This is a genomic window from Pseudomonas sp. FG1 (assembly GCF_034313875.1).
Classification (GTDB): domain Bacteria; phylum Pseudomonadota; class Gammaproteobacteria; order Pseudomonadales; family Pseudomonadaceae; genus Aquipseudomonas; species Aquipseudomonas veronii.
Map to the genome: position 1 here is coordinate 1,781,651 of NZ_JAVIWP010000001.1, position 228,106 is coordinate 2,009,756.

The following is a 228,106-nucleotide window of genomic DNA, read 5'->3' on the forward strand; positions in this document are numbered from 1 at the left end:
CATGGTGCTCTCGGCCCATCAGCAGGAATTGTTCACGCGTTACTACGGCACCCAGGCGCAGCGCTTTCATTTGCTGCCGCCGGGCATCGCCCGTGACCGGCGCGCGCCGCCGAATGCCGCGCAGATCCGTGCAGAGTTTCGCGATGAGTTCGGCCTGGCCGAGGACGATTTGCTGTTGGTGCAGATCGGTTCCGGCTTCAAGACCAAGGGCGTCGACCGCAGCCTCAAGGCCGTGGCCGCATTGCCGTCGGCGCTGAAGAAACGTACCCGGCTGTTTGTAATCGGCCAGGACGACCCCAAAGTATTCCAATTACAGAGCGCCGCACTGGGCCTGGGCGAGCAAGTGCATTTCTTCAAAGGGCGCAGCGATATTCCGCGCTTTCTGCTGGGGGCCGACCTGTTGATCCACCCGGCCTACAACGAAGCGGCCGGCATGGTGCTGATCGAGGCGGTTGTCGCCGGCCTGCCGGTGCTGGTGAGCAAGGTCTGCGGTTATGCCTTCTACATCGACAAGGCCGGTAATGGCCGGGTGTTGGACGAGCCGTTCGAACAGGCGCAACTCAATCAATACCTGGTCGATATGCTCGACGATCCACAAGCGCGCGCGACCATGAGTCGCAATGGTCTGGCCTTCGCCGAGACGGCCGACCTCTATAGCATGCCGCAGTACGCTGCGGACCTGATCCTGGCGGAGCCGAACCGATGAAGTTGATGCTTGCCGAACCGTTCAAGACCCTTTGGGCCGGACGCGATGCGTTCGCCGAAGTCGAGAAGCTGGACGGCCTGGTGTACCGCGAACTCGATGCCCGCCGTACCTTGCGTACAGAGGTCGAGGGCCGCGGTTATTTCGTGAAGATTCACCGTGGTATCGGCTGGGCCGAAATCCTCAAGAACCTGATCACCGCGAAGTTGCCGGTATTGGGCGCCGGCCAGGAATGGCGGGCGATCCAGCGCTTGCAGCAAGTCGGCGTGCCGACCATGACCGCCGTGGCTTATGGCGAAAAGGGCAGCAACCCGGCCGACCAGCATTCGTTTATCGTCACCGAAGAGCTGGCGCCCACCGTCAGCCTCGAAGACCTGAGCATGGACTGGCTCAAGCAACCGCCATCGCCAGTCATCAAGCATGCGCTGATCGCCGAAGTGGCGCGCATGACCGGCATGATGCACCGCGCCGGGGTCAACCATCGCGACTGCTATATCTGCCATTTCCTGCTGCACACGGACAAGCCGCTGGTGGCCGATGATTTCAAGTTGTCGGTGATCGACCTGCACCGTGCGCAGGTCCGCTCGAAGATCCCGCTGCGCTGGCGCAACAAGGACTTGGCGGCGCTGTATTTTTCGGCGCTGGATATCGGCCTGACCCGGCGCGACAAGCTGCGTTTTCTCAAGGGCTACTTCCAACAACCGTTGCGCCGGATTCTCGCCGAAGAGGCCGCGCTGCTGCAGTGGCTGGAGCACAAGGCGGCCAAGCTCTACGCGCGCAAACAACGTTACGGGGATGCGCTCTGATGGCGGGTTGGAACCTGGAACCCGCATACGCCGGCCTCGCGGATGATTTTGGAAGCCTTGAAGCGGTGTTCGCCCTGCAAGGCGAGCGGCTGACCCGCGACCCGCTGTCGGAAGTGATCCGGGTGGCACGCGGCGGGGTCAATTATTACGTCAAGCGCTACGTCGGTGCCGGCAAGGGCCTGCGCCGCTACCTGGGCAAGCCGCGGGTGAAGTCCGAGTGGCAGAACCTCAAGCGTTTCGCCAAGTGGGGCATTCCCACCGCCGACGTGGTCGCCTGGGGCCTGGAGCGCAATGGCCTGGCCTACGCCCGCGGCGCGCTGATCACCCGTGAGTTGCCCAAGACCGAAGACTTGTCGGTGCTGGCCGAGCGCAACGACGTGCGCCTCAAAGACCCCAAATGGGTCGATGCGGTCAGCCGCCAGCTCGCCGAATACACGCGTACCATGCACGATCATCACTTCACCCATAACGACTTGAAGTGGCGCAACCTGCTGATCGACGACCAGCACACCCTGTACCTGATCGATTGCCCCAACGGCGATTTCTGGCGCGGGTTCTGGCTCAAATACCGCATCACCAAAGACCTGGCCTGCCTGGACAAGGTGGCCAAGTATCACCTGTCGGCCACCCAGCGCCTGCGCTTCTACCTGCAATACCGCCAGCGCGCGCACCTGAGTGCGTCGGACAAACAGCGAATTCGCCATGTGGTGAAGTTTTTCGAGGGACGCGAATGAGTGATTTCCTGGCGGCCGAAGACCGCGCTCTGCTGGAGCGCAACGGTCTGGCCAGTTTCGATGCCCTGTGGGCCAAGCAACTGGACGCGGTGGACGAGCCGAACACCAGCCATGGCGGCTGGAGCAGCGTGTTCCGCCTGGAGCTCGACGGCCACGGTTACTACCTCAAGCGCCAGAGCAACTACCTCACGCGCAGCTTGCACCGACCGTTTGGCGAACCGAGTTTTTCCCGCGAGTTTCGTAACATCAGCCGTTATCGCGCGTTGGGTATCCCGGCCTTGCAGGCGGCGTTCTACGGTGAGCGCAAAGTCGCTGGCGAGCACCGCGCGATGCTGTTGACCCGTGCCCTGGACGGCTGGAATGACCTGGACTCATTGCTCGAACAGTGGCCGCAACTGAGCGACCCCCAGCACCGTGCGATCCTGTTGGCCTGCGGCCAATTGGCGCGCCGTCTGCACGGCGTGGGACAGGTCCACGGGTGTTTTTACCCCAAGCATATTTTCCTGCAGGCCACCGGCGACGGTTATTCCGCGCAGTTGATCGACCTGGAGAAAACCCGCCCGTTGCTGTTTGGCTGGCGTGACCGGGTCAAGGACCTGGAGCCGCTGTTGCGCCGTGCGCCGCAGTGGTCGGATGCGCAAACGCGTCACCTGCTGGCGGCGTATCTGGAACAACCTGAAGACAGCCCGCTGGTCGCCACCTGGCAGCAGCGCCTGACCGCTCGCCGCAGCCACAAGGAGCACCGTTGATGCGTTTATCCGCGCTGAAGCAGGCCGGGCGCAGCCCAAGCCTGCCGCTGACCATCGAACTGGCGGACGCCGCAGGCCCTGGTCAATTGCAATTGCTCAGCCTGTTGCGCGTGTTGCCGGGCCAGCGCTATGTGGGCGCCGGTGTCTGGCGCGGTCGCGCGGTGTTGGCCAAGTTGTTGGTGGGCAGCAAGGCGGCGCGGCATTTTCAGCGTGAGCTCAACGGCGTGCGCCTGCTGGCCGAGCAAGGCCTGACCACGCCGCTGCTGCTGGCCGACGGTTTGCAGGAAGGCGAGGGCGGTTGGCTGCTGTTTGAGTTTATCGATGGCGCCGAAAGCCTGGCCGATGCCTGGCAAGCGGTCGAAGGCCTGCCGCCGTTGGCCGATGAGCAGACCGCTGTGCTCGCCGAAGCGCTGGACGCGATCGCCCGCATGCACGCCAAGGGCCTGTGGCAGGAAGACCTGCACCTGGACAACCTGCTGCGCCAGGGCGGCAAGCTGTACCTGATCGATGGTGCCGGGATCTGCGTGGAACAGGCGGGCCAGCCGCTGTCGCGCAACCGGGTGCTGGAAAACCTCGGGGTGTTTTTCGCCCAGTTGCCGAAAAATCTCGCGCCGTTTACCGAAGAGTTGCTGGTGTATTACCTGCTGAGCAACGGCGAGCATGCGTTACCGCTCGAAGCCCTGGAGAAGCAGGTGCGCAAGGTCAGCGCCTGGCGCCTGAAGGACTTCCTCGACAAGGTCGGCCGCGAATGCACACTGTTCAGCGTGGTGCGCGGCGCGTTTGGCTTGCGGGCGATCCGTCGCGAGGAGGAGCGCGCGATGCTGCCGGTGCTGGAGCAGGCCGATGCCTTGCTCGACCAGGGGCATTTGTACAAGACCGGCGGTGCGGCCAGCGTGGCCAAGGTCGAAGTGGCCGGCCGGCCGCTGGTGATCAAACGCTACAACATCAAGGGCTTCGCCCATTGGCTCAAGCGTTTCTGGCGCCCGAGCCGCGCCTGGCATTCCTGGCGCGAAGGCAATCGCCTGGCGTTCCTCGGCATTGCCACACCCAAGCCGCTGGCCGTGCTGGAAAAGCGCTTTTTCTGGCTGCGCAGCCGCGCTTACCTGGTCACTGAATACCTGCCGGGGCCGGACATCATCGAGCGCTTCGCACCGTATGTGGAGCAGGGCGACGCGCCTGAAAACGAACTGCTGGCGCTGGACCAGCTGTTCGCCGAGCTGATACGCGAGCGCATCAGCCATGGCGATTTCAAGGGCCATAACCTGTTCTGGCACGAAGGCCGCTGGGCCTTGATCGACCTGGATGCGATGCGCCAGCACCGCTCCGACGCCAGCTTCGCCACGGCGTTTGCCAAGGACCGCGCACGCTTCATGCGTAATTGGCCGCAAGGCAGTGCGCTGTATCAGGTCATTGATCAGCGTTTGCCGAAGGAAGTCGGCGGCGCCGGCTGACGGTCGAGCGGGTTTTTCAGGTAGGACGCGGTCAAGTGTGGGGGCAGGCTTGCAGGGGCCTGTCCCCCAGCAGCCAGTTGGCCTGCACGAACTGCTCGAATCTGGCAATTATGTATCATTTTATACAATGCCCGGTTGCGAGGCTGTCTTGATACGGGTTGCGGGCTTTAAGTAAGTTAGAAGTTGAAACGGATTCGGCGGATAGCGCGAAGTGTGCTGGTTTATATCAGACTTGTCCTAGAGCAATTTATTGGGGCAAGGTATTTGTTTGATCGTATTGTAGTTCTTGTTTTAAACGGATACATGTGTGGCGCATGTTGCGGGTTGAGCATTCTTTTATCGTTCTATAAATTTGTTCTACAGCCGATGAGGTTGTTCAATTATTTATAGGAGGTTTTTATGTCGTCTATCAATGCTAACTCAAACGTGGCTGCTGATTATCAGAGGTACGAAAATAATAACTTTAATGAGAAGGGGCAAAACAATCCGCTGGATCAGGCGGCCGGGGAAGATGCTGAGTATTTGGATGCGCAAAATCAGCCGATTGATCATGAGATTCAATCCGACGGTAACGGTGGTTTCTATCAGCCAGGTACGGGCAGGGGGCAGCCGGGTAATGGTGAACCAGGGTTAGGAAGCATCAACGTTGGAGCGGGGCATCAAATTGACTTTGATGGTGCGGAGCCTCCGCGGTCGCTGCACTATTAAGGCGCCCGTGGGCGTGTAAGGTCGAAAAGAATGCTGCTGCATGGGTATGCGCAGCATTCATATCGTCTCGTTGTTATTGCGTTTTTTGGGTAATGGGTTTTATGCCGTTCATCATGTTGATAGTTGCAGGTACGGTTTAAAGGAGAGGGTGGTTTGAATATTAACCAGACGTGTTGATTTTCCCGTCAGCGCTCTTTGCTCCGGTGTGTTCGCGGCGCGAAGCAACTAATCCTGTATTGTCTTATCGGAGCTTTCTCACAGAACGTATCGGTGTGTCGGTGTAGGCTATCTTCGCTGGCGATGTTAGTGTGGTCGACCCTCTATGCTGAACGGTGTCGTTCATGATCCGTATGTACTCTGTGTTGCTTGCTGCTCTCCTGGCAATCTCCGGTTGCGGGACCATCAACACCGTCTTTCGCCCGGACGCTGTCGCCAGCCAGAACCTCAAGGAGTCGCGCAGCTACTGCGAAAATATCCCGCGCATCTACAGTGGGGTGATCTACGGGTTTTGTACGCTCAATGCTGAGCCCGCCCCTGAAAAAAGCCTGAATGACCGAGCCCTGTCGGACCACGAGAACAATGCTTTCCCGATCATCGCCATCGAGTTCATCGGCTCTGGCGTGCTGGACACCCTGGTCCTGCCCTACACGATCTACCGTCAGAACAAGGACGGCAGCATCGAGATCTTCCGCTGAACCTCCTCGACGCTCGCCGCTAACAGCTTCCTCCTGCTTTTGAGCTATAATCCCGCCCTTTAGCTGTTTCTCGCCCAGGCGAGAGGCACACTTTTTTCAGGCGTAACGCGCCTGCATGCAGACTAAAAGAGGCTAGACCCCTGTGGCATTGACGATTCTTGGCCTGTCCGGCGCCCTTAGCCATGATCCTTCCGCAGCCCTGTATATCGACGGCAAGCTGATCGCGGCCGCCGAAGAAGAACGCTTCGTGCGCGACAAGCATGCAAAGCACCGCATGCCCTACGAATCGGCGAAATTCTGCCTGGAACAAGCCGGCATCAAGCCCTCCGACGTTGATGTGGTCGCGATCCCGTTCGCCCCGATCAGCCTGTTCGGCGAAGCGCGCTGGCACTATGCCAAGCGTTACTGGTACGCCCCGGACCGCGCTCTCGATGCGATCCTGATGGGCAACCGGCGCTACAAGCGCTACCGCAACAAGATCGTCTGGTGCCTGGAACAGCTGGGCTTCGATCCGAAGAAGATCAAGATCGAGCCGGTAGAACACCACTTGGCCCACGCCTCCAGTGCCTACCACTGCTCCGGCTTCAAGGAGAAAACCGCGATCCTGGGGATCGACGGCAAGGGTGAGTACGCCACCACGTTCTTCGGCTACGGCGAAAACGGCAAGATCCACAAGATCAAGGAATTCTACGATCCGGACTCCCTCGGCGGCCTGTATGGCGCGGTCACCGAGTTCCTCGGTTTCGAGATGCTCGACGGCGAGTTCAAGGTCATGGGCATGGCGCCTTATGGCGATGCCAGCAAGTACGATTTCTCGCGCCTGGCCTCCTTTGAAAACGGCGAGCTGGTGATCAACACCGACTACGCCAACGTCATCGGCCTGCGTCGTTATAAAGAGAAGGGCAAGGGTTTCTACTTCTCGCCCAAACTGATCGAGTGGCTGGGGCCCAAGCGCGAAGGCGACATCGCCGACGAGCCGTACATCCACTACGCGGCCAGCATGCAGGCGCTGTTCGAGAAGCTGTCCCTGCAGATGATCGACTACTATCTGGGCGACATCCTCAAGGAAACCGGCAAGCTGGCCTTCGCCGGCGGCTGTGCGCTGAACGTCAAGCTGAACCAGAAGATCATTGCCCGTGACGACGTGAAAGAGCTGTTCGTGCAACCGGCGTCCGGCGATGCCGGCACCGCCGTGGGCGCCGCCGCTTACGTGTCCAACGCCCGTGGTGTGCCGGTGGAGAAGATGGAACACGTCTACCTCGGCCCGTCCTACAGCAACGAAGACGTGATCGCCGCTTGCGCCAAGCACCCGAGCAAGCCGGACTGGCGCAAGATCGACAGCATGCCTAAGCGCATTGCCAAGATCATGGTCGACGGCAACCCGGTGGCCTGGTTCCAGGGGCGCATGGAGTTTGGCCCGCGTGCCTTGGGCGGTCGTTCGATCATTGGCTGCCCGAGCGCTACCGGCGTGGCGGACCGCATCAACCATCAGATCAAGTTCCGCGAGCGCTGGAGGCCTTTCTGCCCGTCGATGCTCGACACCGTGGCCCCGCTGATGATCAAGGTCGATCACCCGGCGCCGTTCATGACCTTCACCTTTGAAGTGTCGGAAGAGTGGAAAACCCGCGTGCCGGAAGTGGTCCATGAGGACGGCACGTCCCGCGCCCAGGTGCTCAAGCGCGAATACAACCCGCGCTACTACGACATGATGAAAGAACTCGAAGTGCTGACCGGCAACGGCGTGTCCCTGAACACTTCGCTCAACCGTCGTGGCGAAGCGATGATCTGCTCGCCGACCGATGCGCTGAACATGTTCTTCGGTTCCGACCTGCAGTACCTGATCATGGAAGACATCCTGGTGGTCAAGGACGGCGTGGACCCTTATGACGCTGTGGTTTAAATGCTGAATCGCTTCCAGGGTTGGCGTGAACGCGGCTGGGTACCTGTCGAGGCCGAGGTCTACGCCCAGGCCTGGCAGCGGTTTGGCGGCAGCGTGGCGACGCATCCGCTGATCGTCGAGCGGTTGGCGGACCTGGCGCAGATTCCGGTGCGCTACCTGGGCTGGGAGCAGGATGGCGAGCTCAAGGGCGCGATTGCCACCTGGGGGCGCGACCTGGCCTTGTCCAAGGACGTGCTCAAGCGGCGCGGCAAGAAAGGCGTGTTCGATCTGGGCAATGCCGAAATCATCCTGCCGATCGCCGCCGACGCGCAGTTGCCGGTGCGCCACCGTGGGCGCTACCTGTCGGCGTTGAACGAGGGGCGCGTCAGCACCCTCAAGCCCCAGGCCGAGCAGTTGGCCATGGCGCGCACCCCGGAAGACCTGTCGAAGAAGTTTCGCTACAACCAGCGCCGCGAATTGCGGTTGCTCGAAGAAGCCGGTGGCGTGGTGCGGGCGGTGAGTGAGTTTTCCAGCAGCGAGCTGGCGGCGATCTACTGCGACCTGTTCCAGCGCCGCTGGGGCTTCCCGGCCACCGGCGCCGAGCATCTGGCGCAGGTGCTGGGCTTGCTCAAGGAGTTCCTGGTGGGCTCGGTACTGTTTCTCAACGATGCGCCGATTGCCGTGCAACTGGTGTATCGCGTCGAGGCGCCCGAGTGGGTCAGCATCGAATACGTCAACGGCGGTGTCGACCCCCAGACCCGTGAATTCAGCCCCGGCAGCGTGTTGAGTTTCCTCAATACGCAAAGCGCCTGGGAACAGGCGCGGGCCGTGGATAAACCGCTGCGCTTTTCCTTCGGGCGCGCCGACCGTGAATACAAGGAGCGCTGGTGCAACCCGGTGCCGGTGTTCAGCCTATGAGCCGCAAGCAGCAACTGCTCAAGCGTCATCGGCGCACCAAGCGCATCGCGCTGCTGATTGGCTTGCTGGTGCTGATCGCGGCCGGTGTGCTCGTGGCCTGGTGGCTGCCGTTGATTCTGGCGGTGGTGCTGTGGGCGGCCCATGAAGCCTGGTTTGCCGATCATCTGTTCTATTCGCCCAACGAGGATTATGCCTACGCATTCCCTCACGGCAGTGAAGTGCCAGGCCTGCGCCTGGACGCGGGGCGGCTGTTGCTGGACGCGCCGCTGGCGGCGGACGACACCCTGATCGTCGGCATCGAGCTGCACAGCTCGTGGCTCGGGCGTTTCATCGACCCGGCGGTGGAACTGCTGGGCCTGCAAACGCCGGACCGGCAAGTGTTCGAGCGTGGCGTCGGCGGGCGCCGTTACCTCAACCTGACCGGCGCCGCCGACGCATTGGCCGCCGGCAAACTGCAGGTACGCGGGCGTTTTTGCCGGATCAACGGCCAGCCGACGCTGTGGCGTTTCCGCCAGCCGGATTATCGCCAGCAACGCGTGATGGTGATTGCGCCCCACGCCGACGACGCCGAACTGGCGGCCTTCAGCCTGTACAGCCAGGCGGCCGAAAGTTGGATCGTCACGTTGACCGCCGGTGAAATCGAAGCCGAGCATTATCAACAGATGGGCCTGCCCAAGGCGCAAGCGGCGCAACTCAAAGGGCGCCTGCGGGCCTGGGACAGCATTGCCGTGCCGCGCTGGGCCGGCGTTCCCGAAGCACAGTGCGTGCAATTGGGCTACTTCTGCATGCAGTTGGCGGCCATGCAGGCCGCGCCGGACCAGGCTCAAGCCTCCCGCGAGGCGCAATTGAGCGATACGCGGCTGTTTCGTCAGTTCAATGCCTTTGCGCTGCCCGGTGACGAGGACGGCGCGCCGACCTGGCACAACCTGATCGCCGACCTGCGCGCGCTGCTACTCAAGGCGCGACCGCAGGTGATCGTGCTGCCGACGCCGTTGCTCGACCCGCACGCCGACCATATCTGCGCTCACGCGGCGATACTGGAAGCCCTGGAGGGCCTGGCGTGGCAGCCCGACACATTGCTCGGCTACGCCAATCACTTGCATGATAACGACCGCTGGCCCATGGGCGACTCGGGCGCCGGCGTGGCCCTGCCGCCGCGTTTCGACACCGCGGACGAACTGGTCCCCTGCAGTTTCACGCTCGCCTTGAGCCAGCAGCAGGACAAGGCCATGGCCCTGGGCATGATGCACGACCTGCAACCGCGCGCGCCGTTCAAGCGCCGTGTGCGTCGCTGGTTGCAACAGGTGCTGGCCGGGCGTAGCCCATCGCCATACGGAGAGAACGAATTCTTCCGCAAGGCTGTGCGTCGGCATGAATTGCTGTGGGTCCTGAAACAGGACTGAGACCTTATTTACGGCAGACCGCATCCGTTTGCCGCACCATTTTTTGCCGGGCTGCGCGCCCGCAGCCAGATCGCTGCATGGAGAGTTATGAAGCCTCGTTTCAAGGTTTTGCAGTTACAGCCGGACTACAACGTCAAGACCAATGACTTCGCCGACCTGGGTGAGCAGATCGTCAAATCGTTGCCGGTTGAACGCTTCGAGGTGACATCGGGGTATCTCAGTGGCCGCCCGTTACCGGGCCAGCCGCTGAGCGTGGCCGAGCACTCCCACTATTTCGAACTGCCGGAGAAGTCCCTCAAGGGCATCCGCTTTGGCGCCATGTGGCAGATCTACAAGTATTGCCGCGAGCAGAAGTTCGATGTGGTCATCTGCAACCGCTTCAAGTCGGTGAACATGATGCTGTCCCTCAACCGCTGGTTGAAGATCCCGCTGTGCATCGGCATCTCCCATGGTTTCGGCGAGTACGCCCGTGGCTACCGCCGGCGTCAGACCCAGCGCTGGGTGAGCCCGGCGTGGCGCTTCGTCGGCGTGTCGGAGGCGGTGCAGGAGTACCTGGTGGCGCTCAATTGCGGGTTCACCCGTGAAAACACCACCTATGTCACCAACGCCATCGACATCCCGCAGGCAGAAGCCTTGCAGTTGCCGCGCGATGAAGCGCGCAAGGCCCTGGGCCTGCCGCTGGACGCGCGGATGATCGGCGCCCTGGGCCGCCTGGTGCCGATCAAGGGCCACACGCATCTGCTGCAGGCGTTCGCCACGCTCAAGGACAAATACCCGCAGGCACAGGTGGGGATCATCGGTTCCGGCCGCGCCGAAGCCGACCTGCGTGCCGACATCGAGCGCCTCGGCCTGACCGGTCGCGCGCACCTGTTGGGGTTCCGTGAAGACGGCATGAAGTACGTGCGCGGTTTCGATATCTGGACCATGCCGTCGCTGTTCGAAGGCCTGGGCCTGGCGCTGCTGGAAGGCATGAGCGGGCATTTGCCGGTGATCGCCTCCAACGGCCCGGCGATGCTGCCGCTGGTGCAGGGCGCGGGCGGGCTGTCTCACGATCCGGGCAACGTCGAGCAACTGGCCGCGGCGCTGGATACCTACCTGGCACTGAGCGATGAGCAATTGCGTGCCAAGGGCGAGGAGGTGTTTCGTTACCTGGTAGCCAACCACACCCTGGACGAGTTCAAGCACAAGTACCTGACCCTGATTGAAACCGGTTTGCGTGAAGTAGGTAGAGCATGAATCAGCCACAACCCCTGGTCTCGGTGATCATCGCGTCCTACAACCATGGCCCGTACATCGAGCAGAGCATCCTCAGCGTGCTGGGGCAGACCTACGCGAACATCGAACTGTTGGTGGTCGACGATGGCTCCAAGGACGACAGCGTCGAGCGCATCCGGCGCTTGCAGGCCGAGCACGGCTTTGATTTCCAGGTCCAGCAGAACCAGGGGCTGACCAATACGCTCAACGGCGCGATCGCCCGGGCCAAAGGCACGCTGATCGCGCCGTTCGGTTCCGACGACATCATGTTGCCCGAGCGCATTGCGGCCCAGGTCGCCTACATGGAAGGCAAGCCCAAGGTCGGCATCTGCGCGGGCAACATCGAGTTGATCGATGGCGATGGCCAGCCCTATCCCGACAAGAAGCAGCACCGGGACCTGCCGTTTCGCAGCCTGGACTTCGATGACCTGTTCCTGGACCGCAAGCCGTTCCCGCCAGCACCGACCCTGTTGATCCGCCGCGAAGCGCTGGAGCAGGTGGGGGGCTTCGATCCGCTGATTCCGCTGGAAGACTTGCTGATCGAATTGAAGATCACCCACGCCGGCTACACCATCGACGTGTTGAACATGGTCATGGCGCGCTATCGCCAGCACGCCACCAACACGTACAAGAACCATCGCTACATGATTCAGAACATCCTCAAGACTTATGGATTGTTCAGCGAACACCCGTCGTATGACGCGGTGCGCTACAACTTCCTCAACTCGATGTTCCTCAAGACCGCCGACCGTGACCGGCCGCTGGCGCGGGAGATCCTCAAGCAGATCCCGTTAAAGTTCTGGGGGCGCAAGACCCTGCGCGGGCTGGTGCGGTTGTACCTGGCGCCCCTCAGAAGCTGAGGCGGCGGTGGCAGTGAAAAAGGCGACTATCAGCAGTGATAGTCGCCTTTTTTATCAGGCGGCCGGGCTAGCCAGGCCCTGGACCTGCTCGCGGATTTTTGCCGTGGCTTTTGGGCTGGCGATGCTGGCGTAACCCTTGGCCAGTTGCTCGAAGTGCGCTTCGAACAGCCAGTTGCGGTCCTGCGGGTAACGTTGCATATGGCGCAGGTTGCGTTGGCGCAAGGCATTGCGCAGGGCCGACGGGAAGATGCGCAGGTCGGCGATATCGATCAGCGCGAACTCGCCGTCATCCATCAGCAGCACGTTGCCCAGGTGCAGCGAGCGGAAGTACACACCACGCTCATGCAATTGGGCCATGAATCGACCGAAGCGCTCGATCAGCGATTCGCGCAGGCTGCTGTCCAGGCTTTGCAGGGCCTGGCGCAGGGTCAGGCCGGGCAGTGGCGAGTAGGTGACGGCACTGCTGGCGTCGCGCAGGCTGTACACGCCGAGGATCTGCGGGGTGGGAATGCCCAGGCTGCGCAATTGTTCGGCGTTGCTGGCAAACCGCTCGGAATAAGGGTTGAAGCTGCCCGAGGTGTACCAGCGGCGTGCGCGGAAGACCTTGAGGAAACTGCCGTCTTCCAGGCGCAGGACTTTCGGCCCCAGGCCGTCGGCTTCAATCACATGGGCGTTGTGGCACAGTTGATCGAAGGCCTCGGTCTTGAGGGTTTGCACCGGCATGCGCAGCAGGCTGTGGCGGCGCTGGGCGATGCTCAGGCCGGCGATGATCGCCAAAGGAATCCACAGCAGGAACCAGTGTTCCTTGGGCCGCGACAGGATGCCGCCGCCCTCGGTCAGGCCGGCGCCGATGCCGTAGGCCAGCAGGGAGGAGGCGAGGATGAACAGCGGTTGCGCCCGTTCTTTGAGGCTTTTATACAAGCCCCAGCCGAGCATGAAGGCCCACGGGATAAAGCCGATGATGCCGACGTAATACAGCACGCCCAGGGCAAAACTGTGGGGTTCGCGCAGTTGGAAGCCGTTGGCCTGAGCCAGGGTCAGGTACAGCTCGGAATCGTAGCTGTGGCCTATCCACGGGTGTTCGGCGATAAGCTGCAGCGTCATGCTCCACAGTTCGAAGCGGAATGAACTGCCGCGGTTGGTGATCAGTTCAGGGTAGAACAGCAAGAGCGCCGCGGCGCTCAGGACCAAGCCCGCGATCATCATGGCCGAGCGGCGGTTGCGGCTGACAAAACTCATCCACAGGATGGCCAGGGTCAGGGCCACCAGCGGTGTGCGGGAACCGGTGGCCAGGACCGCGGCGGTCATGATGGCCAGGGCCGGTACGCTGAACCACAGCACCTGAAAGCGCTGGCTGGTCATGCAGACATACAACCAGTAGACGCTGAAAAAACCGAACACGTGGGAGCTGAGCAGCGGGTTGTCGAGGGCGCCGCGGCCGCCGATCATGCGTATTTCAAGGCCCGGCTCAAACCCCTTGGCGAAGGCCACCAAGTTACACAGGGTCGCCACCAGTGCGATCACTGCCGCACTGAAGAACACGGGCTTGAACAGGTCGTTGCGGTAATGCAGCAACAGCCCGCAGCCGGCAAACAACATGAACGTGTGCAGCGGTCGCTTGAACAGGTCGGTGTCGGGATGAAACTCCGGGCTCCAGAACAGGCTGGTCAGGGCCCAGGCGGAGAAGACCAGGAATGCGATGGCCAGCGGCTCACGCAGCAATTCCATGAATTCCCTGGGGCGCAGGCACAACAGCAACAAGGTTGGCGCGCTGAACAGGACGTAGTAGAACCTGTGCAGCACGTTGCGATTGGTGACGAAGAACAGCGAACTCAGCAGAAGCAACAAGCCAATGGGCAAAATCCATAGGACCAGGAAGTCGAAGACGCGATTTGAGCCATAGGTAAGACGCTTGCACTGCATACGGTAAAAAGCCATTTCAGAAATAGAAAGCCGACCATCTTAGAGTAGTGGCTATATAATGTCGCCGGTTGGATTTCGCCGGCCCGCGGGTCATGTGGGGTGCAAGTACAACAGAGAAGCTGTGCTAAAGTCAGCCTCCTTTTTTAAAACGCCGCGTGATATGACCGACTCCAGTCCGAGCGCAAGCCCTTCGAGCTTGAAAATATACTTCCGCCTGCTCAGTTACGTCAGGCCCTATGCGGGTTTGTTCGCGCTGAGTATTGTCGGATTTCTGATTTTCGCGTCGACCCAGCCGATGCTGGGGTACATCCTCAAGTACTTTGTCGATGGCCTTTCGAACCCGCAAGCCGTGTTGTTCCCCAGCGTGCCGTTCCTGCGCGACCTGCAGCTGCTGCAGGCCGTGCCGCTGCTGATCATCCTGATCGCCGCCTGGCAGGGCCTGGGTTCGTTCCTCGGTAACTACCTGCTGGCCAAGGTTTCCCTGGGCCTGGTCCACGACCTGCGGGTGCAGCTGTTCAACAACCTGCTGACACTGCCCAACCGCTACTTCGACAATCACAACTCCGGGCACCTGATTTCCCGCATCACCTTCAACGTGACTATGGTCACGGGGGCGGCGACCGATGCGATCAAGGTGGTGATTCGCGAAGGCATGACCGTGATCTTCCTGTTCGCTTCGCTGCTGTTCATGAACTGGCGCCTGACGCTGGTGATGATCGCCATCCTGCCGTTGATTGCGGTGATGGTCAGCACGGCCAGCAAGAAATTCCGCAAACAGAGCAAGAAGATCCAGGTGGCCATGGGCGACGTGACCCACGTGGCGTCTGAAACCATCCAGGGGTACCGCGTCGTGCGCAGCTTCGGCGGCGAGGTCTACGAGGAAAAACGCTTCCTCAAGGCCAGCCAGAGCAACACCAACAAGCAACTGCGCATGACCCGCACCGGGGCGATCTACACCCCGGCGCTGCAACTGGTGATCTACACCGCCATGGCCGTGCTGATGTTCCTGGTGCTTTACCTGCGCGGCGACGCATCGGCCGGCGACATGGTGGCCTACATCACTTTGGCCGGTCTGCTGCCCAAGCCGATCCGCCAGTTGTCGGAAGTCAGCTCGACCATCCAGAAGGGTGTGGCGGGCGCCGAAAGCATTTTCGAACAGCTGGACGAAGAGGCTGAAGTCGACAACGGCACGATCGAGCGCGACAAGGTCAGCGGCCATCTGGAAGTACGTCACCTCAACTTCACCTATCCCGGCACCGAACGTCCTGTGCTCAAGGACATCAGCTTTACCGCCGAGCCTGGGCAGATGATCGCCCTGGTGGGGCGCTCGGGCAGCGGCAAGTCGACCCTGGCCAGCCTGATCCCGCGTTTCTACCACCATGCAAGCGGTGAAATCCTGCTCGATGGCGTCGAGATCGAAGACTACAAACTGCTCAACCTGCGCAAGCACATCGCCCAGGTGACCCAGCACGTGACCCTGTTCAGCGACACGGTGACCAACAACATCGCCTACGGCGACCTGGCCGGCGCACCACGGGCCGACGTCGAAGCCGCCGCGATGGATGCCAACGCCAAGGACTTCATCGACCAGTTGCCTAAAGGCTTCGACACCCAGGTCGGCGAAAACGGCGTGCTGCTGTCCGGCGGTCAACGCCAGCGCCTGGCAATTGCCCGCGCCCTGCTCAAGAATGCGCCGCTGCTGATTCTCGACGAGGCCACCTCGGCCCTCGACACCGAGTCCGAGCGCCACATTCAGGCGGCGCTGGACAAGGTCATGCAAGGCCGCACGACCCTGGTGATCGCGCACCGCCTGTCCACCATCGAGAAGGCCGACCTGATCCTGGTGATGGACGACGGGCGTATTGTCGAGCGCGGCACCCACGGTCAATTGCTTGCACAGAACGGCTACTACGCCCGCCTGCATGCCATGGGCCTGGATGCCCCGGTGTCGGCGGATATCACCTGATACCCTTGGTGGGGCGGGCAATCCGCCTCACCAACGTTCCTGCAACATCTTCTGTCACACCCCCACAAGCCTTCTGTAACCCTGTGCTAATATCGCGCCCCTGTTCATTTTGTATGTGGGTTGCTCCATGAAGTTGTCCATGCCGCGATTCGATCAAGCCCCTGTCTTGGTGGTCGGCGATGTCATGCTCGACCGTTACTGGCATGGCGGAACCTCACGGATTTCCCCTGAGGCGCCGGTACCGGTAGTCAAGGTCGAGCAAATCGAAGACCGTCCAGGTGGCGCTGCCAACGTTGCCCTCAATATTGCCGCCCTCGGCGCCCCTGCTTCCCTGGTGGGCGTGACCGGCGACGACGAAGCCGCCGACAGCCTGGCCAACAGCCTGCGCGGTGCCGGCGTGCGCGCGCTGTTCCAGCGCATCGCCCATCAGCCGACCATCGTCAAGCTGCGGGTCATGAGCCGTCACCAGCAATTGCTGCGCATCGATTTCGAAGAACCCTTCGCCACCGACGCCCTGGCCCTCAGCGCGCAGGTCGATGAGTTGCTCGAAGGCATCAAGGTGCTGGTGTTGTCCGACTACGGCAAAGGCGCGCTGAAGAACCACCAGATGCTGATCCAGGCCGCCAAGGCCCGCAATATTCCGGTGCTGGCCGATCCCAAGGGCAAGGACTTCTCGATTTATCGCGGCGCCAGCCTGATCACGCCGAACCTCAGCGAGTTCGAAGCCATCGTCGGCGGTTGCGCCGATGAGCACGAATTGGTGAGCAAGGGCGCGACGCTGATGGCCGAACTGGACCTGGGCGCCTTGCTGGTGACCCGTGGCGAGCACGGCATGACCTTGCTGCGCCCGGGCTATGCGGCGATGCACCTGCCGGCGCGTGCGCGTGAAGTGTTCGACGTCACCGGCGCCGGCGACACCGTGATTTCCACCCTGGCCGCCTCCATCGCGGCCGGCGAGGAATTGCCCCACGCCGTGGCCCTGGCCAACCTGGCGGCGGGCATCGTGGTCGGCAAGCTCGGCACCGCCGCGATCAGCGCGCCCGAACTGCGCCGTGCGATCCAGCGTTCCGAAGGCTCCGAGCGTGGGGTGTTGAGTCTCGAGCAATTGCTGCTGGCGATTGACGACGCGCGCGCCCACAACGAAAGCATTGTGTTCACCAATGGCTGTTTCGACATCCTGCATGCCGGTCATGTGACGTACCTGGAACAGGCGCGCGCCCAAGGCGATCGCCTGATCGTCGCGGTCAATGACGATGCGTCGGTCAGCCGCCTGAAAGGTCCGGGCCGGCCGATCAACAGTGTCGACCGACGCATGGCGGTCCTGGCCGGCCTGGGTGCGGTGGACTGGGTGATCAGCTTCCCCGAAGCCACCCCGGAAAACCTGCTGGCCCAGGTCAAGCCCGATGTGCTGGTCAAGGGCGGCGACTATTCCGTCGACCAGGTGGTCGGCGCCGATATCGTCAGCGCCTACGGCGGCAAGGTCAAAGTGCTGGGGTTGGTTGAGAACAGCTCGACGACCGCGATCGTGGAAAAAATCCGCAATCACGAATAAGGCCCGCGGCCGTAGGCGCGGGCCTGCTCGCGCCTACGGTCTGGCCTTCTTTGGCACGATCTTGCGCAACATCTGCCGCGCCTTGCCGGTCAGGCGCTTGAGCTTCGACTCTTTCTCCGGGACGGCCAGGCCTTGCTGCCTGAGCCAATCCTTCCAACGAATCCGCTCGTCGCGCACCACCCAGCCGTCCTGCTGGGCGAAGCTCTCCGCCAGGTACAAACCCCGCGTGCTCGCCGGGTACAGCTGATCTTTCTTGACGGTATACAGTTCGGCGAGCGGCTGCCCGTCCTTCAAGGGCATCAGGTACAGGTCCGGGCGCTGGCGGTCCAGGCGCGCGACCAGTTGATCGCCTTCGAGTCGCTCATCCACATGGAACAGGCTCAAGGATTTGGCTTCCTTGGGCACCTCCAGGCGCAAGTCATAAATCAATTGCAGCGAGGCCGTAGGCAAGTGGACGTAGGCCCGTGGGCGCTCGATCAGTTGCGTGGTCGCGCAGCGCACCGGGCGGGCCGCGCCGGACAAGGGGCTCAAGCGAAACGGCAAGGCTTCGCGGTAGTGCAGCGCGGCAGAGTAGGGCGCCGGCAGCCAGGTGTCGTTGAAGCGCCCGCTGAGCCAGCCTTCGGGCGTCTCCAGCAGGCACTCTTCGGCGATTTCCTGGATGGCGGTGTGCAGCGGCAGGTTCAGCTCATGGGCGGGGACATAGCCGGAAATCAGCTTGAGCACCACGTCGCCACGGTCCTGGCGGCGTTGGCGCACCAGCACCCAGTAATCCTTGTTTTGCCAATGCAGGGTCAAACGCACCGACACGCCGAGGTTGGCCAGCTCGAGGGCGAAACGCTCCGGGTCTGTCACTTCTACCGGCTTGCGCCGTTGCAGGGTCTGGGCAAAGTTGAGCGGCATGCCGACGCTCTGGTAGCTCAGGCCTTCGGGGGTGGCTTCGACATGCAGTGGCAGAGTCTTGAAGTTGCTGGGGTTTTTTCTTATGAGCGTTCGCGACATGTCGGCTCCTTCTTACGTCGGGGCGGCCGCGTCGGCGGCATCAGAGTTGACGAATGACCTGGGCAGCGGTCGCCACGTTGTGAGCCAGGTGCAGCGGATTAATGGTCCCGACAATAGCACTGGCGACACCCGTTTGCGCAAACAACAACATGAAACTGGCACGTATGGGGTCCATTCCCGGTTCCAGGCAGACGTGGCCGCTGGCGAGGGCTTTTTTCACCAGGATGCCTTTGCCATGGGCGGCGGCATAATCAATGACGGCTTTCTCGGCCTGTTCGTTCAGATTGTAGGTGACCATTGCGCAATCGCCCTGTTCCAGAGCCTTCACGCCGCCTTCGACGGTTTTGCCGGAGAAGCCGAAACCGCGGATTTTGCCCTCTCGTTTCAAGTCCGCGAGGGTCTGGTACACCTCGCAGTCGTTGAGAATGTGCAGGTCGTTGCCGTCGGAATGCACCAGCACCAGGTCGATAAAGTCGGTTTCCAGTCGTTTCAGGCTGCGTTCGATCGACATCCGGGTATGGGCCGCGCTGAAATCGTGACGGGACACGCCGTTGTCGAATTCTTCGCCGACCTTGCTGACAATCACCCACTCGTTGCGCTGGCCCCGCAACAGCGGCCCCAGGCGTTCTTCGCTGCGGCCATAGGCCGGCGCGGTATCGATCAGGTTGATGCCCAATTGACGGGCCTGGCGCAGCAGCAGGCGCGCTTCGTCGTCATCGGGAATCTGGAAGCCGCTGGGGTATTTCACCCCTTGGTCGCGACCGAGCTTGACGGTGCCCAGGCCCAGCGGCGACACCAGCAGGCCGGTACTGCCCAGCGGGCGGTGCAGGTCGTGCAGGGTGGGCAGGCTCATGGCAACAATTGCTCCCAGGCCGGTTGGCCGATGGCGGGTTTGGGCAGCTCGGGCAGCGGGGTGGAGGGGCCGGGTTGGATGCCATCGCGTTCGAGGGCGTGGAGCACCCGGTCGGCGAAGTCCGGCGCCAGGGCCAGCTTGGTCGGCCAGCCCACGAGCAGGCGGCCCTGTTCGGCGAGGAAGGCGTTGTCGGGGCGAGTCAGGCCCGATTGCAGCGGCTCGGCACGTTCGACGCGCAGGGTGGCCCATTCGGTGTGGCTCATGTCGATCCACGGCAGCAGAAGCGCCAACTCGTGCTGCGCGGTGGCGATCTGTTCCTGTGGCGTGCGTGCTACGCCGTCGGCCTCGGCGATGTCGCCGCCCATGTACCACACCCAGTTGCCATCGGCGGCCGGGTGCGTGGTCACGGTGAGGCGCGGTTTGGTGCCGCCGCCCAGGCAGTGGGCGTACAGCGGTTTCAGGCCTGGGCCTTTGGCGATGATCATGTGCAGCGCACGCTTTTGCATGGCCGGCTCGCTCAGGCCCAGGGCGGCGAGCAGATCGGCAGTGCCGCCGCCGGCGCTCAAGACGATGCGCTGGGCGCGGATCTCGCGGCCGTCGACTTTCAGACCGACCAGTGCGTCGTTTTCCCGCAGCGGTTCGATGTGTTGTCCGGCGAGCAAACCATCGCCGGCCAACTGCGCCAGGCGTCCGATCAGGCTCGGCACGTCGACCACCAATTCCGACAGGCGATAGACCTTGCCCTTGAAGCGGCGGTCCTGCAAGGCTGGCGGCAGGGCGTCGCCCTTGACCTGATCGACGCGGCCGCGCACGGCCTTGCTGGCGAAGAAGCTGGTGAGGTTGCCGGCGAGCGTGCCGGGGGACCACAGGTAATGGGCTTCGGAGAGCAGGCGCACGCCGGTCAGGTCCAGTTCGCCGTGACCGGCCAGGGCCTCACGCCAGCGCCGCGGCATATCGGCAATCGCTTCGGAGGCGCCGGTGAGCGCACCGTGCAGCGCGTATTTCGCTCCGCCATGAATGATGCCTTGGGACTTCACGCTTTGCCCGCCTCCCAGGGTGGCGTTTTCCACCACCACCGTGGAAAACCCCTGGCGGCGCAGGCGCGCATTCAGCCAGAGGCCGGCAACTCCGGCGCCGACAATCAGAACGTCGGTGGAAATAACGGATGGCATGGGCAACCTCAGTGTTCAAATCAAGGTGCCAAGTATACAGACTCAACGAATGGATCTTTGCGCGGGATCAATATTGACGCGTGAGGTCAGTGCCCCGCCGTTTTCGAGAACAGTTGAATCACCACCACGCCCAACACAATCAAGCCCATCCCCAGCATTGCCGGCAGATCGAGCTTCTGCCCATAGATGAACAGTGCCGCGACGCTGACCATCACGATGCCCATCCCTGCCCACACGGCATACGCCACGCCGACCGGCACTGTACGCACCACCAGGGTCAGCATCCAGAACGCCACGCCGTAGCCGACGATCACCAGCAGCAGTGGGATCGGTGTGCTCCAGCCCTTGATGGCTTTCATGGAAACGGTGGCGATGACTTCCGAGCAGATGGCGATGGCCAGGTAGTAGTAGGCAGGGGTCATGGTGCGGTCCTCGGTGTGTAGCGCGCTGGATAAGGTCGGCATTCTAGAGGCTCGTCAGATGGGGTAAAGTCATTACCTATCCGAATTAAAGATGGGTTGTGCCATGAATGTGCAGTGGAACCTGGAACAGATGCGCCTGTTCGTCAGCGTCGCCGAGCAGCGTTCTTTTTCGGCGGTAGCGCGTCAGCAGCGCAAGGCTCAGTCGGCGGTCAGCAACGGGATTGCCTTGCTGGAAGCGGACCTGGGCGTCAGCCTGTTCGAACGAAGCAGCGGCCGCCAGCCGCGCTTGACCGAAGCCGGCACGGTGCTGCTCGAAGAGGCTCGGGAAGTGTTGCGCCAGTGCGAACGCCTCAATGGCCGCGCACTGTCGTTGGTGCGCGGCGAAGAAGCCTGCCTGCGCCTGGCCCAGGATGAAGCGATGCTGTACCAGCCGGTCCTCGACAGTCTCGACGCCCTGGCCGGCCAGTTTCCCAACCTCGAGGTGCAGCTTTCCAGCGCTGCCCAGGGCGATGTCGCACGCAAACTGGTGGAGCGCAGGGCCGACCTGGGCATGTTGTTCTATCACGATCAAATCCCCGAAGCGCTGGAGCGGCGGGTCGTCGGCAGTGTGGAAATGGTCACGGTGTGCGGGCGCCGCCATCCGCTGGCGGCGCAGCAAACCGTGGACTGCCAGGGGTTGGCGCAGTATCGCCAGTTGCTGATGTCGACCCAGACCAGCGTCTACCCCGGCAGCGAGGCCGCCAGCCCGCAGGTGTGGCGCGCCGACAGCTTCTACGTGCTGGCCGAATGGCTTATCCGTGGCCTGGGTTGGGCCTGGTTGCCCCGGCATGTGGTGCAATACCCCGCGTACCAGAACCAAATGGTCGAACTCGACAGCGAATGGACCCCGCCGGCGCTTGTGGTCGAGCTGGTGTGGCGCCGCGATGAACCCCTGGGCCCTGCCGCGCGCTTTCTCGCCGAACGTTTTGCCGAGTGCTTGCAGGCGATCGCTTGAAAAAGCCGATAAACTCCGCCGCCATGAATAGAACTCTCTACAGCTGTCTGTTTTACCTGGCGCTGCCGTTGGTGGCTTTACGTCTATGGCTGCGTGCGCGCAAGGCGCCGGCCTACGCCAAGCGCGTGGGCGAGCGCTTTTCCTACGGCTTGCCGCGGATGCAACCGGGCGGGATCTGGGTGCATGCGGTGTCGGTGGGCGAAAGCATCGCCGCCGCGCCGATGATCCGTGGCCTGCTGGAGCGTTACCCGCAGTTGCCGATGACGGTCACCTGCATGACACCCACCGGCTCCGAGCGTATCCAGGCATTGTTCGCCGATGAACCGCGCGTCCAGCATTGCTACTTGCCCTATGACTTGCCCTGCGCGGCCAAGCGTTTTCTCGACCGTGTCCAGCCCAAACTGGCCGTGATCATGGAGACCGAACTGTGGCCCAACCACATCCACGCCTGCGCCCAGCGCGGGATTCCGGTGGCGCTGGCCAATGCACGCTTGTCGGCGCGTTCGGCCAAGGGCTACGCACGTTTTGCCAAACTGACGGCGCCGATGCTGGCAGAAATGAGTCTGATCGCCGTGCAGACCGAGACTGAGGCCGAGCGTTTCCGCAGCCTGGGTGCGCGTGCGGACACGGTGCAGGTGACCGGCTCGATCAAGTTCGACCTGACCATCGACCCGCAACTGCTGGCGCGCGCGGCCGCGTTGCGCGAACAGTGGGGCGCCGGCGAGCGTCCGGTGTGGATCGCGGCGAGTACCCACGAGGGCGAAGATGAGGTGGTGCTGGCGGCCCATCGTCAACTGCTCGCCAGCTATCCCAATGCGCTGCTGATTCTGGTGCCGCGCCATCAGGAACGCTTCGGCCCGATGTTTGAGCTGTGCCAGCGACAAGGGTTCGCCACAGTGCGTCGCTCCAGCGGCGAGCCGGTCACCGCGCACACCGCCGTGTTGCTCGGCGACACCATGGGCGAGTTGCTGTTTTTGTATGCCTTGGCCGACAGCGCGTTGGTGGGTGGCAGCCTGGTCGCGACCGGCGGGCACAACCCGCTGGAACCGGCGGCGTTGGGCAAGCCCGTGATCATGGGGCCGCACCGGTTCAACTTCCTCGAAATCAGCGCAATGCTGCGCGACGCCGGGGCGTTGCGTGAGGTGGATGATGCCGAAGGTTTGGCCGAGGCCGTGCGGCAGCTGTTCGAGCTACCGCAGGATGCCCAGCGGATGGCGCAGGCGGGGCTTAAGGTGATGCAGGCCAACCAGGGCGCTTTGAAGCGATTGTTGGATGGCCTTGATCGCCTGATGACTCACTGACGCAATGCCGATCCAAATGTGGGAGGGAGCAAGCCCCTTCCCACATTGGTTCTGTGGTGCGATCAATAACCCGGGCGGGCCTTGAGCTGCTCGGCGGCGGCCTTGGCCAGGTCCGGCGGCAGGAAGTCGCGGTCCGGGTTGTAGTCGGCCTTGAGATAACGCGTCAGGTCTTGCAGGTCCCCAGGGTTCAACGTGCCGGCTGCCTGCTTCAAGCGCAGGTTGTCGAGGATGTAGTCGTAGCGGCTGTTGTTGTAATTGCGCACCGACGCATAGAGCTGGCGCTGGGCGTCAAGCACGTCGACGATATTGCGCGTACCCACCTGATAACCGATTTCCGTGGCTTCCACCGCGCTCTGGTTGGAGATGATCGACTGGCGGCGTGCTTGCACCTGCTCCACGTCGGTGTTGACCGCGCGGTGCAGGTTGCGCGTGTTTTCCACCACCTGGCGGCGCAGGCTTTCGCGTTGCTGCTCGGTCTGGCCCAGGCGCGAGTACGATTCGCGCACTTGCGAGCTGGTCAGGCCACCGCTGTACAGCGGGATATTCAGGCGCAGGCCAATGGTGCGTTGCGAGACATCGCCGCCATAAGGCGTGCCGAAGGCATTCGGGTTACTGAAGCCGAGCGCGTCGTTATCGCCCTTTTCATACTGCGCCACGGCGTCCAGGGTCGGCGCATGCCCGGCCTTGCGCTGCTTGAGGGTTTCCTCGGCGGCGGTGACGGCGTAGTTGCTGGCGAGCAGGTTCAGGTTCTGGCGGCCGGCGGTTTCGACCCAGGCCTTGGCGTCGTTCGGCAGCGGCGGCAGCACCGGCAGTGTATGCACAATGCCCTGGATCGAATTGTATTGACGGTTGGTCAGCGCGATCAGTGCTTCGAAGGCGTCGTCCACCTGGCGTTGCGCGACGATCCGGTTGGCCCGCGCGGTGTCGTAGCTGGCCTGGGATTGCAGCACGTCGGTCTTGTCCGACAGGCCCACGTCGAAGCGCTCGTTGGACTGGTCCAGTTGGCGCTTGAAGGCGTTTTCTTCGGCCTTGGTGGAGGCCAGGTTGTCCTGGGCGCGCAGCACGGCGAAGTAGTTCTCGGCGCTTTGCAGGATCAGGTTCTGTTCGGTGGCTGAAAGTTGCAGCGCAGCCTGTTCGTTGACGGCTTCGGCGGCTTGCAGCTGGAACCAGCGGTCGGCGCGGAACAGCGGCTGGCTCAAGGTCGCACGCCAGGAATGCGCGTCGCGGTTGGCGGTGGCGGCCGGGGTGTCGATCTGGGTGCGCGAATTGTTGATATCGGCACCGGCCGACAGGTTGGGCAGCAAGCCGGCGCGGGCCTGGGGCACCACTTCTTTCTGCGCACCGTACTGGGCGCGGGCGGCGGCCAGGTCGGCGTTGTTGTCCACCGCTTCCTGGTAGACGCTGACCAGGTCGGTTCGGGCGGACAAGGGCGCTTCAGCTGCCCAGACCATTCCGTTGGTCGCACAAGACACGGCGAGAGCCAGTGAGAGTTTGCGCAGCATGAATTGATCCCTAGGTTTAATATTACGATGATAATTTAACGCCCAAGGCTACGGTTGGCCATTCCTGGCGTCAAGCGTCGGGGCAGTCACCGAGTGTAGTGGTGGTTACACGGCGCAACAATCCTGCAATTGCGCCATTCATCACGCTGAATGCTCCGTTATTGGCAATTTGCCCTCACCCTGTCTAGACTGGCCGGGTTCTTGTCGGGGTGCCTTGTTGGAAGGCTGAGATCGGTAAATACCGGATCCCGTTGAACCTGATCAGGTTAACGCCTGCGTAGGGAACAAGATTTCTCGTCACCCGGCGAGTCCTCTTGTGCTTTGTCCGGGATGTTGTTCGACCTTCGAACAACCCTCGAGTACCCAGCACAGCACTGCTTCCAGTGCGTCCATCCGCCACAGGTTCGCTCCGACAAAAATCCACCGCCTGGATAGTTGGAGAGCCCGTGATGAGTACAACACCAAAAAATACCGTGCATTTGAGTGAATCGGCCAAGGTCGACTCCGGCTCCGTGCAACCGTTTACCCGCTCGCAGAAAATCTACGTGCAAGGCACCCGTCCGGACATCCGCGTGCCGATGCGTGAAATCAGCCTCGACGTCACCCCCACCGATTTCGGCGGTGAGATCAACGCCCCCGTGGTGGTCTACGACACCTCCGGCCCCTACACCGACCCCAACGTCATCATCGATGTGCGCAAGGGCCTGGGCGATGTGCGCTCGCCGTGGATCGAGTCGCGTGGCGACACCGAACGCCTGTCGGGCCTGAGCTCGCACTTCGGCCAGCAACGCCTGACCGATGCCGAACTGACTGCGCTGCGCTTCGCCCATGTGAAGAACCCGCGCCGCGCCAAGGCCGGTGCCAACGTCACGCAGATGCACTATGCGCGCAAAGGCATCATCACCGCCGAGATGGAATACGTCGCCATCCGCGAAAACATGAAGCTCGAAGAAGCCCGCGCCAGCGGCCTGCTCGACCAGCAACACGCCGGCTACAGCTTCGGCGCCAGCGTGCCGAAGATCATCACCCCGGAATTCGTGCGCGAAGAAATCGCCCGCGGCCGCGCGATCATCCCGGCCAACATCAACCACACCGAACTGGAACCGATGATCATCGGCCGTAACTTCCTGGTGAAGATCAACGGCAACATCGGCAACAGCGCCCTGGGTTCGTCCATCGAAGAAGAAGTGGCGAAACTGACCTGGGGCATTCGCTGGGGCTCGGACACGGTGATGGACCTGTCCACCGGCAAGCACATCCACGAAACCCGCGAGTGGATCATCCGCAACTCGCCGGTGCCGATCGGTACGGTGCCGATCTACCAGGCCCTGGAAAAAGTCGGCGGCGCCGCTGAAGACCTGACCTGGGAGCTGTTTCGCGACACCCTGATCGAACAGGCCGAGCAGGGCGTCGACTACTTCACCATCCACGCCGGCGTGCTGCTGCGCTACGTGCCGCTGACCGCCAAGCGCGTTACCGGCATCGTCTCCCGCGGCGGCTCGATCATGGCCAAGTGGTGCCTGGCGCACCACAAAGAGAACTTTACCTACACGCATTTCGACGAAATCTGCGAAATCATGAAGGCCTATGACGTCAGCTTCTCCTTAGGCGACGGTCTGCGCCCGGGTTCGATCGCCGACGCCAACGATGCCGCGCAATTCGGCGAGCTGGAAACCCTCGGCGAGCTGACCAAGATCGCCTGGAAGCACGACGTGCAAACCATGATCGAAGGCCCCGGCCACGTGCCGATGCAGCTGATCAAGGAGAACATGGACAAGCAGCTCGAATGCTGCGACGAGGCGCCGTTCTACACCCTCGGCCCGCTGACCACCGACATCGCGCCGGGCTACGACCACATCACCTCCGGCATCGGTGCGGCGATGATCGGTTGGTTCGGTTGCGCCATGCTCTGCTACGTCACACCCAAGGAACACTTGGGTCTGCCGAACAAGGATGACGTGAAGACCGGGATCATCACTTACAAGATCGCCGCCCATGCAGCCGATCTCGCGAAAGGTCATCCGGGCGCGCAGATCCGCGATAACGCACTGAGCAAGGCACGCTTCGAGTTCCGTTGGGAAGACCAGTTCAACCTCGGCCTCGACCCGGACACCGCGCGTTCGTATCACGACGAAACCCTGCCGAAGGACTCGGCCAAGGTCGCGCATTTCTGCTCGATGTGCGGGCCGAAGTTCTGCTCGATGAAAATCACCCAGGAAGTGCGTGAGTACGCGGCCAACCAGCGCATCGATGCGGTGGATGTGGAGGTGGCCAAGGGCTTGGCCGAGCAGGCGGAGCGGTTCAAGCAGGAAGGCAGCCAGCTCTACAAGAAGGTCTGAGCCGAGGTTGTAGGCGCTTTCAAGGGCCTTATCGGGGGCAAGCCCCCTCCCACATTTTGAATTGTGAACACATTCAAGTGTGGGAGGGGGCTTGCCCCCGATAACAATCTTTCAAACAACAAATGCCCCTCAGAGATTCCATCCTTGAGCATTCAATCCAGCACCTATTCCCCCGATATCGCAGTGCCGACCGACAAGCGCGTATTCGGCGCCCGCGACCTCTTCTCCCTGTGGTTCTCCCTCGGCATCGGCCTGATGGTCCTGCAAACCGGCGCGCTGCTCGCGCCCGGCCTGGGCCTGGCCGGTGGGTTGCTGGCGATTTTCCTCGGCACCCTGGTCGGCGTGCTGCTGCTCGCTGCTGTCGGCGTGATCGGCAGCGACACCGGGCTGTCCGCCATGGCCGCGCTCAAGCTCAGCCTCGGTGCCAAAGGCGCGAGCCTGCCGGCATTGTTGAACCTGCTGCAACTGATCGGTTGGGGCGCGTTTGAAATCATCGTCATGCGCGATGCCGCCAGCCTGTTGGGCGCGCGGGCCTTCAGCGACGCCAGCCTGTTGGCCAGCCCGATGCTGTGGACCCTGTTTTTCGGTGGCCTGGCGACCTTGCTGGCGGTCAGCGGCCCGCTGACGTTCGTGCGCCAGATCCTGCGTAAATGGGGCATCTGGCTGCTGCTCGCGGCTTGCCTGTGGCTGACCTGGAACCTGTTCGCCAAAGCCGATCTCGCCACGCTATGGGCCCAGGCCGGTGACGGTTCGATGCCCTTCGCGGCGGGGTTTGATATCGCCATCGCCATGCCGCTGTCGTGGTTGCCGCTGATCGCCGATTATTCGCGCTTCGGCAAACGTGCGAAAAGCGTGTTCGGCGGCACGGCGCTGGGCTTTTTTATCGGTAATTTCTGGTTGATGAGCCTGGGCGTGGCCTACACCCTGGCGTTTGCGCCGAGCGGTGAAGTCAACGCGCTGTTGCTGGCGCTGGCCGGCGCGGGGCTGGGGATTCCGTTGTTGCTGATCCTGTTGGATGAGTCGGAAAATGCCTTTGCCGATATTCATTCGGCGGCCGTCTCCAGCGGGATTCTGTTGCGCCTGAAGGTCGAGCACCTGGCCTTGGCCATCGGTGTGCTCTGCACGTTGATCGCCTGCTTTGCTCCGTTGGCGCAGTACCAGAACTTTCTGCTGTTGATCGGTTCGGTATTCGCGCCGCTGTTTGGCGTGGTGCTGGTCGATCATTTCATCCTGCGCCGCCGCGGCCAGGGCGCGCTCGCCACGCTACGCTGGACGGCGCTGCTGGCCTGGCTGGGCGGCATCGGCACCTACCACTTGCTGGCCAACCTGTATCCGGATATCGGCGCGACCCTGCCGGCACTGGCGCTGGCAGGGCTGTTGCAGTTCATCCTCGGGCGCGCCTTCAGCGGCGCGCGGGCACCAGCTCAGGCTTGATGATGCCTTCCAGGCGCGAGTAAGGAATCTGCAACTCGATGTGGCCCAGGGCATACGGCGCGATCGTGGTGGTGGGGTACTTGAGGGTCACGCTGCCGGAGGTCAGCGCCACGTTCGGGGTTTTCTGGAACGGGTAGCGCTTGACGAACTCCGGCTCCAGGCTCAGGCGGGTGCTGATCAGCCAGCTGTTGTGCGCCACCTGGGCGGCCTTCCAGAATGCTTCTTCCTTGCCGGGCAGCAGCATGTCGCTCAGCGACAGGGCTTTTTGCTGCGGGCGCGAATAGTTGATGAAGGCGCGGCCCGGTTCGCCGTGGGTGGCGCCCTGGTCCAGGTAGCTGGACAGTTCGATGATCACCAAGCCGTCATGCTGTTCGCGTACCTTGGCCTGCAAGTACATGCTGTTGCGTGGCGCGGCGGTGCTCAGGAACTGCTCGCGGTACGTCGCCAGGCTCGACGGCAACGGGTCGCTCGACCGGGTGCGGGTCATTTCCAGCAGGCGTTGTTCGATCAGTGCGTCGAGCTTGGGCTCCTTGGCAAAATGCACGGTGTCGATATTCACCAGCGGGCAATCGGCGTTGGCGCAGTCCGGCTTGCTTTGCTCGCTGGCGTCGCGGGTGGCTTCCAGCGGGGTGCTGTAGTTCGGTTGGAACAGGCTCTGGCAGGCGCCGAGCGTCAAGGCGATACACGCCACGGAGGCGATTTTTAAAAGTGACATGTAGGGTCTTCGTCCGTCGATAAGAGCGAAATTCGTGGAGCTTCGACTACCGGCATGGCAGTCAGTTCGCCACTAAGCTCATTAGAGTGAGTTTGACGCCCGCCGTCTATCCCGGCAACCGTAAAGGGGCTGCGCCAACGGGCAGGAGCGCGTTAGGATGGCGCCAATTGCACGGGCATAACGAGGAAGGATATGACGGACATCGCGAAATCGACGCCGAGCACGATCGAGATTGTTCAGCGCGACAATGCCTATCAGGGTTTCTACAAGCTCGATCGCGTGCAACTGCGCCACGAAAAATTCGACGGCGGCATGAGCCGAGTGATCAACCGCGAGGTCTTCGTGCGGCATGACGCCGTGTGCGTGCTGCCCTACGACCCGCAGCGCGATGAAGTGGTGCTGATCGAGCAGTTTCGCGTCGGCGCCATGGGCCGCGCCGCCAACCCGTGGCTGGTGGAAATGGTCGCCGGCCTGATCGACAAGGACGAACAACCGGAGGAGGTTGCACACCGCGAAGCCGAGGAGGAAGCTGGACTGACATTCTCCGCACTGTGGCCGATCACCCAATATTTCCCTTCGCCCGGCGGCAGTACCGAATTCGTCCACTTGTACCTGGGCCGTTGCGACAGTTCGGGCGCCGGTGGCGTTCATGGACTGGAAGAAGAGGCAGAAGATATCCGCGTCAGCACCTGGGCTTTCGAAGATGCCTTGCAAGCGGTGCGTGATGGTCGGATATCCAATGCGCCCAGCATTATTGCCTTGCAATGGCTAGCGCTCAATCGCGCGGAAGTGAGGGGGTTATGGCAGTAAAGGCACGGGAACGATACCGGGTTGACCTGATCGGGCTGCAAGCCGCCTGCGAGGCCAACTATGCGCGGCTGATGCGCCTGCTGCCGGACATGCGCCACACGCCCGAGGCACGGCGCATCGCCGTGACCCATGGCGACCAGATGCTCGGCGTGCTGACCCTGGAAGTCATCGTCAATTGCCCGTACACCACCACCCTGCGCGTGCGCCAGGAGCACAGCCTGCCATGGCTGCCGGTGCCGCAACTGGAAGTGCAGGTGTACCACGATGCGCGAATGGCCGAAGTCATCAGCGCCGAACATGCGCGACGCTTTCGCAGCATCTATCCTTACCCCAATGTGTTCATGCACCAGCCCGATGAGAAAGCACAGCTCAATGTGTTCCTCGGTGAATGGTTGAGTCACTGCCTGGCCCTGGGCCACGAGTTCGAAGTCGTGCGGTAGATGTGAACTGCATCTGCTTCCCTGGGTTTCCTCTTTGTGTCCTGCCCCAGCATAATCGCGCCATACGTCCATTCCTGTGATTGCCTTGGGAGAGCACCTTGCCCCGCGTACCCACCGTGACCCCCGATGCACCGGCATTGCTGGTGCAACTGTCCGACAGCCATCTGTTTGCCGAGGCCGACGCCACGCTGGTGGGCATGAACACCCGTGAGAGCTTGCAACGGGTGATCGGCCTGGTGCGCGAGCAGCAGCCCCGGATCGACTTGCTGCTGGCCACGGGGGACTTGTCCCAGGACGGTACGCTGGCGTCCTATCAGCACTTCCGGGAGATGACCGCGCCCTTTGGCGTGCCGGCGCGCTGGATTCCCGGCAACCACGATGAGCCGCAGATCATGGCCCACGCCGCCCTGCACAGCGACCTGCTGGAGCCGGTGGTCGACGTCGGCAATTGGCGCATTACCCTGCTCGACTCCGCCGTACCCGGTTCGGTGCCGGGTTATCTGCAGGACAGCCAGCTGCAACTGCTGGCCCAAGCCTTGAGCGAAGCGCCGCACCGCCATCATCTGGTGTGTTTCCACCATCATCCGGTGCCCGTCGGCTGTGCGTGGATGGAACCCATCGGCCTGCGCAACCCCGAGGCACTGTTTGCCGTGCTGGACCGTTTCCCTCAGGTCCGGGCCTTGCTCTGGGGGCATGTACACCAGGAGATCGACCGCGAGCGCAACGGCGTGCGCCTGCTGGCGTCGCCGTCCACCTGCATCCAGTTCACGCCGGGCAGCGAGGACTTCAACGTCAGCACCGAGGCGCCGGGCTATCGCTGGCTGCGTCTGCATGCCGACGGGCGGTTGGAGACCGGGGTGGAGCGGGTCAAAGGCTTTGCCTTTACCGTGGATTACGCCAGCAACGGCTACTGAAGGTGGGAGGGGAAGACAGGGGACTCACCACTCCGATCCCTGTAAACTGCGCCTTTTTTGGCGCAAGCACGGAGAGCCCGGCATGTCCGCTTCGATCCTGTATATCCACGGTTTCAACAGCGCGCCTGCGTCGAACAAGGCCAGCCAGTTGATCCGCGTGATGGACACCCTCGGCTTGGCCGAACAACTGCGCGTGCCGGCCCTGCATCATCACCCTCGCCAGGCGATTCCTCAATTGGAGGCGGCCATCGCAGAACTGGGGCGGCCGCTGCTGGTCGGCAGCTCGCTCGGCGGCTACTATGCAACCTGTCTTGCCGAGCGCCATGGCCTCAAGGCGCTGCTGGTCAACCCGGCGGTCAGCCCCCATCGGATGTTCGACGGTTACCTGGGCACCCAGAAGAATCTCTATACCGATGAAACCTGGGAACTGACCCACGATCACGTCACGGCGCTGGCCGAGCTGGAAGTCCCGGCGCCCCAGGATGCCGCGCGTTATCAGGTGTGGTTGCAGACCGGGGACGAAACCCTGGATTATCGCCTCGCCCAGCAGTATTACCGGGCCTGTGCCTTGCGCATCCAGGCCGGTGGCGACCACGGTTACCAGGGGTTTGCCCGGCAGTTGCCGGCGTTGTTGAGCTTTGCCGGCATTGGCGCGGATCAGTATCAATCCTTCGATTTCTCGGCACTGTAATTGCCTTGGAAACCGCAGGTCACTTTTTAATCGAACGACTCACGACGAGACCCCATGGCCACTCCCAGCGCTAGCTCTTATAACGCCGACGCCATCGAAGTCCTCTCGGGCCTCGACCCGGTGCGCAAACGCCCCGGCATGTACACCGACACCAGTCGGCCGAACCACCTTGCCCAGGAAGTCATCGACAACAGCGTCGACGAAGCCTTGGCCGGGCACGCCAAGTCGGTGCATGTCATTCTCCACGCTGACCACTCCCTGGAAGTGTCCGACGACGGTCGCGGCATGCCGGTGGACATTCACCCGGAAGAGGGGGTGTCGGGCGTCGAGCTGATCCTCACCAAGCTGCACGCCGGCGGCAAGTTCTCCAACAAGAACTACCAGTTCTCCGGCGGCTTGCACGGTGTCGGTATTTCCGTGGTCAACGCCCTGTCGACGTTGGTGCGGGTGCGGGTCAAGCGCGACGGCAACGAATACGAGATGACCTTCGCCGATGGCTACAAAGCCACCGACCTGCAGGTGATCGGCACCGTTGGCAAGCGCAACACCGGCACCAGCGTGTACTTCGCCCCGGACCCGAAATACTTCGATTCGCCGAAATTCTCCGTCAGCCGCCTCAAGCATGTGCTCAAGGCCAAGGCCGTGTTGTGCCCGGGCCTGCTGGTCACCTTTGAAGACAAAGGCAGCGGCGAAAAGGTCGAGTGGCACTACGAAGACGGCCTGCGCTCCTACCTGGAAGACGCCGTCAGCGATTTCGAACGCCTGCCCAACGAGCCGTTCTGCGGCAGCCTGGCCGGGAACAAAGAAGCCGTCGACTGGGCGCTACTGTGGTTGCCTGAAGGCGGCGACAGCGTGCAGGAAAGCTACGTCAACCTGATTCCCACCGCCCAGGGCGGCACCCACGTCAACGGCTTGCGCCAGGGCCTGCTCGACGCCATGCGCGAGTTCTGCGAATACCGCAGCCTGCTGCCGCGCGGCGTGAAGCTGGCGCCGGAAGACGTGTGGGAGCGCATCGCGTTCGTGCTGTCGATGAAAATGCAGGAGCCGCAATTCTCCGGCCAGACCAAAGAGCGTTTGTCGTCCCGCGAGGCGGCGGCGTTTGTCTCCGGTGTGGTCAAGGATGCGTTCAGCCTGTGGCTCAACGAGCACCCTGAGTTGGGCCTGGCCCTGGCGGAACTGGCGATCAACAACGCCGGCCGTCGCCTCAAGGCCAGCAAGAAGGTCGAGCGTAAACGCATCACGGCGGGCCCGGCACTGCCGGGCAAGCTGGCCGATTGCGCCGGGCAGGACCCGATGCGCTCCGAGCTGTTCCTGGTGGAAGGTGACTCCGCCGGCGGTTCCGCCAAGCAAGCGCGGGACAAGGAATTCCAGGCGATCCTGCCGTTGCGCGGCAAGATCCTCAACACCTGGGAAGTCGACGGCAGCGAAGTCCTGGCCAGCCAGGAAGTGCACAACATCGCCGTGGCCATCGGCGTCGACCCCGGCGCGGCGGACATGAGCCAGTTGCGCTACGGCAAGATCTGCATCCTCGCCGACGCCGACTCCGACGGCCTGCACATCGCCACCTTGCTGTGCGCGCTGTTCGTGCAGCACTTCCGCCCGTTGGTGGACGCCGGTCACGTCTACGTCGCGATGCCGCCGCTGTACCGTATCGACCTGGGCAAGGAGATTTTCTACGCCCTCGACGAAGGCGAGCGCGATGGCATCCTCGACCGCCTGATCGCCGAGAAGAAACGCGGCAAGCCGCAGGTCACGCGATTCAAAGGCCTGGGTGAGATGAACCCGCCGCAACTGCGCGAAACCACCATGGACCCGAACACGCGGCGCCTGGTGCAGTTGACCCTGGACGACTTCGCTGCCACTTCGGAAATGATGGACATGCTGCTGGCGAAGAAACGCGCGCCGGATCGCAAGTCCTGGCTGGAGTCCAAGGGCAACCTCGCCGAGGTCCTGGGCTGATGCGTACAGGTTTCGCCCTGGCGATCCTGATGTTGAGCGGGTTGGCGGCCACCCAGGCGGTCGCCGCGCCCGTGGCTGAGCTCAAGCTGGTGTCCGAACACCCGGTGGACGGCATGCGCGGCGGTAACCTGTCGGGCCTGGCTTTGTGTGGCAACGCGTTGTGGACGGTTTCCGACCGCGACGACGACCAGATCTACCGCCTGGATATCAGCGCGCCGACCTGGCAGGCCGAAACGGTGAAGCTCGACGTGCCGCCCGTGCCTGACTCCGGCCTGCCCTGGGGGCTGCGTTCGCGCACCAAGGCGGCGTCGCTGATTCGCGGTGGCGACCTGGATTTTGAAGGCATCAGTTGCGATGCCGCGGGTAACCGCTACGTGGTCAGCGAAGCCCATGCGGCGGTGCTGAAAGTGCCGGCGAGCGGTGCGCCCGAGTGGTTGAAGATCGCCCCCGGCATGGTGCGTGAAGCCCGCGCCAGCGGCATGTTGCTGCATTTCAATGCGTTGTTCGAAGGCCTCGCGGTGAACCCCGAAGGCAATCAGATCTGGCTGGCGGCGGAGCGTGAGCGGCGCGGGCTGATTTCCATCAAGCGCCAGCAAAGCGTGTGGGATTGCGCGGGGGCGTGCGTGCTGTTGAGCGAGGCTGGCCAGGAAGTGCAGCCGGCGCAGTTCCCCAGTGCCAAGGCGGTGTCCAAGGACTTTTCCGACTTGGCGCTGTTCAACGGTAAGTTGTTTACCCTGGAGCGCAATGCGTTCCAGATTTGTCGGCGCGATGCGGTCACGGCCAAGGTCGAGCTGTGCTGGTCGTTCGCCGACGAGACCCTGACGCCCGAACGGCGCTACGCCCAGCCTTATGGCCTGGCCGAAGCCCTGGTGCTGGATGCAGACGGTGCCTGGTTGGGCATCGATAGTAATTTCGGCGCTCGCGCCGATGGCGAAAAACGCCCGGTGGTCTATCGTTTCGCCGCCCCCGCCGGTGGCTGGAGCGCCCAGCCATGAGCCACCCCTGTTTTGAATTGACCCGGCGCCGCGGCATTTCCGCTGCGCCTTACCAAACAATGATGAGGCCCGCATGAGTGACATCCTCGCAGACAGCTTAGACGGCGTAGAACGCCGGTCGCTGGCTGACTTCACCGAAAATGCCTACCTCAACTACTCCATGTACGTGATCATGGACCGTGCCTTGCCGCATATCGGCGACGGCCTGAAGCCCGTACAACGGCGCATCATCTACGCCATGAGTGAGTTGGGCCTGGACGCTGATTCCAAGCACAAGAAGTCGGCGCGTACCGTCGGTGACGTGCTCGGTAAGTTCCACCCCCACGGCGACTCGGCCTGCTATGAAGCCATGGTGCTGATGGCCCAGCCGTTCAGCTACCGCTACACGCTGGTGGATGGCCAGGGGAACTGGGGTGCGCCGGATGATCCCAAGTCTTTCGCGGCCATGCGTTACACCGAGGCGCGCCTGTCGCGTTATTCGGAAGTGCTGCTCAGCGAACTGGGCCAGGGCACCGCGAACTGGGGCCCGAACTTCGACGGCACCCTCGACGAGCCCCTGGTGTTGCCGGCACGTTTGCCGAACATCCTGCTCAATGGCTCCACCGGTATTGCCGTCGGCATGGCCACCGACGTACCGCCGCACAACCTGCGGGAAGTCGCCACGGCCTGCGTGCGCTTGCTCGATGAACCCAAAGCCACGGTCGAGCAGCTCTGCGAGCACATCCAGGGCCCGGATTACCCGACCGAAGCGGAAATCATCACGCCGCGTGCCGACCTGCTGAAAATGTACGAAACCGGCAAGGGCTCGGTGCGTATGCGCGCCGTGTACCACGTCGAAGACGGCGACATCATCGTCACCGCGTTGCCGCATCAAGTGTCCGGCGCCAAGGTGCTGGAACAGATCGCCGCGCTGATGCAGGCCAAACCGTCGAAATTGCCGCAGGTCGCTGACCTGCGCGACGAGTCCGACCACGAAAACCCGTGCCGCATCGTGATTATTCCGACCAACAGCCGGGTCGACCATGAAGTGCTGATGCAGCATCTGTTCGCCAGCACGGACTTGGAGTCCAGCTACCGGGTCAACATCAACATCATCGGCCTGGACGGCAAGCCGCAGCTGAAGAACCTGCGCAATCTGCTGGTGGAGTGGCTGGAGTTCCGCGTCCAGACCGTGCGTCGTCGCCTGCAGTTCCGCCTGGACAAGGTCGAGCGCCGCCTGCACCTGTTGGACGGCTTGCTGATTGCCTACCTCAACCTGGATGAAGTGATCCATATCATCCGTACCGCCGAGCACCCGAAAGCCGAGCTGATCGCGCGTTTCGAGCTGAGCGAGATCCAGGCCGACTACATTCTCGACACCCGCTTGCGTCAGTTGGCGCGATTGGAAGAAATGAAGCTGCGCGACGAACAGGACGCGTTGCTCAAGGAGCAAGCCAAGCTGCAAGCCCTGCTGGGCAGCGAAACCAAGCTCAAGAAGCTGGTGCGCAGCGAGCTGATCAAAGACGCCGAGACCTATGGCGACGACCGCCGTTCACCGATCGTTGAGCGCGCCGAAGCGAAAGCGCTGACAGAAACCGAGCTGCTGCCAAACGAGAAAATTACTGTCGTTCTGTCGGAAAAGGGTTGGGTCCGTTCCGCCAAGGGGCATGATATCGATGCGACCGGCTTGTCGTACAAGGCTGGCGACGGCTTCAAGACCGCCGCCGCCGGGCGGTCCAACCAGTTTGCGGTGTTTATCGACTCCACCGGGCGCAGTTACTCGGTGCCGGCCCACACCTTGCCGTCTGCGCGCGGGCAGGGCGAGCCGTTGACCGGGCGCCTGACGCCGCCACCGGGGGCGAGTTTCGAATGCGTGCTGCTGCCGGACGACGACTCGCTGTATGTGATCGCCTCCGACGCGGGTTACGGCTTTGTGGTCAAGGGTGAAGACCTGCAGGCCAAGAACAAAGCCGGTAAAGCACTGTTGAGCCTGCCGAATAACGCCAAGGTGATCCCGCCGCGGCCGGTGGACGATCGCGAGGGTAATTGGCTGGCGTCGGTGACCACAGAAGGGCGTTTGCTGGTGTTCAAGATCAGCGACTTGCCGCAGTTGGGCAAAGGCAAAGGCAACAAGATCATTGGTATTCCCGGCGAGCGGGTGGCCAGTCGCGAAGAGTACGTGACAGACATCGCAGTGATCCCGGAAGGTTCTACCCTGGTGCTCCAGGCCGGCAAGCGCACGTTGTCGCTGCGCCCTGACGACCTTGAGCATTACAAGGGCGAGCGTGGCCGACGCGGTAATAAACTGCCTCGTGGCTTCCAGCGCGTGGATGCTTTACTGGTGGAAACGCCGGTTTAGCGCGGATTAGAGCTCTTGATCTACGATTTAACGCGTAGATCGACGCTTTCGCGCTGGAGTCATGGCGCATATTCACGGATGATATGGCCTTTCCAGCGCCGGCGTGGCCGAGCGTGTTTAGGTTATTTTTAGTATTACATTGTGGTTTGCCTTGTGGCAGCCGCCTGGATGGGATGATGACTGCTCCACGCCTTCCTTTTATTTTTATGCTCGCTGGCCTTCTGGGGTTGGCGGGTTGCAGCACGCACCAGCCGGTGTCGCTGTACCAGCTGGACAGCGGAAGTCCCGCTCAGCCAGCTCAATCGGCCGGCATGGCCGTCTTGCTGGGCCCGGTCGTCGTCGCTGACTACCTGCAACGCGAAACATTGCTGCAACGTCAGAACGACGGCAGCCTGCAAGGTTCCACCGATGGTCGTTGGGCGGGCAGTTTGTCGTCCGACATCAATCAACTGATGTTGCGCCAGGTGGCGGGTCAGTTGGACAGTCAGCGTGTGGTCCTGGCGCCTGCGCCCGCCGGTTTTTCCCCGGATGTGCAGGTGTTGCTGACCATTACCCGACTCGACTCCGGCACCTCGCAACCGGCGATCCTCGATGCGCAATGGCGCTTGATCGACCGCCGCGGCCAGGTGCGTGATAGCCGCATCGTGCATCTGCAGGAAGAGCATGCCGGCACCACGGCGTCCCAGGTCCAGGCCCAGGGCGTGCTGTTGCAGCATCTGGCGCAGCAGTTGTCGGTGGCCCTCAAGCCATTGGCCAACCAGCCACCAGTCGCCGAGGCGCCGCGCAAGCAAGCGCCGGTACAGGCCAAACCGGCGGCTCCGGGGAAACCGAAAATGCCGATGGCTACGCCGATCCGCACGGATATGGAAGTGTTCAGGTTCTGATCTGAATGGCCCCAACCCAAAAGGCCCGCTTATTCAGCGGGCCTTTTTGTTTGTGCGCGTTTTACTTGAGGCTTGTGGCGTCCAAATGTGGGAGGGGCTTGCCCCCGATAGCGATGTGTCAGTTGCCGCCGTTTTGACTGACACGCCGTCATCGGGGGCAAGCCCCCTCCCACATTGGTTCAATGGTGTCCCTAGGGCTTGACGCGGGACTCGTGCATTCGCGCCAATTGCCGCTCCAGCATCGACGGATACGGCTCCATCAAGCGCTCTACGCAACTGGCGCCCTCGGGGCTGGCAATCGGACGGATGCGCGCGCGTTGGCGGATCAGCGTGTCTTCGCTGATCTTGCGCTCCACCAGCAGCAGGTTGCGGCTGTGTTGGGACAAGGCCAGGGCGTCCTGGGCGATTTCGGTCAGCAGCAGGTCGATCTGGGTCATGCCGAACAGGTCGTCGCCAACGGTCAGGCCCAGTTGCAGTTGCAGCGTGATGCCGCTGTCGGCCACTTCGATCTGCAGCTCATGGCCCAGGGCGCGCAGCAGTTCGCCGCAGCAGATGGCGTTAGTCAGGTAGTCTTCGCCGCTGTCTTCGCTGTGGAACAACATCAATGTGCTGCCATCATTCAGGGTGTGCAGCTCGCTCTGGTAGAGCGAGGCGGCCTGGTCGAGGCAGTCGCGGTAGCGTTCCAGCAATTCCGTCAGGCGGGCGCGGGGCAGGCGGCGCAGTTGGTCCTGGGCACCCAGTTGCACGGCCAGGACCGCACTGTGTTGGGGTTCGGCGTTCTTTGCCGGCACGGGCTTCGGCGCGACAGCCGGGCTGCTGGCCGAGGTGTCGCGCAGGTCGGCGAACGGGTCTTCGTCGTCCAGCTCGTCTTCTTCGGCCTTGATTACATGGCGTGGCGCAGGCTTCAGGCCCGCGACCGGCGCGCTTTCGTCAAAGCCCGGGTCGCGCAGGTTGCGCACTTCAAAGGCAGGTTCGTCGTAATCGCTGTCGTCGAACTCGGGCTCGGGTTCAACCTCGTGTACCACAGGTTCCGGGGCGAAGCTGGCGTGAAGCTGGCGCGCAAGGTCGCCGATCTCGTCCTGACGATCGGTGGCCGGGGTGTGCTCGTCGATATCCCGCAGCCAGATGCGCAGTTGCATCAACGGCGTGGAGATATGCCGCCCCAGGCGCAGGCTCAAGGCCAGGGCCAGCGCCAGCAGGATCGCGCTGAGGATGCCCATGCTTTGCAGGCTGATGGTCATCGGCTGCTGGAATTGCTGCATGTCCAGGCTGATGCGCAATTGGCCGGCTTTCACATCCTGAAACGTGATATTGCTCTGGTACAGGCCTTCGGCCTCACCCAGCAGGCCGTTTTTCGGGCGTTGCCCGGCTTCGGCCATGATCCGGTTGTCCACGCTGTAGATGGCGGCGTGGGCCACCAGCGGGTTCTTGGTCAGGTTGTTGAGCAGCACGTTGAGGCTGAGGATGTCGTTGGACACCAGCAGCTCGGTCGCCGAGGTGGCGGTCTGGGTGGTCAAGCTCTCGCCCAGGGCATCGGCTTGTTCGTGCATGGCCTGTTTGAACTGCAAACCCATCACGCAGGCGTAGATCACCAGGGCCAGGGCGACCAGGATCACGTTATGGCTGGCGATGCGTAATGCGATCGGTACACGGCGGTGGCGCAGTGCCCGGAAGATCAGCAGGAAGAAGTTGTCGGTTTTTACTGGCGTGGGCCGGTTCACTTGAGCTCGGCTCTTTAGTCCGTGAAGTTGACGCGCAGTATAGCGACAGGCCCAAGACCGGCAAAGCGCTGGCTGTGCCCGATGGTCACTGAAAGTGGGTAGAATGCGGTTTTTTCCAGCCTGGGGGTGCGCTTTGCGCGAAATTGTCCTGATTAACATCACGGGGGAAGACCGGCCAGGTCTGACCGCCGCCATTACCGGTGTTCTGGCCCAGGGTGGTGTGAACATTCTCGACATCGGCCAGGCGGTGATCCACGACACCCTGTCCTTCGGGATTCTGGTGGAAATCCCCAGCACCGAGCAGGCGTCGTCTGTCCTCAAGGACATCCTGTTTACCGCGTACAAGCTGGATCAGCAGGTGCGTTTCACCCCGGTGTCCGAAGAGGATTACCGGCATTGGGTGTCCGGCCAGGGCAAAAAACGCCATATCGTGACCTTGCTGACCCGCAAGGTGACGGCCGAGCAGTTGCAGCGCGTCAGCTCGATCACCGCGCAATATGGCTTGAATATCGACCATATCGACCGTCTGTCGGGCCGCATGCCATTGGACACGCCAGATGACCAGGGCAAGGGCTGCATCGAGTTTTCCGTGCGCGGCGAACCGGCCGATCCCCAAGCCTTGCGTGCCGACTTCCTGAGCGTGGCCCAAGAGCTGAATGTCGATATCGCCTTCCAGGAAGATTCGCTGTTCCGCCGCAACCGCCGCCTGGCGGTGTTCGACATGGACTCCACGCTGATCGAAGCCGAAGTCATCGACGAACTGGCCAAGGCTGCCGGTGTGGGTGAGCAAGTCTCCGCGATCACCGAGCGCGCCATGGCCGGCGAGCTGGATTTCCGCGCCAGCTTCAAGGAGCGCCTGGCGTTGCTCAAGGGCCTGGATGTCAGCGTGCTGGATTCGATCGGCGCCTCCCTGCGCCTGACCGAAGGCGCCGAAACCCTGTTCGCCGAACTCAAGCGCCTGGGCTACAAGACTGCGATCCTGTCCGGCGGCTTCAGCTACTTCGCCAAGCAATTGCAGGCCAAGCTGGGCATCGACTATGTGTTCGCCAACGAGCTGGAAGTGGTGGATGGCAAGGTGACCGGCGTGGCCGTGGAGCCGATCGTCGACGCGCAGCGCAAGGCCGACTTGCTGCGGGAATTGGCTCACAAGGAAGGTTTGCGTCTGGAGCAGACCATTGCGGTCGGCGACGGTGCGAACGACTTGCCGATGCTGGCGATTGCCGGGTTGGGCGTGGCGTTCCGCGCCAAGCCGCTGGTCAAGCAATCGGCCAAGCAGGCGATTTCGACCCTTGGGTTGGACGGAGTGCTGTATCTGTTGGGCTTTCGCGACCGCGACGGGCAGCTCTAACTGAAACAATGCGCTTAAAAATGTGGGAGGGGGCTTGCCCCCGATGGCGGTGGCTCAGCTACAAATAAGTGACTGACCCACCGCTATCGGGGGCAAGCCCCTCCCACATTGGATCTTTGCAGGTTTCGGATCAGGCTTTCGGCAATGCGATACCCTGGCCCATCTGCACTGGCGAACCCGCCACCAGTGTTTCTGCCCACTTCACCTGATCCGGCCCGAACAGCACGATCGCGGTCGAACCCAGCTTGAAGCGACCCAGCTCTGCGCCTTTCTCCAGGTGAATCGGCGCACGCGCGGCTTCGTCGTAGCGGAAGGTTTTCAGCTCGCGCTTGGGCGGCGTGACCAGGCCGGCCCACACGGTTTCGATCGACGCCACAATCATCGCGCCCACCAACACCACGGCCATCGGGCCGCGTTCGGTGTCGAACAGGCAGACAACCCGCTCGTTACGCGCAAACAGCTCCGGCACGTTTTCGGCGGTGGTCTGGTTGACCGAGAAAATCCGCCCTGGCACGTAGACCATCTCGCGCAAGGTGCCCGCCAGTGGCATATGCACCCGGTGGTAGTCTTTCGGCGACAGGTAAATGGTGGCGAAATCGCCGCCCATGAACGGCGTAGCCATGGCCGCATCGCCGCCCAGCAATTCCAGCACGCTGAAACTGTGGCCCTTGGCCTGGAACACGCGACCATGCTCGATCGGGCCGAGCTGGCTGACTGCGCCATCGGCCGGGCTCAGCACGGCGCCCGGGGTTTGATCGAGTGGGCGCGCGCCGTCTTTCAGGGCGCGGGTGAAGAACGCGTTGAAGTGTTCGTAGGCGCTCAGGTCTTCAACCAGGGCCTGGGACATGTCCACTTGATAGCGCTTGGCGAACCAGGCGGTGAACGCGTTCTTGAACCAGCGCACGCGGCACTCGGCAATGCAGCCGGCCAGGCGCGACAGCAAGTGGTGCGGCAGCAAGTACTGGCTGAGGATGAACAACTGCTTTTTCATTAACTGTCCTTAAACCTTAAATCTCGACGGGGGTGTCGGGGTGGTTGCCCCATTCGCCCCAGGAACCGGCATAACCTTTGACTCGCGGATAACCGAGCGCCTTGGCCACCAGGTAGGTGAAGCCAGAGCGGTGGTGAGTCTGGCAGTGGGTGATGATTTCTTTGTCGCGGGTCAGCCCGAGGTTTTCGAGGATCTGCGGCATGTCGCGGCGGATGCGCAGGTTGCGCGCCTTGTCCATGCCGGCAGTCCACTCGAAGTTCACGGCGCCGGGGATGTGACCGCCCTTGGCTGCCAGGACCTTTTCGCCGGAATATTCCAGCGGGCCGCGTGCGTCCCAGATGCCCAGGTCGGCGGCGCCGAGACGGCTTTGCAGGTATTCGCGGGTCGCGGTGGGGCCGTCATGCAGGGTGAGGCTGACAGGCCCGCCAGCCGGGGCCGGCACCTCGGTGGACAGCGGGAGCTGGTCTGCCAGCCACGCCAGCAGGCCGCCGTCGAGGTAGTGGTATTTCGTGTGGCCGATCACATCGAGCAGCCAGATGAAACGTCCGGCCCAGCCACCGCCTTCGTCGTCGTAGACCACGTAGGTCGCGTCCGGGGTGTGGCCCAGCTCGCCGAACAGTTTTTCCAGGTCTGCCTTGTTCGGCAGCAGGCCGGGGGCTGGCGGCTGGCCCAGTTGGGTGCGCTTGGGGTCAACGAAATGCGCGCCGGGGATATGCCCTTCGGCGTAGCGGGCGGCGCTGGTGAGGTCCACCAGAATCAGTTGGTCGGCATCAAGGCGGCCAAGCAGGTCGCTGGGTTCGATCACCAGCGGCAAGCCAGAGAAGTCAGGCATGTGAGGTCTCCTGGGCACAAATGTTGGCGATAAAAGAGGGCGATTGTAGCGCAAGCATCAGCCGGTGCGGTTGGTAAAGCTGTGCAGGGCTTTCTCGATGCATTGAGCGGTTTTGCCAAAGGCCTGCACGGTGGTTTCCGAGAACGGCCCGCCGCCCTGGTCGGCGATCATCAGCATGACCACCCGGCCGTTGCAGCTCAGTGAGCGCAACAGCAGGTGTTCACCGTTGAACAGGCGACGCAGGATCGGCGGCAACAGGGCGGCAAATTGCGCGTGGTTGTCGGGCGTGAGGCGCACCTGGGCGGATTTTTCCAGCATGCGTTGCAGCAGCGTGCTGTTGACCACGTCCAGGCTCAAGTTCGCGGCGTCCTTCGGCAGGCCGGCGGCCTGGTGGACGCGCAGGGTGCTCAGGGCGCGATCGGCCATGAACAGCAAGACGCGCTGCATGCCGCTGGCCTCCAGGGCTTCCTTGGCGCAGGTAGTCAGGTGCATGGCGTTGGCGAAGCGGCTTGGCTCCACCAGCAGTTCGGTGCAACGGCTGCGCCAGACGGCCAGGGCCTCGGCGGTCGGCGGCGGTGCGGGCAGCAGGCCGTGATGGATTTTCTGTACATTCCACGGCCAGATCAGCGACAGCGCCGGGTGCCAGAGGTCGGGCATCAGGGTTGCACGAGCGCTGATCACCGCTTGCTGGTGAACCTGTTGCTGCACCTCGCTCAACGGCTGTTGCAGGTACAGCGCGGTGAGGTATTGCCAGCGCTCGGTATGCGGGCAGGTCCAGGATTCCTGGGCCGACATCGCCAGGCCGTTGGCCAGCAACACCGTATTGGCCGGCTGGTTCAGCCAGCGCCGCAAACTGGGCTCGGCATCCAGCAGTTGTTGCTGGCGCAGTGGGTCGTCTTCCCGGGCGATGCGCAATGCCTTGACCAGCAAGCGTTGCTCGGTCAGCAGCAGGTGATAGCCCTGGGATACCCAGATCGGCAGGTGCCAGGTTTCGGTCAGGCCAAGGCACAGGTCGAGCAGGCGCACGCCGAACAATTCCTGTTCGACCTGACGCGCCGATTGGCCTTTGTGGATTACCCGCAGTTCCCATTCGTCCAGGAGCTTGGGGTAGGCCACAGCCATCGGCCACAACGGCGCCAGGAACAGCAGGCTGCCCCAATGAATGTCTTGCCACAACCGCGCCAGGCGGCTGGCGAACAAGCCGCTGGCTTGCTGCGACGCGTGGCGGCTGACCAGCACCAGTTGGCGAAAGGCGACGGGGATTTCATTCATCGGCACCGACGGCAGCCGTTCCAGCAGGTCCTCGGCGCGTTTGAGGCCGAGACGGTTAAGCGCCACCTCAAGGTTTTCTGCCGGTTCCGCCATGCTGCCATGGGTGTGGCTGTTGGCCTCGCGCATTACGCTGAGTACCAGCGACGGGCTGTTCTGCATCAGCTCAGCAATATCTCGCAAAGAACTGCGGCTATCGCGGATGGCTTTGCACACGCGCTCGTGGCTGGCCTGGGGAACGGGCAACCGGACTTCGTCCAGGCACTTGATCCAAGCGGCGAGAGAGATGGGTCTTACAGATGGGGCTGTCTTTTCATTGGCCATGATTGGGGCGCGATCATCACTTACTTCAACACGCCCTGAACGGGCCGAACTGGCTTTTCGCCTTGACGGCCTATAGTCTGGCGCAGTTTTGCCGATAAGTAGAACAAGAGTTTTTCAGTTACCCCAAATATGTCCATGAACCCGACGGCGCAAGTACAAAACCCCTATGGCTAAAATAATCGGCATCATCGTCGTCTTTGCAAGTGTGCTCGGTGGCTATGTCCTGTCTCACGGCAAGATTGCAGCGTTGATCCAGCCCTTCGAAGTGATGATTATTGGCGGCGCGGCATTCGGCGCATTCTTGCAGGCCAACCCCGGCTACATGACCATGCACGTGATCAAGAAGTCGCTGGGCATGTTCAGCTCGCGCTTCTCCCACACCTTCTACATGGAAGTGCTGGGCCTGGTTTATGAGATCCTCAACAAGAGTCGCCGTGAAGGCATGATGGCCATCGAAGCGGACATCGAAGACGCTGCAGCGAGCCCGATTTTCGCCAAGTACCCGGCAGTGCTCAAAGACGAGCGCATGACCGCCTACATCTGCGATTACCTGCGCATCATGTCCTCCGGCAACATGGCTCCCCACGAGCTGGAAGGCCTGTTCGACATGGAACTGTTCAGCCTCAAGGAAGAGCTGGAGCACCCGTCCCACGCCGTCACCGGTATTGCCGACGGCATGCCCGGCTTCGGTATCGTTGCGGCGGTACTCGGTATCGTGGTGACCATGGCCTCCCTCGGCGAGGGCGACCAGGCGGCCATCGGCATGCACGTAGGTGCGGCGCTGGTGGGTACGTTCTTCGGTATTCTCGCGGCCTACGGTTTCTTCGGTCCGCTCGCCACCTCCCTGGCCCACGATGCCAAGGAAGAAGTCAATCTGTATGAAGCGATCAAGGCCAGCCTGGTGGCTTCGGCCTCCGGCATGCCGCCTTCGCTGGCGGTGGAATTCGGTCGCAAGGTGCTGTACCCGAAACATCGCCCGAGCTTTGCCGAGTTGGAACAAGCGGTTCGCGGTCGCTAAGCCATGGAAAACAACCAGCCGATAATCATCAAGCGCGTCAAGCGCTTCGCTGCGGGGCACCATGGTGGCGCCTGGAAAATCGCCTTCGCCGACTTTGCAACGGCGATGATGGCGTTCTTCCTGGTGCTGTGGCTGATGTCCACCGCGACCCCCGAGCAGAAGATCGCCATCGCCGGTTACTTCAAAGACCCGATCGGCTTCTCGGAAAGCGGCACACCCTTCGTGATCGACCTGGGCGGTTCGCCGCAGTTGGCGCCGGAGCGCACCATCAACCCTGAGGTCAAGACCGAGGCGCCGCAGGAAAAAATTCCGATCGAGCGCGACACCGTCGAGAGCCTGGCCGAACAGGTCGAGCAGGAACGCCTCGAATTGTTGCTGAAGGAATTGCAGACCAAGGTCGAAGAAAACCCGCAGTTGCTGAAATTCAAGGATCAGATTTCCTTCGAAATCACGCCAGATGGCTTGCGCATTCAGATCACCGACGCCGCCAACCGGCCGATGTTCGACTCTGGCAGTGCGCGGTTGAAGCCGTACTTTGAAGACATCCTGCTGGCCATGGCCGACACCATCAAGGCGGTGCCGAACAAGATCAGCATCAGCGGTCACACCGATGCCAAGCCGTATTCGGGGCAGGGCGACTTCGGCAACTGGGAGCTTTCGGCCAACCGCGCCAACGCCGCCCGACGTGCGCTGGTGGCCGGCAGCTACCCGGACTCGCAGGTGGCGCGGGTGGTGGGTTTCGCTTCGTCGCAGCTGTTTGATTCGAAGGACCCATTCAACCCGATCAACCGTCGGATCGATATCGTTGTGCTGACCAAAAAGGCCCAGCGCGCGATTGAAGGTGATCAGCCGCCACCGCCACCGCCCCCAGATACGGGCACGCAGGGCGCAGCACCGGCCGACCCGAACGCGATCCCGCCGGGGCAGGAACCGTTGCCGGCGCATGAGTTGCGGCAGAAGCTGAACCTGTTCGAGGGCGGCGGGATGAAAGACCCTACGGTGCCGGGTACGGGATCGTAAGCTGTATACGACAAGGCCGCGATAAACGCGGCCTTGTCGTATGTGCTGTTTAGTAACTGCTCTCGGGCAAACTCGCAATAATCGACCGATAGCTGTTCATCCGTTGCTGCTGCACGCGGCCATCTTCCAACGCCTTGAGCAGGGCACAACCGGGTTCGCGGTCGTGTTTGCAGTCGCGGAAGCGGCAGGTGCCGATCAGGTCGTTGAACTCGATGAAACCGGCTTCCACGTCGCTGCGGCTGACATGGCCGAGGCCGAATTCACGAATGCCCGGGGAGTCGATCAGCTCACCGCCGCCGGGGAAGTGGAACAACCGCGCGGTGGTGGTGGTGTGGGTGCCCTGGCCGGACAGCTCCGACAGCGGGCCGACACGGGTGTCGACTTCCGGCAGCAGGCTGTTGACCAGCGAGGACTTGCCCACGCCAGACTGGCCGACGAACACGCTGATGCGCCCGTCCAACTGGTGTTGCAGTTGTTCCATGCCATTGCCGTGATGAGCCGACACTTCCAGCACCGGGTAACCCAGGGTGCGGTAGACCGCCAGCAACGCGTTGAGCGCCGGGGCGTTCTGTTCGTCGATCAGGTCGAACTTGTTCAGCAACAACAGCGGGCGAATGCCGGCATGCTCGGCGGCGACCAGGTAACGGTCGATCAGGTTGGCATGAGGCTCGGGCAGCGGTGCGAAGACGATGACGATCATGTCGACGTTGGCCGCCACCGGCTTCAACTGGCCGCGACTGTCGGGACGGCGCAGTTCGGTGGTGCGGGGCAGTTGCGCGACGATCACGCCGATGCCTTGGTTGCCGGCACGCCACACCACTCGGTCGCCGGTCACCAGCGCCGGCAGGTTGGCGCGCAGGTGGCAGCGGAAGACCTGGCCGGCGAGTTCGCCTTCGAGCGCCTCAACCTCGACCTGCACACCAAAGTGCGCGATCACCAGGCCCGTTTGTTCGGGGCCCAGGTCGCCGCCCTCGAGCGCTTCCACGGCGGAGGATTCACGTTTGGCGGCGCGTGCGGCGCGTTCGCCCTGAATCTTTTCGATGCGCCAGTTTTGGCGACGGTTGAGCTGGCGTTTGGCCATTGGTGTTCCGTGTCGATAATGCAAAGGTTGGGTGAAACGGTCGCGAGTCTAGCACGGCCCCGCCTGCTAAACTGCGCAGCTACGCCAAGGTGCCAAGAGAATCAAGCCATGCAAAACCCACAGAATCTGATTTGGATCGATCTGGAAATGACCGGTCTGAACCCCGACACCGACGTCATCATCGAGATGGCGACCATTGTCACCGACAGCAACCTCAACACCTTGGCCGAAGGTCCGGTGATCGCCATCCACCACAGCGACGCCGTCCTCGCCACCATGGACGAGTGGAACACCCGCACCCACGGCAACTCCGGCCTGACCCAGCGCGTGCGCGACAGCCGTGTCAGCATGGCCGAAGCCGAAGCCGAAACCATCGCCTTCCTGGAAAAGTGGGTGCCCAAGGGCAAGTCGCCGATCTGCGGTAACAGCATCTGCCAGGACCGCCGCTTTCTTTATAACCACATGAAGGCGCTGGAAAGCTACTTCCACTACCGCAACCTGGATGTGTCCACGCTCAAGGAGCTGGCCGCGCGCTGGGCGCCGGAAGTCAAAGACAGCTTCCATAAAGGCAGCACTCATTTGGCGCTGGATGACATTCGTGAGTCGATCGCCGAGTTGCAGCACTACCGCAAGCACTTCATCAAGGCCTGATGCTTGGGGGCGCCTCGGTCTTTCGCCAAGCGCCCTCTTTTGGTGCCGTCAGCAAATGATTAGACTGCGCGCCTCTTTATAAGGATCGCCATCATGCTGCTGATGCTCTACCTCGTCGCCATCACCGCCGAAGCTATGACTGGCGCTTTGTCTGCCGGTCGGCGCGGCATGGATTGGTTTGGCGTGGTGTTGATCGCCTGCGTGACGGCGTTGGGTGGCGGTTCGGTGCGCGATGTGCTGCTCGGGCATTACCCGCTGACCTGGGTCAAACACCCGGAATACCTGGTGCTGACCTCCGTCGCCGCGCTGGTGACGATCTTTATCGCGCCGCTGATGCGCCGCCTGCGCTCGCTGTTTCTGGCGCTGGATGCCGTGGGGTTGGTCGCCTTTACCCTGATCGGCTGCATGACCGCCCTGGAAATGGGCCACGGTATGTTGGTGGCGTCAGTCAGCGGCGTGATCACCGGGGTGTTCGGCGGGATCCTGCGGGATATTTTCTGCAACGACATCCCGCTGATCTTTCGCCGTGAGCTGTACGCCAGCGTGTCATTCCTCGCCGCTTGGTTCTACTTGCTGTGCCTTTACCTGCAATTGCCGGGCGAGCAGGCGATTATGCTCACCCTGTTCAGCGGCTTTCTCCTGCGCCTGCTGGCGATCCGTTTTCACTGGGAAATGCCCAAGTTCATCTACAACGACGACGTTCATTGACGCTCGGCATGCTGCTTCAGCGCCCATTCCACATGTTCGCGTACCAGCTCCGACGGGTAGTCCCGGCGCGCCTTCAAGGCTTCCAGCACCGGAATACTCGATGGCGCATTGCCCAGGCCCACCGCCAGGTTGCGCAGCCAGCGCTCGTAACCCGCACGGCGTAGGGGCGAGCCTTCGGTGCTGCTGAGGAATTTTTCCTCGTCCCACATGAACAGTTCGGCCAATTGCGCGTTATCCAGGTTGTGTCGTGGCTTGAAATCGCTTTCGGCGGTGGTGCGGGCGAAACGATTCCATGGACAAACGATCTGACAGTCATCGCAACCGAAAACCCGGTTGCCGATCAGCGGGCGCAAGTCTTCGGGGATCGCGCTCTTGAGTTCGATGGTCAGATAGGAAATGCAGCGCCGCGCGTCCAGCACGTAGGGCCCGACGAACGCGTTGGTCGGGCAGATATCCAGACAGGCGGTACAGCGGCCGCAGTGCTCGGTGGCGTGGGGCGGATCGACCGGCAGCGGCAAGTCGACAAACAGCTCGCTGAGGAAGAAGTAGCTGCCGGCCTTGCGATTGAGGACCAGGGTGTTTTTGCCGATCCAGCCCAGCCCGGCTTTCTCGGCGATGGCTTTCTCCAGCACTGGCGCGCTGTCGACAAAGGCGCGAAAGCCGAAGGGGCCGATTTGTGCCTGGATGCGTTCGGCCAGTTGCTGCACGCGCTTGCGGATCAGTTTGTGGTAGTCGCGGCCCAGGGCGTAACGGGAGATGTAGGCTTTTTCCGGTTGGGCCAGCCGTTGCGCCATGTGCGTGTCGCCGGGCAGGTAATCCATGCGCAGCGAGACCACGCGCAAGGTGCCCGGCACCAACTCGTCGGGGTGCGAGCGTTTGCTGCCGTGGGCGCCCATGTATTCCATCTCGCCGTGGTAGCCCGCGTCGAGCCAGCGTTGCAGGTGCTGTTCATGCTCGGCCAGGTCCAGGCCGCTGATGCCGACTTGTTGAAAGCCCAGCTCGCGGCCCCAGTCTTTGATCGATTGGGCTAGCGCGGGCAGATCGGAAGTAATAGCAGGCATGAGACACGGGAAACCACAGGTTAGATGAGTATAATTCTGCCAGACATCGGAGCTTGAAGACGCATGCCGCAGACAAAACACGCAATAACCGACGTTCAGCCCCTGTTGCCCGGCAATTTGCCGCAACTGGCTGCGCGTTCCCCGGACGCCCATAAAGGCCGCTTCGGTCACCTGCTGGTCATCGGCGGCGACCGAGGCTTTGGCGGCGCTGCGTTGCTCAGTGCCGAAAGTGCGCTGCGCAGCGGGGCGGGCATGGTGTCCCTGGCGACTCGCCTTGAACATGTGCCCGCCGCGCTGGCGCGCGTGCCGGAAGTCATGAGCGTCGGCGTGAGTTCGGCCAACCAATTGATGGGTTTGCTCGAAAAGATCTCGGTTATCGTCATTGGCCCGGGCCTGGGCCATGCCGCCTGGGGCAAGAGCCTGCTGTCCGTCGCCGCCAACGCCAAGCAGCCGCAAGTCTGGGACGCCGATGCCTTGAACCAGTTGGCGACCGGCAGCGTCAGTCTTCCCGCCAACTGCGTGATCACCCCGCATCCGGGCGAAGCGGCGCGCTTGATGGGTATTTCGACAGCCGAGGTTCAGGCGGATCGTCTTAAGGTGGCGCGCGCGTTGAGCCAGAAATTCAATGCAGTGGCTATTCTCAAGGGGGCGGGCAGTCTGATCGCCAGCCCGGACGGTCGCGTCGCGCGATGTGACCAAGGCCATCCGGCCATGGCGACCGCGGGGCTCGGCGACGTATTGGCCGGCCTGGTGGGCGCGTTACTGGCACAGGGCATGCCCGCTTATGAAGCCGGCTGCCTGGCCGTGTGGCTGCACGCCACGGCGGGAGCCCGGCAGGGCACCTTTGGCCGCGGCCTGGCGGCCAGTGATCTGATACCTGCCATTCGTCAATTGCTCGAGGAACAGTCGCCGTGCCTGAAGTAAACCTTTTCCTGGCGGATGAAGCGGCAATGGTCGCCTTCGGTCATCGGATTGCCCAGGTGACAGGCGGCGCGGGGCTGATCTTTCTCGAGGGCGACCTGGGGGCGGGCAAGACCACGCTGTCGCGGGGCATCATTCGCGGGTTGGGCCATGCTGGGGCGGTGAAAAGTCCGACCTTTACGCTGGTCGAGCCTTATGAGATCGAGGCGACAAGGGCCTTCCACTTTGATCTCTATCGTCTGGTGGACCCCGAAGAGCTGGAGTACATGGGGATTCGGGATTATTTCGAGGATGACGCGCTGTGCCTGATCGAGTGGCCAGATAAAGGCACAGGCTTTTTGCCAAAGCCGGACCTGACCATTACCATTACGCCGCATGAGCACGGACGTCGGCTGAAGTTGTTGCCCCAGGGTGCGCGCGGTGAGTCGTGGTGCGCTGCTCTGGCATTGGAATTCAAATAATTGGTGGGGTTAGGTATGCGCTTTCGCGCGTTGGTTGCTGTCGTAGGGGTGTTGCTTGCGGCAATGACTGTCAATGCTCTGGCTGCTTCACAGGTGAAGAGTGTTCGCCTGTGGCGAGCGCCGGATAACACGCGACTGGTGTTCGACCTGTCTGGCCCGGTCCAGCACAGCGTCTTTACCCTGACGGCGCCTGATCGCCTGGTGATCGACATCAACGGTGCGACCCTGGCCGCGCCGCTGAAAATCTCCACTGCCAACACGCCGATTACCAGCATGCGTTCGGCCCAGCGCACGCCGAGCGATCTGCGCGTGGTCATCGACCTGAAAAAGGCCGTGACCCCGAAAAGTTTCTCCCTGGCGCCCAACGCCCAATACGGCAACCGCCTGGTGGTCGACCTGTTCGACAACGCCGCCGATGCCGCACCGCCGCCCGCGCCGACGCCGAGCGTGGCGACCGTGCCGGTCAACCCGTCGCAACCGCAGGTCAAGTTGCCACCGCCGCCGCCAGCGCCAGCGGGTAAACGCGACATCATCGTGGTGATCGACGCCGGTCACGGTGGTGAAGACCCGGGCGCTTCCGGCTCGCGTGGCCAGCATGAAAAAGACGTGGTGTTGGCCATCGCCCGTGAATTGCAGCGCCAGGTCAACGGCATGAAAGGTTATCGCGCCGAGCTGACCCGTACCGGCGACTACTTCATCCCGCTGCGCGGTCGCACCGAAATTGCGCGCAAGAAGGGTGCCGACCTGTTCGTCTCGATCCATGCCGACGCCGCGCCGTCGGCTGCCGCCTTCGGCGCCTCGGTGTTTGCCCTGTCGGATCGCGGCGCCACGTCCGAGACGGCCCGCTGGCTGGCTGACAGTGAAAACCGTTCCGACTTGATTGGCGGGGCCGGCAACGTGTCCCTCGACGACAAGGACAAGATGCTCGCCGGTGTACTGCTCGACCTGTCGATGACCGCCTCGCTGACCTCCAGCTTGAACGTCGGGCAGAAAGTCCTGAGCAACATCGGTCGCGTGACATCGCTGCACAAACAGCGCGTGGAGCAGGCCGGGTTCATGGTGTTGAAATCGCCGGACATCCCGTCGATCCTGGTGGAAACCGGGTTCATTTCCAACGCCAACGAAGCCTCGAAACTGGCCAGCGCCAGCCATCAGCAGGCATTGGCACGTTCCATCAGCTCCGGCGTGCGCCAGTTCTTCCAGCAGAACCCGCCACCGGGCTCGTATGTCGCCTGGCTGCGCGACTCCGGGAAAATCGCCCAGGGCCCACGTGACCATCGTGTACAGCCTGGCGATACCCTCGCCATGTTGGCGGTGCGCTTCCAAGTGTCGTCTGCGACGTTGCGCAGCGCCAACCACCTGAAAACCGATGAGCTGAAAGTCGGCCAGGTGTTGACCATCCCCGGCACTGAATTGGCGGCACAGTAATGAGCGAATCGATCCTCAACAGCGGCTCGCGCATCGAACTGCTCAGCCCGCGCCTTGCCAACCAGATTGCGGCGGGCGAGGTGGTCGAGCGGCCGGCGTCGGTGATCAAGGAGTTGCTGGAAAACAGCATCGACTCCGGCGCCAAGCGCATCGATGTCGATGTGGAGCAAGGCGGCGTCAAGCTGCTGCGGGTGCGTGACGACGGCAGCGGCATCTCCTCCGATGACCTGCCGCTGGCCCTGGCGCGGCACGCCACCAGCAAGATTCGCAACCTGGAAGACCTGGAGCGGGTGATGAGCCTGGGCTTTCGCGGTGAGGCCCTGGCCTCGATCAGTTCCGTGGCGCGCCTGACGCTGACCTCCCGCACGCGCAGCGCCGACCAGGCCTGGCAAGTGGAAACCGAAGGCCGCGACATGGCGCCTCGGGTCCAGCCGGCTGCGCATCCGGTGGGCACTTCGGTGGAAGTGCGTGACCTGTTCTTCAACACCCCGGCGCGGCGCAAATTCCTCAAGGCCGAAAAAACCGAATTCGATCACCTGCAGGAAGTCATCAAGCGCCTGGCCCTGGCGCGCTTCGACGTGGCATTCCACCTGCGCCACAACGGCAAGACCATCCTCAGCCTGCACGAAGCCAACGATGACGCCGCGCGCGCTCGGCGGGTGGCGGCGGTGTGCGGCGCGGGGTTCCTGGAGCAGGCGCTGCCGATTGAAATCGAACGTAATGGCCTGCGCCTGTGGGGTTGGGTGGGGTTGCCGACGTTCTCCCGCAGCCAGGCGGACTTGCAGTATTTCTTTGTGAACGGCCGGGCGGTGCGCGACAAGCTGGTGGCCCACGCGGTGCGCCAGGCGTATCGCGACGTGCTGTTCAATGGGCGGCACCCGACGTTTGTGCTGTTTTTCGAGGTCGACCCATCGGTGGTCGACGTCAACGTACACCCGACCAAGCATGAAGTGCGCTTCCGTGACGGGCGCATGGTGCATGACTTCCTCTACGGCACCTTGCACCGCGCGCTGGGCGATGTGCGCCCGGATGACCAGCTGTCCGCGCCGATCGTGACGGCGGTGGTTCGTCCGAGCGGCCCGCAAGCCGGCGAGTTCGGTCCGCAGGGCGAAATGAGCCTGGCGGGCAACCTGCTGCAGTCGCCGCAACCCCAGCCGAGCTACACGGCGCCGGGTTCGGGGTCGGGGGCGGGCTATCAGTATCAATACACCCCGCGTCCGCAATCGGCGGTGCCGGCGGCCGAGGCCCAGGCGGCCTATCGTGAATTCTTTGCGCCGCTGCCGGGCGCCGAGCCGAGCGCGGTCGCGTTGCCCGAAGGTGGCGGGGATATTCCGCCACTGGGCTATGCATTGGCGCAGCTCAAGGGCATCTACATCCTTGCGGAAAACGCCCATGGCCTGGTGCTGGTGGACATGCACGCGGCCCACGAACGGATCATGTACGAGCGCCTGAAAATCGCCATGGCCAGCGAAGGCCTGAGCGGCCAGCCGCTGTTGGTGCCGGAATCCCTGGCGGTCAGCCAGCGCGAAGCCGATTGTGCCGAAGAGCACGCCAGCGTGTTCCAGAAACTCGGTTTTGAACTGCAACGCCTGGGCCCGGAAACGCTGGCGATCCGCCAGATTCCCGCGCTGCTCAAGCAAGCCGAGGCCAACCGGTTGGTGGCCGACGTCTTGGCGGACCTGATGGAGTACGGCACCAGTGATCGTATCCAGGCGCACATCAACGCGCTGCTCGGCACCATGGCCTGCCACGGCGCGATCCGCGCCAATCGCCGCCTGGCCTTGCCGGAAATGAACGGCCTGCTGCGCGACATGGAAAACACCGAGCGCAGCGGACAATGCAACCATGGCCGACCGACCTGGACCCAAATGGGCCTGGACGATCTGGACAAACTGTTCTTGCGCGGCCGCTGATGAGTGCCTTGCCCCCCGCGATCTTCCTGATGGGCCCCACGGCCGCCGGCAAGACCGACCTGGCTATCGAGCTGAGCAAAGTGCTGCCCTGCGAGCTGATCAGCGTCGACTCGGCCCTGGTTTATCGCGGCATGGACATCGGCACGGCCAAGCCTTCGAAGGAGTTGCTGGCGCAATATCCGCACCGCTTGATCGACATCATCGACCCCGCGATGAGCTATTCGGCGGCGGATTTTCGCAGCGATGCCCTGGCGGCCATGGCCGATATCACTGCGCGCGGCAACATCCCGCTGCTGGTGGGCGGCACGATGCTCTACTACAAGGCTTTGCAGGAAGGCCTGGCGGATATGCCGCCGGCCGACGCCCAGGTGCGCGCCGAGCTCGAAGAGGAAGCGGCGCGCCTTGGCTGGCAAGCCTTGCACGAGCAACTGGCGGCGGTCGATCCGGTGTCCGCCGCGCGCATCCACCCCAACGATCCGCAGCGCCTCAGTCGAGCTCTGGAAGTCTGGCGGGTAAGTGGTCAGACCATGACCGAGCATCGGCAGCGACAATCTGCGCAAAGTGCTGACGCAGGCGCATCGGGGCGCTCACAATTGCCCTATACTGTGGCGAATCTGGCGATTGCTCCGGCAAATCGCCAGGTGCTGCATGAACGAATTGCACAAAGATTCACAATTATGTTGGAACAGGGGTTCGTGGAGGAGGTCGTAGCACTGCGTTCAAGAGGTGACCTGCATCCGGGGTTGCCTTCGATACGTGCTGTAGGCTATCGCCAAGTCTGGGATCATCTGGATGGCAAGCTGACGTCAGCCGAAATGCAGGAGCGCGGCATCATTGCCACGCGCCAATTGGCGAAGCGCCAGTTCACCTGGCTGCGCAGCTGGAGCGATTTGCACTGGCTGGACAGCCTGGACAGCGACAATCTGTCACGCGCCTTGAAATACTTGGGAACGGTCTCCATATTGAGCTGAGTCCTTGCAATTGCCGTCTATCCTTGGGGGTGTGACGGCCATAAGCTATTTATTTTCCGATTTTTTATTATTGATCCTTAAAGGAGTGCGGCACATGTCAAAAGGGCATTCGCTACAAGACCCTTACTTGAATACTTTACGTAAAGAGAAAGTGGGGGTTTCCATCTACCTGGTCAACGGTATCAAGCTGCAAGGTACGATCGAATCGTTCGACCAGTTCGTTATCCTGCTGAAAAACACCGTCAGCCAAATGGTTTACAAGCACGCTATCTCGACAGTCGTTCCCGTCCGTCCAATCCGTCTGCCTAGCGCGACTGATGGCGAACAGGGTGACGCTGAGCCAGGTAACGCCTGATAGGAGTCTCCTTTGTTCTTTGAGCGCCACGGTGGTGGTGAGCGAGTGATCCTCGTTCACTTGGATGGACAGGACCCTGAGGCGCGCGAAGATCCGCAGGAGTTTCAGGAGTTGGCTAATTCGGCCGGCGCCGAGACCGTTGCGTTTTTTAACGTGCCGCGTCATCGGCCAACCGCCAAATACCTGATTGGCAGCGGCAAGGTCGAGGAACTGCGCGACCTGGTCCATGCCGAACAGGCCGATCTGGTGATCTTCAATCACATCCTCACGCCCAGTCAGGAGCGTAACCTCGAACGTGTTTTCGAGTGTCGCGTGATCGACCGTACCGGCCTGATTCTCGATATTTTCGCCCAACGCGCGCGTACCCATGAGGGCAAGCTCCAGGTTGAACTGGCCCAGCTTGACCACATGAGCACCCGGCTGGTGCGCGGCTGGACTCACCTTGAGCGTCAGGGTGGCGGTATCGGCATGCGTGGCCCGGGCGAGACCCAGCTGGAAACCGACCGGCGACTGTTGCGGGTTCGCCTGCGTCAGATCAAGGGCCGGCTGGAAAAAGTCCGCAGCCAGCGCGAACAATCGCGACGTGGCCGCAGCCGTGCGGATATCCCGACCGTTTCCCTGGTGGGTTACACCAACGCCGGCAAGTCCACGCTGTTCAACAACTTGACCAAGTCGGACGTGTACGCGGCCGACCAACTGTTCGCGACCCTCGACCCGACCCTGCGTCGCCTGGAACTGGCCGACCTGGGGCCGATCGTGCTGGCCGACACCGTGGGCTTCATTCGGCACTTGCCGCACAAGCTGGTCGAGGCGTTTCGGTCTACGCTCGAAGAGTCGAGCAACTCCGACCTGCTGTTGCACGTGATTGATGCGGCCGAGCCGGATCGCATGTTGCAGATTGAACAGGTGATGGTGGTGCTGGGCGAGATTGGTGCCCAGGACTTGCCCATCCTCGAGGTCTATAACAAACTCGATTTGCTTGAAGGCGTTGAGCCACAAATTCAGCGCGACGAGGACGGCAAGCCCCAGCGGGTCTGGCTGTCGGCGCGTGATGGCCGGGGCCTGGACTTGCTCGAGCAAGCGATTGCCGAGTTGCTCGGCAACGATTTGTTCGTCGGCACCTTGCGCTTGCCTCAGCGTTTTGCTCGACTGCGTGCACAGTTTTTCGAGCTGGGCGCGGTACAGAAAGAAGAACACGATGAAGATGGCGTCAGCTTGCTGGCCGTTCGATTGCCGCGCTCGGAGCTGAATCGGCTGGTCAGTCGCGAAGGCGTTGTACCGACAGAGTTCATCGAGCAACACACTTTGCAATAAAAGCCTGAGAAAGCGGTTGTGCCGCAGTAGCAGGCATTCTGTAGCATTGGTCGGCGCGCCGTGGGTGCGTCTTTGCTTTATCAGATGGAGAGCGCTATGGCTTGGAATGAGCCGGGTGGCAACTCGAATAATCAGGATCCTTGGGGTGGTAAGCGCCGCAATAATGGCGACCGCAAGGGGCCGCCGGATCTCGACGAGGCCTTCCGAAAGCTGCAGGAAAGCCTGAATGGGTTGTTCGGTGGTGGAAAAAAACGCGGTGGTGACGATGGCGGTCGCACAAGCAAGGGCGGCGGCTATGGCCTGCTGGGCCTTGGGCTTGTCGTGCTCGCGGCCGTGTGGCTGTACAGCGCGGTCTACGTGGTGGACGAGCAGGAGCAAGCCGTGGTGCTGCGCTTCGGCAAGTACTACGAGACTGTCGGCCCGGGCCTGAACATCTACTTCCCGCCGATCGACAAGAAGTACATGGAGAACGTCACGCGTGAGCGTGCCTACACCAAGCAGGGCCAGATGCTGACCGAAGACGAGAACATCGTCGAAGTGCCGCTGACCGTGCAGTACAAGATCAGCAACCTGCAGGACTTCGTGCTGAACGTCGATCAACCTGAGATCAGTCTGCAACAGGCGACTGAGAGCGCCCTGCGCCACGTGGTGGGTTCCACCGCGATGGATCAGGTGCTCACCGAGGGTCGTGAATTGATGGCCAGCGAGATCAAGGAGCGCCTGCAACGGTTCCTCGACACCTATCGCACTGGTATCACCGTCACCCAGGTCAACATACAGAGCGCAGCGGCACCGCGTGAAGTGCAGGAAGCCTTCGATGACGTGATCCGCGCCCGTGAAGACGAGCAGCGTTCGCGCAACCAGGCTGAAACCTACGCCAACGGCGTCGTGCCGGAAGCCCGTGGTCAGGCCCAGCGCATCCTTGAAGATGCCAACGGTTACCGCGATGAAGTGGTCTCCCGCGCCAAGGGTGAGGCGGATCGCTTTACCAAGCTGGTCGCCGAGTACCGCAAGGCACCGGAAGTCACGCGTGAGCGTCTGTACCTAGACACCATGCAGGAAGTCTTCAGCAATACCAGCAAGGTTCTCGTGACCGGCGGCAAGGGTGGGCAGAACAACCTGCTGTACCTGCCGTTGGACAAGATGATCGAGGGTGGACGTAGTGGCGCCAGCGCACCGGCCACCGGTTCGAATGCCGCTGCCAACGAAGCGAGCGCCCGGGCGGCCGCTGACTTGCTGCAACAGCAAACACGTACCAGGGAGAGTCGTTGATGAGCAATAAATCGCTGACCGCCCTGATTGTGGGCGTCGTCGTGGTCATCGCTGCCTGGAACTGCTTCTACATCGTCGCTCAGACCGAGCGTGCGGTGCTGCTGCAATTCGGTCGCGTGGTCCAGGCAGACGTCCAGCCGGGCCTGCATGTGAAAGTCCCCTACGTCAACCAGGTGCGCAAGTTCGACGCGCGCCTGATGACCCTGGATGCACCGACACAGCGTTTCCTGACCCTGGAAAAGAAAGCCGTGATGGTTGACGCCTACGCCAAGTGGCGCGTCAAGGATGCCGAGCGCTTCTACACCGCGACCTCCGGCCTCAAGCAGATTGCCGACGAGCGTTTGTCGCGTCGTCTGGAATCGGGCCTGCGTGACCAGTTCGGTAAACGCACCCTGCACGAGGTGGTGTCCGGTGAACGTGATGCGCTGATGGCGGATATCACCCGTTCGCTGAATACGATGGCGGAAAAAGAGCTGGGGATCGAAGTTGTCGATGTCCGGGTCAAGGCCATCGATCTGCCGAAGGAAGTGAACCGCAGCGTGTTCGAGCGCATGAGCACCGAGCGTGAGCGTGAAGCGCGTGAGCACCGCGCCAAAGGTAACGAACTGGCCGAGGGTATCCGTGCGGATGCCGACCGTCAGCGTCGCGTACTGCTGGCCGAGGCCTATCGCGAGTCTGAAGAGGCGCGTGGTGACGGTGATGCGCAAGCCGCGTCGATCTACGCCAAAGCCTACGGCCAGGACCAGGAGTTCTACGCGTTCTACCGTAGCCTGCGTGCCTACCGTGAAAGCTTTGCGAACAAAACCGACGTCATGGTGCTGGACCCGAGCAGCGACTTCTTCCGCTACCTGGAAAAGTCCAAGTAACTCATTGTTCACTCCCGTCGGGCGGCTAAAACGCCTGGCGGGGTGATCCTTTGAGAAAACGGGTGTATGATGCGGCAGCCGGGAAATTCCCGGCTTTTTTGCGTCTGCATGTTTGATTCGGCAGGCGCGACAGATTTTTCGAGGAAAGTGCCCGACGAGGCCGTTTGCAGGCCGTTCGTCACGTCGCTCTTGCGCGTGGTTTATGCCGGGGGCAGGCATTTTCTGCTTCACTCAAGGCTCGGCCGAGGGCTGGCCGCCCGGATCATAGGGGAATGGCGTAATGGCAACGGTAGACCGCTGGCTGCTGCCAGATGGCATCGAAGAAGTACTGCCACCAGAAGCTGCGCGCATTGAAGTGGCGCGTCGCCAGGTGTTGGATCTGTTCCAGAGCTGGGGTTACGAGTTTGTCGTGACCCCGCATATCGAGTACCTGGAATCCCTGCTGACCGGCGCGGGCCAGGACCTCGATCTGCGCACGTTCAAGGTCATTGACCCGCAATCGGGCCGGCAAATGGGGTTCCGTGCCGACATCACGCCGCAAGTGGCGCGCATTGATGCACACACCCTGCGTCGCGAAGGCCCGAGCCGCCTGTGCTATGCCGGCAGCGTGCTGCATGCAAAGCCGCGGGCGTTGTCGTCGTCGCGCAGCCCGATCCAGTTGGGCGCCGAGTTGTATGGCGATGCCAGCCCGAGCAGCGACGTGGAAGTCATCAGCCTGATGCTGGCCATGCTGCAACTGGCTGACGTGCCGGATGTCCACATGGATCTGGGTCACGTCGGTATCTACCGTGGCCTGGCGCGTGCGGCCGGTTTGTCCGGTGAAGTGGAACAACAGCTGTTCGATGCCCTGCAGCGCAAGGCAATCGATGAAGTCGTCGCCTTGACCGAAGGCGTGCCGGCCGAGCTGGCTGACATGCTGCGTGCGCTGGTGAACCTGTGCGGCGGCCGCGAAGTCCTGGACGCTGCCCGTGAGCGCCTGGCCAATGCGCCGGCGCCGGTATTGGCGGCACTGGATGACGTGCTGGCGATTGCCGCGCAGTTGTCGGCGCGGTTCCCGCAACTGCCGCTGTATTTCGACCTGGGTGAGTTGCGCGGTTACCACTACCACACCGGTGTGGTGTTCGCTGTGTTTGTGCCGGGTGTTGGCCAGGCCATCGCCCAAGGCGGTCGTTATGACGATATCGGCGCCGACTTCGGTCGTGCGCGTCCGGCCACCGGCTTTTCCACCGATTTGAAAACCCTGGTGACCCTGGGGCGTGCTGAGGTCGAGCTGCCGTCTGGTGGCATCTGGATGCCCGACAGTACGGACGCAGCACTCTGGCAGCAGGTTTGTCAGTTGCGCGGTGAGGGTCAGCGTGTCGTCCAGGCGTTGCCTGGGCAGCCATTGGCTGCCGCCCGTGAAGCGGACTGCGACCGGCAATTGATTCTGCAGAACGGGCTTTGGCAAGTATCGCCACTGGCTTCTTGAGTTTTCCTGCCGGCCATCGCCGGCACCAAGTTTGCGCGAATGAGGACAAGTGTTATGGGTAAGAATGTCGTAGTCCTGGGCACCCAATGGGGTGATGAGGGCAAAGGCAAGATCGTTGATCTGCTGACCGAACATGCTGCCGCCGTAGTGCGCTACCAAGGTGGCCACAACGCTGGCCACACCCTGGTCATCGATGGCGAAAAAACCGTCTTGCACCTGATCCCGTCGGGCGTCCTGCGCGAAGGCGTGCAGTGCCTGATCGGCAACGGCGTGGTGGTTGCACCCGACGCCCTGATGCGGGAAATCACCAAGCTGGAAGAGAAAGGCGTACCGGTGCGCGAGCGCCTGCGTATCAGTCCGGCCTGCCCGCTGATCCTGTCCTTCCACGTCGCGCTGGACCAGGCCCGTGAAAAGGCCCGTGGCGAGCTGAAGATCGGTACTACCGGTCGCGGTATCGGCCCAGCCTATGAAGACAAGGTTGCGCGTCGTGGCCTGCGTGTTGGCGACCTGCTCAACATGCCGCGCTTTGAAGACAAACTGCGTGAGTTGGTGGATTACCACAACTTCATGCTGGTGGGTTACTACAAAGAGCCAGCCATCGAATTCGACAAGACCCTGGCCGAATGCAAGGAATACGCTGAGCTGCTCAAGCCGCTGATGCTGGACGTGACGGCCGAGCTGCACGACCTGCGTCGCGCTGGCAAAGACATCATGTTCGAGGGCGCCCAAGGTTCGTTGCTGGACATCGACCACGGTACCTACCCCTACGTGACCAGCTCTAACACCACCGCTGGCGGCGTCGCTACCGGTTCGGGTGTTGGCCCGATGTTCCTGGACTACATCCTGGGCATCACCAAGGCTTACACCACGCGGGTCGGTTCGGGTCCATTCCCGACTGAACTGTTCGACGAAGTGGGCGCGCACCTGGCTAAACAAGGTCACGAGTTTGGCGCGACTACTGGCCGTGCTCGTCGTTGTGGCTGGTTCGATGCCGTTATCCTGCGTCGCGCTATCGATGTGAACAGCATCTCGGGTATCTGCCTGACCAAGCTGGACGTACTCGACGGTCTGGAAACCATCAACATCTGTGTCGGTTATAAAGATGCAGAAGGTAAGGTCGTTGCCCCGACTGACGCTGACAGCTACGTAGGTCTGCAGCCGGTGTACGAAGAAGTACCGGGCTGGATCGAATCGACCGTGGGTGCCAAGGCCCTGGAAGAGCTGCCCGCCAACGCTCGTGCTTACATCAAGCGCGTTGAAGAGCTGATCGGCGCACCGATCGACATTATTTCGACGGGCCCGGACCGCAACGAGACCATCGTTCTGCGTCACCCGTTCGCTTAATAAGCTGTTGATGTAAAACGCAAAGGGCTCCTCAGGGAGCCCTTTTTCGTTTAAGTTCGCCAAACGGCACGACCCTTGCTGTATTTCCTTCTTTCGCGGTGCTATCAAATTAATGGCACCCGTGGTGGAGGGATTCCCGATGTCTGCCGTTCTCTCATTGTTACAAAGTCGTCTGTTGCGGCCGGTGTTCGTTACCCTAGGTATCGCTCTTTTGGTGCAAGTGCTGGTGGCGGTCGCTCTTACTCGGAGCACAGTCACGGCGCTGGAAGCTGATTTGGGCAATCGCCTGGGGGTCGACAGTCAGAAACTGTCCGGCGAATTGGCCCAGGCCGGCAAAGAAGTCACATCCAGCCTGGACAGCTTGTCCAGCAGTACCCGTCAGCGTCTGACCGCTGGGCTTTCCGCGCGCCTGCAGGAAGAGCAGAAGCAACTGCGTGCGACCCTGGAAAAAGACTTGCAAGACTCCGCTAACGACATGGCGCAACTGCTGGCCTCCGTGGCGCCTCGCGCCATGTGGGACAACGATGTGCCGACGCTGTCGGAGTTCGCCCGGCGGGCCCAGCGCAATCCCAACGTGTTGTTCGTGGTCTACGACGACGCCGCCGGTGAGCATCTGACCCGCTATCTGAACCGGGAAAACCCGATCAACCAGGCGCTGCTGGAAAAGGGCAAGGGCGACCGCGCCCTGGATAAAGTGCTGGACGCCGCCAAGGCGGACTCTTCCGTGTACTACGTCGAAGCGTCCATCAGCCCCAACGGTGTCGAGATCGGCAAGGTTCGCATGGGGGTCTCGACCGCGTCGGTGGAAGCCAACCTGCAGGCGCTGGATAAGCGCTTTGCGACACTGATCGCCAGCGGCGATCAGTTGGTGGGCGATAGCCTCAAAGGTGCGGCGGCCGATAGCGCGGCCGCCATGGGCGCGAGGTTGCAGTCGGCGCAGGCGACCGCCACCCAGATGACCGCCAACACCACCAATGCCGTGCAGGACGCGGCGGGCACCTTGCGCTGGCGCATCGGTATGGGGCTCGCGGCGGTCGGCTTCGGTGTGCTGCTGTTGATCGCGGTGGTGCTCGGGCGGCGGGTGGTCAATCGCCTGAAACTGTTGATCGCGGCCATGGATGATCTGGCGGCGGGCGAGGGCGACCTGACCAAGCGTGTGCAGATCAACAGCAAAGATGAGATCGGCGACATGGCGTCGGCGGTCAATCGCTTTGTGGATAAGTTGCAGCCCATCGTGCGCGAGGCCGGCGATGTAGCGCAGCGTACCGGTGTGGAAATCGGCGCGATGACCTTGCGCAATGCCGGCGCCGATGCGGCTGCCGGTTTGCAGCGCGACGAAGTGGCCGAGAGCCTGCGCGCGCTGTCGCAGATGGCGGATGAGGCGCAGGCCGAAAGCCATGCGATGCAAGCCGCTCTGCAGCAGGTGGTGGATATTCGCCAGGCCACGGATGAAAACTCACGCACTTCGGCTGAAGTCGGCAGCTTGATCGAAGCGCTGGCGGGCCAGGTGCAGGCCGGTTCCAAGGTCATCGAGCGCCTCGCCGCGCAAAGCGAGCAGATCGAAGTGGTATTGACGGTGATCCATGGCATCGCCGAGCAGACCAACCTGCTGGCGCTCAACGCGGCCATCGAAGCGGCGCGTGCCGGTGAGACCGGGCGTGGCTTTGCGGTGGTGGCGGACGAGGTGCGTGCGCTGGCGAGTAAAACCCAAAGCTCCACCGGCGATATCCAGGCACATATCGTGGCGTTGCAGCAGGGCGCGCGCGAGGCCGTCGAAACCATTGGCAAGGCCGGGCGCCAGGCCAACGAAGGCTTGCTGGTGCTGCGCGACAGTGTGCGCTTGCAGCAGACGGTGCAGGCCTCGGTGGAGCAGGTGCATGCGGCGATTGGCCTGGCCACTCGTGCGGCCGAGCATCAGGCCCAGGGCGCGCATGCGGTGCGTGGGCGGGTCGAGGTGATCCATGCCCAGGCCGAGCGTGCCGCACAGGCTGTGGTGGAAACCACGGCCAGCGGCAAGGTGCTGGATGGCTTGGCGGCGCAGTTGAAGGCGAGCCTGGGGCAGTTCCGGGCTTAGTGTGGTCTGTGCCGTCGCTATCGGGAGCAAGCTCCCTCCCACATTCGACTGCATTCCAAAGCTGGAACCCAGTCAACTGTGGGAGGGGGCTTGCCCCCGATAGCGGTTTCAGCGACTCAGATACATCCGCGTCGTGAGCAAATAAACCGGCAACCCCGACACCAGAATCAACAACGCCGCATACGGCGCCGCCGCCGCGAATTCGATATTCGAGGTATGCGCCCACACCGCCGTCGCCAGGGTATTCAGCCCGGTTGGGCTGAGCAGCAATGTCGCGGTCAATTCCTTCATTGCATCGAGAAACACCAGCGCGAATGCCGCCCCCAAAGCCGGGAAAATAATCGGCAGGGTCACTCGGCAAAAGGCACTGAACGACGACGCACCCAACGTGCGTGCAGCCTCTTCCAACTGCGGTGCCGCCTTGTTCAAGGCTGTCCGGATCGGCGCCTGGGCCAGCGGCAGAAACAGCAGCGCATAGGCAATCAGCAGCAGTGCCGACGTCTGGTACAGCGCCGGCACGTAGTGCAAGGCGAAGTACACCAGCGTCAGCGCAATCACCAGGCCGGGCAGGGCGTGCAGCAAGTACGGCAGGCGCTCGGCCCAGAGCGCCAGCGGGCCTTTGTAGCGCACCACCAGCAACCCCACCGGCACCGCGAGTGCCAGGCACAGTGCCGCGCCGCCCAGCGACAGCGCCAGGGAGGACAGCAGCGCCTCACCAATCTCGGCCACCGGGAACGCGGCCGACGAGCCCACCGCCAGCCAATAGCCGAGCATCCCCAGCGGAATGCCGCTGCCGATGATCGCCAGCGCCAGGCAATACAGCTGCCCCAATGGCGCCCACTTGCCCAGTCGGACCTGTTCCGCATGCCGCGCCGCGCCCTGGCCGATCCGCACATGTCGACCCTTGCCGCGCACGCGCAGTTCCAGCCACAGCAGCGTCAAGCACATTGCCAGCAACACCGCCGACAGCATCGCTGCATTGGCGTTGCTGAATTCCAGTTCGAATTGCTGATAGATCGCCGTAGTAAAGGTCTGCAGGCCGATGATCGACAGCGCGCCGAATTCCACCAGCATATGCAGCGCGATCAACAATGCCCCGGCCAACAGCGACGGCCACAGCAAGGGCAGGGTGATGCGCCGGAACACGCCCCAGCGATTCAGCCCCAGGGTGCGCGCGGACTCTTCGAGGGAGGGGTCGAGATTGCGCAGGGTCGCCGCCACCGGCAGAAACACCAGCGGGTATTTCGACAGGGTCATCACCAGGATCGCCCCGCCGAGCCCTTCGAAGTTAGCGCTCAGCGACACCCAGGTGAAGCCGCTGACAAACGCCGGCACCGCAAACGGCAGGCACAGGATCACGCCCCAGAGACGGCGCCCCGGCAGGTTGCTGCGCTCCAGCAGCCAGGCGAGGGATAGGCCGATCACGCCGCACGCCAGCGTCACCCCGACCATCAGCGCCAGGGTGTTGCGCAGCAGCCCGAACACATACGGGCGCCACAGCAGATGCACGGCCTCCGCCCAGCCGGCTTGCCAGGCCTTGAGCCCAACATACGCCAGCGGCAGCAGGCTCAAGCCCACCAGGAACAGCACAGGCAGCAACAGCCAGATCGACGGGCGCTTGCGTCGCGGGCTGTAGCCCCCGTGCAGGGCGGGAGCGCGGAGCGATGGGTTCATCAGTTCAGGCCAACGTCACGTTCCAGGTCCAGGGCTTCTTGCGCGTTGCCCAGGTCGGCGGGGGTGACTTTCGGTGGCTGCAGCTCGCTGAACGGCTTCAGGCCGCGACTGGACTCCATGCCCTTGCGCAGCGGGTATTCGGCCGAGGTGTTGGTGATCACGCGCTGGCCTTCTTCGCTGACCATGAACGCCAGCAGTTGCTGGGCTTCTTGCGGGTGCTTGCTGGATTTCAGCGCGGCAGCGGAAGACACGGTGATCAGGCCGCCGGCATCGCCGTTGGTGAAGTAGTGCAGTTGCGAGTCCAGGTTGGTTTTTTCCTTCTTCAGGGCAAACCAGTAGTAGTTGTTCACCAGCACGCTGGCGACTTCGCCGTTTTCCACGGCTTTGAGGGCGACCATATTGTTGCTGTACACCTTGCCGAAGGCGCGCAGGCCGGTCAGCCATTCTTCGGCGGCTTCGCGACCGTGCAGCTTGATGATCGCCACGGCTTGTTCCTGGAACGCGCCGCTGGTGGGCACGAAGCCGACCTTGCCTTGCCATTCGGGGCGGGCGAAATCCAGGACCGACGTGGGCAGGTCTTTCTCGGCGATCAGTTTTGGGTTGAAGGCCACGACGCGGGTGCGTGCGGTCACGCCCATCCAGTCGCCCTGGCTGCCGATGTAATCCTTGGGCAATACCTCAAGGGTGCCGGCGTCGATTTTCGCCAGCAGGCCTTGCTCGCCGAGTTTGTTCAACGGCGGCGATTCTTCGGTGTAGATCACATCGGCCGGGGAGCGCGCGCCTTCTTCGACGACCTGGCTGGCCAGCTGGTTGCTGCTGCCTTTGCGCACGTTGACGTGAATGCCGGTCTTGGCTTCGAAGGCTTTGGCGAGTTCATCGCCGACTTCTTTGTGTTGGCCGTTGTACAGGGTCAGGGCAACCTTGTCGGCGCAATAGGCGGTGGGCGAGAGCAGGGTCAGGCCGAGCAGAGTGAAGCTAAGGCCACGCAGAAGGGATGTCTTGAGATGGGTGCCACGGATCATCATCCGGAAGTTTCCTCGCTTGAGTGCAACAAATCGTTGCAAGGATAAACGATAAAGCTTCTCAAGTGCGGATGAAGGAGAAATCCAGGGGGCGGTTTTCACACCCCGGAAACGAAAAAACCCGCTTTCGCGGGTTTGATCTGAATTTGGTGCCCAGGAGAAGACTCGAACTTCCACGACCTTGCGATCACCAGCACCTGAAGCTGGCGTGTCTACCAATTTCACCACCTGGGCATTATCAAGCAACGTTGCCGCTGTTGATGGAGCGAACTATACGGAGCGCTTTTTGATCTGTAAACCCCTGATTCGAAAATATAAATCAGTTTTTCGTTAAGAATCAAAGGACTGTAACGCAAAAACCCGCTTTCGCGGGTTTCTTGATAACTCAAGGCTGACCTCGAGTTTTGAATTGGTGCCCAGAAGAAGACTCGAACTTCCACGACCTTGCGGTCACCAGCACCTGAAGCTGGCGTGTCTACCAATTTCACCATCTGGGCAGTATCTTCAACGTTGCCGTCGTCGATGGCGCGCACTATACGGAGTGGCTTTTGAACTGTAAACCCCTGCCATGAAAAAAGCCTGGAAAATTTCGCCAATGGTCGTACAAGGTGCGTGTTGGCGGTCACAAAGTGCTTTAAAACGCTTGTTGACGCCTGAAATTTCCCGTTTCAATACGCGTATGCCAAACTAACCCGCATATAGACAAGGTGAAAACTCTCTAATGGCCGATTGGCAGTCCCTCGATCCCGAGGCCGCTCGTGAAGCGGAAAAATATGAAAACCCTATTCCTAGCCGCGAACTGATCCTGGCGCATCTCGCCGATCGTGGTTCGCCTGCTAGCCGCGAGCAGTTGGTTGAAGAATTCGGTCTGACCACCGAAGACCAGCTCGAAGCCCTGCGCCGCCGTCTGCGTGCCATGGAGCGCGATGCTCAGTTGATCTACACCCGCCGTGGCACCTATGCGCCCGTGGACAAGCTCGACCTGATCCTGGGTCGCATTGCCGGCCACCGTGACGGCTTCGGCTTCCTGATCCCGGATGACGGCAGCGACGACCTGTTCATGAGCCCGGCGCAAATGCGCCTGGTGTTCGATGGCGACCGTGCGCTGGCGCGCGTGTCGGGCCTGGACCGTCGCGGCCGCCGTGAAGGCGTGATCGTCGAAGTGGTGTCCCGTGCTCATGAGTCCATCGTCGGGCGTTACTTCGAAGAAGGCGGCATCGGCTTCGTCATTCCGGACAACCCGAAGGTCCAGCAGGAAGTGCTGGTGACCCCGGGCCGCAATGGAGCGGCCAAGGTCGGTCAGTTCGTGGAGGTGAAAATCACCCACTGGCCGACCCCGCGCTTCCAGCCTCAGGGCGATATCATCGAAGTGGTCGGCAACTACATGGCGCCGGGCATGGAAATCGACGTCGCGCTGCGCACCTACGATATTCCTCACGTCTGGCCCGAAGCCGTGCTCAAGGAAGCCGCCAAGCTCAAGCCGGAAGTCGAAGAGAAGGACAAAGAAAAGCGCATCGACCTGCGCCATCTGCCGTTCGTCACCATCGACGGCGAAGACGCCCGCGACTTCGACGATGCGGTGTATTGCGAAGCCAAGCCTGGCAAGTTGCGCCTGTTCTCCGGCGGCTGGAAGTTGTACGTGGCGATTGCCGACGTCTCCAGCTACGTGAAGATCGGTTCGGCGCTGGATAACGAAGCCCAGGTGCGCGGCAACTCCGTGTATTTCCCTGAGCGCGTGATCCCGATGCTGCCTGAGCAGTTGTCCAACGGCCTGTGCTCGCTGAACCCGAAAGTCGACCGTTTGGCCATGGTGTGCGAGATGACCCTCTCGAAAACCGGCGAAATGACCGACTACCAGTTCTACGAAGCGGTGATCCACTCTCAGGCGCGCCTGACCTACAACAAGGTCAGCACCATCCTGGAAACGCCGAAGACCAGCGAAGCCAAGGCCCTGCGTGCCGAGTACGCCGGTGTGGTGCCGCATCTCAAGCAGCTGTATGCGCTGTACAAGGTGCTGCTGGGCGCACGTCATGTGCGTGGCGCGATCGATTTTGAAACCCAGGAAACCCGGATCATCTTCGGTTCCGAGCGCAAGATCGCCGAGATCACCCCGACCACCCGCAACGACGCGCACAAGCTGATCGAGGAATGCATGCTGGCGGCCAACGTGGCCACCGCTGAATTCCTGAAGAAGCACGAAATTCCTGCGTTGTACCGGGTACACGACGGCCCGCCGCCGGAGCGTCTGGAAAAACTGCGCGCCTTCCTCGGCGAGCTCGGCCTGTCCCTGCATAAAGGCAAGGACGGCCCGTCGCCGAAGGATTACCAGGCACTGCTGGCCAGCATCAAGGACCGTCCGGATTTCCACCTGATCCAGACCGTGATGCTGCGTTCGCTGAGCCAGGCGGTGTACAGCGCCGACAATCAGGGCCACTTCGGCCTGAATTACGAGGCGTACACCCACTTCACCTCGCCGATCCGTCGTTACCCGGACTTGCTCACGCACCGCGCGATCCGCAGCGTGATCCACTCCAAGCAGGACACCCCGCACGTCAAGCGCGCCGGTGCCATGACCATTCCGAAGGCGCGGATCTATCCTTACGACGAAGCGGCCCTGGAACAGCTCGGCGAGCAGTGCTCCATGAGCGAGCGCCGTGCCGACGAAGCCACCCGCGACGTCGTGAACTGGCTCAAGTGCGAGTTCATGAAGGACCGCGTGGGCGAGTCGTTCCCTGGCGTGATCACGGCCGTGACCGGCTTTGGTCTGTTTGTCGAACTGACCGATATCTACGTCGAGGGCCTGGTGCATGTCACCGCCTTGCCGGGTGACTACTATCACTTCGATCCTGTGCATCACCGCCTGGCGGGCGAGCGTACCGGTCGCAGTTTCCGCCTGGGCGACACGGTCGAAGTGCGCGTCATGCGCGTCGACCTGGACGAACGCAAGATCGACTTCGAGATGGCCGAAAAAACCATCGCCGCGCCGATCGGCCGTAAAAAACGTGGCAGCGAAACCGCCGCGCCGGCCACCCAAGGCAAGGGCGCTCCTGCGAAAGCCGCGGTTGCCGAGCCTGCGCCGGCCAAGGCCGGCCGTCGTCCGGCGGCCAAGGACAAGGTTCCCGAGGCCTACCGCCCAAGCGACGCAGCGGCGAAAAACGCCGAACTGCGCAGAAGCCGTGAGTTGAAGCAGCAGTTGCTCAACGAAGCCAAAAGCGGTGGTAAAGCGGCGTCTGGGGGAAAGCCCCACACGGCGGAAAAGCCGTCGAGCAAGCCCAGTAAACACCGTAAAGGCCCGCCAAAAGCGGGTTCGGCCCCCGCGAAAAGCGGCGGGTCGCGTAAACCTAAGGCCAAGTCATGAGTCTGGAAAAAATCTACGGCGTCCACGCCGTAGAAGCACTGCTGCGTCATCACCCTAAGCGCGTCAAACAGGTTTGGCTGGCGGAAGGTCGCAGCGAGCCGCGCGTGCAGGCGCTGGTCGAGTTGGCCAACGAAAACCGTGTGGCGATCGGCCAGGCCGAGCGTCGCGAAATGGACGTGTGGGTTGAAGGCGTCCACCAGGGCGTCGTCGCGGATGTCAGCCCGAGCCAGGTATGGGGCGAGGCCATGCTCGACGAGTTGCTCGACCGCACCGAAGGCGCACCGCTGTTGCTGGTGCTGGACGGCGTGACCGACCCGCACAACCTCGGCGCCTGCCTGCGTTCTGCGGATGCTGCCGGTGCGCTGGCGGTGATCGTGCCCAAGGACAAGTCGGCCACGTTGACGCCGGTTGTGCGTAAAGTCGCATGCGGCGCGGCGGAAGTGATTCCGTTGGTGGCCGTGACCAACCTCGCGCGCACCCTGGAGAAACTCCAGCAGCGCGGCCTGTGGGTCGTGGGCACGGCGGGGGAGGCCGAGGTCAGCATTTATGACCAGGACCTCACCGGTCCGACCATCCTGATCATGGGCGCCGAAGGCAAGGGCATGCGTCGCCTGACTCGCGAGCATTGCGATTATCTGGTTCATCTGCCGATGGCTGGCAGCGTCAGCAGTCTCAACGTATCGGTCGCTACCGGCGTGTGCCTGTTCGAAGCCCAGCGCCAGCGCGGTGCGAAGGCCAAGACCAAGAAGTAATGTCGGGCCTGGCATAGATGCAAAATGTGGGAGGGGGCTTGCGCCCGATTGCGGTAGATCAGTTACCTATAATGTGACTGTCTCACCGCAATCGGGAGCAAGCCTCCTCCCACTTTTGTTTTGTGGTGCCTGGAAGATTGTTCAAATAATCACCAATCACCTTGCGCCCTTCCTCCCCCTTCTCTACAATTGCGCCCCTTGCCTTCCTGGCAGGCACCGATGTGCCTCCCTGCGGCAAGATCCATAAGTGTCATTCACTCCTTGTCTGACCGTTTTTGAGCGGCAGGCTACAACCCGTAAGGAGCATTCATGCGTCATTACGAAATCATCTTTTTGGTCCACCCGGATCAAAGCGAGCAAGTCGGCGGCATGGTAGAGCGTTACACCAAGCTGATCGAAGAAGACGGCGGCAAAATCCACCGTCTGGAAGATTGGGGCCGTCGTCAACTGGCCTACGCAATCAACAATGTTCACAAGGCTCACTACGTGATGCTGAACGTTGAATGCACTGGCAAGGCCCTGGCCGAGCTGGAAGACAACTTCCGCTACAACGATGCTGTGATCCGTAACCTGGTCATCCGTCGCGAAGAAGCCGTTACCGGCCAATCCGAGATGCTCAAGGCTGAAGAAAACCGCAGTGAGCGCCGTGAGCGTCGCGACCGTCCTGAGCACGAAGGCGCTGAAAGCGCTGATAGTGATGACAGCGACAACAGCGATAACGCTGACGAGTAATCCACGGACCTTTTAAGGAGCCTATCAAATGGCACGTTTCTTCCGTCGTCGTAAATTCTGCCGCTTCACCGCTGAAGACGTGAAAGAGATCGATTACAAAGATCTCAACACTCTGAAAGCCTACGTATCCGAGACCGGCAAAATCGTTCCAAGCCGTATCACCGGTACCAAAGCACGTTATCAGCGTCAGCTGGCCACCGCTATCAAGCGCGCCCGCTTCCTGGCCCTGCTGGCCTACACCGACAGCCACGGCCGCTGAGACCGGGCAGTCGACAAGTAGTAAGGGATTGAATGCATGCGCGCCTTAGCTGAGTTCATCATGCGCGGTCGCGTGCAGGCCACTCTGGTAGTGGCTGGATGTGCAGCATTGCCGTTGTTGTATTGGTTGGGTGCTGCCGCGGGATGCCTTGTGCTTCTGCGGCGCGGTTTGCAGGATGCCGTTGGCGTCCTGGCCCTGGGGTTGCTGGCCGCCTTGATCTGGTGGCTGCAATTGGGCGAACCCAAAGTGCTTATGGTGCTGCTGGGGTCGTCGAGCCTTGCGTTGGTTTTACGCGCAAGTGAGTCCTGGGTCCGCACGCTGCTGGTCAGCGTGGCATTGGGGTTGGTGTTTTCAGTGTTGCTCGGCGCGGCTTTCCACCCGCAAATCGAGGCGCTGGCGCAAGAGATCGTCAAGGTCCTGCCGCTGGCTCTCGGGGAGCTCTACCAGCAATTGTCGGTAGACGAGCGAGCGCGCCTTGCGGCGCTGATAGCACCGGCCCTGATCGGCCTGATGGCGGTGGTGTTGCAGATTGTCAGTGTGCTGAGCCTGATGCTTGGGCGTTACTGGCAGGCGTTGTTGTACAACCCGGGTGGTTTTGGTCGCGAGTTTCGCAGTATCAGAATTCCCGCGGGCCCGGCGATGTTGCTGCTGGCATGCATGGTGGTCGGACCGAACTTCGGTCCAGAGGCGGCCTTGTTATTGCTGTTTTGCAGCGTACCGCTGGTGTTCTCCGGGCTGGCCCTGATTCACGGGCTGGTGGCGCAGAAGCGCCTGGCCAGGTTCTGGCTGGTGGGGTTGTACGTCACGCTGATGCTGTTCATGCAGCTGATCTATCCGTTACTCGTGGTTTTGGCCATTGTCGACGGCCTGATTGATTTTCGCGGTCGTCTGGCGCCGAAAGACGCCGATAACGCGAACGGTGAAGGTTAAAAGTTAGAGGATTTTCACATGCAACTGATCCTTCTGGAAAAAGTCGCCAACCTGGGCAACCTGGGCGACAAAGTGAACGTTAAGGCCGGCTACGGTCGTAACTACCTGCTGCCATACGGCAAAGCTACCGCTGCAACCGCTGCCAACCTGGCTGCGTTTGAAGAGCGTCGTGCTGAGCTGGAAAAAGCAGCAGCAGACAAAAAAGCTTCGGCCGAAACTCGCGCTGCCCAACTGGCTGAGCTGGAAGTGACTATCACTGCCACCGCCGGTGACGAAGGCAAGCTGTTCGGTTCGATCGGCACCCACGACATCGCTGACGCACTGACCGCCTCTGGCGTTGAAGTTGCGAAAAGCGAAGTTCGTCTGCCGAACGGCACCATCCGCAACGTAGGTGAATTCGACGTAGCCGTGCACCTGCACGCTGAAGTTGAAGCCACTGTACGCGTTGTCGTGGTAGCAGCTTAAGTCGCACCTAACTGACTGGCACCTCGCGTGCCAGGCGGTTAACATCGGGCACGATCCTGTTTACAGGTCGTGCCTTTTGTTTTTTACACATCCCCTAATTCCAAGTGGCCATGAACGATATTTCAGCTCCTGAGCAATACGATCTGCAAACCGCTGCCCTGAAGGTGCCGCCGCATTCCATCGAGGCCGAACAGGCCGTGCTCGGTGGTTTGATGCTGGACAACAACGCCTGGGAACGCGTGCTGGATCAAGTCTCGGACGGTGATTTCTATCGTCATGACCACCGCCTGATCTTCCGTGCCATCGCCAAGCTGGCCGACCAGAACTCACCGATCGACGTGGTGACCCTGGCCGAGCAGCTGGACAAGGAAGGCCAGACCTCCCAGGTCGGCGGCCTGGGCTACCTCGGTGAGTTGGCCAAAAACACGCCGTCCGTCGCCAACATCAAGGCATATGCCCAGATCGTTCGCGAGCGCGCCACCTTGCGCCAGTTGATCGGCATCAGCACCGAAATCGCCGACAGCGCCTTCAACCCCGAAGGTCGCAGCGCCGCCGAGATCCTTGACGAGGCCGAGCGCCAGATCTTCCAGATCGCCGAAGCCCGGCCGAAAACCGGCGGCCCGGTCAGCGTCAACGACCTGCTGACCAAGGCCATCGACCGCATCGATACGCTGTTCAACACCGACAATGCCATCACCGGCATCTCCACCGGTTACACCGACCTCGACGAGAAGACCAGCGGCCTGCAGCCGTCCGACCTGATCATCGTCGCCGGCCGTCCATCCATGGGTAAAACCACCTTTGCGATGAACCTGGTGGAAAACGCCGTGTTGCGCAGTGACAAGACCGTGCTGGTGTACTCCCTGGAGATGCCAGGCGAATCGCTGATCATGCGGATGCTCTCGTCCCTGGGCCGTATCGACCAGACCAAAGTGCGTGCCGGTCGCCTGGAAGACGACGATTGGCCGCGCCTGACCTCGGCGGTCAACCTGCTCAACGACCGCAAACTGTTCATCGATGACACCGCGGGCATCAGCCCGTCGGAGATGCGCGCGCGTACCCGCCGCCTGGTGCGTGAACACGGCGATATCGCCCTGATCATGATCGACTACCTGCAACTGATGCAGATCCCGGGTTCCAGCGGCGACAACCGGACCAACGAGATTTCCGAGATCTCCCGGTCCTTGAAAGCCCTGGCCAAGGAATTCAACTGCCCGGTGGTGGCGCTGTCGCAGCTCAACCGTTCCCTGGAACAACGCCCCAACAAGCGCCCGGTGAACTCCGACTTGCGTGAATCCGGAGCGATCGAGCAGGATGCCGACGTGATCATGTTCGTCTACCGTGACGAGGTGTATCACCCGGAGACCGAGCACAAAGGCATTGCCGAAATCATCATCGGCAAGCAGCGGAACGGCCCGATCGGCTTTATCCGCCTGGCGTTCATCGGCAAATACACGCGTTTCGAGAACCTTGCGCCGGGCAGTTACAACTTCGACGACGACGAATAATCCTTCTGTTCAATTCCTACTGTTATCGTCGGAATTGGTCAAAATTTGTGCTATATTCCGCGCCCGCGATTTTTCATCTCAACACCGGTCACCGTCATGCAAACAGCCAAGCCGTTATTTGACTATCCCAAGTACTGGGCCGAATGTTTCGGTCCTGCGCCATTCCTGCCGATGAGCAGGGAGGAGATGGATCAGCTTGGCTGGGATTCCTGCGACATCATCATCGTCACCGGTGATGCCTACGTTGACCATCCGTCGTTCGGCATGGCGATCATCGGCCGGCTGCTGGAGTCCCAGGGCTTCCGCGTCGGGATCATTGCCCAGCCGAACTGGCAGTCCAAAGACGACTTCATGAAGCTCGGCGAGCCGAACCTGTTCTTCGGCGTCGCGGCCGGCAACATGGACTCGATGATCAACCGCTACACCGCCGACAAGAAAATCCGCTCCGACGACGCCTACACCCCTGGCGGCATGGCCGGCAAACGCCCGGACCGCGCGAGCCTGGTGTACAGCCAGCGGTGCAAGGAAGCCTACAAGAGCGTGCCGATCGTGCTCGGTGGCATCGAAGCGTCCCTGCGCCGCATCGCCCACTACGACTACTGGCAGGACCGGGTGCGCAACTCGATCCTGATCGACGCTACCGCCGACATCCTGCTGTACGGCAACGCCGAGCGGGCCATCGTCGAAGTGGCCCAGCGCCTGTCGTGGGGCCACAAGATCGAAGACATCACCGATGTGCGCGGCACCGCGTTCATTCGCCGTGATACGCCCGAAGGCTGGTATGAGGTGGACTCCACCCGTATCGACCGTCCGGGCAAGGTCGACAAGATCATCAACCCATACGTGAATACCCAGGACACCCAGGCCTGCGCCATCGAGCAGGAAAAGGGGCCGGTTGAAGATCCGCAGGAAGCCAAGGTCGTGCAGATCCTGGCCAGCCCGCGCATGACCCGTGAGAAGACCGTGATCCGCCTGCCATCGGTGGAAAAAGTCCGTGGTGACGCGGTGCTTTATGCCCACGCCAACCGCGTGTTGCACCTGGAAACCAACCCAGGCAATGCCCGTGCCCTGGTGCAGAAACACGGCGAAGTGGACGTGTGGTTCAACCCGCCGCCCATTCCGATGACCACCGAAGAAATGGACTACGTGTTTGGCATGCCTTACGCACGTGTCCCGCACCCGGCGTATGGCAAGGAAAAAATCCCGGCCTACGACATGATCCGTTTCTCGGTGAACATCATGCGTGGCTGCTTCGGCGGCTGTACCTTCTGCTCGATCACCGAGCACGAAGGCCGGATCATCCAGAACCGTTCCGAAGAGTCGATCATTCGCGAGATCGAAGAAATCCGCGACAAGGTTCCGGGTTTCACCGGCGTGATTTCCGACCTCGGCGGCCCGACCGCGAACATGTACCGCATCGCCTGCAAGAGCCCGGAAATCGAATCCGCGTGCCGCAAGCCGTCGTGCGTGTTCCCTGGCATCTGCCCGAACCTGAACACCGACCACTCGTCGCTGATCCAGTTGTATCGCAGCGCCCGTGCGTTGCCGGGTGTGAAGAAGATCCTGATCGCCTCCGGCCTGCGCTACGACCTGGCCGTTGAGTCGCCGGAGTATGTGAAGGAACTGGTCACCCACCACGTCGGTGGTTACCTGAAGATCGCCCCGGAACACACCGAGGAAGGTCCGCTCAACCAGATGATGAAACCGGGCATCGGCAGCTATGACAAGTTCAAGCGCATGTTCGAGAAGTACACCAAGGAAGCGGGCAAGGAACAGTACCTGATCCCGTACTTCATCGCCGCCCACCCCGGCACCACCGATGAAGACATGATGAACCTGGCCCTGTGGCTCAAGGGCAACGGTTTCCGCGCCGACCAGGTGCAGGCGTTCTACCCGTCGCCGATGGCCACCGCCACCGCGATGTACCACTCGGGCAAGAACCCGCTGCGTAAGGTCACCTACAAGAGCGACGCGGTGACCATCGTCAAGAGCGAAGAACAGCGCCGTCTGCACAAGGCGTTCCTGCGCTACCACGACCCGAAAGGCTGGCCGATGCTGCGCGAAGCACTGACCCGCATGGGCCGCGCCGACCTGATCGGGCCGGGCAAGGATCAACTGATCCCGTTGCACCAGCCGGCCACCGACAGCTACCAGAGCGCGCGTCGCAAGAACTCGACGCCGGCCGGCAGCCATAAGGTCGCCAAGGAAACCACCACCAGGATCCTCACCCAGCACACCGGCCTGCCGCCCCGTGGCAGCGACGGCAGCAACCCGTGGGACAAGCGCGAGCAAGCCAAGGCCGCGGCCATGGCGCGCAACAAGCAGGCCGCCAAGGAACGCGCGGATGCGGCCAAGGGCAAGGGTGGCAAGCCAGCCCGCAAGCCGGTGGTACCGCGTTGATCGTTGCCTGAATATGCCAAACGCCAGCCTCGTGCTGGCGTTTTGCTTTCTAGCCGGTGGGGAGTCTGTTTGTTAAGGTGGCGGCCATTAAATCGCTATCGGGAGCAAGCCGAATCGTCGCACCGGCCCTCCCACATTTTGAATGTATTCACACTTCAAATGTGGGAGGGGCTTGCCCCCGATGGCGTCAGTCCAGTCCCCAACTTTTCAAGGAAGAACACCCCCATGAGCAACCCCCTGCTCAACATCGGCATGGACTCCAACCGCTCGCAGTTCATGGCGCGCCAGCGCATCGAGAGTGAAGTCGACCTGCCTCGGCTGTTTGCCATCATCGACGCCGACCCCGGCATCGTCGGCGCGGGCGTGGTGTATATCGACGCCGACTTCAACGTCGTGACCCTGCGCGAGTTCAAGCCGATCTGCAGCATTCGACCCAAGCGCATCATTGTGCGCGAGGCGCAGAAATACATCGCCCCGGCGCAGTTCGCCGACCAAGTGCTGAACAACCCGCGCGAGTCGCGACTGGTGAGTGAAGCCTTCAACACCACGTTGTCCTGCGGCGGCGCGGTCATTGGCTGGCTGGTGGTGTTGAGCGGCACCATCGCTATCCCGTTCACCGCTGGGGCCAGCACGGTCGTGACGGCCATCGGCTACACCGCCGCCTCGGCGAGCACCGTGTCGTGCCTGGTCGGTGGGTTCCGCACGCGCAACGAAATCGTCAACCCGTCGATGAATGATTACCTGGATAACGAAGAGTGGTACCAGACGGCGACCAAAGTCCTCGACGGTGCCGCCTTGGTCGGCGTGGGCGCCTCGGCGCTGACGACAGTCAAGCTGGTCAACGTCACTCGTGCGGCCACGGGTAAAAGCCTGCGTCAGGTGCTCAAAGGCCTGAACGGGCAGGAGCGGGAGAAACTCACCAAAGAGCTGCTGAAAGTGGCCGACCCGCAAATGTCGAACAAGATGCGCAAGCTGCTGCAACTGAGCGGCGAGTTGCCCAAACGCTTTACGCCGACCCAGCTCAAGCACGCCACCTATGTCCAATTGGGCGATGCCTTCAGTGCGGGGCTGAGCGTCTGGGGTTTGAAGCGTTCGGATAACTACAAACAGGCCAAGACCTTCGCGATTGGCTTGTACGAAGAGGCCGAGTGATGAGTGGTGTTCCTTCGCTTAAGCCGTTTTTGCTGGAGCATTTTCCCGCATTCATCGGCGTGATTCTCGCTGGTTGCCTCGGCGGTTCGGCGGCGATTTCCCTGGCGGCCAGCACCTATTTTTCCGACGTGCCCATGGCAACCAATGCCACTGTGTCCTGGTTCGTGGTGATAGCCGCCGCACTGTTCGTGGCCAACAGCAACTTCCTGGTGGTGCGCGGCCGAGCCTGGGCCGTGTGGGCGATGGTGGCGTTTTTTACGGTGTGCCTGTTGGTCGTGCTGCCGACACTGCTCTACCGGCCGCACTGGTTTATCTACAGTGAAAGCCTGTTCTGGCCATTGCTGGGGTTGTTGCTGATCAACAGCAAGGGCTATCGGTCGATGGTCAAGAAGTTGGTTGAAGTGCGGCGGTTGCGGGAGGCGGCCAAGGCGGGGCTGTAGCCTCGGCACGTGGTTTCAGATTTTGACGTTCTGGCGAATGTTCCAGCCGTATTTGACGGCGCCGCCGTCCTTGCCGCCGTCGGATTTCTGCGGCTGGTAGCTGACTTCGACCGTGGCGAAGTTCAGGGCTATCACCTCAGTCAGCACATCGCTGCTGGTCACCGCGTCGGTTTGGTAGGACGTGACCATCACTTCCTTCAGCGTGATCACCAGATACTCCACGGCATTGCTGCCACCGGCCTTGCGCACCACCAACCGTGCCTCCGGGTAATGCTTGCCGGTGGAGCAGGCCATCATCAGGTTGGGTGAAGACTTGTCCATGACCTTGGAGACAGACAGGTTTTCAATATTGACCTTGCCGGCACCGCCGCCGCTGCCGGTATGCATCGAACCGGTCTGGGACATGCCCCAGCCCCATCGGCTGATCTCGATTTCGTCGCGATGGGCCTGGTCTTTGGACTCGCCCTTGATGTCCCCCAGCTTCAAAAACATATCAGTTGCCATTGTCACTCCCTGTTTTGGTGTGCGCCGGTAGTGGCGCGGGGCGTACTTTTTCTTATTCGGGATATGGCTTACAAGGGGCGGCATCACGATCAGGAAGTGCCTGTCCGGATAAAGCGAAGCTTCTGACATTTTTCGGGGATAGGCAGTCTTTACCCTCTGCGCTCTTGTGAACCTCAGGAGTAAAGGGATGACTTCCAGCGTATTCAGAGACAGTTTCCTCAGTCCCAATTACATGACGCGGCAGCGGCTGGAAAGCAGTATTGATCTGCGCAAGTTATTTGCGGCGATTGATGCTGATCCGGCCATCGTCGGTGCCGGCGTGGTGTACATCGACGCGCAGCTACGGATGGTTGTACTGCGTGAATTTCAGCCGATTTGCAGTATCGCGCCGAAGAATGTGATTTTGCGCGAGGCGCCCAGCTATGTCGGGCGGGTGGAGTTCGCTCGGCAACTGGCGAATGAGCCGCGAGAGTCGCAGGTGGCGTTTGAGGCGGTGAATACAGCTTTGGCGTGTACTTCTGCGGTAATCAGTTGGATCGTGGTACTGAGTGGATCGGCGCTCAGTCCGTTCAGCTTTGGGGTTACTGGGGTGGTAGCTGCGATAAGCTTTACATCAGCAACAGCCAGTTCAATTCAGTGCTTAGTTGGCGGCCAGAGGGCTCGCAACGAAATTATTGACCCGGCTCTTAACGATGCTCTGGATAGCGAGCCATGGTATCAGGCTGTGACGATTGGTTTGGATGCTGTTTCGCTACTGGGCGCTAGTGTCTCGGCACTGGCAACTATACGACTGGTTAATGCGACAAGAAAATCTACCGGAAAAACTTTGCCGCAGGTGTTGAAAGGACTGAGTCGTCAAGAGCGAGCAAAGTTGACCCAGGAGTTGTTGAGTATTCGGCACCCGGAAATGACCCGGAAAATGATCAGGTTGAAGCAACTCGCTGGAAAAATGCCAAAGCGTTTTACGCCCGCAGAAGTAAAACAGGGCACTGTTTTGCAGATTCAAGACGCTCTAGGTTCTGCCTTAGGGGTTGCTAGCAGTTCGATGTCTGGGAATATTCGCACTGTCGCGGTCGGAATTTATGAGGAGATGACCGAGTGATATTGCTGCTGCCCCTTCGCCCTTTTCTCAAGCGTTATTTACCCGTGTTTCTCGGGGGGATTTTTTCAAGCATTTTTGCTGGATCTTCCGTAGTGGTGGTAGTGCAAAATTACTATCTCAAAGCCATTTCTTTAGCTATTTCGGCACAAGTAGCGTGGTGGGCATGTGTCGTTCTGGCATGCGCCTTGAGTCTTAGCAACATTATGATTGTCCGTGGGCGACGAGACTGGGTGTGGGTCATGGTTGTCTATTTTGGAGCCTGCCTGGTTACCGCTCTTCCGGCCATTCGTTATTCCCCTCATCTGTTCATCTATGCCGAAAGTTTGTTTTGGCCATTGCTTGGTCTGCTGATTCTCAACAGCAAGCGTCATCGTGAGATGCGTGGGAAGCTTGTTGAACTTCGTTTTAGGCGAAAACGGATACGGAAAATTGCTGACAGGCTACAAAAAAGGTGATTTTGCTTTGATTAATTGGGAGCGTTGCCTCATTCCCGACAACTTACTGTTCGGGAACATCCGGATCGTCGCGGTTGGGCTGTATGAGGATATATCAGAGTGAGACTTCTCGGACGGAAACCTCTCATACCGGTGCGCCCTTTTCTTTTGCGCTACTTTCCCGTGTTTATCGGCGTAATTTTAGCGGGCATCTTCGGCAGTTCTTCTGTTGTTGTGCTGGTGGAAAACTATTATTTACCATCGTTATCGAACGCTGCTGCTGAAAGTGCATGCGTGCTCTTGGCCTGGTTTATCACCCACTGCAATTTCATGATCGCCTACGGGCGACCTAAGTGGGTCTGGGGCATGTATGGCTTTTTCATCGCCTGCCTGTTGGTCGCTGTGCCAGGTTTTCATTTTTCACCGAACCCATTCATTTACGCGGAATGCTTCTTTTGGCCGGTACTCGGCCTGCTGCTGCTTCGCAGCAAACGTCACCGGGAACTGCGTGCCAAATGCGTAGAACTTCGCCATATGCGCGGGAAGGTAAGGGTGGCCATTGAAAAGCGGCGCAAACACGAGCGCGCAATAATCAGAATAAAGAAATCGAGGTAATTCCCCACCCCGCCCCCAAAACCGATACCGCCCCACCCACTCCCCGCCACATATATGTGCAGCTCTTGCACCATTGCACCAACGTTGGCGCCGTTTTGGTGCTGTACTGCACCGGGTCTTACGATAAAGCGCAATGACTGCCGCTCTGGCATAAGTCTTGCGCGCGTTGTGTCCATGCCCTGGCTTGCAGGAGGCCGCCGTGTCGATTCATGTCGCGTTGCACCACGTTACGCATTACCGCTACGACCGCGCTGTCGAACTCGGCCCACAGATCGTGCGTTTGCGCCCGGCGGCCCATAGCCGCACGCGGATTTTGTCCTACGCACTGAAAGTGCTGCCCGAGCAGCACTTCATCAATTGGCAGCAGGACCCTCAGGGTAATTACCTGGCGCGCCTGGTGTTCCCGGAAAAGACTGACGAACTGCGTATCGAAGTCGACCTGGTCGCCGAGATGGCGGTGTTCAACCCGTTCGATTTTTTCCTTGAACCCTACGCGGAAAAAATCCCGTTTCGCTACGCCGCCGACGAGCAGCGCGAGCTGGCGCCGTACCTGGAAACCTTGCCGCTGACGCCGAGGTTCGCCGCTTATCTGGCGGGTATCGACCGCACGCCGCTGCCGGCCGTGGATTTCCTGGTAGGTCTCAACCAACGCCTGGCCGCCGATATCGGTTACCTGATCCGCATGGAACCCGGCGTGCAGACCCCGGAGTTCACCCTGGAAAATGCCTCCGGCTCGTGCCGCGATTCGGCTTGGCTGCTGGTGCAATTGCTGCGCAACCTGGGGCTGGCGGCGCGGTTTGTGTCCGGTTATCTGATTCAGCTCACCGCCGACGTCAAAGCCCTCGATGGCCCGTCCGGTACCGAGGTGGACTTCACCGACCTGCACGCCTGGTGCGAAGTGTATTTGCCCGGCGCCGGCTGGATCGGCCTGGATGCCACCTCCGGGTTGTTCGCTGGTGAAGGCCATATTCCGTTGGCCTGTAGTCCCGACCCATCGTCTGCCGCGCCGATCAGTGGCCTGGTGGAGCCGTGCGAGTGCGAATTCACCCACGAGATGTCGGTAGAGCGCATCTGGGAAGCGCCACGGGTAACCAAGCCCTACACCGAAGAACAGTGGTTGGCGATCCAGGCCCTGGGGCGGCAGATCGATGGCGACCTGCTGGCGGACGACGTGCGCCTGACCATGGGCGGCGAACCGACCTTCGTCTCCATCGACGACCCCGACGGCGCCGAGTGGAACACCGCTGCCCTGGGGCCGGACAAGCGTCGCCTGTCCGCCGAACTGTTCCAGCGCATGCGCAAGCACTACGCGCCCAAGGGCCTGGTGCATTTCGGCCAGGGCAAGTGGTACCCCGGCGAGCAACTGCCGCGCTGGTCGCTCAACTGTTACTGGCGCCGCGATGGCGAGCCGATTTGGCACAACAGCGCGCTGATCGCCGATGAGCAACAGGACTACGGCGCCGACGGCGTGCTGGCCGGGCGTTTCCTGGGCAGTGTTGCCGAGCGCCTGAAGCTGCCGGCGCGCTTTGTGTTTCCGGCCTTTGAAGACAACTTCTATTACCTGTGGCGCGAAGGCGCGCTGCCGCAAAACGTCACCGCCCTCGACCCGCGCCTGAGCGATGAGCTGGAGCGCGAGCGTCTGCGCAAAGTGTTCAGCCAGGGCCTGGATAAGGTCATCGGCCAAGTGCTGCCGCTGGCGCGCACCGCTGCCAATGACCGCTGGCAGAGTGGGCGCTGGTACCTGCGCGACAACCACTGCCGACTGGTGCCGGGGGATTCGCCGCTGGGTTATCGCCTGCCGCTGGCCTCGCAGCCCTGGGTGACGGCGGCAGAGTACCCGTTTGTCCACCCGACCGACCCCAACCAGGACTTGCCCGAGCTGCCGAGCACGGCGCAATTGCAACACCATGGCGAAGCGGCGCCGAGCGCCGAGCGCCTGCCGAAGATCGACGAGTCCGCCGACTGGCTGACCCGCACCGCACTGTGCGCCGAAGCGCGCGAAGGCCGCCTGTATCTGTTCATGCCGCCGCTGGAGCGCGTTGAGGACTACCTGGAGCTGGTGGCCGCCATCGAAGCCACCGCCGAAGAACTGCACTGCCCGGTGCTGCTGGAGGGCTACGAGCCGCCGGCGGATTACCGTCTGAGCAACTTCCGGGTCACGCCCGACCCGGGTGTGATCGAGGTCAATGTGCAGCCGTCCGCCACCTGGGACGAGCTGGTAGAACGCACCGAATTTCTCTACGAAGAGGCGCGACAAACCCGCCTGACCACCGAGAAGTTCATGATCGACGGGCGCCACACCGGTACCGGCGGCGGTAACCACTTCGTGCTGGGCGGCGCGACACCCAAGGACTCACCGTTCCTGCGGCGTCCCGATCTGCTGCGCAGTTTGATCAGCTACTGGCACAACCATCCGTCATTGTCCTACCTGTTTTCCGGCTTGTTCATCGGCCCGACGTCCCAGGCGCCCCGGGTCGATGAAGCGCGTAACGATGCGCTGTATGAGCTGGAAATCGCCTTCGCGCAAATGCCCGCGCCAGGCGAAGAGTGCCCGCCGTGGCTGGTCGACCGCCTGCTGCGCAATCTGCTGATCGACGTGACGGGCAACACCCACCGCGCCGAATTCTGTATCGATAAGCTCTACTCGCCCGATGGCGCCACCGGGCGCCTGGGCCTGCTGGAGTTGCGCGCCTTTGAAATGCCGCCCCATGCGCGCATGAGCCTGACCCAGCAACTGCTGCTGCGCGCGCTGGTGGCGCGCTTCTGGCGCGAACCCTATGCGCCCCCGAAACTGGCGCGCTGGGGCACTGAGCTGCATGACCGTTTTCTGTTGCCGCACTTCATCGAGCAGGATTTTGCCGACGTGATCGTCGAACTCAACGCCGCCGGCTACCCGCTGCGCGCCGAATGGTTTGCCGCGCACCTGGAATTCCGCTTTCCCAAAGTCGGCGACTACGCCGTCAGCGGTATCGAACTCGAACTGCGCCAGGCCCTGGAACCCTGGCATGTGCTGGGCGAGGAGGGCGCGGTGGGCGGCACGGTGCGTTATGTGGATTCGTCCCTGGAGCGCCTGCAGGTGAAATTGAGCGGGCTGCCACCGCAACGCTATGTGCTCACCTGCAACGGCATCCCGGTGCCGCTGCAAGCGACCGGGCGCATCGGCGAGTTCGTCGCCGGCGTGCGGTATCGCGCCTGGCAACCGGCCAACTGCCTGCAGCCGACCATCGCGGTCCATGCGCCGTTGGTGTTCGACCTGCTGGACACCTGGATGCAGCGCTCCCTGGGCGGTTGCCAGTATCATGTGGCGCATCCGGGCGGGCGTAACTACGACAGCCTGCCGGTGAATGCCAATGAAGCCGAGAGTCGGCGCATGGCGCGGTTCTTCCGCCTGGGTCATACCCCGGGCAAGCAGCCGGTTCCGACCGTAGTGGTGAACGATGAATTACCGATGACCCTGGATCTGCGACGTTTCCCCAATAAAAATGACTGAATGCAAGCCAAAATGTGGGAGGGAGCTTGCTCCCGATTGCGGTAAATCAGCCGATACATGAGTTGACTGACCCACCGCAATCGGGAGCAAGCCCCCTCCCACAAAGGATTTGCAGTGTTTGTTAGGTTAATCTGAGCCCCCTTGCCCCTGCCGAGCGTTCCATGTCCGACTTGCTCGACCGTTACCCGCTGACCGCGGGCACTTATCACGAACTGCTGGACGACAGTGGCGCGGTGCGTGCCCATTGGCGGCGCCTGCTCGACCATCTGCAACGCAGCACCCCCGCGCAACTGGCCCAGCGCCAGGCGTTGCTGACCCGGCAGATCCAGGAAAACGGCGTGACCTACAACGTCTACGCCGACCCCAAGGGCGCTGATCGCCCGTGGGAACTGGACCTGCTGCCCCATGTGCTGGCGGCCGATGAATGGCAGCACCTGTCGGCCGGCATCGCCCAGCGTGCGCGGCTGCTCAACGCGGTACTGGCGGACCTCTACGGCCCGCAACGCTTGATCAAGGAAGGCCTGCTGCCGGCCGAACTGGTGTTCGGGCATAACAATTTTCTGTGGCCGTGCCAGGGCATCCAGCCGCCCGACGGTACGTTCCTGCACCTGTACGCCGTCGATCTGGCGCGCACCCCGGATGGTCGCTGGTGGGTCACTGCCGACCGCACCCAGGCCCCTTCGGGCGCCGGTTATGCGCTGGAAAACCGCACCATCGTGTCCCGCGCCTTTCCGGATCTGTACCGCGACCTGCAGGTGCAGCACCTCACCGGTTTCTTTCGCACCCTGCAGGAAACCCTGGCGCGCCAGGCGCCCTGCGATAGTCAGCCGCCGTTGATCGTGCTGCTCACCCCTGGGCGTTTCAACGAAAGCTATTTCGAACACCTGTACCTCGCCCGTCAGCTCGGCTACCCGCTGGTGGAAGGCGGCGACCTCACGGTGCGCGACAGCACGGTGTTCCTGAAAACCCTCAGTGGCCTGCGTCGGGTACACGCGATCATGCGCCGCCTCGACGACGACTTCTGCGACCCCCTCGAACTGCGCACCGACTCGGCCCTCGGCGTGCCCGGCCTGCTCGACGCCGCGCGCCAAGGCAACGTGCTGGTGGCCAATGCCCTGGGCAGCGGTGTGCTGGAATCCCCCGGCCTGCTGGGCTTTCTGCCGAAGATCAACGAATTTTTGTTTGGCGAAGAACTGCTCCTGCCGTCCATTGCGACGTGGTGGTGCGGCGAAGCGCCGGTGCTTGCCGAAGCCCTGGAGAAACTGCCCGAGCTGCTGATCAAGCCGGCATTTCCGTCACAGAGCTTCAACCCGGTCTTCGGCCGTGACTTGAACGACGCACAACGCGAGGCCCTGGCCGAGCGCATGCGCGCGCGGCCTTACGCGTATGTCGCCCAGGAGCTGGCGCAGCTGTCCCAGGCGCCGGTGTGGCACACCGTCGAAGACCACCTGCAACACCGCGCCATCGGCATGCGCGTCTACGCCGTGGCCAGCGCCGACGGTTACCGGGTATTGCCCGGCGGCCTGACCCGCGTGGCTGCCGAGGCCGATGCCGAGGTGGTGTCGATGCAACGCGGCGGCGCGAGCAAGGACACCTGGGTGCTCGGCGAACGCGCCGCCGGCGGCGAGCAGTGGCGCGCGCAGCGGCCGATAGGTGCCCATGACCTGGTGCGCCGCGACCCTTATCTGCCGTCGCGGGTGGTGGAAAACCTGTTTTGGTTTGGCCGTTATTGTGAACGCTGCGATAACAGCGCGCGTTGGCTGCGCATCGTGTTGGCGCGCTATGTCGACGGCGACGATCCGCTGGCGTTGCAAGCGGCGGTCGAACTGGGCGAAAACCTGCGCCTGTTGCCGGAGGAGGGCGAGTTGCCCGAACGCCTGCTCGCGGCCTTGCTTGGCGACGACTGGCCGTCGAGCCTGCGCGCCAACCTGCAGCGCTTGCAGTGGGCGGCGTCCCAAGTGCGCGGCAAGTTGTCCCGAGAGAACTGGCAGGCCCTGGTGGAGCTGCAACGCGAAGCCCTGGAGCTGGAAAGCGAAAGCCCCGACTTTGGCGAGTTGCTGGACTTCCTCAACCGCCTGGTGATGTCCCTGGCGGCGCTGTCCGGGTTTGCCCTGGACGACATGACCCGCGACGAAGGCTGGCGCTTTCTGATGATGGGCCGGCGCATCGAGCGCCTGCAGTTTCTCAGCAGCAGCCTCGCGGCGTTCCTGCGCGGCGTGGCGGTGTTCGATCAGGCCGGGCTGGAATGGTTGCTGGAACTGGGCAACAGCAGCATCACCTACCGCTCGCGCTACCTGGCGGTGCCGCAACTGATTCCGGTGCTCGACCTGTTGCTGCTGGATGAGCAGAACCCCCACGCCGTGTTGTTTCAGTTGAAGCTGGTGAGCCGCACCTTGCGTCGTCTCAACGATGATTTCGCGGTGCCCCGGGAAACCGGCCTGGCGCCGTTGGTCGAGCGCCTCGCGCGGTTCGACCTGGGTTGCCTGGAGAACCCGCTGTTTGGCGAGGCCAGCGTGCGTGCCGCGCTGGACGGCCTGGCCGACCTGCTGCAAGCGGTCGCCGATGAGAGTGGGCAAGTGTCGGATCGCCTGGCCTTGCGCCATTTTGCCCATGTGGATGATGTCAGCCAACAAACGGTGTCGGTGTGATGAGTGCGCGCTATCAGATTTTTCACGATACCCATTACCACTACGACAGCCCGGTGTCCCTGGCCCAGCAGTTGGCGCATCTGTGGCCACGGCCATGTGCCTGGCAGCGCTGCACCTCGCAGCAACTGGATATCAGCCCGTTGCCGTCCTCGCGCCGCGATGAGCTGGACGTGTTCGGCAACCCGATCACCCGCCTGGCGTTCGAGCGGCCCCATGATGAATTGTTGGTGAATGCCGCGCTGACCGTGGAAGTGCTGGCGCGGCCGCTGCTGGATTTCCAACAGTCGCCGGCCTGGGACCAGACTCGCGACAGCCTGACCTACAGCAGCCAACCGCTGTCACCGGCGTTGATCGAAGCCTGTCGCTTTCGCTTCGAATCGCCCTACGTGCATCTGAAGAAAACCTTCGTCGAGTTCTCCGAAAGCTGTTTCCCGCCCGGGCGTCCGCTGTTGCTGGGCGCTCAGGCCCTGATGGAAAAAATCTTCGGCGAATTCACCTTCGATGCCGAAGCCACCCAGGTCGCCACGCCGCTGGTGGAGGTGCTGGAGCGCCGTCGCGGCGTGTGCCAGGACTTCGCTCACCTGATGCTCGCCTGCCTGCGCTCACGGGGCCTGGCGGCGCGCTATATCAGCGGCTACCTGCTGACCCAGCCGCCGCCCGGCCAGCCACGGCTGATCGGCGCCGATGCGTCCCATGCGTGGATTTCGGTGTACTGCCCGATGTCGGGCTGGGTGGATTTTGATCCGACCAACAATGTGCAGCCGGCACTGGAACACATCACCCTGGCCTGGGGCCGGGATTTCTCCGATGTTTCGCCGTTGCGTGGGGTGATTCTGGGGGGAGGCAGCCATGACCCGGAAGTGCGGGTGACGGTGATGCCGCTCTTGTAGGAGCGAGCTTGCTCGCGAAAAAACCGAGGGCGCCGCGTTGAACCAGGCACCCCGCGTTATCGTTAACGCACTTCGCAAGCACGCTCGCTCCTACAGTGATGCTTACTCGGCCGGGTCTTTCGGTGTCTCGGTGTCATCGGTTGCCACTTCGCCTTCCGCATCCGGGTTCAGTGCGCCGGTCTCTTCGTCTGCAGCGGCTTTCTTGCGTTGCAGCTTTTCCTCTTTCTTCTGTTCCTTGGCCAAGTCTCTTTGACGTTTGGCGAAGGAGTAATTAGGTTTGGCCATGGGCGATCCTCTAGGGTCGAAGGTGAGGGTGGGCGGCGCGCAGCTGCCTTGGGTCGCTATGGTAGCAGCTTAGCGGCGCGCTTGGCCTTCACTTACCGCAGGCGTATGCGGCCAACAGACCGCTGAACAGATGATTGAGGTGCATGGTCCGGACTCCAGTGGGTGATGGACCGATCATAGGCGGGGCGTGACACTTTGGCTGGTTGATTGTATCGATAAGTCTGATAGCCTAAAGTTGTATACAATTTGTTGATTCAGGTCATAAGACTTTCTGCCTGTCTCGGGCACCCTTGTCGCACTATGCGTTGTTTAAACCCTGCCTTGGAGAATCACATGTTTGCCAAACTCGTTGCTGTTTCCCTGCTGACTCTGGCAAGTGGCCAGTTGCTTGCTGCAGAGTGCAAGGTCACCGTCGACTCTACCGACCAGATGTCCTACAACACCAAGGAAATCGTGATCGACAAGAGCTGCAAGACTTTCACCGTCGAGTTGACTCACTCCGGCAGCTTGCCGAAAAACGTCATGGGCCATAACTGGGTGCTGACCAGCGCAGCCGACATGCAACCGGTCGCGACCGATGGCATGGCTGCCGGCCTCGACAAGAACTACCTGAAAGACGGCGACGAGCGCATCATCGCCCACACCAAAGTCATTGGCGCTGGCGAGAAAGACGCGGTGACCTTTGATGTGTCCAAGCTGAAAGCGGGCACTGACTATGCGTTCTTCTGCTCGTTCCCAGGCCACATCTCGATGATGAAAGGCACTGTGGTCGTCAAGTAAGACCGCATTATCGTTCATCGGGGGCAAGCCCCCTCCCACACTTGGTGGGAGGGGGCTTGCCCCCGATGGCTGCCTGACAATCAATACAAAACTATTGGGTTCACCTCACGGCGCAAACGGCATGACCCGCTTGTGCTCGGTCTTGCGATACGTCTCGCAAATGATCCTGAACGCTTCTTCCCGCACCGGCTCGCCGTGCAGGAACGCATCGATCTCGGCATAGGTCACGCCATGTGACGCCTCGTCCGGCTTGCCCGGCGAGAGGTCTTCCAGGTCGGCGGTCGGGATTTTCTCCACCAGCGACTCCGGCGCACCGAAGTGCCGCGCAATCGATCGCACCTGGTTCTTCACCAGCCCGCTCAACGGTGCCAGATCGCAGGCGCCATCACCGAATTTGGTGAAAAAGCCCATCACCGCTTCCGCCGCATGGTCGGTGCCGATCACCAGGCCGCTGGCCGCGCCGGCGATGGTGTACTGCGCGACCATCCGCATGCGCGCCTTGGTGTTGCCCAGCACGAAATCGCGGGACACCGCGGCCTTGCCTTCAAATGCCGCCACTTCATTGGCCAGGGATTTCACCGCTGGGCCGATGTTCACGGTGTGGCGCTCATCCGGCTCGATAAAGTCCACCGCGGCCTGGGCGTCGATTTCATCGAACTGGGTTTCGTAGGGTAGGCGCACCGCGATAAAACGATAGGCCTCGTCGCCGGTGCTGGAGCGCAGCTCCTGCATGGCGCGTTGGGCGAGCAGGCCTGCGGTCAGGGAGTCGACGCCACCGCTGATGCCCAACACCAATGTCTTGAGCCCTGAATTGCGCAGGCAGTCCTGGATAAAGGTCACGCGCCGGGCGATTTCGGCCTCAAGGGCGGCCTGGTCTTTGAACGGCGCTTGAACCTTGAGCTGCTGCGCAATCTCACGCTGTACGGCTTGCATGATTCACTCCTTGCTGGAAAGGGCAGGTACTTTGAAAACGTGTCGCAAATAGGCGACGAAATTCGGGTCCGTGCAGTGGGTCTTGCCCGCTTCATCGGAGATCTTCGCGACGGGCTGGCCATTGCAGGCCGTCATTTTAAGCACAATGCTCATCGGTTCCACACCTGGAATATCGCAGGTCAGGTTGGTGCCGATGCCAAAGCTCACATTGATCCGACCGCGCAGCGCCCGGAATATCTCCAAGGCCTTGGGCAGCGACAGGCTGTCGGAGAACACCAGGGTCTTGCTCATCGGCTCGATGCCCAGCTTGTGATAGTGGGCGATGGCTTTTTCCGCCCACAGCACCGGGTCACCGGAATCGTGGCGCAGGCCGTCGAACAGCTTGGCGAAGTACAAGTCGAAGTCGCTGAGGAAGGCGTCGGTGGTGATGCAATCGGTCAGGGCGATACCCAGCAGGCCGCGGTATTCGCGGACCCAGCAGTCGAGGGCGGCGATCTGGCTGTCGATCAGACGCGGGCCGAGTTGCTGGTGGGCCATGATCCATTCATGGGCCATGGTGCCCAGCGGTTTCATATCGAACTCGCGAGCCAGGTGGACGTTGCTGGTGCCGACAAACCGGCCGGGGAAGTCGTGCTTGAGCACGCTCACCACTTCTTCCTGCACGCGGTAGGAGAAGCGTCGGCGAGTGCCGAAGTCCGCCACCTGCAGCTCGGCGAGCTCGTCGCTGCTGGCGTTTGCGATCAGCCAGTCGAACTTGCGGTACAACTGCTCGCGGGCCTGTTCGAGGACCACGGTCTGGTAGCGGTAGCGGTTGCGCACTTCGCTGATGATGGCGAGCATCGGCACTTCAAACAGGATCACATGCAGCCATGGCCCGCGCAGGCGGATAAACAGCTCGCCGTTTTCGATGCCGGTGTGGACATAGCGCAGGTTGAAGCGGAACAAGCCGAGAAAGCGCAAAAAATCCGGCTTCATGAAGCTGATGCGCTCCAGGAAACTCAGTTGGTCGGCGCTCAGGCTCAACTCGGCGAGGCGCTCGAACTGGTAACGGATCTCCGCCAGGTATGGGCGCAGGTCTTCACTGTTGCGGCAACGAAACTCCCATTCAACTTCCACATTGGGGTAGTTGTGCAGCACCGCCTGCATCATGGTCAGCTTGTAGAAGTCGGTGTCGAGCAGGTTCTGCACGATGCGATCGGCAAACACACTCTCGCTCATAACGGGAATCTCCAGACAGGACGGCGATGGGCGCCGGCCTTTACGCACAAGAAAGGAAGGGGGCTAGTGGCGCATAGACCTGTGGGGTTTTGCCAGTGATTTTTTCAGTGAGGCCACTGGCCCTATCGGGGGCAAGCCCCCTCCCACACTTGGAATGCATTTCAAATGTGGGAGGGAGCTTGCTCCCGATAGCGGTTGTGCAGACAACACAGGTTCACACTTGCTCCATCATCCACTTCACAAACTCCCGCACCTTGGGCACCTCCGCCGAATGTTCGGGGTACGCCAGGTAATACGCATCCTGGCTCGGCATTGCATGCTGCCAAGGGATCACCAGCTTGCCATCGGCCAGTTCCTCCTCCACCAGGAAGCGCGGTAGCAACGCCACGCCGCAGCCCACCTGCGCCGCCCGAATGCACATATAGAACGTGTCGAAACGCGGCCCGTGATAGCTGTGCTCGGTGTGAAACCCCTGGTCGGCGAACCAGTCATGCCAGCCCTGGGGGCGCGAGGCGTTTTGCAGCAGCACCAGGTTGCTCAGTTGCGTGGGGTCGGTGAAGGGTTGTGCGGGCAGGCTTTCCGGGGCGCACACCGGGATCAGTTCTTCACTGAACAGTTTCAGGCTCTCGGTGCCGGGGCGTGAGCCTTGGCCGAAGTAGAACGCCATGTCGGCCTTGCCTTGCAGCAGCTCGTCCGGTTCCTGTTCGTTGCACAGGTCCAGGTGGATTTGCGGATGACGCAAGCGCCAGCCCTTGAGGCGCGGCACCAGCCAGCGCGCGCCGAAGGTGTAGGGCGTAGACACGCGTAATACTTCGGTCTCGCCACCGTAGGAGCGCAGGTAATGGGTGGACATCTCCACCTGGGTGAGGATTTTGCGCACTTCCACCAAATACAAATCGCCCGCCGGGGTCATCTGCAAGCGTCGGCGTACCCGGCGGAACAGCAGGTGCTGCAGCAGTTCTTCCAGTTGCGCGACCTGTTTGCTCACCGCGCTTTGCGTGAGGTTCAGCTCCTCGGCGGCGCGGGTGAAGCTCAGGTGGCGGGTGGCGGCTTCGAAACACTGCAGGGCAGTGATCGAGGGCAAATGTCTTTTGTTCAGCACGGCATGCCTCTTTTTATGCTTTGCATGAATAAACGGAATGATATCTCGCCTAATCGTCGTTTGTTGGCAAGTCTTGGGCCAGCTACAAATAAGCCCTGGATCGCCGTGCGGGCCGCGGCGCAATTTTTTCTGTATAGATTGAAGGAGTCACCCATGGTTGCCGCATTGCTTGATCGTCTCGGGGTAAACCCGGCGCTGTACCAAGCGGGGAAACAACCCGTGCATTCGCCGATCGATGGCAGCCGTATCGGCAGTGTGAACTGGGAAGGTGCCGCCGAGGTGGAGCAACAGGTCAGTCGCGCCGAGCATGCATTCGAGGCCTGGCGCAAGGTGCCGGCACCGCGTCGCGGCGAGTTGGTGCGCCAGTTCGGCGACGTGTTGCGCGAATACAAGGCCGACCTGGGCGAGCTGGTCTCCTGGGAAGCCGGCAAGATCACTCAGGAAGGCCTGGGTGAAGTGCAGGAAATGATCGACATCTGCGACTTCGCCGTCGGCCTGTCGCGCCAGTTGTATGGCTTGACCATCGCCTCCGAGCGCCCCGGCCACCACATGCGTGAAACCTGGCACCCGCTGGGCGTGGTCGGTGTGATCAGCGCGTTCAACTTCCCGGTGGCCGTGTGGGCGTGGAACACCACCCTGGCCCTGGTGTGCGGCAACGCCGTGATCTGGAAGCCGTCGGAAAAGACCCCGCTCACCGCCCTGGCCTGCCAGGCGCTGTTCGAGCGCGTGCTGAAAAAAATCAACGATGCACCGCAATACCTGAGCCAGGTGATCATCGGTGGCCGCGATGCCGGTGCCGCGTTGGTGGATGACCCGCGTGTCGCACTGATCAGCGCCACCGGCAGTACGCGCATGGGCCGTGAAGTGGCGCCGAAAGTCGCCGCGCGCTTTGCCCGCAGCATCCTCGAGTTGGGCGGCAACAACGCGATGATCCTCGGCCCAAGCGCCGACCTGGACATGGCGGTGCGCGCCATCCTGTTCAGCGCCGTCGGCACCGCCGGGCAGCGTTGCACCACGCTGCGCCGGCTGATCGCCCATGAGTCGGTCAAGGAAGAAATCGTCACGCGCCTCAAGGCCGCCTATTCCAAGGTACGCATCGGCCACCCGCTGGAAGGCAACCTGATCGGCCCGCTGATCGACAAGCACGGCTTCGACGCGATGCAGGATGCGCTGGAGCAGGCCCTGAGCGAAGGCGGCAAGGTGTTCGGCGGCAAGCGCCAACTGGAAGACAAATTCCCGAATGCCTACTACGTGTCGCCGGCGATTGTGGAAATGCCGGAGCAAAGCGACGTGGTCTGCACTGAGACCTTTGCACCGATCCTGTACGTGGTCGGCTACAGCGACTTCGCCGAAGCCCTTCGCCTGAACAACGCCGTGCCGCAAGGCCTGTCGTCATGCATCTTCACCACCGATGTGCGCGAAGCCGAGCAGTTCATGTCGGCGGTGGGCAGCGACTGCGGCATTGCCAACGTCAACATCGGCCCGAGCGGCGCGGAAATCGGCGGCGCGTTTGGCGGTGAGAAAGAGACGGGCGGCGGGCGTGAGTCGGGCTCGGATGCGTGGCGCGGGTACATGCGTCGCCAGACCAATACCGTGAACTACTCGCTGGAACTGCCGCTGGCCCAGGGCATTACCTTCGACTGATTACCTTAAGTCGAAGTGCGGTCAAAATGTGGGAGGGAGTTTGCCCCCGATGGCGGTGTGTCAGTCAACAGATGTCCAACTGATCCACTGCCATCGGGAGCAAGCCCCTCCCACAGTTGAGCTATATGCAGTTCGGAATAGATGTTTGTTAGGTCTCATCGGAGTCTGGCAATGGCACTACGCGAAACATGTTTGTGGGAACAACTTACCCCTGGCCGGCCGGATCGCGCTGCGCTCAAGGGCGAAGTGAAGGTGGATGTGTGCGTGATCGGCGCCGGGATTACCGGTTTGTCGGCGGCCATTCACTTGCTGGAACAAGGCAAGACTGTCGCCGTGCTGGAAGCCCATCGCACCGGCCATGGCGGGTCGGGGCGCAATGTCGGGCTGGTCAACGCCGGCCTGTGGATTCCCCCGGACGAGATCGAAGCCGGTTTCGGCGCGGCGGTGGGCAGCCAGCTCAACCGCATGCTGGGCGCGGCGCCGTCGCTGGTGTTCAGCCTGGTCGACAAATACAACATCGATTGCCAATTGCGCCGCGAGGGCACTTTGCACATGGCGCACAACGCCCGGGGCGAGGCGGATTTGCGCAGTCGTGAAGAACAATGGAAGCGCCGCGGCGCGCCGGTCGAACTGCTCACCGGTTCGGCCTGCGAGCAAGCCACCGGCACTCAAAAGATCTCCGCCGCACTGCTGGATAGGCGTGCCGGCACCTTGAACCCGATGGCCTACACCAGCGGCCTGGCCAATGCGGCCGTGGGGTTGGGCGGGCAGCTTTTCGACCATTCCCCGGTTGCGCGCCTGGAACGCCAAGGTGCGGAGTGGTCGGTGCAGACCGCGAACGGTGCGGTGCAGGCTGCACAAGTGGTGATCGCCTCGAATGCCTACACCGAAGGCGAATGGACCGAACTGCGGCGCAATTTCTTCCCTGGCTATTACTACCAGGTCGCCTCCGCACCGCTGACCGACGACGCGGCCCAGCGAATTCTTCCCGGTGGCCAGGGTTCGTGGGACACGCGCCAGGTGCTCAGCAGCATCCGCCGCGACGCCGATGGCCGCCTGTTGCTCGGCAGCCTGGGCAACGGCAACCAGAAACCGGCGTGGTTTCTCAAGGCGTGGGCCGATCGAGTGCAGCAGCACTACTTCCCGTACCTCAAATCGGTGCAGTGGGAATGCACCTGGACCGGCTGCATCGCGTTCACCCCGGACCACTTGATGCGCTTGTTCGAACCCGCGCCCGGCCTGGTGGCCGTGACCGGCTACAACGGCCGCGGCGTGACCACCGGCAGCGTGGTCGGCAAGGCCTTTGCCGACTACTTGTGTCACCAGAATCCCCAGGCCCTGCCGATTCCGTTTGCGCCGATGCAACCGCTGGCCGGGGTGGGCCTGCGCAGTTGCCTGTATGAAGCCGGATTCTCGCTGTATCACGCCGGCCAATGCTTGCGGATCGTGATCTGATCAGCGAAATAGCCTTCAGAAGCCGGCACGTTCTTCGCCGACGACTAATCTGTATTGGTGCAAGTTGTAGCAATCACGCACTGTAAATGTGCAGTTCCGTTACGTGCATTGTTACAGCTGTAGGAAGTGTCGTTTGGCGGTCTGGTTGCAGGTGCGACCCATGGAGGTTGTACTTTTTTGATCCATGGGTTGCACCTATTGAAGTTAGAGGGTTGCACGTCCCGACGAGCGGAGCCGAAACACCTGCAATAACAATGACACCGTGTCTTTTTGAAGAATAAAAACGTAATGGCACGCGGCTTGCTCTGGGCTTTCAGTGAAAGTTTTAGTTGAAGGTTTGCAGTGAATACTTAGTGCCAATAAACAAAAACCTCGGAGCACCACTCATGTCCCAGACGTTTTACAAGAAAGGTTTTCTGGCCCTCGCCGTTGCAGCGGCGCTGGGTGTTTCTACGTTTGTTCAAGCTGATGTGAAGATTGGCGTAGCGGGGCCGATGACGGGCGCCAACGCCGCTTTCGGTGAGCAGTACATGAAGGGCGCCCAGGCGGCAGCCGATGTCATCAACAAGGCTGGCGGCATCAACGGTGAGCAGATCAAGCTGGTCGCCGGCGACGATGCCTGTGAACCCAAGCAGGCCGTGGCCGTGGCCAACCGCCTGGCCGACCAGGACAAAGTGATCGGCGTGGTCGGGCACTTCTGCTCGTCCAACACCATCCCGGCGTCCGAGGTCTACGACGAAGCCGGCATCATCGCCATCACCCCAGGCTCGACCAACCCGCAGGTCACCGAACGCGGCCTGGGCGCCATGTTCCGTATGTGCGGGCGTGACGACCAGCAAGGCATCGTGGCCGGCGACTACATCGTCGACGTGCTCAAGGGCAAGAAAGTCGCGGTCATCAACGACAAGGACACCTACGGCAAGGGCCTGGCCGACGCCACCGCTGCCCAGTTGACCAAGCGCGGCGTGAAACCGGTGCTGGAAGAAGGCCTGACCCGGGGCGAGAAAGATTTCAGCGCCCTGGTCACCAAAATCCGCTCCCTGGGCGCCGACGTCGTGTACTTCGGCGGCCTGCACCCGGAAGCCGGTCCGCTGGTTCGCCAGATTCGTGAAGCAGGCCTCAAGGACGTGAAATTCATGTCCGACGACGGCATCGTGACCGACGAACTGGTCGCGACCGCTGGCGGTGCGCAGTACGTGGACGGCGTGTACATGACCTTCGGCGCTGACCCGCGCCTGCTGCCGGACAGCAAGGCAGTGGTTGAAGAGTTCCGTAAAAATGGCACCGAGCCAGAAGGCTACACCCTGTATGCCTACGCGTCGGTCCAGGCCCTGGCCGCCGGCTTCAACGGTGCCAAGTCCAACAAGGGTGAAGACGCCGCCAAGTGGCTCAAGGCTCACCCGGTAAAAACCGTGATGGGTGAAAAAGCCTGGGATGCCAAGGGCGACCTGAAAGTCTCCGACTACGTGGTTTACCAGTGGGACAAAGACGGCAAATACCACCAGTTGGAAAAGCAGAAGTAAGGCTGAGTACCACAGACCTAATGTGGGAGGGGGCTTGCCCCCGATGACGGTGTATCAGCCACCCGATGTATAGCTGACCCTCCGCAATCGGGGGCAAGCCCCCTCCCACAGGGGGACTGGGTTGTTATTGAGATCTGTTTTTTCCTCCAGAAGCGCCGCACACCTACCGGTGTGCAGGTGCTCACCGCGTGAGATTGCGTTATGGATGGTATTTTCCTGCAGCAACTGGTCAACGGCCTGACCCTCGGGTCGGTCTATGGCCTGATCGCCATCGGCTACACAATGGTCTATGGCATCATTGGCATGATCAACTTCGCCCATGGCGAGGTTTATATGATTTCCGCTTACCTCGCGGCGATCAGTCTGGCACTGCTGGCTTATTTCGGCATCGAATCCTTCCCGCTGCTCATTCTCGGCACCCTGGTCTTCACCGTGGTCGTTACCGGCGTTTACGGTTGGGTCATCGAACGGGTCGCCTACAAACCGCTGCGCAACTCCACCCGACTGGCACCGCTGATCAGCGCCATTGGTATCTCCCTGATCCTGCAGAACTACGCACAGATCGCCCAGGGCGCCAAGCAACAAGGCATTCCGACCCTGCTGGCCGGCGCCTGGCGCGTCGATATCGGCAGCGGTTTCGTCCAGTTGACGTACACCAAGGTCTTCATCCTGGTCGCTGCCTTCGCCGGCATGGCCTTGCTGACCTACATCATCAAGTACACCAAGCTCGGCCGCATGTGCCGCGCTACCCAGCAAGACCGCAAGATGGCCTCGATCCTCGGCATCAACACCGACCGCGTGATTTCCTACGTGTTTGTCATCGGTGCCGCCATGGCGGCCCTGGCCGGCGTGTTGATCACCCTCAACTACGGCACGTTCGACTTCTACGCCGGCTTCATCATCGGCATCAAGGCCTTCACCGCGGCGGTACTCGGCGGCATCGGTTCCCTGCCTGGGGCGATGCTGGGCGGGATCATCCTCGGTATTTCGGAGTCGCTGTTCTCGGGGTTGATCAACTCTGACTACAAAGACGTGTTCAGTTTCTCCCTGCTGGTGGTGATTCTGATTTTCCGTCCCCAGGGCCTGCTTGGTCGCCCACTCGTGGCTAAGGTATAAACATGTCTGCTGCCAAATCGATTGATATCAAAAAAAGTGTGGTCGATACGATCCTCGCCGGGCTGATTGCGTTGATCGTGTTCGGTCCGATCGTCGGCGTGGTGCTCGACGGCTACAGCTTCAACCTGCAACCTGCGCGCGTGGCGATCCTGGTCGCCATCGTGATGGCCGGCCGCTTTGCCCTCAGCCTGTTCCTGCAAACGCCCAAGGGCGTGAAGATTCTGCAGGGCTTCGAGAACAGCGGTTCGGGCGTCCACGTGCTGGCGCCGGACTACAAGTCGCGGCTGCGCTGGATCATCCCGGCGCTGATCGTGATCGCCATCGTATTCCCGATCTTCGCCAACAAGTACCTACTCACCGTGGTGATCCTCGGGCTGATCTACGTACTGCTCGGCCTGGGCCTGAACATCGTGGTCGGCCTGGCCGGCTTGCTCGACCTGGGTTACGTGGCGTTCTACGCCATCGGTGCCTACGGCCTCGCGCTGGGGTATCAATACCTCGGCCTGGGTTTCTGGACGGTGCTGCCGCTGGCGGCCATCGCGGCGGCGCTGGCGGGGTGCATACTCGGCTTCCCGGTGTTGCGCATGCACGGCGACTACCTGGCGATCGTGACCCTGGGGTTTGGTGAAATCATCCGCCTGGTGCTGAACAACTGGCTGTCGTTCACCGGCGGGCCAAACGGCATGCCGGTGCCTTCGCCGACGTTCCTCGGCCTGGAATTCGGGCGCAAAGCGAAGGACGGCGGGATTCCGTTCCATGAGTTCTTCGGCCTCGATTACAACCCCAACATCAAGTTCATGTTCATCTACATCGTGCTGTTCCTGGTGGTGCTGGCCGTGCTGTACATCAAGCATCGCCTGACCCGCATGCCGGTCGGCCGCGCCTGGGAAGCCTTGCGCGAAGATGAAATCGCCTGCCGCTCCATGGGCCTGAACCACGTGCTGGTCAAGCTCTCGGCGTTCACCATCGGCGCCTCCACGGCCGGTCTGGCCGGGGTGTTCTTCGCCAGTTACCAGGGCTTCGTCAACCCGTCGTCGTTCACCTTCTTCGAGTCGGCGCTGATCCTGGCCATCGTGGTGTTGGGCGGCATGGGCTCGACGGTGGGCGTGGTGATCGCGGCGTTCGTGTTGACCGTCGCGCCGGAACTGCTGCGCAGCTTCTCTGAGTACCGCGTGCTGCTGTTTGGCGTGTTGATGGTGGTGATGATGATCTGGCGGCCACGCGGCCTGATCCGGATCAGCCGTACCGGTGTGACCCCACGTAAAGGAGTGGCGCCATGAGCAAGGAAGTCATCCTGTCCGTGGAACATCTGATGATGCACTTCGGTGGCATCAAGGCCTTGAGCGACGTGAGCCTCAAGGTCGAACGCAACTCGATCTTCGCCCTGATCGGCCCCAACGGCGCCGGCAAGACCACGGTGTTCAACTGCCTCACCGGTTTCTACAAAGCCAGTGGCGGCAAGATCGAACTCAACGTGCGCGGCCAGCAGACCAACGTGATCCAACTGCTCGGCGAGCGCTTCGAGGCCATCGACTTCGTGTCGCCGAAAAGCTTCTTCAGCCGCGTGTACTACAAGATGTTCGGCGGCACCCACCTGGTGAACCGCGCCGGCCTAGCGCGGACCTTCCAGAACATTCGTCTGTTCAAGGAAATGTCGGTGCTGGAAAACCTGCTGGTCGCCCAGCACATGTGGGTCAACCGCAACCTGCTCGCGGGCATCCTCAACACCAAGGGCTACCGCAAGGCTGAAAGCGACGCCCTCGACCACGCCTTCTACTGGCTGGAAGTGGTCGACCTGGTGGACTGCGCCAACCGCCTGGCCGGCGAGCTTTCCTACGGCCAACAGCGCCGCCTGGAAATCGCCCGCGCCATGTGTACCCGGCCGCAGATCATCTGCCTGGACGAACCGGCTGCGGGCCTCAACCCCCAGGAAACCGAAGCCCTCAGCGCGATGATTCGCCTGCTGCGCGACGAACACGACCTCACAGTGGTGCTGATCGAACACGACATGGGCATGGTGATGAGTATTTCCGACCACATCGTGGTGCTCGACCACGGCAACGTGATCGCCGAGGGCGGGCCGGACGCGATCCGCAACGATCCGAAAGTGATCGCGGCCTACCTGGGCGCGGATGAAGAGGAGCTTGTATGAACGGGCCTATCCTCGAAATGAAGGACCTGGACGTGTTCTACGGCCCGATCCAGGCGCTGAAGAAAGTCTCGCTGCACATCAACGAAGGCGAAACGGTCAGCCTGATCGGCTCCAACGGCGCGGGTAAATCCACGCTGCTGATGTCGATCTTCGGCCAGCCACGGGCGGAGTCGGGGCAGATCCTCTACAACGGCGTCGACATCACCCACAAGTCGTCCCACTACATCGCGTCCAACGGCATTGCGCAGTCGCCGGAAGGGCGGCGGGTGTTCCCCGACATGACCGTCGAGGAAAACCTGCTGATGGGCACCATCCCCATCGGCGACAAGTTCGCCCAGGAAGATATGCAGCGCATGTTCGAGCTGTTCCCACGGCTCAAAGAGCGGCGTAACCAACGGGCGATGACCATGTCCGGTGGCGAGCAGCAAATGCTCGCCATCGCCCGCGCACTGATGAGCCGGCCCAAGTTGTTGCTGCTCGACGAACCGAGCCTGGGCCTGGCGCCGATTGTGGTGAAGCAGATCTTTTCCACCCTGCGCGAACTGGCGGCCACCGGGATGACCATCTTCCTGGTGGAGCAGAACGCCAACCATGCGCTGCGTCTGTCAGACCGGGCGTATGTGATGGTCAACGGCGAGATTCGCCTGACAGGCACCGGCAAGGAACTGCTGGTGAACGAGGAAGTGCGCAACGCCTACCTCGGCGGCCACTGACCTAAATCACAACGCAGTCCCCCTGTGAGAGGGGGCTTGCCCCCGATGGCGGTGTATCAGTCAGAACACCTGATACTGACCCACCGCCATCGGGGGCAAGCCCCCTCCCACATTTGTTTTTGTGGTGTTCACAAGTGCGATCCCAAATTGTGGAAAACAAATCCGGCCACCTCCCAAAGCGCGACATATAGCCGCCGCAAATCGCTGTTTTGTCACAGTTTTGACTTGTCCCCATCCGCTGTGGAACCGGCTGTGGGTAACGTGGGAGTAGCTGGCTGAAAGCCTTTGATTACGTGGTCTGCAGCGTGATGGTTGTTTTTTGATCAGTGGCTTTTTGGCGACCTGCCGAGGGGTTTGTCAACCTGTTTAAAGACACAGGTATATGACCGGATTATGTCTGTCCAGCCTGTGGATAAGTCTGTGGTTAAACTCTGGAAAGACGTCCGCAGAGGCCGGAATGACTGGCCTGGAGCCATCGTTCGGTTTTTCCTCTCGTGCATGGGCCTACATACAGCCTCGTCCAGGTCAAGCAAAAAACTTTGTAAAACCGCCTGAAAGCCTTGTACACAGCGGCTCTGGGCTTTTTGCACTTGCCCCCAAAGACTGTGGGCGCAATTGTGGATAACCTGCGCGCATATGGCTGCAGGCCACGGTGTGTAAGGCTTTGCGTGGTTTGGTTGAAAACTGATCAGGCGTGCATGGCGTGATGTGCATAGCGGTTGCCGCGACGACGGCGTAAGGGCATTCTGCTGGCTAATTTTTTCCCGATGTCTGCAAGGAGAACACCATGTCCAACACGCTGTTTATTACTGGCGCAACTTCAGGTTTTGGCGAAGCCTGCGCCCGTCGGTTTGCCGAAGCTGGCTGGAAACTGGTGCTCACCGGTCGTCGTGCCGAGCGTTTGAACGCGCTGGTCGAAGAGCTTTCCAAGCAGACCGAAGTACACGGCCTGGTGGTGGACGTGCGTGACCGCCAAGGCATGGAAGCGGCGATTGCCGGCCTGCCGCCCGCGTTCGCCAAGCTGCGCGGGCTGATCAACAACGCCGGACTGGCCGTGGGCACCGATCCCGCGCCCAAATGCAACCTCGACGACTGGGAAACCATGGTCGACACCAACATCAAGGGCCTGCTGACCACCACCCACCTGCTGTTGCCGCGCCTGATCGCCTATGGCCGCGGTGCCGGGATCATCAACCTGGGCTCCATCGCCGGCAGCTACCCGTACCCGGGCAGCCACGTGTATGGCGGCTCCAAAGCGTTCGTGAAGCAATTCTCGCTGAACCTGCGCTGCGACCTGCAAGGCACCGGCGTGCGTGTGACCAACATCGAGCCAGGGCTGTGTGAAAGCGAGTTCTCCCTGGTGCGCTTCGGCGGCGACCAGGCGCGCTACGACGCCACCTACGCCGGCGCCGAGCCGATCCAGCCGCAGGACATCGCCGACACCATCTTCTGGGTGCTGAACACCCCGGCGCACGTCAACATCAACCGCCTTGAGCTGATGCCGGTGAGCCAGAGCTGGGCCGGGTTTGCGATTGAGCGTGGGGCCAAGTAAGGGGTTAGACCGAGTTGCCTGCATCGGGGGCAAGCCCCTCCCACATTTGAATGGGTTCACACATCAAAATCTGTGAACCCAATTCAGTGTGGGAGGGGGCTTGCCCCCGATGAGTCCCTGAAGGTCAGCCGAGAACCTTGACCAACCCCTGATAACAGGTCGCCAGGTGATACGGCGTGGTCGACGGCATATCCCGTCGGCTCACGCTGCCCTGGGCATCCAGGCATTCATTCCAGCCCTTGGCATGCAGGAAGTGCTGCTGCAACGCGAGCAACTGGCGCTGCAGCACGGCTTCGCTGCCCGGCCGCAAGGTCAGTGCGCGCAGGTATTCCGCCTGGGCCCAGATGCGTTGGGTGCCGTCGCGCACGCTGCCGTCCAGGGCGAGCATGCCGCTGACCGCGCCGGTCCGGTTATCCACACCCGTTTGCTCGGCATAGGCAAAGGCCCGCGTCAGCGAAGCATGCAGCGGCGTGCCGCGCAGCACGTCGGAAGACTCAAGCAAGAAGAACCACTCGAACTGGTGCCCCGGCTCAAACCAGTTATCCACAGCGCCCAGCGGTTTTTCCATCATCACGCCGTGCTGGCGCTCGATAAAACGCTGCTGCATGGCCGTCGCCAAGGCCAGCAATGCGGTTTGCACCGCGGCGTCTTCACGCACCGCCAGGGTGGCGAGGAAGCCTTCCGCCAGGTGCATCAGCGGGTTTTGCAATGGGCCGGACTTGAGGGACGACCAATTACGCTCCAGCACCGCCTCGTACAGGCCATCGCCGCTGGCGAAACGTTGGGCGACCACTTCCAGCGCCGCATTCAACACCGACTCCACCAGCGGTTCGCGCACCTTGGCCCAGTAATGGGCGCAGGCGAAGATGATGAACGCGTGGGTGTAGAGGTCCTTGCGCTTGTCCAGCGGCTGGCCGGCGGGGTCGATGCTGTAGAACCAGCCGCCGTGCTCGGCGTCGTGGAAATGCCGTTGCAGCGAGCGGAACAACACGGCGGCGCGTTCTTCGGCAAAGGCTGCGCCGGGTTCGCCGATCAGGCTGGCGAACAGGTACAACTGCCGGGCACAGGCCATGGCGCGGTAGCGTTGCGGCGGCAACGGCCGGTGGTCGGCGTCCAGCGCCTCGTAGGGCAGCGCCAGCTCGGCGTTCCAGCCCGGGCCCTGCCAGAGCGGCACGATCAGGTCATGGAAGTGCGTGAGCACGGCATTCAAGGAAGGCTGAAGGGCGGAGCTTGGAGCGATGGGCATCGGCTGGCGTCGTCACGGCAGGGGTGTAGGCGCGCATGGTAGCAGGCTTGGGAACGGTGGTGTCTGCGCCACCGCTATCGGGGGCAAGCCCCCTCCCACATTCGACCGAGTTCCAACTTTGGAATGCAAGCGAATGTGGGAGGGGCGGTGCGACGATTCGACTTGCCCCCGATGAGGCGCTTAATCGCGCCGCAAATCAGCCAGCCAGCAACCAAACCCCGGTCGCCGCCGAAGCCGCCCCGGCAACCCGCACCAACGGCGCCGCCGCAGTCGGCAGCCAGCGCACCACGGCATAACCGGCAGCGTGCAATACAGCGGTGGCGCCGACAAATCCGGCGGCATACGCCCAAGGGCTGGACATGTCCGGCAGCTCCAAGCCATGGGCCACGCCGTGGAACAGCGCGAACAAGGCCGTCGCCCCCAGCGCCACGAACAACGGCGGGCGCACCGCCAGCGCCACCGCCAGGCCCAGGGCCAGCACCGACGCGGCAATCCCGCTTTCCAGCGCCGGCAACGCCAGGCCTTCAAAGCCCAACAGGCCGCCGAGCAACAGGGTGGCCACGAAGGTGCAGGGCAGCGCCCAACGCGCCGCGCCTTTTTGCTGGGCGGCCCACAAGCCGACCGCCAGCATGGCCAGCAAATGGTCGAGACCGCCCAATGGATGGCTGATACCCGCCATCAGGCCGTTGTCGCCGTGACCCGGGTGGGCGAAGGCCAAGGCGGGTGCGAGCAGCAGGGCGGCGGCAGCGAAGAGTTTTTTCAGGCGCATGGACAGGTTCCTTATGGGGTGATCAGGCCGCAGTCAGCAGGCCCTGGCGTTCGATGAAGGCGACGATCTCATCCAGGCCGACGCCGGTTTTCTGGTTGCTGAACACAAAGGGTTTACCGTTGCGCATGCGTTGGGTGTCGCTGTTCATCAGTTCCAGCGAGGCGCCGACCAAGGGCGCCAGGTCGATCTTGTTGATCACCAGCAGGTCGGATTTGCAGATGCCGGGGCCGCCCTTGCGCGGCAGTTTATCGCCGGCGGACACATCGATCACATAGATGGTCAGGTCCGACAGCTCCGGGCTGAACGTCGCCGACAGGTTATCGCCGCCCGACTCCACCAGGATCAGGTCCAGGCCGGGAAAGCGCCGGTTGAGTTGGTCCACCGCTTCCAGGTTGATCGAGGCGTCTTCACGGATCGCCGTGTGCGGGCAGCCGCCGGTCTCCACACCGATAATGCGCTCGGGCGCCAGGGCCTGGTTGCGCACCAGGAAGTCGGCATCTTCGCGGGTATAGATGTCGTTGGTGACCACCGCCAGGTTGTAGCGATCGCGCAAGGCCAGGCACAGGGCCAGGGTCAGGGCGGTCTTGCCGGAGCCCACCGGGCCGCCGATGCCGACACGCAGAGGTTGTGTGTTCATGTGCTTCTCCTAGGAACGGAACAGGCGGCTGTACTGGCGCTCGTGGGCCATGCACGCCAGGGACAGGCCGAACGCGGCGCTGCCGAAATGGTTGGGGTCGATGTGGCTGGCGTCCTGCTGGGCGTGTTGCAGCAGGGGCAGCAGTTCACTGGTCAGGCGTTGGGCGGCCTGCTGGCCGAGCGGCAGGGTTTTCATCAGCACGGCCAGCTGGTTTTCCAGCCAGCTCCACAGCCAGGCGGCGAGGGCGTCGTCGGGGCTGATGCCCCAGGCGCGTGCGGCCAGGGCCCAGCCCAGCGCCAGATGCGGCTCGGCGTGTTGTGCGAGAAAATCACGGGCCGCGTCGTCCAGTTCCGGCAGGCCGTTGAGCAGTTGCTGCAGGGAGTACCCCATCTGCCGGCTCTCCTGATACAGCTCGCGGGTCTCGCGACTGGCGCGGTGTTCCTCGCACAGTTGCGCCAGCTGCGACCAATCGCCGGCCACAGCGGCGCGGCAATGCGCGAGCAACAGCGGCGCTTCGAAGCGGGCGAGGTTGAGCAGCAACTGGTCGCTGATCCAGCGGCGGGCGCCGGCCGCGTCTTTGACGCGGCCATTCTCCACGGCCATTTCCAGGCCCTGGGAATAGCTGTAGCCGCCAATCGGCAATTGCGGACTGGCCAGACGCAGCAGCGCCCAGGCTGGGTTCATAAACGCACGCCGAACTGATGCAGCTTCGGCGGGTAGTTGAAATCTTCATCGCCATGGCGTGAATGGTGGTGGCCGCCGCCGTAGGCCCCGTGTTCCGGCTGGAATGGCGCTTCGAGGGTTTCGGTCCGCGCGCCCAGCTGTTCAAGCATGGCCTTGAGCACGTAATCATCCAGCAGGCGCAGCCAGCCGTCGCCTACTTGCAAGGCCACGTGGCGATTGCCCAGGTGATACGCGGCGCGGGTCAGTTCAAATGCATTGCGACAGGTGACGTGCAGCAGTTGTTCAGGGCGCGCGCAGACGCGTACTACACGTCCGTCTTCAGCCTGTAGGAACTCGCCATCGTGCAGCGGCGGCTGGCCACGCTCCAGGAACAGGCCGACGTCTTCGCCGTCGGCACTGAAACAGCGCAGGCGGCTTTTGCTGCGTGCTTCGAAGTTCAGCAGCAACTCGGCGGCCCAGAGGGTTTGCGGGGCGATTCGGCGGTGGATCACCAGCATCAGAAGGCTTCCAGCTATGAGCGATAAGAGAGCTAGAGCAAGGGGCTTGCCAATCCCGCGCAGGAGTAGGAATTCCCTGAAGGCGAGCGCAGCGATGCCACCGAATAGGGCGTCAGTCATCGCATTTATGCTTCAACTTGGTGCGCGTCTGGAGGTGTGGCACTGGATGGGGGCGTTGTGTGTGGATGTGGTGTGCGGTTTTGCATGAAATTTCTCTCATCTAATTCGCACTGGTGTTTTTTCAGATTTCTCCTACGCAGAATCCGGATTCCGCGTTCAAAAAGTTACGCGCTGTTTCTTTAGGATTTGCGCCGTCTTAACACCACGGCGATTCATCAATGTTCAAGTCACTTTTCTTTTTAATCCTTTTCAGTCTTTCCTGTGTCATCTCATCGGCCTCGGCCAACCTGAAACCTCAATCGACATTCGGCTCTTCGCTGCCTGGTGTTCCAACGTCTTCGGTGGCGAATGTGGTCGACCGCGCCCATGCCCTGCTGGGCACCCCGTACAAATGGGGGGGCACCTCGGCCGAGCAAGGGTTTGATTGCAGTAGTTTCCTGGTCTATCTGTTCAAGACCGAAGCCAACATTCACATCCCGCGCACGACGGCGGCGATGCACCGTTCAACGGCTGCGACCGTCAAGCGCAACGAGCTCAAACCGGGGGACGCGGTGTTTTTCAAAGGCAACGGGCGCGGTCAGGTCAGCCATGTGGGGCTGTATATCGGCGAAGGGAAATTCATTCATTCGCCGCGGGCCGGCAAGAATGTGCGGATCGATTCGCTGAGCAACAACTACTGGAACAAGAACTACACCGGCGCCAAGCGTTTCCACACGGCGGGTTGACGGCTTACTCGGTGCTGCCGAGGCCCTGCCAGTGCTTGAGGCCAATGAAGATGAAGCGCAACTGCTGGGTGATTTTCGCCTGGGGCGTGAGGTGGGCGGGCAGCGCGTGGGCGGGCGGGTCGATGATGTCGGGCAGGGTGGCGAACACACTTTTGACGATCAGGTCGGCCATCACGTGCAGGCCGTCGGCGTCCAGGTGCTGGAGCTTGGGCATCAGGGTCAGGTCGGCGGCCAGGTCACTGGTGATGTCTTCGCGCAGGGCGCCGATGGCTTGGCGCACAGCCAGGCAGCCACCGTACTGTTCGCGGGCCAGGAACAGGAATTGCGAGCGATTGGCCGCGACCACATCGAGGAAGATCCGCACGGACGCATCGATAATGCCGCCCATCATGAATTCGTTGTGGCGCACCAGGCGGATCGTGGCACGGAAGGTCTGGCCGACTTCGCTGACCAGCACCAGGCCCAGTTGGTCCATGTCGGCAAAGTGACGATAGAACCCGGTGGGCACGATCCCGGCTGTCCTGGCCACCTCCCGCAGGCTCAGGCTGCCGAACCCGCGGCCACACTCCATCAGATGGCGGGCAGCGTCCATCAGAGCGAGGCGGGTCTGTTGCTTCTGTTCGGCACGGGGCAGCATGGCGGGCGGGCTTTGTCGGCAAGTACAGCGACGCACTCTAGCAAAACCGCTTCATAGACGTCGAACTTGGCAGGGCATTGCGGCGTGGATACGTGACACGTTGTGCAGAAAGTCAAAAGCCCGATCCAGGGATCGGGCTTTTTTCCGGGCCACCACAGGCTTAGCTCTGAGCTTGATGCAGGTCTTGCAGACGGTCGGCACCGCCTTCAGCAACACCTTCTGTATAGGCACGTTTGTTGGCGTGTTCAGCACCACCTTCAACCAGGCCTTTTTCTTCCAGGCGGTTGTGGCCGTTTTCGGTCACGCCTTCGGTGTAAGCGCGTTTGTTGGCTTGTTCCGAACCATTTTCAGCAACGGCGCCTTTGGCGTAGTCACGGTTCTCTTGTTCTTGCGACCCGCTACGGGCGAGGGTTTGGCTGAATTGAACGGCATCGGCTTTGACTTGTGGGATCGCTTGTTCAGCGGCCGGCAGGGCAAAGGCACTGGATGCCAGGACGGACAGCAGCACGGTAGCGAGTACTTGGCGTTTCATGATCGGTTGCTCCTTGGGAGGGCGATTAAGTGGGTACGTGGCTAATGCTACTCTCGATAAGTCGATATAAAAGTTCATAAACCCAATGGTAATAATCAACGGAATTGATTGTTCCCATGGGAGGCTCTAAGTCGAGCCTCTCAAGCCCGCGGTTTTGCACCGTGCTGGGTATTTTCGACACGTGCCGGGGTAACAATGGTGCGCTGGCGTGGGATAAATCTGTCGAGGTGGTCAGAAAAATGGGTTTTTTCCGGCAAAACGTTGATTGGGTTAAACCCCGGGAGGGTTTGCCAGTCCTAGCTGTATAAGCTGTCTCAAGGGCTGTGACTCAGCCAGTCGTATTCAGGAGCTCTGTGCAATGACGCGCACTCGTAAAATCGTCGCTTGGTGCTGCGCCAGCATCGTTCTATCAATCGCCGTGGTGGTGTTGTTTTTGCTGTTCTTCGACTGGAACCGCATCAAACCGCCGCTCAATGCCAAGGTTTCCGAAGAACTGCATCGTCCGTTCGCCATCAATGGCAACCTGGCGGTGGTGTGGCGCCGTGAACTGGACGAGGGCGGCTGGCGCGCCTGGGTGCCCTGGCCCCATGTCATTGCCGAAGACCTGAGCCTGGGCAACCCCGACTGGTCGAAAACCCCGCAGATGGTCACGCTCAAGCGTGTGGAGCTGCGTATCTCGCCATTGGCCTTGCTGGTGCAACGCGTGGTGATCCCGCGTATCGACCTCGTCGAACCGAGCGCCGAGTTGCAGCGCCTGGCCGATGGGCGCGCCAACTGGGTGTTCACATTCGATCCCAAGGACCCTAACGCCGAACCCTCCGCCTGGGTGGTGGACATCGGTGCCATCGGCTTCGACAAGGGCCACGTGACCCTCGACGACCAGACCCTCAAAACCCAACTGGACGTGATCATCGACCCGCTGGGCAAACCCATTCCGTTTAGCGAAATCGTCGGCGATGCGGATGCCAAAAAGCTCTTGGAAAAAGGCGCGGCCCCCCAGGACTATGCGTTCGGCCTCAAGGTCAAAGGTCGCTACCACGGGCAGACACTCGACGGCAGCGGCAAGATCGGCGGCCTGCTCGCCTTGCAGGACGCGGCCAAGCCGTTTCCGCTGCAAGCCCAGGTGAGCGTCGCCGACACCCGCATCGCCGTGGCCGGCACCCTGACCGACCCGCTCAACCTCGGTGCCCTGGACCTGCGCCTGAAACTCGCCGGCGCCAGCCTGGGCAACCTGTACCCGCTGACCGGCGTCACCCTGCCGGACTCGCCGGCCTATTCCACCGATGGGCGCCTGATCGCGCAACTGCATCAAGCCAGCGGCGCGACGTTCCGCTACGACAACTTCAACGGCAAGATCGGCGACAGCGACATCCACGGCAACCTGGCCTACGTCGCCAGCCAGCCGCGGCCCAAACTCAGCGGCACGCTGGTGTCCAACCAACTGCTGATGGCTGACCTTGCGCCCTTGATCGGTGCCGACTCCAACGCCAAGCAAAAAGCCCGTGGCGGGATGAGCAAGCAACCGGCGACCAAAGTGCTGCCGGTGGAAGCGTTCCGCACCGAGCGCTGGCGTGACATGGATGCCGACGTGGAATTCACCGGCAAACGCATCGTCCACAGCACCGACTTGCCCTTCACCGACCTCTATACGCACTTGGTGCTGACGGATGGCGAACTGAGCCTGCAACCCCTGCGGTTCGGCGTGGCCGGCGGCAAGCTCGATGCACAGATCCGCCTGAACGGTCGCATCACGCCGATGGAAGGCCGCGCCAAATTGACCGCGCGCAACTTCAAGCTCAAACAGTTGTTCCCGACCTTCGAGCCGATGAAAACCAGCTTTGGCGAACTCAACGGTGATGCTGATATTGCCGGGCGCGGCAACTCGGTGGCGGCGTTGCTGGGCTCGGCCAACGGTGACCTGAAGATGCTGATCAACGACGGCGCCATCAGCCGGGGCCTGATGGAAATCGTCGGGCTCAACGTAGGCAACTACGTCGTCGGGCGCCTGTTTGGCGACAAGGAAGTGAAGATCAACTGCGCGGCGGCCGACTTCGGCATCAAGACCGGGCTCGCGACCACGCGCTTGTTTGTGTTCGATACCGAGAACGCCATCGTCTATATCGATGGCACGGCGAATATGGCCTCGGAGCAGCTCGACCTGACCATCACCCCGGAATCGAAAGGCTTCCGCCTGTTCTCGCTGCGCTCACCGCTGTATGTGAACGGTCCGTTCATCAAACCGAATGCCGGCGTGAAAGCCATCCCCCTGGCACTGCGTGGCGCCGGCATGGTCGCGCTGGGCGTGATCGCCGGCCCGGCTGCCGGGTTGCTGGCACTGGTCGCGCCGAGCGGCGACGTGCCCAATCAGTGCGCGCCGTTGTTGCAGCAGATGAAGGAAGGCAAGGCGCCGAAGACCGTGAAAGGTTGATTCGGCACAGTCGTAAGAAAGGGCGCCTCTAGAGGGGCGCCTTTTTGATGGCGGAGCTGTAAGTGTGCTCCTGGTCTTGCGTAGTTCATTTCTGAAACAGCAAATCCGCCCCTGATTCCCCTTATACCTCCTGCGGCGCCTTCTTATAGTCGGCGGTCATAGTCACTTGGAGGTGGACGCGATGCAGGGACCCTACGTTTTTATCAATGATCGACCGCAGCTTTATCCACTGCTCAAACTAAGCCTGTCGCTCAGTCCTCATGCGCAAACGAAGTTCGACACCCTTAACCAACATATCCGCAACACCGTGGTATTACCTGGGCAACTGGTAATCATCGGGGACAGCCGAACAGCCTCTTGCACGGCTGAAGAAGCACGGCTGATGCTCTCCGCACGAAACGTGAAACATGACTTGATGGCGCACTCTGCCGCTGATCAGTCTTTGATTAAGAATTACGATCTGTTACAGACCATCATGGCCCATACCTCGATTGGCATCGGGGCTGCCAGCAGTGCCTGGAGTAAGCACCTTGCGGCAATCGAGAAGACCCTCATGGAAATCGACGATTTACATAAGCAGTACCTGAGGAAGGGCACCATGGGGGCAAGGGATGAGTTTCTGGTTAAGCGCAGAGCGCTGTTTGCAAAACTGGAGATTCAACTTTCTAGTATGGCACGTCTTGGCACGGGCTTGAAGAATGAAGGTTCGATCAAAAAAATGTTGGGCATTTCCACTAAAAGCTATTGGCATCACGGGGAAATTCGCAAATATGAAGAGGCCGTCAAGCGTATCGCCAAGGCTTCGCAGATGTTGAAGAAAGGCACTTATATTGGTATCGCGCTGGATGTCGGAGTGACTGCGCTGGAGATAACGGAGGCGTGCTCCATCGGGCGGGAGCGGGAATGTACGCGGGCGAAGTTTGTGGAGGGAGGGAAGCTGGTGTTAGGCGTCGGTGGCGCCGCTTACGGAGGGTACGCAGGCATGGGGTTCGGAGTTGCTGTATGTGCAGCGGTCTTTGCCGTACCTACTGCGGGAGCGAGTGCGCTAGGCTGCGCCATAGTTGGCGGGGCCGTTGGCGGCTTAGCCGTGGGCACTTTAGGTAGCCACACCGGTGAGCAAATAGGCTCCCTCCTTTACAAAGTTTCAGGGAGTGGGCAATGACGCCAGAGTCCATCGGTATAGTGTCTGGTGTGTTGATGCTGCTGAGTTTTCCATTAAATTTTTATGTCATTTATACAAGACTTGAAGAGGCCGAAGATTATCTAAAGTTCAGCACATTCGTAGTAACGTTCAAATATAGGTTTGGCGTCGGTCCGCTGGGTGGGAAGTTGAAACGTCTCTTCGCGATTGCCCTCGTCATCCTTATGCCGAGGATTTTTCAATGGCGATACCTCGTGCTCGTTGAGGATGTGAAACGTATTCCAAGAAGTCTCAAACTATGGATAGTCGTTCCCTACCTGCTCACACTGTCGTCCGTGGCGGGGATGGCCCTGTCATGGTTTCTGACGAACTGACGATCAAAAGGGGAAGCTGGCTAACCCGCTTCCCCTTTTTCGGCGCAGCCATTTACAGACTTTCGAGAATATCCGCCATGTCATCCGCATGCTCTTCTTCCTGAGCCAGGATTTCTTCGAACAGGCGGCGGGTGGTCGGGTCTTTGTCACCGATGTACTGGATGATTCCACGGTAGCTGTCGACCGCAATCCGCTCGGCGACGAGGTCTTCGTAGACCATTTCCTTCAAATTGTTGCCGGCCACATATTGCGCATGGGCGTTCTTCGACAGCAGGTCCGGGTTGAATTCCGGCTCGCCGCCCAACTGCACGATACGTTCGGCGAGTTTGTCGGCGTGTTCGGCTTCCTGGGTCGCATGTTCGAGGAATTCTGCAGCGGCGATCTGCGCCTTCACGCCGCTGGCCATGAAGTAGTGACGCTTGTAGCGCAGCACGCAGACCAGTTCGGTGGCCAGCGAGGCATTGAGCAGGCGAATAATCTCTTCGCGGTCGGCGTTGTAGCCTTCGGTCACGGCGCCGTTTTCGACGTTCTGGCGGGCGCGTTGGCGCAGGGTCGCAACGTCAGTCAGGTTTGCTGCAGTCATCTCAACCTCCTGGGGCTAATCCGGTTTTACGCCACGCTCTGTCGGCGTGATCGCTCCAAGTTGTGAGTCGTGGGCGGGGCAAAAAGTTTTATTGGATTTGCCGGCAGATGTCATCAGCCCGTCGCCGGATTGGGTTAGCCTGCGCTCATCCTTTCTTGATCAAGGACGTTCGCTTCATGTCGCAGTCGTTAGCCACGCGTTACCCCTTGGTGCTGGTGCCGGGCATGCTGGGGTTTGTGCGCTTGGGATTGTTTCCCTACTGGTACGGCATCGTCCCGGCGTTGCGGGCCGGTGGGGCGCAGGTGTTTGCGGTGCAGGTGGCGCCGCTCGATTCCAGCGAGGTGCGTGGCGAGCAGTTGCTCGCGCAGGTCGAGCGGATTCGCCGCGAAACCGGTGCCGACAAGGTCAACCTGATCGGCCACAGCCAGGGTTCGCTCACTGCGCGCTATGCCGCGGCCAAATGTCCGCAGTGGATCGCCTCGGTGACGTCGGTGGCCGGCCCCAATCACGGTTCGGAGCTGGCGGATTATTTCCACACCCATTACCCCCGGGGCAGCGTCAAAGGCCGGATGGTCAGCGCGCTGTTTCATCTGGTCGCCGCCGTCATGAGCCTGCTGGAGACCGGCTACCGAGGCCCGCGCTTCAAGGCCGACCTGCACGCCTCGCACCAGTCGCTGACCAGCGCCGGCGTGGCGGTGTTCAATCGTGAGTATCCCCAGGGATTGCCGCCGACATGGGGTGGGCAGGGCGCCGCAGAGGTCAATGGTGTGCGCTATTACTCGTGGTCCGGCACCTTGCAGCCGGGTAAGACCGATCGCGGGCGCAACCTGCTCGATGGCACGAATCGCAGTTGCCGCTTGTTTGCCCGCAGCTTCGTGCGCGAGAAAGGCCACTGCGATGGCATGGTCGGGCGCTACAGCTCACACCTGGGCACGGTGATCGGCGATGACTACGCCCTCGACCATTTCGATATCGTCAACCAGTCGCTGGGGCTGGTGGGCAAGGGCGCGGAGCCGATCCGCTTGTTCGTCGAACATGCGCAGAGGCTCAAGGCGGCTGGGGTGTAGCGGATGCACCGCGTTATCGTTCATCGCGGGCAAGCCCCTCCCACAGTTGACCGAGGCGCCAGGGCGAACGCGGTCCAATGTGGGAGGGGGCTTGCCCCCGATAGCGATAGCTCAGGCAACGCCCGGTTTACGCCCGACCGGCGTAGTCCAGCGCTCCGACAAAATCACCCCGCCCAACGTCAGCAGCCCGCCCACCAGGTGATACAGCGCCAACGCTTCCTTCAACACCAGCGCCGCGATCAGCGCGGTAATCAGCGGCAGCAGGTTGAAAAACAACGTGGTGCGGCTCGGCCCCAGGGTTTTCACCGAGTGCATCCAGGCCAATGGTGCGAGCATCGAGGCCAACAGGCAGGCGTACAGCACCAACGGAATATTCGCCCAGCCCAACCCGGCTTTTGCCGAGTACAGAAACAGCGGAAACAGCACCACCACGGCCACCAGCACCTGCAGATACAGCAACACCGACGGCGGCAGGCGCAGCTGCCATTTTTTCAGCAAGGTGCTGTAGACCGCGTAAGCCAGGGTGGCGACCAGCATCATCGCGTCGCCCAGGTTGACCCCGTGTTGCAGCAGCGTGCCCAGGCTGCCGGACGACACCACCACCGCCACGCCAGCGAACGACAGCACCGCGCCGCTCAGCGCGCCGAAGGTCAGGCGTTGGCCGAGGCTGATGATCGCCGCCGTCAACGCCATCAATGGCATCAGCGACAGGATGATGCCCATGTTGGTGGCGCTGGTCAGCGACGCGGCGTAATAGGCCAGGCTTTGATACACCGCCATGCCCAGCACGCCGAGGATAAAAATCTTGCCCAGGTTAGGGCGGATGATCGACCACTGGGCAATCACCGGCTTGAGCATGAACGGGGTAAACAGCAGCGCCGCGAGCAACCAGCGGTAGAAGCCGATTTCAGCGGGGAAGATCGAACCCACGGCCAGTTTGTTGACCACGGTGTTGCCGGCCCAGATGAAAATGGCCAGCAGGGGATATGCGTATTGCATTGAAAACAACCCACGGTGTTGGTGAGACGGGAGTATGGCGCAGTACCGCCGGGCGAACATCCGTAGTCGGTGAAGATGTTACAAGGTTTGGCTACACTCCTCGGTAGGCCGCGCCCTCCGGCGCGGTAACAGGGAGAAAACTCCATGAAGATGCTGCGAATTCCGTTGTTGATGATGGGCCTGCTGCTGTGTTCCCAAGGCTTTGCCGCTACCGCCCAGCAAAATAAAATGACCACCTGCAATGCCGAGGCCACCACCAAGACGCTCAAAGGCGACGAGCGCAAAGCGTTCATGAAAACCTGCCTGTCGGCGCCCGCCGCCAATGATGCGAAGACGCTGACCCCGCAGCAGCAGAAGATGAAAGATTGCAATGCCTCGGCGAAAACCAAGGCGCTGACCGGCGATGCGCGCAAGACGTTCATGAGCACCTGTCTCAAAGGCTGATCGCGCGTTCGCGCTCGCTGAAGATCAAATGTGGGCGGCTGGCTGGGCCCCCCGGTCCACCTGAAGGGCCAGCCCGCTCCCACGCTTGATCGCATTGACTACCGATCCACTCGCTTGATTCCCCCAAGGCTGGCAGACTGCCCATCCTTTAACGCCGTTCGTTTTGAGGCTGTATGCCAACGTTTTCTCAGCGTCACGTGTTATTGCTGGCCAGTTACATCATCATTTTCGGCGGGTTACTGCTGGTTCTGCCGTTGAAGTTGCTGCCCAGCCTGCTGGCCGGGCTGTTGGTATTTGAACTGGTCAACATGCTTACCCCTCAACTGCAACGGCTGATCGAAGGTCGGCGTGCGCGCTGGCTGGCCGTGGCCTTGCTCGGCACCCTGATCGTCAGCGTATTGACCCTGATCTTTGCCGGCGCCATCAGCTTCCTGCTCCACGAAGCGGAAAACCCCGGGGCCTCCCTCGACAAATTCATGGGCGTGGTCGACCGCGCGCGCGGCCAGCTGCCGCCGTTCCTCGACGCTTACCTGCCCGCCAGCGCCGCTGAATTCCGGGTGGCCATCGGCGACTGGACCAGCAAACACCTCAGCGATCTGCAATTGGTGGGCAAAGATGCCGCCCACATGTTCGTCACCCTGCTGATCGGCATGGTGCTCGGCGCGATCATGGCGCTGCAGCGCATCCCCGACCTGACCAAGCGCAAACCCCTGGCTGCCGTGCTGTTCGATCGTCTGCACCTGTTGGTCCAGGCGTTTCGCAACATCGTCTTCGCACAAATCAAGATCGCCGCCCTCAACACCGTGTTTACCGCCGTGTTCCTCGCCGTGGTGCTGCCGCTGTGCGGGATTCACCTGCCGCTGACCAAGACCCTGATCGTGCTGACCTTCCTGCTCGGCCTGCTGCCGGTGATCGGCAACCTGATGTCCAACACCCTGATCACCATCGTCGCGCTGTCGCTGTCGATCTGGGTCGCGGTGGCGGCGCTGGGGTATTTGATCGTGATCCACAAGGTCGAGTACTTCCTCAACGCGCGCATCGTCGGCGGGCAGATCAGTGCCAAATCGTGGGAATTGTTGTTGGCGATGCTGGTATTCGAAGCCGCGTTCGGCCTGCCGGGCGTGGTGGCGGGGCCGATTTACTATGCGTACCTGAAGAGTGAGCTGAAGCTCGGCGGGATGGTCTGAGGAGGGAGCACACTGCTCTGCTGTAGGAGCGAGCTTGCTCGCGAAAAACCCAAGAGCACCGCGCGCCGTCAGACAGCCCGCGTTATCGTTGGCGTCCTTCGCGAGCGAGCTCGCTCCTACAGGGGGGCGGTGCGACGGTATCAGCTGCCGTAACGCTTGCTGGCCTCGATCGCCAACCCGCTGCCGATACTGCCGAAGATATTCCCTTCCACATGCCGCGCATTCGGCAGCATCGCCGAGATGCTGTGGCGCAGCGCCGGAATGCCGCTGGAACCGCCGGTAAAGAACACCGTGTCCACCTGCGCCACATCCACCGACGCGTCGCTGAGCAATTGGGTGACGCTGTTGCGCACGCGCTCCAGCAGCCCGTCGATGGCCGATTCGAACAACGTGCGGCTCAGGTCTACGCTCAAGCCCGGCTCAACCCGGTCGAGCAGTACATGGCGGCTGTCTTCGTGGGTCAGCTGGATCTTGGTTTCTTCGACTTCCATCGCCAACCAGTGCCCGGCCCGCTGTTCGATCAGCTTGAACAGGCGGTCGATGCCGCCGGTGTCTTCGATGTCATAGCGCATGCTGCCCAGGGCCAACTGGGATTTTTGCGAGTACACCGAGTTGATGGTGTGCCAGGTGGCCAGGTTCATGTGATGGCTGGTGGGCATGTACGCGCCGCTTTTCATGCGGCTGCCGTAGCCGAACAGCGGCATCATGCCGGCCAGCGAGAGTTGTTTGTCGAAGTCGGTACCGCCGATGTGTACGCCGCCGGTGGCGAGGATGTCGTCGTGGCGGTTGTCGTTGTGGCGACGGTCCGGCGACAGGCGCACCAGCGAGAAGTCCGAGGTACCGCCGCCGATGTCGACAATCAGCACCAGCTCTTCTTTTTCGATGGTGGACTCGTAGTCGAAGGCCGCGGCGATCGGTTCGTACTGGAACGAGATGTCCTTGAAGCCGATCTTGCGCGCCACGTCGACCAAGGTGTTCTCGGCTTCCTGGTCGGCCATCGGGTCGTCATCGACGAAAAACACCGGGCGGCCCAGTACCACTTCTTCGAACTCGCGACCGGCGGTGGTTTCGGCGCGGCTCTTGAGTTGGCCGATAAACAGCGCGAGCAAGTCGGTGAACGGCATCGCGGTGCCCAGCACGCTGGTGTCGTGCTTGATCAGCTTGGAACCCAGCAGGCTCTTGAGCGAGCGCATCAGCCGGCCTTCGTAGTTCTCCAGGTATTCGTGCAGCGCCAGGCGACCGTAGACCGGGCGGCGCTCCTCGAAGTTGAAGAACACCACCGACGGCAAGGTGATTTTGTCGTCCTCCAGCGCGATAAGCGTTTCCATGCCGGGGCGAATCCAGCCGACGGTGGAGTTGGACGTGCCGAAGTCGATGCCGCAGGCACGGGCTGGGGATGGGTTTTTCATGTCTATCGGGTTCCGGTTGAAAAACGGCCGCGCAGTGTATGCCACCCGCGTGCAGATGCGTAGGCCGACGATCTGTTAAATAGCCGGCGGCGCGCCTTGAAAGAGCGGGGTTTGCCCCCAACTTGTCCAGCATACGGTCGGCGGCTGCAAGGTTATTCGTGCGGTGCCGATAAACTACTTAGACGCATCCATCGGCTTGGGATTGAGTTCAGTCAATCCAAACGCTGCAAACCGGCGCATGCTGTGCCCTTGGCTGTGCGATATCGATGACGGAGGGTGACCCCCCAGATGGACTTTAAAGACTATTACAAGATCCTTGGCGTGGAGCCGACAGCGGACGACAAGGCAATCAAGGCCGCCTATCGCAAGCTGGCGCGCAAATATCACCCGGACGTGAGCAAGGAAAAAGACGCCGAAGCCAAGTTCAAGGACGCGTCCGAAGCCTATGAAGCGCTGAAAAGTGCCGACAAGCGTGCCGAGTACGACGAGCTGCGCAAATACGGCCAGCACGGCCAGCCGTTCCAGGGCCCACCGGGCTGGCAGAGCCGTGGCGGCTATGGCGGCGGCCAGGACACGGGCGACTTCTCGGACTTCTTCAGTTCGATCTTCGGCGGGCGCGGCGATGCGTTCGGTGGCGGTCAGCGCCGCAGTACCGGACGCAAGGGCCAGGACGTGGAGATGCAACTGTCGGTGTTTCTTGAGGAGACGCTGTCGACCGAGTCCAAGCAGATCAGCTTCCAGGTGCCGCAATACGACGCCTCGGGCCGGCATGTCAGCAACACCACCAAGAGCCTGAACGTGAAGATCCCTGCCGGGGTGACCGACGGCGAGCGCATCCGCCTCAAGGGCCAGGGCGCGCCGGGCGTTGGCGGCGGGGCCAATGGTGATCTGTACCTGATCGTCAAGTTTGCGCCGCACCCCAAGTTCGAGGTCGAAGGCGAAAACCTGGTGATCACCGTACCGGTGGCACCGTGGGAGCTGGCGTTGGGCACCGAAGTCGCGGTGCCGACCCTGACCGGCAAGATCAACCTCAAGGTCCCGGCCGGCAGCCAGAACGGCCAGCGCATGCGCGCCAAGGGCCATGGCCTGCTGAACAAGAGTGGCCAGCGCGGTTACCTGTTCATCCAGCTCAAAGTGGTGATGCCCAAAGAAGCCACCGCGGAGGTGCTCGGGTTGTGGAAGGCGCTGGCCGACAGCGCCGCCTTCGATCCGCGCAAAGGCTGGAACGCCTGACCCACCCGGGCGACTGTCTTGCAGAGTTCGGCCCAGGCCCGTGGGGGCCATGAATAAGCTGCTCATTTTCACAATGAGGCGCTATTCATGGCCCACGCTCAAGCCCCGCTCCCTCCGGGCGATGGGGCGCCGCGCCAGCGTGGCGTAGGGCGCGTCAGAACAGAAAGTAGCGCTGCGCCATCGGCAGCACATCCGCCGGCTCACACCACAGCAACACGCCGTCGGCCTTGACCTGATAGGTCTGCGGGTCCACCTCGATGTGCGGCAGGTAGTCGTTGTGGATCAGGTCGGTTTTCTGCACGTCGCGGCAGCCTTTGACCACCGCAATCTGCTTCTTCAGGCCCAAGGCTTGCGGCAAGCCGGCGTCCGCGGCGGCCTGGCTGATAAAGGTCAGGCTGGTGGCGTGCAGGGCGCTGCCGAAGCTGGCGAACATCGGCCGGTAGTGGACCGGCTGCGGCGTGGGAATCGAGGCGTTGGCATCGCCCATCAGGCTTGAGGCAATCGCGCCGCCCTTGAGGATCAGCGTCGGCTTGATGCCGAAGAACGCCGGCCGCCACAGCACCAGATCAGCCCATTTGCCGACTTCGATGGAGCCGACGATATGGCTGATGCCGTGGGTGATCGCCGGGTTGATGGTGTACTTGGCGATGTAGCGCTTGGCCCGGAAGTTGTCGTTGCCGGGGCCGTCGCCGGGCAGGGCGCCGCGTTGTTTTTTCATCTTGTCGGCGGTTTGCCAGGTGCGCGTGATCACTTCGCCGACGCGGCCCATGGCCTGGCTGTCGGAGCTGATCATCGAGAACGCGCCGAGGTCGTGCAGGATGTCTTCGGCGGCGATGGTCTCGCGGCGGATGCGGCTTTCGGCGAAGGCCACGTCTTCGGCGATGCTCGGGTCGAGGTGATGGCAGACCATCAACATGTCCAGGTGCTCGTCGATGGTGTTGCGCGTGAACGGCCGGGTCGGGTTGGTCGAGCTGGGCAGCACGTTGGGGAAGCCGCAGGCCTTGATGATGTCCGGTGCGTGGCCGCCGCCAGCGCCTTCGGTGTGGTAGGTGTGGATGGTGCGGCCCTTGAGCGCGGCCAGCGTTGTTTCGACGAAGCCGGACTCGTTGAGGGTGTCGCTGTGAATCGCCACCTGCACATCGTACTGGTCGGCGACGCTCAGGCAGTTGTCGATGCTCGCGGGCGTGGTGCCCCAGTCTTCATGCAGCTTCAAACCGATGGCGCCGGCCTTGACCTGTTCGATCAACGGCTCCGGCAGGCTGGCGTTGCCCTTGCCGGTGAAACCGATGTTCATCGGGAACGAGTCGCTGGCCTGCAGCATGCGCGCCAGGTGCCACGGGCCGGAGGTGCAGGTGGTCGCGTTGGTGCCGGTGGCCGGGCCGGTGCCGCCGCCGATCAGGGTGGTGACGCCGCTGGTCAGCGCTTCTTCGATCTGCTGCGGGCAGATGAAATGCACGTGGCTGTCGATGCCGCCGGCGGTGAGGATCATGCCTTCACCGGCGATCACTTCGGTGCTGGCGCCGATGGCCATGGTCACGCCGGGCTGGATATCCGGGTTGCCGGCCTTGCCGATGGCGTGGATGCGACCGTTCTTGAGGCCGACGTCGGCCTTGACGATGCCCCAGTGGTCGATGATCAGCGCGTTGGTGATCAACGTGTCGACCACTTCATGGGCGAGCAATTGGCTCTGGCCCTGGCCATCGCGGATGACCTTGCCGCCGCCGAATTTGACCTCTTCGCCATAGACGGTGAAGTCCTGCTCCACTTCGACGAACAACTCGGTGTCGGCCAGGCGGACCTTGTCGCCGACGGTGGGGCCGTACATGTCGGCGTAGGCTTGGCGGCTGATTTTCATGTGTGGTTGCCCTGAAAAATTTATGTTGAATGTGAGTCAGCTATCGGGGGCAAGCCCCCTCCCACATGGGAATGCGTTCCAACTGTGGGAGGGGGCTTGCCCCCGATGAGGCCCTAAAGGTCGCCCATAATCCGCCCGGCAAACCCAAACACCCGCCGCCCACCGCCGAAGTCGACCAACTCGACCTCGCGACTCTGCCCCGGCTCAAACCGCACCGCGGTGCCCGCCGGGATATTCAGGCGCATGCCGCGGCTCAATGCACGGTCGAAGGTCAGCGCGTCATTGGTCTCGAAAAAGTGATAGTGCGAGCCCACCTGGATCGGCCGGTCGCCGCTGTTGGCCACGCTCAGGCTGACGGTACGGCGGCCGACGTTGAGTTCGATGTCGCCAGGCTGGATCTGAAATTCACCAGGAATCATGCAGGTTGCCCCAGGGTCTTGTAGTAGATGGCGGTCGGGCTGTAGCGCCCGTCCGGGCTTTGGCAGTAATCGGGCAGTTCACCGACCTTGGTGTAGCGCAGCGCCTGGTAGAAGGCTTCGGCCTCGGAGCCGGCTTCGGTGTCCAGGTACAGCAGGCCGCGCTTGTGTTGGCGCGCGGCGAGTTCCAGGGCGTGCATCAACTGGTGGCCCAGGCCGTGGCGGCGGGCGCTGCTGTGGACCAGTAGTTTTTGCACTTCGGCGCGGTTCAGACCGTTGGCTTTCTGGCACAGCGCCAGTTGCACGCTGGCGATCACCCGCTCGTCGCGCACCACCACCCACAGCAACAGGCTGGCGTCTTCGATGCTCGCTTGCACACCGTGCAAATACGCGCGCGCCTGGGCCTCATCGAAGTCGGCCATGAAGCCGATCGACGCGCCGTGCCTGACCGCGTCCAGCAACAGCTCGATCAAGCCCTGGCGATAGTGGGCAAAACTTTCAGCATTGACTCGACGCAGTTGCGCGGCGTTCATCGATCTCACTCCTGGGGCGGTTCGGCGCCCGGATTCAAGGTCAGTTGCATAAAGGTCAGGTCGAGCCAGCGGCCGAATTTGATGCCCACTTGCGGCATCTGCCCGGTGGTGCTGAAACCCAGGCGTTCGTGCAGGCGGAGCGAGGCCTGGTTGCCGCTTTCAATGGCGGCGACCATCACATGTTTGCCGCCGGTGCGCGCGCGTTCGATCAGGGCTTGCATCAGGCGCGGGCCGAGGCCTTTGCCGCGCTGGTCGTTGCGCACGTAGACCGAGTGCTCGACGCTGTAGCGATAGCCTTCGAAGGGGCGCCAGTCGCCGAACGAGGCGTAGCCCGTCACTTCGTCGTTGTCGACGGCGACCAGAATCGGGTAGCGCTGCGCCTGGCGCGCAGTGAACCAGGCCTGGCGGTTCGCCAGGTCCACCAGTTGCTCGTTCCAGATCGCCGTGGTGTTCAGCACCGCATCGTTGTAGATGTCGCGGATCGCTGGCAGGTCTTGCTCGGTTGCATCACGAATCATGGCTGGGCCTCACGCGATGGGTTGGTGGACGGTCACCAGTTTGGTGCCATCGGGGAAGGTGGCTTCCACCTGGATATCCGGGATCATCTCCGGGATGCCTTCCATCACCTGCTCGCGGCTGAGCAGGGTGGTGCCAAAGTGCATCAGGTCGGCCACGGTACGGCCGTCGCGGGCGCCTTCCATCAGCGCGGCGGAGATGTACGCGATGGTTTCCGGGTAGTTGAGCTTCACACCGCGCGCCAGGCGCCGTTCGGCGACGAGGCCGGCGGTGAAGATCAGCAGTTTGTCTTTTTCCCGTGGGGTCAGGTCCATGGTTCAAGGTCCTTCATAAAATGCATTCTTAAATACAATGGAGATCAAGTGTGGGAGGGGCTTGCCCCCGATAGCAGAGTGTCAGGCAATGCATCTGTAACTGACCCACCGCCATCGGGGGCAAGCCCCCTCCCACATGTTGATCTTCATGTGCTCCAGATTCGCGGTGCCACGGCCTCTCGGCCCAGCACCGCTGGGCGCAACAGCCGCCATAAATCAATCAACCAACCCCGCGCCAGCAGCGCCTCGTTGGCCAGGCAGCGGGCGACCAGCAAGCCGGGCAGTTGGGTCAGGTCGCCGCGCACCGCGTGGGGCAGCGAGCGGCAGTGTTCGAGTAATTCAGGCTCGATATCACCGGTCAGCAACAGGGTGGCGAATACCGGTTGTTCGTCCAGGCCGATCGGTGAGTCGAGCAAGCCATCGTCGCCCACAATGCGCTGGCGTTCGTGCCAGAGCAACTGGCCGTCGCGGCGGATATCCAGGTGCGATTGAAAGTGCCCGAGGTCGAAGCGCTCGCCGCTGGCCGGGCGGCCGAGGGCGACCACGTCCCAGTACAACAGCCGCGCATCGCCGTGCAGCGCGATGCGTGTGCTGAGTTCGGCCTGGGCGGCGCTGAACACGATGGTTTCCTGAGGCAGCCATTCCAGGGTGGCGCCGGCCTCGACGCTCAGCTCCAGTTGCTGAAACGCCGGGCCGCTGGCGCGGTACCACTTGGCCGCGCCAGGGCTGGTCAATTGCGCCCAGGCGCCCGCGGCGACGTGGGCGCGGATGTCCAGGCGGTCGCCGCCGGCAATGCCACCGGGCGGATGCACGATGATGTGCTGGCACACCTCGGGGCCTTCGGCGTACAGGTGTTTCTGCACGCGCAGCGGGCCGAGGTGGCGGCGCATCACCGGGCGCGTGGTGGCGCCGAAACGCGCGTAGCCGAGCTCCAGCTCGGCGTGCCAGCTGGGGGTGAACAGGGCAGTGGAAACGGGCAGGTTCATGGCGTGTGCTTATCGTTAGGACGCTACAGATTAGATGGTTACGAGACCGCGCACACCGTCGCGTTCCATATTTTCGCCACGGCCTTGCTGGACGATTTCCCCGCGTGACATCACCAGGTATTGGTCGGCCAGTTCGGCGGCAAAGTCGTAGAACTGCTCCACCAACAGGATCGCCATGTCGCCACGGGCCGCGAGCTTCTTGATCACCGCCGCGATCTCCTTGATCACCGACGGCTGGATGCCTTCGGTCGGCTCATCGAGAATCAACAGGCGCGGCCGGCTGGCCAGGGCGCGGCCGATCGCCAGTTGTTGTTGCTGGCCGCCGGACAAATCGCCCCCGCGGCGGTGCTTCATTTGCAGCAGCACCGGGAACAGTTCGTAGATAAACCCCGGCACTTCCCTGGCCTCGGCACCGGGAAAGCGCGACAGGCCCATCAGCAGGTTTTCTTCCACGGTCAGCCGCCCGAAAATCTCGCGGCCCTGGGGCACGTAGGCGATCCCGGCGTGAACGCGCTGGTGTGGCTTGAAACCGGTGATGGCCTTGCCTTCCCAGTTCACCGCGCCCTCTTTGGCGGGCAGCAGGCCCATCAGGCACTTGAGCAAGGTGGTCTTGCCCACGCCGTTACGGCCGAGCAGGCAGGTGACTTCGCCGACCTGCACCTCGAATGAAAGCCCGCGCAGGATGTGGCTACCGCCATAGTATTGGTGCAACTTGTCGACTTGCAGCATTCTCAAAACCTCCTCAATTCCCTGTAGGAGCGAGCTTGCTCGCGAAAAACCTGAGGGCGCCGCGTGCATTCAGGCTGCCCGCGTTATCGTTAACGATTTTCGCGAGCAAGCTCGCTCCTACAAAAAAGCGAACTCAGCGCCCGAGGTATACCTCGATCACGCGCTCGTTTTCCTGCACCTGTTCCAGCGACCCTTCAGCCAGCACGCTGCCCTGGTGCAACACGGTCACATGGTCGGCAATCGAACCGACAAACCCCATGTCGTGCTCCACCACCATCAGCGAGTGCTTGCCCGCCAGGCGCTTGAACAGTTCGGCGGTGAATTCGGTTTCGGCGTCGGTCATGCCCGCCACCGGTTCGTCGAGCAGCAACAGTTGCGGGTCTTGCATCAGCAGCATGCCGATTTCCAGGAACTGTTTCTGGCCGTGGGACAGCAGGCCGGCCGGGCGATGCACCGAGGCGGTGAGTCGGATGGTGTCGAGCACTTCATCGATGCGGTCCTTCTGTTCCCCGCTCAGGCGTGCGCGCAGGCTGGCCCACACCGACTTGTCGGTCTTCTGCGCCAGCTCCAGGTTTTCGAACACGCTCAAGGCTTCGAACACCGTGGGTTTCTGGAACTTGCGGCCGATGCCGGCCTGGGCGATCTGCACTTCGCTCATCGCGGTCAGGTCGAGGGTTTCGCCAAACCAGGCGTTGCCGTGGCTGGGCCGGGTCTTGCCGGTGATCACGTCCATCAGCGTGGTTTTGCCGGCGCCGTTGGGGCCGATGATGCAGCGCAGTTCGCCGACGCCGATGTAGAGGTTCAAGGCGTTGAGTGCCTTGAAACCGTCGAAGCTGACGCTGATGTCTTCCAGGGTCAGGATCGTGCCGTGGCGCGTATCGAGGCCCGTGCCGGCGGCCTGGCCGATGCCGATCGCATCGCGGCCGTTGCCGGCGTCGAGAATAGGTTCGAGCATAAATTCCGCCGTCGCAGTCACTCTCATTGTTCACCCCGTTTCTTCAACAGGCCGATCACACCCTTGGGCAAATACAGGGTGACGATGATGAACAACGCCCCCAGGAAGAACAGCCAGTACTCCGGGAACGCCACGGTGAACCAGCTCTTCATGCCGTTGACCACCCCGGCGCCGAGCAGCGGCCCGATCAAGGTGCCGCGCCCACCCAGGGCCACCCACACGGCGGCTTCGATGGAATTGGTCGGTGACATTTCGCTGGGGTTGATGATGCCCACCTGCGGCACGTACAACGCCCCCGCCAGGCCGCACAGCACCGCGCTCAACACCCACACGAACAGCTTGAAACCACGCGGGTCGTAGCCGCAGAACATCAGGCGGTTCTCGGCATCGCGCAAGGCGGTCAACACCCGGCCGAACTTGCTGCGGGCCAGGCGCCAGCCGATGTACAGGCTGCTCACCAGCAACAGCACGGTGGCGGCAAACAACACCGCGCGCGTGCCCGGTTCGGTGATGCCGAAGCCGAGGATGCTGCGGAAGTTGGTGAAGCCGTTATTGCCGCCGAAGCCGGTCTCGTTGCGAAAGAACAACAGCATCCCGGCGAAGGTCAGCGCCTGGGTCATGATCGAGAAATACACGCCCTTGATCCGCGAGCGGAAGGCGAAGAAGCCGAACACCAGCGCCAGCAACCCCGGCGCCAGCACCACCAGGCACAGCGCCCAGAGGAAGTGCTCGGTGCCGACCCAGTACCAGGGCAATTCGGTCCACGACAAAAAGGTCATGAACGCCGGCAACTCGTCGCCGGAGGCCTGGCGCATCAGGTACATGCCCATGGCATAACCGCCGAGGGCGAAGAACAGGCCGTGGCCGAGGGACAGCATCCCGGCGTAACCCCACACCAGGTCGAGCGCGAGGGCGACGATGGCGTAGCAGAGGATCTTGCCCACCAGCGTCAGGGTGTAGGCCGAGACATGCAGCGCGTTGTCCGCTGGCAGCAGCGACAGCAACGGCAGCGCCAGCAGCACGCCGAGGATCAGCGCGCCGACGGCAATCGTCAGCTTGGGGCCGGCCTTTTGCGTGGCCGTGAGCATCAATGGCTGGTTCATCAGTCGATCACCCGTCCTTTCAGTGCGAAGAGGCCTTGCGGGCGTTTCTGGATAAACAGAATGATCAGCGCAAGGATCAGGATCTTGCCGAGCACGGCGCCGATCTGTGGTTCGAGGATCTTGTTGGCGATCCCCAGGCCGAACGCGGCCATCACGCTACCGGCCAATTGGCCGACACCGCCGAGCACCACGACCAGGAAGGAATCGATGATGTAGCTCTGGCCCAGGTCCGGGCCGACGTTGCCGATCTGGCTCAGCGCCACACCGCCCAGCCCGGCGATGCCGGAGCCCAGGCCAAAGGCGAGCATGTCCACGCGCCCGGTGGGCACGCCGCAGCAGGCGGCCATGTTGCGGTTCTGGGTGACGGCGCGCACGTTGAGGCCCAGGCGCGTCTTGTTGAGCAGCAGCCACGTCAGCACCACCACGCACAGGGCGAAGGCGATGATCACGATGCGGTTGTACGGCAACACCAGGTTGGGCAGCACTTGAATGCCGCCGGACAGCCAGGCGGGGTTGGCCACTTCGACGTTCTGCGCGCCGAACACCAGGCGCACCAGTTGGATCAGCATCAGGCTGATGCCCCAGGTGGCGAGCAGGGTTTCCAGGGGGCGGCCGTACAGGTGACGAATCACCGTGCGCTCCAGGGCCATGCCGATGGCGGCGGTGACGAAAAACGCCACCGGCAGTGCGATCAGCGGGTAGAACTCGATGGCGTGCGGCACGTAGCGCTGCATCAGCAACTGCACCACATAGGTGGAATAAGCGCCGAGCATCAGCATCTCGCCGTGGGCCATGTTGATCACGCCCAGCAGGCCGAACGTGATCGCCAGGCCCAGGGCCGCGAGCAGCAGGATCGAGCCCAGGGACATGCCGCTGAAGGCCTGGCCGAGCAGTTCGCCCAGCATCAGTTTGCGCTTGACCTGGGCCAGGCTGGTCTCGGCGGCGGTATGCACGGCGGCGTCGGTTTCCACGCCGGGGGCGAGCAGGGTTTCCAGGCGTGTGCGCGCCAGCGGGTCGCCGGTGCTGCCGAGCAGACGCACGGCGGCCAAACGCACCAGCGGGTCGCTGTCCACCAGTTGCAGGTTGGCCAGGGCCAGGCTGAGGGCGCTGTGTACCTCCTCGACGGTTTCGGCGGCGACACGCTGGTCGAGGAACTTGAGCTGCGCCGGTTGTGCGGTTTTTTGCAGGGTCTGCGCGGCGGCCAGGCGTACCTTGGGGTCGGCGGCGAGCAGTTGCAGGCTGGCCTGTACGTTGTCGATCAGACCGCGCAGGCGGTTGTTCAGGCGCACGGTCTTGGTTTCACCGTTGACCGTCAGTTGGCCTTGTTGCAGCGCGTCCACCAGCTCGATGCGCGCCGGGTCGGGCTGGGCGGCCCAGTCCTGCAGCAGTTTGGCTTGTTGCGTCGGGTTGGCGGCGAGGAAGTCTTCGGCGTCGCCGGCGTGTGCGGCAACAGGCAGCAACAGTAGGGCCGTGAGGATCAAGCGGTAGACGGCAGTGGGCATAACAAAATGTCCTGATCGTGCGCGCATCGGCTTTATGTGGGAGGGAGCTTGCTCCCGATAGCGGTGGGTCAGGCAATGCATGTGCTGACTGATCCACCGCTATCGGGGCAAGCCCCCTCCCACAGGGGGCCGTGGCGGGGCTTAGTTACTTTTCACGGCGTAATCAGGTTTTTTGTCATTGCCAGGAATGTACGGGCTCCATGGCTGGGCGCGGATCGGTTCCTGGGTCTGCCAGACCACCGAGAACTGCCCGTCGGCCTGGATCTCACCGATCATCACCGGCTTGTGCAGGTGGTGGTTGGTCTTGTCCATGGTCAGGGTGAAGCCCGACGGCGCGGCGAAGGTCTGGCCGGCGAGGGCTTCACGCACTTTGTCGACGTCGGTGGACTTGGCCTTCTCCGCCGCCTGCGCCCACATATGAATGCCCACGTAGGTGGCTTCCATCGGGTCGTTGGTCACGGCTTTGTCCGCGCCCGGCAGGTTGTGTTTCTTGGCGTAGGCTTTCCAGTCGGCGACGAATTTGGTGTTCACCGGGTTCTCTACCGACTGGAAGTAGTTCCAGGCGGCGAGGTTGCCCACCAGCGGCTTGGTGTCGATGCCGCGCAGTTCTTCTTCGCCCACCGAGAACGCCACCACCGGCACGTCGGTGGCTTTGAGGCCCTGGTTGGCCAGCTCTTTATAGAACGGCACGTTGGAGTCGCCGTTCACGGTGGAGATCACCGCGGTCTTGCCGCCCGCCGAGAATTTCTTGATGTTGGCGACGATGGTCTGGTAATCGGCGTGGCCAAACGGGGTGTAGACCTCTTCGATGTCTTTATCCGCGACGCCTTTGGAATGCAGGAACGCGCGCAGGATCTTGTTGGTGGTGCGCGGGTACACGTAGTCGGTGCCCAGCAGGAAGAAGCGCTTGGCGCTGCCGCCTTCTTCGCTCATCAGGTATTCCACCGCCGGGATCGCCTGCTGGTTCGGCGCTGCACCGGTATAGAACACGTTCGGCGACATCTCTTCGCCTTCGTATTGCACCGGGTAGAACAGCAGGCCGTTGAGTTCTTCGAACACCGGCAATACCGATTTGCGCGACACCGAGGTCCAGCAGCCGAATACCACGGCGACCTTGTCCTGGGTCAGCAACTGCCGGCTCTTTTCCGCGAACAGCGGCCAGTTCGACGCCGGGTCTACCACCACCGGTTCCAGCATCTTGCCGTTCACACCGCCCTTGGCGTTGATCTCGTCGATGGTCATCAACGCCATGTCTTTGAGCGAGGTTTCGGAGATGGCCATGGTGCCGGACAACGAATGCAGGATGCCGACCTTGATGGTCTCGGCGGCCTGCACAGTCCAGGTCATGCCCATGGCGACAATCGATGCCGATAGGGTGAAAGCCTTGAGCAAACTACGACGCTTCATGGTGCGATCTCCGGGGATTTGATTTTTTTAGTGGCAGAGTTGGAAGCTGAAGAGTGCATAGCAAGGCCTGTGCCTAAGGCCCGAAACCTCCACTTAAATCGTCACGCAGGGTGTCGCGGGCAAGCCCGGTGCACCGCTTTGGCTCGCGGTCGCAGGGTCGTGCAGGCGGGAGCCCCGAAAGAGGGCATGAATATGCGGTGCCACGCTGCTGTCCGGGTCTTCCGGGATTCGCGCTTTGCATTCAATACACGGGAGAGCCGCCACATCGATACGCGCTTTGACAAGCTCGCGAAATGCGATGCAGTAATGGCCTCACTGGCGTGTGCGATTGGGTGTTTGTGACAGTACTTTTCGTACAGGGCCTAAATAAGTCATACCTATCTACCGTCTCTGAACGAGCGGTGTACTCCATCTTTGAAGGGGTGCGTCACGGCGATTATTTGCCAGGACGCACGCTTTCTTCGATGAGGTGAAACATGAATGACTTTACGGAACTGCCGCAACAAACCCCTGGACATATACCGGTCCTTCCGGCGCTCAGCCCGTTGTTTATGTCGGCCGACGATGCCGCCCGTTGGGCTTATGAGCGGATCGACTACTCGGTGGCCGACAAGGAATACGGGGGTGCCATTCTTAAACAAGGCAACCGCTACTTCGCCACGACGCCAATTGCTGACCAGCAGTTGACCTTCGATCATCGGATCTTGCTGGCCACGGATGCCGACGACAACTTCATCGCGCCCAACGGCTACAGTTGCGAGGCGCTTTACCATTCTCACCCGCCGAACCTGGAGCAGGTGAAAGCGAGAAACCCCGGGATTAGCGATGATCATGCTTCGATGATGATCAGTTTTTTTTCGCCTGCGGACCTGAGTTTTATCATTGAGCATCGCAGCTCGGTCCGCGCTCATTATTTGTGCGGCCCCGAGGGCTCGCTGCTTAAGTACACAACCTCGGGTTCGGCGGCGGAGGTCCTGCTGAGAAAGCGCCTTCTCGGCGAGGAGCCGTTCCCGGCTTCTGCGGATCGGGAGTCATTGATCTGGATGACCGCCGATGCCGGCGACCTGCGGGTAGTGGTGCCCAACCGCCAATGGGGAGGCGTGCGTGGGCAGATGAAGCGGGGTTGGAGAGTCAATGCCGCCGTGACGCAAGTGACCCAGGAGCAGCCATTTTTCACCCAGGTATTCGCACAGCCTGAATTGGCCGTGATGGCGGCCCTAGCCCTGTCGGCGTCGGCGGCTGGCGAGTATGCCTTCGGCTTTGTACTGAAACACACCCAAAGCGAAAGTTACATCGCGACCTACCCCGAGCTCGCGCCCAGGGCATTGTTCTCGGCCATCGGGCTCTTCCCCGAGCAAGCCTCCGGCAAACTGAAGCTGCCCTCCAACTTTCGGCTCGAAGCCCTCTACTACCGCTCTAAAGCCGCGCCAACGGACATCCCCGAAAACGAGTCCTGGTTGTATGCCACATTCCCGACCCCTGCGGAGCTGGTGGCGGCCATCGTGCAGTCAGAAGCGACCCGGGACATACAGAACAAAAGCCGAGGTTTGCGCCTTTACATCGAAACCTCGGATGACGCACTGCTTGAACTCAAGGTGCCAGCGCCCAGTGATGCCGGTGCGCTGGTCAACACCGGCGACGATGGCGTGCTCGGTGACAATGGCGCCCAGACCGCGCTGAAGGCCGGCAGCCTCAGCCCGCGTGACTATGTGCGCCGGGTGATTGCCGCGACGTCGGTGTCAGTGGTCCAGGCCGGCTTGCTCTGGCGTGTCGTCGGCCCGCTGGACAACCGTTCGGCGGTGTTGAACGGTTTCTATCCGGCGGTATTGAGCCCGCCCTTTATTTCTGCCCACGACGCAGCGGTGTATGCCCACGAGCAGATCGGCCCAAGGCGCGAGCGAACCTACGGCGGCTATGTACTCAAGGACAAAGAAGGCCGCTTCTTTATCACCCAGCCCCTGGCCAGCGACGCCAACCCGTTTGCCCTCAGGCTGTTTTTTCCGACGGAGCTACCCGGCCCGTTGATCCCACCCGAGGCTTACGCGATTCACGGCCGCTACGGCTCCCACCCGGCGCTGTCGATGGTCGACCCCGACTGGGTCAAGCAGCGCAACTGGACGCGCGAAGACGCCCTCATCAACCTGCAGATTTTTGGCACCGCCCAAATCTACGATGTGATCCAGTCGGGGCGCCCGGCGTACATGTCGGCCGCCGAGGACTGCCTGCTGGCGTACACCCCGAGCGGCTCCACGCATGAGGCATTGGTGTCTGCCGGCGCTGCGCCGCAACCGGCCGGCAGCGTGCTGCAAAAACGTTTGGACAGCGGTCTGTTCAAACCCGCGCTGTGGGTCACCCGGTTGGCTGAGGCGGGTGACTTGCGGGTGATCCAAGGCAATGTGTTATGGGGCCCGCGTTCGCCGATCTATAAAGACTGGACGCCCTCTTTCGAGTACGCGCCCAGAACCGGCGCTCCCGACTATGTGACCTATGGCGCGTTGTTCGGCACGGCAGACGAAGCCGCCCGCGATCTGCATGCGCGGGTCCATGGGCGCAACCTGCCGGAGCAGGCGTACTTTGCGTTTATCCTCAAGCACCGGGACAAGGCGTTGTACCTGGCCACCGAGGTGGTGGGCGTCAATGAACGGGTCAAGCTGTTCAATCTCAACAGCGTGTTTGCGCCGACAGAAGACAATGACTATCGGTTTCCCGCTGGGTTTTCGCTCTGCGGGCTGTTTCGTTCGCAGCAATGGCAACCGACCGGGCTGTCGCCATCCAGTGCCTGGCTGACCCGCTATTTTGTGATGCCGATGGTGTTGTACGAGGCGCTGTACGAGAGCCAGCGCAGAGGGGTGAAGTACAACGGCGGTAGAAACCTGCTGGTGTACTTTTCAACGCAGGAGGGAGCCCTGTTGAGATTCGTCGCGCTGCCATTTCGCGTGGGCGGCGGCGGGCCGGTGGAAAGTGCCTTTGAACAGGCCTCCAGCGCATTGGCCTCCGGTGAAAAGACGACGCAGACCTTTGTCAGGGAGTGGGCCAACAGCGGCGAGCTCTACGTGGTGCGTACCAGCCAATGCTGGGACCAGCAAGGGCGGGTGTCGCGCACCTGGACGGGTTACGAACACCTGACCCGCCGTCGCGTGGGGCCCGCGTTTGCCAACCCGGACGATGCGGCACGGTATGCCGCGGGCATTGTCGGTGAGGGCCGGCGCCGCACCTATGGCGGCGTCCTGCTCAGGCTGCCCGATGGTGTGTTCGTCGCGACTGATCCGCTGGTGGTGCCGCCTCAGGGCTTTGCGCTGAACTGGATTTATCCCGACCCGGCGATCGCGCAAGGGCTGTACCCGCCGGGAAGTATCATCGTCGCGCGTTACCGCTCGGTGCTCAAGCAAGAGGCACAGATACTGTTTTCGGCCACGCAAAAGGCAGTCTATCAGAGCATGTTGCCCACGAGCGTGCTGTCGAACCTGCTGTACCGTGAAGTCCACATCAAGCGCGAATACGTGTTTGGCCCCGAGGGGGGCATCCTGCGTTATCAACTGACGGGGTCGGCGGAGGAGGAGGCGCTCAAGCTGATGTTGGCGCCGTTGAACCTGGTCAGGGGGGATGTGGCCGACAATGAAGTCGAACGGCAACTGCGCAGCGGAACGCTGCTCCCGGTCGACTTCGTCACGCAGGTGGCGAAGGCCGGCGATCTGCGGGTGGTCAACGGCAACCGCCTGTGGGGCCACCCGCGACGGTTGAGCGGGCCGTTCGTGCCGGACTTGGCCGAGGTCGCGGCGCTGGCGATCAAGCAGGTGTTTGCCGATGCGCCGTGCGGTCCGCTCTTTACCCAGGCTTACGACGCCGTGCGTCATGTGCAGCGAGTGTCGTCGCCGCAGGCACAGGTGCAGTTCGGTTATGTACTCAAGGATGCGCGGAAAAACCTGTACATGACGACCTTGCCGTTGGTGCGCGCCGATTACACGCGTTTCGAACAGGTCTTCGTCGATGGCCTGTTGCCCCAGGGGTATACGCTGGATGGCTTGTATCTGTGCGCCTCCACCGTGGCGATTGCGCCGACGAGCGATGACATGGCGCTGAGTTTCTTCTCGCCCCAGGTACTGGCCGGCGCGGTCAATTTTCTCAGCAACCTGGCCGGCAACGGTGCGCTGCCGCTCTACCTGCTGTGCGCCGACGGCGCGCTGCTGAGGTATTCCTTGCGAAGGCACGAGGGGCAAGCGCTGAGCAGCGAGGCCCGAACGCTCGGACCGCAGTTGCTCGAAGGCGCCTCCAGCGTCGCCGACTACGTGCGCGGGCTCGCGACCAAGGGCGACTTGTATGTGCGTGTCAGGAGCACGGTGTGGGGCAAGGAACAAAGCGTCACCGCGCAGTGGCAACCCAAGGCCGCGCCCTGGCCCGCCCAGGACAACCCACACTTCCTGTCCTTTTGCGGGCCGCTGTTCGGTCATGCCGACGACGCCGCGCGCTGGGCCGAAAAACAACTGGGCGGCTTCAAGGGCCGCGAATACCTCGGCGCCGTGCTGGCGCCGCCAAAGGCGCGGGGGCTCGTGGCGCTTGAGCCGGTGGAGGATCACCGTGCGTGGTTGGTGGACACGATTTCACAGCTGTTCTGGTTCGGTCATCTCGGCTTTGATATCACCCCCGATCATCCGCTGTTCTTCTACACCATCAAAGCGCTCCAGGCGTTTTACAAAGTCATCCCTTTGGGCCTGAATCTATCGGCGCTGGATCAGCGGTTGGTGGACAATTTTGCCGACAAAAATGATCTGCGCCTGTACCTGGACATCATCCGCAGTAACCGTCCGGTCGCCGAGAGTGTCTACCTGGCGTGTCGCGGCGGTGCGCTCCTGAAGTATGTGCCGGGTTTCACGGCGGACGAGACGCGACTGCTGAGTGTCGACTCGTCGCCTTCGCCCAGCGTGCTGGTCAGCGGCTTGCGCGCGGCCGGCACGTTGAGTGTGTTGGAAACCGATACCTTCTGGACGCGACTGGGGGCGCTGGGGGCGGAATGGCAGGTCAAGGACGTACTCGCCGAGCCGGACCCGCAGGCCGTGCTGTACGGCCGGGACAAAGACGAACTCTGACAACGGCGCGGCGCTGACCAAGCCGGCCGCCGTGGATCGCCCGGTCCCCGGCGGCACTTGACCGGCACCCGGGCGTCAAACCCGCGAAGGCTGCGCAAACAGCCGCGACAGCAGCAGGCGATCGAGCGCCCACACGACGATCAACGACGCGCCCACCAACGGGAAGGCGATCGCCAGCCCGAGCATGATCACCATCGCGGTTTTCCACTTCGGCAGGTCATGACGCAACGGCGGCACTCCGAGGCCGCCCACCGGCCGCCGTTTCCACCAGATCACCACGCCGCTGACGGCACTGAGCAGGATCATCAGGCAGATCAGCAGCACGATCAGTTGATTCACCCAGCCGAACATCTTGCCCTCGTGCAACATCACGCCGGTCTCGGTCGCCCGCGCCACGCCGTTGTAGTGTTCCCAGCGCACATCGGCGAGGACCTTGCCGGTGTACTGGTCCACATGCAGGGTGGCGTCATTGCGCGGGTCGTTGGCGAACACCGAGACAGTGAATACGCCCTCGGCGGTGGTGGGCGGGGTGATGCTGTAGCCGGGCTCGACCTTGCGCGAGGTGGCCAGGTCGACCACCTGTTGCAGGCTGATGGTGGGCGCGGCGGCGGCGGCATGCATCGCGCCGTGGTTCATGTGTTCGGCATGGTCGCCGGACACCGGCATCGGTGTGTTTTCCATGGCCCAGGGCACGGTCTGTTGCGTCGCGGTGTTGAGCACGCGCGCCTGTTGATCGGAGGTCGGCACGTTGTTCCACATCGCCGCCGGGAAGCGGTTCCACAGGTCGGCGTATTGCTTGCCCCAGAAGCCGGTCCAGGCCATGCCGCTGAGCAGCATCACCAGCAACAACGCCGCGCCCCAGAAACCGGTGACGACATGCAAGTCGCGCCAGAACACACGGCCACGGGTGTTGAAGCGCGGCCACAGCACCCCGGACGATGACTTGCCGCGTGGCCACCACAAGTACATGCCTGAGATCACCAGCATCACGCCCCAACCGGCAGCGAGCTCGACCAGGCGGTCACCCACGGTGCCGATCATCAACTCGCCGTGCAGGGCGCGGGCGATGGCTTGCAGGTTGTTTTTCGCGTCCTGCGTGCCGAGCACGGTGCCGCGATACGGGTCGACGAACACCGTCATTTCGCGGCCGCCGTCGTGCATGACGAACTGTGCGCTGCTGGTGGCGTCGGCCGGTGGCAAGTATTTGCTGAGCCGGCCCTGGGGGTAGGCGGCCTTGGCGCGTTGCAGTTGCTCGTCGGCGCTCAGCGCGCGTTCGGCGGCGGGGACGGTGAGCAGGTGGCCGTACATCAGCGGGTCGAGCTGGGGCTTGAACAGGTAGATGATGCCGGTCAGGGCCAGCAGCACCATGAAGGGCGCGACAAACAGCCCGGCGTAGAAGTGCCAACGCCAGGCCAGGTTGTAGAAGGAGATTTTTTGTGTGCTCATCAGGGGGGCTCCGCAAGGTTTTGTTTTTTGGGGGCAGTTACACCGCCATCGGGGGCAAGCCCCCTCCCACAGTTGGCATGCATTTCAAGTGTGGGAGGGGGGGGCCGATGTTTTAGAAGCTCATGTCGACCTTGGTCCAGAGCGTGCGCCCCGGCTCCTTGATGGCCTGCGGATCGTTGGCCGGGTAGCCGAACCCGGCGTTGCCGGCCAGGTTCAAGTGCTCGGCGTAGGCTTTGCCGAACAGGTTGTCGACGCCGGTGCTGACCTTGAAGTTTTTATTGATGCGGTACGCCGCGTTCAGCGAGAACACGCCAAAGCCGCCGCTCTTGTCGTAGTCCTTGCCGACCACGTTGCCTTTGTTCTGGTCGATGCGGTTTTGCGCGGCGACCACTCGCCACAGGGCGCCGGCGCTCCAGTCGTCCTCGCTGTAGGTCAGGCCCAGGCGCGCATCCAGCGGCGGCATTTGCGGCAGGGGCTTGCCGTCGCTGCTGTTCTTGCCCCAGGCGTAGGCGAGGGTGGCGTCGGCCTTCCAGTTTTGGGTCAGCTTGTACGCCGCGCCCAGTTCGCCGCCCATGATCCGTGCGTCGACGTTGCGCGCCTGGGACGTGGTGCCCATCATTCCGGTCCGGTAGTCGAACAGGATGAAGTCGCGCACCTGCCCGACGTATCCCGAGGCCCAGGCTTCGAGGTCAGCAGTCTTGTATTGCGCGCCGAAGTCGAGCTGGGTGGTTTTTTCCGGTTTCACGCCATCGAACGCGTTGACCGAACCGGCCGCGCCGGTGTTGGGGGAAAACAGTTCCCAGTAGTCCGGGAAGCGTTCGGCGTGGCCCAGCCCGGCGTAGAGCGTGGTCGGGGTGTCTGCCAGGTCGTGCTCGTAACGCATGAAGCCCGAGGGCAGGGTGTCGGCGCGGGTGTCGTCGGCGGTCGGGTTGGCGCGTGCCGACATGCCTGAGCCGATGGTCTGGCGGAAGTCTCGGGCCGAGGCGCGGTCCAGGCGCGCGCCGGTGATCAGGCGGTCGCGGTCGGCGGCGTACCAGGTCAGTTCGCCGAATACGCCGTAGTTATGGAAGTTGGCGTCCTTGTTGCGCGGCAAATCCTTGTAGGTGTCGACGCCCATGCTGCTGCGCTGGCGGTGTTCGTTGGTCTGCGCATCCAGACCGCCGATCAGTTGCAGGTCGGCCCAGCGCCAGGTCGCCTTGATCCGCGCGCCGAGGGTGCGGCGGTCGACGTTGGAGGCCATGGGGCCTGCCATCATCCCGGTGCCCGACGGGACGCGCAGGCTGTAGTTGTCCATGACGTGGTCGGCGTAGTTGTAGTAGACCTGGGCCTCGACCTTGTCCAGCACCTCGCCGATATTGGATTTTTCGAAGCGCAGCCCGAGGCTTTCGCGCAGGAACTGCGAGCCGTCCATGCCGCGCCCGGCGTAGCGCGCCTCGCCATCGCCGCGGCCGGCGGTGAGTTCGAGCAGGGTGTCGGCGTCGGGGGTGAAACCGACCGCGACGTCACCGTTCCACTTGTCGTAGCGCGAGGCGACGGTGTCGTTGTTGCCGTCCTTGTAGTCGTCGGCGTGTGCCTGGTTGCCGATCACCCGCACGTAACCCAGGGGCCCGCCGGCAGCGGCGTCGATGACTTTGTCGAAGCGCCCGTTGGAGCCGGCCAGCACGCTGGCGTTGAGCCGCGTGCCCAGTTCGCCGAAATGCTCGGGCTCGCGCTCGAACAGGATGGTGCCGGCCGACGCGCCCGGGCCCCAGAGCACGGTTTGCGGGCCTTTGATCACGGTGAGTGTGTCGTAGGTTTCCGGGGAAATGTACGAGGTGGGCGCGTCCATCCGGCCCGGGCAGGCGCCGAGCATCATGCTGCCGTTGGTGAGGATGTTCAGGCGCGAGCCGAACATGCCGCGCAGCACCGGGTCGCCGTTGGTGCCGCCGTTGCGCACCAGGGCGAAGCCGGGGATGGTCTTGAGATAGTCGCCGCCGTCGCTGGCGGGCACCGGCTGGCGCGGGTCTTTCGGGTTGGTGACCACGGTCAGCGGCGAGCTGGGGGCGATCGCGGTGATCACGGTGGGGCTCAGTTCGTGTTCGGCGTGCTCATCGGTATCGGCATGGGCCTGTGGCATCAAGAGCGCGCCGCACAGAACGGCGAACACGGGAGTGCTTCCCAAACGGGTGTCAGCAGAAAACCTGGACATGAAAAATTCCATCTATCAATCGTAAACAACACGGCCAGCAGCCTGTGGCTGTCTGTCTAACGTCGGCCGGGGTGAAGTAACGGTGTCAAGTGCTTACGCGGCGATGGGTGGGGCACGGCTGCGCGCGCCGGGGAAAATGCTCTGCCGGGCATGGCCCAGGCGCGGTGAGGGGATGAGGGCGTTGGCCGGCGATGGGGCGCCGAGGGTGAGGTAGGACACGCTGCCGGGCAGTGCCGGGCAACTGAAGAGCAGGCTGCAATAGCCGCACTTTTCCCAGAGGACGTGGTGTTCGTCGGGGGCTTGTTTTTGAGGCGGACGGTGTTGCGGTTCGCCGTGGCACTCGGGCATGTCCATGGACATGCTCATGGACATACCGGCGTGCTGATTCATCGGCATCGCTTGGGAAATCAGCGGACCGATAAAGATCATCAGCATGGCGAACAGGCTGATCCAACTGCCGCGCTTAAGGCTCACGGGCCTGCGGCGCGGCGCGGACAACCTGGCGCGAGGGGCGCCCATCAAGTGTTGGCCTACTCGCCGTGTTTATGCTCGTGGGGCGCCATCGGCGGGACTTTCTGCACGGACACTTGCACCTCGACGTCCCCGGCTTTTTCGAAGGTCAGGGTCAGTGGGAAGTGCTTGCCGTCGGCCAGTACGCTGCGGTCTTTGAGGCCCAGCAACATCACATGATAGGCCATGGGCGCGAAGGTCAAGTCACCCTTGGCCGGCACGGCAACGCTGGGCACTTGTTGCATCTTCATCAATGCGCCTTGCATCACATGCTCATGCAGTTCGGCCTTGTCCGCCACTGGCGTCTTGGCGCTGAGCAGGCGGTCCGGGGTTTCGCCGGTATTGTGAACCACAAAGTAGGCCGCGACGGTCGGCGCGTTGGGGGGCAATTCCTGGGACCAGGGATCGCTGACCAGCAGGTCGCCGGCCTTGAAGTCGTCGGCATTGGCAGCACTGAACACCGGCAGCAGCAATGCGGCCAGAAGCAGGGAAGATTTGAGCATGGCAGTTCTCCAGAACGGTTCTAAACGCAGTTCACTTGCGAAGACCATCAGACCGTTGGAGAGGCGCGCGGGTTAAGGCTCGGCCATTGCTGGCGCGGCGTCGGGGACTGCAATGACGGTGGCGGCAGGCTCTGCGCCGCCTCGAACCGCGTGACATACAACTGCGGCACATGCCCCGGCAACGCCACCAACGGCGCCGAGCCCGAGCAACACCAGCAATGCTGCATGGCGGAATGATCGTCCTGCGCCGGTGCCGGAATGTCCAACTTGCCCAGGGCAACGGTTTTCAGGCTGGCGCCATTGGACGAACAGAAACTGCCCCACAACAGTTGCTGCGCGGGGTCCTTGGACTGCTGCATCGCCCCGGCCAGCGGCATGGCAAAGGCGTTGAACAGCACTGCAAAGCAGGCGATCCAGACGATTGCAAAGCGTTGACGGGCCATGGCGGACAATCCGTAGGGTTAAACGATCAGGCGGGTATTTAGCCTGATCGGGGGGGATAAGTAAAAAGTGGCGGTGTGGTTTGGTGTCGCAGTGTGTCAGAGCGCGGTGGCGTGAAGTTTGAGCCCCAGTGCTCTCATGACCTTCATGATAGTCGCGAACTCGGGATTGCCAGTGCTGGAGAGGGCTTTGTACAAACTTTCTCGCCCCAGGCCGGCGTCGCGAGCGACTTGGGTCATGCCTTGGGCGCGAGCGATATCGTTCAGCGCTGTGCGAATCAACAGACCGTCGCCAGCATCTTCTTCAAAGCAAGCATCCAGATAGGCGGCCATCTCAAAAGGAGTCTTGAGATATTTTGCGGCATCGAAACGGGTAAAGGATTCGCTCATAAGTCACTCCTTGCGGCCAAGATTTTTTGCCATGTGTATTGCACGCTGGATGTCTCGGCTTTGTGTTGATTTGTCGCCGCCCATCAGCAGCAGATAAACCACCTTGTCTCGGCGAGTGAAGTTAACCCGATACCCAGGGCCTTGGTGGATTCGCATTTCGCAAACGCCCTCTCCTACAGCCTCACAGTCGCCGAAGTTTCCTGCTTGCGCCATGCGCAGCCTTGTCACAATGCGTACTTTTGCGAGCGGATCGCGCATTGCTTCGAGCCATTTGACAAACTCAATGGATTCTTCGAACTCAATCATCGCAAATCGTATTCCTTGGGATACAGGATGGCAAGTTGCGACGCGCTGCAACTGCAGTGCATCCCCATCGCGGAAGCGGGTGCAAAACCGCGAGAGGGGAGGTTAGGGCGGGAGCTTTTGGCTGAACTAGCCGGCTGGTTCGGAGTTGGTCGTAAGGTGAATCGTCTTTCTGCTGGGTAAACCAAACAGTGGGTGTTTTGGCTAGGTCTTCGTACAAACAGAAACGTGCGACACCTTGTTTGAGGTTGCTGGTCGCAAACGTGATCTCTAGTCTGCGGACATCGCTGCAAATTCAGCGATCATGCGACTGCTACGCCGTCGAACGGGAGCAAGTTCCCACATTGGCGAGGTGTCGTTTAGCGAGACGATATTGCCTGTAGCACCGCAGCCACGGCTGTAAATTCTCGATCCGCCGCAGCCAACACCGGCCGCCTCAACACCAACACCGGCACCCCTCGCTCGCGCGCCACTTCCAGCTTCGGTTCGGTGGCGGTGCTGCCACTGTTCTTGCTGATCAGCACATCGATCTTTTGTCGTTCGAACAACGCGCGCTCGTTTTCGATCAGAAACGGCCCACGCGCGCCGATGACTTCGCAGCGTTCATTGCCCGGATACACCTCCAACGCGCGCAGTGTCCAGAATTGCTCCTGCGGGATCTCATCAAGATGCTGCAACGGCTCGCGGCCCAAGGTGAACAGCGGGCGCTTGAAGGGTTTCAGGGCCTCGATCAGCTCGGCCCAGTCAGCGACTTCGCGCCAGTCATCCCCCGCTTGCGGTCGCCACGCCGGGCGGCGCAGGGCCCAACATGGCACACCGCACAACCGTGCTGCCTGGGCGGCGTTGTGGCTGATCTGTGCCGCATACGGGTGGGTGGCGTCGAGGATCAGGCCGATGTGTTCGTCGCGCACGAACTGCGCCAACCCTTCAACCCCGCCGTAGCCACCGACACGCACCTGGCAGGTGAGGTCGGTCGGCACGCGGCCCACACCGGCCAGACTGTAGATATGTTCGGGGCCCAGGGTGCGGGCGATGGCGAGGGCTTCGGTGACGCCGCCCAGTAGCAGGATCGGTTTCATAGGGGCTTGATCAGGTCCAGCAGGGTGATCGGCAGCGCCTGGCGCCAGGTGTCGAATTCACCGAGCGGCTGGGCCTGGGCCACGTGGAGGCGGGTCAGTTCGCCGCCGTGTTGGGCGCGCCAGGCCATCAGGGTCATTTCGCTTTGCAGGGTCACGGCGTTGGCGACCAGGCGGCCACCGGGGCGCAGGTGCTGCCAGCAGGTCTCGAGCACGCCGTCGCGGGTGACGCCGCCGCCGATGAAGATCGCGTCGGGCGTTTCCAGGCCGCCGAGGGCCGCAGGCGCGGTGCCGCGCACCAGTTGCAGGCCGGGCACGCCGAGGGCGTCGCGGTTATGTTCGATCAGGCCTTGGCGGCCGGCATCGGCTTCAATCGCCAAGGCGCGGCAGCTCGGGTGGGCGCGCATCCACTCGATGCCGATGGAGCCGCTGCCCGCGCCCACGTCCCAGAGCAATTCGCCGGGCAGTGGCGCCAGGCGGGCCAGGGTCATGGCGCGCACGTCGCGTTTGGTCAGTTGGCCGTCGTGTTTGAACGCCACATCCGGCAGGCCGGCGAGGCGCGACAGGCGCGGGGCGTCGGCGTCGGCCAGGCAGTCGATGGCGACCAGGTTCAGATCGGCGACCGCGGCGTGCGGCCAAGCGTGGGCCACGCCATCGACACGCCGCTCAGCCGCGCCGCCCAGGTGTTCAAAGACGCTGAGGCGGCTCGGCCCAAAGCCGGATTCAGCCAACAGCGCGGCAATCGCGGCAGGGCTCTGCCCGTCATTGCTCAACACCAGCAAGCGCACGCCGCTGGCCAGATGTGCATTCAACGCCGCCAAGGGGCGGGCCACCACCGATAACGTCATCACGTCCTGCAACGCCCAGCCCAGACGCGCCGCCGCCAGCGACACAGAGGAGGGCGCCGGCAAAATCAGCATCTCTTCAGCCGGCACCTGCCGCGCCAGGCTGGCGCCGACGCCGTAGAACATCGGGTCGCCGCTGGCCAGCACGCACACCGGTTCACCGCGTCGCGCCAATAGCGGCGCCAGGGAAAACGGGCTCGGCCACAACTGGCGTTCGCCGCGCACGCACACTGGCAACAGGTCCAATTGGCGCTGGCCACCGATGATCCGCGCGGCACGCAACACGGCGTGCCGGGCGTTTCTGCCGAGCCCTTTGAAGCCGTCTTCACCGATGCCTATTACCGTCAGCCAGGGCGACATATGAATTCCTTGAACGACATCCGACGGGCAGGCTTTTCATGCCGTCGGACAAAGCAGGCATAATACCGCGCCTTGACCCGCGAACCGGTAGCCCCGTGAACCCAATCCCTGCTCTGAACACCTTGCGCCCCTCGGCTTGCCCGGGGTTGCTGCGTATCGTCCAGGCGTTGGACGGCGGCATTTGCCGGATCAAACTGGCCGGCGGCGCGATCAGCGCCGCACAAGCCCATGCCGTGGCGGACGCGGCCCAGGCCTATGCGGGCGGGGTGATCGAGGCGACCAACCGCGCCAACCTGCAGATCCGCGGGATCGGTGCCGAGCAGCAGGCCTTGATCGCGATGCTCCTTGCCGCAGGCCTCGGCCCCAGCACCGCCGCCGGTGACGACGTGCGCAACCTGATGCTCAGCCCCAGCGCCGGTATCGACCCGCAGATGCTGTTCGATACGCGCCCGCTGGCCGACCAGATCCTCGCCACCCTGCAAAACCACACGCGCTTCCACGAGCTGTCGGCCAAGTTCGCGGTGCAACTGGATGGCGGTGAAACCCTGGCGATGCTCGAACATCACCATGACCTGTGGCTGTCGGCCTTTGAGCAGGGCGGCGAAACACTGCTCGCGTTCGGCCTGGCCGGCTGCCCGGGGTTGGATGCGCCGTTGGCGGCCGTGCGCTTGGAGCAGGGGCATGCCTTGGTGGTGGCGGTGTTGGAACGGTTTCTGGACCTGGCCACGCCGGCGCAAACACGCATGCGTCATCTGCCTGTGGATAACTTCCTGGTCGGGCTGGACCTGCCGTTATTGCCGGTCGATGGCTTCAAGCGCCCGGCCAGCGGGGCGTGGCTGCACCTGGGAAGTTATCCACAGCGTCAGCACGGTCGGGTCTACGTGACCGCCGTGACGCCGCTGGGTCGACTCGACGCCTCCATGCTCAAGGGCGCAGCGCAACTCGCCGATGAGTATGGCGACGGCACGCTGCGCTTTACCCCCTGGCAAGGCCTGCTGCTGCCCAACGCCAAATGCCAGGATGCCGCCGCGATCACCGCGCGCCTGGAACAACTGGGTTTCCTCTGCTCGGCCGACCAGCCGCTGGCGCAGCTGATCGCCTGCACCGGCTCCAGCGGCTGCGGCAAAGGCCTGGCCGATACCAAGGCCGACGCGATGCAACTGGCCGCGCTGCGCCCCGGCCACGCGGTACATCTGTCTGGCTGCGCGCGTTCCTGCGCCGCCGCGCACATCGCGCCGGTGACCTTGCTGGCGGTCAGCCCCGGCCATTACGACGTCTATTTTCGCGAAGCAGCCCAGCCCGGTTTCGGCCGGCTGCACGCGCGCACTCTTTCTATTGAAGCGGCGGGCGCCCTGCTGCGCGCTCACCCACGGAGCAACACCGATGATTGATTACATCCGCGACGGTCAGGAGATCTATCGCAACTCCTTTGCCATTATTCGCGCGGAAGCCAGGTTGGAGCGCATCCCGGCCGACCTGGAAAAACTCGCGGTGCGCGTGATTCATGCCTGCGGCATGGTCGAGGCGATCGACGGCCTGCAGTTCTCCGCAGGCGCAGGCAGGGCCGGGCGCGAGGCGCTGGCCGCCGGTGCGCCGATTCTGTGCGATGCGCGGATGGTGTCCGAAGGCGTGACCCGTGCGCGGCTGCCGGCCAACAACGAAGTGATCTGTACCCTGCGCGACGAACGCGTGCCGGCGTTGGCGCAGAAGCTGGGCAACACCCGCTCCGCCGCCGCCCTGGAACTGTGGCGCCCGCACCTGGCCGGCAGTGTGGTGGTGATCGGCAATGCGCCGACCGCCTTGTTCTACCTGCTGGAAATGCTCGACGCCGGCGCGCCGAAACCGGCGTTGATCCTTGGCTTCCCGGTGGGCTTCGTCGGCGCCGCCGAATCCAAGGCGATGCTGGCCGCCGACAGCCGTGGCGTGCCGTTCGTGATCATGCAGGGCCGCCTGGGCGGCAGCGCGATGGCGGCCGCGGCGGTCAATGCCCTGGCCACGGAGGTCGAATAATGCCGGCACGCGGACGTTTGATTGGCCTGGGCGTCGGCCCCGGCGACCCGGAACTGATCACCCTCAAGGCCCTGCGCCTGCTGCGCGAATCGCCTGTGGTGGCGTACTTCGTGGCCAAGGGCAAAAAGGGCAACGCCTTCGGCATCATCGAAGACCACCTGGTGGCGCAGCAAACCCTGATGCCGCTGGTGTACCCGGTGACCACCGAAGCGTTGCCGGCGCCGCTGTCCTATGAACAGGTGATCAGCGATTTCTACGACAGCGCCAGCCAGGACGTCGCCGCGCACCTGGACGCCGGCCGCGATGTGGCGGTGATCTGTGAAGGCGACCCGTTCTTCTACGGCTCCTACATGTACCTGCATGACCGTCTGGCCGAGCGCTACGAAGCGCAGGTCATTCCCGGCGTGTGTTCGATGCTCGGTGGCGCCTCGGTGCTCGGCGCGCCGCTGGTGTATCGCAACCAGAGCCTGTCGGTGCTGTCGGGGGTGCTGCCCCATGAAGACCTCAAGCGTCGCCTGGCGGATGCCGACGCGGCGGTGATCATGAAGCTGGGGCGCAACTTCCCCAAGGTGCGCCAGGTGCTCGAAGAACTCGGCCTGGCCGAGCGTGCGCTGTATGTGGAGCGCGCGACCATGGCCAACCAGAAAATCGTCCCGCTGGATCAAGTCGAGCCGATGTCCTCGCCGTATTTCTCGCTGATCATCGTGCCCGGTGAACGGTGGCAAGGTTGATGCGCCCGGCGATTGTCATCCTCGGGCAGGGCAGCCTGGCCACGGCGCGCAGGATTGCGCAGGTGTATCCGGGCGCGGTGATCCACGGCCTGCAGGGCCGGGTCGACGGCGCGGACCAGAGCTACCGCGAATTCGGCGCGACCCTGCGCCAGCTCTATCAGCAAGGCACGCCGCTGATCGCGCTGTGCGCCGCCGGTATCGTGATCCGCACCCTGGCGCCGCTGCTGCTGGAAAAAGGCGAAGAGCCCGCCGTACTGGCCGTGGCCGAAGACGGCAGTGCGGTGGTGCCGTTGCTCGGTGGCCTGGGCGGGGTGAATGACATGGCCCGGGAGATTGCCGCGGCGTTGGGCGTGGCCGCCGCGATCACCACCAGTGGCGAGCTGCGTTTCGGCACGTGCCTGCTCAACCCGCCGGCCGGTTATCAACTGGCGGACCTGGAGCTGGGCAAGCGCTTCGTCAGCGACCTGCTTGCCGGCGAAAGCGTGCGTATCGAAGGCGCGGCGCCGTGGCTTGACCAGGCCAACCTGGCGCAGGACCGACAGGCGCGCCTGGCGATCCACGTAGGCAGCGCCGAGCGCGTACCGGCGGCCAACGAGTTGCTGATTTATCCACAGAGCGTGTGCGTCACCTGCAAGCCCGGCGCGCAATTGGCGCAGCGTGTGCGTGGCGCGTTGCATGCCTCGGGGATTGCCCTGCAGTCACTGGCCTGCCTGTTGGCCAGCGATACCCAGATGGCCGAACCGTCGTTGCACGAAGCGGCGTTGGAATTAGGCGTGCCGCTGCGTTTCGCCGAGGTGGAGCAAGCGGCGGACATCGTTGTTTCGGTCGCCGAGCAGCCCTTGGACGTGTCCCAGGTCGGTCGCCCGCGTGGCCGTCTTGCGGTGATCGGCCTTGGCCCTGGCGCCGCCGACCTGATGGTGCCGGCGGTGAAGGCCGAACTGGCGCGCTGTACCGATGTGCTGGGGTACGAAACCTACGTCCGCATGGCCGGGCCGTTCCGCGACGATCAGGTGCAGCACTGCACCGACAACCGTGAAGAAATGCAGCGCGCCCGCCACGCTTTCGCGCTGGCCGCTCAAGGCCGGTCGGTGGTGGTGGTGTCGTCCGGTGACCCTGGTGTGTTCGCCATGGCGGCGGCGGTGATCGAGGCGCTGCACGAGTCCGACGACCCGGCCTGGCACCAGGTCGAGCTGGAAATCCTGCCGGGCGTTTCCGCGTCCCTGGCCACCGCCGCCCAGGCCGGCGCGCCGTTGGGGCACGACTTCTGCGTGATGTCGCTGTCGGACAACCTCAAGCCCTGGTCGATCATCGAGCAGCGCCTGGACCTCGCGTCCCAGGCCGACCTGGCCCTGGCGTTCTACAACCCGATCTCGCGTGCGCGGCCGTGGCAACTGGGGCGTGCCCTGGAGATTGTCGCGCAACACCGCAACGCCGCAACGCCGGTGGTGCTGGGCCGCGATATCGGGCGGCCGGGCCAGACCCTGCGCGTGACCACGCTGGGGCAACTGACCCCGGAACAGGTGGACATGCGGACCATGGTGCTGATCGGCTCGTCCACCACCTGCGCGTTCCCGCGCGCCGGCGGCGGTGAGTGGGTGTACACGCCGCGCTGGTATGGCGAAAAACCGGCCTCCTGAAAACCGCCGCGCGAGCGCCGGAAAGCTCCGAATGACGCTGGGTGAACACCTGCCGTGATTCGGGGCTTTTTCTTTTTTTATCGATGAAATCCGGAACTGCCCGCGGGGCGCCCAACGAATGCTGGGCTGCGCTGTGCGAGCGCTGCCGGCAAGGGATGTTTGTCGTGTGGAAAGCCCGTCGGCGCCTGGACTAGTGTGGACACACGCCCCATGTGGGGTGCTTGTGGAGAACTGAAAATGGAGCGACATCACAGAAGGATCAACAGTACCAAGCGGCGCAAATTGATTGCCGCCTATAAGCTGCCCGGCGCGCCGGGGACGCACGCGGCTTTACCGCTGGATACCGAGGACGGCTGCAACGCAGCGGTGGTCAACAATGGCGTGATCTCGTTCGCCGACGGCCTGAGCGGCCTGAACCGCGAATACATCCGCAAAAGCTATCTGTTGGCCAGCAGCTACGTCAGCGATGTCTTGAAGATCAGTCGCGGCACGGAGGGCTGGTACGACGAATTTATCAAGGTGATGATCAGCCTGGGCTGGCTGCCGGTGCGCAGCCGGTTCGAGCGGGTCTCAAGCGCCGGCAAGGGGCTGACGGTGCAACTGGCGGCGCTGAATATCATCGCCACCCTGCTGGCCTCGACCTCACTGGCCGGGCCTCTGCTGACGGCGCTGCCGAAACTGGCCGCCGATGCGCTGGAAACATTGAAACAGATGCCGGCGTCATTCGAGCTGTTCAAGCGCAATAGCAGCGTGCATCAGGGCGGCGATTTTGGCTTGGCGTCCTGCGCCGAAACCGACGGCGAAGTCATGATGGTGCTGGTGACCTACAGCTCCCATGGCGTCAGCAAGCACGTGGGGCTGCCTTTTCTTGAGTGGGACAGTTCCTCGTTCGAGGCCTTCAGCGGGCAAACCTGCCTGGTGCTGAATACCTCGGTGGTCAACGAAAAAACCATCCAGTTGATGCGTGAGAGTGCGGGCGACAAGGTGCAACTGGCGATCGCCAAATACCGGATCTAAGGCACCAGGTAGCCGCGCACCCCGGTAAAGATGATTTGTGCGGCCAAGGCGCACACGAACAAGCCCATCAAGCGACTGACAATCTGCAAGCCCTGGTCACCGAGAATCCGTTCGATACGGTTGGACAAATACAGCACCACGCCCACCGTGAAGCTGGCCAGGGCGATGCTGAGGATGGCAGCGATTTTGTCGTCCCAATGGGGCTGGCTGACACCCATCACCAGCAGCGCCCCGATGGTGCCGGGGCCGACGGTGAGCGGAATGGTCAGCGGCACGATGGTCACGTCCTGCTGCACGTTATCGGTCTGCACCGCCGACTTGCCCTGCGCCATGCCCAGGGCCGAGATGAACAGCACACTGCCGGCGCCGATGCGGAAAGCGTCCACGGTGATGCCGAACACGCTGAAAATCACCCGGCCGAACAGGTAGAGCAAGACGCTCGACACCAGCGTCGCCAACGCCACTTTCCAGGCCAGGCGTCGCCGTTCCTTGCTCGAATAGCCGCGGGTCAGGCTGATAAAACAGGACAACACGAAGAACGGGCTGTAGAGCACCAGCATCTTCAGGTAAACGCTGAATAACACGTGGAGCATGGGGGTGGCTCGCGACAGAAGAAGATTGGCGGAGTCTATCAGGCGACAGAGATCAAATGTGGGAGGGAGCTTGCTCCCGATGGCGGTGTGACAGTCAGCTTATTTGTAACTGTTCCAGCGCTATTGGGAGCGAGCTTGCCATCGTCGGCTTTCAGTCGATGCATCGGTGACTGGTCCACCGCCATCGGGGGCAAGCCCCCTCCCACATAGGATCTGTGGTGTTCATCCATTGTGTGGCAGACGCAGGCTCAGTGTGGGAGGGGGCTTGCCCCCGATAGCGGTGTGACAGTCAGCTTATTTGTAACTGCTCCAGCGCTATCGGGAGCAAGCTTGCCATCGCCGGCTTTCAGTCGATGCATCGGTGACTGGTCCGCCGCTATCGGGGCAAGCCCCCTCCCACATAGGATCTGTGGTGTTCATCCATTGTGTGGCAGACGTAGGCTCAGTATGGGAGGGGGCTTGCCCCGATGGCGGTGTGACAGTCAGCTTATTTGTAACTGTTCCAGCGCTATCGGGAGCGAGCTTGCCATCGCTGTCTTTCAGTCGATGCATAGGTGACCGGTCCGCCGCCATCGGGGGCAAGCCCCCTCCCACATAGGATCTGTGGTGTTCATCCATTGTGTGGCAGACGCAGGCTCAGTGTGGGAGGGGGCTTGCCCCCGATGGCGGTGTGATAGTCAGCTTATTTGTAACTGTTCCAGCGCTATCGGGAGCAAGCTTGCCATCGCCGGCTTTCAGTCGATGCATAGGTGACTGGTCCACCGCCATCGGGGGCAAGCCCCCTCCCACATAGGATCTGTGGTGTTCATCCATTGTGTGGCAGACGCAGGCTCAGTGTGGGAGGGAGCTTGCTCCCGATAGCGGTGTGACAGTCAGCTTATTTGTAACTGTTCCAGCGCTATCGGGAGCAAGCTTGCCATCGCTGTCTTTCAGTCGATGCATAGGTGACTGGTCCACCGCCATCGGGGGCAAGCCCCCTCCCACATAGGATCTGTGGTGTTTATCCATTGTGGGGCAGACGCAGGCTCAGTGTGGGAGGGGGCTTGCCCCGATGGCGGTGTGGCCGTCAGCTTATTTGTAACTGTTCCAGCGCTATCGGGAGCGAGCTTGCCATCGCTGTCTTTCAGTCGATGCATAGGTGACCGGTCCGCCGCCATCGGGGGCAAGCCCCCTCCCACATAGGATCTGTGGTGTTCATCCATTGTGTGGCAGACGCAGGCTCAGTGTGGGAGGGAGCTTGCTCCCGATAGCGGTGTGACAGTCAGCTTATTTGTAACTGCTCCAGCGCTATCGGGAGCAAGCTTGCCATCGCCGGCTTTCAGTCGATGCATCGGTGACTGGTCCGCCGCTATCGGGGCAAGCCCCCTCCCACATAGGATCTGTGGTGTTCATCCATTGTGTGGCAGACGTAGGCTCAGTATGGGAGGGGGCTTGCCCCGATGGCGGTGTGACAGTCAGCTTATTTGTAACTGTTCCAGCGCTATCGGGAGCGAGCTTGCCATCGCTGTCTTTCAGTCGATGCATAGGTGACCGGTCCGCCGCCATCGGGGGCAAGCCCCCTCCCACATAGGATCTGTGGTGTTCATCCATTGTGTGGCAGACGCAGGCTCAGTGTGGGAGGGAGCTTGCTCCCGATAGCGGTGTGACAGTCAGCTTATTTGTAACTGCTCCAGCGCTATCGGGAGCAAGCTTGCCATCGCCGGCTTTCAGTCGATGCATCGGTGACTGGTCCGCCGCTATCGGGGCAAGCCCCCTCCCACATAGGATCTGTGGTGTTCATCCATTGTGTGGCAGACGTAGGCTCAGTATGGGAGGGGGCTTGCCCCGATGGCGGTGTGACAGTCAGCTTATTTGTAACTGTTCCAGCGCTATCGGGAGCGAGCTTGCCATCGCTGTCTTTCAGTCGATGCATAGGTGACTGGTCCGCCGCCATCGGGGGCAAGCCCCCTCCCACATAGGATCTGTGGTGTTCATCCATTGTGTGGCAGACGTAGGCTCAGTGTGGGAGGGGGCTTGCCCCCGATGGCGGTGTGACCGTCAGCTTATTTGTAACTGTTCCAGCGCTATCGGGAGCGAGCTTGCCATCGCTGTCTTTCAGTCGATGCATAGGTGACTGGTCCGCCGCCATCGGGGGCAAGCCCCCTCTCACATAGGATCTGTGGTGTTCATCCATTGTGTGGCAGACGCAGGCTCAGTGTGGGAGGGGGCTTGCCCCCGATGGCGGTGTGACAGTCAGCTTATTTGTAACTGTTCCTGCGCTATCGGGAGCAAGCTTGTCATCGTCGGCTTTCAGTCGATGCATCGGTGACTGGTCCACCGCCATCGGGGGCAAGCCCCCTCCCACATTCGATCGCATTTGACGTTAAGAGGGTGCATGCTCCGGCCGTGGCTGACGCTGCGCCACCCAGTACTCCACCAGCTCGCGCAATTGTGACAATTCCACCGGCTTGGCCATGTGCCCGTCCATCCCGGCCTGGCGTGCGCGCTCTTTATGTTCCGAGAGGATGTGTGCGGTGAGCGCCACCACCGGCGTGCGAATGCGCTGGTGGCTGACTTCCCAGGCCCGCAACTGTTGGGTCGCGGAGAAGCCATCGAGGATCGGCATTTCACAGTCCATCAACACCAGATCATAGCGCTGGGCCTTCATCGCCTGCAGGGCTTCTTCGCCGTTGCTCGCGGTGTCCGGGTTGAGGTTGAGCTTGCCGAGCATGCCGCGGATGACTTTGGTGGAGATGCTGTTGTCTTCGGCCACCAGGATGCGGAAGTCGCTGGGCACGATGATGGCCGCGGGCGCGTTGAGGGGCGCGCGTGGCTGCCCGCCGCCTTTGCTGCGCTGGGTCAGTTCGTCGGCCAGGGTGGTCTTGAGGGTGTAGCCGGCCACCGGCTTGGCGAGGATGCGCTTGATCCCGCAATTGCGCGCGATGATCTTGCTCGGCGCGTTACTGATGCCGGTGAGCATGATCAGCAGGATGTCGTGGTTGAGGCTCGGGTCTTCCTTGATCTTGGCCGCCAGTTGCATGCCGGTCATGCCGGGCATGTTCTGGTCCAGCAGCACCACGTCGAAGTAATCACGCAGGTGCGCCTTGGTGCGCAACAACGCCAGGGCTTCCTTGCCCGACGGCACGGCGCTGACATTCAGGCCCCAGGCGGTGCATTGCTGCACCAGCACTTTGCGGCAGGTGTCGTTGTCGTCCACCACCAGTACCCGCGCACCCTTGAGCGGGCCGTCGAGGTCGGAGGTCGGGTGTTCCAGGCGTTCAGGGTCCAGCGGCAGGGTCAGCCACAGGGTGCTGCCTTGTTGTGCGCCGCTCTTGACGCCGAATTCGCCGTTCATCAACAGGATCAACTGGCGCGCGATGACCAGGCCCAGGTGGCCGCTCAAGCGGGTGGCCGAGAGGAAGTTCTTGCTGTGCAGTTCGCTGTGCAGCAACGCATCGCGTTCGGCGGCTTCCATTGGCAGGCCGCTGTCCTGCACGGCAATGCGCAGGCGCGGCTTGGGGCTGCGCTCGTCGAGGGCGACGACGATCAACACTTCGCCTTCATCGGTTTTCTGCAGGGCGTTTTCCAGCAGGCTCAACATCGCCTGGCGCAGGCGCGTCGGGTCGCCGCTGATCACCCGCGGCACCTGGGGCTGGATAAAGCTGATCAGCTCGACGTTCTGCTGCTCGGCCTTGGCGCGGAAGATGCTCAGGCAGTCGTCGATCAGCGCATTGAGGTCGAACTGCACGTCGTCCAATTCGATCTGCCCGGATTCCAGCTTGGAGATATCGAGGATTTCGTTGATCAGTGTGAGCAGTTCGTTACCGGCGCTGTGGATCGTCTGCACATAGTCGCGCTGTTTGACCGACAGCGGCGTGCCCAGCAGCAGCTCGGTCATGCCCAGCACGCCGTTCATGGGGGTACGGATTTCGTGGCTGATCTTCGCCAGGAACTCGGCCTTGGCGGCGATTTCGGCGTTGCTGGCCGCCAGCTCGCGGCTGAGGCTGAAGCGTGCTTCGACGATGGCGCGCTGGCGTTCGCCGAGGGCCAGGCTCATCAGCAGGCCACTGAGGCAGATAAAGCTGAGCAGGGTAATGATCAAGCCTTGCGGCGCCAGCAACGTGAGGCCAAGCAAGGCAGGCAGGATGATCAGTGTGCCGATGTTGAACACCACCATCCCCGCCACGAACAACCGCGCCGGCCGGTAGCCTTTTTGCCAGTGATAGGCCGAGACAAACAACATGCTCAGGCCGGCCAGGGCCACCAGGGCGTAAGTGATGATGTTCAGCGGCAACGTGTTGACGAACAACAGCAGCAGGCCGCACAGCACGATCAACAGAATGTCGGCCATCAACAGTTTGTTCAGCGGGTGCGGGCCCAGCGGCATGAAGAAGCGATAGGCAAACATCAGCCCGCACGGTGCGGTCAGCAGCAGGGCGAGGTAGGCGCCCGGCGTCTGGATCGCGTGCCAGTTCTGCAGCCATGGCCCCAGCAGGTTGAGCAGCAACGCCAGGCTGAGCAGTAGCAGCACTTCGCAGGCCGCCAGCCACAGGCTGCTGCGTGAGCGGTGGTAGGCGAAGCGGGAGAGGTTGTGCAGGATCAGCATCAGCAGGCAGCCGAACAGCAGGCCGTAGATCAGCGTCTGGCTTTGGTCGGCGGCGGCGAGTACGGCCGGCTCCAGGGTGATATAGGGGCGCAGTTCGTGTTCCGAGACCAGGCGCAGGTACACCTCAAGGGGCTTCGGGCTCTGGGGCATCGGCAGCATGAAGTCGCTGCTGGGCAGCGGGCGCTCGGCCTGGGGCTGGCGCGTGCCGGTGGTTTGCTGTTCCACCAGGGTGTCGCCATCCAGCACATACAGACTCAGGAGGGAAACGTCCGGGGCAAACACCCGCAGCACTTGCTCGTGCTGGCCGGGTTGCAGCTTGAAGCGTACCCACAACGCACCGTCCGGCTCGGCGGCAGTGATCCGGTCCAGTTCGATGGGGCTGAATTGATTGGTGTAGCGGGGCGAACGGATATCGCTCAGTTGCAGGTCGGCCTGTTCATCAAGCAATACTGCCCAGCCACTGCCTTGCGCAGCGGCCTGGGCCGGGAGCAAACAGAGCAGTGTCAGCAGACTGACAGTGAAACCTATGGCGATCCTGAGCCAGCGCACGGCGAAATCCCTTCGTAGGTTGAAGCACGGGTTAACTATGCGCGGGGTCATACGAGTACGGCAAGGGCCAGAGGCCCTTACCTAACCGAACGGATAGCGACTTAATGAGTCTCGCCACGTTCACGGGCAATCGCGCGATAGCCGATATCTTTGCGGTAGAAGCAGCCGTTCCAGCTGATTTTTGCCGCCAGTTTGTAAGCCTGTTGCTGTGCAGCGTCGACACTGGCGCCCATCGCGGTGGCACATAGCACACGGCCACCTGCGGTCACCACCTTGCCGTCCTGCAGCGCAGTGCCCGCATGGAACACTTTGCCTTCCAGCGTCGCCGCCGCGTCCAGGCCTTCAATCACATCGCCCTTGGCGTAGTCGGCCGGGTAACCGCCGGCTGCCAGCACAATGCCGACGCTCGGGCGTGGGTCCCACTGGGCTTCAACCTTGTCCAGGGCCTGGGCCAGCGCGGCTTCCACCAGCAGCACCAGGCTCGATTGCAGGCGCAGCATCACCGGTTGGGTTTCCGGGTCGCCGAAGCGGCAGTTGAACTCGATGACCTTCGGGTTACCGGCCTTGTCGATCATCAGACCGGCGTAGAGGAAACCGGTGTAGACGTTGCCTTCATCGGCCATGCCGCGCACGGTCGGCCAGATCACCAGGTCCATCACACGCTGATGCACTTCGCTGGTTACGACCGGGGCCGGGGAGTAAGCCCCCATGCCGCCGGTGTTCGGGCCGCTGTCGCCGTCGCCGACGCGCTTGTGGTCCTGGCTGGTGGCCATCGGCAGGACGTTCTTGCCGTCGACCATCGCGATGAAGCTGGCTTCTTCGCCGTCGAGGAATTCTTCGATGACCACGCGCGAACCGGCTTCACCGAAGGCGTTGCCGGCGAGCATGTCGCGCACGGCGTCTTCGGCTTCCTGCAGGGTCATGGCGACGATCACGCCTTTGCCCGCGGCCAGGCCGTCGGCCTTGATCACGATTGGCGCGCCTTTCTCACGCAGGTAAGCCAGGGCTGGCTCGATCTCGGTGAAGTTCTGGTAGTCGGCGGTCGGGATCTTGTGGCGCGCCAGGAAATCCTTGGTGAATGCCTTGGAACCTTCCAGTTGGGCCGCGCCGGCGGTCGGGCCGAAGCAGTCCAGGCCGCGGCTGCGGAACAGGTCGACGACACCGGCAACCAGCGGCACTTCCGGACCGACGATGGTCAGGGAAACGTTTTTCTCGGCGAAATCCGCCAGTTGTTCCAGGGCCAGCACGTCGATGGCGACGTTTTCGCACTTGGCTTCAATGGCGGTGCCGGCGTTGCCGGGAGCTACGAATACTTTCTGGACGCGTGGGTCCTGGGCAACTTTCCAGGCCAGGGCGTGTTCACGGCCACCGCTGCCAATAATCAAAACATTCATTTCAAAAACCTCTGAGAAACGCTGTGCTTCCCTGTAGGAGCGAGCTTGCTCGCGAAGGTCGTCAACGATAACGAGGGAAACCTGACACCTCGTGGCGTTTTTGAGTTTTTCGCGAGCAAGCTCGCTCCTACAGTCGGGAAGCGGTGCTGTTTAGTGACGGAAGTGGCGCATGCCGGTGAAGACCATGGCGATGCCGGCTTCGTCAGCCGCAGCAATCACTTCGGCATCACGCATCGAGCCGCCAGGCTGGATCACTGCGGTGACGCCGGCCTTGGCCGCGTTGTCCAGGCCGTCGCGGAACGGGAAGAACGCGTCGGACGCCATCACCGAGCCCGCTACCTGCAAACCGGCGTGTTCAGCCTTGATCGCGGCGATGCGCGCCGAGTTCACACGGCTCATCTGGCCGGCGCCGACACCGATGGTCTGGCGGTTCTTGGCGTAGACGATGGCGTTGGACTTGACGTACTTGGCCACTTTCCAGGCGAAGATCAGGTCGTTGATTTCCTGCTCGGTCGGTGCGCGCTTGGTCACCACTTTCAGGTCGGCGCTGCTGATCATGCCGATGTCGCGGCTTTGCACCAGCAGGCCGCCGTTGACGCGCTTGTAGTCCCAGGCAGGGGCACGTTCGGCCGACCATTCGCCGCAGGCCAGCAGGCGCACGTTGGCTTTGGCGGCCACGATGGCGCGGGCTTCCTCGCTGACGGACGGGGCGATGATCACTTCGACGAACTGACGCTCGACGATGGCCTTGGCGGTCGCGGCGTCGAGTTCGCGGTTGAAAGCGATGATGCCGCCGAAGGCCGATTCGGTGTCGGTGGCGTAGGCCAGTTCGTAAGCCTGGCGGATGCCGCCTTCAGCGTCCGGGCTCACGGCCACGCCGCACGGGTTGGCGTGCTTGACGATCACGCAGGCCGGCTTGACGAAGCTCTTCACGCATTCCAGCGCGGCGTCGGTGTCGGCCACGTTGTTGTAGGACAGTTCTTTGCCTTGCAGCTGGGTCGCGGTGGCGATGCCCACTTCGGCCGGCTTGGCTTCCACGTAGAACGCCGCGCTCTGGTGCGGGTTCTCGCCGTAGCGCATTTCCTGGGCCTTGATGAACTGGCTGTTGAAGGTCCGCGGGAACTGGCTGCGACCTTCTGTGCTGAGGGTCTCGGCGGCCTGGTTCACGGTGCCCATGTAGTTGGCGATCATGCCGTCGTAGGCGGCGGTGTGTTCGAACGCCTTGAGCATCAGGTCGAAACGCTGGGCGTAGGTCAGGCCACCGGCTTTGAGGTTTTCAAGCACCTGGGCGTAGTCGCTGGCGTTGACCACAATGGCCACGTCTTTGTGGTTCTTGGCGGCCGAGCGAACCATGGTCGGGCCGCCGATATCGATGTTTTCGATGGCGGTCGGCAGGTCGCAGCCCGGCTTGTTGATGGTGGCTTCGAACGGGTAGAGGTTGACCGCCACCAGATCGATCGGCTTGATGCCGTGCTCGTTCATGATGGCGTCGTCGATACCGCGACGGCCGAGGATGCCGCCGTGGATTTTCGGGTGCAGGGTCTTGACCCGACCGTCCATCATCTCTGCGAAACCGGTGTAGTCCGCGACTTCTACTGCGGCCACGCCGTTGTCTCGCAGCAGTTTGAAGGTCCCGCCCGTGGAGAGGATTTCCACGCCCAGGGCTTCCAGCCCCCGGGCAAATTCGAGAACCCCGGTCTTGTCGGAGACACTGATCAAGGCGCGGCGGATCGGCAGGCGGGTAGTCTGGTCGGTCATTTCAATTTCCATCAAAAGCAAAGGAGTCAGCAAAAAAGGCGACCGGTTTTACGCGGGCGCCTTTCTGGTCGGATTGAATGCTTACAGCAAATCGTATTGTTTGAGCTTTTTGCGCAAGGTGCCACGGTTGAGGCCCAGCAGCTCACTGGCTTTGGTCTGGTTGCCCTTGACGTAGTTCATCACGCTTTCGAGCAAGGGCGCCTCGACTTCGGAGAGCACGAGGTTGTACACGTCCGTGACGGAAGCGCCCTCAAGGTGGGCGAAATAATTGTGCAGCGCCTTCTCGACACTCCCGCGAAGGGTCTGGCCTTCTTCGCTCGGCGTGTTGAGGTGCTGTTTCAAATTGACGTTGTCGCTCACGGGTGTTGTTCCACTCACTAAAGTCTCGGTCATCATCGTCATGCGGCCACCCCCTCTCCGTCCCCTGTCACCAGGCTCTTGTCACGTTCGCTGAAGAACTCACGAACGTTGGCGCACTGTGCTTCCGTATCATCCAAACGATTGAAGTGGGCGCGAAACTCCCTGGCGCCCGGCAGGGTTGCGAGATACCAGCCGACATGCTTGCGAGCAATGCGTACTCCCATCACGTCTCCGTAGAAGGCGTGCAGGGCGGCCAGATGCTCTAGCAGAATACGTTCCACCTCGATCAACCCCGGTGCCGGCAACAGCTCGCCGGTACGCAGAAAGTGTTCGACTTCACGAAAAATCCATGGCCGCCCCTGGGCGGCCCGGCCAATCAACAAGCCATCGGCACCGGTCGCATGCAGCACGCGCCGGGCTTTCTCGGCTGAGTCGATATCGCCATTGGCAAATACCGGCATCGACACGGCCTGCTTGATCGCGGCAATGGTGTCGTACTCGGCTTCGCCGGTGTAAAGATCGGCGCGGGTGCGGCCATGCACCGCCAGCGCTGAAATACCCGCCTGTTCGGCGATCTTCGCCACCGTCAGGCCATTCTTGTTGTCCCGGTCCCAGCCGGTACGAATCTTCAGGGTGACCGGTACATCCACTGCGGCGACAACGGCCTGCAGGATCTCGGCGACCAACTGCTCATCCTTCAACAGCGCGGAACCGGCGGCCTTGTTGCAGACCTTCTTGGCCGGACAGCCCATGTTGATGTCAATGATCTGCGCGCCCAGCTCCACGTTGGCCCGGGCCGCTTCCGCCAGCATCTGTGCGTCGCCACCGGCGATCTGTACCGAGCGGGGCTCGGGATCACCTTCGTGGATCATGCGCAGCCGCGATTTGCGGGTGTTCCACAAGCTCATGTCGCTGGTGACCATTTCCGAGACTACTAGACCCGCGCCCAAACGCTTGCACAGCTGACGAAAGGGCTGGTCGGTGACTCCCGCCATTGGCGCGAGAATCAAACCATTGTGCAATGTGTATGGGCCGATGCGTACCGCCGACATAGGACTTCCCTGTTGTGGGGCCGGATCATTAGAGTTCGAAAAAGGGTTGGCATGATACCCGCTCTCGATGACTGGATAAAGGCTGAATTGGATAAAATCTGAACAGTTATTTCTTTATCGCCACCGGTTTGGTTGCCGGCGGTCCAGTCAATAATCCGTCGTCAAACCTCGATGACCGCGCCGATTCACTCGGGCGAATGAAAGCTCAGGCTGTAATTCACCGCTTTGTTGCCGGGGTCGAGGATGTCCAGGGAGATATGGATCGGCGTCTGCGACGGCATTTCACTGACCCCGGCCAGCTCACCGCTCAGGTATTCGGCGGGCTTGAAGCGCCGGCTGGCGATCAGGTTGCCGTTCAGGTCGGCAAAGCGCAGTTCCAGCAACGGGAACGGCTGGGAGAACGTCGCGCGGTTATAGATGATTGCATCCACCACCAGCGCGCCGGCGAATTCAGGATGGCTGCGCACCACCAGGTTGCTGCTCTTGATGTGCGCGATATCGACCCGTGATGGCACCGTGCAGCCCAATGTCGGGCACAGTTGCTGGAACCACGGGCGATAGGCGTCCTGGCGCGCCAGGTCGTCGAACTGGTAGGCAATGTACTGGCCGGCGAGGCCGGCGGCGGCGATCAGCACCAGCAACAGCCAGAGCAGGCGACGGCCCCAGCTCGACGGGCGTTTGCCGGCGTACAAGTGCAGCGGGTCATCTTCGAGGTCCTGCAGCAGCTCGTCGTGGGCGCTGGCGGCGCTGCGCGAGCGCTTGCGGCCTTGGGGGCGCTCGTCGGGTTCCGGCGCGTCCACGTCGTCGCTGACCGCGCTCACGGGCGGGTCGAGTTCGTCGTCTTCATCGGCAGGCGTGGAGCGCAGCGGCGGTTCATCGTCGATGTCGTCGGTGGCGAGGGACATCGACGGTTCGGTGCGCTGTTTAGTCGCAGGGGCATTTGCCGGTTCAGGTTCGTCTTCGGGCGCTTTGCCGCGTTCTTCAGGCGGTTCGCTGAAGAGGCTGGCGGCCCATTTTTCTTCCTCGGCCTTGATCGTGTCGCGGCTGGCGCTGAGGGCATCTTCCTTTTTGCGTCGGTCGGCGCTGCCTTGCCGGCGTTCCGCGCCCAGCGGCTGGGTGTGTTGAATCTCGCGGCGTTCCAGCTTGGCCAGTTCTTTGTCCAGGTCCAGGTTGTCCAGGTCCAGCTCTTGCGCGGTCCACTGTTTCTGGCTGATTGCCCGCGGCGCCTCGGCGGCGTGCTCCGCTGCGGCCGGATGTTCAGGCTTCGGCGCTTGCGCGTGGGCGCGCTGCTCCAGCAACTGGCGCGCGGCGTTGAACACTTGCAGGCACGAGCCGCAGCGCACCACGCCGCGCGCCACGTTCAACTGAGCGTGGCTGACGCGAAAGCGCGTTTGGCAATGGGGACACTGGGTGACGAAACTGTCGGTCATGCGGCCATCCGATTCAGGCAAGCGCTCATTCTAGCGCCGACGCCCGCTGATGCGTACCCAGCCATCACGATTGGCGATCGGGTCGAGCTCGAAATCCTGGGCGTAGGCTGCAGCCACGTCTTCACCCTGTTCGGCGAGGATGCCCGACAGTGCCAGGCGGCCACCCGGCTTGATCAGGCTCGACAGCTGCGGCGCCAGGGCCACCAGCGGGCCGGCGAGGATATTGGCGACCAGCACATCAGCCTGCACCTGGGGCAATTGCTCCGGCAGGTACAGTGGGAATTTGCCTTCAGCAATGTGGTTGCGCCCGGCGTTATCGCGGGAGGCTTCCAGGGCCTGTACGTCGATATCGGTGCCGACGGCTTCCTTGGCGCCCAACAACAGGGCGGCAATCGCCAGAATCCCCGAGCCGCAGCCGAAGTCCAGCACATGGCAATCGTTCAGGTCCTGGCCGTCCAGCCATTCCAGGCACAGCGCGGTGGTCGGGTGCGTGCCGGTGCCGAACGCCAGGCCCGGGTCCAGCAGCAGGTTCACCGCGTCCGGCTCGGGGGCGGCGTGCCAGCTCGGCACGATCCACAGGCGCTGGCCGAAACGCATCGGCTGGAAGTTGTCCATCCAGCTGCGTTCCCAGTCCTGGTCTTCGATGATTTCGCTGTGGTGCTCGGGCAGCGGGCCGCCGGTGAGCAGTTCCATATGGGCCAGGACGCTGGCGGCATCGGTGCCGTCTTCGAACAGGGCCAGCAAGTGGGTGTGGGACCACAGCGGGGTGGTGTTGAGTTCCGGCTCGAAGATCGGCTGGTCTTCGGCGTCCATGAAGGTCACCGAGACGGCGCCCACTTCAAGGAAGGCGTCTTCGTAGGTTTCGGCTTGTTCTGGGCTGATGGCGAGACGGACTTGCAGCCAAGGCATGGCGGGCACCTTTGAAAAAATGAGTGTGCAGCGGGGAGGGGCTGCGAAAGCGCGCAAGTTTACGCGAGCGTGGAGAAGAAGACGACTGTACTGACAGTACGCCGACCAAATGTGGGAGGGGGCTTGCCCCCGATAGCGGTGGGTCAGTCACCTAATCTATGACTGAGCTGCCGCCATCGGGGGCAAGCCCCTCCCACATTTGGACTGTGTACATCTTCAAAATGGAGGGGCCACAAACAACAAAGCCGCCCGAAGGCGGCTTTGTTGGGTGGAGCACTTACTGGTTGGCCAGCTTGTGTTCCAGGTAGTGAATGTTCACACCACCTTCGCAGAAGCCTTCATCGCGGACCAGATCCCGATGCAGCGGGATGTTGGTCTTGATGCCGTCGACCACGATTTCGTCCAGGGCGTTACGCATACGGGCCATGGCCTCGTCGCGGGTGGCGCCCCAGGTGATCAGCTTGCCGATCAACGAGTCGTAGTTGGACGGAACCTTGTAGCCGCTGTACAGGTGCGAATCGACGCGAACGCCGTTGCCGCCCGGTGCATGGAAATGCTTGACCAGGCCTGGACTCGGGATAAAGGTTTTCGGGTCTTCGGCGTTGATCCGGCACTCCAGGGAGTGGCCGTGGATCTTCACGTCGTCCTGGGTGAAGGACAGCTCGTTACCGGCGGCGATGCTCAGCATCTCCTTGACGATATCGATACCGGTGACCATCTCCGAAACCGGGTGTTCTACCTGCACGCGAGTGTTCATCTCGATGAAGTAGAAACGGCCGTTCTCGTAGAGGAACTCGAAAGTGCCGGCGCCACGGTAGTTGATGTCGATGCACGCCTTGACGCAGCGCGCCAGGACTTCCGCACGGGCTTTCTCGTCGAGGCCCGGTGCCGGTGCTTCTTCCAATACCTTCTGGTGACGACGTTGCAGCGAGCAATCGCGGTCGCCCAGGTGGATGGCGTGGCCCTGGCCGTCGGACAGCACCTGCACTTCCACGTGACGTGGGTTGGTCAGGTACTTCTCCAGGTAGACCATCGGGTTGCCGAACCAGGCAGCCGCTTCGGAGCGCGTCTGCTTGGCCGCTTCGATCAGGTCTTCTTCCTTGTGTACCACGCGCATGCCGCGACCACCGCCGCCGCCTGCGGCCTTGATGATCACCGGGTAACCGACTTCGCGACCGATGCGCAGCGCAGTGGTCTCGTCCTCGGGCAGCGGGCCGTCGGAGCCTGGAACGGTCGGCACGCCGGCCGCGATCATGGCGTCCTTGGCCGAAACCTTGTCACCCATCAGGCGAATGGTCTCTGCTTTCGGGCCGATGAAGGCAAACCCGGATTTTTCCACCTGTTCGGCGAAATCGGCGTTTTCCGCGAGGAAGCCGTAGCCCGGGTGGATGCCATCAGCGCCGGTCACTTCCGCAGCGGCGATGATGTTCGAGACTTTCAGGTACGAGTTCGCAGCCAGTGGCGGGCCGATGCAGATGCTTTCGTCCGCCAGTTTCACGTGCATCAGTTCGGTATCGGCCGTCGAGTAAACAGCGACGGTCTTGATGCCCTCTTCCTTACAGGCGCGCAGGATACGCAGCGCGATCTCGCCGCGGTTGGCGATCAGGACTTTTTGCAGTTTCTTCGCAGGTTTCAACATCGAAGGCGCTCCGCGGTTCAAACGATGGTGAACAGCGGCTGGTCGTACTCAACCGGCTGACCGTTTTCTACCAGAATGGATTCGATGACACCGGCTTTTTCGGCCGTGATGTGGTTCATCATTTTCATCGCTTCCACGATGCAGATGGTGTCGCCTTCTTTCACGGTTTTGCCGACTTCAACGAAGGCTGGCGAACCCGGTGCCGGGGTGCGGTAGAACGTACCGACCATTGGCGACTTGGCCACGAAGCCGTTCAGCTTGGGTGCAGCAGGCTCGGCGGCGGCGACAGGCGCAGCGGCGACCGGAGCGGCAGCGGCAGGTGCCGGTGCTTGCATCTGCGGCGCGTAGAATTGCTGGGCCGGGGTCTTGCTGTGGCGGCTGATGCGTACAGACTCTTCGCCTTCCTTGATTTCCAGCTCGTCGATGCCGGATTCTTCCAGCAGTTCGATCAGTTTCTTAACTTTACGGATATCCATGAATCGTCAACTCCCAAGGGTCGGTCAGGGGCGCTTGGCCGGTTGTTCAAGTTGTTCCAGGGCGGCCTCCAGGGCCAGTCGATAACCGCTGGCGCCAAGGCCGCAGATCACACCTACCGCTACGTCGGAGAAGTAGGAGTGATGGCGGAAAGGTTCGCGTTTGTACACGTTCGACAAATGCACTTCGATGAATGGGATGCTCACCGCCAGCAGCGCGTCACGTAATGCAACACTTGTGTGCGTAAAAGCGGCGGGATTGATCAGAATAAAGTCCACGCCTTCGCCGCGCGCGGCATGGATGCGATCAATCAATTCGTACTCGGCATTGCTTTGCAGGTACAGCAAATGGTGGCCGGCTTCACGGGCCCGTCGCTCCAGATCGAGGTTGATCTGTTCCAGGGTCACTGCCCCGTAGACGCCCGGTTCGCGGGTGCCGAGCAGGTTCAGGTTGGGTCCGTGAAGAACCAGTAAGGTCGCCATCGGCTGTTCCTTGTTATTGATGTGGGTACGGCAGAACCCGGCGACTATGCCGCAAAGCGTTTATGACTGTCCAGTTCTATGCAGTAGGCAGCACGATTAGCGAGGATTGCGCGAAATTTGTGACTGCGGCCCAAGATCCGGTCATTGGTAATACCGTCTTGAAACCTGTGGCGATCAAATGTGGGAGGGGGCTTGCCCCCGATAGCGGTGGATCAGTTACAGATATTGAGACTGGCACACCGCTATCGGGGGCAAGCCCCCTCCCACATTGGTTCTTCGCATGGCGTTAGATCGGGTCAGACGCGGAAGGCTTGGACGGCGGTATTGAGTTGGCCGCCCAGCACCAACAGGTGTTCACCCTGGCTGCGGCCCTGGCCGATGCGCAGTAGGTTGTCCTCACCCAACTGATGAATCCGTTCGCTGTTATCGCGAATCTCACTCACCGCACCGCTCTGCTGCGCGGTCACATCGGCGATACGCACGGAGGTGTCGGAAATGGTCTGGATCGCCCCGACGATTTCATCCAGCGCGCCGTCGGCCGCTTGTGCTTGCTGGGCGGTGGCTTCGGCGTGTTCGACCTGCGCGCGCATGCCTTCCACCGACTGGCGGGCGGCGGTTTGCAGGCCGGCGATGAGGCCCTGGATTTCGGCGGTGGCGCCAGCGGTGCGCTGGGCCAGGGAGCGCACTTCGTCGGCGACCACGGCAAAGCCCCGCCCGGCGTCTCCGGCGCGGGCGGCTTCAATGGCGGCATTGAGCGCCAGCAGGTTGGTCTGGTCGGCGATCGAGCGAATCACCGTCAACACGCCGCCAATGGTCGCGGACTCTTCGGCGAGTTTCTCGATCATCTGCGCGTTTTGCTGCACTTCGCCCACCAGCGCATGCAGCCCGGTCAGGCTCAGGCCGATCACCCGCTGGCCGTGCTTCACCGCCTGGCCCGCGCTGCGGCTGGCGCCGGCGGCCTGGCTGGCGTCCCCGGCGACTTGTTGAATGGTCGCTTCCAATTCGCCCAACGAATCGCGGATCTGCGCGGTGTCCCCGGCCTGCCGTTCGGCGCCATCATGCAGGCCGCTGCTCAGCTCGGCCAGGGCGCGGCTGCTGCCGGCGACTTCCTCGGCATTGCCGCGAATGGTGCCCACCAGGTCCACCAGGTAGGCGCGCAAGCGGTTGAGGGAGGCTTCGATGTCGCGCAGTTCGCGGTTGGTCTTGCCCAAGGCAATCGGTTGGCTGAAGTCGCCTTCGCCCCAGGTCGACAGGGCCGGTGCCAGGTTGGTCAACACCCGTGCCAGGCGCCGTTGCAGAGTATCGATCAGCAGGGCGATCAGCAGGATCAGACCGATCATCACCCCTTGCATCAGGCGCACTTCGCCCTGGATCACGGCGTGCTGCGCACGCACGACCGGCTCCAGGCCGGCGATGGCCTGTTGCACGGCGGCGATTTTCAGTTGGGTGCCGGCGGCGAGGTCGGCGCGCCGCTGGATCTGCTCGCGGGTACGCTTGAGTTCGGCCGGGTAGCGGGTCAGCAGGCTGTTGAGTTCGCGCTTGAGGTCGACGCCGGTGTCTTGTGTTTCGGTTTTTTCGCTGTTTTCCAGGCCCATCAGCGCCGAAAAGTCATCGGTGTTCGAACCGGCGTTGGCCTTGACCCCAAGTAAGGGCAGTTGCTCCAGCAGGTCGGCCTGGCCGCGGATATTGCTGACTTCGCGCTCCACATCATCCGCCAGTTCGGCGCGCCCGCTGCTCACCAGCTTGTCGCGGGCCAGGGACAGCTTGCCCAGGTGTTGGGACGCCGCCAGCAGCGGCGGCAGGTAGCGCGCCGCGGCGGGCGAATCGACGCCGATGGCGTACTGGCTCAGTTGCTCGAGGTTCGCGCCCAATTCGCGCTCGGCCTGCAACAGCAGCGCTTGCGGGTCGCCGGCCAGTTTGCCGGCGGCGAGCAGGTCGGTTTTGCTGAAGGTATCCAACTCCTTCAGGCTGGGGCGCAGGCTTTGTGCGAGGTCGACAGGCAATTCATCCAGGTGTTGCAGTAGGCTTTCCAGGCTCTGGCTGGCGCTGCTCAAGCGCAGGGCGTCGCCGCTGGCCAGGTAGTCGTCGATATTGCGTGCGGCCTGGTTCTGGAAGGTCTGTGACAACCCCAGGTAGCGTTCCATCAGCAAATAAGGCCGTTCCAGCGCGCGTTGCGACCACCAGAGCGTCGCCCCGAGTGCCAGGCACACGGCCACCAGAAGGAGGGTATTGAGATTGGTCAGCAGCTTCAGGCGCATGCGTGGTTTCAACCGACAGCAAAAGTTAAGTGCCTGAAGTTATTGCGTTTCTATTACAAAGTTATGACGGAATCGCTGGATTCTGGTGAAAAGATGGCACTTTGACTTGATGTGTGCGCGGCTTGAACCCGATTGCGTCCGGCATCCTTGGCGCGGTACAGCGCCTCGTCGGCTTGGGCGGCCATCATCAGGCTGTCGGAATCGTCGCACAACTCCACCAGCCCGGCGCTGAAAGTACACCACAAGTCATGCGGCTGTGCCGGGTAGTGAATTTCGGCAAAGCGCCCACGGATTTCATCCAGCACCTTGCAGGCCGATTCCAGGTCGGTATCGGGCATCACAATCGCAAACTCTTCACCGCCGTAGCGGCCGATGTAGTCGGTCTTGCGCAAGCGCTGTTTGAGGAACAGCGCCAGGCTCTTGATCACGCGGTCGCCCATGGGGTGGCCGTGGCTGTCGTTGACGCGCTTGAAGTGGTCGATGTCGAGCATGGCAAAGCTCAACGGCTTATTCTCGCGACGAGCGCGGAAGGTGCAGTCTTCGAGCAATTGCAGGATATGGGTGTGGTTGTACAGGCCGGTCAGGCTGTCGCGCACCATCCGCGCCTTGAGGTTGCGCGCACGGGCCGCGCGGTTGCGCACGGTGGTGATCAGGTGGCGCGGCTTGATCGGCTTGGTGAGGAAGTCGTCGCCGCCTTCGCTCATGGCGTCCAGCTGTTTATCCAGGTCGTCTTCGGCCGACAGGTAGATGATCGGCACGCTGACGTACCGGTCGTTATGACGGATCACCTTGGCCAGTTCGGTGCCGGTGCAGGCGGGCATGTACATGTCGAGGATGATCAGGTCGGGCTGGAAATCCGCCAGCTCGGCCATGGCCTGGATCGGCTCGATCAGCGTGCGGGTGATGATACCGGCGCTGTTGAGCAGGCGCTCGGTGTGCAGCGCCTGGGCCCGTGAGTCGTCGATGATCAGCACTTTATAGGGGTCGTATTGGGCGACGCAGGTCAGCACTTCGATCTTTTCCAGCAGGCTCGAGGCTTCCAGCGTGCCGGTCAGGAACTCCTCGCCGCCGGCGCGCACGGCGGCGAGGCGGGTCGGGGTGTCGGTTTCATGCAGGCTGAAAAACAGCAACGGCAGCTTTTGCTCCAGGCCTTGCTGGGCCTCGGCGGCCAGCTGGAGGCCGAGGCCCGGGCCGCAGAAATCCACGTCCATCACAATCGCCGACGGCAGGCGCTCGGCCATCGCCACGCGATACGCCGCCACGTCGTCCAGTGACTGGGCGCTCAGGCCAAAGAATTCCAGCTGCTTGGCCAGACGCTCGGCGCGATCGTGATCGGCCAGCATCACGTAGATCGGCTTGCGCATCGGCGGCAGGAAGGTTTGCTCAAGCTGATCGCCCTGGCGCAGGCCGGTGCGGGACAGGCGTTGCATCAAACGGTTGATTTCGGTGATCAGTTGACTGCTCAGGCGGCCGCGATTGGCGTCCACCGCTTTGAGCGACTCACCGATGTGCTGCGCCAGTTGGCCGTGTTCGGGCTGTTCGAAGCGTTCGGCGAAGCGCAGCAGGCGCAGGTTGGCTTCGCTGAGTTCGGAGAAGTCGGCGTCGGACCATTCGCTGCGTTGCAGGCGCTGCCAGATCTCAAGAATTTGACGTGCCTGATGAATTACCCGCTGGGCAAAGTGCTGCTTGAGACGCTCACGGCTGGGGTCTTCTGGCTCGGTCATATCCTGACTACTAGTGAAGGTGCGTGCTGAGGTCGACTGGTGGCTCTATGCTAGCACCTCTTTTCGGTTACATGAGTGTCATACGTCAATTAACTGCGAGTCCCTGGCATTCATTTAGTGACTAATTGGTCGTGCAGCGGAAAAAGCGCGCATCCTTTATAGTCGAATGCCCCCTGGGCGTCCGTTGGATCATAGTTGTAGGGCGAAAAGCCCGCATTGACGGGCACGATGGGGTAGGGTTGCTGTCGGAGTGTTTGAACGCACGCCGTCGATTGAAGTGCATGAACTCAAGTGATTGAAAGGATATCGCCATGCTGGACTGGAAAAACCGTGCAGGCAGTGCCAAAGGCCCCGCCCCTGAACCCAAGTCGGCCAACCGCAGCTATTTGCGTAGCGTGCTGATGAGCCGAGCGGTGCTTAGCGTACTCGGCTTGTATCTGTTGGTCACCGGTGCTTTGGGTTGGTACTGGAGCGAAGAGCCGGCGCTGTTCCCGGTCCAGCAGAACGCCCAGCTTGCCGCTGAAAAGGAAGGCAAGCAGATGGTGTTGGGTTACACCACCGTGGAAACCCTCAAGACCGTGGCCGGCACCTTGCTCAACAAGCCCGGTGGCTATATTTCCAACGACCGTTTCCCGCCGGGCCTGTGGATGGACAACATGCCGAGCTGGGAATACGGCGTACTGGTGCAGGTGCGTGACTTGACCCGCGCCTTGCGTAAGGATTTCGCCCGTTCCCAGTCGCAGTCGGCGGAAGACGCCGACCTGGCGAAGGCCGAGCCGCGTTTCAACTTCGACAACAAGAGCTGGGTGCTGCCTTCCAGCGAGTCGGAGTACCAGGAAGGCATCAACTCCCTGAATCGCTATGAAGTGCGCCTGTCCGACCCGAACCAGCGCGGCGCCTTGTTCTATGCGCGCGCCGACAACCTCAACAACTGGCTGGGCGATGTCGCCACACGCCTGGGTTCGTTGTCGCAACGTCTGTCGGCCAGTGTCGGCCGGGTCAAGCTGAACACCTCACTGAAAACCGAAGCGCTGGCGCCGGGTGAAGTGCCGCAGCTCGATGAAGAAGTGGTGGAAACCCCATGGCTGCAGATCGACAACGTGTTCTACGAAGCCCGCGGCCAGGCCTGGGCCTTGTCCCACCTATTGCGCGCCATCGAAGTCGACTTTGCCGACGTGCTGGCCAAGAAGAATGCGACGGTCAGCGTGCGCCAGATCATTCGTGAACTGGAGGCTTCGCAAGAGCCGGTCTGGAGCCCGATGATCCTCAACGGCAGCGGCTTTGGCATATTGGCCAACCACTCGCTGGTGATGGCCAACTACATTTCCCGGGCCAACGCGGCGGTGATCGACTTGCGTCAGTTGCTTAACCAAGGGTGATGATGGACGTGACTCAAAAGGAGGCCGCGCACCGCGCAGCCTCCGATGCGGAACTGATCTGCTGGGTCGACGAGCACGACAACCCGCTCGGCGCCCTGGTGCGATCCGACCTGCGCCAGCGCGGCCTGATCGGCCGTTGCACCTTTATCTTCCTGTTCAACTCGGCAGGTGAACTGTGCGTACACCGACGCACCCTGAGCAAAGCCCTGTACCCCGGTTTCTGGGACACGGCGGCAGGCGGGATGGTGGCGGACGGCGAGAGTTATGCCGAGTCGGCCGCCCGCGAGCTTGAAGAAGAGCTCGGCGTGGGCGGGGTGGAGTTGGTCGAGCATGACCATTTCTACTTCGAGGACGGTGACAGCCGACTTTGGTGCAGATCCTACTCCGCCGTGTGGGACGGTGCGCTGTGCCTGCAGCCTGAAGAAGTCATGGAAGCGCGCTTTTTACCCCTTGAAGTTGTCCTGCAGGAAGCGCAACAAAAGCCCTACTGCCCGGACGCGCAAGAGGGCTTGCGGCGCTATCTGGCCTCACGTCGCTAAAGTTGTATAAATTGGCGCGATTTGGCCCTTAGCAAGTGAGCTTTTTGTGGTTACACTGCGCGACTTTTCACCCGAACCACCCTTGTTCCACCCCCTGATTCCTGTAGGAGCGAGCTCGCTCGCGAAAACCTCAAGCGCGCCGCGGGCATCCTGAATGCCCGCGTCATCGTTGGCGATCTTCGCGAGCGAGCTCGCTCCTACAGGAATCGGGGGCAATGACTTGGGGGGTTCGGTAGCGCTGCCCCTGCCTGAGTGGGGCTTCGCGGTCGGCAACCGCCTGAGCGTTTGCCGATCAGTCTTTGTCCTCACAAGAGGATTGCCGGTGGCCAAAAAAGCCGCATCCTTCGCCGCCCTCGGTGGCCTGGTATTTTCCACCGACGCAGGTCGACACTGCCCGGACTGTCGTCAGCCCGTGGACGCCTGTACCTGCAAACAAACCCTGATCCCCGAAGGCGACGGCATTGCCCGCGTGCGACGCGAGAGCAAAGGCCGTGGCGGCAAGACGGTGACTACCATCACCGGCGTGCCGCTGGCCGAAGACGCGCTGAAGGAACTCGCCACCACGCTGAAAAAGCGCTGTGGCACCGGTGGCGCGTTGAAAGACGGGGTCATCGAGATCCAGGGCGATCACGTCGAGTTGCTGTTGGCCGAGCTGATCAAGCTCGGGTACAAGGCCAAGAAGTCCGGCGGCTGAAAGCCTCTTCCCAACCAGTGTCTAAACTCTGTCCTGCGAGTGGGGTCTGACCTTACTCACAGGCAAATCGTCATTTTCATTCTTTAGACTGCGCCAGCCTCCAACGAGGGGCGGCGCCTTCGACTTCATTTATAGGGGACTTCAATGTCCGTACGACGCACACGCAAAGACGATGGCAGCCAATGGACAGTTGCGGACAGCCGCAGTGTTTACGGGATTCGTCATTGGGGGGCCGGGTATTTCGCGATCAATGATGCCGGTCGCGTTGAAGTTCGTCCGAACGGCCCGAAAAGCACGCCTGTCGACCTGTACGAGCAAGTCGACGAGTTGCGCAAAAGCGGCTTGTCCTTGCCGCTGCTGGTGCGTTTCCCCGACATCCTGCAAGACCGCGTGCGCCAGTTGACCGGTGCGTTCGATTCGAACATCGAGCGTCTGGAATACCAGAGCAAATACACCGCGCTGTACCCGATCAAGGTGAACCAGCAGGAGGCGGTGATCGAAAACATCATCGCCACCCAGGACGTGTCCATTGGCCTGGAAGCCGGCTCCAAGCCGGAACTGCTGGCCGTGCTGGCCCTGGCGCCGAAAGGCGGGACCATCGTCTGCAACGGTTACAAGGACCGCGAATTCATCCGCCTGGCGCTGATGGGCCAGAAGCTGGGTCACAACGTGTTCATCGTGATCGAGAAAGAGTCCGAAGTTGAGCTGGTGATCGAAGAAGCCGCCAACCTCAAGGTCAAGCCACAGGTCGGCCTGCGCGTGCGCCTGTCGTCCCTGGCGTCGAGCAAGTGGGCTGACACTGGCGGTGAGAAATCCAAGTTCGGGTTGTCGGCGGCGCAACTGCTGTCGGTGGTCGAGCGCTTCCGCGCCGCCAGCCTGGACCAGGGCATCCGCCTGTTGCACTTCCACATGGGCTCGCAGATCGCCAACCTGGCCGACTACCAGCACGGGTTCAAGGAAGCCATTCGTTACTACGGCGAACTGCGCAACCTCGGCCTGCCGGTGGACCACATCGACGTCGGCGGCGGCCTGGGCGTGGACTACGACGGTACTCACTCGCGCAACGCCAGCTCGATCAACTACGACATGGACGACTACGCCGGTGTCGTCGTGGGCATGCTCAAGGAGTTCTGCGACGCGCAGAGCCTGCCGCACCCGAACATCTTCTCCGAGAGCGGCCGTTCCCTGACCGCCCACCACGCCATGCTGGTGGTGCAAGTCACCGACGTCGAGAAGCACAACGACGAAATGCCGCAGATCGAGAACAAGGACAGCCTGCCGGAAACCGTGCAATGTCTGGTGGACCTGCTCGGCCCGACTGACATCGAGATGGTCACCGAAACCTACTGGCGCGCCACTCACTACATGAGCGACGTGGCCACCCAGTACGCCGACGGCAAACTGACCCTGGCGGAAAAAGCCCTGGCCGAACAGTGCTACTTCGCCGTATGCCGCCGCCTGCATAACTCGCTGAAAGCACGTCAGCGCTCGCACCGCCAGGTGCTCGACGAACTCAACGACAAGCTGGCGGATAAATACATCTGCAACTTCTCGGTGTTCCAGAGCCTGCCGGACACCTGGGCCATCGGCCAGGTATTGCCGATCCTGCCGCTGCACCGCCTCGACGAAGAGCCGATGCGCCGCGCGGTATTGCAGGACTTGACCTGCGACTCCGACGGCAAGATCAAGCAATACGTCGACGAGCAGAGCATCGAGACCAGCCTGCCGGTACACGCGCTGAAAGAGGGCGAAGACTACCTGCTGGGTATCTTCCTGGTCGGCGCCTACCAGGAAATCCTCGGTGACATGCACAACCTGTTCGGTGACACCGACTCGGTGAACATCTATCAGCGTGAAGACGGTTCGGTGTACAGCGCCGGGATCGAGACCCACGACACCATCGAAGACATGCTGCGTTATGTGCACTTGTCGCCGGAGGAGTTGATGACCCATTACCGTGACAAGTGCGCCAGCGCGAAGATCAGTGCCAGCGAGCGCACGCAGTTTCTGGATGCGTTGCGCTTGGGCCTGACGCGTTCGTCCTACCTGTCCTCCTAAGCACCCATCCTTGTAGGAGCGAGCTTGCTCGCGAAGATCGTCAACGATGACATGGGCTGTCTGGATGACCGCGTTGTCTGAACGTTTTTCGCGAGCAAGCTCGCTCCTACAGTGACGGTGACAGTGACAGTGAGGGGTGCTTATCCCAGCCACTGATTCTGTCGGTTCAAACGCCAGGCAATCGTCCAAAGCGTAAGACTGCGCAGGGCCATGAACAGCAGGAAGCTGATCCACAGGCCGTGGTTGCCGTAGCCCTGCAACAGCCAGGCGAATGGCAGCAGGATCAGCACCGTCAGCAGCATGCCGTTACGCATCTCCCGCGCGCGCGTGGCGCCGATGAACAGCCCGTCCAGCAGATAACTCCACACCGCAATCAACGGCAGCACCGCCAGGTATGGCAGGTAGATGTCGGCGGTTTCGCGCACGCTGGGAATGTCGGTCTGCATGGCGATGAACAGGTGGCCGGCGAAGGTGAAGAGCAGGGCGAAACCGACGCTGGCGATCAGCGACCAACCGCAGGCGACCACTAATGAGCGGCGCAACGCCTGACGGTCGTGCGCGCCAATGGCATGGCCGCACAGGGCTTCGACCGCATGGGCCAGGCCGTCCAGGGCGTGGGCGGTCAGCAGCAGGCCGTTGAGCAACAGCGCGTTGGCGGCCACGGTGGCGTCGCCCAGGCGTGCGCCTTGCACCGTGATCATGAAAAACACCGACTGCAATGCCAGGCTGCGGATAAAGATGTCGCGGTTCACCGCCAGCAGCGGGCGCCAGCTGTGCCAGCGTTGCAAGGCGGCCCAGGCGATATGCCCGGGGTAGGCACGCAGGGCTTTTTGCGTGAGGGCCAGGCCGAGCAGGGCGCCGGTCCATTCGGCGATCACCGAGGCGCGTGCGGAGCCGACGACGCCCCAGTCCAGTCCGAGGACGAACCACAGGTTGAGGGCGATGTTGACCAGGTTGGTGGTCAGCAGGATCGCCAGCGGCGCGCGGGCGTTTTGCGTGCCGAGGAACCAGCCGACCAAGGCATAGCTGGCAAGAGCGGCGGGCAGGCCGAACAGGCGGGTGTGGAAGAACTCGCGGGTCAGTTGATTGAGTTCGGCGGAGGGCTGCATCCATTCCAGGGCCAGGTGGCTCAGCGGGATGCCCACTGTACCGAGTAACATCGCCAGGCCCAGCGCCAGCAACAGACCTTGCAGCAGGATTTGCCGCAGCGCCGCGCCATCGTTGCGCCCGGCGGCCTGGGCGGCGAACCCGGTGGAGCCCATGCGCAGAAAACCCATGGCCCAGGCCAGGAAGGTATACAGGCTGGCCCCGACCGCCACGGCGCCCAGTTGGTGGGCGTGGGGCAGGTGGCCGATGACCATGCTGTCGACCAGGGCAACCAGCGGTACCGAGATGTTCGACAGGATCATTGGCGCGGCCAGGGCCCAGACGCGGCGGTGGGTGGGGCGGTGGCGCCAGTCGGTCAGTAAGGTAGGCATGCAAGCTCCTTGGGGGAGGCGCATTGTAACTGTCCCTTAGCACGTCGCAGAACCAATGTGGAATGGGGGGTTAAATGTGGGAGGTGGGCAAATGTGAGGAGGGCCAAATATGAGGAGGGCCAAATGTGGGAGGGGGCTTGCCCCCGATTGCAGTGGATCAGCTACAAATAAGCTGACTGACTCACCGCCATCGGGGGCAAGCCCCCTCCCACATTTGGCCTCATTCCACATTTAGCTCTCATTCCACATTTGGTCTCATTCCACATTTTGATCTTCTGTGATTTTGATCTTTTGTGTTTGTGGGATTTGGCTTGGATCGCGTGACGCGAAGAACCAAACTGCCCTCCGTCGGTCAATGTGACCAGCGCCACATCGGCTTGGCCGGCGCTGATATATAGTTCATCCCTCGGTTCCCTCTGACGACGAGTGCCCCATGCTTAACAAAGGACTGTTCCTGGCTTGTGCGCTGGCCCTGCTTAGCGCCTGCGATTCTTCCGATAAACCGACTGCGCCGAGCGCGCCGGCAGCTGCGAGCAGTGTGGCGCCGAAGCCGGCCAAGGCGGCGGTGGATGTGGCGGCGCTGAAGCAGCGCTATGCCGGGCGTGAGCTGAGTGTGGTGGACGTGTCTGAGGTGCAGTTGGACGGCGCCAGCACCCTGTCGGTGAGTTTTTCCGTGCCGTTGGACCCGGAGCAGAAATTCGCCGACAAGCTGCATCTGGTGGACAGCAAGTCGGGCAAGGTCGACGGCGCCTGGGAGCTGTCGGATAACCTGATGGAGTTGCGCCTGCGCCACCTGGAGCCGCAGCGCAAGTTGGTGCTGACGGTCGACCCCGGCGTGCGCGCGGTGAACAACAACCTGTTGCCCGCCGAGTACGTCGCCCGCCTGGAAACCCGTGACCTGCAAGCCACCGTCGGCTTCGCCAGCCGTGGCACGCTGTTGCCCACGCGGCTGGCCGAGGGGTTGCCGGTGATTGCGCTGAATGTCGACAAGATCGACGTCGAATTCTTCCGGATCAAGCCCGAATCCCTGCCATCGTTCCTCGCCCAGTGGGGGCGCAACACCAGCCTGCAAAGCTATGAGTCCCGCGAGCTGCTGCCGCTGGCCGATCTGGTCTACGGCGGCCGCTTCGACCTGAACCCGGCGCGCAATACCCGCGAAACCCTGTTGCTGCCGATCGCCGGCCTCAAGCAATTGCAGCAGCCGGGCGTATACCTGGCGGTGATGCGGGCGTCGGGCACCTACAACTATTCGCAACCGGCCACGCTGTTCACCTTGAGTGATATCGGCCTGTCGGTTCACCGCTACGCCAATCGCCTGGATGTGTTTACCCAGGCGCTGGACGGTGGCAAGGCGCTGGATGGCGTCGACCTCGAAGTGCTCGATGCCGAGGGCCGGGTGGTGGGGCAGGGCAAGACCGAGCAGGGCGGTCACGCCGAATTGCCGTTGCCGAAAAAGGCCCAGGTGCTGTTGGCCAAGCAGGGCGAACAAACCAGCCTGTTGCGCCTGGACAGCGCCGCGCTCGATCTGGCGGAGTTCGATATCGGCGGCCAACCGTCGCACCCGCTGCAGTTCTTTGTGTTCGGCCCACGCGATCTGTATCGCCCTGGCGAAACCGTGCTGCTTAACGCCTTGCTGCGCGACAAGGACGGCAACGCGGTCAAGCCGCAGCCAGTGAGCGTCGAAGTGCGCCGCCCGGATGAGCAGGTCAGCCGCAAATTCGTCTGGGACGCCGACGCCTCCGGCCTCTATCAATATCAACTGCAATTGGCCGGCGAAGCGCCGACCGGGCGTTGGCAGCTGGTGTTCGACCTGGGCGACGGCAAGCCGCAGTTGTACGAGTTCCTCGTCGAAGACTTCCTGCCCGAGCGCCTGGCGCTCGAACTCAAGGGCAGCGACACGGCATTGAGCCCGGCGGATAACCCGGTCATTCAGGTCAACGGCCGTTACCTCTACGGCGCGCCGGCGTCGGGCAACCGGGTCAGCGGGCAGGTGTATGTGCGTCCGCTGCGCGAGGCGGTGAAATCGCTGCCGGGTTACCAGTTCGGCTCCGTCACCGAAGAAGAGCTGAGCCAGGATTTCGAACTGGATGAAAGCGTGCTCGACGCCAAGGGCCAGGAAGCCCTGACCCTGGAAAGCAAATGGGCCGACGCCAAGTCGCCGCTGCAACTGATCGTGCAAGCCAGTCTGCATGAATCGGGCGGGCGGCCGATCACCCGGCGCCTGGTGCAGCCGATCTGGCCGGCCGAGCAGTTGCCGGGCCTGCGCGGGCTGTTTGACGGCAAGGAAACCAACGGCGACGGCCCGGCGGAATTCGAAGTGCTGCTGGCCAACCAGGACGGGCAGAAACTCGCCGCGAAAAACCTCAAGGTCCGCCTGGTGCGCGAGCGCCGTGACTACTACTGGAATTACTCGGACAGCGACGGCTGGAGCTACCACTACAACGAGAAATTCCTCAACCTCGACGAACAGAGCCTGGACATCAAGGCGGGCGACACCGCCAAGGTCAGCTTCCAGGTGGAGTGGGGCCCGTACCGCGTCGAGGTCGAAGACCCGCAGACCGGGCTGGTCAGCAGCCTGCGCTTCTGGGCCGGCTACCAGGCCCAGGACAACACCGAAGGCGGCGCCGTGCGCCCCGATCAGGTCAAGCTGGCGCTGGACAAACCCGCCTATGGCGATGGCGATACGGCCAATGTCACGGTGACGCCGCCGGCGGCCGGTAAAGGCTATCTGCTGGTCGAGTCCGCCGAGGGGCCGCTGTGGTGGCAGGCGATCGACGTGCCGGCCGAGGGCAAAAGCTTCGCCGTGAAACTCGACCCGAAATGGGCGCGCCATGACCTCTACGTCAGCGCCCTGGTGATCCGCCCCGGCGAGCGCAAAGCCAACATCACCCCCAAACGGGCGGTGGGCCTGCTGCACCTGCCGCTGGATCGCACCCAGCGCAAACTGGGGCTGACCCTCACCGCGCCGGAAAAAATGCGCCCCAAACAAGCGCTGACGGTGAAAGTTACCGCGAAAAATGCCGACGGTAGCGTGCCCAAACAGGTGCATGTGCTGGTGGCGGCAGTCGACGTAGGCATCCTCAATATCACCGAATACCCGACGCCCGATCCGTACTCCAGCCTGTTCGGCCGCAAGTCGTATGGCGTGGACCAGTTCGACATCTATGGCCAACTGATCGAAGCCGGCCAGGGCCGCCTGGCGAGCCTGGCCTTCGGCGGTGACGCCGCATTGGCCAAGGGCGGCAAACGCCCGGACACCAGCGTGACCATCGTCGCCCTGCAAAGCGCACCGGTGACGTTGAACGCGCAGGGCGAGGGTGAAGTCAGCGTCAATATCCCCGACTTCAACGGCGAATTGCGCCTGATGGCCCAGGCCTGGAGCGATGACCGCTACGGCATGGCTGAAGCCAAAACCGTGATCGCCGCACCGCTGATTGCCGAACTGTCGGCGCCGCGCTTCCTCGCGGGCGGCGACCAGACCAGCTTGGCGCTGGACCTGTCCAACCTGTCGGGCAAGGCGCAAAAGCTCGACGTGCAACTGAGCGCCGAAGGGCAACTGGAACTGGTCGACAGCGCCGCGCAATCGCTTGAACTGAAACAGGGCCAGCGCACCACGCTGCGCATCCCGGTGAAAGCCTGGGGCGGCCTGGGGCAGGGCAAGCTCAAAGTCACGGTGAATGGCCTGGACCTGCCCGGTGAAAACCTGCCGCCGTTCAGCCGCGAATGGACCTTGGGCGTGCGCCCGGCCTATCCGGCCTTGCTCAAGCACTATCGTGCGGTGCTCAAGGAGCAGCCGTGGAGCCTGCCGGCGGGGGCGCTCGATCAATTCGACAGCGCGGGGCGCGAGGCGTTGTTGAGCCTGTCGAGCCGGCCGCCGTTGAACCTCGGCGCGCAAATCAGTGCGCTCAAGGCGTACCCCTACGGTTGCCTGGAGCAGACCGCCAGCGGCCTCTACCCGTCGCTGTATGCCGACGATGCCTTGCTCAAGCGCCTGGGCATCAAGGGCGAGCCGGACGCCGAGCGCAAACGCAAGATCGAGCTGGGCATCGAACGCCTGCTGGGCATGCAGCGCTACAACGGCAGCTTTGGCTTGTGGGGCGCCGATGGCGAAGAGGAATACTGGCTGACCGCCTATGTCACCGACTTCCTGCTGCGCGCCCGCGACCAGGGCTTCGCCGTGCCGCCGCAAGCCTTGAAGAAAGCCAGTGAGCGTCTGCTGCGGTATGTGCAGGAGCGCAACCTGATCGAAGTTGATTACAGCGACAACGCCGAGCACACCCGCTTCGCTGTGCAGGCCTACGCCGGCCTGGTACTGGCGCGCAGTCAGCAGGCGCCTTTGGGCGCGTTGCGCAGTCTGTTCGAGCGGCGCAGCGATGCGCGCTCCGGGTTGCCGCTGGTGCAACTGGCCATCGCCTTGCAGAAGATGGGCGACCAGCCGCGTGCCGATCAAGCCTTGCTCGCAGGGCTGGCGGCGCAGCGCAATGCCAAGGAATGGCTGGCCGACTACGGCAGCCCGCTGCGCGACCAGGCGATGATCCTGGCGTTGCTCGAAGAAAACGACCTGGCCAAGGGCAAGCGTGAAGAGCGCTTGTTCACCTTGTCGGATCAGTTGGCGGCCAGCCCGTACCTGTCGACCCAGGAACGCAACTCACTGTTCCTGGCCGGGCGCCTCGGGTTCGCCGAGCCCGAGTCGAATTGGCAGGTGTCGCTCACCGGCAGCGGCGGCGTGCGCGAATTGAATAATCAACAGTCGACACTGGCGTTGACGGGCGCGCTGCTGTCCAGCGACTTGAGCCTGCGCAATCAGGGCGAGACGCCGGTGTACCAGCAGTTGACGATCTCGGGTTATCCACAAGTGCCACCGGCCGCCGGCGGCGACAACCTGAGCATCCGCCGCGAATACCTGGGCATGAACGGCCAGCCGCTGAACCTGCGTAGCCTCAACAGCGGCGACCTGGTGCTGGTGCATCTGGCGGTCAGCGCCAAGCAGCGTGTACCGGATGCCCTGGTGGTGGACCTGCTGCCGGCAGGCCTGGAGCTGGAAAACCAGAACCTCGCGCAAAGCGCCGCAAGCCTGGAAAACGCCAGCAGCCAGGTGAAGGAATGGCGCGAGTCGATGCAGAACGCCTCGCTCAAGCATCAGGAGTTTCGTGATGACCGCTACGTGGCGGCGATGAACCTGGATGGCTATGGCACCACGCACCTGTTGTATCTGGCGCGGGCGGTGACGCCGGGGACGTATCGGGTGCCGCCGCCGCAGGTGGAGTCGATGTATCGGCCGAACTGGCAGGCGGTGGGTGAGACACCGGTGGATCTGGTGATCAAGGGGCGTTGAAAGCTCGATGTGGAATGGGGACTAAATGTGCAGTGGAGACTAAATCTGGGAATGGGGCTAAATGTGGAATGAGGGCTAAATGTGGGAGGGGGCTTGCCCCCGATGGCGGTGGGTCAGTTACCTGATGCATTGACTGAAATACAGCTATCGGGGGCAAGCCCCCTCCTACAGGGATTGGTGGGGTTTTTTTGGGGTTAGTGGACTACCCAGCTGAGTAGCCACAGGCCGAGCATCAGCCAGATGATGCCCATGATGATCGATGCGCGCATGAAGGCGCGTACCGCCGAGTACAGCAGCATCAGGCCGAGGATCAGGGTAATGATGCTGATGATGGAAGTGTCCATGCCCAAGGTGCGCGACAGGCCATCGATAAAGTTGCCACCGGCGTGGGTCAAGGCACCGAAGATGCCGCTGAGGCCGTCGACGATAAAACGGATGACGGAACCGAGCGCCTGGCCCAACCATTCGAAGAAGCTTTCTACCTGCATGTGTGTGTCCTGATGAGAAGGTGGGCGTGTCTGTGCCTTTGGTTGTTATTGCGACAGGCTAGTTCCCTACAAGCATAGAGGTTTGCCCGTTTGAGTTTGCGTTTAGTTGCTCGCTGGACCCTCGCGAGCCTGCTCCTGATGATTGCCCTGCTGTGGTTGGCCGACCGCATCTGGCCCCTGCCGCTGCCCAGGGACGACCTGGCGCGGGTGGTGCTGGCCGAGGATGGCACGCCGTTGTGGCGGTTTGCCGATGCCAATGGCGTGTGGCGTTACCCGGTGCAAACCGCTGAGGTGTCGCCGTATTACCTCGATGCGTTGCTCACCTACGAGGACCGTTGGTTCTACCAGCACCCCGGCGTAAACCCGTTCGCGCTGGCGCGGGCGACGTGGCAGAACCTGACCGGTGCGCGGGTGGTGTCGGGCGGTAGCACCTTGTCGATGCAGGTCGCCCGTTTGCTCGATCCCCACTCGCGCACGTTCCACGGCAAGCTGCGCCAGCTGTGGCGCACCGCGCAGTTGGAATGGCACTTGTCCAAGGCCGAGATTCTCAACCTGTACCTGAACCGCGCGCCGTTTGGCGGCACCTTGCAAGGCGTGGCGGCGGCCAGTTGGGCGTATCTGGGCAAGTCGCCGGCGCAACTGACCCACGCCGAAGCCGCCTTGCTCGCGGTGTTGCCCCAGGCGCCGAGCCGCCTGCGCCCCGACCGCCACCCCCAGCGCGCCCAGGAAGCGCGGGACAAGGTGCTGCGCCGCCTCGGCGAGTTCCAGGTATGGCCGTCATCGGCAGTGGCCGAAGCGCTGGAAGAACCGTTGCTGCTCGCGCCGCGCCTGGAGCCCAGCCTGGCGCCCTTGCTCGCCCGTCGCCTGAACCGCCCCGACAGCCCGCCGCTGATCCGCACCACCCTGGATGCCACCCTGCAACGCCGTCTCGAAGACCTGCTGCTGGGCTGGCGCGCGCGTTTGCCGGAATACACCTCGGCGGCGATCCTGGTGGTGGAGGAAGACAGCATGGCCGTGCGCGCCTACCTCGGCTCGGTGGACATCAATGATGCCAAGCGCTTCGGCCATGTGGACATGATCAGCGCCCTGCGTTCGCCGGGCTCGACCCTCAAGCCCTTCCTGTATGGCATGGCCCTGGACGACGGGCTGATTCACTCCGAATCGCTGTTGCAGGATGTGCCCAGGCGCTATGGCGATTACCGGCCGGGCAACTTCTCCATGGGCTTTACCGGCGCGGTGCCGGCGAGCACGGCGTTGTCCAGTTCGCTCAACCTGCCGGCGGTGCAGTTGCTGGAAGCCTACGGGCCGAAGCGCTTCGCCGCGCAGATGCGTATCGGCGGGGTGCCGCTGGCGCTGCCGGCGTTGGCCGAGCCGAACCTGGCGCTGATCCTGGGCGGCGCGGGCAGTCGCCTGGAAGATCTGGTGAGCGGCTACAGCGCTTTCGCTCGCGACGGCAGGAGCGCCACGATTCGATTACAGCCGGACGATACGCTTAAAGAACGGCCTTTACTGTCGCCAGGGTCCGCCTGGATTGTGCGGCGTATCCTCAGCGGCCAGGCGCGGCCCGACCGCGACCCGCGTGCCGAACTGGTGCAGCGCCCGGTGCTGGCCTGGAAAACCGGCACCAGCTACGGGTTCCGCGATGCCTGGGCGATCGGCGTGGGGCCGCGCTATTTGATCGGCGTGTGGATCGGCCGCCCCGACGGCACGCCAGTGCCGGGGCAGTTCGGCTTGGCCTCGGCCGCGCCCTTGATGTTGCAGGTACACGATGTGTTGACCAACCGCGACAGCCAACGCGGCATCAGCGCGCCGGTCAAACCGGTGCCGGCGAACGTCGGCGTGGCGGCGATCTGCTGGCCGCTGGGCCAGCCCATGAGCCGCAGCGATCCGAATTGCCGGCGCCAGCGTTTCGCCTGGACGCTGGACAACACCACACCGCCGACCTTGCTGGCACTGGATCAACCGCTGGGTGTGGGCTTGATGGAAAGCGTCTGGGTCAACCCCAAGGGTTTGAGGGTGGACGCCCATTGCCCGGGCGCGCAGTTGAAGAACATTGCCCTGTGGCCCGCGCCGTTGGAACCCTGGCTACCGCGGGCCGAACGCCGCGACGCACGCTTGCCGGCCGCGGACCCCGATTGCCCACCGCCGGCCCTGGCGGCGTCCTCGCCGTTGTCGATCGTCGGCGTGCGCGAAGGCGATCAGCTGCGCCTGCCCGCTGCCAGCCAACAGGCGCTGCGCCTGAAGATTTCGGCGCTGGGCGGCAGCGGCCGGCGCTGGTGGTTCCTCAACGGTGCGCCGTTGGGCGACAGCGCCAACCAGGACAGCATCAACGCCAGTTTCGAGCAATTGGGCCGCTACCAGCTCAGCGTTCTCGACGAGGCCGGCCAAACCGCCCGAATCGAATTCAGCGTCGTCGACTAGACCCCATCACCGCCAAACCAGCCCCCACATTCCGATGTGTGAATCCATTCAAATGTGGGAGCAGGCTTGCCTGCGATAGCGCCCTAAAGTCCATCCCCCCGGATTCACTTGCCTTCATCCCTGATCCCCCCGAAGCTATACCCCTTCAGGAGCCCCTCATGAACCTCGAACACCTCACCGAACGCCTGCATCGCATCCGCGATACCAACGACTGGAAACAATTCCACAGCCCGAAAAACCTGGCCATGGCCGCCAGCGTGGAAATGGCCGAGTTGGTGGAAATCTTCCAATGGCTCACCGAAGACCAGTCGCGCCAGTTACCCGCCGACACACTCGCCCATGCCGGCCAGGAAGTCGGCGATATCGTGCTGTACCTGCTGTTGCTGTGCAGCGAGTTGGGCCTGGACATGAACGAGGTGGTGCGCGCCAAGCTGGCCGACAGCGAACGGCGGTTTATCCATGAGTGATCGTCACTTCGACCAACTGGCCACGCGTTTTGCCGAGAAGATCTACGGCGGCGCCAAGGGCGCGATTCGCCTGGCGGTGTTGCAGGCCGACCTCACCGAAGCCCTGCCGCAACGGCCGTTGCGTGTGCTGGATATCGGCGCGGGCCTGGGGCACATGTCGCTGTGGCTGGCCGAGCGCGGGCATCAGGTGACCCTGGCCGAACCCGCCGAGCCGATGCTGAGCGGTGCGCGCCAACGCTTCGCCGAGGCCGGGCAGAGCGCGACCTTCATCCATGCGCCCTGGCAAGACCTGCTCGGCCAACTCACCGAGCCCTACGATGTGGTGCTGTGCCACGCGGTCCTCGAATGGCTGGCCGAACCCCACGCGATCCTGCCCGTGCTGCACCAGTTGACGGTGCCCGGCGGCTGGCTGTCCCTGGCGTTCTACAATCGCGATGCGCTGATTTACCGCAACCTGCTCAAAGGCCACTTCCGCAAAATGCGCAAGAACGACATGGCCGGCGAAAAACAGAGCCTGACCCCGCAGCAGCCGCTCGACCCGCGAGAGCTGGCGGCGCAACTCGAGGGGCTTTGGCAGGTCGAAAGCCAGAGCGGCGTGCGGGTGTTCCACGATTATATGCCGGTGGAATTCCAGGCCCGCGTGGCGTTGCAGGATGTGCTGGAGATGGAGCTCGCCCATCGTCGTCACCCAAGCTTTGCCGGACTTGGGCGTTATTTGCACTGGATCTGCCGTCCGGTTTAAGCGGCCCAGTCAGTGGAGGTCGAAATGCGTCGTTTCGGGTTAATCCTGTTGTCCCTTGGGCTGGGCGCCTGCTCCAGCCCCAATCCCTACGTGGCCACCTCGGCGCCGATGCCGCCGGCTCCGGCCCAGGCGGCCAGGACCTTTGATGCCAGCGCCTACCCCGCGCCTGTGCGTGACTACGGCGCCTACCGCATTTGGGCCTGGCGCAACGGCCAGTTGCCAGCGGGCACGGCTTGGGCGGACTCGGCGCAGATTGCCGAAGCGGTCAGCGGCGCCCTCGACCAGCGAGGCTTGCGCCCCCTGCACGACAACCGCGCGCCCGACCTGCTGGTGAGCGCCGACGTGCATCTGGAGAAGCGCCTCAAGCAGGTCCAGGATGACTACGGCTATGGGTACGGTGGCTACAATCGTTATGGCAATGGCTACGGCATGTACAACGCGGCGCCGATCGTGCGTACCTATGAAGTTCAGGTCGTGGTGGTGCGGGTCAATCTGTTCGATGCACGCAGCGGTCAGCCGGTGTGGAGCGCCAGCGCCGAAACCGGCAGTCAGGGCAGCCTCAGTGAGCGAGCCGATGCGTTGCGCAAGGCTGTGCAAAAGGCAATGACGGCGTATCCTCCCAGTTAACAGCTATTCTCATTTAATGCCCGGGTCGCTCGTTGGAGAACCACCATGTTTGGACGTATCGCAACGCTCGCTTTGGCCGTGCTGCTGGGCGGTTGCCAGACCAGCCAGGTCAACCACGATTTTGATGCCAGCCGGGACTTCGGCGCCTACCGCAGCTGGGCCTGGAAAGACCCGGCGCTGCAATACCGTCCCGATGATCCGCGGATCAAGAGCGACCTCACCGAACAACGTATCCGCCAGGCTGTCGGCGAACAACTCGACCAACGCGGCCTGCGCCCTGCGGCGGCGGGCACCCGGGCGGACCTGAATGCGCAGGCCTACCTGATCGTCGAAGACCGCCAGCAACAAGTCAGCACCAACTACGGCGGCGCCTGGGGCGGGCCGTGGAATGGCTACTGGGGCGCGCCGATGTACAACGAAACGCGCAACATCACTTACAAGGTGGCGACCATCCAGATCGACCTGCTCGACGGCAAGGACGGCAAACTCGTCTGGCGCGGCAGCGACGAGCAGATCATGGCCAGTTCGCCCGAGCCGCAGGATCGCAGCAACGCCATCCGCAAGACGGTCGCGCGAATCCTTTCCAGCTACCCGCCGCGCTGACACGCTGTTGCCCCGAGAGAGATGAGCGGCCGGTTTCAGCCAATCGGCCGCCACCGGCCGACCATGTGCTCAATCTCCCCCGAGCCTTTTAACCACAACTGGCCACTGGGACCGGCGACGCTGGCGTGCAGGGTGACCTCGCTGGGCAGACGCACCGGTTTCTTGAATTCGACTTCTATTTCGATATTCGCCGCGGGCAGGTGCTCGCCGAGGGCTGCGAGGGTGCGCGCCTTGTTCCACAGGCCGTGGGCGATGGCTTGGGGGAAACCGAATAGTCTGGCGGTCAGGGCGCTCAAGTGGATCGGGTTGTAGTCGCCGGACACCCGGGCGTAACGACGGCCGATATCGGCCGGGGCTTTCCAGCGGGTCAGTTCGCTGACCTGGGTGGGCGTGGGCAAGGCGTCGTCCGCCGCTGCACCGTCGAGCTTCACGCCACGGCAGAGCATGCGGCTCTGCGCTTCCCACAGCAGGCCGAGGGCATCTTCGGCGGTGGTCACCAGCTCAAACGTCGCGCCCTTGGCGTGGGGTTTGAGATGGTGTGCGTGGACGGCGATGGTCAGCTCACTCACCGCCCCCAAGGGCCGATACACACGGATGCGATTGCGCAGGTGGACCAGCCCCAACAACGGGAACGGAAACGATGGCGCCGTCAGCAGTTTTAACTGCAGGCCGAACGCCAGCACCTGCGGATACGTCGCCGGCAGCATCGGGCTGTCGGCAAAGCCACACACCTGCCGATACGCCGCCACCTGCTCGGGGTTGACGCTCACGCGGCAGCGAAACCCCTGCTCGGGCAAGTGGCTGCCGGTGATCCTGCGCTTGAGCGCCGCGCGCCAGTACAACGGCATAAGCTGCGGCGGGTGGTCCAGGGTGGTCCAGTCCATGCTTACGCTCCCAGTACACTTTGCCCACACACCCGCAGTGCCTGGCCGCTGACCGCGCCGGAACCCGGCTGACCGAGCCAGGCGACCGCTTCGGCGACGTCCTGCGGCAAGCCGCCCTGGCCCAGGGAACTCATGCGGCGCCCGGCCTCACGCAGGGCGAAGGGGATATGCGCGGTCATCTGGGTTTCGATAAAACCGGGAGCCACGGCGTTGATGCTGATCCCCCGCGCTTTCAACAGCGGCGCCCAGGCCTGGGCCAAGCCGATCAGCCCGGCCTTGCTCGCGGCATAGTTGGTTTGCCCGCGGTTGCCGGCAATCCCGCTGATGGAGGCCAGCAGCACCACGCGTGCGTTGTCGTGCAGGGTGCCGCTGTCGAGCAGGGCCTTGGTCAGCACTTGCGGCGCATTGAGGTTGACCGCCAGCACGGCGTCCCAGTATTCCGGGGTCATGTTGGCGAGGGTTTTGTCGCGGGTGATGCCGGCGTTATGGACGAGGATGTCGAGGCCGTCCGGCAGTTGTTCGATCAACTGGCGGGCGGCGTCTTCGGCACAGATGTCCAGCACGATGCTGCGCCCTCCCAGGCGCGCCGCCAGGGCTTCGAGGTCAGCCTTGGCCTGGGGCACGTCCAGCAGAATTACCTCGGCGCCGTCGCGGGCGAGGGTTTCGGCGATGGCGGCGCCAATGCCGCGCGCCGCGCCGGTGACCAGCGCCTTACGCGCGGCAAGCGGGCGGGTCCAGTCTTCGACGGGGGTGGCGCAGGCTTCCAGGCGAATCACCTGGCCCGAGATGTAGGCACTTTTGGGCGACAGGAAAAACCGCAACGCCCCTTCCAGCTGGTCCTCGGCACCTTGGCCGACCGACAGCAATTGCAATACGCCGCCGTTGCGCAGTTCTTTGGCCAGGGAGCGGCTGAACCCTTCGAGGGCGCGCTGGGCGCTGGCGGCGAACGGGTCGCTGAGACTTTCCGGCGCGCGGCCGAGGATCACCAGGTGCGCGCTGTGATCGAGGTTTTTCAGCAGGGGCTGAAAGAACTCGCGCAATTGCTTGAGCTGGTCGGTGTGCTGCAAGTCGCTGGCGTCGAACACCAGCGCCTTGAGCTTGGGGCCATGCCCGGGAATCCAGGCCGGTGCTTCCAGCGGCCCGGCGCCGTAGCTATAAATGGCCTCGGTGAGTTTGTGCGCAAACGCCAGCACCTTGGCCGCCAGCGCCCCGCCGCCGAGCAGCAGCGCGCCGTCGACCGGGCGCAGACGCCCGGCTTGCCAGCGCTCCAGGCGTACCGGTGACGGCAGGCCAATGGCGGCGACCAGGCGATGGCCGAGGCTTGAGTTGGCGAAGTCGATATAACGGTCAGACATGGAACGCTCTCCAAAGGCTGGGGTTCAAAGGGTTGACCACCTCGCGGCGGCAGTCGTTCGATTGAGCCTAGGCTAGTCTGAAGGACTTACCCCACAACCGACAGGGAGCTTTCCATGACTCAATTGCGCCGTGTAGCGATCATTGGCGGTAATCGCATTCCTTTCGCCCGCTCCAATGGCCCGTATGCCACGGCGAGCAACCAGGCGATGCTGACGGCGACCCTCGAAGGCCTGATCGAGCGCTACAACCTGCACGGCCTGCGCCTGGGCGAGGTGGTCGCCGGCGCGGTGCTCAAGCACTCGCGCGACTTCAACCTGACCCGCGAATGCGTGCTGGGTTCGCGCCTGTCGCCGCAAACCCCGGCCTATGACATTCAGCAGGCCTGCGGCACCGGGCTGGAGGCGGCGTTGCTGGTGGCCAACAAGATTGCCCTGGGCCAGATCGAATGCGGGATTGCCGGTGGGGTGGACACCACGTCCGACGCACCGATCGGGGTGAACGAAGGGCTGCGCAAGATTCTGCTGCAGGCCAACCGCAGCCAATCCTTGGCGGACAAACTAAAACTTTTGTTACAACTCCGTCCCCATCACCTCAAACCTGAGCTGCCGCGCAATGGCGAACCCCGCACCGGTTTATCCATGGGCCAGCACTGTGAGCTGATGGCGCAGACCTGGCAGATTCCGCGCGCCGAGCAAGACCAGCTCGCCCTGGAGAGCCACCAGAAAATGGCCGCGGCCTACGCCGAAGGCTGGCACAACGATTTGCTCACCCCGTTTCTGGGCCTGACCCGCGACCACAACCTGCGCCCCGACCTGACCCTGGAAAAACTCGCCGGCCTCAAGCCCGCCTTCGAGCGCAGCGCCAAAGGCACGCTCACCGCCGGCAACTCCACGCCGCTGACGGACGGCGCCTCCCTGGTGTTGCTCGGCAGCGAAGCCTGGGCCAGGGAGCGCGGCTTGCCGATCCTGGCTTACCTGCGCGATGGCGAAGCGGCGGCGGTGGATTTCGTCAACGGCGCCGAAGGCCTGTTGATGGCGCCGGTGTACGCCGTGCCGCGTTTGCTGGCGAGGAATGGCCTGACACTGCAGGACTTCGATTACTACGAGATCCACGAAGCATTCGCTGCCCAAGTGTTGTGTACGCTCAAGGCCTGGGAAGATGCGGACTACTGCAAGACGCACCTGGGGCTGGACGCGCCGCTGGGTTCGATCGACCGCAGCCGCCTCAACGTCAAGGGCAGTTCCCTGGCCGCCGGCCATCCGTTTGCTGCGACGGGCGGGCGTATCGTCGCCAACCTGGCCAAGCTGTTGGACGTCGCGGGCAAGGGGCGCGGGCTGATTTCAATCTGTGCCGCCGGAGGGCAGGGCGTGACAGCGATCATTGAACGCTGAATTGCGTGGAAAACTGGCATATTGGATGCATTCTTCGGTGGTCAAAGCTCGGTAGCCCCTCCCCGAGGCGAGCCGATTGCCGTATAACGAGTGCCATACGCGTGTTTGGTAATAAAGGACCCACAATAAAAGCTGATGAAGACTCCTAAACGCATTGAACCCCTGATCGAAGACGGTCTGGTCGACGAAGTGCTGCGCCCACTCATGAGTGGTAAAGAAGCAGCTGTTTATGTGGTGCGCTGCGGCAACGAATTGCGTTGCGCCAAGGTTTACAAGGAGGCGAACAAACGAAGTTTTCGTCAAGCGTCCGAATACCAGGAAGGCCGAAAGGTCCGTAACAGCCGGCAGGCCCGGGCCATGGCCAAGGGCTCCAAATTCGGTAAGAAAGAAACCGAAGATGCCTGGCAGAACGCCGAAGTCGCGGCGTTGTTCCGCCTGGCCGGCGCGGGCGTTCGCGTGCCCAAGCCGTATGACTTCCTTGAAGGCGTGCTGTTGATGGAGCTGGTGGCCGACGAGTACGGCGATGCGGCGCCGCGCCTGAACGACGTGGTGCTGGAGCCGGACCAGGCGCGCGAGTACCACGCGTTCCTGATCTCCCAGATCGTGCTGATGTTGTGTACCGGCCTGGTGCATGGTGACCTGTCCGAGTTCAACGTACTGCTCACGCCGACCGGCCCGGTGATCATCGACCTGCCCCAGGCGGTGGATGCGGCGGGCAACAACCACGCGTTCAACATGCTGGAGCGGGATGTGGGCAACATGGCTTCCTACTTCGGGCGCTTTGCCCCGGAGCTGAAGAAGACCAAGTACGCCAAGGAAATGTGGGCGCTGTACGAAGCCGGCACCTTGCACCCGGCCAGCATCTTGACCGGCGAGTTCGACGAACCGGAAGAACTGGCCGATGTGGGCGGCGTGATCCGCGAAATCGAAGCGGCGCGATTGGACGAAGAGCGGCGCCAGGCGGCTCGCGCGGCGGATGATGCGCCACCGAGCAAAACGCCTGACGAACCACCGCCACCGCCTTGGATGCAGTGACCCCCAAGCTGTTGTCGATATAAACAGTGTGGAAGTGATCTTCAAACAATTGGAGATCTAAAAAGTGTAGAAGTGATCTTCAGGTAATTGGAGATCTAAAAAGTGTGGAAGTGATCTTCAGGTAATTGGAGATCTAAATGTGGGAGGGGCTTGCCCCCGATAGCGCCATGTCAGTCGATACTTATATTGACTGATCCACCGCTATCGGGGTGTACAGCCCCCTCCCACATTGGTTTTGTGTACACCCCTTACCCCTTCAGGCGCAGCAACCACCCGACGCCAATTCCTTGAGAATCGGACAGTCCGGCCGATGATCGCCGTGGCAGTGTTCCACCAGGTCCTGCAACGTATCGCGCAACTGCCCCAGCTCCAGAATCTTTTGGTTCAGCTCCTCGATATGCTGGCGCGCCAGGGCCTTCACATCGGCGCTGGCCCGTTGCCGGTCCTGCCACAACGTCAGCAGCTTGCCGACTTCTTCCAATGAAAACCCCAGGTCCCGCGAGCGCTTGATGAACGCCAGGGTGTGCAAATCGTCGGCACCGTACACGCGATAGCCGCTCTCGGTGCGATGGGCGGCTTTGAGCAGGCCGATGGATTCGTAGTAGCGAATCATCTTGGCGCTCAAACCGCTTGAACGCGCCGCCTGGCCGATGTTCATGCTCATGGATGTGGGTCCTCCAGATTCTTGGGTTTCCAGGTTTTCAACAACAGCGCATTGCTCACCACGCTGACGCTGGACAAGGCCATCGCCGCGCCGGCCAACACCGGGTTGAGCAGGCCGAATGCCGCCAGGGGAATACCGATCAAGTTATACACAAAGGCCCAGAACAGGTTCTGGCGGATCTTTGCGTAGGTCTTGCGGCTGATCTCCAGCGCGGCCGGCACCAGGCGTGGATCGCCGCGCATCAGGGTGATGCCGGCAGCGTGCATGGCCACGTCGGTGCCGCCGCCCATGGCGATGCCGATGTCGGCGGCGGCCAGGGCCGGGGCGTCGTTGATGCCGTCGCCGACCATCGCCACCACGCCGGTTTTTTTCAGTTCGGCGACGGTGGCGGCTTTGTCGGCCGGGAGCACTTCGGCGTGGACATCGTCGATGCCCAGCGCCTGGGCGACTACCCGCGCACTGCCGCGATTATCGCCGGTGAGCAAATGGCTGCTGATGTGCCGCGCCTTGAGTTGGGCCACGGCTTCCAGCGCGCCGGGCTTGAGAGTGTCGCCGAAAGCGAACAGCCCGAGTACCCGCGGTTGCGCGCCTTTCTCGATCAGCCAGGACAAGGTGCGGCCTTCGGCTTCCCAGGCCTTGGCCGAAGCGTTCAGTGCGCCCGCGTCCAGCCCGTTGTCTTCCAGCAGACGGCGGTTGCCCAGGGCCAGCGGCCGACCGTCGAGGGTGCCGGCAATGCCGCGCCCGGTCAGGGACTGGCTGGCGCTCACATCGGCCACGTTCAGCCCCTGTTCGCGGCAGGCATCCAGCACCGCCTTGGCCAGCGGGTGTTCGCTGCCGCGTTGCAAGGCGCCGGCCTGTTGCAGCAGCAGCGGTTCGTTGCCGTCGACTGCCGCCAAGTGAGCGATCTTCGGCGTGCCGGAAGTGAGCGTGCCGGTTTTGTCGAATACCACCGCGCTGACGGCGTGGGCGCGCTCCAGCGCTTCGGCATCCTTGATCAGGATACCGTGACGCGCCGCTACGCCAGTGCCGGCCATGATCGCGGTCGGTGTGGCCAGGCCCAGGGCGCACGGGCAGGCGATCACCAGCACGGCGACCGCATTGATGATCGCAGTCTCCAGCGAAGCGCCGTACAGCCACCAGCCGAGCAGCGTGAGCAACGCCAGCACCAGCACCGTCGGCACGAACACCTGGCTGACTTTATCCACCAGTTTCTGGATCGGTGCCTTGGCCGCCTGGGCGTCTTCCACCAGGCGGATGATGCGCGCCAGCACGCTTTCCGCGCCGAGGGCCACGGTGCGGACCAGCAAGCGCCCTTCGCCGTTGATCGCGCCACCGGTGACCTTGTCACCCGGTTGTTTCGGCACTGGCAGGCTTTCGCCGCTGATCAGCGCTTCGTCGGCATGGCTTTGGCCGTCCACCACTTCCCCGTCCACCGGGAAGCGCTCGCCGGGTTTGACCAGCACGTGGTCGCCGAGCTTGAGCGCGTTGATCGCGACGTCTTCTTCGCGGCCGTCAACCACCCGAATCGCGCGCTCCGGGCGCAAGGCTTCCAGGGCCCGGATGGCGCTGGCGGTCTGGCGTTTGGCGCGGCTTTCCAGGTATTTGCCGAGCAGCACCAGGGCGATCACCACCGCCGAGGCTTCGAAATACAGGTGCGGCATGCTGCCGACGGGCGCGGTGAGCCATTCGTACAGGCTCAGACCGTAACCGGCGCTGGTGCCGATCGCGACCAGTAAGTCCATATTGCCAGCACCGGCGCGCACGGCTTTCCACGCGGCGATGTAAAAGCGCGCGCCGAAGATGAACTGCACCGGCGTGGCCAGGGCGAACTGGACCCAGGCCGGCAGCATCCAGTGCAGGCCGAAGGGCTGTGCCAGCATCGGCAGCACCAGCGGCAACGCGAGCACAATCGCCAGCAGCAGCGCCCAACGCTCGTGGTGCAGGCGCTGGGCTTGATCGGCATCGGTCTTGGTTTCGCTTTGGGGCAGCGACGCGCTGTAGCCGGCCTTGTCGACGGCGGCGATCAGCACGGCGGGGTCCATCTGGCCGAGCACCTCGATATGGGCGCGCTCGTTGGCCAGGTTCACGCTGACACGTTGCACCCCCGGCACCTTGCCCAGCGCGCGCTCGACACGCCCGGCGCAGCTGGCGCAGGTCATGCCGCCGATGGGCAGGTCAAACGTGGTGGTTCCATTCATGGGGCAGTCCTCCTGAAGAAGTTGCCCCTAGGATCAACCTTTACCTGTGGGGAAGGTCAAGCGTCTTTAGTATCCCAATGTCGCAGGTTTGAGGTACATGCCTTCCGGGCCTTGGGCGATGCGTAATTTGCGCACGTCACCGACCTTCAGCGTGATGTTCTGCGCGGCTGGCGCCAGCAGGCCCGGTAGGCAACCCGGCGCTTGGCCCGGCAGCAGCTTCAGGCGCAGCGACACATTGCCGGCCGGCAGGTTGAACGCGGTGGACTGTTCCTGGAACAGGCGCCCGGCCAACTGGTCCTGGATGTACAGGCCGATCTCGCAGTTGGTCGGTACTTCCAGGCGTTCGCGGGAAATGATCAGCACCGCATAGTCTTCGGCGGCGCTGGCCATGGGCGCAGCGGCAGACAAACTCATCAGGCCGACAAGGCCAAAAAACGACCAGCGCATGGCGAATGCTCCGTGGTTCACATCAAAGATGGGTGAAGCTTGGCCGACTGCGTCACTGAATACCAGCCCGGCGGCTATTTTTGCCGCTTGACCTTGCCATCGTGGCAAGGTCGATACTGCGTCCACCCTCATTAAAGGAGTCATGTCATGCAAGTATTCAACGTTGAAGGAATGACCTGCGGCCATTGCGTCCGGGCAGTGACCCAGGCGGTGCAGAATCAGGACCCGGCAGCCGAAGTGAAAGTCGACCTGGCGGCCAAGCAAGTCAGCGTGCAAAGCCAGTTGAGCCGCGACGTGATCGCCGGCTTGATCCGTGAAGAAGGCTACAGCGTCGCCTGATTTAATAGTTAGCGAGCTATCGTAATGTTCAACGCACCCAAGCGCGGCTAGACTGTCGGGCTGCCGACATACTTGGGTGCCTGATGAACCTGCGCATACTCCTGATTTTGGGCGCCTTGAGCGCCTTCGCGCCGCTGGCGATCGACTTTTACCTGCCGGGTTTCCCGGCGATGGCGACGGCGTTCGCCACCGATGAAAAACATATCCAGCTGACCTTGGCGGTGTATTTCGGCGGCCTGGCCATCGGCCAATTGATCTACGGCCCGCTGGCGGACCGCTTTGGTCGTCGTGTGCCGCTGCTCAGCGGGGTCACGTTGTTTACGCTGGCCTCCTTCGCCTGCGCCTATGCGCCGTCTTTGGAATGGCTGATCGGCGCACGTTTCGTGCAGGCCCTCGGCGGTTGCGCGGGCATGGTGATTTCCCGCGCGGTGGTCAGCGACAAGTGTGATGTAGTGACCTCGGCCAAGGTGTATTCGCAACTGATGCTGGTGACCGGCCTGGCGCCGATCCTTGCGCCATTGGCGGGCGGGCTGATGGTCGGGGTGTGGGGCTGGCAGTCGATCTTCCTGGCCCTGACGGTGTTCAGCGTGATGGCCGCGATCGCAGTGGCGGTCGGTTTGCCGGAAACCTTTCCGGCCCATCAGCCTCGGCAACCGTTGTCCGGGTCGCTGCGCCGCTATATCGACCTGTTGTCGGACCGGGTCTACCTCGGTTACGCCCTGACCGGGGGCATTTCGATTGCCGGGATGTTTGCCTACATCGCCGGTTCACCCTTCGTCTTTATCAAGCTCTATGGTGTGCCCGCCGAGCATTTCGGCTGGGTATTCGGCTCCAACGCCGCCGGCTTTATCCTGATGGCCCAAGTCAATGCGCGCTTGCTCGCCAAGCGCGGGCCGGCGTTCTTGCTGTCGCGCACGGTGTGGCTCTACATGCTGGCGGCGTTGGCGCTGCTCGGCGTCGCGGCCTTGCGCACCGATGCGTTGTGGCCGTTGCTGCTGCCGCTGTTTATCTGCATCGCCAGCCTGGGCTGCATTTTGCCCAACACCTCGGCCTGCGCCATGAGCGGGCAGGGCGCGCGAGCCGGTAGCGCCTCGGCAATGCTCGGTTGCATTCAGTTCGGCGTGGCGGCGGGGGCGGCTTCGTTGGTGGGCGTGTTGCACGACGGCACGGCGATGCCGATGGCGATGGTCATCAGCTTGTGCGGGGTCTTGGCGGTGACGATTGCACTGTCGACCCAGCGCCTGCAACGGGCACGTGCCCTACAGGCGCAGGTCTGAAAGACGTCAGCCAGCGGCGGCGGAGCGTTGCTGGTCGAGTGGGAAACGGTGGGGCGCCTGGATGCGCGCTTGCAGGGTCTCGGCGAAGGCGCGGGCTTCGGCCTCACTGCGGAAGGTGATGGCTTCGCCGTCTAGACGGACCTGCCATTTATTGCCCGGGGATTTTGCTAACGCTTTTATCAGGATCTTCATTGCTGACTTCCTCACGTAAAAGAATCGTGGCAAAGGCCGCCAATATAAACCCGAATACGTTCACAATGATGACAAAGGTCAATTCCCTGACTAGTGGCGTCGTCCATCACTTACACGAATGACGGACGACACTGACAGACCTCTTTCAGAACCCTTCCAGCACGATCTTACCCTTGGCCTTGCCGCTCTCGAGCAGCGCGTGGGCGCGGCGTAGGTTCTCGGCGTTGATCACGCCGAAGTGCTCGCCCACGGTAGTTTTCAGGGTGCCGGCATCGATCAGCTCGGCGACGCGATTGAGCAGGTTGTGTTGCTCGATCATGTCCGGCGTCTCGAACATCGAGCGGGTGTACATGAATTCCCAATGCAGCGACAGGCTCTTGCGCTTGAGTTTGCTCACGTCCAGGGCCTTCGGATCGTCGATCAGCGCCAGCTTGCCTTGGGGCTGCAGGGCTTCGACCAGTTGATCCAAATGGTGGTCGGTCTGGGTCAGGCTGGCGACGTGGGTCACCTGCGCCACACCGGCGTGTTTCAGGGCTTCGCTCAGCGGCTGGCTATGGTCGATCACCAGGTCGGCGCCAAGGGCCTTGGCCCAGGCCTGGGTTTCCGGGCGCGACGCGGTGCCGATGACCTTCAGTGCGGTGAGCTGGCTGGCCAATTGGGTCAGGATCGACCCCACGCCGCCGGCAGCGCCGACGATCAGCAGGCTCTGGCCTTCGTCCTTTTTACCCTCGCGCACTTGCAGGCGTTCGAACAACAGTTCCCAGGCGGTGATGGCGGTCAGCGGCAAGGCGGCCGCGTCGGCAAAACCCAGGCTCTTGGGCATATGGCCGACGATGCGCTCGTCTACGGTGTGCAGTTCGCTGTTGCCGCCCGGGCGTACCAGGGAGCCGGCGTAGAACACGTTGTCACCGGCCTTGAACAGCGTCACTTCACTGCCGACGGCCTTGACCACACCGGCCACGTCCCAGCCGAGCACCTTGGCGGCGCCGTTTTCCGGGGCGACGTTCTGGCGGACCTTGGTGTCCACCGGGTTGACCGAGATGGCTTTGACTTCCACCAGCAGGTCGCGGGGGCCGGCGACCGGTTCCGGCAGCTCGATGTCTTGCAGGGATTTCGGATCGTTGATCGGCAGTGAGGCGTAGTAGGCAATGGCTTTCATGGGGGCTCCAGAAGTAGGGAGTTGACTGTAGGAGCGAGCTTGCTCGCGAAAAACTCACAGGGGCCGCGCTGAATCAAAAGCGCGGCGTCATCGTTTACGATTTTCGCGAGCAAGCTCGCTCCTACAAAAAAACGCGGTGATCAGGCAAGAAATTTCAGGCGCTTGAGTTCGAAGTGCGCGAGTACGTCAGCGGCCTTGGCACGGAAGCTCTGGATGTGTGCGCTCTGGTCGTGGTCGGCCAGGGCCGCGTCGTCGCGCCAGCGTTCGAGCATGTAGAACGTCTCGGGATGTTGCAGGTCCTGGTGCAGGTCGTACTGTTCGCAACCGGCTTCCTGGCGGGTCGGTTCCAGCAGGCCGCGCAGCAGCGACTCGAGGGTGTGTTGTTGGCCAGGTTTGGCGATCAGCGTGGCGATGACGTTAAAGGCAGCGGACATATTCGACTCCTGACACGGGCTGTATGGGATGGGCAGATGATTGGCTATTTCCGATGCAGATAAAAGCGGCTAAAACAGCAGTCTGTTTCAACAATATTTTGATAATGGGTGGGATTGGATGCTGCGCTTTGATGATTTGCAGTTGTTCGTGCGCGCAGCGGACCTGGGCAGTCTGTCGGCCGCGGCGCGGGTCATGGACCTGTCGCCGGCGGTGGCCAGCGCGGCGTTGAAGCGTATCGAACAGCAACTGGGCACGCGCTTGCTGGCGCGCTCCACTCGCAGCCTGCGCCTCACCGCTGAAGGGGACGGCTTTCTCGGATATGCGCGTGCCGCACTGAGCTCGCTGGACGAAGGGCGGCGGTTATTGGCCAGTGGCCAGGACCATGTCAGCGGTGTGCTGCAACTGTCGGCACCCTCGGATTTTGGTCGCAACCAGCTGTTGCCCTGGCTCGACGAGTTCCAGCGTGACTATCCGCAACTGACGGTGCGCCTGTTGCTGGGCGACCGCATTGCCGACCTGTTCCGCCAGCCGGTGGATATCGCCCTGCGCTATGGCGAACCGGAGGATTCCAGCCTGGTCGCGCTGCCCGTCGCGCCGGATAACGTGCGCGTGCTGTGCGCGGCGCCCAGTTATCTCGAGCGCCACGGCGAACCGCGGCATCTGGAGCAACTGGCCCAGCACAATTGCCTGCTGTATATGCTCGGCACTCGCGTGCATGACCACTGGACGTTTCATGACGGCAAACGCGAAGTCAGCCTGACTGTCGGCGGCGACCGCTTCAGTGACGATGCTGACGTGGTACGGCGATGGGCTGTCGCCGGGGTGGGCATCGCCTACAAGTCCTGGTTGGATGTGAGCAGCGACGTCCGCGCCGGACGCTTGCGCGTGATTCTGCCTGAGCTGCGCGGCGAGCGGACGCCGCTCAACCTGTTATGCGCGCATCGCGCGCAGTTGAGTAAGCCCATCAACCTGCTGCGGGAAATGCTCGTGTCCCGTTGTGCGACATTGACCGCGCAGTGGTCGGAACAATTCACCAGTGCGTAATAGCCTCCACTAAAGCCGGAAATTTCACTCAGATCCTGTCCCTATCCGCGCTGTCAGACGCCGGGGAACTGGCTGCTTGCGCACCTATACTTTGGCGCCAACCACAGCAGAGAAATGATTTAACAAGGAGTGAACACATGGAACAGGCACCTTGCATCAGTCAGATTGCCAGCTTGCTCGCCGAGCCAAAACGCACCGCCATGCTCTGGGCCTTGATGGACGGCTCGGCCAAGTCTTCCCAGGAACTGGCGACGCTCACGGGGTTGTCGCCGGCCTCGGCGAATGCCCATCTGGCGCGGCTTACCGGCGGCGGTTTGCTGCGTGTCGAAGCGCGTCGCGGCAAGCGGTTGTTTCGTGTGGCGGCGGCGGATGTCAGCACCGCCATCGATGCCTTGGCCAGCACCACCATGGCCAGTGCGGCGCGCAGCTCACCGCAGGCTTCACCGCTGACCCTGGCGGCGCCGGCCCCGCTGCGCCATGCGCGGTTATGCCATGGGCACCTCGGCGGCGAACTGGCGGCGCAACTGTATCAGCGGATGATCGCGGCCGGCTGGATCGAGCGCCACGAGCTCCGCACCCAAGTCACGGTCAAAGGCGCGCAGCACCTGGCCGGCCTGGGCATTTTCACCCAGGCGCTGGCCTTGCCGCTGGTGTGCGACTGTTTCGATTGGAGCCAGCAGCAACCGCACCTGGGCGGCGCGCTGGGAGCCGGGCTATTGCAACTGTTTTTGCAGTCGAACTGGATCCGTGCGGTCAACGAGTCCCGCGCCTTGCTCGTCAGCGACACCGGGTTGGCGGAAATCACCCGGTTGGCCGTGCCCGACGCGCTCTGACCCGGATGACGTCGTTCAGAGTTGCGATCAGGTCGCACCCAGCAATAACCCGGAAAAACCATGGCCCACACTCCCAGAGGGGATTATTCACACAGGGGATGGGGCATGGGTACGCACGGCTATAGCGCGGCAGAACGGCTGGAACGGTTGCCCATCAGCGGTTACCACCGAGTCATTTTTATCATCATCGCCCTGGCGTTTTTCTTCGACTCCATGGATCTGGCGATGATGACTTTCCTGCTCGGCTCGATCAAAGCCGAGTTCGGCCTGAGCACGGCCCAGGCTGGCTTGCTGGCCAGTTCGAGTTTTTTCGGCATGGTGGTGGGCGCGTCGTTGTCCGGGATGCTCGCCGATCGCTTCGGGCGCAAGCCGGTGTTCCAGTGGAGCATCGTGTTGTGGGGGATCGCCAGCTACTTATGTTCCACGGCGCAGACGGTGGAGACGCTGACGCTGTTTCGCATCCTGCTCGGCATTGGCATGGGCATGGAGTTTCCGATCGCGCAGTCGATGCTCTCGGAGCTGATTCCGGCCAAGGGGCGCGGGCGCTATATCGCGTTGATGGATGGCTTCTGGCCGTTGGGTTTTGTGGCAGCGGGGGTGCTGTCGTACTTTTTGCTGCCGCTGATCGGCTGGCGCGACATCTTCCTGGTGCTGGCGGTGCCGGCGGTGTTTGTGCTGGCGATCCGGTTTTTTATCCCGGAGTCGCCGCGCTGGCTGGAGCAGGCCGGGCGGCATGCGGCGGCGGATAAGGTGTTGCTGGGGATCGAGGCGAAAGTGCGCGACTCCCTGGGCCGCGCCGAGTTGCCGCAGCCGATTCGCCTGCCGCGGGTGGAGAGTGTGCCGGGCAACTTCTTCTCGGCGTTCCAGCAATTATGGTCGGCGCAGTATCGCCAGCGCACGATGATGATCTGGAGTGTGTGGTTCTTCGCCTTGCTCGGCTTTTATGGGCTCACCTCCTGGTTGAGTGCCTTGCTGCAGCAGTCGGGGTTTGCGGTGACCCAGTCGGTGTATTACACGGTGATCATTTCCCTGGGCGGGATTCCCGGGTTCCTGATGGCGGCCTGGCTGGTAGAGCGTTGGGGGCGCAAGCCGGTGTGCGTGGTGACCTTGCTCGGCGGCGGGGTGATGGCGTTTCTGTATGGGCAAAGCGCGGTGTTTGGCGGCAATATCGGCCTGCTGATCGCCTCGGGGTTGTTGATGCAGTTCTTTCTGTTTGGCATGTGGGCGGTGCTGTACACCTACACGCCGGAGTTGTACCCCACCTCGGCGCGGGCGACGGGGGCCGGGTTCGCTTCGGCGATCGGGCGGGTCGGGTCGTTGCTCGGGCCGTTGGTGACCGGGCTGGTGTTCCCGATTACCGGGCAGGGCGGGGTGTTTGCCCTGGGCGCATTGTGCTTTGCGGTGGCGGCGCTGGTGGTGTGGGTGTTTGGGATGGAGACGAAGGGCAAGACCCTGGAAGAGTTGAGCGAGATCTAACCGGCAATCCACAACGAATGTGGGAGCGCGCTGGCTCCCACATTGTCAGTCGCGTTTTACGCCGTCAGGGCTTCACCAGCCGCGCATCCAGGCTGTTTTGCGCCAGGCGTTTGGCCTGGTCCTGGGTCATGCCCAGGGCGGTGTACAGCGCATGGAAGTTCTCGGTGACGTAACCGCCGAAGTACGCCGGGTCGTCCGAGTTCACCGTCACCTTCACCCCACGCTCGAGCATGTCGAGGATGTTGTGCTGGGCCATGTCGTCGAACACGCGCAGCTTGGTGTTGGACAGCGGGCACACGGTCAGCGGGATCTGTTCGTCGATGATCCGTTGCATCAGGCGCTCGTCTTCGATGGCGCGCACGCCATGGTCGATACGCTGGACTTTCAGCAGGTCGAGGGCTTCCCAGATGTACTCGGGCGGGCCTTCTTCGCCGGCGTGGGCCACGGTGAAGAAGCCTTCGTTGCGGGCACGGTCGAACACACGCTGGAACTTGCTCGGCGGGTGGCCCATTTCCGAACTGTCCAGGCCCACGGCCACGAACGCATCGCGAAACGGCAGCGCCTGGTCGAGGGTTTTCTCGGCTTCGGCTTCGCTCAAGTGGCGCAGGAAGCTGAGGATCAGGCCGCTGGTGATGCCCAGTTGCTGCTCGCCATCTTTGAGCGCGGCGGCGATGCCGTTGAGCACCACTTCGAACGGCACGCCACGGTCGGTGTGGGTTTGCGGGTCGAAGAAGGGTTCGGTGTGGATCACGTTCTGCGCTTTGCAGCGCAGCAGGTAGGCCCAGGTCAGGTCGTAGAAATCCTGGGAGGTGCGCAATACATCGGCGCCCTGGTAATACAGGTCGAGAAACTCTTGCAGGTTGTTGAAGGCGTAGGCCTTGCGCAGGGTGTCGACGTCGTTCCATGGCAGCGCAATCTTGTTGCGCTCGGCCAGGGCGAACAGCAGCTCAGGCTCCAGCGAGCCTTCCAGGTGCAGGTGCAGTTCAGCCTTGGGCAGGGCGTTGAGCCAATCGTACATGTCTAAAATCTCATCGGGTGCAATGGCGGCATTCTACAGGCCATGACTGAAATAATCGGCAAAACCTGACCAAGAGGAGAGTATTGGATCTATTCGCGCAGGGGCGCTGCGAACTAAGATGTAACGAAACGTTAGCGATGTACTGCAGTCTGTACCCCGTCAATGACTGATTTGCCGCACAAAAGGCCCGCAATGCTCACCTCTCTCAAGCAAGAAAAATTCATGCTGCTGGCGCTGATCGCCGCCGTCGCCGCGTACCCGCTGGAGCACTGGATGCTCCATAACGGGCAAATGGTCGCGCTGCTGGCCGGCCTGGCGCTGATCGGCTTTATCGTGGTGGCGTCGATGCGCGTCGCTCACCATGCCGAGCAGTTGGCGGAAAAGGTCGGCGACCCCTACGGCACCATGATCCTGACCCTGGCCGCCGTGCTGGTGGAAGTGGTGATCCTGGCGATCATGATGAGCAACGAACCGTCGCCGACCCTGGTGCGCGACACCATCTACTCGGCGGTGATGCTCGATATCAACGGCATCCTCGGCCTGGCCGCGCTGATGGGGGGCATCAAGCACGGCGAACAGTCCTACAATGACGATTCGGCGCGCACCTACAGCGTGATGATCCTCACCGCCATGGGCGTGTCGATGGTGGTGCCGGAATTCATCCCCGAAGCGGACTGGAAAATTTACTCGGCCTTCACCATCGGCGCGATGGTGGTGCTCTACACCCTGTTCCTGCGCATGCAGGTGGGCCCGCACAGTTATTTCTTCAGCTACAGCTACCCGGAAAAACGCCGCAAGACGTTGCCGGAAGAACAGGCGCCGCCGGTGAACCTGGCATATGCCATCGGTACGCTGGTGTTCGGGGTGGTTGTGATTGGCGCGCTGGCCGAGGTGATGTCCAAGACCCTCGACCTGGGCCTGGAAGGCACGGGCGCTCCGCCGGTGATGACGGCGATTGTGGTCGCGGCCATCTCGGCGGCACCGGAGATTCTGACCGCCTTGCGCGCCGCCCTGGCCAACCGCATGCAGTCGGTGGTGAACATTGCACTGGGCGCATCGTTGTCGACGGTGATCCTGACGGTGCCGGTGATGGAAGCGATGGCGCTCTACTCCGGCCAGCCGTTCCAGATGGCGATGACGCCGGTGCAAAGCGTGATGGTGTTGATCACGCTGATCGTCAGTGCGATCAACCTCAACGATGGCGAAACCAACGCCATCGAAGGGATGACCCACTTTGTGTTGTTTGCGACCTTTATCATGTTGTCGCTGTTAGGGGTGTAGGCGTGAGCTTGCTCGCGAACAATCTGAGAGCGCCGTGTGAATCAGAACACCTGCATTAGCGTTGACGTTTTTCGCGAGCGAGCTCGCTCCTACAAAGGGTTGATCAGGTTACGGGCGGCCTGGCTGTGATCGGCAATCAAGCCTTTGAGGTCGAGGCCCTCGACCTGGCCGTCGATCACCCGCCATTGCCCGCCGATCATCACCCGGTCGGCCCGGTCGGCGCCGCACAACAGCAACGCCGAAATCGGATCGTGACTGCCGGAGAAGCGCAGTTCGTCGAGCTTGAACAGCGCCAGATCGGCCTGCTTTCCTACGGCTAACTCACCGATATCCGAACGACCGAGCAACTGCGCCGAGCCTTTGGTCGCCCAGCCCAGCACGCCTTGCGGGGTGATTTTTTCCGCGCCATAACGCAGGCGCTGGATGTACAGCGCCTGACGGGCTTCGAGGATCATGTTCGACGCATCGTTGGAAGCCGAACCGTCCACGCCCAGGCCGATCGGGGCACCGGCGGCGAGCAGGTCCAGGGTCGGGCAGATGCCGGAGGCCAGGCGCATGTTCGAGCTTGGGCAATGGCAGATCCCGGTGCCGGCGGCGCCCAGGCGGGCGATTTCATCCGGGTTGAAGTGAATGCCGTGGGCCAGCCAGGTGCGCGGGCCGAGCCAGCCGACGCTGTCGAGGTAGTCCACGGTGCGCAGGCCGAAGCGTTGCAGGCAGAAATCTTCCTCGTCGAGGGTTTCCGCCAGGTGCGTGTGCAGGCGCACGTCGAGGCTCGCGGCCAGTTCGGCGCTGGCTTGCATGATTTGCGGGGTGACGGAAAACGGCGAGCAGGGCGCCAGGGCGATCTGGATCTGCGCGCCGTCGCCGCGTTCGTGGTACTGGCGGATCAGGCGCTGGCTATCGTCCAGAATCACCGCGCCCTGTTGCACGGTTTGCTGCGGCGGCAAGCCACCGTCGGCTTCGCCCAGGCTCATGGAGCCGCGAGTGAGCATGGCGCGCATGCCCAGTTCGCGCACCACGTCGACTTGCACGTCGATGGCATGTTCCAGGCCGTCCGGGAACAGGTAGTGGTGGTCTGCCGCCGTGGTGCAGCCTGAGAGCAGCAATTCCGCCAGCGCGACTTTACTGGCCAGGGCGAGTTTTTCCGGGGTCAGCCGCGCCCACACCGGGTACAGGGTCTTCAGCCACGGGAACAACGGCTGATTGACCACCGGCGCCCAGGCGCGAGTCAGGGTCTGGTAGAAGTGATGATGGGTATTGATCAGCCCCGGCAGCACCACATGTTCGCGGGCGTCGAACACCTGCGTACAGGGCTGTGCAGGCGCTTGCCCGATGCCCAGCAGTTCGCTGATCACACCGTCTTGCAGCACCAGGCCGCCACGGGCATCGAGGCCATTGGCAGTGAAAATCGCGAGGGGGTTTTTTAACCAGATACGGGTCGCAGGCATGGGCCGGCTCCTCTGAATGATGGGTTCAGGTTTGCCAGCTCAGTGTTGCCCTGTCTGCTGATCCAGGGTCGCCGGTGAAGGCGAGGTGGCTAGATTACGTGTAGTTCTAGATCGGGTCTACCGGTATGAACGCGCTGCTCTCGAGAAGCGTGTTCCCACCTTTGATGGCGGCTTACCAGGGAATGGTATGGCCCCGGTAGTCCACGAAGTGGTGGCCGCCTTTGCCGGTGTAGGCATTCACCTGATCGAGCAGGCCGCGCACGCTGGTCTCGACGTCGATGTGTGCGTTTTCGCCGCCCATGTCGGTCTTCACCCAACCCGGATGCAGGGAAAGCACGGTCATTTTTTGCTCGCCGAGTTGGGTGATGAAGCTGTTGGTCATCGAGTTTAGGGCGGCCTTGCTTGCCTTGTAGAGCGCCAGCTCGGAACCGTCGGGGATGGTCACGCTGCCCAGGACTGAACTCATGAACGCCAGCACGCCGGAATCTTTGCGGATCTGCCCGACAAAGCGCTGGGCCAGGTTGATCGGCGCCACGGCGTTGGTGAAGAACAACTGGCCGACTTCCGCCAGGGTGGCGTGGCCAGGTTCCTGGTTCGCCGGGCCCTTGACGCCGGCGTTGACGAACAGCAGGTCGAATGTGCGTTCCTTGAGGCGCTGGCTCAGGGCGATCACGGCTTGCTGATCGTCCATGTCGAGTTTCTCGATCTGTACCGGGCCAACGGCTTTCAGGGCGTCGGCCTTGTTCGGGTCACGCACGGTGGCGGTCACGTCCCAGCCATCCTTGAGCAATTGCTTGACCAGGCCAAGGCCCAGCCCGCGTGAGGCGCCGATGATCAGTGCGGTTTTTGGCGTAGACATGAAGAGCTTCCTTTGACGTCGCGGTTCAGGGCGTTCAGCGAACAACATTAGCAGTTTCAACGTTGCAGCAGGATACGCCCCCGGCTCAGGTCGGCAAGCTGGTTTTGCAGGGTGTCGATGTGTGCTTCGCCCAGGGCCAGTTGCAGCTCCACGCCGTTGGCGGTGAAGTGTTCCTCCAGCACCAGCCCGCCGAGTTCGGCGACCCGCAACTTGACCAGGTTCAGTTCGGAAAACCCGCAGTCGCAGCTCAACGGCACGCGGCTGATCAGCTCGATGCGCTCGGCGGTTTGCAGGCATTTGTTCGCGCCGCCGCCATACGCCCGCGCCAGCCCGCCGGTGCCGAGTTGGATGCCGCCGTACCAGCGAATCACCAGCACCACCACCTGATCGAAGCCCTGGGCCTCGATGGCGGCGAGGATCGGTCGCCCGGCGGTGCCGCCAGGTTCTCCGTCGTCGTTGCTGCGGTACTGGTCGGCGAGTTTCCAGGCCCAGCAATTGTGCGTGGCGTTCAGGTCGCTGTGCTGCTCGATGAACGCCTGGGCTTCTTGCGCGCTGGTGATCGGTGCGGCCAGGGTGATGAAGCGGCTTTTGCGAATTTCTTCGCGGAATTCGCAAAGGCCGGTGAGGGTGAAAGGCATAGGCGGTGTCGTCTAGAGGGCGGGCTTGATGCCACAGCCTTTGAGAATGATGTGGATCAGGTTGGTGCCGGCGTCTTCCATATCTTGTTTGGTCAACTTGGTGCGCCCGGTGACGCGGCAGATCTGGCTGGCGAAGTCGGCATAGTGCTGGGTGCTGCCCCACAGCAGGAAGATCAGGTGGACGGGGTCGATGGGGTCCATCTTGCCGGCATCAATCCAGGCCTGGAACACGGCCGCCCGGCCGCTGAACCAGGCGCGGTAGTCCTGGCCGAAGTATTCGGTAAGGCATTCGCCGCCGCTGATGATCTCCATGGCGAAGATCCGCGAGGCCTGGGGCTGTCGTCGGGAAAACTCCATCTTGGTGCGGATGTAGCGGGTGAGGGCCACGGCCGGGTCGTCCTCGGCGGTCAGCGCGTTGAAGGTGCTGTCCCACAGTTCGAGGATATTGCTGAGTACTGCGACGTACAGGCCCATCTTGTTGGTGAAGTAGTAGTGCAAGTTGGCCTTCGGCAACCCGGCGCTGGCAGCGATGGTGTTCATGCTGGTGCCCTTGTAGCCGTGACGCGCGAACTCGTCTTCGGCCGCTTGAAGAATCGCTTGCTCGTTCTTTTGCCGAATGCGGCTGGCGGGCTTCCCGGCGTGGGTGCTGTGGGCAGGAACTTCGAGGCTCATGGAGGTTTCCGTGCTGATCGATAGAGACGATGTATGCACAGATAACCCACCCTCAAGCCTCAGACAAGTCCTGATGCAATAAAACCCTCAAAGCGGTTCCAGCGTATCGCCATGTGGCGCGTTGTTTGCTGCGGGGCTCGCTTTGGCTTCCGGCAGTAACAGGCACAATGCGATGGCGGTCAGCCCGCCGCTGGTGATGGCCGAGTCGAACAGGTTTTGCACCAGCGTCGGCATCAAGTGCAGCAGGTTCGGTTGGGCGGCAATGCCCAGGCCGACGCCGAACGAGGTGGCGATGATCAGCATGCTGCGTCGGTCCAGCGGCGCCTGGGCGAGAATACGCACGCCGGCCGCCGCCACGCTGCCGAACATCACCAGGGTCGCGCCGCCCAATACCGGTTTGGGGATTTGCTGCAGCACCGCGCCGATCGATGGAAACAAGCCGAGGCAAAACAGCACCACGCCGATGTACAGGCCGACATAGCGGCTGGCCACACCGGTGAGTTGGATCACGCCATTGTTCTGGGCGAACGTGGTGTTGGGGAACGCGCTGAAGGTGGCGGCGATCATGCAGCTCACCCCGTCGCCGAGTACGCCGCCCTTGAGCCGGTTTATATAAGACGGGCCGCTGATGGGCTGGCGGGCGATCATGCAGTTGGCGGTGAGGTCACCCACGGTTTCGATGCTGCTGATCAGATAAATCAGCGCGATGGGTAGGAAGGCGCTCCAGTCGAAGTTGAAACCATAACGAAACGGCATCGGCAGGCTGATCAACGGCAGGTCGGGCAGGGCCTGGGGCACCAGTTTGCCGCTGAACCAGGCCGCGAGGCTGCCGAGGGCCAGGCCGATGATGATCGCCGAGAGGCGTACCCAGGGTGTGTTCGAGCGGTTGAGCAGGATGATCGTCAACACCACGAACAGGCCCAGTGCCAGGTTGATGGGCGCGCCGAAATCGGCGGCATTGAACCCGCCGCCGAGGTCGGTGATACCCACTTTGATCAGGCTGATGCCGATCAGGGTAATCACGATCCCGGTGACCAGCGGCGTGATCACCCGGCGCAGTTGCCCGATAAAACGGCTCAGCACGATTTGTACGGCGGCGCCGAAAAAGCACACGCCGAAGATCATCGCCAGGATGTCTTCCGGGCTGCCGCCGCGTTGCTTGACCAGGAAGCCCGCCGACAGCACGGCGCCGAGAAACGCAAAGCTGGTGCCCTGCAGGCAGATCATGCCGGCGCCGATGCCAAACGGCCTACGCGCCTGGATGAAAGTGCCGACACCGGACACCATCAGCGCCATGCTGATCAGGTACGGCAGGTGAGCCGCCAGGCCCAGGGTCGAGCCGATGATCAGCGGCGGCGTGATGATGCCGACGAAGGCGGCCAATACATGTTGCAGGGCGGCCAGTAGGGCGGGCAGGGGTTTTGGGCGGTCGTTGAGGCCGTAGATCAGGTCGCTGGGGCTGGACGTTTCTGGTGGCATGGCGGGCAAACTCGAGTCGGACGGTTCTAGGTCCTTGTGCTCTTGCAAAAAGCTGTCCACTTGCTCAGCTTTTTGTGCGAGGCCCGAATTAGCGGGTTGCCGCCAGGCTGTCGAGGAAACTTTCCAGCACCAAATGAGGGCGCCGCCCCTTGCGCGTGACCGATGCCAGGCTTAAATCGTAAAAACGTGTAGCCGGTTTCAGCGCGCGTAGTCGGCCTTGTTGTACCCACAGGCTGGCGTAGTGATCGGGCAGGTAGCCGATGTAGCGGCCGGTGAGGATCAGGAACGCCATGCCTTCGCGGTCCGAAGCGCTGGCGGTGCAGTTGAGGGCCTGGTAGTGGGCCTGGATCTCGGCGGGCAGGCGGAAGGTGGGGGCGATCGCATCCTGGTCGTCGATGCGTCCATCCTCCAACTGCTTGTCGTCGGCATAGAACAGCGGGTGGCCGACGGCGCAGTAGAGCAGCGAGCGTTCGCTGTACAGCGCCTGGTATTCCAGGCCGGACAGCGCGCTGGCCTGGGGCACCACGCCGACATGCAGGCGGCCGTCGAGCACGCCTTGTTCCACTTCATTGGGGGCAATCATGCGGATCTGGATCTGCACGTCCGGGCCGCGTTCCTTCAATTGCGCCAGGGCATGGGTGATACGCATGTGGGGCAGGGTGACGAGGTTGTCGGTGAGGCCGATGATCAGTTCGCCGCGCAAATGCTGGTGCAGGCCGTTGACCTCGGTGCGAAAGCTTTCCAGGGCGCTCAAGAGTTGCAGTGCCGACTGATAGACCTCGCGGCCTTCCTCGGTCAGCGAGAATCCGGCACGCCCGCGCTGGCACAGGCGCAATCCCAGGCGTTGCTCCAGATCGCTCATTTGCTGGCTGATGGCCGAGCGGCCGATGCCGAGCACGGTCTCCGCCGCCGAGAAGCCGCCACACTCCACCACACTGCGAAAGATGCGCAACAGGCGAATATCGAAGTCGCTGACTTGGGCCAGGGGGTCGGGTCGACGGATGCTCATAGTTTAGTCAGGGCCTGACTGAAGGTTAGAAGAGTTGGATTTCACAGACTTTATCCCCGTGGCAATTTAGCTGCAAGAACGCTTTTCAATCCCGGCGCTGCTTTTTGCCTTGCGAGGTTTTGCTGATGAACATGTCCGAAAACGCCCCTTCGTCCCTGGCCAGCCAACTGAAGTTGGACGCTCACTGGATGCCTTACACCGCCAACCGTAACTTCCAGCGTGACCCGCGCCTGATCGTGGCCGCCGAAGGCAGCTGGTTGACCGATGACAAGGGCCGCAAGGTCTACGATTCGTTGTCGGGGCTGTGGACCTGCGGCGCCGGGCACACCCGCAAGGAAATCCAGGAAGCGGTCGCCAAGCAACTGGGCACGCTGGACTACTCGCCGGGCTTCCAATACGGTCATCCGCTGTCGTTTCAACTGGCGGAAAAAATCACCGACCTGACCCCGGGCAACCTCAACCATGTGTTCTTCACCGACTCCGGTTCCGAGTGCGCCGATACGGCGGTGAAGATGGTGCGTGCGTACTGGCGCCTAAAAGGCCAGTCTACCAAGACCAAGATGATCGGCCGCGCCCGTGGTTATCACGGGGTGAACATCGCTGGCACCAGCCTGGGTGGCGTCAACGGCAACCGTAAGATGTTTGGTCAGGCGATGATGGATGTTGACCATCTGCCTCACACCTTGCTGGCGAGCAATGCATTCTCGCGCGGCATGCCGGAGCAGGGCGGTATTGCCCTGGCCGATGAACTGCTCAAGTTGATCGAGTTGCACGACGCATCGAACATTGCCGCGGTATTTGTCGAGCCGATGGCCGGCTCCGCTGGCGTGCTGGTGCCGCCACAGGGTTACCTCAAGCGTCTGCGTGAAATCTGCGACCAGCACAACATCCTGTTGGTGTTCGACGAAGTGATCACCGGTTTCGGCCGTACCGGCTCGATGTTCGGTGCCGACAGCTTCGGCGTGACTCCGGACCTGATGTGCATCGCCAAGCAAGTCACCAACGGCGCGATCCCGATGGGCGCGGTGATTGCCAGCAGCGAGATCTATCAGACCTTCATGAACCAGGCGACGCCGGAATACGCGGTGGAATTCCCCCACGGCTACACCTACTCGGCACACCCGGTGGCCTGCGCGGCTGGCCTGGCGGCATTGGACCTGCTGCAGAAGGAAAACCTGGTGCAGAGCGTCGCCGAAGTCGCTCCGCACTTTGAGAATGCGCTGCATGGTTTGAAGGGCAGCAAGAACGTGATCGACATCCGCAACTACGGCCTGGCCGGTGCGATCCAGATTGCCCCGCGTGACGGCGATGCCATCGTGCGTCCGTTCGAGGCTGGCATGGCCTTGTGGAAAGCCGGTTTCTACGTGCGTTTTGGCGGCGACACCCTGCAGTTCGGGCCAACCTTCAACAGCAAGCCGCAGGACCTGGATCGCCTGTTCGATGCCGTCGGCGAAGTGCTGAACAAGATCGACTGATTTCTCCTTCTATATAGAACAACTTTTCAGGAGCCCTGCATGAGCCTTATCCAGCATTTGATCGACGGCCAATTGGTCAGCGAATCCGGTCGCACCGCCGATGTGTACAACCCGTCCACCGGCCAGGTGATTCACCAGGTGCCGCTGGCCAGTCGCGAAACCATCCAGCGCGCGATCGACTCGGCCAAGGCCGCATTCCCGGCCTGGCGTAATACGCCGGCGGCCAGGCGTGCCCAGGTGATGTACCGTTTCAAGCAGTTGCTGGAGCAGAACGAAGCGCGCATCTCGCAGTTGATCAGCGAGGAGCACGGCAAGACCCTGGAAGACGCGGCGGGGGAATTGAAGCGTGGCATCGAGAACGTGGAGTACGCGTGCTCGGCGCCGGAAATTCTCAAGGGCGAGTACAGCCGCAATGTGGGGCCGAACATCGATGCCTGGTCGGATTTCCAGCCGTTGGGCGTAGTGGCCGGGATTACCCCGTTCAACTTCCCGGCGATGGTGCCGTTGTGGATGTACCCGCTGGCGATCGTCTGCGGCAACTGCTTTATCCTCAAACCGTCGGAGCGTGATCCGAGTTCGACGCTGCTGATCGCGCAATTGCTGCAGGAGGCCGGCCTGCCTAAGGGCGTGCTGAGCGTGGTGCATGGCGACAAAGGCGCGGTGGATGCGCTGATCGAAGCGCCGGAGGTCAAGGCCTTGAGCTTTGTGGGCTCGACGCCGATTGCCGAGTACATCTACGCCGAAGCGACCAAGCGCGGCAAACGCGTGCAAGCGCTGGGCGGCGCGAAGAACCATGCGGTGCTGATGCCGGATGCCGATCTGGATAATGCGGTCAGTGCCTTGATGGGCGCGGCCTATGGTTCCTGCGGTGAGCGTTGCATGGCGATCTCGGTGGCGGTGTGTGTGGGTGACCAGGTGGCGGATGCATTGATCGCCAAGTTGGTGCCGCAGGTCAAGGCGCTGAAGATTGGCGCGGGCACCTCGTGCGGCCTGGATATGGGGCCGCTGGTCACCGGCCAGGCGCGGGATAAGGTCAGCGGCTATATAGAAGACGGTGTGGCCGCGGGCGCTGAGCTGGTGGTCGATGGTCGTGGCTTGAGCGTTGCCGGGCATGAGCAGGGGTTCTTCCTCGGCGGCAGTTTGTTTGACCGCGTGACGCCGCAGATGCGTATCTATAAAGAAGAGATCTTCGGGCCGGTGTTGTGCGTGGTGCGGGTCAATAGCCTGGAAGCGGCGATGCAACTGATCAACGATCACGAGTATGGCAACGGCACGTGCATCTTCACCCGTGACGGTGAAGCGGCGCGTCTGTTCTGTGACGAGATTGAAGTGGGCATGGTCGGCGTGAACGTTCCACTGCCGGTGCCGGTGGCCTACCACAGCTTTGGCGGCTGGAAGCGCTCGCTGTTTGGCGACTTGCATGCTTACGGGCCGGATGGGGTGCGTTTCTATACCCGGCGCAAGGCTATTACCCAGCGCTGGCCGCAACGGGCCAGTCATGAAGCGTCACAGTTTGCCTTCCCTAGCTTGTAAGACGCGTTGAAAGCCGGCCCCTTGGGGCCGGCTTTCGCGTTTTTGCGGCCTTTTTGACCGATATGACAGAATTGTGAAGAAAGGTGTTGACGGCAAATCCTGGACGTCTATAATTCGCCCCACTTCCGGCGCAGTCGAAACGGAAAACTCCTTGGTAAACAAAGAGTTACGCAAGATTCGACAGCGACCTGCTTCAGTTCATCGAAGCCTGGAAGGAGTTGGTAGAGCGGTGTTGTTTGGCTCTATTGACGTTTCGATCTTCTCGGTCGAAAGCGGAGAAAAAGAGGTGTTGACAGCAGCGTGTAACGCTGTAGAATTCGCCTCCCGCTAACGAGAGATCGGAAGCGCAAGTGGTTGAAGTTACAAAGGAAACTTTGAAAACTTCTGAAAATAATCACTTGACAGCAAATGAGGCTGCTGTAGAATGCGCGCCTCGGTTGAGACGAAAGATCTTAACCAACCGCTCTTTAACAACTGAATCAAGCAATTCGTGTGGGTGCTTGTGGAGTCAGACTGATAGTCAACAAGATTATCAGCATCACAAGTTACTCCGCGAGAAATCAAAGATGTAACCAACGATTGCTGAGCCAAGTTTAGGGTTTCTTAAAAACCCAAAGATGTTTGAACTGAAGAGTTTGATCATGGCTCAGATTGAACGCTGGCGGCAGGCCTAACACATGCAAGTCGAGCGGTAGAGAGAAGCTTGCTTCTCTTGAGAGCGGCGGACGGGTGAGTAATGCCTAGGAATCTGCCTGGTAGTGGGGGATAACGTTCGGAAACGGACGCTAATACCGCATACGTCCTACGGGAGAAAGCAGGGGACCTTCGGGCCTTGCGCTATCAGATGAGCCTAGGTCGGATTAGCTAGTTGGTGAGGTAATGGCTCACCAAGGCGACGATCCGTAACTGGTCTGAGAGGATGATCAGTCACACTGGAACTGAGACACGGTCCAGACTCCTACGGGAGGCAGCAGTGGGGAATATTGGACAATGGGCGAAAGCCTGATCCAGCCATGCCGCGTGTGTGAAGAAGGTCTTCGGATTGTAAAGCACTTTAAGTTGGGAGGAAGGGCAGTTACCTAATACGTGATTGTTTTGACGTTACCGACAGAATAAGCACCGGCTAACTCTGTGCCAGCAGCCGCGGTAATACAGAGGGTGCAAGCGTTAATCGGAATTACTGGGCGTAAAGCGCGCGTAGGTGGTTAGTTAAGTTGGATGTGAAATCCCCGGGCTCAACCTGGGAACTGCATTCAAAACTGACTGACTAGAGTATGGTAGAGGGTGGTGGAATTTCCTGTGTAGCGGTGAAATGCGTAGATATAGGAAGGAACACCAGTGGCGAAGGCGACCACCTGGACTGATACTGACACTGAGGTGCGAAAGCGTGGGGAGCAAACAGGATTAGATACCCTGGTAGTCCACGCCGTAAACGATGTCAACTAGCCGTTGGGAGCCTTGAGCTCTTAGTGGCGCAGCTAACGCATTAAGTTGACCGCCTGGGGAGTACGGCCGCAAGGTTAAAACTCAAATGAATTGACGGGGGCCCGCACAAGCGGTGGAGCATGTGGTTTAATTCGAAGCAACGCGAAGAACCTTACCAGGCCTTGACATCCAATGAACTTTCTAGAGATAGATTGGTGCCTTCGGGAACATTGAGACAGGTGCTGCATGGCTGTCGTCAGCTCGTGTCGTGAGATGTTGGGTTAAGTCCCGTAACGAGCGCAACCCTTGTCCTTAGTTACCAGCACGTAATGGTGGGCACTCTAAGGAGACTGCCGGTGACAAACCGGAGGAAGGTGGGGATGACGTCAAGTCATCATGGCCCTTACGGCCTGGGCTACACACGTGCTACAATGGTCGGTACAGAGGGTTGCCAAGCCGCGAGGTGGAGCTAATCCCAGAAAACCGATCGTAGTCCGGATCGCAGTCTGCAACTCGACTGCGTGAAGTCGGAATCGCTAGTAATCGCGAATCAGAATGTCGCGGTGAATACGTTCCCGGGCCTTGTACACACCGCCCGTCACACCATGGGAGTGGGTTGCACCAGAAGTAGCTAGTCTAACCTTCGGGGGGACGGTTACCACGGTGTGATTCATGACTGGGGTGAAGTCGTAACAAGGTAGCCGTAGGGGAACCTGCGGCTGGATCACCTCCTTAATCGACGACATCAGCTGCTCCATAAGTTCCCACACGAATTGCTTGATTCATTGAAGAAGACGATAAAGAAGCAGCCCGAAATTGGGTCTGTAGCTCAGTTGGTTAGAGCGCACCCCTGATAAGGGTGAGGTCGGCAGTTCGAATCTGCCCAGACCCACCAATTTTGTGTGGGAACCTGTAGAAATACGGGGCCATAGCTCAGCTGGGAGAGCGCCTGCCTTGCACGCAGGAGGTCAACGGTTCGATCCCGTTTGGCTCCACCACTACTGCTTCTGGAAGTTGAAAGCTTAGAAATGAGCATTCCATCGTGATGATGGTGAATGTTGATTTCTAGTCTTTGATTAGATCGTTCTTTAAAAATTTGGGTATGTGATAGAAAGATAGACTGAACGTTACTTTCACTGGTAACGGATCAGGCTAAGGTAAAATTTGTGAGTTCTCTTAATTGAGAAATTCGAATTTTCGGCGAATGTCGTCTTCACAGTATAACCAGATTGCTTGGGGTTATATGGTCAAGTGAAGAAGCGCATACGGTGGATGCCTTGGCAGTCAGAGGCGATGAAAGACGTGGTAGCCTGCGAAAAGCTTCGGGGAGTCGGCAAACAGACTTTGATCCGGAGATGTCTGAATGGGGGAACCCAGCCATCATAAGATGGTTACCTTACACTGAATACATAGGTGTAAGGGGCGAACCAGGGGAACTGAAACATCTAAGTACCCTGAGGAAAAGAAATCAACCGAGATTCCCTTAGTAGTGGCGAGCGAACGGGGACTAGCCCTTAAGTGGCTTTGAGATTAGCGGAACGCTCTGGAAAGTGCGGCCATAGTGGGTGATAGCCCTGTACGCGAAAATCTCTTAGTCATGAAATCGAGTAGGACGGAGCACGAGAAACTTTGTCTGAATATGGGGGGACCATCCTCCAAGGCTAAATACTACTGACTGACCGATAGTGAACTAGTACCGTGAGGGAAAGGCGAAAAGAACCCCGGAGAGGGGAGTGAAATAGATCCTGAAACCGTATGCGTACAAGCAGTGGGAGCCTACTTTGTTAGGTGACTGCGTACCTTTTGTATAATGGGTCAGCGACTTATTTTCAGTGGCGAGCTTAACCGAATAGGGGAGGCGTAGCGAAAGCGAGTCTTAATAGGGCGTCTAGTCGCTGGGAATAGACCCGAAACCGGGCGATCTATCCATGGGCAGGTTGAAGGTTGGGTAACACTAACTGGAGGACCGAACCGACTACCGTTGAAAAGTTAGCGGATGACCTGTGGATCGGAGTGAAAGGCTAATCAAGCTCGGAGATAGCTGGTTCTCCTCGAAAGCTATTTAGGTAGCGCCTCATGTATCACTGTAGGGGGTAGAGCACTGTTTCGGCTAGGGGGTCATCCCGACTTACCAAACCGATGCAAACTCCGAATACCTACAAGTGCCGAGCATGGGAGACACACGGCGGGTGCTAACGTCCGTCGTGAAAAGGGAAACAACCCAGACCGTCAGCTAAGGTCCCAAAGTTATGGTTAAGTGGGAAACGATGTGGGAAGGCTTAGACAGCTAGGAGGTTGGCTTAGAAGCAGCCACCCTTTAAAGAAAGCGTAATAGCTCACTAGTCGAGTCGGCCTGCGCGGAAGATGTAACGGGGCTCAAACCATACACCGAAGCTACGGGTATCACGTAAGTGATGCGGTAGAGGAGCGTTCTGTAAGCCTGTGAAGGTGAGTTGAGAAGCTTGCTGGAGGTATCAGAAGTGCGAATGCTGACATGAGTAACGATAATGGGTGTGAAAAACACCCACGCCGAAAGACCAAGGTTTCCTGCGCAACGTTAATCGACGCAGGGTTAGTCGGTCCCTAAGGCGAGGCTGAAAAGCGTAGTCGATGGAAAACAGGTTAATATTCCTGTACTTCTGGTTATTGCGATGGAGGGACGGAGAAGGCTAGGCCAGCTTGGCGTTGGTTGTCCAAGTTTAAGGTGGTAGGCTGGAATCTTAGGTAAATCCGGGATTCTAAGGCCGAGAGCTGATGACGAGTTATCTTTTAGATGACGAAGTGGTTGATGCCATGCTTCCAAGAAAAGCTTCTAAGCTTCAGGTAACCAGGAACCGTACCCCAAACCGACACAGGTGGTTGGGTAGAGAATACCAAGGCGCTTGAGAGAACTCGGGTGAAGGAACTAGGCAAAATGGCACCGTAACTTCGGGAGAAGGTGCGCCGGTGAGGGTGAAGGACTTGCTCCGTAAGCTCATGCCGGTCGAAGATACCAGGCCGCTGCGACTGTTTATTAAAAACACAGCACTCTGCAAACACGAAAGTGGACGTATAGGGTGTGACGCCTGCCCGGTGCCGGAAGGTTAATTGATGGGGTTAGCTAACGCGAAGCTCTTGATCGAAGCCCCGGTAAACGGCGGCCGTAACTATAACGGTCCTAAGGTAGCGAAATTCCTTGTCGGGTAAGTTCCGACCTGCACGAATGGCGTAACGATGGCGGCGCTGTCTCCACCCGAGACTCAGTGAAATTGAAATCGCTGTGAAGATGCAGTGTATCCGCGGCTAGACGGAAAGACCCCGTGAACCTTTACTATAGCTTTGCACTGGACTTTGAATTTGCTTGTGTAGGATAGGTGGGAGGCTTTGAAGCGTGGACGCCAGTTCGCGTGGAGCCAACCTTGAAATACCACCCTGGCAACTTTGAGGTTCTAACTCAGGTCCGTTATCCGGATCGAGGACAGTGTATGGTGGGTAGTTTGACTGGGGCGGTCTCCTCCTAAAGAGTAACGGAGGAGTACGAAGGTGCGCTCAGACCGGTCGGAAATCGGTCGTAGAGTATAAAGGCAAAAGCGCGCTTGACTGCGAGACAGACACGTCGAGCAGGTACGAAAGTAGGTCTTAGTGATCCGGTGGTTCTGTATGGAAGGGCCATCGCTCAACGGATAAAAGGTACTCCGGGGATAACAGGCTGATACCGCCCAAGAGTTCATATCGACGGCGGTGTTTGGCACCTCGATGTCGGCTCATCACATCCTGGGGCTGAAGCCGGTCCCAAGGGTATGGCTGTTCGCCATTTAAAGTGGTACGCGAGCTGGGTTTAGAACGTCGTGAGACAGTTCGGTCCCTATCTGCCGTGGACGTTTGAGATTTGAGAGGGGCTGCTCCTAGTACGAGAGGACCGGAGTGGACGAACCTCTGGTGTTCCGGTTGTCACGCCAGTGGCATTGCCGGGTAGCTATGTTCGGAATAGATAACCGCTGAAAGCATCTAAGCGGGAAACTAGCCTCAAGATGAGATCTCACTGGGACCTTGAGTCCCCTGAAGGGCCGTCGAAGACTACGACGTTGATAGGTTGGGTGTGTAAGCGCTGTGAGGCGTTGAGCTAACCAATACTAATTGCCCGTGAGGCTTGACCATATAACACCCAAGCAATTTGCGAACTCGAAAGAGACCAGATTGCGGTGTGTGAAGACGAAACGAACCGAAAGTTCGACGCTTACAAAACACCGAAAACTATCACATACCCAATTTGCTGAAGCGAGGCCAGCTGGCCACGACTCAGTACCCGAATTTCTTGACGACCATAGAGCATTGGAACCACCTGATCCCATCCCGAACTCAGCAGTGAAACGATGCATCGCCGATGGTAGTGTGGGGTTTCCCCATGTGAGAGTAGGTCATCGTCAAGATTAAATTCCAGAACCCCTGTTTGCTTATGCAGACAGGGGTTTTGTTTTGGGCGGTCGGAAAGGGTCAAGTGGCTCGCCCCCCTCGGTACTCGATAAAATTGCGCAGTTATTTCTGAACCAGACCACTAGAATAGGTACCTAACCTTTTTTTAGCGTCCGAGCCCTATCTATGCCCGATCCGGTTGATGCCCCCAAGGTGTCGGATTTACCCCTGGACGACCTGGTGGCATGTCATGAGTGCGATTTATTGATGCGCAAACCTGTGCTCGCCCTCGGCGAAAAAGCCCAGTGCCCGCGCTGCGGTTACGAGCTGTACGCGCATCGCCACAACGTCGTCGAACGAAGCCTCGCCTTAGTCTTGGCAGCGCTATTGCTGTATATCCCCGCGAACTTTTTGCCCATCATGCAGCTCAATCTACTCGGGCAGTCCTCGGAGGACACCGTGTGGACCGGCGTCGTCGGCCTGTTCGACACCGGCATGCGTGGCGTCGCCGCCGTCGTGTTCCTGTGCAGCATGGGTATTCCCCTGCTCAAGTTGCTCTGCCAATTGGCGGTGTTGCTCAGCATCCGCTGGAACATCGGTCGCAGTTACGGGCTGCTGCTCTACCGCATTTACCATCACCTAAGAGATTGGGGGATGTTGGAGGTGTACCTGATGGGCGTCCTGGTGGCGATCGTAAAGCTCGCCGACATGGCCTCCATCACGATTGGCCTGGGTCTGGTCTGCTTCGTCAGCCTATTAATGGTTCAGGTTCTGCTTGAGGTGGTGATGTCGCCCCACCAGATCTGGCAAGCACTGTCAGGAGAGGATGATCATGCGGGCGATTGATGCAGGCATTCTGATTTGTACCGAATGCCACGAATTGAACAAGCAAGAACCGGACACCGACGAGCAAACCTGCACCCGTTGCGGTGCGCTGGTCCATGCCCGTCGCCCCAACAGCCTGACGCGCACCTGGGCCTTGCTGATCACCGCTGCGATTCTCTATATCCCGGCCAACCTGTTACCGATTATGACCATCAATTCCCTCGGCCAGGGCGATCCCAGTACCATCATGTCCGGCGTGATCCAACTGGTGCAGCACGGCATGTTCCCCATCGCCGCCGTGGTGTTCATCGCCAGCATCCTGGTGCCGACGTTCAAGCTTGTAGGTATTGGTCTGCTACTGTTCTCGGTGCAGCGTCACCAACCGCTGTCCGCGCAACAACGGATTATCATGTACCGCTTTATCGAATTCATTGGACGCTGGTCCATGCTGGATATCTTCGTGATCGCCATCCTGGTGGCGGTTGTAAACTTTGGACGGCTTGCCAGTGTCGAGGCCAACCTCGGCGCGGCGGCGTTCGCCAGTGTGGTGATCCTGACGATGCTTGCCGCAGTAACTTTTGATCCCCGACTGATTTGGGATAACACGGAGTCGGACGACGACCATGAGTGATTTGCCTAAAGCTAAAACCCGCCCGGCCTCCAACTGGTCGGCTATTTGGGTACTGCCCCTGATCGCTCTGATCATCGGCGGTTGGTTGGGCTGGCGTGCCTATTCTCAGCAAGGCATCGAGATCCAGGTACGCTTCGAAAGCGGCGAAGGCATCCAGGTCAACAAGACCGAAGTCGTCTACAAAGGCATGCCCGTGGGCAAGGTCAAGACCCTGGCCCTGGACGACGAAGGCAACAATCGCGGGGTGATTGCCACCATCGAGATGAACAAGGACGTCGAGCAATACCTCAAGACCAACACGCGCTTCTGGCTGGTCAAACCCAGCGTCAGCCTCGCCGGCATCACCGGCCTGGAGACCCTCGTGTCGGGGAATTACATCGCCGCCAGCCCCGGCGACGGTGAGCCCACGCGCAAATTCAAGGCGCTGTCCGAAGAACCGCCCTTGTCCGACGCCAAGCCAGGCCTGCACCTGACCATCAAGGCCGACCGCCTTGGCTCGCTCAACCGCGGCAGCCCGGTGTTCTACAAGCAGATCCAGGTCGGCCAGGTCAAAAGCTACCTGTTGTCCGAGGACCAGAGCACCGTCGAGATCAAGGTCTACATCGAACCGACCTACGCCAGCCTGGTGCGCAAACACACGCGTTTCTGGAACGCCAGCGGCATCAGCATCGACGCCAACCTCTCCGGCGTGAAGGTGCGCAGCGAATCGCTCTCCAGCATCGTCGCCGGCGGTATCGCCTTCGCCACCCCGGAGAATCGCAAGGACAGCCCGCCGACCGACCCGAGCCTGCCCTTTCGCCTGTATGAAGACTTCGACGCCGCCGCCGCCGGCATCAAGGTCAAGGTCAAACTCACCGACTTCGAAGGCCTGCAGGCCGGGCGCACCCCAGTGATGTACAAAGGCATCCAGGTCGGCAGCCTGAAAACCCTGAAGATCGACCCGGACCTGTCCAGCGCCAACGCCGAACTGACCCTCGACCCATTGGCCGAAGACTACCTGGTACAGGACACCCAGTTCTGGGTGGTCAAGCCGTCGATTTCCCTGGCCGGTATCACTGGGCTCGAGGCGTTGGTCAAAGGTAACTACATCGCGATTCGTCCCGGTGACAAAGGCACGCCACCTCAACGGGAATACGTGGCTCGGGCCAAGGCGCCGCCCTTGGACCTGCGTTCCCCTGGCCTGCACATGGTGCTGTTCACCGACAGCCTCGGCTCACTGGATGTCGGCAGCCCGATCCTCTACAAGCAGGTCAAGGTCGGCTCGGTGCAGAGCTACCAGTTCTCGCGCAAAAACAAGCAACTGGTGATCGGTGTCCATATCGAGAAGGAGTACGCCAACCTGGTCAATGGTTCGACGCGTTTCTGGAACGCCAGCGGCGTGACACTGACCGGCGGCCTCACCGGCGGTATCCAGGTGAAAAGCGAATCCCTGGCCAGCCTGATGTCCGGCGGTATCGCCTTTGAAACGCCGGAACCGAACGTGCCGCTGAAAAAACGTATCCCACGTTTCCGCCTGTTCGCCGATCGTGAAACGGCCAATCAGAGTGGCACCCTGGTGACTATCAAAGTCGACCGCGCCGACGGCCTGCGCCCCGGCACCCCGGTGCGTTTCAAAGGCCTGGACGTCGGTAAGATCGAGAGCGTCGACCTCAGCGCCGATCTGCAATCGGTGCTGCTCGGTGCGCGCATCACCCAGGTCGTGGATCGCATCGCACGCGTCGGCAGCCAGTTCTGGGTGGTCAAGCCGGAACTGGGCCTGATGAAAACCTCGAACCTGGAAACCCTGGTCACCGGCCAATACATCGAAGTGCTGCCCGCGCTGAAAAACGCCGGGCCGCAGAAGAGCTTCGTCGCGTTGGACCAGCCGCCCGAAGCCGTCCACCAGGAGGCTGGCCTGAGCCTGGTACTGAGTGCCGCACGCCGTGGTTCGCTCAAAGAAGGCGTGCCCGTCACTTACCGCGAAGTCACCGTGGGCAAAGTCACCGGCTACGAATTGGGCCAGACCGCCGACCGCGTGCTGATCCACATCCTGATCGAGCCCAAGTACGCGGCGTTGGTGCGCAGCGGCAGCCGCTTCTGGAACAGCAGCGGCTTCGGTCTCGACTTCGGCCTGTTCAAAGGTGCGACGGTACGCACCGAATCCCTGGAAACCCTGGTTGCCGGCGGCATCGCCTTCGCCACGCCCGATGGCGAACGCATGGGCAGCGCCGCGCGGCCGCAGCAAACCTTCCCGCTGTTCGACAAGTTTGAGGATGAGTGGCTGACCTGGGCGCCTAAGATTCCGCTGGGCAAGTAGGCCGAGGCGCGGCTATCGCGGGCAAGCCCCCTCCCACAAGTGACCGCGTTTATCCTGTAGGAATGCGCTCACCTGTGGGAGGGGGCTTGCCCGCGATGAGGCCCTCAAAAACACCACCAAACCCCAGCCCACAAAAAAGGCCGCGATCCATAAGATCGCGGCCTTTTGGCATTTCACCGCCGAACGTCAGACCTCATCCAACTCCGGCTCATCCGCCTGCACCGTCACCGTTGCCTTCACCGCATCATGGCGCCGGATGTACTTCCAGTCCGCCTCATCGATGTAGATCCCGTTCGGCCCGCTGCCGCCTTCCAGGTCGATCGCCACCTGGGCCGACACCTGCGGCTTCACGCTCGCCAGGATCGGCACGAAGCCCAGTTGCAGGCTGGTTTCCAACAGCGCCGCCTGGTTCTTCTCATCGATGTCGGCCGCTTCGTCGAGGTAGTACGGTAAGCGCACGCGCCCGGCCTGGTCGCGGTCCATCAAGTGCAGCAACAAATACATGTTGGTCAGCGCCTTGATGGTCATGGTGGTGCCGTTGGACGCCGCGCCATCGATGTCGGTGTGAATCACCGGCTGGCCATGCACCTTGGTGATCTCGAACGCCAGTTCGAACAAGTCCTTGAGGCCCAACTGGTTGTGGTTGGCCGCCACCAGGCGCGCCAGGTATTCCTTGGCCTCTTCGTTCTTGTTGTCCTGCTCGGCGCTCTGGCTCAAGTCGAACACCGACAGGGTTTCGCCTTCTTCGTACTGACCGGCGCTGTGGATGATCTGGTCGATATGCTTGAGCGCTTCCTTGTTCGGTGCCAGCACGATGCGGAAACTCTGCAGGTTCGACACCTGGCGCTTGTTGATCTCGCGGTTGAACAAGGCCAGTTGGTGTTCCAGGCTGTCGTAGTCGCTGCGGATATTGCGCAAGGTCCGTGCGATATCGGTGACCGCCGCGCGCCGTGCCTTGCCCAGGGTCAGGGCTTCGTCGGTACGGTGAGCATAGGCGTTGATCAGCAGTTGCAGGCGCCGCTCCACGTCATCCTCGCTGTCGAACTTGGCCACGCCCTTGAGGCGAACCTGGGCGTACAGCGCTTCGATCTGGCCATCAGCGCGCAGCAAGCCTTGCCAGCTGTCCTGATAGTCATTGAGCAGCGGCAGCAGGTTGTCCATGGAGTCGTCGACCGGGTCCATGAACGGCGTGCCGAACGGCAAGTCCGCCGGCAGCAACTGGCGACGGCGCAAAGCGTCATCCAGGGTGCGTTGCTTGGCTTCCATATCGCCGATCTGGCGACCGACCAGTTGCAGCTTGGCCGACAGTTGCTGGACACGTTCGGTGAACGCGTCGCTGGAGCGCTTCAATTCATCCTGGGCGGCTTCCATCTGCGCCAGCTGTTCCAGCTTCTCGCCTTCTTCGGCGCTCAAGGTCTGCGCACGGCGGAAATCTTCCAGGGCCTTTTGCGCGTCCAGCACTTGCTGGTACAGCGCTTCGGTCTGGGTTTTGCTCGCGGCGCGGTCAGAGGCCACCGCCTGCTGCGTCTTGAGCTGCTTGAGTTCTTTTTCCAGGCGCTCTTTCTGGTCGCGCAACGCCGCGCGATCCGCCAGGGCCTGCAAGGCGGGCGGTTCGATGTGGGAGATGTCGATCGACAGCCCCGGCACTTCAAAGCGCTCGCCCTTGAAACCATCGAGGATCAGTTCCAGGGATTTGACCCACTGGCCGTCCTCATCCAGCGTGATGCCATGTTCACCCAGCGGCAGGCTGAACAGCGAACTGTTGAACAGACGCATCAGACGCTCGACATCTTGCTGTGAGAATTCTTCGCGCAGCTTGGCGTAGCTGTTGTTGTCTGCGTGATCGAGCTGTTGCTTGACCGACTTCAGGCGTTTTTCCAGCTCGCGCAGGCGCTCGTCCAAGTCCTCGGCGCTGAACTGACGTGACTGCGCCAGGGCGCCGGCGAGTTCATCGTGGGCATCCTTGGCTGCCAGCAGTTGCTGTTCCAGCACCCTGACATCATCGACCAGCGCAAAGCGATGCTTGAGCACCGACAGCTCGCCCAGCCAACGCTGGATACCGCTGATTTCGCGCTCCAGGCGCATCAGCTCCTGGGTACCGCCACGTTGGTCGTGCTGCAGCGCGTCCTGCTCGTTGCGGTAGTGCTCGGCCTGGATGGTCAGCTCTTCCTTGCGCGCACTGGCGTAGTCCGACCAGGTGCCCAGCAGCGAGTCCAACAGCGGCGACAGGCGATGCAATTTGCCGCGCAGGATGTCGCGTTGTTTCACGCCATTGGCCAGGGCCTCGACCAGCGGGCCGGCGGCGACCAGGGAGTTGTAGTCCTGCTCCATGCGTCGCACGTCGCGGAAGGCTTCTTCACACGCGGCGATGTAATCGACACTGCCGGAGCGCAGGCTGTGCTCGAACGCATCGAGGAACAATTGCTTGAGCTTGGCTGCGGTGATTTCGCGCATGTGCAGCAGGTTGATAAACAGCGCGCGGAAGGTCTTCAGGCTCTGTTCGCTGGTGGAACGCAGCGGGATCAGCGTCAGGTCCAGCGGGATCGACGTGTGGCCGCCGACCAGCAAACGACGTAGTTCATCGGGCTTGAGTTCGTAGGCTTTCAGGCCCTCGCGCTCCAGGTTGGTGAACAGCTCTTTCTGGCGCAGGCAGGTGTCGTTTTTCTGGTAGTGGGCCAGGTCGAGCTTGCCGGCGTAGGCAAAGAACTGGTGACCGAAACCACCGCCCGGGCCGCGCCCGACCACGCCGATCACATGCGGGCCGTGGGGCAGGGAGACTTCCACGAGGATGTAGCTGGTGTCGGTGGCGAAGTAGAAGCGCCGCGATTGTTCCAGGGTGTACTTGCCGAAACTCATGTCCGACATGCGCGCCAGGATCGGGAACTGCAAGGCGTTGATCGATGCGGATTTACCCAGGTTATTCGCGCCGTACACCGACAGCGGCTCTTCGAGCGGGAACAAACCGAGGCTGTAGCCGGCGGTATTCAATAGGGCGAAGCGGCGGATGCCGTAGCGTTCCTTGCTCATGCGTCGGTCTCCTGTTCTTCGGCAATGGCGCGGGCCAGGGCGTCTTCTTCGCTTTCGTCGGCAAAGTCGCTCAAGTCCAGCGGGTCATCGGTCTTCAGCAGTTTTTCATCGCTGTCTTCGTCGATGAGCACCGGTGTCGGCAATGGCAGCACGCTGTGGATGCTGGCCGCGAGGTCGCGGTCCTGTTGCACCGACAGGCACACATCGAGGAAGCGGTGCATCGGCGGCAGGAAGCGATAGATGCCGTTTTCTTCGCTGGCAAAACCCAGTTGGGTCATGCGGCGCATGATTTTCTCTTCGAGCTCTTCCTGGGTTTGCACTTCGGCCTGGATAAACAGGTCGCGGTATTTTTCCAGCAGCGACGGCAGTTCATCGCGGCCGAGGCTGCCGCCGTCGAGCACGGCAATCGGGTCGCGGCCCTGGTCGGCGAGGTGCTCGACGATGATAAAGGTGAACAGCGCCAGGCGCTGCGCGGTCTTGTTCACCTGCGCGCTGGCGATGGCCGAATCCGGCACGAAGTAATAGAAACCACGGGTATCGCACACCAGTTCAAAGCCCAGGGCCTTGAACAGCGTGCGGTACTGGTCCTGGAAATTCGACAGTTGCGCGTACAGCTCCGGGTCGCGGCGGCTGACGTGGTAACCCTTGAACAGCTCGCGAAAGATCGGCGCCAGCTGGGACAGTTCGGATAGATCAAGATGCATAAGGGGTGCTCGCAGAATTCTCGGCGGCGTCGGGCGTGGCCGGGAGCAGGGCGAATGAGCGCAGGCTGACCTGATGCTCGTGTGTGTGGTAATCGCGGCGTTCCAGGCGCTCGCGCTTGAAGCGTTTTTCGCGGGACAGGCGCGAGAACCAGTAGAGCAATTCGTCGGTGGCGCCGTCCGGCTCCTGTTCCAGCAGCCAGGTCATCAGGTCCGGCATCGGCAGTGCGTCTTCGCAGCGTTCGAGCATTTCCTTGACCGTGCGCGGTGCGCGCTGGGCTTCGCCTTTATGAGACTTGTGCGCCTTGGGGAAGCGCGCCGGTTTCGGCTCGAAGTTCGCCAGGGCGTACACGTAGGCCTCGACCTGACTCGCACTGCCGAGGAAGGTGCTTTGCGGCCGGGTGAACATCGGCATCGCGGCCTGCGGCACCGCGTCCAGGCCTTTACGGCGAATGGCCGACAGCGCCAGCGCGGCGCCACGGGTCACGGCGTTGTGCCGACGCGCTTCTTCACGCAGCGGCAGCAGCAGCTCGCGGGCGTGACGCAGGGTCAACTGGGCGCTGGTCTGCATTTCGAGGATGCGCGCGTGGGTGCGCAACAGCATGTCGTCGTCGACCAGATGGCCGAGGCGCTGCTGCTCGGTGAGCAGGCGCAGCAGCACGTTTTCGACCTTGCGCACGCCTTGTTCGAAGGCGCCGTCGGCGTTCACCAGTTGGATCATCGGTTCGACGTATTCGTCCCAGGTCGCCAGCACTTCGGCGTAGCGCTGACGCAACGGGATCTGCCGGTCGCTGGTCTTGGCGCGGTCGGCCACGGCGGCGAGGGCTTGTTCGTCGTTGGCGAGTTTTTTCAGCACGTCGCGCACGCGCATGTCGAGCAGGCGCAGTTGCCGGGCCAGGTCGTGGCCGTCACGGATGTCGAAGGCGTCCTGGATATACCCGGCCAGGCGCTCGAGGTGGCGCAGGTAGGCTTCGATTTCCAGGCACAGGCCAAGCCGGTGCTCCTTGCGAAGATAGGCGAGGAAGTCGTGGATCTGCGCATTGAGCTCGAAACGGTTCGGGCTCTTGGCGACAGGCACCAGGATATCCAGGCGAATCCACACGTCCAGCAGGCTGGTGATGTCCTGGGGCGTGCTGTCCAGTTGTTGGGCGGCCAGTTGTGCGCGCAGCTCGCCGAGGCTCAGGGTGCCTTGGTCGAAGTGTTCGCACAGTGGCTCAAGTAAGGCCCAGTGTTCGGCGAGGGCGCGCAGGACGCGCTTGGGTTCGATCATGGGAATGGCCGGCTGGTTGGCGATTAAAAGTCGCGATTGTACTGCATCAGGCGCGGGATTTATCCACAGCCGGTCAGTGCGCAGTGGGCGATTGTTACCGAACAGCGGTAGAATCCCCGCTCTTTACTTATCCACAAGTGGCCGAGCTGTGCTTATCGAGTCCCGACGTCGCGCTTACTTGACTGCCATGCAGGTGGTCAACTGGCTGCCCCGCACCGAACTGCCGTTTGCCGCCCCGTCGCGGCCCGAGCTGCTGCAGGCGCTCGAGCCCGATGACGGATTGGAAATATCGGGCGAGGAGGCGGCTGCGCCCGTGGCGGTGGTCAAGCCTGAGCCGCCGACGCGGCCGGTGGTCGAACGCGCCAAGGTCGAGGTGCCACGCCCGTCGCCGATGGCCAAGCCGGCGGCGGCTGAAGAGGCGGCCCCGGTGGTCAAGGCGCCTGTTGTCCCACCGCCGCGGTTTGCCCTGCAATTGCTGCGGGCCGGGCGTTGCCTGTTGCTGGTCGAGCTGCCTACCGGCGAGCGCTTCCAGACCCGCGACCCGGCCTACATGCTGCTCAAGGACATGCTGCGCGCCGCCGGCCTGCCCGACAGCCCGCAAATCGTCGGCGACCCGGTGCGCTGGCCGTTGCTGGTGCGCGGCACCATGGACCAGGGCCCGGACGCCGCGCGGGATTTTGTGCAAGGTTTTGTGTCGGCACGCCTGGAAGACGAACCCTGCGTGTGCCTGTGGCTGATCGGCCTGCCCGCCGTGCGGTTTGCAGGCGAAGCCGATGCCGAAGTTTGGTACCGCGAACTGCAGGTCGAAGGCCTGGGCTCGGTATGGGCCCTGCCGGGCCTGGAATTATTAATGGAAGAGCCACAGCGTAAGGCTGATGTCTGGCAAGCCATGCGCCGGCTGATGGCGCGCTGGAAAACAATCGATGAGTGAGGCTTTATCCTTCCGCCCGATGACCGAGGCCGACCTCGACGCCGTGCTGAAAATCGAATACGCGGCGTACAGCCACCCCTGGACCCGCGGGATCTTTCTCGACGGGCTGGGCAAGTACCAGATCTGGCTGATGTTCGAAGGTGAGCAGCAAGTGGGCCACGGGGTGGTGCAGATCATCCTCGATGAAGCGCATTTGCTGAACATCACCGTCAAACCGGAAAACCAGGGCCGCGGTCTCGGCCTGGCGCTGCTCGAGCACCTGATGTCCCGCGCCTATGCCGCCAGCGCACGGGAATGTTTCCTCGAAGTGCGTGACAGCAACGCCGGCGCGTTCCGGCTGTATGAACGCTATGGCTTCAATGAAATCGGCCGTCGGCGCGATTACTACCCAGCCGTTGGCGGTCGCGAAGATGCGGTCGTGATGGCCTGCACCCTCGTCGACTGAACACGCAACCCATGTGGGAGGGGGCTTGCCCCCGATGGCAGTGTGTCAGTCAACACATGTATTGTTGACAGTGTGCTATCGGGGGCAAGCCCCTCCCACATTTGGATCTACGGTGTGTCAGCGGTTGCCGTTGACAGGCTCGCGCTCGGCCAATTCGGCCTCATCCAACCCGTTGCCGCCGCCGATGTCATCTTCATTCACGATGCTCAGGTCCCAATCGGCCTGTTCGCCTTCGCCTTCTTCCTGTGCATCCCGTGCGCCGTCCTCGCGGATCAGGTTCTCCGGGCTCATCTCGTCATCGGTCGTCTCGGCCTCGCCCACCCGTTCGTCGCGCATCCGGCGTTTGCGCTCGACAAGCGGCAGTTCATCGCCGATTCCCGCCTTCGGCTCTTGATCGTCAAAGTCCAGCTCGCGCACCGAGCCCATGCGATCCTCATTGTCATCAATCGGTTCCGGCTGTGTAGCGCCGTATGGACGTCGTGATTCAGTCATGGCCAATCCTCATACTGTGGGGCTTATAGTGTGTGGACAGGCCTGGCGCACCAAGATTCAAGTCATCGCCTGCCGTCTATCTTTATTCCGGGCGTGACCCGGACGGGCGGTCGTCTGTCAAAGCTGCGCATCATTCCTGAGGCTTTCCCTGATGAACGAACTACAAGAGCTGCTTGATAACAACGAACGCTGGGCGGATGCGATCAAACAGGAAGATCCCGAATTCTTCGCCAAACTGGCCCGCCAGCAAGCACCGGAATACCTGTGGATCGGCTGTTCCGACGCCCGCGTACCGGCCAAC

At 62.1% G+C, this 228,106-nt stretch carries 192 protein-coding genes, 4 tRNA genes, 3 rRNA genes, 2 pseudogenes and 1 riboswitch (2 of these 202 cut by a window edge); of the genes and pseudogenes, 114 read left to right on the top strand and 87 right to left on the bottom strand.

What is annotated here, in order from left to right:
• The 12 genes from RGV59_RS08190 to RGV59_RS08245 form a co-directional block, all read left to right on the top strand.
• Positions 1-706: the 3' portion of a glycosyltransferase family 4 protein gene (locus RGV59_RS08190; RefSeq protein ID WP_102617191.1), read on the top strand. Its footprint begins 419 nt before the window's first position; the window shows 706 of its 1,125 coding nt (coding positions 420-1,125); the start codon falls outside the window, past its left edge; its stop codon occupies positions 704-706.
• The gene (gene rfaP / locus RGV59_RS08195) at positions 703-1,509 is read left to right on the top strand and encodes a lipopolysaccharide core heptose(I) kinase RfaP (protein ID WP_046490762.1); all 807 of its coding nucleotides are present in this window, start codon (positions 703-705) and stop codon (positions 1,507-1,509) included. The genes RGV59_RS08190 and rfaP overlap by 4 nt, the downstream gene beginning before the upstream one ends.
• Positions 1,509-2,243 carry a lipopolysaccharide kinase InaA family protein gene (locus RGV59_RS08200; RefSeq protein ID WP_017849802.1) on the top strand — a complete coding sequence of 245 codons (735 nt, stop codon included), beginning with the start codon at positions 1,509-1,511 and terminating at the stop codon, positions 2,241-2,243. The genes rfaP and RGV59_RS08200 overlap by 1 nt, the downstream gene beginning before the upstream one ends.
• Positions 2,240-2,992 carry a lipopolysaccharide kinase InaA family protein gene (locus RGV59_RS08205; RefSeq protein WP_126585364.1) on the top strand — a complete coding sequence of 251 codons (753 nt, stop codon included), beginning with the start codon at positions 2,240-2,242 and terminating at the stop codon, positions 2,990-2,992. Before RGV59_RS08200 ends, RGV59_RS08205 begins: the two co-directional genes overlap by 4 nt.
• Entirely contained in the window at positions 2,992-4,443 is a 1,452-nt protein-coding gene (locus tag RGV59_RS08210; RefSeq protein ID WP_126585365.1) for a lipopolysaccharide kinase InaA family protein, read from the top strand. The genes RGV59_RS08205 and RGV59_RS08210 overlap by 1 nt, the downstream gene beginning before the upstream one ends.
• A 399-nt stretch (positions 4,444-4,842) precedes the next feature.
• On the top strand, positions 4,843-5,151 hold the full coding sequence (locus RGV59_RS08215; RefSeq protein WP_017849799.1) for a hypothetical protein: 309 nt from the start codon (positions 4,843-4,845) through the stop codon (positions 5,149-5,151).
• Between the two features lie 341 nt (positions 5,152-5,492).
• Positions 5,493-5,846 carry a YceK/YidQ family lipoprotein gene (locus tag RGV59_RS08220; RefSeq protein WP_017849798.1) on the top strand — a complete coding sequence of 118 codons (354 nt, stop codon included), beginning with the start codon at positions 5,493-5,495 and terminating at the stop codon, positions 5,844-5,846.
• Positions 5,847-5,988: 142 nt separating this feature from the next.
• Positions 5,989-7,746, top strand: coding sequence for a carbamoyltransferase (locus RGV59_RS08225; protein ID WP_017849797.1), 1,758 nt, complete (start codon positions 5,989-5,991; stop codon positions 7,744-7,746).
• Complete coding sequence (locus RGV59_RS08230) at positions 7,747-8,643, top strand: antimicrobial resistance protein Mig-14 (RefSeq protein WP_046490751.1); 897 nt, start codon at positions 7,747-7,749, stop codon at positions 8,641-8,643.
• Positions 8,640-10,046 carry a PIG-L deacetylase family protein gene (locus RGV59_RS08235; protein ID WP_126585366.1) on the top strand — a complete coding sequence of 469 codons (1,407 nt, stop codon included), beginning with the start codon at positions 8,640-8,642 and terminating at the stop codon, positions 10,044-10,046. The genes RGV59_RS08230 and RGV59_RS08235 overlap by 4 nt, the downstream gene beginning before the upstream one ends.
• A gap of 87 nt (positions 10,047-10,133) precedes the next feature.
• Positions 10,134-11,282, top strand: coding sequence for a glycosyltransferase family 4 protein (locus RGV59_RS08240; protein WP_017849794.1), 1,149 nt, complete (start codon positions 10,134-10,136; stop codon positions 11,280-11,282).
• Complete coding sequence (locus RGV59_RS08245; RefSeq protein ID WP_017849793.1) at positions 11,279-12,160, top strand: glycosyltransferase; 882 nt, start codon at positions 11,279-11,281, stop codon at positions 12,158-12,160. The genes RGV59_RS08240 and RGV59_RS08245 overlap by 4 nt, the downstream gene beginning before the upstream one ends.
• Before the next feature lie 54 nt (positions 12,161-12,214).
• Here RGV59_RS08245 and RGV59_RS08250 read toward each other — a convergent pair whose 3' ends face one another.
• Entirely contained in the window at positions 12,215-14,083 is a 1,869-nt protein-coding gene (locus tag RGV59_RS08250; protein ID WP_322246927.1) for an O-antigen ligase family protein, read from the bottom strand.
• A 160-nt stretch (positions 14,084-14,243) separates the two neighbouring features.
• Here RGV59_RS08250 and msbA point away from each other — a divergent pair, with 160 nt between their 5' ends.
• Positions 14,244-16,049, top strand: a complete 1,806-nt coding sequence (gene msbA / locus RGV59_RS08255; protein ID WP_026140387.1) for a lipid A export permease/ATP-binding protein MsbA — start codon at positions 14,244-14,246, stop codon at positions 16,047-16,049.
• A gap of 127 nt (positions 16,050-16,176) precedes the next feature.
• Positions 16,177-17,601, top strand: a complete 1,425-nt coding sequence (gene hldE / locus RGV59_RS08260; protein WP_026140386.1) for a bifunctional D-glycero-beta-D-manno-heptose-7-phosphate kinase/D-glycero-beta-D-manno-heptose 1-phosphate adenylyltransferase HldE — start codon at positions 16,177-16,179, stop codon at positions 17,599-17,601.
• 33 nt (positions 17,602-17,634) lie between these two features.
• Here the strand turns inward: hldE and RGV59_RS08265 are convergent, their stop codons facing one another.
• The 4 genes from RGV59_RS08265 to RGV59_RS08280 form a co-directional block, all read right to left on the bottom strand.
• Positions 17,635-18,600 (bottom strand): hypothetical protein, encoded by a 966-nt coding sequence (locus RGV59_RS08265; protein WP_017849789.1) that lies wholly within the window; start codon positions 18,598-18,600, stop codon positions 17,635-17,637.
• 40 nt (positions 18,601-18,640) lie between these two features.
• Positions 18,641-19,453, bottom strand: coding sequence for an aldo/keto reductase (locus RGV59_RS08270; protein WP_017849788.1), 813 nt, complete (start codon positions 19,451-19,453; stop codon positions 18,641-18,643).
• Positions 19,450-20,625 (bottom strand): NAD(P)/FAD-dependent oxidoreductase, encoded by a 1,176-nt coding sequence (locus tag RGV59_RS08275; RefSeq protein WP_017849787.1) that lies wholly within the window; start codon positions 20,623-20,625, stop codon positions 19,450-19,452. Before RGV59_RS08275 ends, RGV59_RS08270 begins: the two co-directional genes overlap by 4 nt.
• Before the next feature lie 86 nt (positions 20,626-20,711).
• Positions 20,712-21,047 (bottom strand): DMT family transporter, encoded by a 336-nt coding sequence (locus RGV59_RS08280; RefSeq protein WP_026140385.1) that lies wholly within the window; start codon positions 21,045-21,047, stop codon positions 20,712-20,714.
• Between the two features lie 103 nt (positions 21,048-21,150).
• Between RGV59_RS08280 and RGV59_RS08285 the strand changes: the two genes are divergently transcribed.
• Together RGV59_RS08285 and waaA are read left to right on the top strand one after the other, a co-directional pair.
• Positions 21,151-22,041, top strand: a complete 891-nt coding sequence (locus RGV59_RS08285; RefSeq protein ID WP_126585368.1) for a LysR family transcriptional regulator — start codon at positions 21,151-21,153, stop codon at positions 22,039-22,041.
• Positions 22,042-22,064: 23 nt separating this feature from the next.
• Entirely contained in the window at positions 22,065-23,342 is a 1,278-nt protein-coding gene (gene waaA, locus RGV59_RS08290; RefSeq protein WP_126585369.1) for a lipid IV(A) 3-deoxy-D-manno-octulosonic acid transferase, read from the top strand.
• Between the two features lie 62 nt (positions 23,343-23,404).
• Here the strand turns inward: waaA and RGV59_RS08295 are convergent, their stop codons facing one another.
• Positions 23,405-24,844 carry a TolC family outer membrane protein gene (locus RGV59_RS08295; RefSeq protein WP_017849783.1) on the bottom strand — a complete coding sequence of 480 codons (1,440 nt, stop codon included), beginning with the start codon at positions 24,842-24,844 and terminating at the stop codon, positions 23,405-23,407.
• A 195-nt stretch (positions 24,845-25,039) separates the two neighbouring features.
• A riboswitch (TPP riboswitch) is annotated at positions 25,040-25,145 on the top strand.
• A 148-nt stretch (positions 25,146-25,293) separates the two neighbouring features.
• On the opposite strand from RGV59_RS08295, the gene thiC reads away from it, so the two are divergent.
• Both thiC and cytX read left to right on the top strand, forming a co-directional pair.
• Positions 25,294-27,183, top strand: coding sequence for a phosphomethylpyrimidine synthase ThiC (gene thiC, locus RGV59_RS08300; RefSeq protein ID WP_017849782.1), 1,890 nt, complete (start codon positions 25,294-25,296; stop codon positions 27,181-27,183).
• Positions 27,184-27,327: 144 nt separating this feature from the next.
• On the top strand, positions 27,328-28,617 hold the full coding sequence (gene cytX, locus RGV59_RS08305; RefSeq protein WP_126585370.1) for a putative hydroxymethylpyrimidine transporter CytX: 1,290 nt from the start codon (positions 27,328-27,330) through the stop codon (positions 28,615-28,617).
• On the opposite strand, the gene RGV59_RS08310 is transcribed toward cytX, so the two are convergent.
• Positions 28,586-29,332: an RsiV family protein gene (locus RGV59_RS08310; protein ID WP_017849780.1), complete on the bottom strand. Its 747-nt coding sequence runs from the start codon at positions 29,330-29,332 to the stop codon at positions 28,586-28,588. The genes cytX and RGV59_RS08310 overlap by 32 nt on opposite strands.
• A gap of 192 nt (positions 29,333-29,524) precedes the next feature.
• Between RGV59_RS08310 and RGV59_RS08315 the strand changes: the two genes are divergently transcribed.
• The 8 genes from RGV59_RS08315 to RGV59_RS08350 all read left to right on the top strand — a co-directional run bounded on the left by RGV59_RS08315 (position 29,525) and on the right by RGV59_RS08350 (position 38,363).
• Positions 29,525-30,142 carry an NUDIX domain-containing protein gene (locus RGV59_RS08315; protein ID WP_017849779.1) on the top strand — a complete coding sequence of 206 codons (618 nt, stop codon included), beginning with the start codon at positions 29,525-29,527 and terminating at the stop codon, positions 30,140-30,142.
• Positions 30,133-30,582, top strand: coding sequence for a DUF1249 domain-containing protein (locus RGV59_RS08320; RefSeq protein WP_003209507.1), 450 nt, complete (start codon positions 30,133-30,135; stop codon positions 30,580-30,582). Before RGV59_RS08315 ends, RGV59_RS08320 begins: the two co-directional genes overlap by 10 nt.
• 98 nt (positions 30,583-30,680) lie before the next feature.
• Positions 30,681-31,496, top strand: a complete 816-nt coding sequence (gene cpdA, locus RGV59_RS08325; protein ID WP_102617182.1) for a 3',5'-cyclic-AMP phosphodiesterase — start codon at positions 30,681-30,683, stop codon at positions 31,494-31,496.
• Between the two features lie 82 nt (positions 31,497-31,578).
• Entirely contained in the window at positions 31,579-32,187 is a 609-nt protein-coding gene (locus tag RGV59_RS08330) for a YqiA/YcfP family alpha/beta fold hydrolase (protein WP_046490732.1), read from the top strand.
• A gap of 54 nt (positions 32,188-32,241) precedes the next feature.
• Positions 32,242-34,146, top strand: a complete 1,905-nt coding sequence (parE, locus tag RGV59_RS08335; protein WP_046384916.1) for a DNA topoisomerase IV subunit B — start codon at positions 32,242-32,244, stop codon at positions 34,144-34,146.
• On the top strand, positions 34,146-35,141 hold the full coding sequence (locus RGV59_RS08340; RefSeq protein ID WP_126585371.1) for an esterase-like activity of phytase family protein: 996 nt from the start codon (positions 34,146-34,148) through the stop codon (positions 35,139-35,141). The genes parE and RGV59_RS08340 overlap by 1 nt, the downstream gene beginning before the upstream one ends.
• A 73-nt stretch (positions 35,142-35,214) precedes the next feature.
• A complete protein-coding gene (gene parC / locus RGV59_RS08345) occupies positions 35,215-37,479 on the top strand; it encodes a DNA topoisomerase IV subunit A (RefSeq protein WP_126585372.1) in 2,265 nt (754 codons plus the stop codon).
• A 173-nt stretch (positions 37,480-37,652) separates the two neighbouring features.
• On the top strand, positions 37,653-38,363 hold the full coding sequence (locus tag RGV59_RS08350) for a PqiC family protein (protein WP_026140384.1): 711 nt from the start codon (positions 37,653-37,655) through the stop codon (positions 38,361-38,363).
• A gap of 191 nt (positions 38,364-38,554) precedes the next feature.
• Here the strand turns inward: RGV59_RS08350 and RGV59_RS08355 are convergent, their stop codons facing one another.
• The gene (locus RGV59_RS08355; RefSeq protein ID WP_017849772.1) at positions 38,555-40,084 is read right to left on the bottom strand and encodes an AhpA/YtjB family protein; all 1,530 of its coding nucleotides are present in this window, start codon (positions 40,082-40,084) and stop codon (positions 38,555-38,557) included.
• 133 nt (positions 40,085-40,217) lie between these two features.
• Between RGV59_RS08355 and serB the strand changes: the two genes are divergently transcribed.
• A complete protein-coding gene (gene serB, locus RGV59_RS08360) occupies positions 40,218-41,432 on the top strand; it encodes a phosphoserine phosphatase SerB (protein WP_017849771.1) in 1,215 nt (404 codons plus the stop codon).
• Positions 41,433-41,562: 130 nt separating this feature from the next.
• Here serB and asd read toward each other — a convergent pair whose 3' ends face one another.
• Genes asd through RGV59_RS08375 form a run of 3 tightly spaced genes read right to left on the bottom strand, consistent with a single transcriptional unit; the run spans position 41,563 to position 44,848 of the window.
• Positions 41,563-42,423, bottom strand: a complete 861-nt coding sequence (gene asd, locus RGV59_RS08365; RefSeq protein ID WP_126585373.1) for an archaetidylserine decarboxylase — start codon at positions 42,421-42,423, stop codon at positions 41,563-41,565.
• 16 nt (positions 42,424-42,439) lie between these two features.
• Complete coding sequence (rhdA, locus tag RGV59_RS08370) at positions 42,440-43,255, bottom strand: thiosulfate sulfurtransferase (RefSeq protein ID WP_046490724.1); 816 nt, start codon at positions 43,253-43,255, stop codon at positions 42,440-42,442.
• A gap of 57 nt (positions 43,256-43,312) precedes the next feature.
• Complete coding sequence (locus RGV59_RS08375) at positions 43,313-44,848, bottom strand: HDOD domain-containing protein (protein ID WP_026140383.1); 1,536 nt, start codon at positions 44,846-44,848, stop codon at positions 43,313-43,315.
• Between the two features lie 166 nt (positions 44,849-45,014).
• On the opposite strand from RGV59_RS08375, the gene motA reads away from it, so the two are divergent.
• Together motA and motB are read left to right on the top strand one after the other, a co-directional pair.
• The gene (gene motA / locus RGV59_RS08380; protein WP_017849767.1) at positions 45,015-45,866 is read left to right on the top strand and encodes a flagellar motor stator protein MotA; all 852 of its coding nucleotides are present in this window, start codon (positions 45,015-45,017) and stop codon (positions 45,864-45,866) included.
• Between the two features lie 3 nt (positions 45,867-45,869).
• Positions 45,870-46,886: a flagellar motor protein MotB gene (gene motB, locus RGV59_RS08385; protein WP_046490721.1), complete on the top strand. Its 1,017-nt coding sequence runs from the start codon at positions 45,870-45,872 to the stop codon at positions 46,884-46,886.
• A gap of 49 nt (positions 46,887-46,935) precedes the next feature.
• On the opposite strand, the gene rsgA is transcribed toward motB, so the two are convergent.
• A complete protein-coding gene (gene rsgA / locus RGV59_RS08390; RefSeq protein ID WP_017849765.1) occupies positions 46,936-47,967 on the bottom strand; it encodes a small ribosomal subunit biogenesis GTPase RsgA in 1,032 nt (343 codons plus the stop codon).
• 108 nt (positions 47,968-48,075) lie between these two features.
• Here rsgA and orn point away from each other — a divergent pair, with 108 nt between their 5' ends.
• Positions 48,076-48,618 carry an oligoribonuclease gene (orn, locus tag RGV59_RS08395; RefSeq protein WP_017849764.1) on the top strand — a complete coding sequence of 181 codons (543 nt, stop codon included), beginning with the start codon at positions 48,076-48,078 and terminating at the stop codon, positions 48,616-48,618.
• Between the two features lie 90 nt (positions 48,619-48,708).
• Complete coding sequence (locus RGV59_RS08400) at positions 48,709-49,326, top strand: trimeric intracellular cation channel family protein (protein ID WP_169850564.1); 618 nt, start codon at positions 48,709-48,711, stop codon at positions 49,324-49,326.
• Here RGV59_RS08400 and queG read toward each other — a convergent pair.
• Positions 49,320-50,387 (bottom strand): tRNA epoxyqueuosine(34) reductase QueG, encoded by a 1,068-nt coding sequence (queG, locus tag RGV59_RS08405; RefSeq protein ID WP_046490718.1) that lies wholly within the window; start codon positions 50,385-50,387, stop codon positions 49,320-49,322. The genes RGV59_RS08400 and queG overlap by 7 nt on opposite strands.
• A gap of 63 nt (positions 50,388-50,450) precedes the next feature.
• Between queG and RGV59_RS08410 the strand changes: the two genes are divergently transcribed.
• From RGV59_RS08410 to RGV59_RS08465, 12 genes are all read left to right on the top strand, one after another.
• Positions 50,451-51,311 carry an NAD(P)H-hydrate dehydratase gene (locus tag RGV59_RS08410; protein ID WP_017849761.1) on the top strand — a complete coding sequence of 287 codons (861 nt, stop codon included), beginning with the start codon at positions 50,451-50,453 and terminating at the stop codon, positions 51,309-51,311.
• Positions 51,299-51,769 carry a tRNA (adenosine(37)-N6)-threonylcarbamoyltransferase complex ATPase subunit type 1 TsaE gene (gene tsaE / locus RGV59_RS08415; protein ID WP_126585374.1) on the top strand — a complete coding sequence of 157 codons (471 nt, stop codon included), beginning with the start codon at positions 51,299-51,301 and terminating at the stop codon, positions 51,767-51,769. Before RGV59_RS08410 ends, tsaE begins: the two co-directional genes overlap by 13 nt.
• A 15-nt stretch (positions 51,770-51,784) precedes the next feature.
• Positions 51,785-53,197, top strand: a complete 1,413-nt coding sequence (locus RGV59_RS08420; protein WP_126585375.1) for an N-acetylmuramoyl-L-alanine amidase — start codon at positions 51,785-51,787, stop codon at positions 53,195-53,197.
• Positions 53,197-55,110, top strand: a complete 1,914-nt coding sequence (gene mutL, locus RGV59_RS08425) for a DNA mismatch repair endonuclease MutL (RefSeq protein WP_126585376.1) — start codon at positions 53,197-53,199, stop codon at positions 55,108-55,110. Before RGV59_RS08420 ends, mutL begins: the two co-directional genes overlap by 1 nt.
• Entirely contained in the window at positions 55,110-56,081 is a 972-nt protein-coding gene (miaA, locus tag RGV59_RS08430) for a tRNA (adenosine(37)-N6)-dimethylallyltransferase MiaA (protein ID WP_017849757.1), read from the top strand. Before mutL ends, miaA begins: the two co-directional genes overlap by 1 nt.
• A 94-nt stretch (positions 56,082-56,175) precedes the next feature.
• Positions 56,176-56,436 carry an RNA chaperone Hfq gene (gene hfq, locus RGV59_RS08435; RefSeq protein WP_017849756.1) on the top strand — a complete coding sequence of 87 codons (261 nt, stop codon included), beginning with the start codon at positions 56,176-56,178 and terminating at the stop codon, positions 56,434-56,436.
• 12 nt (positions 56,437-56,448) lie between these two features.
• The gene (gene hflX / locus RGV59_RS08440; protein WP_046384903.1) at positions 56,449-57,750 is read left to right on the top strand and encodes a ribosome rescue GTPase HflX; all 1,302 of its coding nucleotides are present in this window, start codon (positions 56,449-56,451) and stop codon (positions 57,748-57,750) included.
• A gap of 96 nt (positions 57,751-57,846) precedes the next feature.
• A complete protein-coding gene (hflK, locus tag RGV59_RS08445) occupies positions 57,847-59,022 on the top strand; it encodes an FtsH protease activity modulator HflK (RefSeq protein WP_017849754.1) in 1,176 nt (391 codons plus the stop codon).
• Positions 59,022-59,888, top strand: a complete 867-nt coding sequence (gene hflC, locus RGV59_RS08450; RefSeq protein ID WP_017849753.1) for a protease modulator HflC — start codon at positions 59,022-59,024, stop codon at positions 59,886-59,888. The genes hflK and hflC overlap by 1 nt, the downstream gene beginning before the upstream one ends.
• 280 nt (positions 59,889-60,168) lie before the next feature.
• Positions 60,169-61,356, top strand: coding sequence for an ATP phosphoribosyltransferase regulatory subunit (locus tag RGV59_RS08455; RefSeq protein ID WP_017849752.1), 1,188 nt, complete (start codon positions 60,169-60,171; stop codon positions 61,354-61,356).
• A 54-nt stretch (positions 61,357-61,410) separates the two neighbouring features.
• Positions 61,411-62,700: an adenylosuccinate synthase gene (locus RGV59_RS08460; RefSeq protein ID WP_102617174.1), complete on the top strand. Its 1,290-nt coding sequence runs from the start codon at positions 61,411-61,413 to the stop codon at positions 62,698-62,700.
• A gap of 139 nt (positions 62,701-62,839) precedes the next feature.
• Entirely contained in the window at positions 62,840-64,774 is a 1,935-nt protein-coding gene (locus RGV59_RS08465; protein ID WP_026140382.1) for a methyl-accepting chemotaxis protein, read from the top strand.
• Between the two features lie 108 nt (positions 64,775-64,882).
• On the opposite strand, the gene RGV59_RS08470 is transcribed toward RGV59_RS08465, so the two are convergent.
• From RGV59_RS08470 to RGV59_RS08485, 4 genes are all read right to left on the bottom strand, one after another.
• Complete coding sequence (locus RGV59_RS08470; protein WP_102617173.1) at positions 64,883-66,448, bottom strand: ABC transporter permease; 1,566 nt, start codon at positions 66,446-66,448, stop codon at positions 64,883-64,885.
• Complete coding sequence (locus RGV59_RS08475; RefSeq protein ID WP_126585377.1) at positions 66,448-67,473, bottom strand: extracellular solute-binding protein; 1,026 nt, start codon at positions 67,471-67,473, stop codon at positions 66,448-66,450. The genes RGV59_RS08470 and RGV59_RS08475 overlap by 1 nt, the downstream gene beginning before the upstream one ends.
• Before the next feature lie 144 nt (positions 67,474-67,617).
• Positions 67,618-67,704 (bottom strand) — tRNA-Leu (locus RGV59_RS08480).
• A gap of 176 nt (positions 67,705-67,880) precedes the next feature.
• A tRNA-Leu gene (locus RGV59_RS08485) sits at positions 67,881-67,967 on the bottom strand.
• Positions 67,968-68,191: 224 nt separating this feature from the next.
• Here RGV59_RS08485 and rnr point away from each other — a divergent pair.
• The 10 genes from rnr (at position 68,192) to RGV59_RS08535 (ending at position 79,466) form a co-directional block, all read left to right on the top strand.
• A complete protein-coding gene (rnr, locus tag RGV59_RS08490; protein ID WP_126585378.1) occupies positions 68,192-70,828 on the top strand; it encodes a ribonuclease R in 2,637 nt (878 codons plus the stop codon).
• Positions 70,825-71,580: a 23S rRNA (guanosine(2251)-2'-O)-methyltransferase RlmB gene (rlmB, locus tag RGV59_RS08495; protein WP_046384896.1), complete on the top strand. Its 756-nt coding sequence runs from the start codon at positions 70,825-70,827 to the stop codon at positions 71,578-71,580. Before rnr ends, rlmB begins: the two co-directional genes overlap by 4 nt.
• A 309-nt stretch (positions 71,581-71,889) precedes the next feature.
• Positions 71,890-72,312: a 30S ribosomal protein S6 gene (gene rpsF, locus RGV59_RS08500; protein WP_003217491.1), complete on the top strand. Its 423-nt coding sequence runs from the start codon at positions 71,890-71,892 to the stop codon at positions 72,310-72,312.
• A 28-nt stretch (positions 72,313-72,340) separates the two neighbouring features.
• Positions 72,341-72,571: a 30S ribosomal protein S18 gene (gene rpsR / locus RGV59_RS08505; RefSeq protein WP_002551829.1), complete on the top strand. Its 231-nt coding sequence runs from the start codon at positions 72,341-72,343 to the stop codon at positions 72,569-72,571.
• 36 nt (positions 72,572-72,607) lie between these two features.
• The gene (locus RGV59_RS08510; RefSeq protein ID WP_057003678.1) at positions 72,608-73,501 is read left to right on the top strand and encodes a hypothetical protein; all 894 of its coding nucleotides are present in this window, start codon (positions 72,608-72,610) and stop codon (positions 73,499-73,501) included.
• A gap of 18 nt (positions 73,502-73,519) precedes the next feature.
• A complete protein-coding gene (gene rplI, locus RGV59_RS08515) occupies positions 73,520-73,966 on the top strand; it encodes a 50S ribosomal protein L9 (RefSeq protein ID WP_010563337.1) in 447 nt (148 codons plus the stop codon).
• A gap of 110 nt (positions 73,967-74,076) precedes the next feature.
• Entirely contained in the window at positions 74,077-75,474 is a 1,398-nt protein-coding gene (dnaB, locus tag RGV59_RS08520; protein WP_017849744.1) for a replicative DNA helicase, read from the top strand.
• Between the two features lie 96 nt (positions 75,475-75,570).
• The gene (locus RGV59_RS08525; RefSeq protein WP_126585379.1) at positions 75,571-77,874 is read left to right on the top strand and encodes a YgiQ family radical SAM protein; all 2,304 of its coding nucleotides are present in this window, start codon (positions 75,571-75,573) and stop codon (positions 77,872-77,874) included.
• Between the two features lie 225 nt (positions 77,875-78,099).
• Positions 78,100-79,026, top strand: coding sequence for a hypothetical protein (locus RGV59_RS08530; protein ID WP_046384895.1), 927 nt, complete (start codon positions 78,100-78,102; stop codon positions 79,024-79,026).
• Positions 79,026-79,466 carry a hypothetical protein gene (locus RGV59_RS08535; protein WP_126585380.1) on the top strand — a complete coding sequence of 147 codons (441 nt, stop codon included), beginning with the start codon at positions 79,026-79,028 and terminating at the stop codon, positions 79,464-79,466. The genes RGV59_RS08530 and RGV59_RS08535 overlap by 1 nt, the downstream gene beginning before the upstream one ends.
• A gap of 15 nt (positions 79,467-79,481) precedes the next feature.
• On the opposite strand, the gene RGV59_RS08540 is transcribed toward RGV59_RS08535, so the two are convergent.
• Complete coding sequence (locus RGV59_RS08540) at positions 79,482-79,970, bottom strand: Hcp family type VI secretion system effector (protein WP_046384893.1); 489 nt, start codon at positions 79,968-79,970, stop codon at positions 79,482-79,484.
• A 187-nt stretch (positions 79,971-80,157) separates the two neighbouring features.
• Here RGV59_RS08540 and RGV59_RS08545 point away from each other — a divergent pair, with 187 nt between their 5' ends.
• The 6 genes from RGV59_RS08545 (at position 80,158) to RGV59_RS08570 (ending at position 89,149) form a co-directional block, all read left to right on the top strand.
• The gene (locus RGV59_RS08545) at positions 80,158-81,072 is read left to right on the top strand and encodes an NAD synthetase (RefSeq protein ID WP_126585381.1); all 915 of its coding nucleotides are present in this window, start codon (positions 80,158-80,160) and stop codon (positions 81,070-81,072) included.
• Entirely contained in the window at positions 81,069-81,527 is a 459-nt protein-coding gene (locus RGV59_RS08550) for a hypothetical protein (RefSeq protein WP_081610224.1), read from the top strand. Before RGV59_RS08545 ends, RGV59_RS08550 begins: the two co-directional genes overlap by 4 nt.
• 99 nt (positions 81,528-81,626) lie before the next feature.
• Positions 81,627-82,121 carry a hypothetical protein gene (locus RGV59_RS08555; RefSeq protein WP_046490665.1) on the top strand — a complete coding sequence of 165 codons (495 nt, stop codon included), beginning with the start codon at positions 81,627-81,629 and terminating at the stop codon, positions 82,119-82,121.
• A 199-nt stretch (positions 82,122-82,320) separates the two neighbouring features.
• A complete protein-coding gene (locus tag RGV59_RS08560) occupies positions 82,321-85,611 on the top strand; it encodes a DUF2126 domain-containing protein (protein WP_126585382.1) in 3,291 nt (1,096 codons plus the stop codon).
• 161 nt (positions 85,612-85,772) lie between these two features.
• Positions 85,773-88,259: a circularly permuted type 2 ATP-grasp protein gene (locus tag RGV59_RS08565; RefSeq protein ID WP_126585383.1), complete on the top strand. Its 2,487-nt coding sequence runs from the start codon at positions 85,773-85,775 to the stop codon at positions 88,257-88,259.
• Entirely contained in the window at positions 88,259-89,149 is an 891-nt protein-coding gene (locus tag RGV59_RS08570) for a transglutaminase family protein (RefSeq protein ID WP_126585384.1), read from the top strand. Before RGV59_RS08565 ends, RGV59_RS08570 begins: the two co-directional genes overlap by 1 nt.
• Before the next feature lie 102 nt (positions 89,150-89,251).
• On the opposite strand, the gene RGV59_RS08575 is transcribed toward RGV59_RS08570, so the two are convergent.
• A complete protein-coding gene (locus tag RGV59_RS08575; RefSeq protein ID WP_017849733.1) occupies positions 89,252-89,434 on the bottom strand; it encodes a hypothetical protein in 183 nt (60 codons plus the stop codon).
• A gap of 333 nt (positions 89,435-89,767) precedes the next feature.
• On the opposite strand from RGV59_RS08575, the gene azu reads away from it, so the two are divergent.
• Positions 89,768-90,214: an azurin gene (gene azu / locus RGV59_RS08580; RefSeq protein WP_046384887.1), complete on the top strand. Its 447-nt coding sequence runs from the start codon at positions 89,768-89,770 to the stop codon at positions 90,212-90,214.
• Positions 90,215-90,319: 105 nt separating this feature from the next.
• Here the strand turns inward: azu and nadE are convergent, their stop codons facing one another.
• The 3 genes from nadE to RGV59_RS08595 form a co-directional block, all read right to left on the bottom strand.
• On the bottom strand, positions 90,320-91,147 hold the full coding sequence (gene nadE / locus RGV59_RS08585; protein ID WP_017849731.1) for an ammonia-dependent NAD(+) synthetase: 828 nt from the start codon (positions 91,145-91,147) through the stop codon (positions 90,320-90,322).
• A 3-nt stretch (positions 91,148-91,150) separates the two neighbouring features.
• Positions 91,151-92,365 (bottom strand): nicotinate phosphoribosyltransferase, encoded by a 1,215-nt coding sequence (gene pncB, locus RGV59_RS08590; protein WP_017849730.1) that lies wholly within the window; start codon positions 92,363-92,365, stop codon positions 91,151-91,153.
• A gap of 214 nt (positions 92,366-92,579) precedes the next feature.
• Positions 92,580-93,467 (bottom strand): LysR family transcriptional regulator, encoded by an 888-nt coding sequence (locus RGV59_RS08595; protein WP_017849729.1) that lies wholly within the window; start codon positions 93,465-93,467, stop codon positions 92,580-92,582.
• 153 nt (positions 93,468-93,620) lie between these two features.
• Between RGV59_RS08595 and RGV59_RS08600 the strand changes: the two genes are divergently transcribed.
• The 8 genes from RGV59_RS08600 (at position 93,621) to RGV59_RS08635 (ending at position 103,622) form a co-directional block, all read left to right on the top strand.
• Positions 93,621-95,111 (top strand): aldehyde dehydrogenase family protein, encoded by a 1,491-nt coding sequence (locus RGV59_RS08600; RefSeq protein ID WP_126585385.1) that lies wholly within the window; start codon positions 93,621-93,623, stop codon positions 95,109-95,111.
• A 171-nt stretch (positions 95,112-95,282) separates the two neighbouring features.
• On the top strand, positions 95,283-96,566 hold the full coding sequence (locus RGV59_RS08605; RefSeq protein ID WP_126585386.1) for an NAD(P)/FAD-dependent oxidoreductase: 1,284 nt from the start codon (positions 95,283-95,285) through the stop codon (positions 96,564-96,566).
• 386 nt (positions 96,567-96,952) lie between these two features.
• Positions 96,953-98,089 (top strand): branched-chain amino acid ABC transporter substrate-binding protein, encoded by a 1,137-nt coding sequence (locus RGV59_RS08610; protein ID WP_046490657.1) that lies wholly within the window; start codon positions 96,953-96,955, stop codon positions 98,087-98,089.
• 201 nt (positions 98,090-98,290) lie between these two features.
• Positions 98,291-99,205: an ABC transporter permease subunit gene (locus RGV59_RS08615; RefSeq protein ID WP_012721939.1), complete on the top strand. Its 915-nt coding sequence runs from the start codon at positions 98,291-98,293 to the stop codon at positions 99,203-99,205.
• Between the two features lie 2 nt (positions 99,206-99,207).
• The gene (gene livM, locus RGV59_RS08620; RefSeq protein WP_046490653.1) at positions 99,208-100,485 is read left to right on the top strand and encodes a high-affinity branched-chain amino acid ABC transporter permease LivM; all 1,278 of its coding nucleotides are present in this window, start codon (positions 99,208-99,210) and stop codon (positions 100,483-100,485) included.
• Entirely contained in the window at positions 100,482-101,357 is an 876-nt protein-coding gene (locus RGV59_RS08625; RefSeq protein WP_017849724.1) for an ABC transporter ATP-binding protein, read from the top strand. The genes livM and RGV59_RS08625 overlap by 4 nt, the downstream gene beginning before the upstream one ends.
• Positions 101,354-102,070, top strand: coding sequence for an ABC transporter ATP-binding protein (locus tag RGV59_RS08630; RefSeq protein WP_017849723.1), 717 nt, complete (start codon positions 101,354-101,356; stop codon positions 102,068-102,070). The genes RGV59_RS08625 and RGV59_RS08630 overlap by 4 nt, the downstream gene beginning before the upstream one ends.
• A gap of 787 nt (positions 102,071-102,857) precedes the next feature.
• On the top strand, positions 102,858-103,622 hold the full coding sequence (locus tag RGV59_RS08635; RefSeq protein WP_017849722.1) for an SDR family oxidoreductase: 765 nt from the start codon (positions 102,858-102,860) through the stop codon (positions 103,620-103,622).
• Positions 103,623-103,746: 124 nt separating this feature from the next.
• Here the strand turns inward: RGV59_RS08635 and RGV59_RS08640 are convergent, their stop codons facing one another.
• The 5 genes from RGV59_RS08640 to ureE form a co-directional block, all read right to left on the bottom strand.
• A complete protein-coding gene (locus RGV59_RS08640; RefSeq protein WP_026140378.1) occupies positions 103,747-104,868 on the bottom strand; it encodes an AGE family epimerase/isomerase in 1,122 nt (373 codons plus the stop codon).
• 196 nt (positions 104,869-105,064) lie between these two features.
• On the bottom strand, positions 105,065-105,637 hold the full coding sequence (locus RGV59_RS08645) for a HupE/UreJ family protein (protein ID WP_046490644.1): 573 nt from the start codon (positions 105,635-105,637) through the stop codon (positions 105,065-105,067).
• A 22-nt stretch (positions 105,638-105,659) separates the two neighbouring features.
• On the bottom strand, positions 105,660-106,274 hold the full coding sequence (ureG, locus tag RGV59_RS08650) for an urease accessory protein UreG (RefSeq protein ID WP_017849719.1): 615 nt from the start codon (positions 106,272-106,274) through the stop codon (positions 105,660-105,662).
• A 9-nt stretch (positions 106,275-106,283) separates the two neighbouring features.
• Positions 106,284-106,958 carry an urease accessory protein UreF gene (locus tag RGV59_RS08655; RefSeq protein WP_108526118.1) on the bottom strand — a complete coding sequence of 225 codons (675 nt, stop codon included), beginning with the start codon at positions 106,956-106,958 and terminating at the stop codon, positions 106,284-106,286.
• The gene (ureE, locus tag RGV59_RS08660; RefSeq protein ID WP_046490639.1) at positions 106,955-107,455 is read right to left on the bottom strand and encodes an urease accessory protein UreE; all 501 of its coding nucleotides are present in this window, start codon (positions 107,453-107,455) and stop codon (positions 106,955-106,957) included. The genes RGV59_RS08655 and ureE overlap by 4 nt, the downstream gene beginning before the upstream one ends.
• A 338-nt stretch (positions 107,456-107,793) precedes the next feature.
• Here ureE and RGV59_RS08665 point away from each other — a divergent pair, with 338 nt between their 5' ends.
• The gene (locus RGV59_RS08665; RefSeq protein WP_026140377.1) at positions 107,794-108,300 is read left to right on the top strand and encodes a C40 family peptidase; all 507 of its coding nucleotides are present in this window, start codon (positions 107,794-107,796) and stop codon (positions 108,298-108,300) included.
• Positions 108,301-108,304: 4 nt separating this feature from the next.
• On the opposite strand, the gene RGV59_RS08670 is transcribed toward RGV59_RS08665, so the two are convergent.
• A complete protein-coding gene (locus RGV59_RS08670) occupies positions 108,305-108,937 on the bottom strand; it encodes a TetR family transcriptional regulator (RefSeq protein WP_017849715.1) in 633 nt (210 codons plus the stop codon).
• A gap of 160 nt (positions 108,938-109,097) precedes the next feature.
• Positions 109,098-109,469: a hypothetical protein gene (locus tag RGV59_RS08675; protein ID WP_017849714.1), complete on the bottom strand. Its 372-nt coding sequence runs from the start codon at positions 109,467-109,469 to the stop codon at positions 109,098-109,100.
• 358 nt (positions 109,470-109,827) lie between these two features.
• Between RGV59_RS08675 and RGV59_RS08680 the strand changes: the two genes are divergently transcribed.
• The 3 genes from RGV59_RS08680 (at position 109,828) to RGV59_RS08690 (ending at position 113,412) form a co-directional block, all read left to right on the top strand.
• Complete coding sequence (locus tag RGV59_RS08680; RefSeq protein ID WP_126585387.1) at positions 109,828-111,897, top strand: AsmA family protein; 2,070 nt, start codon at positions 109,828-109,830, stop codon at positions 111,895-111,897.
• A gap of 181 nt (positions 111,898-112,078) precedes the next feature.
• A complete protein-coding gene (locus RGV59_RS08685) occupies positions 112,079-113,059 on the top strand; it encodes a hypothetical protein (RefSeq protein WP_126585388.1) in 981 nt (326 codons plus the stop codon).
• On the top strand, positions 113,056-113,412 hold the full coding sequence (locus RGV59_RS08690; RefSeq protein ID WP_102618689.1) for a hypothetical protein: 357 nt from the start codon (positions 113,056-113,058) through the stop codon (positions 113,410-113,412). The genes RGV59_RS08685 and RGV59_RS08690 overlap by 4 nt, the downstream gene beginning before the upstream one ends.
• A 52-nt stretch (positions 113,413-113,464) precedes the next feature.
• Here RGV59_RS08690 and RGV59_RS08695 read toward each other — a convergent pair whose 3' ends face one another.
• The gene (locus RGV59_RS08695) at positions 113,465-113,995 is read right to left on the bottom strand and encodes a ferritin-like domain-containing protein (RefSeq protein WP_057006070.1); all 531 of its coding nucleotides are present in this window, start codon (positions 113,993-113,995) and stop codon (positions 113,465-113,467) included.
• Positions 113,996-114,171: 176 nt separating this feature from the next.
• Between RGV59_RS08695 and RGV59_RS08700 the strand changes: the two genes are divergently transcribed.
• Entirely contained in the window at positions 114,172-115,062 is an 891-nt protein-coding gene (locus tag RGV59_RS08700) for an esterase/lipase family protein (protein ID WP_017849709.1), read from the top strand.
• 111 nt (positions 115,063-115,173) lie between these two features.
• Here RGV59_RS08700 and RGV59_RS08705 read toward each other — a convergent pair whose 3' ends face one another.
• Positions 115,174-116,061, bottom strand: coding sequence for a DMT family transporter (locus RGV59_RS08705; protein ID WP_017849708.1), 888 nt, complete (start codon positions 116,059-116,061; stop codon positions 115,174-115,176).
• Between the two features lie 144 nt (positions 116,062-116,205).
• On the opposite strand from RGV59_RS08705, the gene RGV59_RS08710 reads away from it, so the two are divergent.
• Both RGV59_RS08710 and RGV59_RS08715 read left to right on the top strand, forming a co-directional pair.
• A complete protein-coding gene (locus RGV59_RS08710) occupies positions 116,206-116,505 on the top strand; it encodes a PsiF family protein (RefSeq protein ID WP_017849707.1) in 300 nt (99 codons plus the stop codon).
• Between the two features lie 173 nt (positions 116,506-116,678).
• The gene (locus RGV59_RS08715) at positions 116,679-117,692 is read left to right on the top strand and encodes an AI-2E family transporter (protein WP_017849706.1); all 1,014 of its coding nucleotides are present in this window, start codon (positions 116,679-116,681) and stop codon (positions 117,690-117,692) included.
• Positions 117,693-117,832: 140 nt separating this feature from the next.
• On the opposite strand, the gene RGV59_RS08725 is transcribed toward RGV59_RS08715, so the two are convergent.
• On the bottom strand, positions 117,833-119,101 hold the full coding sequence (locus tag RGV59_RS08725) for an Hsp70 family protein (protein WP_102618692.1): 1,269 nt from the start codon (positions 119,099-119,101) through the stop codon (positions 117,833-117,835).
• Between the two features lie 288 nt (positions 119,102-119,389).
• Here RGV59_RS08725 and RGV59_RS08730 point away from each other — a divergent pair, with 288 nt between their 5' ends.
• Positions 119,390-120,334, top strand: coding sequence for a DnaJ C-terminal domain-containing protein (locus tag RGV59_RS08730; RefSeq protein ID WP_102618693.1), 945 nt, complete (start codon positions 119,390-119,392; stop codon positions 120,332-120,334).
• A 154-nt stretch (positions 120,335-120,488) separates the two neighbouring features.
• Here the strand turns inward: RGV59_RS08730 and ureC are convergent, their stop codons facing one another.
• The 12 genes and pseudogenes from ureC to urtA all read right to left on the bottom strand — a co-directional run bounded on the left by ureC (position 120,489) and on the right by urtA (position 130,650).
• Positions 120,489-122,189: an urease subunit alpha gene (gene ureC / locus RGV59_RS08735; RefSeq protein ID WP_079442737.1), complete on the bottom strand. Its 1,701-nt coding sequence runs from the start codon at positions 122,187-122,189 to the stop codon at positions 120,489-120,491.
• 113 nt (positions 122,190-122,302) lie between these two features.
• The gene (locus RGV59_RS08740) at positions 122,303-122,608 is read right to left on the bottom strand and encodes an urease subunit beta (RefSeq protein WP_017849702.1); all 306 of its coding nucleotides are present in this window, start codon (positions 122,606-122,608) and stop codon (positions 122,303-122,305) included.
• Positions 122,605-123,138 carry a GNAT family N-acetyltransferase gene (locus RGV59_RS08745; RefSeq protein WP_017849701.1) on the bottom strand — a complete coding sequence of 178 codons (534 nt, stop codon included), beginning with the start codon at positions 123,136-123,138 and terminating at the stop codon, positions 122,605-122,607. Before RGV59_RS08745 ends, RGV59_RS08740 begins: the two co-directional genes overlap by 4 nt.
• A 5-nt stretch (positions 123,139-123,143) precedes the next feature.
• Positions 123,144-123,656, bottom strand: coding sequence for a GNAT family N-acetyltransferase (locus RGV59_RS08750; protein WP_079442738.1), 513 nt, complete (start codon positions 123,654-123,656; stop codon positions 123,144-123,146).
• A 9-nt stretch (positions 123,657-123,665) separates the two neighbouring features.
• A complete protein-coding gene (locus RGV59_RS08755; RefSeq protein WP_010213535.1) occupies positions 123,666-123,968 on the bottom strand; it encodes an urease subunit gamma in 303 nt (100 codons plus the stop codon).
• 146 nt (positions 123,969-124,114) lie between these two features.
• Positions 124,115-124,954 (bottom strand): urease accessory protein UreD, encoded by an 840-nt coding sequence (locus tag RGV59_RS08760; RefSeq protein WP_126585389.1) that lies wholly within the window; start codon positions 124,952-124,954, stop codon positions 124,115-124,117.
• 30 nt (positions 124,955-124,984) lie between these two features.
• Positions 124,985-125,683, bottom strand: coding sequence for an urea ABC transporter ATP-binding subunit UrtE (gene urtE, locus RGV59_RS08765; protein WP_017849698.1), 699 nt, complete (start codon positions 125,681-125,683; stop codon positions 124,985-124,987).
• A 22-nt stretch (positions 125,684-125,705) separates the two neighbouring features.
• Positions 125,706-125,792 (bottom strand): annotated as a pseudogene (locus tag RGV59_RS08770) (outer membrane lipoprotein carrier protein LolA); the annotation flags it as partial.
• Between the two features lie 24 nt (positions 125,793-125,816).
• A complete protein-coding gene (gene urtD / locus RGV59_RS08775) occupies positions 125,817-126,665 on the bottom strand; it encodes an urea ABC transporter ATP-binding protein UrtD (RefSeq protein ID WP_126585390.1) in 849 nt (282 codons plus the stop codon).
• Complete coding sequence (urtC, locus tag RGV59_RS08780; protein ID WP_017849696.1) at positions 126,662-127,741, bottom strand: urea ABC transporter permease subunit UrtC; 1,080 nt, start codon at positions 127,739-127,741, stop codon at positions 126,662-126,664. The genes urtD and urtC overlap by 4 nt, the downstream gene beginning before the upstream one ends.
• The gene (gene urtB / locus RGV59_RS08785; RefSeq protein WP_126585391.1) at positions 127,741-129,243 is read right to left on the bottom strand and encodes an urea ABC transporter permease subunit UrtB; all 1,503 of its coding nucleotides are present in this window, start codon (positions 129,241-129,243) and stop codon (positions 127,741-127,743) included. The genes urtC and urtB overlap by 1 nt, the downstream gene beginning before the upstream one ends.
• A gap of 141 nt (positions 129,244-129,384) precedes the next feature.
• The gene (gene urtA / locus RGV59_RS08790) at positions 129,385-130,650 is read right to left on the bottom strand and encodes an urea ABC transporter substrate-binding protein (RefSeq protein WP_104904031.1); all 1,266 of its coding nucleotides are present in this window, start codon (positions 130,648-130,650) and stop codon (positions 129,385-129,387) included.
• A 476-nt stretch (positions 130,651-131,126) separates the two neighbouring features.
• On the opposite strand from urtA, the gene RGV59_RS08795 reads away from it, so the two are divergent.
• Positions 131,127-135,734, top strand: a complete 4,608-nt coding sequence (locus RGV59_RS08795) for a DUF4329 domain-containing protein (RefSeq protein WP_126585392.1) — start codon at positions 131,127-131,129, stop codon at positions 135,732-135,734.
• Between the two features lie 75 nt (positions 135,735-135,809).
• Here the strand turns inward: RGV59_RS08795 and RGV59_RS08800 are convergent, their stop codons facing one another.
• From RGV59_RS08800 to cbiE, 9 genes are all read right to left on the bottom strand, one after another.
• Positions 135,810-137,180 (bottom strand): PepSY-associated TM helix domain-containing protein, encoded by a 1,371-nt coding sequence (locus RGV59_RS08800; RefSeq protein WP_126585393.1) that lies wholly within the window; start codon positions 137,178-137,180, stop codon positions 135,810-135,812.
• 112 nt (positions 137,181-137,292) lie between these two features.
• Positions 137,293-139,368: a TonB-dependent copper receptor gene (locus RGV59_RS08805; RefSeq protein ID WP_026140374.1), complete on the bottom strand. Its 2,076-nt coding sequence runs from the start codon at positions 139,366-139,368 to the stop codon at positions 137,293-137,295.
• Between the two features lie 93 nt (positions 139,369-139,461).
• Complete coding sequence (locus RGV59_RS08810; RefSeq protein ID WP_108526128.1) at positions 139,462-139,887, bottom strand: DUF2946 domain-containing protein; 426 nt, start codon at positions 139,885-139,887, stop codon at positions 139,462-139,464.
• Positions 139,888-139,898: 11 nt separating this feature from the next.
• Positions 139,899-140,381, bottom strand: a complete 483-nt coding sequence (locus RGV59_RS08815) for a copper chaperone PCu(A)C (RefSeq protein ID WP_046384861.1) — start codon at positions 140,379-140,381, stop codon at positions 139,899-139,901.
• A 47-nt stretch (positions 140,382-140,428) separates the two neighbouring features.
• Positions 140,429-140,824, bottom strand: coding sequence for a DUF2946 domain-containing protein (locus RGV59_RS08820; RefSeq protein ID WP_046485671.1), 396 nt, complete (start codon positions 140,822-140,824; stop codon positions 140,429-140,431).
• A gap of 96 nt (positions 140,825-140,920) precedes the next feature.
• Positions 140,921-141,211, bottom strand: coding sequence for an addiction module antidote protein (locus tag RGV59_RS08825; RefSeq protein ID WP_017849687.1), 291 nt, complete (start codon positions 141,209-141,211; stop codon positions 140,921-140,923).
• Between the two features lie 3 nt (positions 141,212-141,214).
• Positions 141,215-141,517 carry a type II toxin-antitoxin system RelE/ParE family toxin gene (locus RGV59_RS08830; RefSeq protein WP_126585394.1) on the bottom strand — a complete coding sequence of 101 codons (303 nt, stop codon included), beginning with the start codon at positions 141,515-141,517 and terminating at the stop codon, positions 141,215-141,217.
• A gap of 356 nt (positions 141,518-141,873) precedes the next feature.
• Complete coding sequence (locus tag RGV59_RS08835; protein WP_126585395.1) at positions 141,874-142,593, bottom strand: cobalt-precorrin-6A reductase; 720 nt, start codon at positions 142,591-142,593, stop codon at positions 141,874-141,876.
• Complete coding sequence (gene cbiE / locus RGV59_RS08840) at positions 142,590-143,795, bottom strand: precorrin-6y C5,15-methyltransferase (decarboxylating) subunit CbiE (RefSeq protein WP_126585396.1); 1,206 nt, start codon at positions 143,793-143,795, stop codon at positions 142,590-142,592. Before cbiE ends, RGV59_RS08835 begins: the two co-directional genes overlap by 4 nt.
• A 38-nt stretch (positions 143,796-143,833) precedes the next feature.
• On the opposite strand from cbiE, the gene cobG reads away from it, so the two are divergent.
• The 5 genes from cobG (at position 143,834) to RGV59_RS08865 (ending at position 149,190) form a co-directional block, all read left to right on the top strand.
• Positions 143,834-145,186, top strand: coding sequence for a precorrin-3B synthase (gene cobG, locus RGV59_RS08845; RefSeq protein ID WP_032805131.1), 1,353 nt, complete (start codon positions 143,834-143,836; stop codon positions 145,184-145,186).
• Positions 145,179-145,805: a precorrin-8X methylmutase gene (locus tag RGV59_RS08850; RefSeq protein WP_017849678.1), complete on the top strand. Its 627-nt coding sequence runs from the start codon at positions 145,179-145,181 to the stop codon at positions 145,803-145,805. Before cobG ends, RGV59_RS08850 begins: the two co-directional genes overlap by 8 nt.
• Positions 145,805-146,536, top strand: coding sequence for a precorrin-2 C(20)-methyltransferase (locus RGV59_RS08855; protein ID WP_017849677.1), 732 nt, complete (start codon positions 145,805-145,807; stop codon positions 146,534-146,536). Before RGV59_RS08850 ends, RGV59_RS08855 begins: the two co-directional genes overlap by 1 nt.
• Positions 146,536-148,173 (top strand): precorrin-3B C(17)-methyltransferase, encoded by a 1,638-nt coding sequence (gene cobJ / locus RGV59_RS08860; RefSeq protein WP_102618967.1) that lies wholly within the window; start codon positions 146,536-146,538, stop codon positions 148,171-148,173. Before RGV59_RS08855 ends, cobJ begins: the two co-directional genes overlap by 1 nt.
• Positions 148,174-148,410: 237 nt before the next feature.
• Positions 148,411-149,190 carry a hypothetical protein gene (locus RGV59_RS08865; protein ID WP_046384853.1) on the top strand — a complete coding sequence of 260 codons (780 nt, stop codon included), beginning with the start codon at positions 148,411-148,413 and terminating at the stop codon, positions 149,188-149,190.
• Here the strand turns inward: RGV59_RS08865 and RGV59_RS08870 are convergent.
• The 3 genes from RGV59_RS08870 to purD form a co-directional block, all read right to left on the bottom strand.
• Complete coding sequence (locus tag RGV59_RS08870) at positions 149,187-149,783, bottom strand: MarC family protein (protein WP_017849674.1); 597 nt, start codon at positions 149,781-149,783, stop codon at positions 149,187-149,189. The two genes, RGV59_RS08865 and RGV59_RS08870, sit on opposite strands and share 4 nt — an antisense overlap.
• Positions 149,784-152,145: 2,362 nt before the next feature.
• On the bottom strand, positions 152,146-154,917 hold the full coding sequence (locus RGV59_RS08875; protein ID WP_126587074.1) for a hybrid sensor histidine kinase/response regulator: 2,772 nt from the start codon (positions 154,915-154,917) through the stop codon (positions 152,146-152,148).
• Positions 154,918-155,018: 101 nt separating this feature from the next.
• Positions 155,019-156,311, bottom strand: coding sequence for a phosphoribosylamine--glycine ligase (purD, locus tag RGV59_RS08880; RefSeq protein ID WP_322246928.1), 1,293 nt, complete (start codon positions 156,309-156,311; stop codon positions 155,019-155,021).
• 21 nt (positions 156,312-156,332) lie between these two features.
• Between purD and RGV59_RS08885 the strand changes: the two are divergent.
• A pseudogene (locus tag RGV59_RS08885) lies at positions 156,333-156,446 on the top strand (outer membrane lipoprotein carrier protein LolA); the annotation flags it as partial.
• Positions 156,447-156,461: 15 nt separating this feature from the next.
• Here RGV59_RS08885 and purH read toward each other — a convergent pair.
• From purH to RGV59_RS08935, 10 genes are all read right to left on the bottom strand, one after another.
• Positions 156,462-158,069: a bifunctional phosphoribosylaminoimidazolecarboxamide formyltransferase/IMP cyclohydrolase gene (gene purH / locus RGV59_RS08890; RefSeq protein ID WP_046384852.1), complete on the bottom strand. Its 1,608-nt coding sequence runs from the start codon at positions 158,067-158,069 to the stop codon at positions 156,462-156,464.
• An 81-nt stretch (positions 158,070-158,150) separates the two neighbouring features.
• Complete coding sequence (gene fis, locus RGV59_RS08895; RefSeq protein WP_002555375.1) at positions 158,151-158,471, bottom strand: DNA-binding transcriptional regulator Fis; 321 nt, start codon at positions 158,469-158,471, stop codon at positions 158,151-158,153.
• On the bottom strand, positions 158,468-159,481 hold the full coding sequence (dusB, locus tag RGV59_RS08900) for a tRNA dihydrouridine synthase DusB (protein WP_017849670.1): 1,014 nt from the start codon (positions 159,479-159,481) through the stop codon (positions 158,468-158,470). The genes fis and dusB overlap by 4 nt, the downstream gene beginning before the upstream one ends.
• Positions 159,482-159,666: 185 nt before the next feature.
• On the bottom strand, positions 159,667-160,911 hold the full coding sequence (locus tag RGV59_RS08905; RefSeq protein WP_126587072.1) for a DUF3426 domain-containing protein: 1,245 nt from the start codon (positions 160,909-160,911) through the stop codon (positions 159,667-159,669).
• Positions 160,912-160,941: 30 nt separating this feature from the next.
• A complete protein-coding gene (gene prmA, locus RGV59_RS08910) occupies positions 160,942-161,820 on the bottom strand; it encodes a 50S ribosomal protein L11 methyltransferase (protein ID WP_126587070.1) in 879 nt (292 codons plus the stop codon).
• Between the two features lie 277 nt (positions 161,821-162,097).
• Positions 162,098-163,459 (bottom strand): acetyl-CoA carboxylase biotin carboxylase subunit, encoded by a 1,362-nt coding sequence (accC, locus tag RGV59_RS08915; RefSeq protein ID WP_017849667.1) that lies wholly within the window; start codon positions 163,457-163,459, stop codon positions 162,098-162,100.
• Between the two features lie 17 nt (positions 163,460-163,476).
• Positions 163,477-163,935 carry an acetyl-CoA carboxylase biotin carboxyl carrier protein gene (accB, locus tag RGV59_RS08920; protein ID WP_017849666.1) on the bottom strand — a complete coding sequence of 153 codons (459 nt, stop codon included), beginning with the start codon at positions 163,933-163,935 and terminating at the stop codon, positions 163,477-163,479.
• A 24-nt stretch (positions 163,936-163,959) separates the two neighbouring features.
• Complete coding sequence (gene aroQ / locus RGV59_RS08925) at positions 163,960-164,415, bottom strand: type II 3-dehydroquinate dehydratase (protein ID WP_017849665.1); 456 nt, start codon at positions 164,413-164,415, stop codon at positions 163,960-163,962.
• Between the two features lie 296 nt (positions 164,416-164,711).
• Positions 164,712-166,673, bottom strand: a complete 1,962-nt coding sequence (locus RGV59_RS08930) for a methyl-accepting chemotaxis protein (RefSeq protein ID WP_126587068.1) — start codon at positions 166,671-166,673, stop codon at positions 164,712-164,714.
• A gap of 53 nt (positions 166,674-166,726) precedes the next feature.
• Entirely contained in the window at positions 166,727-168,397 is a 1,671-nt protein-coding gene (locus RGV59_RS08935) for a response regulator (RefSeq protein WP_017849663.1), read from the bottom strand.
• Positions 168,398-168,798: 401 nt separating this feature from the next.
• On the opposite strand from RGV59_RS08935, the gene RGV59_RS08940 reads away from it, so the two are divergent.
• From RGV59_RS08940 to speA, 4 genes are all read left to right on the top strand, one after another.
• Positions 168,799-169,776: a DUF2333 family protein gene (locus tag RGV59_RS08940; protein WP_370737517.1), complete on the top strand. Its 978-nt coding sequence runs from the start codon at positions 168,799-168,801 to the stop codon at positions 169,774-169,776.
• A 2-nt stretch (positions 169,777-169,778) separates the two neighbouring features.
• A complete protein-coding gene (locus RGV59_RS08945) occupies positions 169,779-170,315 on the top strand; it encodes an NUDIX hydrolase (RefSeq protein ID WP_104904023.1) in 537 nt (178 codons plus the stop codon).
• A gap of 322 nt (positions 170,316-170,637) precedes the next feature.
• The gene (locus RGV59_RS08950) at positions 170,638-171,009 is read left to right on the top strand and encodes a translation initiation factor Sui1 (protein WP_017849660.1); all 372 of its coding nucleotides are present in this window, start codon (positions 170,638-170,640) and stop codon (positions 171,007-171,009) included.
• Between the two features lie 144 nt (positions 171,010-171,153).
• Positions 171,154-173,067 (top strand): arginine decarboxylase, encoded by a 1,914-nt coding sequence (gene speA, locus RGV59_RS08955; RefSeq protein ID WP_126587066.1) that lies wholly within the window; start codon positions 171,154-171,156, stop codon positions 173,065-173,067.
• Positions 173,068-173,207: 140 nt separating this feature from the next.
• Here the strand turns inward: speA and RGV59_RS08960 are convergent, their stop codons facing one another.
• Positions 173,208-174,545 carry an MATE family efflux transporter gene (locus RGV59_RS08960; RefSeq protein ID WP_102618830.1) on the bottom strand — a complete coding sequence of 446 codons (1,338 nt, stop codon included), beginning with the start codon at positions 174,543-174,545 and terminating at the stop codon, positions 173,208-173,210.
• 433 nt (positions 174,546-174,978) lie between these two features.
• On the opposite strand from RGV59_RS08960, the gene RGV59_RS08965 reads away from it, so the two are divergent.
• Complete coding sequence (locus tag RGV59_RS08965) at positions 174,979-179,880, top strand: alpha-2-macroglobulin family protein (protein WP_017849657.1); 4,902 nt, start codon at positions 174,979-174,981, stop codon at positions 179,878-179,880.
• A gap of 194 nt (positions 179,881-180,074) precedes the next feature.
• On the opposite strand, the gene RGV59_RS08970 is transcribed toward RGV59_RS08965, so the two are convergent.
• Complete coding sequence (locus RGV59_RS08970; RefSeq protein WP_017849656.1) at positions 180,075-180,368, bottom strand: hypothetical protein; 294 nt, start codon at positions 180,366-180,368, stop codon at positions 180,075-180,077.
• A gap of 90 nt (positions 180,369-180,458) precedes the next feature.
• Between RGV59_RS08970 and pbpC the strand changes: the two genes are divergently transcribed.
• The 5 genes from pbpC (at position 180,459) to RGV59_RS08995 (ending at position 185,228) form a co-directional block, all read left to right on the top strand.
• A complete protein-coding gene (pbpC, locus tag RGV59_RS08975) occupies positions 180,459-182,789 on the top strand; it encodes a peptidoglycan glycosyltransferase PbpC (protein WP_017849655.1) in 2,331 nt (776 codons plus the stop codon).
• 158 nt (positions 182,790-182,947) lie between these two features.
• Positions 182,948-183,256 carry a MazG-like family protein gene (locus RGV59_RS08980; protein ID WP_017849654.1) on the top strand — a complete coding sequence of 103 codons (309 nt, stop codon included), beginning with the start codon at positions 182,948-182,950 and terminating at the stop codon, positions 183,254-183,256.
• A complete protein-coding gene (locus RGV59_RS08985; protein ID WP_017849653.1) occupies positions 183,249-183,998 on the top strand; it encodes a methyltransferase in 750 nt (249 codons plus the stop codon). Before RGV59_RS08980 ends, RGV59_RS08985 begins: the two co-directional genes overlap by 8 nt.
• 24 nt (positions 183,999-184,022) lie before the next feature.
• Positions 184,023-184,625: a DUF4136 domain-containing protein gene (locus tag RGV59_RS08990; protein ID WP_017849652.1), complete on the top strand. Its 603-nt coding sequence runs from the start codon at positions 184,023-184,025 to the stop codon at positions 184,623-184,625.
• Positions 184,626-184,670: 45 nt separating this feature from the next.
• Complete coding sequence (locus RGV59_RS08995; RefSeq protein ID WP_102618940.1) at positions 184,671-185,228, top strand: DUF4136 domain-containing protein; 558 nt, start codon at positions 184,671-184,673, stop codon at positions 185,226-185,228.
• A gap of 35 nt (positions 185,229-185,263) precedes the next feature.
• Here RGV59_RS08995 and RGV59_RS09000 read toward each other — a convergent pair whose 3' ends face one another.
• Both RGV59_RS09000 and RGV59_RS09005 read right to left on the bottom strand, forming a co-directional pair.
• A complete protein-coding gene (locus tag RGV59_RS09000) occupies positions 185,264-186,112 on the bottom strand; it encodes a MaoC family dehydratase (protein WP_102618939.1) in 849 nt (282 codons plus the stop codon).
• Positions 186,113-186,114: 2 nt separating this feature from the next.
• The gene (locus tag RGV59_RS09005) at positions 186,115-187,467 is read right to left on the bottom strand and encodes a 3-oxoacyl-ACP reductase (RefSeq protein WP_017849649.1); all 1,353 of its coding nucleotides are present in this window, start codon (positions 187,465-187,467) and stop codon (positions 186,115-186,117) included.
• Positions 187,468-187,581: 114 nt separating this feature from the next.
• On the opposite strand from RGV59_RS09005, the gene RGV59_RS09010 reads away from it, so the two are divergent.
• Both RGV59_RS09010 and RGV59_RS09015 read left to right on the top strand, forming a co-directional pair.
• Positions 187,582-188,859: an acetyl-CoA C-acetyltransferase gene (locus RGV59_RS09010; protein ID WP_017849648.1), complete on the top strand. Its 1,278-nt coding sequence runs from the start codon at positions 187,582-187,584 to the stop codon at positions 188,857-188,859.
• 135 nt (positions 188,860-188,994) lie between these two features.
• Positions 188,995-189,894: a PA4780 family RIO1-like protein kinase gene (locus RGV59_RS09015; protein ID WP_017849647.1), complete on the top strand. Its 900-nt coding sequence runs from the start codon at positions 188,995-188,997 to the stop codon at positions 189,892-189,894.
• 256 nt (positions 189,895-190,150) lie between these two features.
• Here the strand turns inward: RGV59_RS09015 and cueR are convergent, their stop codons facing one another.
• From cueR to RGV59_RS09030, 3 genes are all read right to left on the bottom strand, one after another.
• On the bottom strand, positions 190,151-190,552 hold the full coding sequence (gene cueR / locus RGV59_RS09020; protein WP_026140370.1) for a Cu(I)-responsive transcriptional regulator: 402 nt from the start codon (positions 190,550-190,552) through the stop codon (positions 190,151-190,153).
• 2 nt (positions 190,553-190,554) lie between these two features.
• Complete coding sequence (locus RGV59_RS09025) at positions 190,555-192,756, bottom strand: heavy metal translocating P-type ATPase (RefSeq protein ID WP_126587064.1); 2,202 nt, start codon at positions 192,754-192,756, stop codon at positions 190,555-190,557.
• Positions 192,757-192,822: 66 nt separating this feature from the next.
• Positions 192,823-193,203 (bottom strand): hypothetical protein, encoded by a 381-nt coding sequence (locus tag RGV59_RS09030; protein ID WP_017849644.1) that lies wholly within the window; start codon positions 193,201-193,203, stop codon positions 192,823-192,825.
• A 147-nt stretch (positions 193,204-193,350) separates the two neighbouring features.
• Between RGV59_RS09030 and RGV59_RS09035 the strand changes: the two genes are divergently transcribed.
• The gene (locus RGV59_RS09035) at positions 193,351-193,542 is read left to right on the top strand and encodes a heavy-metal-associated domain-containing protein (protein ID WP_017849643.1); all 192 of its coding nucleotides are present in this window, start codon (positions 193,351-193,353) and stop codon (positions 193,540-193,542) included.
• An 83-nt stretch (positions 193,543-193,625) separates the two neighbouring features.
• Positions 193,626-194,819 (top strand): multidrug effflux MFS transporter, encoded by a 1,194-nt coding sequence (locus tag RGV59_RS09040; protein ID WP_017849642.1) that lies wholly within the window; start codon positions 193,626-193,628, stop codon positions 194,817-194,819.
• A 6-nt stretch (positions 194,820-194,825) separates the two neighbouring features.
• On the opposite strand, the gene RGV59_RS09045 is transcribed toward RGV59_RS09040, so the two are convergent.
• The 3 genes from RGV59_RS09045 to RGV59_RS09055 form a co-directional block, all read right to left on the bottom strand.
• Entirely contained in the window at positions 194,826-195,011 is a 186-nt protein-coding gene (locus RGV59_RS09045; RefSeq protein WP_017849641.1) for a hypothetical protein, read from the bottom strand.
• A gap of 145 nt (positions 195,012-195,156) precedes the next feature.
• The gene (locus RGV59_RS09050) at positions 195,157-196,170 is read right to left on the bottom strand and encodes a zinc-binding alcohol dehydrogenase family protein (RefSeq protein ID WP_046485741.1); all 1,014 of its coding nucleotides are present in this window, start codon (positions 196,168-196,170) and stop codon (positions 195,157-195,159) included.
• A 140-nt stretch (positions 196,171-196,310) separates the two neighbouring features.
• Positions 196,311-196,604 carry a putative quinol monooxygenase gene (locus RGV59_RS09055; RefSeq protein ID WP_017849638.1) on the bottom strand — a complete coding sequence of 98 codons (294 nt, stop codon included), beginning with the start codon at positions 196,602-196,604 and terminating at the stop codon, positions 196,311-196,313.
• A gap of 118 nt (positions 196,605-196,722) precedes the next feature.
• Between RGV59_RS09055 and RGV59_RS09060 the strand changes: the two genes are divergently transcribed.
• From RGV59_RS09060 to RGV59_RS09070, 3 genes are all read left to right on the top strand, one after another.
• A complete protein-coding gene (locus RGV59_RS09060; RefSeq protein ID WP_017849637.1) occupies positions 196,723-197,649 on the top strand; it encodes a LysR family transcriptional regulator in 927 nt (308 codons plus the stop codon).
• Positions 197,650-197,786: 137 nt separating this feature from the next.
• Complete coding sequence (locus RGV59_RS09065; protein WP_017849636.1) at positions 197,787-198,482, top strand: ArsR/SmtB family transcription factor; 696 nt, start codon at positions 197,787-197,789, stop codon at positions 198,480-198,482.
• A 105-nt stretch (positions 198,483-198,587) separates the two neighbouring features.
• On the top strand, positions 198,588-199,958 hold the full coding sequence (locus tag RGV59_RS09070; RefSeq protein ID WP_102651116.1) for an MFS transporter: 1,371 nt from the start codon (positions 198,588-198,590) through the stop codon (positions 199,956-199,958).
• Between the two features lie 64 nt (positions 199,959-200,022).
• Here RGV59_RS09070 and RGV59_RS09075 read toward each other — a convergent pair whose 3' ends face one another.
• Entirely contained in the window at positions 200,023-200,976 is a 954-nt protein-coding gene (locus RGV59_RS09075) for an adenosine deaminase (RefSeq protein WP_017849634.1), read from the bottom strand.
• Positions 200,977-201,168: 192 nt separating this feature from the next.
• On the opposite strand from RGV59_RS09075, the gene RGV59_RS09080 reads away from it, so the two are divergent.
• The gene (locus tag RGV59_RS09080; protein ID WP_017849633.1) at positions 201,169-202,257 is read left to right on the top strand and encodes a calcium:proton antiporter; all 1,089 of its coding nucleotides are present in this window, start codon (positions 201,169-201,171) and stop codon (positions 202,255-202,257) included.
• Between the two features lie 89 nt (positions 202,258-202,346).
• Here the strand turns inward: RGV59_RS09080 and RGV59_RS09085 are convergent, their stop codons facing one another.
• The 6 genes from RGV59_RS09085 to RGV59_RS09110 form a co-directional block, all read right to left on the bottom strand.
• A complete protein-coding gene (locus RGV59_RS09085) occupies positions 202,347-203,705 on the bottom strand; it encodes an 8-oxoguanine deaminase (protein ID WP_017849632.1) in 1,359 nt (452 codons plus the stop codon).
• A 172-nt stretch (positions 203,706-203,877) separates the two neighbouring features.
• Positions 203,878-204,564, bottom strand: a complete 687-nt coding sequence (locus RGV59_RS09090; protein WP_017849631.1) for an SDR family oxidoreductase — start codon at positions 204,562-204,564, stop codon at positions 203,878-203,880.
• A 56-nt stretch (positions 204,565-204,620) separates the two neighbouring features.
• Positions 204,621-205,202 (bottom strand): IMPACT family protein, encoded by a 582-nt coding sequence (locus tag RGV59_RS09095; protein WP_017849630.1) that lies wholly within the window; start codon positions 205,200-205,202, stop codon positions 204,621-204,623.
• 12 nt (positions 205,203-205,214) lie between these two features.
• Complete coding sequence (locus tag RGV59_RS09100; RefSeq protein WP_017849629.1) at positions 205,215-205,874, bottom strand: TetR/AcrR family transcriptional regulator; 660 nt, start codon at positions 205,872-205,874, stop codon at positions 205,215-205,217.
• An 87-nt stretch (positions 205,875-205,961) separates the two neighbouring features.
• Entirely contained in the window at positions 205,962-207,353 is a 1,392-nt protein-coding gene (locus RGV59_RS09105; RefSeq protein WP_102618841.1) for a uracil-xanthine permease family protein, read from the bottom strand.
• Positions 207,354-207,441: 88 nt separating this feature from the next.
• Positions 207,442-208,362 (bottom strand): LysR family transcriptional regulator, encoded by a 921-nt coding sequence (locus RGV59_RS09110; RefSeq protein WP_017849627.1) that lies wholly within the window; start codon positions 208,360-208,362, stop codon positions 207,442-207,444.
• A gap of 125 nt (positions 208,363-208,487) precedes the next feature.
• On the opposite strand from RGV59_RS09110, the gene RGV59_RS09115 reads away from it, so the two are divergent.
• The 10 genes from RGV59_RS09115 to RGV59_RS09160 all read left to right on the top strand — a co-directional run bounded on the left by RGV59_RS09115 (position 208,488) and on the right by RGV59_RS09160 (position 220,939).
• Positions 208,488-209,837 (top strand): aspartate aminotransferase family protein, encoded by a 1,350-nt coding sequence (locus RGV59_RS09115; RefSeq protein WP_017849626.1) that lies wholly within the window; start codon positions 208,488-208,490, stop codon positions 209,835-209,837.
• A 39-nt stretch (positions 209,838-209,876) separates the two neighbouring features.
• The gene (locus RGV59_RS09120) at positions 209,877-211,370 is read left to right on the top strand and encodes a CoA-acylating methylmalonate-semialdehyde dehydrogenase (protein WP_017849625.1); all 1,494 of its coding nucleotides are present in this window, start codon (positions 209,877-209,879) and stop codon (positions 211,368-211,370) included.
• 623 nt (positions 211,371-211,993) lie between these two features.
• A 16S ribosomal RNA gene (locus tag RGV59_RS09125) occupies positions 211,994-213,530 on the top strand.
• 83 nt (positions 213,531-213,613) lie between these two features.
• A tRNA-Ile gene (locus tag RGV59_RS09130) sits at positions 213,614-213,690 on the top strand.
• Positions 213,691-213,717: 27 nt separating this feature from the next.
• Positions 213,718-213,793, top strand: a tRNA-Ala gene (locus tag RGV59_RS09135).
• Between the two features lie 247 nt (positions 213,794-214,040).
• A 23S ribosomal RNA gene (locus tag RGV59_RS09140) occupies positions 214,041-216,932 on the top strand.
• Positions 216,933-217,088: 156 nt separating this feature from the next.
• A 5S ribosomal RNA gene (rrf, locus tag RGV59_RS09145) occupies positions 217,089-217,204 on the top strand.
• Together the 16S, 23S and 5S rRNA genes with 2 tRNA genes alongside form the textbook arrangement of a ribosomal RNA operon.
• A 169-nt stretch (positions 217,205-217,373) precedes the next feature.
• Positions 217,374-218,033: a paraquat-inducible protein A gene (locus tag RGV59_RS09150; RefSeq protein ID WP_017844516.1), complete on the top strand. Its 660-nt coding sequence runs from the start codon at positions 217,374-217,376 to the stop codon at positions 218,031-218,033.
• Positions 218,020-218,643, top strand: a complete 624-nt coding sequence (locus tag RGV59_RS09155; protein WP_017844515.1) for a paraquat-inducible protein A — start codon at positions 218,020-218,022, stop codon at positions 218,641-218,643. Before RGV59_RS09150 ends, RGV59_RS09155 begins: the two co-directional genes overlap by 14 nt.
• Positions 218,636-220,939, top strand: a complete 2,304-nt coding sequence (locus RGV59_RS09160; protein WP_046487496.1) for a PqiB family protein — start codon at positions 218,636-218,638, stop codon at positions 220,937-220,939. Before RGV59_RS09155 ends, RGV59_RS09160 begins: the two co-directional genes overlap by 8 nt.
• Before the next feature lie 186 nt (positions 220,940-221,125).
• Here the strand turns inward: RGV59_RS09160 and mksF are convergent, their stop codons facing one another.
• The 3 genes from mksF to mksB are packed head-to-tail and all read right to left on the bottom strand — an operon-like array spanning position 221,126 to position 225,937.
• Positions 221,126-223,966 carry an Mks condensin complex protein MksF gene (gene mksF / locus RGV59_RS09165; RefSeq protein WP_017844513.1) on the bottom strand — a complete coding sequence of 947 codons (2,841 nt, stop codon included), beginning with the start codon at positions 223,964-223,966 and terminating at the stop codon, positions 221,126-221,128.
• A complete protein-coding gene (mksE, locus tag RGV59_RS09170) occupies positions 223,963-224,670 on the bottom strand; it encodes an Mks condensin complex protein MksE (protein ID WP_046384827.1) in 708 nt (235 codons plus the stop codon). The genes mksF and mksE overlap by 4 nt, the downstream gene beginning before the upstream one ends.
• Positions 224,660-225,937, bottom strand: a complete 1,278-nt coding sequence (mksB, locus tag RGV59_RS09175) for an Mks condensin complex protein MksB (RefSeq protein WP_017844511.1) — start codon at positions 225,935-225,937, stop codon at positions 224,660-224,662. Before mksB ends, mksE begins: the two co-directional genes overlap by 11 nt.
• A gap of 187 nt (positions 225,938-226,124) precedes the next feature.
• On the opposite strand from mksB, the gene RGV59_RS09180 reads away from it, so the two are divergent.
• Together RGV59_RS09180 and rimI are read left to right on the top strand one after the other, a co-directional pair.
• Complete coding sequence (locus RGV59_RS09180) at positions 226,125-226,868, top strand: energy transducer TonB (RefSeq protein WP_126587100.1); 744 nt, start codon at positions 226,125-226,127, stop codon at positions 226,866-226,868.
• Complete coding sequence (rimI, locus tag RGV59_RS09185; RefSeq protein ID WP_046384825.1) at positions 226,861-227,313, top strand: ribosomal protein S18-alanine N-acetyltransferase; 453 nt, start codon at positions 226,861-226,863, stop codon at positions 227,311-227,313. Before RGV59_RS09180 ends, rimI begins: the two co-directional genes overlap by 8 nt.
• A 117-nt stretch (positions 227,314-227,430) precedes the next feature.
• On the opposite strand, the gene RGV59_RS09190 is transcribed toward rimI, so the two are convergent.
• Complete coding sequence (locus RGV59_RS09190; RefSeq protein ID WP_126587076.1) at positions 227,431-227,805, bottom strand: serine kinase/phosphatase; 375 nt, start codon at positions 227,803-227,805, stop codon at positions 227,431-227,433.
• A gap of 151 nt (positions 227,806-227,956) precedes the next feature.
• Here RGV59_RS09190 and can point away from each other — a divergent pair, with 151 nt between their 5' ends.
• Positions 227,957-228,106, top strand: partial view of a carbonate dehydratase gene (gene can / locus RGV59_RS09195; protein WP_017844507.1) — the 5' portion only. Its footprint extends 495 nt past the window's final position; 150 of the gene's 645 nt are visible here — the first part of the coding sequence; the start codon lies at positions 227,957-227,959; the stop codon falls past the right edge of the window.

What these genes read in the sequence shown, in the direction of transcription:
- RGV59_RS08315 (WP_017849779.1), top strand. Translation starts at nt 29,525, where the DNA reads ATGACGGACATCGCGAAATCGACGCCGAGCACGATCGAGATTGTTCAG.
- RGV59_RS08800 (WP_126585393.1), bottom strand. Translation starts at nt 137,180, where the DNA reads ATGAGCACACAAAAAATCTCCTTCTACAACCTGGCCTGGCGTTGGCAC.
- rimI (WP_046384825.1), top strand. Translation starts at nt 226,861, where the DNA reads ATGAGTGAGGCTTTATCCTTCCGCCCGATGACCGAGGCCGACCTCGAC.
- RGV59_RS08265 (WP_017849789.1), bottom strand. Translation starts at nt 18,600, where the DNA reads ATGTCGCGAACGCTCATAAGAAAAAACCCCAGCAACTTCAAGACTCTG.
- RGV59_RS08905 (WP_126587072.1), bottom strand. Translation starts at nt 160,911, where the DNA reads ATGACCGACAGTTTCGTCACCCAGTGTCCCCATTGCCAAACGCGCTTT.
- RGV59_RS09115 (WP_017849626.1), top strand. Translation starts at nt 208,488, where the DNA reads ATGAACATGTCCGAAAACGCCCCTTCGTCCCTGGCCAGCCAACTGAAG.
- RGV59_RS08535 (WP_126585380.1), top strand. Translation starts at nt 79,026, where the DNA reads ATGAGTGGTGTTCCTTCGCTTAAGCCGTTTTTGCTGGAGCATTTTCCC.
- RGV59_RS09085 (WP_017849632.1), bottom strand. Translation starts at nt 203,705, where the DNA reads ATGCCTGCGACCCGTATCTGGTTAAAAAACCCCCTCGCGATTTTCACT.
- RGV59_RS09040 (WP_017849642.1), top strand. Translation starts at nt 193,626, where the DNA reads ATGAACCTGCGCATACTCCTGATTTTGGGCGCCTTGAGCGCCTTCGCG.
- RGV59_RS08270 (WP_017849788.1), bottom strand. Translation starts at nt 19,453, where the DNA reads ATGAGCCTGCCCACCCTGCACGACCTGCACCGCCCGCTGGGCAGTACC.
- RGV59_RS09155 (WP_017844515.1), top strand. Translation starts at nt 218,020, where the DNA reads ATGCGGGCGATTGATGCAGGCATTCTGATTTGTACCGAATGCCACGAA.
- RGV59_RS08640 (WP_026140378.1), bottom strand. Translation starts at nt 104,868, where the DNA reads ATGCCCATCGCTCCAAGCTCCGCCCTTCAGCCTTCCTTGAATGCCGTG.
- RGV59_RS08690 (WP_102618689.1), top strand. Translation starts at nt 113,056, where the DNA reads ATGACGCCAGAGTCCATCGGTATAGTGTCTGGTGTGTTGATGCTGCTG.
- ureE (WP_046490639.1), bottom strand. Translation starts at nt 107,455, where the DNA reads ATGCTGGTGATCCACCGCCGAATCGCCCCGCAAACCCTCTGGGCCGCC.
- RGV59_RS08760 (WP_126585389.1), bottom strand. Translation starts at nt 124,954, where the DNA reads ATGAACCTGCCCGTTTCCACTGCCCTGTTCACCCCCAGCTGGCACGCC.
- azu (WP_046384887.1), top strand. Translation starts at nt 89,768, where the DNA reads ATGTTTGCCAAACTCGTTGCTGTTTCCCTGCTGACTCTGGCAAGTGGC.
- RGV59_RS09050 (WP_046485741.1), bottom strand. Translation starts at nt 196,170, where the DNA reads ATGAAAGCCATTGCCTACTACGCCTCACTGCCGATCAACGATCCGAAA.
- RGV59_RS08200 (WP_017849802.1), top strand. Translation starts at nt 1,509, where the DNA reads ATGGCGGGTTGGAACCTGGAACCCGCATACGCCGGCCTCGCGGATGAT.
- hfq (WP_017849756.1), top strand. Translation starts at nt 56,176, where the DNA reads ATGTCAAAAGGGCATTCGCTACAAGACCCTTACTTGAATACTTTACGT.
- RGV59_RS08570 (WP_126585384.1), top strand. Translation starts at nt 88,259, where the DNA reads ATGAGTGCGCGCTATCAGATTTTTCACGATACCCATTACCACTACGAC.
- RGV59_RS09160 (WP_046487496.1), top strand. Translation starts at nt 218,636, where the DNA reads ATGAGTGATTTGCCTAAAGCTAAAACCCGCCCGGCCTCCAACTGGTCG.
- RGV59_RS08575 (WP_017849733.1), bottom strand. Translation starts at nt 89,434, where the DNA reads ATGGCCAAACCTAATTACTCCTTCGCCAAACGTCAAAGAGACTTGGCC.
- RGV59_RS08740 (WP_017849702.1), bottom strand. Translation starts at nt 122,608, where the DNA reads ATGATTCCTGGTGAATTTCAGATCCAGCCTGGCGACATCGAACTCAAC.
- RGV59_RS09070 (WP_102651116.1), top strand. Translation starts at nt 198,588, where the DNA reads ATGGGTACGCACGGCTATAGCGCGGCAGAACGGCTGGAACGGTTGCCC.
- RGV59_RS08645 (WP_046490644.1), bottom strand. Translation starts at nt 105,637, where the DNA reads ATGCGCCTGAAAAAACTCTTCGCTGCCGCCGCCCTGCTGCTCGCACCC.
- parC (WP_126585372.1), top strand. Translation starts at nt 35,215, where the DNA reads ATGAGTGACATCCTCGCAGACAGCTTAGACGGCGTAGAACGCCGGTCG.
- RGV59_RS08605 (WP_126585386.1), top strand. Translation starts at nt 95,283, where the DNA reads ATGGCACTACGCGAAACATGTTTGTGGGAACAACTTACCCCTGGCCGG.
- RGV59_RS09060 (WP_017849637.1), top strand. Translation starts at nt 196,723, where the DNA reads ATGCTGCGCTTTGATGATTTGCAGTTGTTCGTGCGCGCAGCGGACCTG.
- thiC (WP_017849782.1), top strand. Translation starts at nt 25,294, where the DNA reads ATGAGTACAACACCAAAAAATACCGTGCATTTGAGTGAATCGGCCAAG.
- RGV59_RS08610 (WP_046490657.1), top strand. Translation starts at nt 96,953, where the DNA reads ATGTCCCAGACGTTTTACAAGAAAGGTTTTCTGGCCCTCGCCGTTGCA.
- cobG (WP_032805131.1), top strand. Translation starts at nt 143,834, where the DNA reads ATGCCGTCGGACAAAGCAGGCATAATACCGCGCCTTGACCCGCGAACC.
- ureC (WP_079442737.1), bottom strand. Translation starts at nt 122,189, where the DNA reads ATGAAAATCAGCCGCCAAGCCTACGCCGACATGTACGGCCCCACCGTC.
- RGV59_RS08630 (WP_017849723.1), top strand. Translation starts at nt 101,354, where the DNA reads ATGAACGGGCCTATCCTCGAAATGAAGGACCTGGACGTGTTCTACGGC.
- RGV59_RS08745 (WP_017849701.1), bottom strand. Translation starts at nt 123,138, where the DNA reads ATGAACGCCGCGCAACTGCGTCGAGTCAATGCTGAAAGTTTTGCCCAC.
- hldE (WP_026140386.1), top strand. Translation starts at nt 16,177, where the DNA reads ATGAAGTTGTCCATGCCGCGATTCGATCAAGCCCCTGTCTTGGTGGTC.
- RGV59_RS08275 (WP_017849787.1), bottom strand. Translation starts at nt 20,625, where the DNA reads ATGCCATCCGTTATTTCCACCGACGTTCTGATTGTCGGCGCCGGAGTT.
- nadE (WP_017849731.1), bottom strand. Translation starts at nt 91,147, where the DNA reads ATGCAAGCCGTACAGCGTGAGATTGCGCAGCAGCTCAAGGTTCAAGCG.
- RGV59_RS08715 (WP_017849706.1), top strand. Translation starts at nt 116,679, where the DNA reads ATGCCAACGTTTTCTCAGCGTCACGTGTTATTGCTGGCCAGTTACATC.
- urtB (WP_126585391.1), bottom strand. Translation starts at nt 129,243, where the DNA reads ATGCCCACTGCCGTCTACCGCTTGATCCTCACGGCCCTACTGTTGCTG.
- RGV59_RS09005 (WP_017849649.1), bottom strand. Translation starts at nt 187,467, where the DNA reads ATGTCTGACCGTTATATCGACTTCGCCAACTCAAGCCTCGGCCATCGC.
- accC (WP_017849667.1), bottom strand. Translation starts at nt 163,459, where the DNA reads ATGTTGAAACCTGCGAAGAAACTGCAAAAAGTCCTGATCGCCAACCGC.
- RGV59_RS08230 (WP_046490751.1), top strand. Translation starts at nt 7,747, where the DNA reads ATGCTGAATCGCTTCCAGGGTTGGCGTGAACGCGGCTGGGTACCTGTC.
- asd (WP_126585373.1), bottom strand. Translation starts at nt 42,423, where the DNA reads ATGAAAAAGCAGTTGTTCATCCTCAGCCAGTACTTGCTGCCGCACCAC.
- RGV59_RS08540 (WP_046384893.1), bottom strand. Translation starts at nt 79,970, where the DNA reads ATGGCAACTGATATGTTTTTGAAGCTGGGGGACATCAAGGGCGAGTCC.
- RGV59_RS08600 (WP_126585385.1), top strand. Translation starts at nt 93,621, where the DNA reads ATGGTTGCCGCATTGCTTGATCGTCTCGGGGTAAACCCGGCGCTGTAC.
- RGV59_RS08310 (WP_017849780.1), bottom strand. Translation starts at nt 29,332, where the DNA reads ATGTCACTTTTAAAAATCGCCTCCGTGGCGTGTATCGCCTTGACGCTC.
- RGV59_RS09090 (WP_017849631.1), bottom strand. Translation starts at nt 204,564, where the DNA reads ATGTCTACGCCAAAAACCGCACTGATCATCGGCGCCTCACGCGGGCTG.
- RGV59_RS08220 (WP_017849798.1), top strand. Translation starts at nt 5,493, where the DNA reads ATGATCCGTATGTACTCTGTGTTGCTTGCTGCTCTCCTGGCAATCTCC.
- RGV59_RS08530 (WP_046384895.1), top strand. Translation starts at nt 78,100, where the DNA reads ATGAGCAACCCCCTGCTCAACATCGGCATGGACTCCAACCGCTCGCAG.
- RGV59_RS08990 (WP_017849652.1), top strand. Translation starts at nt 184,023, where the DNA reads ATGCGTCGTTTCGGGTTAATCCTGTTGTCCCTTGGGCTGGGCGCCTGC.
- RGV59_RS08635 (WP_017849722.1), top strand. Translation starts at nt 102,858, where the DNA reads ATGTCCAACACGCTGTTTATTACTGGCGCAACTTCAGGTTTTGGCGAA.
- rpsF (WP_003217491.1), top strand. Translation starts at nt 71,890, where the DNA reads ATGCGTCATTACGAAATCATCTTTTTGGTCCACCCGGATCAAAGCGAG.
- prmA (WP_126587070.1), bottom strand. Translation starts at nt 161,820, where the DNA reads ATGCCTTGGCTGCAAGTCCGTCTCGCCATCAGCCCAGAACAAGCCGAA.
- RGV59_RS08245 (WP_017849793.1), top strand. Translation starts at nt 11,279, where the DNA reads ATGAATCAGCCACAACCCCTGGTCTCGGTGATCATCGCGTCCTACAAC.
- RGV59_RS08525 (WP_126585379.1), top strand. Translation starts at nt 75,571, where the DNA reads ATGCAAACAGCCAAGCCGTTATTTGACTATCCCAAGTACTGGGCCGAA.
- rfaP (WP_046490762.1), top strand. Translation starts at nt 703, where the DNA reads ATGAAGTTGATGCTTGCCGAACCGTTCAAGACCCTTTGGGCCGGACGC.
- RGV59_RS08795 (WP_126585392.1), top strand. Translation starts at nt 131,127, where the DNA reads ATGAATGACTTTACGGAACTGCCGCAACAAACCCCTGGACATATACCG.
- RGV59_RS09055 (WP_017849638.1), bottom strand. Translation starts at nt 196,604, where the DNA reads ATGTCCGCTGCCTTTAACGTCATCGCCACGCTGATCGCCAAACCTGGC.
- RGV59_RS08465 (WP_026140382.1), top strand. Translation starts at nt 62,840, where the DNA reads ATGTCTGCCGTTCTCTCATTGTTACAAAGTCGTCTGTTGCGGCCGGTG.
- RGV59_RS08235 (WP_126585366.1), top strand. Translation starts at nt 8,640, where the DNA reads ATGAGCCGCAAGCAGCAACTGCTCAAGCGTCATCGGCGCACCAAGCGC.
- RGV59_RS08655 (WP_108526118.1), bottom strand. Translation starts at nt 106,958, where the DNA reads ATGAACCCAGCCTGGGCGCTGCTGCGTCTGGCCAGTCCGCAATTGCCG.
- RGV59_RS08930 (WP_126587068.1), bottom strand. Translation starts at nt 166,673, where the DNA reads ATGCGCCTGAAGCTGCTGACCAATCTCAATACCCTCCTTCTGGTGGCC.
- RGV59_RS08205 (WP_126585364.1), top strand. Translation starts at nt 2,240, where the DNA reads ATGAGTGATTTCCTGGCGGCCGAAGACCGCGCTCTGCTGGAGCGCAAC.
- purH (WP_046384852.1), bottom strand. Translation starts at nt 158,069, where the DNA reads ATGACCGACCAGACTACCCGCCTGCCGATCCGCCGCGCCTTGATCAGT.
- RGV59_RS08730 (WP_102618693.1), top strand. Translation starts at nt 119,390, where the DNA reads ATGGACTTTAAAGACTATTACAAGATCCTTGGCGTGGAGCCGACAGCG.
- urtA (WP_104904031.1), bottom strand. Translation starts at nt 130,650, where the DNA reads ATGAAGCGTCGTAGTTTGCTCAAGGCTTTCACCCTATCGGCATCGATT.
- RGV59_RS09075 (WP_017849634.1), bottom strand. Translation starts at nt 200,976, where the DNA reads ATGTACGATTGGCTCAACGCCCTGCCCAAGGCTGAACTGCACCTGCAC.
- RGV59_RS09065 (WP_017849636.1), top strand. Translation starts at nt 197,787, where the DNA reads ATGGAACAGGCACCTTGCATCAGTCAGATTGCCAGCTTGCTCGCCGAG.
- RGV59_RS08985 (WP_017849653.1), top strand. Translation starts at nt 183,249, where the DNA reads ATGAGTGATCGTCACTTCGACCAACTGGCCACGCGTTTTGCCGAGAAG.
- urtC (WP_017849696.1), bottom strand. Translation starts at nt 127,741, where the DNA reads ATGAACCAGCCATTGATGCTCACGGCCACGCAAAAGGCCGGCCCCAAG.
- hflC (WP_017849753.1), top strand. Translation starts at nt 59,022, where the DNA reads ATGAGCAATAAATCGCTGACCGCCCTGATTGTGGGCGTCGTCGTGGTC.
- RGV59_RS08870 (WP_017849674.1), bottom strand. Translation starts at nt 149,783, where the DNA reads ATGCTCCACGTGTTATTCAGCGTTTACCTGAAGATGCTGGTGCTCTAC.
- RGV59_RS08850 (WP_017849678.1), top strand. Translation starts at nt 145,179, where the DNA reads ATGATTGATTACATCCGCGACGGTCAGGAGATCTATCGCAACTCCTTT.
- RGV59_RS08470 (WP_102617173.1), bottom strand. Translation starts at nt 66,448, where the DNA reads ATGAACCCATCGCTCCGCGCTCCCGCCCTGCACGGGGGCTACAGCCCG.
- RGV59_RS09100 (WP_017849629.1), bottom strand. Translation starts at nt 205,874, where the DNA reads ATGAGCCTCGAAGTTCCTGCCCACAGCACCCACGCCGGGAAGCCCGCC.
- RGV59_RS08625 (WP_017849724.1), top strand. Translation starts at nt 100,482, where the DNA reads ATGAGCAAGGAAGTCATCCTGTCCGTGGAACATCTGATGATGCACTTC.
- msbA (WP_026140387.1), top strand. Translation starts at nt 14,244, where the DNA reads ATGACCGACTCCAGTCCGAGCGCAAGCCCTTCGAGCTTGAAAATATAC.
- RGV59_RS08865 (WP_046384853.1), top strand. Translation starts at nt 148,411, where the DNA reads ATGGAGCGACATCACAGAAGGATCAACAGTACCAAGCGGCGCAAATTG.
- RGV59_RS08810 (WP_108526128.1), bottom strand. Translation starts at nt 139,887, where the DNA reads ATGGGCGCCCCTCGCGCCAGGTTGTCCGCGCCGCGCCGCAGGCCCGTG.
- RGV59_RS08545 (WP_126585381.1), top strand. Translation starts at nt 80,158, where the DNA reads ATGACTTCCAGCGTATTCAGAGACAGTTTCCTCAGTCCCAATTACATG.
- RGV59_RS08510 (WP_057003678.1), top strand. Translation starts at nt 72,608, where the DNA reads ATGCGCGCCTTAGCTGAGTTCATCATGCGCGGTCGCGTGCAGGCCACT.
- RGV59_RS09035 (WP_017849643.1), top strand. Translation starts at nt 193,351, where the DNA reads ATGCAAGTATTCAACGTTGAAGGAATGACCTGCGGCCATTGCGTCCGG.
- motB (WP_046490721.1), top strand. Translation starts at nt 45,870, where the DNA reads ATGGAAAACAACCAGCCGATAATCATCAAGCGCGTCAAGCGCTTCGCT.
- RGV59_RS08695 (WP_057006070.1), bottom strand. Translation starts at nt 113,995, where the DNA reads ATGACTGCAGCAAACCTGACTGACGTTGCGACCCTGCGCCAACGCGCC.
- RGV59_RS09150 (WP_017844516.1), top strand. Translation starts at nt 217,374, where the DNA reads ATGCCCGATCCGGTTGATGCCCCCAAGGTGTCGGATTTACCCCTGGAC.
- RGV59_RS08680 (WP_126585387.1), top strand. Translation starts at nt 109,828, where the DNA reads ATGACGCGCACTCGTAAAATCGTCGCTTGGTGCTGCGCCAGCATCGTT.
- RGV59_RS08295 (WP_017849783.1), bottom strand. Translation starts at nt 24,844, where the DNA reads ATGCTGCGCAAACTCTCACTGGCTCTCGCCGTGTCTTGTGCGACCAAC.
- RGV59_RS08705 (WP_017849708.1), bottom strand. Translation starts at nt 116,061, where the DNA reads ATGCAATACGCATATCCCCTGCTGGCCATTTTCATCTGGGCCGGCAAC.
- waaA (WP_126585369.1), top strand. Translation starts at nt 22,065, where the DNA reads ATGAATAGAACTCTCTACAGCTGTCTGTTTTACCTGGCGCTGCCGTTG.
- cobJ (WP_102618967.1), top strand. Translation starts at nt 146,536, where the DNA reads ATGCGCCCGGCGATTGTCATCCTCGGGCAGGGCAGCCTGGCCACGGCG.
- RGV59_RS09025 (WP_126587064.1), bottom strand. Translation starts at nt 192,756, where the DNA reads ATGAATGGAACCACCACGTTTGACCTGCCCATCGGCGGCATGACCTGC.
- RGV59_RS08350 (WP_026140384.1), top strand. Translation starts at nt 37,653, where the DNA reads ATGATGACTGCTCCACGCCTTCCTTTTATTTTTATGCTCGCTGGCCTT.
- queG (WP_046490718.1), bottom strand. Translation starts at nt 50,387, where the DNA reads ATGCCTGCTATTACTTCCGATCTGCCCGCGCTAGCCCAATCGATCAAA.
- mksE (WP_046384827.1), bottom strand. Translation starts at nt 224,670, where the DNA reads ATGCATCTTGATCTATCCGAACTGTCCCAGCTGGCGCCGATCTTTCGC.
- mksF (WP_017844513.1), bottom strand. Translation starts at nt 223,966, where the DNA reads ATGAGCAAGGAACGCTACGGCATCCGCCGCTTCGCCCTATTGAATACC.
- RGV59_RS09000 (WP_102618939.1), bottom strand. Translation starts at nt 186,112, where the DNA reads ATGGACTGGACCACCCTGGACCACCCGCCGCAGCTTATGCCGTTGTAC.
- RGV59_RS08855 (WP_017849677.1), top strand. Translation starts at nt 145,805, where the DNA reads ATGCCGGCACGCGGACGTTTGATTGGCCTGGGCGTCGGCCCCGGCGAC.
- miaA (WP_017849757.1), top strand. Translation starts at nt 55,110, where the DNA reads ATGAGTGCCTTGCCCCCCGCGATCTTCCTGATGGGCCCCACGGCCGCC.
- RGV59_RS09190 (WP_126587076.1), bottom strand. Translation starts at nt 227,805, where the DNA reads ATGACTGAATCACGACGTCCATACGGCGCTACACAGCCGGAACCGATT.
- rsgA (WP_017849765.1), bottom strand. Translation starts at nt 47,967, where the DNA reads ATGGCCAAACGCCAGCTCAACCGTCGCCAAAACTGGCGCATCGAAAAG.
- RGV59_RS08710 (WP_017849707.1), top strand. Translation starts at nt 116,206, where the DNA reads ATGAAGATGCTGCGAATTCCGTTGTTGATGATGGGCCTGCTGCTGTGT.
- motA (WP_017849767.1), top strand. Translation starts at nt 45,015, where the DNA reads ATGGCTAAAATAATCGGCATCATCGTCGTCTTTGCAAGTGTGCTCGGT.
- RGV59_RS08685 (WP_126585388.1), top strand. Translation starts at nt 112,079, where the DNA reads ATGCAGGGACCCTACGTTTTTATCAATGATCGACCGCAGCTTTATCCA.
- RGV59_RS09180 (WP_126587100.1), top strand. Translation starts at nt 226,125, where the DNA reads ATGCAGGTGGTCAACTGGCTGCCCCGCACCGAACTGCCGTTTGCCGCC.
- rhdA (WP_046490724.1), bottom strand. Translation starts at nt 43,255, where the DNA reads ATGCCTGACTTCTCTGGCTTGCCGCTGGTGATCGAACCCAGCGACCTG.
- RGV59_RS08455 (WP_017849752.1), top strand. Translation starts at nt 60,169, where the DNA reads ATGGCAACGGTAGACCGCTGGCTGCTGCCAGATGGCATCGAAGAAGTA.
- RGV59_RS08410 (WP_017849761.1), top strand. Translation starts at nt 50,451, where the DNA reads ATGCCGCAGACAAAACACGCAATAACCGACGTTCAGCCCCTGTTGCCC.
- RGV59_RS08750 (WP_079442738.1), bottom strand. Translation starts at nt 123,656, where the DNA reads ATGATTCGTGATGCAACCGAGCAAGACCTGCCAGCGATCCGCGACATC.
- RGV59_RS08665 (WP_026140377.1), top strand. Translation starts at nt 107,794, where the DNA reads ATGTTCAAGTCACTTTTCTTTTTAATCCTTTTCAGTCTTTCCTGTGTC.
- RGV59_RS09105 (WP_102618841.1), bottom strand. Translation starts at nt 207,353, where the DNA reads ATGCCACCAGAAACGTCCAGCCCCAGCGACCTGATCTACGGCCTCAAC.
- RGV59_RS08755 (WP_010213535.1), bottom strand. Translation starts at nt 123,968, where the DNA reads ATGGACCTGACCCCACGGGAAAAAGACAAACTGCTGATCTTCACCGCC.
- rlmB (WP_046384896.1), top strand. Translation starts at nt 70,825, where the DNA reads ATGAGTCTGGAAAAAATCTACGGCGTCCACGCCGTAGAAGCACTGCTG.
- rpsR (WP_002551829.1), top strand. Translation starts at nt 72,341, where the DNA reads ATGGCACGTTTCTTCCGTCGTCGTAAATTCTGCCGCTTCACCGCTGAA.
- accB (WP_017849666.1), bottom strand. Translation starts at nt 163,935, where the DNA reads ATGGATATCCGTAAAGTTAAGAAACTGATCGAACTGCTGGAAGAATCC.
- RGV59_RS08980 (WP_017849654.1), top strand. Translation starts at nt 182,948, where the DNA reads ATGAACCTCGAACACCTCACCGAACGCCTGCATCGCATCCGCGATACC.
- RGV59_RS08805 (WP_026140374.1), bottom strand. Translation starts at nt 139,368, where the DNA reads ATGTCCAGGTTTTCTGCTGACACCCGTTTGGGAAGCACTCCCGTGTTC.
- RGV59_RS08210 (WP_126585365.1), top strand. Translation starts at nt 2,992, where the DNA reads ATGCGTTTATCCGCGCTGAAGCAGGCCGGGCGCAGCCCAAGCCTGCCG.
- mksB (WP_017844511.1), bottom strand. Translation starts at nt 225,937, where the DNA reads ATGATCGAACCCAAGCGCGTCCTGCGCGCCCTCGCCGAACACTGGGCC.
- purD (WP_322246928.1), bottom strand. Translation starts at nt 156,311, where the DNA reads ATGAATGTTTTGATTATTGGCAGCGGTGGCCGTGAACACGCCCTGGCC.
- RGV59_RS08240 (WP_017849794.1), top strand. Translation starts at nt 10,134, where the DNA reads ATGAAGCCTCGTTTCAAGGTTTTGCAGTTACAGCCGGACTACAACGTC.
- orn (WP_017849764.1), top strand. Translation starts at nt 48,076, where the DNA reads ATGCAAAACCCACAGAATCTGATTTGGATCGATCTGGAAATGACCGGT.
- RGV59_RS08725 (WP_102618692.1), bottom strand. Translation starts at nt 119,101, where the DNA reads ATGAAAAACCCATCCCCAGCCCGTGCCTGCGGCATCGACTTCGGCACG.
- RGV59_RS09080 (WP_017849633.1), top strand. Translation starts at nt 201,169, where the DNA reads ATGCTCACCTCTCTCAAGCAAGAAAAATTCATGCTGCTGGCGCTGATC.
- RGV59_RS08565 (WP_126585383.1), top strand. Translation starts at nt 85,773, where the DNA reads ATGTCCGACTTGCTCGACCGTTACCCGCTGACCGCGGGCACTTATCAC.
- dusB (WP_017849670.1), bottom strand. Translation starts at nt 159,481, where the DNA reads ATGTCGGCGGTACGCATCGGCCCATACACATTGCACAATGGTTTGATT.
- RGV59_RS08970 (WP_017849656.1), bottom strand. Translation starts at nt 180,368, where the DNA reads ATGCAGGTAGAAAGCTTCTTCGAATGGTTGGGCCAGGCGCTCGGTTCC.
- RGV59_RS09015 (WP_017849647.1), top strand. Translation starts at nt 188,995, where the DNA reads ATGAAGACTCCTAAACGCATTGAACCCCTGATCGAAGACGGTCTGGTC.
- RGV59_RS08215 (WP_017849799.1), top strand. Translation starts at nt 4,843, where the DNA reads ATGTCGTCTATCAATGCTAACTCAAACGTGGCTGCTGATTATCAGAGG.
- dnaB (WP_017849744.1), top strand. Translation starts at nt 74,077, where the DNA reads ATGAACGATATTTCAGCTCCTGAGCAATACGATCTGCAAACCGCTGCC.
- RGV59_RS08825 (WP_017849687.1), bottom strand. Translation starts at nt 141,211, where the DNA reads ATGAGCGAATCCTTTACCCGTTTCGATGCCGCAAAATATCTCAAGACT.
- RGV59_RS09045 (WP_017849641.1), bottom strand. Translation starts at nt 195,011, where the DNA reads ATGAAGATCCTGATAAAAGCGTTAGCAAAATCCCCGGGCAATAAATGG.
- cbiE (WP_126585396.1), bottom strand. Translation starts at nt 143,795, where the DNA reads ATGTCGCCCTGGCTGACGGTAATAGGCATCGGTGAAGACGGCTTCAAA.
- fis (WP_002555375.1), bottom strand. Translation starts at nt 158,471, where the DNA reads ATGACGATGATGACCGAGACTTTAGTGAGTGGAACAACACCCGTGAGC.
- hflK (WP_017849754.1), top strand. Translation starts at nt 57,847, where the DNA reads ATGGCTTGGAATGAGCCGGGTGGCAACTCGAATAATCAGGATCCTTGG.
- parE (WP_046384916.1), top strand. Translation starts at nt 32,242, where the DNA reads ATGGCCACTCCCAGCGCTAGCTCTTATAACGCCGACGCCATCGAAGTC.
- RGV59_RS09010 (WP_017849648.1), top strand. Translation starts at nt 187,582, where the DNA reads ATGACTCAATTGCGCCGTGTAGCGATCATTGGCGGTAATCGCATTCCT.
- RGV59_RS08670 (WP_017849715.1), bottom strand. Translation starts at nt 108,937, where the DNA reads ATGCTGCCCCGTGCCGAACAGAAGCAACAGACCCGCCTCGCTCTGATG.
- ureG (WP_017849719.1), bottom strand. Translation starts at nt 106,274, where the DNA reads ATGAACACACAACCTCTGCGTGTCGGCATCGGCGGCCCGGTGGGCTCC.
- mutL (WP_126585376.1), top strand. Translation starts at nt 53,197, where the DNA reads ATGAGCGAATCGATCCTCAACAGCGGCTCGCGCATCGAACTGCTCAGC.
- RGV59_RS08830 (WP_126585394.1), bottom strand. Translation starts at nt 141,517, where the DNA reads ATGATTGAGTTCGAAGAATCCATTGAGTTTGTCAAATGGCTCGAAGCA.
- urtE (WP_017849698.1), bottom strand. Translation starts at nt 125,683, where the DNA reads ATGCTGCAAGTCGACAAGTTGCACCAATACTATGGCGGTAGCCACATC.
- livM (WP_046490653.1), top strand. Translation starts at nt 99,208, where the DNA reads ATGTCTGCTGCCAAATCGATTGATATCAAAAAAAGTGTGGTCGATACG.
- RGV59_RS08935 (WP_017849663.1), bottom strand. Translation starts at nt 168,397, where the DNA reads ATGACCGAGCCAGAAGACCCCAGCCGTGAGCGTCTCAAGCAGCACTTT.
- RGV59_RS08285 (WP_126585368.1), top strand. Translation starts at nt 21,151, where the DNA reads ATGAATGTGCAGTGGAACCTGGAACAGATGCGCCTGTTCGTCAGCGTC.
- RGV59_RS08420 (WP_126585375.1), top strand. Translation starts at nt 51,785, where the DNA reads ATGCGCTTTCGCGCGTTGGTTGCTGTCGTAGGGGTGTTGCTTGCGGCA.
- rplI (WP_010563337.1), top strand. Translation starts at nt 73,520, where the DNA reads ATGCAACTGATCCTTCTGGAAAAAGTCGCCAACCTGGGCAACCTGGGC.
- RGV59_RS08700 (WP_017849709.1), top strand. Translation starts at nt 114,172, where the DNA reads ATGTCGCAGTCGTTAGCCACGCGTTACCCCTTGGTGCTGGTGCCGGGC.
- RGV59_RS08965 (WP_017849657.1), top strand. Translation starts at nt 174,979, where the DNA reads ATGCTTAACAAAGGACTGTTCCTGGCTTGTGCGCTGGCCCTGCTTAGC.
- pncB (WP_017849730.1), bottom strand. Translation starts at nt 92,365, where the DNA reads ATGAGCGAGAGTGTGTTTGCCGATCGCATCGTGCAGAACCTGCTCGAC.
- RGV59_RS08945 (WP_104904023.1), top strand. Translation starts at nt 169,779, where the DNA reads ATGGACGTGACTCAAAAGGAGGCCGCGCACCGCGCAGCCTCCGATGCG.
- RGV59_RS09120 (WP_017849625.1), top strand. Translation starts at nt 209,877, where the DNA reads ATGAGCCTTATCCAGCATTTGATCGACGGCCAATTGGTCAGCGAATCC.
- RGV59_RS08995 (WP_102618940.1), top strand. Translation starts at nt 184,671, where the DNA reads ATGTTTGGACGTATCGCAACGCTCGCTTTGGCCGTGCTGCTGGGCGGT.
- RGV59_RS08615 (WP_012721939.1), top strand. Translation starts at nt 98,291, where the DNA reads ATGGATGGTATTTTCCTGCAGCAACTGGTCAACGGCCTGACCCTCGGG.
- RGV59_RS08375 (WP_026140383.1), bottom strand. Translation starts at nt 44,848, where the DNA reads ATGGCCAATGAAAAGACAGCCCCATCTGTAAGACCCATCTCTCTCGCC.
- RGV59_RS08320 (WP_003209507.1), top strand. Translation starts at nt 30,133, where the DNA reads ATGGCAGTAAAGGCACGGGAACGATACCGGGTTGACCTGATCGGGCTG.
- cueR (WP_026140370.1), bottom strand. Translation starts at nt 190,552, where the DNA reads ATGAACATCGGCCAGGCGGCGCGTTCAAGCGGTTTGAGCGCCAAGATG.
- RGV59_RS08675 (WP_017849714.1), bottom strand. Translation starts at nt 109,469, where the DNA reads ATGAAACGCCAAGTACTCGCTACCGTGCTGCTGTCCGTCCTGGCATCC.
- RGV59_RS08815 (WP_046384861.1), bottom strand. Translation starts at nt 140,381, where the DNA reads ATGCTCAAATCTTCCCTGCTTCTGGCCGCATTGCTGCTGCCGGTGTTC.
- rnr (WP_126585378.1), top strand. Translation starts at nt 68,192, where the DNA reads ATGGCCGATTGGCAGTCCCTCGATCCCGAGGCCGCTCGTGAAGCGGAA.
- RGV59_RS09030 (WP_017849644.1), bottom strand. Translation starts at nt 193,203, where the DNA reads ATGCGCTGGTCGTTTTTTGGCCTTGTCGGCCTGATGAGTTTGTCTGCC.
- RGV59_RS08250 (WP_322246927.1), bottom strand. Translation starts at nt 14,083, where the DNA reads ATGCAGTGCAAGCGTCTTACCTATGGCTCAAATCGCGTCTTCGACTTC.
- RGV59_RS09110 (WP_017849627.1), bottom strand. Translation starts at nt 208,362, where the DNA reads ATGAGCATCCGTCGACCCGACCCCCTGGCCCAAGTCAGCGACTTCGAT.
- aroQ (WP_017849665.1), bottom strand. Translation starts at nt 164,415, where the DNA reads ATGGCGACCTTACTGGTTCTTCACGGACCCAACCTGAACCTGCTCGGC.
- RGV59_RS08835 (WP_126585395.1), bottom strand. Translation starts at nt 142,593, where the DNA reads ATGAAACCGATCCTGCTACTGGGCGGCGTCACCGAAGCCCTCGCCATC.
- RGV59_RS08460 (WP_102617174.1), top strand. Translation starts at nt 61,411, where the DNA reads ATGGGTAAGAATGTCGTAGTCCTGGGCACCCAATGGGGTGATGAGGGC.
- urtD (WP_126585390.1), bottom strand. Translation starts at nt 126,665, where the DNA reads ATGAGAGTGACTGCGACGGCGGAATTTATGCTCGAACCTATTCTCGAC.
- RGV59_RS08960 (WP_102618830.1), bottom strand. Translation starts at nt 174,545, where the DNA reads ATGCCTACCTTACTGACCGACTGGCGCCACCGCCCCACCCACCGCCGC.
- RGV59_RS08340 (WP_126585371.1), top strand. Translation starts at nt 34,146, where the DNA reads ATGCGTACAGGTTTCGCCCTGGCGATCCTGATGTTGAGCGGGTTGGCG.
- RGV59_RS09095 (WP_017849630.1), bottom strand. Translation starts at nt 205,202, where the DNA reads ATGCCTTTCACCCTCACCGGCCTTTGCGAATTCCGCGAAGAAATTCGC.
- speA (WP_126587066.1), top strand. Translation starts at nt 171,154, where the DNA reads ATGTCCGTACGACGCACACGCAAAGACGATGGCAGCCAATGGACAGTT.
- RGV59_RS08330 (WP_046490732.1), top strand. Translation starts at nt 31,579, where the DNA reads ATGTCCGCTTCGATCCTGTATATCCACGGTTTCAACAGCGCGCCTGCG.
- RGV59_RS08820 (WP_046485671.1), bottom strand. Translation starts at nt 140,824, where the DNA reads ATGGCCCGTCAACGCTTTGCAATCGTCTGGATCGCCTGCTTTGCAGTG.
- RGV59_RS08940 (WP_370737517.1), top strand. Translation starts at nt 168,799, where the DNA reads ATGAGCCGAGCGGTGCTTAGCGTACTCGGCTTGTATCTGTTGGTCACC.
- RGV59_RS08280 (WP_026140385.1), bottom strand. Translation starts at nt 21,047, where the DNA reads ATGACCCCTGCCTACTACTACCTGGCCATCGCCATCTGCTCGGAAGTC.
- RGV59_RS08475 (WP_126585377.1), bottom strand. Translation starts at nt 67,473, where the DNA reads ATGATGATCCGTGGCACCCATCTCAAGACATCCCTTCTGCGTGGCCTT.